Consider the following 230,686-nt stretch of genomic DNA (forward strand, 5'->3'; position numbering starts at 1 on the left):
GCGCCTGTTTTATTGATCTCTTCTTGCGGGGTGATAATGTTGCCAAGTGACTTACTCATTTTGCGACCGTTTTCATCGACCACAAAACCATGGGTCAATACTTGCTTAAACGGTGGACGCTCATACATCGCTTCTGACGTTAGCAGTGACGTCTGGAACCAACCGCGATGCTGGTCAGAGCCTTCTAGATACATATCAGCTGGATTGGTCAATTCATCACGCTGATCCAGTACCGCAAAATGCGTGGTGCCTGAGTCAAACCAAACGTCCAATGTGTCAGTTGCTTTGTCATAGTCAGCGGCTTCACTACCTAAGAAATCTTCACAGCTAGCATCAAACCACGCTTCTACGCCGCCTTCATTGATTTTTTGTGCCGCAGTTTCCATCAGCTCCAGCGTGTTTGGATGCAGCTCGCCTGTTTCTTTATGCGTAAAGAAAGTAATCGGTACGCCCCATGTACGCTGACGTGAGATACACCAATCAGGACGACCCGTCATCATTGATTCGATACGGTTTTGTCCCCACGCTGGCGTCCAACTTACTGATGGAATGTCAGCAAGCGCGCGAGCACGTAAGCCTTTGGTTTCCATGTTGATAAACCACTGAGGCGTAGCACGGAAAATAATTGGCGACTTATGACGCCAGCAATGCGGATAGCTATGCTCAATTTTGGTATGGCTGATTAAATGGCCATTGTCATGTAGGGCAGCAATGATTTTTGGATTGGCTTTATAGATGTGCTCGCCGGCAAATACAGCAGCGCTGTCTAGATAAACGCCCGTACCGCTCACTGGGTTTTCCACTGGTAAGTTGTATTTTAGACCAACGATATAATCGTCGAGACCATGACCAGGTGCAGTATGTACCAGACCAGTACCACTATCAGTAGTTACATGATCGCCCAAGATGAGCGGCACTTGGCGGTCTTCAATCAATGGATGCTGAGCGCTCAATCCTTCAAGCTCACTGCCTGATACGGTCGCGAGGACGCCTTTATTCTCAAGTTTGAGTTCACTTAGCGCAGTTTCAACAAGATCAGCTGCTAGTAGCAGGTTGCCTTTTTTAGTAGCGACCACGCTATAGTTATGCTCTGGATGTACTGAGATAGCTTGGTTGGCAGGTAGTGTCCATGGCGTGGTGGTCCAAATAACAGCAGCGATGTTATCTGCGATATCTGCCAATGCGGCTACTTTATCCGTACCGAGCACATCAAAGCTGACATAGATCGCGTCAGAGACTTTGTCTTGATATTCTACTTCAGCTTCTGCTAGGGCAGAGCTACAGTCCAAGCACCAGTTGACCGGCTTCATACCGCGAGTCACATGACCATTGTCATAGATTTTGGCAAGCGCACGTACGATGTTGGCTTCTTGATGAAAGTTCATGGTTAGATAAGGATTGTCCCAATCACCAAACACACCTAGACGCTTGAAGTCTGCTTTTTGCAGTTCAATCTGAGTGCTCGCATATTTGCGGCACAGACCACGGAATTCAGTAGCAGAAACCTTTTGACCAACTTTACCGACCTTGGCTTCGACTTTTTGTTCGATTGGCAGACCATGACAATCCCAACCAGGGACATAGGGCGCATCAAATCCTGATAAGGTTTTCGATTTTACTATAATGTCTTTTAGTACCTTATTGACTGCGTGACCCAAGTGAATCTGACCGTTGGCGTATGGAGGGCCATCGTGCAAAATATATTTGGTTGCACCAGCACGCGCCTGACGAATTTTACCGTACACGTCATCCGCTTCCCAAGCAGCTAACCAATCTGGCTCGCGCTTGGCAAGGTTTGCGCGCATCGCAAATGGCGTATCCGCAAGGTTCAGCGTGTCTTTGTAATCTTGGCTTGGTGTGTCAGTGCTTTTATCAGTCATAGAAGGTATCTTTTTAAAAGGTAGGTTTGTGTGTCGGTTCAAAACCGGATACAAGGCTCGATGTTCAATGTAGTGCTGAGGTTAATGCTGTGTCGATATTATTCAATTACTAATAGTAGGTATATTGCTCATCATAGTCGGTTTATCAACCATCATGTCAATAAATACCCATTGTCGCTCATCAGTCGGTAAATAGTTACGTCAATAATAAATGGTAACGAGACGATTGCAACATAAAATATGCTAGTAAAAATAATTCAAAAAAATATTTAGATCGGCAGCTATTATATGACAAAAAGGGTAGGGTAAAAAGAGCTGTGCGAGGTCGACCCAATTTTGTCCAATATCAATCGTTTATCTGTGTCATATATCATTGGTGAAGACGTAGCTATAAGCTCCTTGAATGCTTATTCATTGAAACATAAAGTACGACTCAAGTGCTAAAAAACAGATGCTAACCATAAGCGCAGTTTCAATGACCATAATGGTTGAATACCTGTTAGCCCTTGTGTCATCTCACCATTCTCTAATATCACATAGGACGGTGTGACTTGTCCTTGCCAATCCGCAAAGATATCGCCTTGTTGATCATTTATGGTAGTGAAGTCAAACTGATGTTGATCGAGATAGCTGCGTAACTCTTGGTTTGAGCCTGACTGTACGGCAACAGTGACCACGGGATAATTATCTGCTGCTAACTTATTGATGGTGGGTGAGGTAAAGCTACAGACTGAACACCACGTACCCCAAAAGTATACCAGTGTCGGCCGCTCGTGACTCATCGCTGCTAGATCGATACTTTGTCCTTGGTAATCGGTCAGTTGCAATTGAGGATTGGCAGGCATGACAGGCTGTCGCCACCAATTGATCACGCTATAGATCACGACAAACATGAGACCGTATAACATTATCGTTTTAAGTATCGAAACTATCTTTCGCTTCGGCTGCTTCTTTGGCTTTACTTCTTTTTGCTCAATATCAGTCGTCATGACATCCGCTTTTTGGTTTGCATATTGTTCTCAGTTATTTTCAAATAATGGCTTATCGTCACTGCTTATCTTATCGTGATTGCCTATATGGTCATTGCACAAAGAGTAGACATTAGATAAAAATAAACGGCTGAAAATCAGCCGTATTATTTATAAAGTCTACTATAAGTGTGCTACGTCAACCTATTATGGCTTTTGTGCTCGGTTTTGTAATGGATCACCAATAAGCACGCTGCCTGAATTTTCAAGGCGCTGCTCATCACTCAATTTGCTCGCTGGCACTTTGGCCTTGCGCTTCCATTTTAAACTGAACAAATCATCACGGCGGTCGATTAAGTTATGTACTGAGCCTTCATGACGAACGTGAGTAAGCTTGTCTAAGTTTACATCAGAGAAGAATACCATCTCCGTGTTGGCAGTGGTCTCTGCCATAATCGCATCATGTGGGAACGCAAAGTCTGAAGGTGAAAAAATCGATGACTGAGCATACTGAATATCCAAGCTCTCAACTTGCGGCAAGTTGCCCACTGACCCGCAAATCATCACATAGCATTCGTTTTCGATAGCGCGGGCTTGCGCGCAGTGGCGAACACGTAGATAGCCGTTCTTGGTATCAGTCCAGAAGGGCACAAACAAGATATCCATGTCATCAAGTGCCATCAAACGTGCAAGCTCAGGGAACTCAACATCGTAGCAGACCAAGATACCGATACGGCCTGCATCCGTGTCGAATACTTTGACTTCATCGCCACCTTCGATTACCCAAGCGCTGCGCTCATGCGGAGTAATATGAATTTTGCGTTGCTCTTCAACCGTACCATCACGGCGGCACAGATAGCTGACGTTGTATAAGGTATCGTCTTCGTCCAGTAAAGGCATCGAACCGGTAATGACGTTAACGTTATAACTGACGGCTAAATGCGAGATTTCATTTTTGAACCACTCGGTATAGCCCGCCAAAAATCGAATGGCAATATTTTGATCGGTTTCTTCGCATAGACCCATCAATGGCGCGTTGAAAAATTCAGGTAAGCAGGCAAAGTCTGAGTTGTAGTCAGCCATGATATCGACAAAGAACTCAACCTGTTGCAATAGCTCCTCAGGTGATTCGACTTCACGCATTTGCCACTGAATACCACCAATACGCACCTCAGACTTGCGAGTATTAGGCTTATAGTCTTTAGGCTCATAGTAAATATTTGCCCACTCAAGCAAGGTAGCAAAGCCCTTTGATTGTTTATCATCTGGCAGATAAGCAGTCAAAATACGTTTAACGATAAAGCCATTAGACAGCTGGAATGACAAAGCTGAATCGTGAATTTCACGGCTTTCAACGGCATCAATATATTCGCCTGGAGTCAGATCTTTATGGTTATGATAGTTAGGTATGCGTCCACCGGCTAAGATAGCGCGGAAATTTAACTGTCGGCATAGCTCCTTACGTGCATCATACAGCCGTCGACCGAGGCGGTAGCCACGATAATCAGGGTCGATGAGTGCATCTAAACCATAAATTGCATCACCTTCTGGATTGTCTCTGATGATTTCTTTTTGCCCAATCAAATCGTCATAGGTATGCGGATTTGAAAACTTGGCATAGTCAACGCGCATGGAGAGCACGATACCAATCAGTTGATCATGATCAAACAAGGCAATCTGACCTTCAGGGAAAGCGTCAATCAAAGTATGAATGGTTGTCTTTGACCACGCGCCACCCAAGTTTACATAGACACGATCCATCAATGCCTTTAATTGTGGATAATCTTTTTTCTTAATCTCAGCAATCGTGAGGTGAAAGTCATCTAGTTTTTCCATCTTACTCATAAGTTTCCTGTTTTAAATAGCTATTGAATGTAGTGTTATCAAATAATGGGGTCATAGCAAATTGATGTGCCGATTTTTGTGCAAAAAATTAATAAAAACATTCCAATAGGAAGATATTGTCGTTACAATAATTTATTGCCGTATTTACAATAGGTTATGTTGATATCTTAGACCGTTTTACCCATTATATTTAGTACTGTTTTTGACTAACGTAGAGGGTTAAAGGATAGCGACTGCCGCATTCTATATCGCTTTATATCTATTAGGTTTGTGAGCACCGATAAGCGCCTAACTCTGCATTATCATTGTACCTGCGACTGTCTTGCTATTTATTATCTCAATATAGAATCTAAATAATATTTATCAGCACCTTTTGTTTTGCTTGTTATCATAGCAAGCTGTAACGGTAATAACAGTCTCACGTAGTAAATATTTGCTACGTTTTTGTGAGTCAATTTTTTGGTTCAACTCAGGCATAGTATTGTGTTGCTTGTTTCGTTTAGCCGTATCTCATCGGCTTCTTAGGATTATTTTATTATGCCTTTAAATCATACCAATAGAATCATGAAGTGGGATGACATAGATGACTCCGTTTTGGTTCAGTTGGTTTATGTCAGTACGCTGACTCTTGGCTCGCGTTTGAGCACCTCTATTTTTGATGAAGTAGAAGGCCACGCACGTAACTACAATCAGCAGCATAACATCACAGGCACGCTATGCTACGGCAATGGTCATTTTCTGCAATGTATTGAAGGTAAAAAGTCAGACGTATTTAATCTGCAAGAGCGTATCTTCGTCGATAGTCGTCATAAAAATGTAGAAGTGTTGCTATTACAAGTTATCAATCATCGCAGCTTTGCCGACTGGCGTATGCGCTTGCTGTTTTTGGAGCGTTGGTTATGGTCCCCCGCGACCAAAAAACAGGCCGTACAATTATCCCCATTTTTACCATTTGCGCCGCACGGCTGGTCGTCTGATTGGACCGAACAGTTTTTGCAAATTATCAAAACTTTTAATAGTCCACCCCATATTAAGGCGGCAGGTATTACTTATAATGCATTGGGTAATATGGTGCGTCATATCGCGGCACCGCATCAGGCATTTCTGATTATTCAAGGGTTTTTGAGCATATTACTGGTCGTCGCATTGATACTGTTATATTTATAGATTGTAGTTTTTGCGAATTATAAAGCCATAAAAAAGACGCTAGCCTCTCGGGTTAGCGTCTTTCTATTTAGGTTAAGCGTTTAGCATGCTCATCACATATCAAAAATCTTACCACGGTTCATAATGTTATTTGGATCGAATACTTTTTTGACTTCCTTTAGGTACTCAATCTCAGTTTCACTGCGGCTATAGTGCAGATACGGCTTCTTCGTCATACCAACCCCATGCTCAGCAGACACTGAACCGCCATATTTTTGTACCGTCTCAAACACATATTTATTGACAACCTGACACTCAGCAAAGAAATCATCTTTGCTCATGTTCTCAGGTTTTAAGATATTCAGATGCAAATTACCATCGCCGATATGACCGAACCAACAAACTTCAAAGTCTGGATAGTTACTGCTGACAATGTGATCAATCTCTTCGATAAAGGTCGGTACGTGGCTTATCAGCACCGATACATCGTTTTTATAAGGGGTAAATACTGAGATAGTCTCTGAGATATACTCGCGCAGCTTCCATAGCTCTTCAGCCTGTGTGAGGTTTTGGCTCATAACCCCATCGACGACCCAGCCTTGCTCCATACAGTGCTCAAATATTGCCATGGCTTTGTCCATGATCGGCTCGTATGGCCCTTCAAACTCTAATAGCGTATAGAACTTGGTACGTGATTCAAAGGGTTCTTGTACTTGACCATGTGCCATCAGCTTATCAATCGCTACATCGTCAAAGAACTCAAACGCGGTCAAATCAATTTGTGCCTGAAAGGCAGAGAGTACGTTCATGACGTCATTGAAGCTGTCCATGCCAAGCACCATGACATTTAAGTCTTGTGGTTGACGTTCAAGCTTAATTTGCGCATGAGTGACAAGGCCAAGCGTGCCTTCACTACCGATGAATAATTGGCGCAGGTCATAACCAGTAGCATTCTTTACCATGCCGCGATTGAGGTGCAAGATATCGCCTTTACCTGTGACAACAGTCAGACCCATAATCCATTGACGAGTCATGCCGTAGCGGATGACTTTGATACCGCCAGCATTGGTACCGATGTTGCCGCCTATCTGGCTAGAGCCTGCTGAGGCAAAGTCGACAGGGTAATATAGGTCTTTTGATTCAGCGAATTCTTGCAACTGCTGGGTGACGACACCGGCTTCGACTTCAACTATTCGATCAGCAGGATAGAACTGTCCGATCTGGTTCATTTTATCCATGCTAACGACTATCTCGCCATTAGCAGCGACTGCACCAGCAGACAGACCAGTACGACCGCCACTTGGGGTTAGAACGACGTTGTGCTCATTGGCAAGCAGGACGATAGTCTGTACTTGTTCAGTGGTCTTTGGAAAGACGATGGCAGCAGCAGCAGGGGCAAAGTGCTTGGTCCAGTCTTTGCCCCAGTGCTCTAGACTTTCAGCATCGGTTTTGATTTGGGTCGGGTCGAAACTATGGGTATCAGTGAGCGTGCTCAGGATGGTTTGCACGGCATTGGTTTCGGATGTGTTTTGAGCGGTAGTTGGCGTCATGGTCAAATCTCAATATTGGCGTAAGCACGATGCTGGGACTGCTTATTATATAGCGAAATAACTATAAATTCAGTGGTGAGTCAGCTCGTAGAGGTAATAAGTGGGTGATAATTTTTACCTATAAGAAGAGGTAAGTAATAAATAATTGATTCGATCGGTTTCAAACAGAATAATTCACTATAGCATAAAAATTTTTCAGGCTTGATAACCAATAATTCATCTAATCTGCTAACATCGACCTCAAATTTTGTGTAAGATATCGGAACTGTTTTCGTTTCATCCATCATAGATTATCCAACAGGTAATCTTATAAAACAATTATAGGACAGTTCTCATATGGCGTTATCACTACAAAAAGACAAAATCCGGTTTTTATTGCTTGAAGGTCTACATGACAATGCCCTAAAAGTATTGGAAGGAGCTGGTTACCACAACATCGAGAATATCAGTCACGCCCTAGATCAAGACGAGCTGATCGAAAAGATCAAAGATGCTCATTTTATCGGTATTCGCTCGCGCACTCAGCTGACGCGTGAAGTACTTGAGCACGCACACAAGCTTATCGGCATTGGTTGCTTTTGTATTGGTACCAACCAAGTAGATCTAGACGCCGCTCGTGATCTTGGTATCCCTGTCTTTAACGCGCCATTCTCGAACACCCGTTCGGTAGCTGAGCTAGTATTGGCAGAAGCTATCATGCTGTACCGCGGTATTCCCGAAAAGAATGCAACCGTACATCGCGGCGGCTGGGGTAAGTCTGCGACTAACTCACACGAAGTACGTGGCAAGACTATCGGTATCGTTGGTTATGGCTCTATTGGCTCGCAGCTGTCTGTCTTGGCAGAGAGCTTCGGTATGAAAGTCATCTATCATGATGCTGTGACCAAATTGCCACTAGGCAACGCGGTACAAGTTGGTAGCTTAGAAGAGCTACTATCAACAGCTGACATCGTGACATTGCATGTACCTGATGTACCAAGCACTCGCTATATGATGAAAGCTGAGCAGTTCGCTCAAATGAAAGAAGGCAGCTACTTTATCAATGCGGCTCGCGGTACGTGTGTTGAGATTGATGATCTGGCAGATGCGCTTGAGTCTGGTAAAATTTTGGGCGCGGCTATTGATGTGTTCCCGAAAGAGCCAAAATCAGCTGACGAAGAGTTTGAGTCACCACTACGTAAGTTTGACAATGTGATTTTGACGCCGCATATCGGTGGTTCAACCCAAGAAGCACAGGCCAATATCGGACTGGAAGTAGCAGATAAGTTTGTTAGGTACTCTGACCAAGGTGATACAGCGACTGCGGTGAACTTCCCAGAAGTTTCTATTCCGTTCAAAGAAAACTCGCATCGTCTGCTACATATTCATAAAAACGTGCCAGGCGTACTTTCTCAGATTAACCGCTTATTTGCTGAAGCTGGCATCAACATCCTAGCGCAGAGCCTGATGACAGAAGGTGATGTTGGTTATCTAGTGATGGATGTCGATTACAATGACTCGACCGCTGCACTAGACCAATTAAAAGATGTCGAAGAGACTATCCGCGTACGTATCTTATTTTAATATAGTCAATCCGCTTTCAAATTCGATTAACTATATCAGTGCTATTAGTTTTGATACGCATTGAAGATTTGTCATAAAAAAAGAGAGGCTCTATTGATTAGAGCCTCTCTTTTTTATTTTACTTCTTTTTTATTGTACTAATGCTAAGTTTAATTGGCTTTAGTATTGTTTGCAGCTTCCGCTTGTAGACGAGCTTCCATCTTAGCGGCTTTACGTTTTTCGATTACATCCATCACGTCACTACCAATATGGGCTTCACCACGCTTTTTCGCCAATTGCATCTGATGCTCACGCTCACGGAAACGGGCTTTCTGCTCATCGGTCGCTTTGTCGATACAGTGTGGGCATGACTCACCTTTGATATAGGCAGGGCTTTGCATTTCATCGACAGTGATCGGCATACGGCAAGCAAAACACTGCTCGTAGCTGCCTTTCTCTAAGTTGTGGTTGACCGATACACGGTTATCAAAAACAAAGCAATCGCCTTGCCACATAGAGTCACTAGCAGGGACTTCTTCAAGGTATTTTAGGATACCACCTTCTAAATGATAGACCTCTTCAAACCCTTGCTCGCGCAAATAGGCAGTAGATTTTTCGCAGCGGATACCACCTGTACAGAACATTGCCACTTTTTTGTGCTTGGTTGGATCAAGCTCTTTTGAGACGTATTCTGGAAACTCGCGGAACGTTTCAGTGTTTGGGTTAACCGCATTTTGGAAGGTGCCGATTTGCACTTCATAGTCGTTACGCGTGTCGATCAAGGTAACTTCAGGATCTGAGATCAACGCATTCCACTCGCTTGGCTTTACATAGCGACCAACGGATTCCAATGGATCGATATTCTCGACACCCATGGTAACGATTTCTTTTTTTAGCTTTACCTTAGTGCGATAAAAAGGCTGTGCGTCAGTATAGGATTCTTTAAAAGTAAACGTACCAATCGCCTCAATACTACGCAGGTAGTCAAGTACGGTATCGATACCTTGGCGTGTGCCAGAAATCGTCCCATTAATGCCTTCTGAGGCAATGAGCAGCGTGCCTTTGACGTCATTATCTAGCATAGTGTTTAAGATAGGTTCACGATGTTGCTCAAAATCGGCAAAGCGGGTGAACTTATATAGTGCGGCAACGACGATATTATTAGTTACACTATCGTATACAGGGGCTGAATTGTTGTCAGTTATCGCGGTTTCTTTGATATTACTATCTTGAGAGGTGCTCATGTCTTTCTCCTGCTGGCTAGGTCGCAAACCTAGTGCAATGATAATAAAAAAGTAGATAGGTATATAACATTATCTCAATTGTGGAATTGATTAATGCGCGCGTAGTGTAGCAAATTTTAGATGGGTTTTGAATAGTTTGTATTGCTTGGCTTGATGTTATAGAAAACAGAAAAGCCCAGTAAAATACTGAGCTTTTTTTATATTCAATTCGTAATACGAAAGTTAGAGTTTACTTACTCTGGAACCAAGTATCTGCTTTGCTACGAGCACTGGCGATGTCATCACTTGATAAGTTTAATGCCAACTGACCAATTTTACCGCGTGCTTTGTTACGGACTTTTTCGTCTAACATGCCATCACGGGCAGCCAAGTCATACCATTTATAGGCATCGACCAGATTTTTTTGCTTTTCATCTAATAGCGCAAGCGTGTAACTGGCACGGTTATCGCCACGCATCGCAGCTTTTTCTAACCACAGACGGGCTTGTTGCAAGTTAGGCTGTACACCTTCGCCGCGCAAATACATGATGGCAAGGTTTAACTGAGCAGGGGCAACACCTTGCTGAGCGGCTTTGGTGTACCACTGGATTGCTTGTTGGGTATTTTGCGCAATACCTTCACCTTTTTGCAAACGCTTGGCCAGATAGAACTGAGCGTGATCGTTACCTTGGGCGGCACGACTAGACAACTCGCTCACAGGCATAAGCTCAAAACGTGAGGTATCAAGCGGTACGTTTGATATTAACTCAGCATTGGCTAAACCAGCACAAGAAAATAATGCAGTAAACAACGCAGCTTTTAATAATTTCATAGCAGCTCCAAAATTAGGCAGTTAATAAGCAAAAAAAATTGTACCGCTAAACATTGTCTCGCTAAAGACAGTCAGACGGCGATAACAATTAGGTGGAATCTTGCGATATGAACTTACCTAATCATTAGCAAAAGGGGGTTGTCATCTCTAAATCAGAGATTTCACCCTAACTGATTAGACAAACGGTCGTAATAGTGGGGTGGCTGACAATATTTTGCTAGCTTAACACCCAAACTTACGAAACTCAAATACTAATTACAAGGTCTCATAGACGTTTGTACCTGATTGTCCTTAACAAAATCAGACAGTTACTAAAAAATTATATTAAGTTAACAATCTATTAAGGTTAATACCAGCTCGTAGAGCATTGTTTAGCAGTCTATAAAATACAAAGATAGCTAATGATTTATCGGCTATTTCTTGGTCACTCGGTAGATAGCGACGTCTGCTAATAAGTTAGGCGCTTGCCTAATTAACGCCTTCATCAAAGGTGTATGGCCCTTTTCAGAATCGCTAACCGCAAAACGATTAATAATATGAATATCATGCTGCACACATAACAGTTCAAAATCTTTAAAGGTACATAGATGAATGTTTGGCGTGTTGTACCACTCGTAAGGCAGCGCTTCAGAGACAGGCATCATGCCTTTTAGCCCTAAATGAATGCGGTTTTGCCAATGCGCAAAGTTAGGGAAGGTAATGACTGCTTCACGAGCTACTCTCAGCATATCAAGCAACAACTCATCAGGTGCTTTTACTGCTTGTAGGGCACGTGCCATGACGACCGTGTCAAAGCTGTTATCAGCAAAACGCGCTAGACCATCGTTGAGGTCCTGCTCGACAATTGATAAGCCATTGCCAATCGCCTCATTGATTTTGTCTTCATCAATCTCTAGTCCGTAACCTGTCACGCCTAGTTTTTGCTGTAAGTGGGCAAGCAGCTCGCCATTACCACAACCTAAGTCCAGTACGTGTGCTTGCGGCGCAATCCAGCGCTCTGCCAGTTGGTGATCCATTCTCATGAGCGTTCTCCTGTGGCTGAGCGGCTAGGGGTAATAAATGGCGCAGTCAAAAATCCTTTGACCGCACCCATGTAGCGAGGAATATCAAACAAGAATGAGTCATGTCCGTGCGGCGCGTCAATATTGATATAGCTGACTGGTTTACCAGTGGCCATCAGTGCATCGACAATCTCTTGCGAGCGCTCAGGTGCAAAACGCCAATCAGTGGTAAATGACACGACTAGATACTGGCATTGTGTATGGGCAAAGGCCGCTTTGAGCGCAGAAAGCTCTTGCTGACGATCAGACTCAATATCTTCAATCGTCGTTACCGCATCTTCTAATTCACTCTGTGCATTGGCTTTGCTAGATTCGACTGACGCCGCGATTGAGTCTTCTATTTGCACTGCCGACTCTGGAGAGGCTTTTGCTACGGTTGATGGGTGGTCGCGTATTGGATAGTCGCGCGTCGGATCAAAGTAATCTAAGGCCTTGGTCATAAGCAGATAAGTATTGGCATCGAAGTTTTCACTAAAGCGTTCGCCTTGATAGCGTAGGTAGCTTTCGACCTGAAACTCGACATCGTAACCATACATGAATTTACCTGATTTTAAATCACGGCCAAATTTGGCTTTCATCGCGTCATCAGTTAAATAGGTAATATGCCCAACCATACGCGCCAATATCAGTCCGCGACGAGGATAAGTGCCTTCTTGTATATAGCGCCCGTCTTTAAAGTCAGGATCGGATAATATAGATTGGCGCGCCACTTCGTTAAAGGCGATATTTTGAGCAGATAGCTTTGGCGTACTGGCGATGACCACACAGCGCTTTAACCGCTCTGGATAATCAACAGACCATTGTAGCGCTTGCATACCGCCCATTGAACCACCAACAATCGCATGCCAAACGTCGATGCCTAGACGATCTGAGAGCATTGCTTGGGTTTTTACCCAGTCTTTGATGGTGATCAGCGGAAAATCAGGGCCATACACTTGCGGCTCATCGCTGCTATTTGCATCAAGGCTGTCCGAACTAACACTATCCGAATCAACGCTATCAGGGTTAATAGTGGTAGGCCCTGTTGAACCAAAACAGCTGCCGATATTATTGACACATACTACATAAAACTGATTGGTATCAATTGCTTTATTGGGGCCAATCATATTGTCCCACCAGCCTGCTTTTTTGTCATCAGCACTATGGAAGCCAGCTGCATGATGATTGCCAGATAACGCGTGGCAAATCAGAATCGCATTTGATTTATCGCGATTGAGCGTACCGTAAGTCTCTACCATCAAGTCAAACGAGGGTAGGGTACGGTTGCATTCTAACGTTAAGGGCTCCGCGAAATGAAAATTTTGGGGCGTAACGACACCCACAGACCCTACAGCACTTTCAATATTGGCTGAGCTATTAGGGTGAGGTTGTGAATTAGGATGCTGGTCACTGGTATTATCAGAGCGTGCGTTCAAAGCTACCTCGCAAGACTACAATCATCAATAAAATAAAAGCAAAATGGCACATTACTAACAGGCTATTTTACCTACACGGTTTTTATAAACTGGGCCTGCCTATTGTATGGTGATGCGCGTTGGAGTACAACCGTCGAGCGCGCCTTTCGAGCGCATCGATCGTAGTTTTTATGGAACATACTTTATAAATGAATAACGAGTAAGCCGCCAGCATCAAGTAATCAAGAGTCAATAAATAGCAACTGCGTATCAAATTGTATAGGGGCGCTTTTAGCCCGCGTCATTAATAGATAAAATGCTACACTAATGAGGTGTTCGTTCAACTGTGTCTTAACAGTATCGTCTCTTATTATTTTGACCTAACCCTTAATAACTTACTGCTAATAAAGTGCTGCTATGAAACCTAAATTGCCCCCACGTATTGCCGTTTTGTTAGTGAATCTTGGTACCCCAGATGAGCCAACGGCACCTGCCGTACGTCGCTACCTCAAACAGTTTTTGTCAGACCCACGAGTGATCGAGATTCCCAAATTCCTATGGGCTATTATTCTGAATCTATTTGTCTTACCAAGTCGTCCTAAGCGCGTAGCAAAGGCTTACGCCAGTATCTGGGAAGGTGATTCACCGATTCGTAAAATACTAAAAAGCCAAGTTGAGCTATTAGAGCCACGTTTGGCCGATAGTGTGGCACCGTTTCGTGTCTCTGTGCATCCTGCGATGAGCTATGGTAATCCTGGTTTGCCTGATGTCATGGACGCGCTACGTGGTGAAGGGGTTGATCACTTTGTCATACTGCCGTTGTTTCCACAGTACTCTGCCTCTTCAGGCGGTGCTGTATATGATGCGCTGACGAAGTGGACGCTCAAGCAACGCAACTTGCCAAATTATACGATTGTCAAAGACTACTTTGCCCATCCGCTATATATTCAAGCATTGGCCAACTCTATTCGCCGTTTTCAAGAGAAGCATGGCAAGCCTGAAAAATTGATGTTTAGTTTTCATGGTATTCCGCAGCCTTATGCTGATAAAGGCGATCCTTATCCTAAACGCTGTAAATGTACGGCTGCGCAAGTGGCGCATGAACTTGGCCTGACAGAAGATGAGTGGATTATTAGTTTCCAGTCACGCTTTGGTAAGCAAGAGTGGGTTAAGCCATATACCGATGTGGTGTTGGAAGATTGGGGTAAGTCAGGTGTGCGCTCGGTACAGGTAATCAGTCCGGCGTTTTCAGCAGACTGTCTAGAGACACTAGAAGAGTTAGCCATTGAAAACCGTGACAACTTCCTTAATGCTGGCGGGCAAGAGTATCATTATATTCCTGCACTAAACCTTGATGAAACACATATTGAATTGCTTGAAGCGTTGAGCTTGCCTCTAGTAAAAGGTTGGGCTGGCACATTAGATGGCTGGGTTTAGATAATCGAAAGTCGCTGTTTTAGTAAGTTGAATAGTAGAATAAAAAAAGCACGCTTAATATAGTTAAGCGTGCTTTTTTTGTTTAGAGGGGTAGAACAACAATCGTATTAAGTGCTAAAAATCATCATCGTTGCTACGTTCAGCCGCTTCTCTATCAACAATATCCATCGCATCTGGATAATCACTGTCATCAAGATTATCCTGAACCAAAATCTCATCGACACGTGACTCATCGATATTTTGACGATGCGCAGGTGTTAGTCCTTGGGTCGCATCACTACCGACTTCTGAATTGTTAAATCCTGCACTATTATCAATCACATCATCGTTATCGATGGTATGCAGCATAGGATTGTCCAAATCAACCAATTGATTGTCTTGTTCATCCTGATTGGTGTTATCTAAGTTATCTAAATTATCGACGTTGTCATTATTGTCACGACGATTACTGTCAATATGATCCATCTCTTCTGGTAGCGGGTTTTTTGAGTTTTCCATGAGTAATTCCTTATTGTAGTTATTAGATGTTGCCATCATTAGAAGTAAAAATATCGCGCTGGTTTGTTAAAGCATCGCTCATTGCAATGTAGATAATATGCTTCTCAGTTTGTACGCTTATTCAACTTTTCACTAGTAGTAAGGTGTGACAGGATGTTCAAAAAATGTAAGACGATAACTAGAACGCAAAACGACTACTCAAGATGAATAGCCGTAATTGTTTATAAAATTTGTGCTAAGGCTTTGTACGATAGCAAAGTCGCTACATAAGAAATCAAACTTATAGTTTTAATTATTGGCGTGGTCAAACTTGTAATTTAACTTCTGTACTAGACATGACTGATAGTTAGCCAGTTTAAATCGCCATAAATAGGTCAAGGCAATACCATAAATGGCAGTCTCAGCCAGCTCTTCGACAATTTCACCAAATGTATGCGGGAATATAATAGCGTTCTCGCCCATGTACTGAATGATAGCCAGTACAGTAACGCTAAGATAGAGCGAAACAGGCACGTTTTTTAGCACTGCCCATAGGTAATGCCTCGAGTAGACCAGCAAACCAAGCGCGACGAGATAAATAACGGTAAGGACGCTGTCCTCCCACCAGTCATAAGACTGACCAAGCATCAAAAAATCGCTTGGAACCAGTAAGTCTGGTAGATAGTTCAACTCTCGACGAATGACAGAGACAAATATAAGTACGGCTCCTAGCCAAAAAGCCTTAATTTGTTTGACATGACTTTTCATAAAATACTGTGAACTGCGCAATAGGCATACTATCAAAAGTATAATGCCAGGGACTTCAATGATGCCATCTGAACTCAAAATAACTGGCTCCTGCGTATCAAAAGAATGTGTTAAAAACAAAAAAGTGAGCCCAAAGGCTCACTTTAAAGCAAAAAATATCGAATAGTTAGGGTTTAACAGATGACCTATTATAAACCCCATATTTAGATATTACTGTTATGAAATATAACTAACTGGTCATAAGTGATTGTTAATATAAACAATATATAATTACTTATGGGGCTGTAGTAGATAAGCACTATGCTAGACTACTTTTATGAAGATAACCCGTTGTAAACTAAGTAAAAAAGCACAGCGAAGGCTGTTAGAGTTTTTTACGGCTGAAGTGACTGCTAGAACAGCCGCAGATTTGCTTGATATTCAGCCTAATACTGCTGCACTTTTTTATCATAAAATAAGACTTGTGATAGATTACCATCTCTCATTAGAAGCTGATGAGCTTTTTGATGGTGAGGTCGAATTAGATGAAAGTTACTTTGGCGGTGTACGCAAAGGCAAAAGAGGTCGCGGGGCTGCTGGTAAAACCGCTGTATTTGGTATTCTAAAACGAAACGGTAAGGTTTATACCATTGTCGTAGCAGACACCAAACAGACTACCCTAATGCCTGTTATTAAGCGTAAAATCAAGCCTGACAGCTTTGTTTATACGGATAGCTATCGAAGTTACAATGCATTAGATGTGAGTGAGTTTAAACATTTCAGAGTCAATCACTCTATAGAGTTCATTTGCGGTAAGAACAATCACATCAATGGCATTGAGAACTTCTGGAATCAGTCCAAACGAACACTCAGAAAGTATAATGGGATTAATAAGAAGAACTTCCATTTGTTTTTAAAAGAGTGCGAGTTTAGATTCAACTATGGCTCACCATCTAATCAGCTGAAAACCTTGAGAAAATGGTGTGATATTTAATCCTTATCTACTACAGCCCCTTACTTATTGTAGTGTCAGTTATCAAAAACTCTCATATCTGTAAGGTATATAAATAATCATATCTTACATGTTTGATTAAATGGCAGTTAGTGATTAATGTGCCTCATCCCAGTTTTGACCACTATCGGTCTCGACTAATAAAGGCACTGCAAAGTCGACATTCCAGCCTTTTTCTACTGCTGTAGTCGTCAATACATCTTGCATAGCATCGGTAATTAGCTGGCTAACTTCGTCTACTTTATCGGCATCCACTTCAAACACCAATTCATCGTGAACCTGTAGCAGCATTTTAGCTTGCTCTTTTGGCAGCACTTTATCAACGGCAATCATAGCAAGTTTGATTAGATCAGCAGCAGAGCCTTGTAGTGGGGCGTTAATAGCCGCGCGCTCAGCACCTTGCTTGACTATACGATTGCTGTGATTGATATCAGGCGTATAGAGTTTACGGCCCAATATCGTCTCGACATAACCTTGCTCATAGGCGCTGGCACGGGTATTGATCATATAGTTTTTGACGCCTGGATAGCGCTCAAAGTACATATCGATATAGTCTTGTGCTTCGCCGCGGCTCATCTGTAGCTGCTTGGCAAGTCCAAAGGCACTCATCCCGTATAGCAGACCAAAGTTAATGGCTTTAGCGTTACGGCGCTCGGTTGAAGTGACGTCTGCGACATCCTTGCCAAGTACTTCGGCAGCGGTGGCCGCGTGGATATCTAACCCTTCGTTAAAGGCGTGGGTTAGGTTTTTATCACCTGAGAAGTGCGCCATTAGACGAAGTTCAATTTGTGAATAATCCGCAGCCAAAATAACGCGACCTTCTGGGGCAATAAAAGCTTGACGAATTAAGCGACCAGTTGCCGTACGAATTGGGATATTTTGCAAGTTAGGATCTGTCGATGACAAACGCCCAGTGCTCGTTAATGCCTGATGGTAGCTAGTGTGTACACGATCGGTTTCACTATCTGCGACATTATCCAACGCATCAGTATAAGTGCTTTTAAGCTTAGATAGTCCGCGATACTCTAGCGTAATATCGACCAATGGATGCTCAATTTTTGATAGTACCGCCTCACCAGTCGAGTATTGACCAGACTTGGTTTTTTTACCACCAGCGACGCCTAGCTTTTCAAACAGCATCTCACCAAGTTGCTTAGGAGAGCCTAAGTTAAACTCTTCACCGGCCACTTCATAGGCACGCTTCTCTAGGGCGATAATTTCTTCATCAAAGCGTTTTGATAGCTCGTTTAAAAATGAACGTTTAATTAAGATACCATGCGCTTCCATTTGGCAAAGTATCTCTGCTGTTGGAATCTCTAGCTCGTGTAACAATTTGGCATTATTGGCATCGTTAGCCAGCTCAACGCTGAACACGTCAAATAACTGATAGGTGATATCAGCATCTTCACAAGCATAATCGCTCGCGATATCGATGCTCACTTGATCAAAGGTAACTTGCTTAGCGCCTTTACCTGCCACATCTTCAAAGCTGATGGTTTGCGTTTGCAGATAATGACGTGCCAAATCATCCATACCGTGGCGAGTAGCTGCCGCATTGATGACGTAGCTGGCAAGCATGGTATCCATCGCCCAGTTATTTGGCTGCTCATGTATGGCGCTGACTAGATCGATATCATAGTGAGCGAGGATGTGCGCATCGTACTTTAGATGCTGACCGATTTTACCGATATTTGGGTTCTCTAAGACAGGTTTTAAGCGAGCTAATACTGTATCGCGATCAAGCTGCTTGGCAGTTAGCTCATCACCTTCTAGGCTATGCGTAAGTGGAATGTAATAGGCTTCGTGTGCTTGCAACGCGAAAGATAAACCGACAATTTGTGCGTCACGCCAATGAACGCTCGTAGTTTCGGTATCAATGACAAAGTGCGGAGCAGCTTCTAACAACTCGACCAAGCTATCAAACGCTGGCTCATCGAGTACAGTGTGCCATGCTTTATCATGGTTAGTGCTGTCTTTGATGTTATCGCTCTTGGTTGATTGGAGCGATTTTGCCACCTGTGCCTGTGACTCCGTATCGGCTTGGCTATCAGCAACACTTTTAGAGCCATTGGCAGGATGATTTGGATGATTTGGATGATCGAGCGATGCCAGCTCATTTCTAAACTCAAGCTCATTATATAAGTCGCGCAATTCATCTATGTGTGCACAAGGGTCGGTATTGATTTTTAGATCATTCCAATCTTGACCGATGGCTAAGTTGGTGACTATGGTGGCCAGCTGTCTATTAAAAGGAATATCGTCAGCGTGTTCGATCAGACCCTTCGCCCCGCGACCTTTGATAAAGCCAATATGCTTGAGCATATTTTCGATATCACCGTACTCAACGAGTAGATCTTTAGCGGTCTTTTTGCCGATACCAGGTACGCCTTTGATACCGTCAGATGCATCACCCATTAGCGTTAGGAAATCGATCATTTGGTTTGGGTTAATACCGAACTTATCGATTACCGCTGGTGTATCCGTGACTTTACCTGTGAAGCTGTCTTCTAGTATTACGCAGTCGTTGACCAACTGTATCATGTCTTTATCACCCGTTGAGATGACCACATGATGGCCTTGCTCGACAGCACGATGGGCAAGTGTACCGATGATATCATCCGCTTCTGCACCCTCGATACGCAACAGCGGAATACCTAATGCAGTGACCAAACGATGAATATAAGGAATTTGCTCTACCAGCTCGACATCGATGGGTGGACGAGCGGCCTTGTAATCAGCAGACATATGATGGCGAAAAGTCGGTGATTTGGTATCGAAGCAAACGGCCATATGAGTAGGGTGATAGCGACGCATCAATTTTAGCAATGCGTTGAGTGTACCGCGTATCGCATTGGTGATTAGGCCCTGCGAGTTTTGCATGGTTTTTGGCAAGGCGTGATAAGTGCGGAACAGATAATAGGAGCCATCAACCAAAATAAAAGGCGGCTGGTCTTTGTCTACATGACCGGTATCCATCAGTGCCACGTTAGGCATGGTATCGAAGTTCGGTAATGCTTTGGGGTCAAGCGCTTGGTGAGAGTTGTGATCGTTATCGGTGGTATTGTCAGCTATGTCATCAGTCATAAAAGTCACTTATCAGCTATTAGATAAAAATATATACGCTTATTATAACGATAAAATCAGCGCGTGCCGAACTGCTTAACCGTTACGAGATGTTGTAGCGATAATCTTTTTCACCAAGATTTCAAACAAAAAAAGAACCCAGACTAACTGGGTTCTTTTATAATTAATATATTTTTCATTATTAGTTGATAATGGATCTCATAATACGTTATTTTACTTCTGAAGAGACTTCAACATCGATATTACCACGTGTGGCTTTAGAATATGGGCATACTTGATGCGCTTTTTCAACTAACTGTTGAAACTCATCCGCTGACAAGTCTGTATTTTCACCAATGACATGAATTTTGGCTGCAAGCTTATATTCGTGGCCTTCGCCTTGTAGTAAATCTACTTCTATTGAAGTAGTCGAGTCAAATTTTGCCTTTTCCATCTGTTTGACTGCACCAAGTGCACTATCAAAGCAGGCGCTGTAGCCCATAGCAAAAAGTTGTTCTGGATTACTACCTTCTTTTCCGGAGCCTGGTGGTACCATGTTGATGCTAAGATCGTTATCGTTCAAGCTGACTGAACCTGCTCGGCCGCCCACGACAGTTGCTTTGGTAGAATATAGAGTTTTCATAACACATCCTTTGTTGTAAGTTTTATGTTTATATCTGAATGGTAAATCTCAACGTGAAACCTAGCATAACAAATCGCAGGCGCAGCTCAGTGCATTGGGAGTAAATATATACTACTAGTTTGTAAATGAGATTTCGGGCACAGTTTTATTCGTTTCTAGATTTACAAGCTTATTGTACAGTCGTCAAAGAGGTGCAATAGCGGTAATGAGCCATATATATTATCAGTACAGATAATAGAAATCTGAATCATAAGGACATTGTTTGATGAATAGATGGATTGCGATACCTAGTGTTTGCTTTTTGACGACACTCGCTTTGATAGGATGTGGGGAAGAAGACGGCGCTTATGGGACGGCTAGTAGCGAGATTACATTGACAAGCTTTGCCAATAGTTACGATAGCAAAGCCAATGCTACGGCAATTGCGCGAATTGATGAAACGTATCGTACTGGTGCGCGCGAGATCAAAACAACCAATCTCATCAACAGTTATAGCAACCAAAGCCTGAATGATTTAGACAGAACCGTGCTGGCAGATGATTTCGAGGGTCGACTTGAAAACAAAGACATCGAGGTTAATAATCGGACGGTCAAACGCCCCATCTATGAAAAAAACACCAATAACCAGCTAGACTACCAAACCACTTATAAGACGCTTAATTTATCAGGGCTGCGTGCTAACAGCTATGTTGCTAGTACAAACGTGAACAATAGATACGGTATTATTACCGACTTAAACAACTATTCTGAAATTCCGACCAATGTTGCTTTTCCTGAAGGGTCGGTTTGTTATATCCCTGTGGTAACCAGCGAGCGTTCGTTTTTGGCATTTAATGAGAAAAACAAGACTGGATATGCCTCAATAGAGAGATGGATTGAAGTGGCCAAAACCCGCTTTAGTGCGGATAGAGATCATAGAACTTCTCAGTTCGGAGTGGGCGTAGGCAATCAGCAACAAGCTGCGCAAGTTATGTTTTTTGAGTATGATGACCAGCCTGCTTATGAGTATAGCGGTGTTGAATACGGAAAAGACGTCTATGAGGCAAACTATGTCGCCAAAGGTAGCACTGATCCGAACACAGACAGCCGTTTTGACGTAGTCGATTGTACAATCGTCAATGAAGTGGCTGGCGACTTCTTGGCTGAGGAAATCGAACGATACTATTAAGATGAATTGATGGCTGTTAGTCGTGCTACTCAAGCATGATGATCGCAATTAGAAAGCCCAAAAACACGCTTCGTTGAAATAACGGGGCGTGTTTTTTTATACGCTAATTCTGCACCCTGATGCTAAATCCGCTACAATACGCCCATTATTTTATTTATTTATTTAGAGTCACTTCTAAATCACATAACTGTTGAAGCTGAAAATTATGAGCGTAGATCCAAAGAAATTAAACAAAGAAGTTGCTAAGCGCCGCACCTTTGCCATTATCTCGCATCCCGATGCTGGTAAGACCACCATGACCGAAAAACTCCTATTGTGGGGTCAAGCGATTCAGGTAGTGGGCGAAGTAAAAGGCCGTAAAACAGATCGTCATGCAACCTCAGATTGGATGAGCATGGAACAAGAGCGTGGTATCTCGATCACGACGTCTGTCATGCAGTTTCCGTATAAAGACCATATGGTCAACCTACTGGATACCCCAGGTCACGCCGACTTTAGTGAAGATACCTACCGTACTTTGACTGCAGTGGATAGTGCGTTGATGATGGTAGATGGTGCAAAAGGTGTCGAAGAACGAACCATCAAGCTGATGGAAGTATGTCGTATGCGCGATACACCTATCATCTCATTCGTCAACAAGCTAGATCGTCAGATTCGTGAGCCGCTTGAATTGCTTAGCGAAATCGAAGCCGTTCTAAAAATCAAATGTATCCCAGTGACTTGGCCTATCGGTATGGGTCAAGACTTCATCGGTGTCTATCATTTGACTGAAAATAAAACTTACTTTTATGAAAAAGGTAATGGCGGCAAGATGACGGTCTCTGAGACCCGAGAAGGCTACGATTATCCAGATATTCGTGAACGTCTAGGACAGCTAATGTTTGACGCTTTCGAAGAGTCGCTTGAGCTGGTACAGATGGCGCTAGAAGAGTTCAGTGTTGAAGCATTTTTGGCTGGCGAGATGACGCCAGTATTGTTTGGCACGGCATTGGGTAACTTTGGGGTAAACATGGTACTTGATACCTTGGTCAAATATGCCCCGCCGCCAAAAGCTCATCCAACGACTGAGCGTGAAGTCTCAGCCACCGAGACAGATTTTACAGGTTTCGTCTTTAAGATTCAGGCCAATATGGATCCGCGTCACCGTGACCGCATTGCGTTCTTGCGAGTGTGCTCTGGTAAGTACGAGAAGGGCATGAAAATGAAACATGTGCGTCTGGGTAAAGACGTACGTATTGCCGATGCTCTAACCTTTTTAGCAGGTGACCGCGAGGCGCTAGAAGAAGCCTATCCGGGTGATATCATTGGTTTGCATAACCACGGAACGATCTCTATCGGTGACAGCTTCACTGAAGGCGAAGAGCTAAGCTTTACCGGTATTCCGCATTTTGCTCCTGAATTGTTCCGCCGTGTGGTACTAAAAGATCCGCTTAAATCAAAAGCTCTGCAAAAAGGTCTTCAACAATTAAGTGAAGAGGGCGCAACGCAGGTCTTTATGCCGCAGATTAATAATGATTTGGTTTTGGGTGCGGTCGGTGTCCTACAGTTTGAGGTGGTCGCGCATCGTCTCAAAGAAGAGTACAAGGTTCAATGTACCTTTGAGCCAGTATCGATAGCTACGGTACGCTGGATTCATTGCGATGATGAAGTAGCATTGGCGAAGTTCAAGAAAAAAGCCCATGACCAATTATCATTAGATGGGGGCGGTTATCTAACGTATCTTGCACCGTCACGTGTCAATCTACAGCTAATGCAAGACCGCTATCCAGAAGTGACTTTTAGTAGCACTCGCGAACATTAAATTTATTTATACGCTTATATCGTTTATTGATTAAGACACGCCAGCCGTGTCTTTTTTATTGCCTGTGTTTACGACTCGAATAGTAAGAGTCAGATAACCGCTCGCTTACACCACTTCAAAAACGTGAACAGTCTTCCTACAATACATTGTAATTGTTACGGTAGAATATTGAATGGCATTTTATATTTGTAAAAGAGGACATATGCACACTACGACTCAAACTGATGATAAATCTATATCGGCTGATCTATTTTCGATAAAAGTAAGCCAGAGACGTTCAATTGCTATGTTGACTGGCAGCTTACTGTTAAGTGCCGTTAGCATGTCGGTAAATGCAGGAAGTTTTATTAGCAGCACTGAATATCTACCGTATCAACTACCCAGTAATATACAAGAGACGTGTGACAAGCGTGATAACTGTCCAGAGATTGAAGTTAAATATCTCAAAAGCAGTCAAAACTGGATAGATGAGATTGCCAATGCCCGTATCGATAATATGGTCGTTAATAGTCAGATGACAGAGTCAGCACCTATCAAGGGTAAAAGCAACAAGAAGGAAGTTACGGCTGCTCTTGATAGCTTTGTGAATTCGCAATTTCAAGATATGCCTGATGATGTGTCGTGGGGTTATAATCTGATGGTAGCGCCCAATTATCTAGGTCATGTCGATGACTTTGAACTGTTTGAGATTAGTTCCTATGTCTATACGGGCGGTGCACACGGCATGCCTTATAGCGAGTACCTAGTATTTGACCCAAGTACCAAAAAGCAAGTCACGCTTGACGACATGCTTATCTCAGGTAAAAAACCTCACTTTGAGGCGCTTGCCTATGATGCTTATAAAACGTGGGTTAAAACGGTTGCCGAAGACGTGAGCAGTTATGAGAAAAACTGGCCATTTACGTTGAGCGATAATGTGACCTTGACTGATACAGGCGTTAGCATTCGTTACCAGCATTATTCTATCGGCCCATATGCTTACGGTATGCCTATTCTTAATATACCGTATAGCAAGCTTGATAAAGTTATAAAACCTCACTTTATACCAAAGTAAATACTGTATGGTGTCTGAGGAAAGTACTTAATAAACCGTGCTAGGCAACTATTATTAAAGAAATAGCGACAATACTTATCACAAATTGGCAGTAATATTTTAGAGTTATTATTTTTAGCATCATTGGATATTCAATAGAAAAATAAGGAGTTATAACATGACAAACGAGACAGAAAGTACGAATACGGCAGCAAGTACAACTTGGCAGCTGAATGCATTGACCGAAGCGCTAGGTGACCTAACACTGACGGTTAGTGATAGCTTATCTATAGGTCGTGGTAGTGATAACGACGTAGTCCTAGGTAGCAAGCAGGTTTCTCGCAATCACGCGGTACTCAGTGTGTTAGACGGTCAGCTGTACGTAAAAGACTTAGACTCTTCTAATGGTACGTTTATTAATGAGCAACGTATTGCAGGTAATGAATCTAGTCATCTCAAAGCAAATGATACGCTTGGCTTTGCAAGTTTTAGCTTTCAAGTACAGACATCTGCTGCGCCAGTGACCACAGAGGAGTTAGTAGCAGATGCACATGAAAATGCTGACACAGCTGCCGTGCTGGAAACTACTGCTAGTGAGCCTGTGACTGAAGAGCAGATAATTGAGGAAAGCGTTCTTGAGGAAGAGCCGATCATAGAGCAAACAGTTAATGAGCCAGTGATCAAAGAGACTGGCATCGAAGAAATGTTACCTGCTACAGATGATACTGTACCTGTAGAATCTTTATCTGTAGATGCCGGCTCAGATATGACCGAAGAATCAGTAACCCCTACGCACGCAACCGTTGAACCAGCTGTTGAAGAACCAGCTGTTGAAGAGCTAGCTACTGAAGAAGCCGTTGCTACAGAGCCAGTTGTCAAAAAAACAGGGATTGATGAAGTACTGTCTGACGCGGATGCAGCATCGCCTACGCCAGTAGAAGACACGCCAGTTGCTACAGAAGTAGTAGCTGACGCATCTGTACCAACAGCAACCCAAACAGAGGCTGTGACGACTACAGAGCCACCAAAGACAGCATCTACTGATAGCGCGCCAGTGGTAGAAGAGCAGCCAGCAGTGCATGAAGAGCCAGTAATGCATGAAGAGCCAGCAATCCAAGACGAACACGACAAAACGACAAAAACAGAGTTACAAGAAGAAGCTGACCCTGAAGTTTTAAAAGCCAAACAAGCAGCTAGTGCACAGTTTTCAGGCACGGCTAATTTAGGGCAGCCGCGCGATCTTGGTACCGAAGGCAATAATGCGATGGATCAAGAAATCAGCAACCCTGCCCATGCAGGTCATGTAGAGAAAAAAGCAAGCGGTGGCTGGTTTATATGGGTATTTGTGACCATTCTAATTATCGGTTTGGCCTTATGGTTGTTTAATATGGGCGGTGCATAATTCAACTCTACACTAGGTCTTTGTCGTAATTTTTGATAGAGAGCCTTGTTGTGCTTACCGTTTTTTAAACAAATGACTCATTATAGCGTCGATATTTTAGCGAATATTGGCGCTATATTTTATAGAGCAGCTTATAGTTTTATTATTGCCTATAAGGTGCTAAGAGAGCGCTATTATGATGACTTTTGAAGAATACCAAGCTTTTAGAGATAGAGGCTTTAGTCACGCACCACTAGTAAAAAAACGTCTGATGGATGCGCAGACTCCCGTATCTGTATTCTCCAAAGTACGTGATCTAAACGGCTCTGCCTATCTGTTTGAGTCTGTGGTAGGCGGTGAGCGCTGGGCGCGATACTCCATGATTGGATTGGGTAGCGATCTGATTTTACAGTACGCTGATGGCAATATGACGACCAAACGAAACGATCATATTGATACAGAGTCAGTAGAGAATCCCTTTGATTACCTACGTGAGCTGATGGCGCAATATCATATGCCAACCGCTGAAGATGTGCCGACGATGCCGAGCTTCAGTGGCGGTCTAGTCGGTTACTTTGGCTACGATATGGTACGTGTTATTGAGCCAAGTGTCGGCTTATCTGATGCGGCCAACCCAATGTCGATGCCAGATATGTGGCTGATGCTTTCGATGAGCATTATTGTATTTGATAATTTAGAGAATACGCTGTCAATCATCGTCTATGCTGATTGCCAGTCTGAGGATGGTTACAGTTCAGCTATTCGTGAGCTAGAACAAATCGAGGAAAAGCTAGCAGAACCGTCCAACCTGCGCGCACATGTAATGCCTACGCCTAAATTTATATCGCAAACAGGGTCTGAAAAATACTGTAGCGATGTCGATAAAATAAAGGATTACATTGCCGCAGGTGACGTCATGCAAGTAGTGCCAGCGCAGCGCTTAACAGCGGACTATACAGGCGACTCTCTAGCCGTCTATCGTGCGCTTCGCTACCTTAATCCGTCGCCTTATCTGTTCTTGGTGCATGGCTATACACTCGATGATCACAAACGCTTTGATATTATCGGTGCTTCTCCTGAAATCCTATCCCGTATCGAAAATGGCAAGGTGACGGTAAGGCCGCTAGCAGGGACACGGCAACGTGGCCGAGATAAGGCTGAAGACCTCGCGCTTGAGCAAGAGCTGCTAAATGATGAGAAAGAAACAGCGGAGCATTTGATGCTCATTGATTTGGGTCGCAATGATCTTGGCCGCGTTTGCGAATATGGCAGTGTTAAAGTCACAGAAAAGATGTTTATAGAGCGCTACTCACAAGTGATGCATATCGCATCTAATGTTGAGGGTACGATACGAGCTGATAAGGATGCACTAGATGTGTTTTGTGCCACTTTCCCAGCTGGGACGCTATCGGGCACACCCAAAATCCGCGCTATGCAAATTATCGATGAGATAGAACCAGTACGTCGAACAGTATTTGGTGGTTCAGTTGGTTATCTAGGTTGGAATGGTAATATGGACACGGCCATTGCTATCCGTACTGCGGTGATGCGCCGTGGTGAAATACATATTCAAGCCGGAGCAGGGGTTGTCGCTGATTCTATTCCAGAAAAAGAATGGGATGAAACCAATAAAAAAGCATTGGCATTAATAAAAGCGGTAGAAATGGCCTGTAATGGCTTGCGTATTCGCTAATTAAATAGCCAGTGATATGGCAAAAATAAAGGCTGCAAGTAAAAAGCCAATTTATTGCCATATTTTTATTTATAAAAAAACTAGCTTAATCAGTGACTTAAATATTTATATTAAATTAATTTAAAAAAAGATGAAAAAGTACTTGCGCATCTCAAAAAATTTGATAGAATAGCCACCACTTTAAGAGAACAAGCCGACTTAGCTCAGTTGGTAGAGCAACTGACTTGTAATCAGTAGGTCGCCAGTTCGATCCCGGCAGTCGGCACCATCTCTCTTAAAGTAGCTTTTTATGAATTTGTCTTAAATGTAAGTCATTTTTGTTCAAAGCAACCTAAGGTGGGGTTGGGGAGCGGTCAAACCCAACAGACTGTAAATCTGTCGCGAAAGCTTCGAAGGTTCGAATCCTTCCCCCACCACCATATTTTCTAAAGTTTGTCATAGCGCCAAGCATACTCTCTATATCTCATAACTCTCGATTAGAGTTATCCTGAATAAGAGTAAATGCGGGTGTGGTATAATGGTAACACCTTAGCCTTCCAAGCTAATGACGCGGGTTCGATTCCCGCCACCCGCTCCATATATACACCATCGCAAAGCATAACAATAAATCATCACGAGAGTCAGTAATTATTGCTGCATCGTGATATTTTTTTTAGTGCAACTCAAAGGTTTCAATATACGCTCATATAGCTCAGCGGTAGAGCACTCCCTTGGTAAGGGAGAGGTCTCGAGTTCAATTCTCGATATGAGCTCCATTTATTGTTTATACCTTTTATGCTTGTTTTGCTATTTATATAACTTTGCGTCGATATCGAAATTATAGAATATTGAAATATATAACAGTAGTGCGGTAGACAATGATTCAAAGGTGACACTGAGGTGTTGCCTTTTAGTGCTGTCAGTATATTAATAAATATTGGTTTTGATGGTCTTATATAGAGAAGACTAAAACTAATAGGTCAGTATGCAGACATTAATACATTATTTTTTGCACTTTGGTTTTCCTCTTTTTATCGCGATTGCGTTTTTTAGAAAAGAGTGGAAAAAAGCGTATCTGATTTTGCTTGCGACCATGTTGGTTGATATAGATCATCTGGTAGCAAACCCAATATTTCAGGCAAATAGATGTAGCATTGATTTTCATCCGTTACATACTTATTATGCGATGCTAGTGTATTTTGTTTTACTCTTTCTTCGTAAGCCTTTTAATATCATTGGAACTGGACTGCTGTTCCATATGTTAACGGATTTTACGGATTGTTTGATGATGTCGGTCAGCTAATATCGCGACCTTGCATATCAAGATAATTATACGGTTATAAGAAAGGTTATAATCAATCGAGCTGTATATCTACTGGTTAGAGAGAAGTTGATTTCGATTGAGAGATGTATGACTATTTAAGACAAGTCAGCGTATAATAACGGATACAAGAATTAGTTCGGAGCATTGTTTAAGCAGTGGTTCGTGCGGTTGATAGCTAGGTTTATGATGATTTAATTCTATTATGAGCCATTAAACAGCTTTTTATTGATCATTCACCAAAAAAAGAGGAAATACCCATGGCAAAGGCCAAGTTTGAACGTAACAAGCCACACGTCAACGTCGGTACAATCGGACACGTTGACCATGGTAAAACAACCCTTACCGCTGCAATCGCAACCGTAGCTGCAATCACCTCTGGTGGCGAAGCCAAAGACTATGCGTCTATTGACTCAGCACCAGAAGAAAAAGCACGTGGTATCACAATCAACACCTCACACGTAGAATATGACACAGACAGCCGTCACTATGCTCACGTAGATTGCCCAGGTCACGCCGATTATGTTAAAAACATGATCACTGGTGCGGCCCAGATGGACGGCGCAATCCTAGTCGTATCTGCAACTGACGGCCCAATGCCACAAACACGTGAGCACATCTTGCTTTCACGTCAGGTTGGCGTACCGTACATCATCGTATTCATGAACAAATGTGACATGGTTGATGACGAAGAATTGTTAGAACTAGTAGAAATGGAAGTTCGTGAATTATTGAACGACTATGACTTCCCAGGCGATGACACTCCTATCGTTAAAGGTTCTGCTACTGAAGCCCTAAAAGGCTCACAAGAAAAATACGGCCAACCAGCTGTTGTAGAACTACTAAACGTACTAGACACCTACATCCCAGAGCCAGAGCGTGACATCGACAAAGCATTCCTAATGCCAATCGAAGACGTATTCTCAATCTCAGGTCGTGGTACCGTAGTAACAGGCCGTGTTGAATCTGGTATCGTTAAAGTTGGCGACGAGATCGAAATCGTTGGTATCCGTGACACTCAAAAAACCACCTGTACTGGTGTAGAGATGTTCCGTAAACTGCTTGACGAAGGTCGTGCAGGCGAAAACTGTGGCGTACTACTACGTGGTACTAAGCGTGAAGACGTACAACGTGGCCAAGTACTAGCTAAGCCAGGTTCAATCACTCCTCACACCAAGTTTGACGCTGAAGTATATGTATTGTCAAAAGAAGAGGGTGGTCGTCACACACCATTCCTAAACGGCTATCGTCCACAGTTCTACTTCCGTACTACTGACGTAACTGGCGCAATCCAATTACAAGACGGTACTGAAATGGTAATGCCTGGTGATAACGTTGAGATGGGCGTAGAGCTTATCCACCCAATCGCTATGGACAAAGGTCTTCGCTTCGCAATTCGTGAAGGCGGCCGTACTGTAGGCGCTGGTGTTGTTGCTAACGTATTGAACTAATATAAGTCTCAGCAATGAGCTTATGAATTAGTCACAAAAAAGGTCATCCTATCTAGGGTGGCCTTTTTTTATTAGGAAATGTTGATTGTATAAGTACAGGACTACATAAATAAGCGTGTGGCAAGCTCTACATGTATTATTTAAGCGTAATATAATAATAAAAATAGCCTAACAATAAGCGTAAAAGGAACGTCATGTTTGTGATAGAAGCATTACCAACGAATGCAGTAGAACACGAAAACGTCATTCAAACTGTTGCCGATATAGAAACGATGGTGCAGCCGGATGATGCTTGGAACCAGAAAACATTGGCTGAATTGCTTGAACAAGACAGTATTCGTCTGCTGATTGCTTACGATCAAGCCAAAGAAGATAGTACTTCTTACCGTGAGATAGTTGGCTATTGCTTATATCAAACAACTTTTGAGCAAGCAGAGGTGTTACGTATCGGAACTGATCCAAAGTACCAACGCCAAGGTATCGCTTCGCAGGTATTGAATAAACTGCATGAGCTGTTACAGATTAATCAGGTAGAGAGTCTTTTGTTAGAAGTACGTGCAGACAATACAGCGGCGATAGCGTTATACGAGCAACAAGCATTTAGCATCATTCATAGACGCAAAGGCTATTATAAAGTGCCACATAAACCAGCAGTCGATGCATTAATCATGCAGCATACTTATATTTAATGAAGTGAGTAAAGCTTAGGGCGTGTCCTCAATTCAAACGAGTGTCCTCTAAATGGGCTAAAAACAGCTAAATTTTGCCAAACATCGTCAAATAGTTGGTCAATATCTCGATATTATCTGCACTATTTTCCTCGTTTGACGGCAATTTATCTCATTTTTATCACCATTTTTAAAATGAGGACACGCCCTAATAAAAAATAAACGGCGATGATAAAAGTAGCTATAACAGCTATGATATAAAAGCAGAATTAACTAAGCTTTATTGCAAAGGAATTTTCTTTTTACAGACTTCCACATCAAGCTGATAATCACTATCGGCTTTCATTCGACCTAAAATATCCAAGCGTTCGCTCAGTAACTCCACCATTATGCTGATATTGGCTTGCTGTTTTTTAACCTGTTCTAGTTTTTGCTGTGTTAGTACAAGCTGCGAATCAATATCCAAATGACCATCATAATAATCATTTAGACTGTTTTTGATTTCAGTAAGCGTAAAGCCAATAGCTTGCGCGCTTTTGATCAGCTCTATGCGTTCGATACACTCTGGATGAAATTCGGTATATAGACGGGAGCCTGCCTGACGCTTGCGAGATTTTAGCAGGCCTAATTGCTCGTAATGGCGAACCGTATCTTTGGTCGTATTGGCTTTTGCTGCTAGCTCTCCAATCAATAGAAACGATGTATCAAGTGCCATAATAACCTCTTATTTTTTCGCTATGATAATCATAACTCTAGTTGCCACGGCGATTCGCTATCCAGTAGCGATACCGCTAACGGTTTATGAGAATGCTTTCGCCATGGCACAGACTGGCTGCCTATTAAGTTGTCTAACTGAGTTAAAAAGTCAGCACGCGGTAAAGTAGTCGCACCTAAGCTCATCAAATGATCGTTCGGTAGCTGACAGTCAACGAGTGCGACATCACTTTGCTCACATAAGCGCATCAGACCCCAAAACGCTAGCTTTGACGCATTAGACGCTCGATGAAACATTGATTCACCAAAATAGATACCGTTTATCTTTAACCCGTATAATCCGCCAATCAGTTGACCTGCTTCGTCCCAAACTTCAATGCTATGAGCAAAGCCTTGCGCATGCAGTTTGGTATAGGCTTCGATCATCTCATCATGAATCCAAGTATGCTCGCCTTCGGGATGATTGTCATTAAGGCCATCACTGCGCGGTAAGCTACAGGCATGTATGACATCGTCAAAAGCTTGATTAAGCGTCACTTGCCAACGTTCGCGATTTGCTTGCTTACGTAGAGACTTACTCGGTTGATAGGCAGAGGGGACAATCACACAACGCGGCTCAGGGCACCACCAAGCAATAGGCTCATCTTCGTTAAACCAAGGAAATAGCCCCTGAGCGTAGGCTGATATCAGCGTTTCAGGCGCTAAGTCACCACCCATAGCGACGATGCCAATACCATCAGGATCGATAGAAATGGGATCGGGAAAGTCATAACGCCCAAGACTTTTTAAAGTCTCAGGCGTAATGTGTTTATCGTGCTGTTGAGTAAAGTTGCCCATTTAGGCTTCTTTATCTGCAGTTAGGGTTGAATCGTAAGTGTGATCACGAGCGACCGTTTCGCCCAGTGCATCCAAGTACTTTTCAGCATCCAACGCAGCCATACAGCCAGTGCCAGCAGAAGTGATAGCTTGACGGTAAACATGATCAGCTACGTCACCTGCGGCAAACACACCTTCGATACTGGTCTGAGTAGCATTACCATTCAAGCCACTATTAACGATCAGATAGCCATCTTTCATATCCAACTGACCTTTGAACAAGTCAGTATTTGGCTTATGACCAATAGCGACAAACATACCCATTGTATCTAGTTGTTTGGTACTACCATCAATCATTGATTCGATGACGACGCCATTGACGCCCATGTCATCACCGACCACTTCTTTTACTTGATGGTTCCATTCGATTTTGACATTACCATTCTTGGCTTTTTCAAACAGCTTGTCTTGCAAGATTTTTTCAGAGCGTAGGCTGTCACGGCGATGCACTAAGGTCACTTCAGACGCAATATTAGATAAGTACAAAGCTTCTTCAACCGCTGTATTACCACCACCAATTACCGCAACTTTTTGGTTTTTATAAAAGAAACCATCACAAGTGGCGCAGGCTGATACACCAAGCCCTCTGAACTTAGTCTCTGATTCTAGTCCCAAGTACTGTGCAGAGGCACCAGTTGAGATAATGAGTGCGTCACAAGTATAGCTACCGTTGTTACCTGTCAATTGAAAAGGACGCTCGTTTAGGTTTACTTCATTGATATGATCATAGACCAGTTCAGTACCGAAACGCTCTGCATGCGCTTTCATACGTTCCATCAATGCAGGACCTGTCAAATCATGCGCATCGCCTGGCCAGTTGTCGACTTCGGTAGTGGTGGTTAATTGTCCACCGACTTCCATACCAGTGACCATAACTGGCTTAAGGTTAGCGCGTGCTGCATAGACTGCGGCAGAGTAGCCAGCAGGGCCTGAGCCTAAAATAATGAGCTTTTCGTGACGTGGAGCAGTAGTGTCAGTTGCCATGAGTTGTTCCTTGCTAAATATACGAATTAAAAATGTAAGTTATAAATATAATAAAAGACGAATATCAAAAATGACTACGAATATGCTTCTTCTAATTGCTGTGTGATAATAACATAAGGGCACAGCGCACAAAGTGCAAGTTTGCTAAAACAAACACAGGTATCATTAGAATCAAAGAATAAATAACTTTGGAACATAAGTGCGAAAACAGAGACTATTTTATAGAATTTAGGCAATACAGTTAGCCATATTTTGCCACTCGTGTTTCGCTAACCAGCTGTTTTCTTACGCAAAGTGTCTATTGATTCACTTTCTTACACGCTTTCTTGATAAGACTGTCGCCACTGCACCTATGTATTTGTTATTATAAGAAGTTATGCCAAGTGTAGTAGGAGCCAAGCGATAACGGTTGTTTAAAGGCTCTACAATCGGCACATGCCAAACAAACACTTCGCTCGGTACATTTATGTCAACACTTTATGTCAGCATGATTAGGCTTAGTCATGCATTGGCGACCATTTAGTATTAATAACAAGGCAGATCTTACGTGATATCAGCACCGCTTATTGAGTATTTAAAAAAGGGAATGTTTACCCTCCTTGGGTTAATACTGGCCGTTTATCTGTTTGTCATTTTGATGACTTATACAGGCAACGATCCTAGCTGGTCGCACATCAGTAGTGATATGACCACGATTAATAACATGGGCGGCGAGGCAGGCGCATGGTTGTCCGATTTGCTTTACAGCTTTTTTGGGTTTGGTGCTTGGTGGTTTTTGGCATTCGTGGTTTATGAATCTATCCTAATTTGGTGGGAAAACAAGCCAACGTTTTGGCTCATGCGATTGGTCGCTTATGTGTTTTTACTATTAAGTGCTAGCGCATTATTTGCACAATTGGTCTCTTTAGTCCAACAAGTCACGAACCCTGACGCAATCGGTCTCGAAGGCGTCGCTGGTGGTATCATCGGGCTAGAATTGCAGGCGCGTTTGGCACAGCTACTATCGCAGTGGGGGAGTGTGGTTTTCTTAGCAGTATTCGTTGTGATTACCGCTACGTTTGCCTTTAATATCCATTGGATGACGATATATCAAAAGGTTCGTGCGCTGTCGTGGCTTGGTTCAGGTGTAAAAAGTCAGGATGCTATCGACGCTACTGAACCGAGCATTGCATCACAAGATGATAGCCAAAACTTAGATGAGTCGGTAGATAAAAAAGTAGAGCATGAGCAGCTACCACTTGAGTTACAGTCTGCGGAAAATACTAGCGGTACTCAAGACGTCAGCAGTAGTGGACGTTTCGGTAGTGTCTTGTCAGACTTTTTGGCAACATCAGGATTGGCAGATAGTGTCAAAGCCTCTGTCATCGCAGCAAAAGCAGCGGCAACACCTAGTAATGTCAAATATGAGCAGGCAAATACCGATATAGGCTCGATTAATAACTCTACTGATAATACGTTTAATAGTACAGTCCAGCCATTAGCCTCAAACTTGACTGCACCTGTTACTCGCAAAGTTGAGCCAAGCTTTGCGTGGAATGATGCCAGTACGGTCGATGATTTACTTGCAAGTGAGCAAATGGCTTACAGTGCTAGTGGCATGGACAGCTCGGCTATGCCTGTACCTAACTATTCCCAAATGGGTACTAGTACCACAGCATCGTTAGAGAAAGCAGTACCTGCCACTACAGCAACTACAGTGACGGAAGCGGTTGCTCAACCAGATATACATGATAAAGAATCATTAGCTCAGTCATCAGTTGATGAGTCAGTGAGTAGTAATTTAGCCAGTCAGCCAGTCATTGAACCTGCTGACCCTAAAATCTCTACGACACCTGAGACTGCGGAAGTAGATAAATTAGCAGAAGCATGGTTGGCAGAGCATGCTGACATATCAGAACCTACAGAGTCTGTTGTAGAAACGTCTGAATACTCTAAGCCTGTTCGGGAAACTGTCGTAGCTGAGCCAATCGTACCAGAGAAGACGCCAGAACCTATCGTAGAAGAGCCTATTAGCTTTGCACAGGATTCAGCCAATCAGCCGTTTGATACGCCTGTAGATTTGCCACATACCGAAAAGACAGCAGTAGTCTCTGAGCCTGAAGTTGCTCCGATAACAGTAAAGACTGAGCCTGCATTGTCAGATGTGTCAGACATGACACCAACAAATACGCCTCCTGCCAATCCAAAAGCAGCGCCAACGGTAGAAGTGACCAGCCCAATCTCCAATATACAGCCTGAGCCTAAAACGCCTACCCAGCCATCAGTTAGTTTTGCTGTCCCAGAGGGCGATAGCAGTAACCATATCACTGATATGATGCCAGAGGATGACAGTGATGACGACACCAATGTACCGGTCATGCCACATATTAGTGATGATGCAGCTTTTAGTCAAAAGTCACGCTCGATGCAAACGGCAGCTTATCGCAGCAGTCTAACGCCTATTCCAGAAGTCTCTATATTGGATAAGCCTGATCCCGACCGCAAGCCTAGCTACACTGTGGCTGAGCTTGAAAAGTTATCTGAATTGCTAGAAATTAAGCTACAAGAATTTAATGTAAAAGCCTCTGTGGTTAATGCTATCCCTGGCCCTGTTGTCACTCGTTTTGAAGTGGAGTTGGCTGCTGGTGTGAAGGCTAGTAAAGTCACAGGTATCTCGCGTGATTTAGCGCGTTCACTATCAATGGCTTCTTTGCGTGTGGTAGAAGTGATTCCGGGTAAACCGTATATTGGTATCGAAGTGCCTAACAAGAAACGTGAAATGGTACGCTTGATTGAACTGCTCAATACCGAAACGTTCAAAGATCCTAAAGCGCAGATTAGCATGGCGATGGGTAAAGACATCGGTGGTAACCCAATCATTACCGACCTTGCGCGTGCGCCGCATATGCTAGTCGCTGGTACCACAGGCTCTGGTAAATCAGTATTGGTCAACTCGATGCTACTATCGATGCTACTTAAATATACACCCAATGAGCTACGTCTTATCTTGATTGATCCAAAGCAGCTTGAGCTTGCTAACTATAATGATATTCCGCATTTGCTAACGCCAGTAGTCACCGATATGACGGAAGCGGCTAGTAGCTTGTCATGGTGTGTGGCCGAGATGGAACGTCGCTATCAGCTAATGAGCTTGCTAAAGGTTCGTAAGCTCAATGAGTTTAATAAGAAGGTCATCGCGGCGGAGAAATCAGGCAATCCAATGCTCGATCCTCTATGGCGACCGAATGACAGCGTAAGTATTAGCCAAGCACCCAAGTTAAAAACCTTACCCATGATTGTCATTGTCGCGGATGAGTTCGCCGATATGATTATGCAGGTCGGTAAACAAGCCGAAGAGCTCATCACACGTTTGGCGCAAAAATCGCGTGCTGCAGGTATTCATTTAATGCTAGCAACTCAGCGTCCGTCCGTCGATGTCATTACGGGTCTGATTAAAGCCAACATCCCAGTGCGTGCAGCCCTACGAGTCAACTCAAAAGTCGATTCACGTACGATTCTAGATAGTGGCGGTGCTGAGGATATGCTAGGTAACGGTGATATGTTGTTCTTGGGACCAGGGCAGATTGAGCCGGATCGTGTACATGGTGCTTATGTCAGTGACGAAGAAGTTAACCGTGTCTGTGATGCGTGGCGTGAGCGCGGCGCCCCTGACTATATTGATAATATGGCAGGCAACTTTGAATTATCTAGCCCAGGCGGTGGTAGTACAGCCAATGCCTCTGGTGAAGATGATGATTTATATAATGATGCCGTGGCCTTTATCATGGAAACACGTAAAGTTTCTGCTTCAAGCATTCAGCGTAAATTCAGCATCGGCTACAACCGTGCTGCGCGTATTGTCGACTCTATGGAAGAAGCTGGATTGGTCAGCTCGATGGGCAAAAGTGGTAAGCGTGAACTATTGATGTAGATAAATACTATCCTTAAAAACTGGTTTTAATTAGTTATCTTTAATTGTTCATATTAGAATAAGTATCAAAAGTATTAACTGCACCTGCTGAATATATAGGAAGGTTTTATGAAGAAATTGGTATCCATTATTATCATTATGTCTTTAGGTATCTACGATATAGCGTTTGCTGATACGTTCCAAAAGCATATGTACTGCTCTAAGCCTAGTAAGCCCTACAATTTTACATCCGAAGCCCAGTACAATAGGTTTGTCGATGACGTTAATAAATATCAAATTTGTATTGACGACTTTGTTGAAGAACAAAACCAGGGAATTAAAAATCATCAAAAATCTATAAACAATGCAATTGAAGAGTGGAATAGGTTTGTTCAGTTCGAATTGAAATAAATTTTTGAATAATAGAAAAGTCGAGCAAAGTTGTTTGACTTTTTTTATGTGTAACTATAATTAAGAATGTAAAATTTAATCTTATTAAACACTATCAAACTAGGGAAGGTTAGTTATGTTTAAAGAATATACTCAGTATGATGGTCTCGCCTTAGCAGCATTGGTCAACTCAGGTGAGGTCAGTGCAAAGGAATTGCTAGACGCTGCTGTCCATCAAGCCAATCAAATCAACCCTAAGCTAAATGCTATCGTGCATCGATTTGATGAGCGTGCTTATAATGCTGCGCAGGCGGGTTTACCTTCAGGTATATTTACTGGCGTGCCGTATTTACTAAAAGATTTATCATTTAGTTTTGCCGACGAGCCGATTACGATGGGCAGTCGCAGCGTCAATATTATTTCAGAAAAAGACAGCGAAATCGTCAAACGGATGAAGGCGACAGGTGTTAATACCTTTGGCAAGACTAACACGCCTGAGTTTGGTCTGATTATCACGACTGAGCCAAAAGCGCATGGTGCTACTCATAATCCTTTTAAAAAAGGCTACAGTTCTGGCGGCTCGTCAGGTGGTAGTGCAGCAGCAGTTGCGAGCGGTATTGTCCCGATGGCAGGCGGCGGTGATGGTGGCGGCTCGATACGTTTTCCATCTGCTTGGTGCGGTACATTTGGGTTAAAGCCAAGCCGCGGACGTAATCCAATGGGCCCTAATCTTGGTGAAGGCTGGGAGGGGGCAGTAGCTGACCATGTGATTACGCGTTCAGTGCGCGATAGTGCGGTGATGCTAGATGCCACTAGTGGAGCAGAGATTGGCGCCCCTTATGTTATAGCTCCGCCAGACGGCACTTTTTTGCAAGCGGCAATGCGTGCACCGCGAAAGCTAAAAATTGCTTTGCATCAGCAGCCTTTGATAGCCAATACGACAGTGGACAAAGAGGTGTTGGCGGTACTTGTGCAAACGGCTAAACAATTAGAGTCTATGGGTCATGAAGTAGTACCAGCCGAGCCAAAAATCAATATCGAGCAGTTTTGGCATGACTTTATCGTTGTGGTCTGCGCGCATACTGCTTTTACGATTGATAACATCGAGCGTGAATTTGGGGCTGACCAGATCAAAAACCTAGAGCCACAAACCTATAATATGGCACTGCTTGGGCGTTCGCTATCAGCGGTTGATTTGGCACATGCCAAACATGGCTGGCATCATAGCCAATATCAGACGGGTCTATTACTAGAAGACTACGATATGATTTTGTGTCCGACTGTACCCACGCCTGCGGTAAAGCATGGTGTGCTACCGCCGAGTCGTATGGATGAGATGATGATGCGTAGCGCCGAGGTGCTTAACAAGGGTTTTAATATGGGTAGATATGCCTTTAGCTCAGGCATGATAGAAAAGCTCAGCGCACCTGTATTAGGTAAGATGGGTTTTACGTTATTGGGTAATGTTACAGGGTTACCCGCAATGTCAGTACCCGTTGGTATGAGCAAAAAAGGCCTACCGATTGGCATGCAATTAATCGGGCGCATGAATGATGAAGCGACATTATTCAGCGTGGCGGGCGAGATGGAGCGCGCAGGTTTGTTTACCAAACACGCTTTTGAGAAGTAGGATGAAGCGATATTGATCGCACTCAATCAAAGCGATAGATATCCATACCCAAACTATGATGGGCCATACTTTGATGAACGACAGAGACGCGCTGACCAGTACCTAATGCAAAAAACAGTGGTAGCAAGTGCTCATCACTTGGATGAATGTCCTTGTAGTCTGGGTACTTCTGCCAATCGAGCGCTGTGGGAATATCTATTTTGAGCTGCTGTAACAACCATTGCTTAAACGTTTTGGCTGCTTGATCGATGCTGTCAGCTTCCCAGCGCAATGCTTGCAAATTATGCGTAATGTTACCTGAGCCAATGACGAGAATTTGCTCATCACGTAGATGTGCTAACTGCGCGCCTAACTGATAGCAGGCAACACTGTCGTAATGCTGCGGCAGTGATATCTGTACGATAGGTACATCGGCTTCTGGATACAAATGTCTGAGCGGCGTCCACACACCATGATCACAGGCACGCACTGGATTGACACTACAAGTAATGCCACGTGCAGTCAGCTGCTGAGCAAGTGTCTCAGCCAGTGCAGGCTGACCTATAGCAGGATACTGAATGTCGTAAAGTTCAGGCGAAAATCCTGAGAAATCATGCCACGTCTTTGGCTGTGGATTACTACTAATCTCTAGCTTTGCTGACTGCCAATGCGCTGACATAATAACGATAGCACGTGGCTTAGGTAAGTTTTGACCGATACGTGCCAGTGCACTGGTCGTCGCAGACTGCTCAATTGCAAGCGTAGGCGCGCCATGCGAGATAAAGAGCGCTGGTAGCTTAGATGTATTCGTCGCTATATCAGACGTGTTTTCCCATGCGGCAGCCGCTGTGATAGGCGTCTGCACACTATGATGATCATCACGTTGATGAGAGGGCTTGGAGGCGTTGGGTGTCGCACGTTTTAGATATTTCATGTTGCATTTATTAGGGCGTGCGCCAGTTTTTCAATCTACTTTAGGGTCAATGTTTTAAATCAAAAAAATAGCTTAGTATTTTATTTAATTACCACGGTGATAAGGGTGGTTATTGTTGATACTCATCGCGCGATACAATTGTTCCATGAGTACGACGCGTACTAGCGGATGTGGCAATGTCAGTGCTGACAGTGATAATTTTGCATCGGCCTTCGCCAATACTTCTGGCGAGACGCCGTCTGCACCGCCGATGACCAAGGCAATATCATCGCCTTGCAGCATGCCATCAGCGAGCTTATCAGCCAGTCCTTCTGTCGAAATCATCTTGCCTTTGACATCTAATACCCATAACTGCTCACGGCTTGATGCATTATGAGCGGCTAATATAGCCTGACCTTCTTGCTCACGGTACTGTGCCAAATTAGCATCTGAAGGGTTTTTTGCCCGCTTGGCTGCCGCAATCTCGACAATTTCTGTGCTTAGCATCGGTTGAATACGTTTGTAATATTCGTCAAAACCCGTCTGTACCCAGCTAGGCATTTTATTGCCAACGGTCAAAATCCTTACTTTCATAATGCTTACCATCTCGATAATTGAATTCAAGCTTACTAGGGAGTGTTCTTGATAGTTGTATCGTTCGTTGTTTATTGTCTGCAATTTACATCAGAGGGTTAATCGTCTCTGATACGTTGCTACTTGCGCTTTGATCATCGTCGCTCTTATCACTTTGGGTTGGCTTTGGAATGACAGTCAATTTTGCATCAGACTCAAAAACAATAGCTTCGACATCATCAAAACTATTAATCCCTTCAGAACGCATGGCACATTCGATTTCTTGACGCGTCAAGCGCTCATCACGCATGGCATCTGGCAAAAACTGCCCCTGATAAAAAACGATACGCGGCTCTGATAAAATAAAGTTACTAAATTGCGGTGAAACAGACGCATATTTGGTTACCACAAATTGCAGTAGGTACAGCACTAAAATAGACGATACCCCTTCAACAAAAGGAATGTCTTTGAGCAAAATTGTACTGGCACCCAACGAGCCGATCATGACCGTCACGATCCAATCGAAGTTATTGAGCTGCGACGTTGAGCGTTTGCCAGAGACTTTGGTGACTGTCACGATCAACACGTAAACCATAACAGTCGTCAAAACAATACGACCAAGCTTGTCTATGTTGTCAAAAAAGATCATGTCCATAATGTTCGCTCCTATTATAAAGGTAAAACAAGTCATCGCTAAAATACTACTTACTAGGGCGCGTCTTACTTTGTCTCATTTTTAGTACTATTCTTAAAATAATGACATGCCCTAAACTTAGCCTAACGGATTTTACGCATTAGCAGGGGAAAACTTTGTAGCACCTTGTAGATGATGGTTTGTACTTACGTTGATTTGCGTATAGGGTCTAATAATCGATTGATAGACCATAGACTGATTCGCGCACTGACTAGAGTGAGGACCAGTATTAGCATTAGTGATGAAAGCAGGGGTAGTGGACGCTGCATCGCCATCTCGAACAGTACCTCACGGCTTATCGTATCAAACAGCCAAAACCAGATGGCTGAAAAATAAATAACAGTTAGCATCCAGACAATCACAACCCCACCGAACATCAATTTATTAATCTCATCTCGCGCTAATGCTCGCTTCTGATGTTTGATAAACTTACTGACAGCGATGTAAGCACCTACGATAATAGAAACCACCATGACCAGTTGTGGATTGAGCGCAAGCTTGGTCTGTATCATCATAAATATGGTACTGGCGAGCGTGTATCCAATCGCAAAAAAACCGACATATCGAGCCAGTTTGGGCTGCACTTGTACAAGCGTCTGAGGTTTGTTGAGACTGGTTGTCTGGCGTGACATAAGCTAACCTTTATAAAGGTAAAAAATAGAGTATAGATAATACAACGTCTTAAAGCGTTAAAATCAGCGCTGTGCTGCCCAGTCGAGCATGACATCTAACACAGGTCGCGCTGCATAAGGATTTAATGCTTGCTCAGTATTGATTATGCCGACGACAACATAATCCTGTCCTGACAGTCCTTTAACATAACCTGCCATTGAAGTGACGTTATTTAACGTGCCAGTTTTTATCCATGCGCGGCCAGTGGCTGCAGATTCAGGCAAGCGATTGCTATGAGCGGCAATAGTGCCACTGACCCCAGCGACCCCTAACGAATCGACATAGGCTTCAAAATTTGGTCGACTATAAGCATAAGTCAGTAGCTCACTTAGGTTGGCGGCAGTGATAGTACACTCACGGCAAAGTCCTGAGCCATTGGTCAAATGAGGCGGCGGTGTACTGAGGTTGGTTTGCCACCATTGATTGATGGTTTGTAAGGCTGCAGGATAGTCTGTCGTAGTAGGTTTGCCAAACTGATATAAGCTATTAGCCTTTTTACCACTAGATTTAACAGCCGCTACTTTATTATCCATCTCATTACTAGCTTTGACTTCATGACTGCTTGGACTAGTCGCAGTTGTGCTAGAAGGTATTGGATGAGTCAGCCTTCCTTTATCATAAGCGCCTATAGATAGCGCCACTTGCTCAGCCATGACATTGTTTGAGAAGTGGTTAATGTCATGAATCTGCTCGGTTAAATTCAACGACGGATAGCTGACCATAGGTAGAGGCGACATCGCGATAGCCGTAAGCCCGTGCGCTCGTTTTGTTGTCTTGGTCACATCGTAAGAGGTTTCTTGCGAGATGACCTGCCCACTCAAAGTATTCCCCAACGCTTGCCATTTGGCAGCGATGACGTGTGCCGCAAACTCTTTGGCATTGGGATACGCCACATAAAAGATATGCTCGCCGCAGCTCTCTGGCAGACTGGCATTTAACACAAGCTGCGTGTTTTGCCACTGCGGCGCTAGGCTATAGCTTGCTTGCCCACAACTGGCTGCACGGGTATTGATTGTAGCAGGCAGCTGATAATTGGCTAACCGCGGCTTATAGGTCACGCTTGCCTGGCCATTATCCTGAGGGTAAGTTTTGATACCAATGGTGCTAAAGTTAACCAAAAACCCATCAGGACTAGCGTTATAAGGGCGTAGCGGTGAGTTATCAAAGGCGGCTGGATCTTTACTAACATTATTAAAAACTGCGCTGTCGATGATGATGTCACCATCGATATGATGAATACCTGATGCTTGCACTTTATACAGCAACTGCTTCAGACGTTCGTGGGTCATTTTGGGGTCGCCACTTCCTTGAATAATCAAGTCACCATGTAGACGGTTGCCGATGACAATACCTGTGTGATAAACCCGTGTATGCCACACAAAATCTGCCCCTAAAGTGTCCAAAGCGATAAAGCTAGGCACGAGTTTCATGGTGCTGGCAGGCGTACGAGGGATGTCAGACTGGTGATCCAGCAAAGGCGAAAATGAAATCTTTATAGAGGCTTTATTATTGCTCGCAGTATCTTGTTCTTTGGCGTTCTGATCAAGCGTATGCTGAGGTTCGTCAGGGATCACCGTTGGAATGCTCTCTACGCTCTGATAAGTATAAGGGTCATCGGTATAAGCATGTATTTTTTGCTTGTGTTTCTCAATAGTGCGCTGCTCTATGGTAACTAACGCGCTCTGATGGCTCGGGTCGCTGCTAATTGTATCCGTAGAGGCGTTTGTAACTGGATGCTCAGATACTATAGTAGTTGCAGATTGGCTGTCAGGTTCATCACTATCAATGACTTGAATAGGAGTGGGCAGACGGCTGGCAGTTTTGTCACCCACAGGTGTAATCACGATACTGATATCCGCTTCTGTCAGGTCGGCACGCGCCAAGGCTTTTTGAATGGCTGCTGGCAATGCTGCTTGTGCCTGTATTGGTGCGACTATAACTGCTGCCAATAACGCTAACCTAGATAGACGTTTATTAGGTTGGTTTAGCGGTCGCAAATGACGACAAAGCATGGTGATTTTGGTTGCAGCAGTAGGGTAATGGCGGCGTTTAGAAGGGTATCGCATGAGCATCTTTCATCAGGTGGCAAAAACAGCCTATGGTAACATGAGTTGCTGTTTCCGCACATGATGTCAGCAGTACAATTTTAGGGCGTGACATTAATCTGAACAGTAAACTGTAAATTGCCAAATCTTTGCCAAACTGCGTCAAGTAGCTGGCTAATATTTCGATATCATCTGTACTCCTTTCCTTGTTTGGTTGCTATTTATCTCATTTTTATCACTATTTTCAAAATGAGGGCACGCCTTAGCGCTAACAACGCTCTTATTTAGATAATTAACTCTAACTATAGATTGAACTGAGAGCGTGTTCTACTGTTAGCGCACATGTAGAAAAGCCATCGCCGTCATGACCGCATCGTTATAAGCATCATGCGCGCCCAGTTCAGGTATGTTGTAATGGGCTAGGATACGATTCAGATGTTGAGCTTGGCTAGAGAGGCCTTGGGTGTGACCACTGATACGCCGACTGTAAAGGTGACGCAAATCTATGACTTCGTTTGGTAGCGAGGTTCCCATATAGCGTTTGACCAAAGGATTCAAAAAAGCCATGTCTAGCTGTGTGCAGAATCCAACGATTGGTCGATTACCTATGAATGGTAGTAGTAGGGCCAACATGTCATCGTAACTCATGCCATGTTCAACGTCGGCGGTACGCAGGCCATGAATAACAATGGTGTCGCGGTCTGGCATGACAGGAGGTCTGCAAACCAAATGCATGCCATTACCTGTGTCGATAGTATTACCATTAATATGTATCGCTGCTACAGACAGCAGGTGATGCTTCTTGGGGTTCAGTCCTGTCATCTCGCAGTCAATCGCCACCCATTGCTCAGCCGAAGATGTCGTAAACATTAAGGCAAGCTCTGGACGCTGTAATTGCGTCTTTTGCCAAGCGCAAGATAACTGCTGTAACCAGTTCATATTGGTTGCTCATCCATCTATGTTATTTTTGTATTTATAAAATTTCTCTATTTATGAAGCCTCTGTACTAAGACTGCCACATTTATACGATTTCTAGCTGATAGTGTTGACGCAATTGGTTTTTAAAGCTTTTGACCACGGCTAGACACTCTTTTAGTAGGTCACGTTCAAGTGCGGTCAAAGTCGTTGGATCCACTTGCCGTGCATGCTTATCGTCGGTTGAGAGCGCCACAGATAAGCGTTGAGCCATAAAAAACTCTAAGGCTTCTAGTAGAGTATCAGCGCGTTCTTGAGTCATAGCATCAACCTGCACCAAGCCCTTTAAACGCGCCTTGGTACTAGGCACGTCGAGCACATTGTTTTCTAAAGCTAAGGTACGGATGCCATGCACCAAGGGAAATATACCGGCTTTTTTTAGGTCGATATCAGATGATGCTGATTTACCACCCAATAAAGGGACAAACTTTTGCCACCATTGATTAACATCGCCAAACTGTAGCGCTGCCCGTGCAAACTGCCTGACAAACATAGGATCTGCTTGTTGATGAGCAAGTTCTAAGTGCTGACGTACTTGAGTAAGCAGTGACTCATCGCCGCAGACGTATTCACCATCTAGTATTGCAGACAAGTAAATACCATGCATCGGATCTGAATTTCTAAACCATAGAGCAATTTGCGCAGTAAATTGCTTAAGTGATTGTCGCCACATAGGATTGGTCATCATGATATTACCATCACACAGTGGGTAGCCAAGCGTTGCTAAATGGCTATTAAAAGTATCAGCAAACTGTGCTAGGTCAGGATGCGTATAGCCATCACGAATGATGAGCGCGTTGTCTTGATCGGTACGCATGATTTGCTCACCGCGACCTTCTGAACCCATAACGATAAGGCAGGTATTGGCCATCACTTCATCAGGTACGATTAGCTGCCATAGTTTGGTAAATACCTGCGCATTCAAAGTCTGTACCATACGACTGATATTGCCGATTTTGACACCATTGTGATGCTGTGCACGAATATAGCGACCGATCAGCTCAACAGCGGTATCTAGGCTCGCTAAGTCTTGTGCCTGTTCGATTTGAATACTAATCAGTTGTGAATGATGGCCAATATGAGCGAGCATATCGCTTTGCCCAAGTACTCCGACGACATCGCCACTCTTATCAATGACTGGCAGTCTATGAATACGATAGCGAGTCATGGTCAGTAGCGCATCGCCAATCTCATCACTGGCTTTGATCGTGCGTAGATTAAAATTGGCATAGCGCTGGCAAGGAGTAGTAGCTGGATCTTGTCTGTCACTCACCGCGCGACAAATATCAGTGTCGGTCAAAATCCCTAAGAGTAATCTTGTCTCATGTTGCGCTGTTTGTGAGTCATCTAAATCATCTAGTTGTAAGTCACCTAATTTACGTAGCGGTCTGACCAGTACATGTTTCAATCTAGCTTTGGTCATGATGCGGGCCGCTTCGTGCAAGCTATCATTGGCATCGACGATATGCACTGGTAACAGATGAACATCTATCACTGGCTGCAGCATGATTTGCTGTACTTCTTGTTGGTTGGTATAGCTGGCAGGAACTAGCGTTTTATTATGACGTCGTTGGCGCAATGCTTTTAATCGTTCGGGCAGTTTGTCTGATAGCATTTGCCGTACCAGATGATTTTGTGCACTGATTTTATCGATAGCATCACCAGCGACTTGGAGCAGTAACGTCTCTTCACTGGCTCGGAATTGATAGGGTTGTATGGACGTACTTTCATACTCTGGCTGATTGTCCTTGGGAAGTGATTCAGGCAGGCGGCGACTATCAAACCAATCATTATTGTTCAGACCGTCAGCGTGATTGCTACCTACATAGGACGCGACAAAATCACCATCTAGTGATTGCTCGATTTGCCCTTTGATGACCACATATAGACATTGCAGTTCTTCTACAGGCAAGCTCTCGTTTTTGGCAAGGTAGCGTATCTGGGTGTTTTTTCTAATGCTTTGACGCTCGGCTAAGCTCAATACATCAAAGGGCGGTTGGCTAAAATCAAGATGGGGCATGGCATCATCCTTGATGGCATATTTTCGGTAGAGACTTTACTATAGCATTAATAAAACAAAAAGCCTCCAATAACCACAATATAAATAGGGTTATTGAAGGCTTTTTGCTACTGCGTCATTTATCCCAGCTACATTAGATTTTTCTAATTAGCTCTAAGCGTTTAGTAGGCTGCGGATACGACTGATTGCTTCTCGGCTCTCATCGACACTCGCGACCAGAGCGATACGCACATAACCTTGTCCAGGATTATGACCATCAACTTCACGTGACAAATAGCGTCCTGCCAATGCATGGATATTGGCTTGCTCATACAGCGCTTTGACAAATATTTCATCATTACCATCGAACTGTTCAGGCACTTTGACCCAGAAGTAAAACCCAGCATCAGGCATGCGTAACTCTAGCAACTCCCCAAGCTCGGACATCCATAGGGCAAACTTCTCTTGGTATAGCGAGCGATTATGAGCGACGTGTTTTTCGTCTTGCCATGCAGCGATAGAGGCCAGCTGATGAGGTATCGGCATTGCACAGCCTTGGTAAGTGCGATATTGCAAATAAGCCTGCAAAATTTTGGCATCACCGGCCACAAATCCAGAGCGCAAACCCGGTAAGTTTGAACGTTTGGATAGAGAGTGGAACACGATACAGTTTTTGAAATCGCGGCGACCAAGGGCCGCACAAGCTTGGAGCAGTCCAATCGGTGCTGTATCAAAATACAGCTCGCTATAGCACTCATCACTGGCAATAATAAAACCGTACTGATCTGACAGGCGAATAAGGTATTCCCAGTCATCCATCGTCATGACGGAGCCTGTTGGATTGTTTGGGCTACAGACAAACAATAGCTGCGTACGCATCCAGACGTCTTTTGGCACCGCGCGAAAGTCACCTTTGTATTCGTTATCTGATGTACAAGAGACAAAGTAAGGGGTTGCCTGTGCCAGTATCGCCGCGCCTTCATATATCTGATAAAACGGGTTGGGCATGACAACCGTAGGCGATGTATTGGGTGCTAGAGAATCACTATCTTTGTCAGATACATCATGATCAACGACCGCTTGTACAAAGCTAAAAATCGCTTCACGCGTACCCATCACGGGTAATACTTGAGTATTGACATCGACGTGATTTAGAAAAAACCGCTTCTCTAACCAGTGGGCGATGGTTTGGCGCAGCTCAAACATACCGTTTGTAGTTGGATAACGACTTATTTTGTCCAAGTTTTCGCGTAGGACGTCCAGCACAAATGCAGGTGGCTCATGTTTTGGCTCACCAATACCGAGCTTTATTTCACTGTAACCGTTGGCAGGCGTGCTATCGGCAAGCAGTGTTGCCATCTTTGCGAATGGATAAGGATGGAGATGCTTTAAGTTGTGATTCATAAGTGTGATAACTATAATAGACAATTAATAATAAAGTTATAAAGAAAATTTACATTAGAGCAGTGTAGCACTTCTCTAATTTTTTGTCCTTTTCTTCTTATATCGCGAATAGGCATTTACCAAGCGTAAGTTATTCATCATAGGAATACCAAATAGGTAGTCGCTCAAAAGTCTTTTGAACCTTTCATAACCTATAACAATATAAAAAATGACTACATCACAAACGTGGTAGATCGTTTTAAGGATAGTTTGATATGTCTAGTGTGCTAAATAATGATGATCTCATCGCTAAAGATATCAATAATGAAAAACTTGATAACAATTTGCAGCGCTCGAACCTGTATAAGCTGCTCAAAGAGCGTGAACAGAGCTGGTGGCAAGCGCGCCAACAACTGATTGAGCGTCAAGAAAAGAAAATGTTTTGGTATGGTGAAAACAGCCTCATTATGTGGCTGTTGTGGCAATTGGTCGGCTACGTGGTAGTGGCAATGGCCTTGATGCTGCTCAATAATATATTTGGTATCTCATTACCGCTATGGCAGTACGTTTCTTTGTTTGTAATACAGACCATATTTTTTGTCAGCGCACTTGCTGCTAAAGGCCAATTGGAAAACAAACTCCAGCGCAAAATAGACAACGACGAGCTAATGCGCGAAGAAGCGCTCAATGAGATGATTATTCTGGCAGAGGATAGCCTGTATCCTGATGTACATGCCAAGTCGCCTATCTCTTTGGAAGCGTTAGATGATTATCTAGACGGACAGTTTCACCTAGCAAGCTTGCAATGTCTGCTACAAAAAGAAGTCGATGCTGGACGATTAATCATGGAGCAGCAGCCACCTGAAGTAGGTGTTTTGCCGCCAGATCTTGCTGACGATGAATTGAACGAACATGCTAGCGAGATAACTTATAGAAGTACGTTATAAAACTAGAAGTACGTTATAAAACGTACTTCTATGATGACTATCAGACTACTTTTGCTAGTTAATATTCAAAATAATGGCTAACCAAAACTATCTAGCCGTATCAAAAATATATTACGCTATTATGCTCTTTCTGAACGGTAAGACTGGCTAATAGCGCTTCCTTTAATGCTTCCAGTCTATCAGGTGAGAGTGGCTTATCGTTTTGATCACTGATAGAAAACATATCCTCAGCACGCTCACCTAGAGTAGTAATACGCGCAGCATGTACTTCGATTTGCTCTTGCAAGAAAACTTGCCCAACTCGCGCCAATAGCCCTGGCTGATCAAGCGTTTCTAAGCTCATGATGTGCTGGCCTGATGCTTCATTGAACTCAAAGTTAATCACCGTTTTCACTTCAAAGTGTCTTAATTGACGCGGCATACGCTTGTTCGTCAGTTTAAGTACGGTAGGGTCTTTGAACGAGTCAATTAAGCGTTGTTTTAGCTCTTGTTGGCTCTCCTCATCGACCAGCAATGTGCCACTAGGATCTAGCAATACATAAGAATCCAAAGCAAAGTCACGGGTCGCTGTGATAATGCGTGCATCTAAAACATCAAGATTCATCTGATCAAATACTGCCATAGTAACGGCAAATAGGTTCATTTGATCTTGGGTATAAACAAATACCTGTACCGCATCAAGTGCCAATTCGCGATGTTCACGCAAAACGACCAACGGTGGACTATCAGCATTAGAAGCCAATCCAATCGGTGGGTGATTCAAAATAGCTTCGGTATGCCATAAGATATCTTCTGCAATTTCTCGCAAGAAATACTCATCGCCCAAGTCATCCCACAGACGCAATACTTCATCGCGATTCATATGTTGGTTGTTGACATTATCTAGCATCGTCAAAGCTTGCTTGCGTGTGGCGCTAATCATATCTTGACGATTGGTGGGCGCATCGATATCAGCGCGCAAGATGCGCCGAGTTTGTGAGTATAGCTGTTTCATGAGGGTCGCCCGCCAGCTGTTCCATAGCTGTGGGTTAGTCGCATTCATATCAGCCACCGTCAGTACATACAGGTGGTTTAGATGAGTCACGTTACCGATGAGATCAGAGAAAATAGTCACCACTTCAGGGTCTGAGATATCTTTTTTCTGTGCAGTAATCGACATAAGAAGGTGATAGCGCGTGAGCCAGCCTACTAAGTTCGCATCCGCCAAGCTCATACCATGTGATAAACAAAACTCAATCGATTCTGTTTGACCAAGCTCACTATGGTCGCCGCCACGGCCCTTAGCAATATCATGGAACATTGCTGCTAGTACCAAAATCTCTTTACGTTCGATACGCTGAAAGATAGAGCTGACTAGAGGGAACTCTTCATGGAAGGTTGGATCTGTAAATCGATGCAAGATTCTAATTAAAAATAAAGTATGCGCGTCTACCGTATATCGATGGAACAAGTCATATTGCATAAGGCCAGTAACTTGCGCAAACGCAGGAATATAGTTACCCAATACTCCATAGCGATTCATGGTACGTAGACGATGAAATAAGTAGTTCTGTTCTTTTAGGTTCGATAAAAACAATGCTTTGTGAGTAGGATTGTCTCTATATATCTGATCGATGCCTCGCGCGGCAATTTTGAGTGCGCGCAAAGTATGGGTACGAACTTTATCGATACCATGCTGACCCATCAATAAAAACATCTCTAAGATAGACTCAGGGTGCTGTGCAAAAACTCGATGATGTGCGATAGCAATTTGGTTACCAATACGGTTGAATCGCGCATTTATAGGCTGTTTTTTTGGCCGTTCATCGTCCGGCAGCTGCGGTTCTATGATCGTTTCATAATAATGATTGGTCAGCATCTCAGACAGTGTTGATATCTGCATCGCACAGCGATAGTAGTCGCGCATAAACCGTTCGACCGCAGCGTTAGGCTGGTCGTCAGGCTGGGTCTCGTAGCCCATTAACTGAGCAATCTCGCGCTGATAATCAAATAACAACTTGTTTTCATTACGGCCCGTCAGTACATGTAAGTAATGACGAATTTGCCATAAATACCCTTCGGCAAAGCTCAACTCATCAAATTCTTTTTCGGTCAAAAAGTTCTGTTGCACTAAATCATATAGCTTGCTCACGCGAAAATAACGCTTAGTGACCCAGCCGATGATATGGATATCACGTAGCCCGCCCGGTGCTGTTTTGATATTGGGTTCAAGGTTGTACTCGGTGGCATTATGCTGCAAATAACGCGCTTTGGATTCTTCCATTTTTACATCAAAAAAGGCGCGAGGAGACCACTGTTTATTGACGATTTGAGCGGGCATATCTTGCAATGCTTCATTGCCGATTAGGAGTCGAGCCTCTAGCTGAGCACTGGCTATCGTATGGTCAAGTGCAGCTTCTAACGCATCGTTGACGCTCCGCACAGACAGCGCAGGCTCCAGCCCGATATCCCATAGTAGAGCGACCAGTTTGTCGATCTTACTACTGGCATCAGCACCTATTTCACCAGGAGACAGAAGCAAAATATCAATGTCTGAGTAGAGCGATAGCTCACCGCGCCCGTAGCCACCAGTCGCAAAAAATGCCAAATCAGTCTTATCTAACTCAAACCATTTGAATAATGCAATCAATAGGCTGTCGATAGCGCAAGCGCGTGCTGCAACCAGTTGGCGAATATTGGTGCCGCGTTCTAGTGAGCGGCTGATATCGTCGTTGATCTGGGCCAACCATTCAGGAATGCCAAGTAGGTTCTTGTCTGTCACATTTTTGGCTGACAGTGGGGATGAGTCTGTCGCCACCTCACTTGGTAGTATCGGTAAAGGCGTCAAATCAACAGAGGCGATATCACAATTAAACATGAGTGTTATCCAGTTAAGAGTTTAGAAATAGAACGTTTGAGCTGAGCGCTATTAGGCATCTAATGTTCTGATGGCTAATAAAAGTCACGAATAGCAATTATCAATAAAAGTGCTGATAAATATATCAATAGAAGTTATCAGGTCATCTGAGTATAAAGACAAAGCGCCTATAAGCACAATACTCAATATGGACTAGGGCGTGTTTGATATTCACAAATAGGCACTGCTGATTGCTAAAACTGTTTTAGACAAGGCGTAAAACGACGGTAATGCTTGTGCCTTAACTAGGTTTACAACGCAGTATGGGGCAGTTTTAGCCTCAGCTCCAATATTAGTAGAAGGAGACAGGGCTATTTTTTGCCATTTCATTGTTAAAAATCGACGGTTAGAATGGCTAAACTTACTATTTTTAACGTCGAACTGTCTAAAAAATAGTCTCTGTCAGTGCCATGGTTGAATATCAAACACGCCCTAATTAAAGACCAAAAAAAAGACCGCTTAAGCGATCTTTGATTGTACTACTGCGTCAAAAAACTTAAGTCTTCTTCGGGGCGAGTAGTAAATACCTCACAACCATTATCTGTTACGACCATGGTGTGCTCCCATTGAGCAGACAATTTACGGTCTTTAGTAATCGCTGTCCACTCATCAGGCAAGATCTTAGTTTGCCACGTGCCTTGGTTAATCATAGGCTCGATAGTAAACGTCATACCTGTTTTTAACTCAAAGCCAGTACCTTTTTTGCCATAGTGCATGACTTGTGGCTCGTGATGAAATTCATCACTGATACCATGACCACAGAACTCGCGAACGATACTAAAGCGCTCAGGCTCGACAACGGCTTGAATAGCAGCGCCGATATCACCTAGACGAGCACCGTTCTTGACCACGCTCATACCTGCGTAAAGGGCATCTTGTGCCACTTTGCAAATACGCTGTGCCATGATAGAGCCGTTACCGACGATCCACATCTTTGAGGTATCGCCATAGTAGCCATCTTTGATAACAGTCACGTCGATGTTGATAATATCACCATCTTTCAGCAGCTTGCTTTCGGTTGGGATACCGTGACAGACAACATGGTTGACTGAGGTACAGATAGATTTTGGAAAACCATTATAATTAAGTGGGGCAGGGATAGCCTGCTGCACATTAACAATATAGTCATGGGCAATCTGATTAAGTGCTTCGGTACTGACGCCCACTTTGACATGCTCGTCGAGCATGACAAGGACATCACTAGCGAGTTTACCGGCCACACGCATTTTTTCTATGGCTTCTGGAGACTGGATAAGGGATTTTTTAGTCATCATCGTATATCTTATAATTATGGGTTCATTGTAGATAGATTATACCATAAACGTACTAGTGACACTTTTACGTTAAGTGATAGTGTACCTATCATTATCATTGAAAATAATTGCTTTACAGCTTGGTAAGGGCTTATATGACTCATTAGTCAGACTAATATATTCATATTTTGACAAATTAGTTGAATGTTGCAGGATATATAAGTAATGTAATTTTGCCTGCTAACGGAATTAGCAGCAATTTTTACTGTAGTTGTGCAGTAAAAATAACCAAATCAATGATAACAAGGATGTTGTTATGACGCTTTCTTTGTACATTCGTGCAGCTCTCACACCAAAGACATTGTTACCGATACTGGGTTCAATCAGTGCTGGTGTACTTCTAATGACCATGCAAACCACTTCTGCTCAAGCTGCAGGACAATACTATAATTGTGCCAATGCTAACGGTTGCAAGTTGGTAGACAGTAAATATTTCACTTCTAGTTACACTAAAACTCAATATCCAGTCGTCTTAGCACATGGACTTGGCGGCTTCACGACGTTATTTGGAGTCATTGATTATTTCAACGGGATTCCAGAAGACTTGATGAAAGGTGGCTCAGAGGTATATACCACCAAAACGTCAGCGGTCAATAATAGCGAAGTTCGAGGTGAGCAACTGCTACAACAGGTCAAGACCATTGCTGCCATTTCAGGTGAGTCTAAAGTCAATTTGTTTGGACACAGTCAGGGCGGTATAGATATTCGTTATGTCGCTGGCGTCGCGCCAAAGTACGTGGCCTCAGTAACTGCGGTATCAAGCCCAGAGCAAGGATCAAAAACCGCTGATTTTGTTAAAGATGTCCTTGAGCCAAATAATACTTCTGGACAGCCATCTAATGTCACCACCCAGCTAGTATCAGGCGTGTTTAATCTGATTGGTGGCTTTACAGATATTGGTTCTGGTATCAGTTTCAATCAAATTCAACAACAAGATGGCTGGCAAGCGCTCGTGGCTCTATCGACCGATGGTGCTGCTAAGTTCAATGCCAAATTTCCTGCAGCAATGCCAAAAAACTATTGTGGTCAACCGACTAGTACGGCGGTCAATGGCATCAAGTATTATTCGTTTAGTGGCGTTGGGCAAATAACGAGTGCACTTGACCCTAGCGATTACCTATTGGCCGCAACGGGCGTACCGTTTGCAGGTGAGTCTAACGATGGATTGGTATCTGCTTGCTCAAGTCGTCTTGGCTATGTGATTCGTGATAATTATAGAATGAACCATTTGGATTCCGCTGATCAAGTCTTGGGTCTGACGGCATGGGGAGAGTCTGAGCCAAAATCTATCTATCGTACTCAGGTAAACCGTCTGAAAAACGCCAACCTATAAGCTGAACTACAAAACAAGAATGCTCATTAATTGAGAAATATCGTTTATGTCAAATAACCGCCGTCCAACCTATGCAACAATTGCTATCATCGCCGTGGTTATCATTGCCACAGCGGCGGTTATTTTGTGGTTTAAGCCTAGTAACGATGTAAATTCAGCTTCAATCAAATCCTCCGTCTCTGATAATGAGAGTAGCGAGTCAGTGATAACTGAGTTGGCTGCGGGACAAGTCGTGAAAGCGACAACGCCACCCAGCCAGTCTCAATTTGTCACAGGATTAGAAAATTTACCACGCTCATTAAAGGGCACCCAAGTTGATGGTGAAATCATCATCGATGAAAATAAACAGTTGGTCGTCACTGAAGGTCTGCGGCGTTTGTTTGATTATTTTTTATCAGCCCTAGGTGAGGAGGAAGAAGCGACTATATTGGCCCGTGTGGAGAGTTATATTCGCCATCACACACCAGAGCCTGCCGCTAGCCAAGCGGTCACTATTTTTAATCAATATGTTGCTTACCTTAAAGCACTTCCTGAGATAGAAAAGCGTTATGGTAATCTGCAATTACAGGCGACCAAAAGTGGCGAGCTGGACTTGAACGCAGTTGCCCAGCAAAAACAAGACATTGCTAATCTACGACAGCAGTACTTTGATAAGCCAACTATCACAGCATTTTTTGGCGCAGAGGATGATTACGATAGTTATAGTATAGAGATGGTCAGAATTGACCAAAATAAGCAGATGTCTGACGCACAGAAACAAGCTACCCGTCAGGACTATATCAGTCGATTGCCAGAGAATGCTACTAAAGCCAATATCATGCAACAAGCCAATATTAGCGAGTTGATGACTCGTACTGAACAGATGAAAGCTCGCGGTGCAACGCCCGAGGAGTTATATAATATGCGCCGAGAGCTAGTAGGCGCACCAGCAGCAGAAAGGCTGGCACAAGTAGATCAAGAAGACGCTAATTTTGACCAACGCTTCACCCAGTATGAAACTCAAAAGAATCGCTTATTAAGTCAAGGTGTCTATGCCGCCCAAGCGCAAATTCAAATCAATCAGCTTGAACAGCAATTATTTAATGATACTGAGCGTAAGCGTCTGGATGGCTATGCGGCATTGCAACGACAGCAAGCTGCCAATAATCCATAATTACTGTCACTAGCTACCGTCAATAACCATCGTTGATCTGGATGGATATCGTTAGCAGCTCATTTAGGTGCTGGCAAGGGCAAGTAGCAAGATATTTGCAAAGTAGTACAAAATGCATTCCGAATAACTACCCAGTTTATGATGACACCTCCCTGTGAGTCATGCACAATATTGCCATTGTCTAGAGCATTAAATAAAACAATAAATGAATCATAATAAGTCCGAGCTTTTACTATGTTTATTAGAGCTTATCGTTTGTCTATTAGCGCTGAGGGCTCAAGCAGATAGTGTGTTTAGTAAAAGTATCGGGTGTAATAAAGCGAGGAGTTGAAATGAAGAACATGACTAAAGTAATGATGGCCGCGACATTGGCAGTTGGTACACTTGCTGCGGGTTGCCAGACGACGAGTTTACCTGCGCCAGTTAACCAACCAATCACTGCAGATATCTTGCAAGCGCACAACTGGCAGCTCGTTGATGCCAAACGCAGCAATGGTGATAAAGTAACACAGCTGTTTTTTGACCCAGCCAAGCCGTTAACGTTAAATTTTATGAATGATAACGGTAGAGATTACGTGGCATTTATGAATACCTGTAATAACATGGGCGCTGGATATAGCGTTGCAAATGGTGAAGTCGAGATTAAAAACGGCATCAGTACTATGATGGCATGTCCTGAACCGCAAGCTAGCTTTGATACTGCTGCCTTAGCTACTGTAAAAGGTAAATATAGCCTTAGTAAGAATGCCAACAATGTGCCTATTTTGACCATTAAAAATGATGCTCAAGTCGCTTATTTTAAAGCCGTTGCGAAGTAGCTTAATAATTGAGTAAACAGTTTGACTGGTTCGTAAACTTAAACAATTGTAACTACTTTTCTAGAGTTGCTCGTCTGAAGTTACTTATTTAAAGTTACTTATTTAAAGCTACTCTTCTTGAAACGCAAAATGCCTCGCTATCAAGTGGGGCATTTTTTTATCCAAAGTTTGACTCAGTTTAGGCTACACTAGAGCCATAACCCTATAATACCTTTGATATCGTAAGATATTATCTATGGCGTTGAGTCTGCAACAGTGACGATAGTTTTTTAATTATTCACAATACTTTTATCATTAGGATCTATTGGATACCGCGCTATGTTTGAAACCATAAAAGTCATTACTACGATAGCTATAGTTACCGTCCTCACTGGCTGTCAGACATTACCTAATACTTCAGTAAAAAAGCCAACCAGTACAGTCGAGACCAATCCGCTGACTGCACGTATGCCAGCGATTGATCGCCGAGGATACATTGCCTATGTAGAAGAGCAGGGCGCAGGTACGGCAAAAGTATCGACCCTCTATAGCATTCGTCCTGACGGTAGCGCTCGTCAGCTAATTGATCAGCTTAATGGCTATATCTATGCGCCAGCATGGTCGGCAGACGGACAACTGCTTGCCTATAGCAAACAAGCCTCGCGTGAGCATCCCAAAATTTATATTTATGATCGTAGTAGCAATACGCGCAACCTAGTGGTAAATGCTGAAGGCAGTAATATGTCAGCGTCATTTTCACCCGATGGTCAAGATTTGCTCTATAGCTCTACTGTCGGTGGTAATGCTGATATCTATAAGATGCGTCTGAGTGATGGTAATACCCAGCAGTTAACGACTCTGCCAAGTACAGAGGTGCAGCCAAGTTATGCTGCCGATGGCAAGAGCTTTGTCTATACCAGTGATAAAGTTCGTGCTGGACGACCGCGAATTTATCGTTATGACTTCGCTACGGGCAATGCGACAGCTGTATCAACAAATGGGTATGTGGCTAGTCCTCAGCTTAGCTTAGATGGTCAGCGTATGGCTTATCTAAATGGTCGCAAGGCGGTTGTCATGACCTTGACGACTGGACAGGTGGTCAACTTGGCAGAAACAGGGCTTGATGAGCCCGCACGTCTATCTCCCTCTGGCAATTATGCCGTCTATCCAACTCGCCACTTGAATGTGGGCGGGCAAGCAGCAAGCCAAAATGGTGGTAGTCTAGTTATCCATTCGCTGTCAGGCAATACCAGCTATGCCATTAGTGGTCAAAATGGTGGAGTCGTGCGCTCACCGATATGGGGTCGTTAGAGAAGTATGTCTCATGCCGTGATATGTATATAAACTTATTTGTAAAACAACATAAGTTTATAAATATTAAGTGAAGTGCCTCAGCTTTTGTAGTAGGTTATTACAAATAGAAGATTAGGTTCACAAAGGGAGAACCCGCGTAATGCAAGAGGCTTTTTTCGTGTTTATCACCAAAATAAGTTTATATCCAACGATTGTTTTCACCGGTCTTGTGATGTTCGTTACTCTATACTGGGTGGTATCTTTACTCGGCATGGCAGATATGGACAGCGTGGATGTTGGAGAGTCAGGTAGTGATGCTGCTGTCTCTGATTTATCATCGACCGGTTTTTTTACAGGCCTCATGCTGAAGTTTGGTCTCTACGGTGTGCCTCTAGTCATTATATTAAGCTTAGTGAGTTTAATCGGTTGGTTATTGAGCTATTTGTATACCAGTTTCTTACATCAAAATTTTGACTCAGGCATTCTGTATTACCTGTTCGGTACGGGGGCACTCATTTTTGTCTTGGTTGTGTCCATGTGGTTGACTGGTCTTATCATCTCGCCCATCCGCAAAAATATTGCCAATATCCCCAAGCGCAATTCGTCTAGTAATGTGGGCAAGATCGCTGTGGTACGCACGCTCAGTGTGACCGACAAGCATGGCGAAGCTGCGCTCAATGATGGCGGCGCAGGATTGATACTCAAGATTCGCTCAGATATGAGCGACAATCAGCTAAAACAAGGCGATAAAGTAGTGTTGGTAGAGTATTTAGATGACGCCAACACTTATCGCGTAACGCCTGTTAAAGACAAATAACGCTCATCAATGATATTGGTCAGTGAACGATGGCTCAATAATATAAAAAATAAGTATTTGGTAAATATAGTAAGGGTTTTAAATTCGCTTGGAATGTTTTAATTAAAGGAATGGATATGGATATACTCATTATCGTCGGCGTGGTTGTGGTGCTGGCGTTTGTTTTTATGATGGTTGCGCTTTTGATGCTCAAAGCCTTTTACGTTAAGGTTGAACAGGGCAAAGCACTCATTATCAACGGCGTGAGTAAAATCGCCGTACGCTTTGATGGTGGCTTTGTTTGGCCAGTTATCAATAAAAAAGAGCTGATGAAAATCTCGCTGATCACCCTAGAGGTGGACAGACGCGGCAAAGAAGGTCTGATTTGTGCGGATAATATGCGTGCGGATATCACAGTCGCATTTTATCTACGAGTAAATGAGACTGAAGAAGATGTGCTCAAAGTCGCCAAATCCGTCGGCGTAGAGAGAGCGTCAGATAAAGTCGCGGTCAATGAGCTATTCAATGCTAAGTTTTCAGAAGCGCTAAAGACCGTCGGTAAGCAGATTGACTTTGTCAAACTGTTCGAAAACCGCAGTCAGTTCCGTGACAGTATCGTCCAAGAAATCGGCAACGATCTCAACGGCTATGTCCTAGAGGATGTGGCGATTGACTATCTAGAGCAAACGCCAAAAGTATCGCTGGACTCAAGCAATATCCTAGATGCTGAAGGTATCAAAAAGATCACTCAGCTTACCGCTTTCCAAAACGTCATTACCAATGAGCTTGAGCGTGACGAAGAGCTGGCGGTTAAGAAAAAGAACGTCGAAACCCGAGAGGCAATGCTGGAGCTGGAGCGTCAACAAGCCGATGCCGAAGCCAAGCAAAAGCGTGAAATCTCATCAGTAATCGCTCGTGAAACCGCTGAAACTCGCAAGATTGAAGAAGAAGAACGCAAAAAGTCAGAAACCGCCATCATCATGGTAGAGCAAGACTTGGCGATTCAGCGTGAGAACCAGCAACGTGAAATCGAAGTGGCAGGGCAAAACCGTCTGCGTGCCGTAGTCATCGAAGAAGAAAAAGTCACGCGTGCTCGCGATCTAGAAATCGTCTCGCGTGAGCGTGAAGTTGACTTGCAGCGTATCGAAGCCGAGCGCGCGATTGAGCTTGAGAAAAAAGAAATCGCCAACGTCATTCGTGAGCGTATCGCGGTCGACAAAACCGTGGCGCAAGAAGAAGAGCGTATCAAAGAAGTTCGCGAAGTCAGCGAAGCGGAGCGCTCTAAGCAAACGCGCGTACTGGCTGCCGAAGCGGATGCTGAAGAGCTCAAAGTGCGTCAGGTGAAAAAAGCCGAAGCCGAAGAGCTATCCGCCAAGCATAAAGCTGTCGAGATTACCACGTTGGCTAATGCCAATCTGGAAGCCTCCGCGAAAGATGCAGAAGCAAAAATCAAAATGGCAGAAGGTATCAAAGCAGAAGAGTCAGCGCATGGCTTTGCTGAAGCGGCGATTCAAGAAGCCAAATCAGTATCGCTTGAAAAAGAAGGCATTGCGAGAGCCAATGTGATTAAAGCGACTGGACAGGCTCAGGCTCAGACAGACCGCGAAAAAGGTATGGCTGAAGCCGAGGTTATCGCCGCTCGCGGTGCGTCTAAAGCAAAAGCCGAGCGTGACATCGGTATGGTCGATGCAGAAATTGTTGCGGCTCGCGGTGAATCTAATGCCAAAGCCGAACGTGATGTCGGTATGGCCAATGCTGAAGTTATCGCTGCTCGCGGTGAGTCAAATGCCAAGGCAGAGCGTGTTGTCGGATTGGCAAAAGCCGAAGTCACTCGCGCGCACTTCCAAGCCGAAGCAGATGGTCTGGTCGAGAAGTTCAATGCCATGGGTAGCATGAGCAAAGAAGCACGTGAGCACGAAGAGTTCCGCATGGGACTTGAGACGGCCTTGCAAGAAGCCTTAGCATCTATTGATGCAGGTAAAGAGATTGCCAAAGAAAACGCCGAAGTCTTGGCAGTGGCCTTACAAAAAGCCAAAATCGATATTGTCGGCGGTGAAGCGCACTTCTTTGATAACTTTGCCAAATCATTGTCGATCGGTAAAGCCATTGATGGCCTAGCGGGCAAGTCAGACACGTTAAGCGGTATCATCAATGGGGTCATGGCCAATCAAGCCATGAAAGCGAACCAGTCAAATGATGACAGAACCGCTTAAATGATATTCGACTGGTATAAATATCAGTATTTATAAGCACGCTGCATTTATAAGCAAGCTATCATTTAGGTCGCAGCGTGCTATGACCCATTCGCGCTAAGTGTCTTAAAGCGCGATAGCCAACTCATTATTCATGATGAGTTGGCTAATCTAAAAAATCAGTAGAAGTGATGCGATTTTTTAGATTAGCCAAGCGCTTCTTTATCTTCAATGATTCCTTATTGCCAAAATATAAAAACGGACGAGCAACGATGGCGGACACGCAAAACCCAACCAATTCAGATAGCAAAAGTGATCCTAACGCGAACCAAGCAAACCAAACCGATCAGGCAGTGGCCTCCGGTAATGCGTACGAGCTCATCAAAAAACGCCTGACAGAGCAGGGCAGCCGTCTAGAGCAATTGACCGCCAAACTAAATGCTGCACGCCTGACGGAATTTGGTAGCACCCAGATGCAGGTTATTGCCCGCACGCGTATCCGTACCGAGCATAACTGTGTGGCGCAGGATATGGTACAAGTTGGCGACTATCTGCTGTTTGGCTACAACGTATTTATGGGGCTAAAGCGTGCCAGCAATGTTAAGGATGTACTGTCGCTATATCGCTTGATAGACCCTACTGATAAAGGCGACAGCGATGAGAGTCCGCAGAGTAATGGTGGTGATAGTGCGGAGCAAGAGTATCAGCTTGAAGAGGTCGATTTAAAAGGGACGTTTTTAGATCAAGATGCCTTTGTCCAAGACTTCAATGAGCTCTATCGCTATTACAAGCAAACACGCCTGATTCAACTAACCGTTAAAGACAGCAAGCTGCTATTAGCCTTTCAGATCGGTGAGCGTATCACCGATATTCGAGTGTTTCGTTTTGCGTTAGACTTTAGCCAAGGCACACCAGAAGCTGCTCAAGTAGCCTACGTGGACAATCGCGGCGAGCGCGATATTGAGCTGCCGCCTGCCTATGATTTTGATTGGATCGAGACCACGCGCGATCAGATGGTCAATGGTAAGTATCCGCACATGAATATCTTGGACACGATATTTGTGGAAACCGTCGGCGGCGATTTGACTATTAAGATTGAGGACAATACGCAGTCGGGGCAAGGCATTTATAGCGAGCCTGTCAATGATCGCACTCAATCGCTGACCGATGCCGAGATTGCCTATGCCAAAGTCGGTAGCTTAATCCTCCTCAAAATACTGCCGTACCGTGAGGACAGTTACCGTTATTTTGTTTATAACACTTTGACCGAAGCGGTGCTGCGTTTGGATGCGATTGGCCAGTCCTGTGTACAGTTGCCCGAAGATCACGGCATTATATTTCCGGGTGGTTATTATCTACAGACGGGCGATTATAAGCTGTTCGATGCCAACAGTGTCGGGGCCAAAAACTTAAAGTTTAAGCGCAAGATTATCTCGACCAATGGCGAAGATGTTTTATTCTTATTTTATGACAGAGAGCTGGGCATCACGGGGCTGTTTCCTTATAACCTTATCAAAAAACAACTGGCAAATCCTATCTATTGCAACGGTATGGCCTTGGCTGAGAATGGGCGTTTGGTACTGTTCAGTGACCAAAGTGAGCCATCTCGTATTCACCCGATGCAGATATGGCATACCCCTTATGCCTCACACGAGTATGTGAGTGAGCTGCCAGAAAGCACGAGCTTCTATGGCAAAATTGGCAATAAAGAACTGGTGCGTGGTATCTCAGACCTGTATAGCATTACTCGCCTGATTGACAATCAAAGCGTCTCTCAAAAGCTCTATGAAGAGTTGGCTGACAATACCAGTCGTCTCTTTGACAGCTATTATTGGCTGTCTGAGCCTGAGCTGAGCGAAGTCGCCAGTAGTATTAAGGAAGTGACGGCCACGGCTGAGCTTGTCATCGATGAGTTCGCTAAAGTACAAAGTATCCAAAAGCAAACCCAAACTGCGCTAGCCGATGCTGATACGCAGCAAAGTGAGATTTTGCGGCAGATACGCGTTACTAGCTTTGAGTCTGCCAGTGATTATGTCGATCAGCTGTCAGCATTAAGACGCCAAAAAGGCCGTTTGGTTAACTTGGAGGATTTGCGCTATCTAGATGCTGATAAGTTACAAGCGCTGCAAAAGCAATTAGAAGAGGCAGAAAGCGAGCTGGCTGAAAAAACGGTATTGTTTTTAAGTGGTGAAGAGGCACTATCAAGCTACGAAGGCATATTGGTCGATGTCAGTGAGCGCTTAAACACCGCAGAAACCAATGCTGAGCTAAAACCCGTACTAGAAAAAATTGATGAAACAGCGCAAGGGTTAGATTTATTGACCGAGTTGCTAGGGACGCTAGATGTAGCTGATGCCACAGTGCGTACGCAAATCATCGATGACATATCGACCATTTATGCGAGCCTAAATCAGAGCAAAGCCAAGCTCAACCATAAGCGTAAAAACTTAGGTTCAGCGGAGGCCGTCGCGCAATTTGGCGCGCAGTTTAAGCTGTTTGGTCAGTCCATTGCCAACGCCTTATCCATTGCCAATACCCCTGAGAAATCAGATGAGCAAATGGCAAAACTGCTGGTACAGTTAGAAGAATTGGAAAGTCAGTTCGCTGATCCAGAGACCAATAGTGGCGATCAGTTTTTAGCCGATATCATCAGCAAGCGTGAAGAGATTTACGAAACCTTTGAAAACCATAAGCAGCAATTGCTTGATGCTCGCAACCGTAAAGCACAAAATTTGGGTGATGGCGCGCTGCGGATGCTTGAGAGTATTAAAAAACGCACGCAAAGCACAGGTGTCACAGGCTTTACAGAAGAGGAAGCGCTCAATACTTACTTTGCGGCTGATGGTCTGGTACAAAAAGTGCGCAACATCGCAAAAGAGCTGCAAGCAATGGGCTTTAGCGTCAAAGCCGATGACATCGATGCCCGCCTAAAAGCCATCCAAATCGAGAGCTATAAGAGTTTAAAAGACAAGTCGGACTTGTTTGAAGATGGTGGTCAAATCATCAAACTGGGCAAGCACCGTTTTTCAGTCAATACTCAGCCGCTGGATTTGACCTTATTGAGTCGTCAGCAGTCAGATGGCAAGCGCGTGCTGAACTTGCATCTAACGGGTACAGATTATTATGAAGTGCTTAATAACACTGAGCTAAACGCCTTGCGCCCGTATTGGGACATGAATATCGCCTCCGAGTCTGACAAGGTGTACCGCGCCGAGTACTTGGCGTATAGCATTATTGAAAGTGCTAAAAATAGCCAAGATGGACTAACCGAAGAACGTTTATATCAAGCATATGATGCGACTATCATTACCCTCGATGTTAATGGTGACATTGATAATGACAGTCCATTGTCCAAGTTGGTCAAAGCTTACGCCACCCCTCGCTATCAGCTTGGTTATGACAAAGGCATTCATGACCATGATGCCACGCTATTATTGATGCAAATATTGCCAACGTTGCGTGAGGCAGGGCTACTGATTTATACCCCGCAAGTACGTGCCTTGGCACAGTTGTTTTATTGGCAGCTAAATATTGTACAAGCGCTTGGTTTAGACAGCTTGCGTCAATTTGGTTATGACGCTTGGTTAAATGAATCAGTGCTGACACGCGCAAATAACTGGACGGATAGAGCCGCGACTGCCGAGCAATTGCGCCGTGCACTGGGCAGTGACACTGCTAAATATTTATTAGTCGAGGACATGAGTCAAGTGATGCGTCACTTTGTTATGGCTCATAATGATGACAATATTGGTAGTGATATCGGTGCTAGCATTGATAAAGATGGTAGCGTTGATAACGGTGCTAATATCTTCAAATCAAGCTACGTTCAGCTTGCTTGTGAATATTTGGTGAGCGTCATGGGGCAGTCGGCTGAATCGAATACCGGCGCATATAACACAATAAAATGGCAAACCAGTCAACAAGCGCAGCAGTTGTGTGAGCAGCTAAGCCAAACATTGAATAGTGCCTCAGGCAGCACGCAAAATACCGCCAGTTTTGATCAACTACAGTCTTCTATCAGTAAGCTTGGATTCCAACCCAAATCAGCCTATGAGCTACTAGCCACATGGTTTCATGCACTACTTGATAAAACCTACGGCAGTACTGAGTCGGCTAACGTATTAGCTGATGGCACGGATGAGGCAGGCGAGGGACTCAGTGAAGATCAGCTTGCTGAGATTGAAACACAAAACGCGCTACGCAAACAACAGCTAGAAAGTGGCCGTCATTATGTGCCTGAAGCCATTGCCGTCTTGCTTACCCAATTAAATGATGCCCAGCGTGAAGCTTTGGTGCAACGACTCATTGATTCAGGTGCTACTTTTAATAAAGGGGCTTTTAATAAAGGGCTAAGTGCTAAAAGATTGGGCAATCAAGGTTTAAACAGTACAGGCACAAGTACCACGCCATCGGCCTTGTCATTTTCTTCAATCACCTCGTCGCCAGTTTCATCGACTACATCATTGACCAGTATTAATAATCCGCTTAATCAAGTACAGAGCTTTGAGCGTAGCACGGGTAAGGTATCGCTTGAGATACAAGTCAATAATTTGCTGGGTGAGCATATACGTATTCATCAGCAGACCTTAACCTTTGCCGTCGATGATTTCTTAAATCGTTTACATCATCATGATACCCAAGTTATCCCTGCCTATAGACGTTATCTGGCCATGCGCTCAGAGATATTGCATGACTCAAAAGAGACGTTGCGACTGGACGAATTTATGCCGCGTCCATTGTCTTCATTCGTGCGTAACCGTCTGATTAATGAGAGCTACCTGCCGCTCATCGGTGACAATCTTGCCAAACAGATGGGCACGGTCGGCGAGGATAAGCGTACCGATTTGATGGGTATTCTCATGATGATATCGCCACCAGGGTATGGTAAAACCACCTTGATGGAATACGTGGCAAACCGTCTCGGCCTTATCTTTATGAAGATTAACTGTCCGTCACTTGGTCATGACGTCACCTCATTAGATCCAGAAAAAGCACCAAATGCTACCGCCCGAGAAGAGCTGAATAAAATCAACTTGGCATTTGAGATGGGCAATAACGTCATGCTCTATCTCGATGATATTCAGCATACCCATGCGGAATTTTTGCAAAAGTTTATCTCGTTGGGTGACGGTACACGCCGTATCGATGGTGTCTGGCAAGGCAAAACCAAGACCTATGACATGCGTGGCAAAAAGTTCTGCGTGGTCATGGCAGGTAACCCGTATACCGAAAGCGGCGAGGCTTTCAAAGTGCCGGACATGCTCGCCAACCGTGCCGATATCTATAACTTAGGCGATATCATGAGCGGCATGGAAGAGGTGTTTGCACTCAGTTATATTGAAAACTCGCTGACCTCTAATACCGTCCTCGCACCAATGGCCAACCGTGACTTAAGCGATGTGCATCGTTTGATTAAAATGGCAAAAACGGACAATGCGAATCTTGCTCAAGCACAAAGCAGCGATTTGACGTATCCGTATAGCACTTCAGAAGTTAACGAGATTGTCGCTATTTTGCGCCATATGTTTAGGGTGCAAGAAGTCATTCTGGACGTCAACCAAGCCTATATTGCCTCCGCCTCGCAAGATGATAAGTATCGTGTTGAGCCGATATTTAAGCTGCAAGGCAGTTATCGTAATATGAATAAGATGACCGAAAAGCTATCAGCGGTCATGAATGAAGAAGAGCTGAATCAGCTGATAGACGATCACTATCTGGGCGAGTCGCAGCTATTGACCCAAGGCGCAGAGAGTAACTTGCTCAAGCTTGGTGAGATGCGTGGTGTCTTAACCGAATCAGAAAAAGAGCGTTGGGCGCAAATCAAAGCCGACTTCCTACGTAACAAAGCCATGGGCGGTGAAGATGGCGATACGGGCGCACGTATCGTCGCCCAGTTGGTCGACTTGGCCAGTGGTTTCAATGCCATCAGTAGCCAGTTTGAGACATACTTAACGAAAAATGATCCTGAACAAATCGCTCGCTTACGAGAAGCAGGTCAACAAGCGCAACTCGATGCCCAGCTAAACGCCCAATTAGAAGCACAAAAAATACTTGCCGATAGTGTCATTAACAATGCCAAAGTCGTCAGCGATAGTATCGATAATGGCTTTGAGAAAAGTGTGAGTCAATTGCTACAAATATATAAGCACGATCATAAGTCAGAAGGCGAGTATCTCAAGCAAAACCAATATGCACAAAAACAGCTCATGGTGCAGCTGGTCAACGCTGTTGAACAACTGGCGCAAAAAATGGCGGATAGCTTGGTTAGCAATAATGATAATCAAACAGCCGATAGCGATATCCCTGATATTCATCAGCAAACGGCACTGATGGCAACTGCCCTCAAGCAAGCGTTAGAGCCATTGACGATGCGGATGGATGAGAAGTTGGCGATTGATACCAGCGCCGATCAATCTGGTAAGTTAATCGTTAATAGTCTCAATCGCCTAAATAAAATATTTGACGACTATGATTAGTAGACTATAGTGCCCAGTGCCCAGTGCCCAGTGCCCAGTGCCCAGTGCCCAGTGCCCAGTGCCCAGTGACTAATGTAGTAAACAAACCAATGAGAAAATTATGGCGCACAAAAAGAAGAACGTTCGCAAAAAACTCTGCCCTGTCTGCGAGCGCGAGTTTAGTTGGACTAAGAAGCTTGATAAAAACTGGGAGAGCATGGTCTATTGCTCCGACCAATGCCGACGGGTAAAAAAATATGAAGGGCTGGATCATCAAAAAGAAGACAAGTAGTCGTTAGTAATGAAATAGGGTTATATAGATATAAGGGAGTAGACGATGGCACATAAAAAAGTAAACCTACCGCAAAAAATCTGCCCCGTCTGCCAGCGCCCATTTACATGGCGTAAAAAGTGGGAGAAAGACTGGGAGCAGGTGATTTATTGTTCTGAGAAGTGTCGGCGAGGGAAAGCAAAAGATGAATAGACCAAAATATAAAGCTTCAGCCGATCATAGATTGGCTGAAGCTTTATTAAGTTGATGGCTTATTATTAGTAATGTTCTTTCATAAGTACTTCTTCCATTCGACACCGTCGTCTAATTTACAGAAGATGAGATATAGGTCGTTTACTTATAAATACTTTTGCCTAAAAAGACTAAAGTCATTCTCACTAGAAAATAGAGAATAACTCTAACGTTTTTATTGGCTATCAGTGGCTATTACACTGTTGGATTAGGGTCTTGAGAATTTAAACATCTCTTCATAGTCTATGACATCGTCTTGGTTATCGTCCACTTCAATAGTAAGGGCAGTATTGCCTGTTACTCGAGCGTAACGCGTGCGTGGTTCTGATAATCCAGTCCCCGCATTGCCATCATAAATTATAGTAGTAGTTAATTGACCAGTAACAGCATCAACAGTGTAGTTACCCCATTCCATACCATTTTCGGAATTATCGACTGACCTATCCTCGTCAACTTGCACGTAGATATAAGTACCGTTTTCTAAGAATGCTAAGCCCAGTAGCTCGTTGTCATCAGCATCATCGAAATCCCAAGGTCCTAAAATACTTTCAGACTTAGTTTCTGAGAAACGATAGCTTTCGTTACTATCAATGATGCCATTTCCGTTTTCATCTACTTTCAGGATAAATTTACCGTTAGATACCTGAGCATAACGCATGACAGAATCTGATAATCCAGAGGTACCGTTTTTATCAAAGATAGGCGTAGCGGTTAGTTTGCCTTCTGTACTACTGACGCTATAACTGCCTAATTCCATACCATTTCCAGCTTCACTGGTTGATTGGATACTATCGACTTGGGTCTGTATATAAGTCCCATCATCCATGAATATAATAGTTGATAACTCTCCACTAGCGGTATCGTCGCTACTCCACATGCCGACGATTTCAGTATCAATATTGGGCTGATCAGGTTGTGTAACATCTGGTTGATCAGGTTGCGACGTCGGTGATTCATCAGAATCAGAGTCACTACCACATCCCTGTAAAATCAGTGCTGTTGTCATGGCTAATAATGCTAGTTTAAATGATTTCATTTTTATCTCTCCTTGATTTAAAAATATAAAATCTCACTCAGCTGAAAGTCAGTGCCTTGCATCTCCTTATTATGTTAATTAAAGAATATATAAATCAGTATTTATGAATATAACAAACATTTTTCAGTTAATCCAATCCAAAAAGTATTTTCTAAATGAGTAAAATGGAGAGGTTGGTTATGAAATAAAAAGAGTGTAAAAGCGAGAAGAAGCTGTAAAAAGTAAATTTATTAGCGAAAAGGTCAAAGTATTAAAGGTTCGAAGAGCTTTTTCGAGATACTGTCGCTGGAAGATAGTGAGCAATAAAAGTATTTATTTAAAAAATTGGCAGATATATAATTAAACGCCGTCTCCTTTATTGACTGCATTTCTACTGAATGAAAAAGATAAAGGAGACGGTATATTTAAACGTCATAGCTACATATATTTTTTGAAATCGATTTAAACGTAAGAAAGTTAGTTACTACAAATTGGGTTTCAACCATTTTTTAGCAGTTTTTATATTCTAATTTTCACACTCAGTATAAATTTCTAATTGATCACGACTGAATTTACCGCTGGTTAATTACCATCTCTCTTAGCAAAAATATTCGCAACCAGCGCACCACTAAAGTTATGCCACACACTAAATATAGCACTAGGTAAGGCAGCGACAGGATTAAAATAAGTCGCCGCAAGGGCAGCACCTAGACCAGAGTTTTGCATGCCCACTTCCACCATAATCGCGCGGCGTTGTCTCTCCGTAAAGCCAGACAAGCGAGCGATTACATAGCCCAAGGTATAACCCGTCATATTATGTAAGGCAACCACGATAAATACGATAGCACCGCTATCTAAGATGGTCGCTTTAGACACGGCAACCACTGCCGCTATAATGATGGAAATACCCAATACCGACACCATCGGTAATACCTCGGTGACGAACTCGATCTTTTCACCCAAAAATTTATGAAAGATAACACCTAGTAATATGGGCAAGATGACGATTTTCGTAATGGTTATCATCATACTAGCCAAATCGATATCAATCAGCTGCCCCGCAAAAACACTGAGCAGAATAGGGGTCAGAAAAGGCGCAAGCAGGGTAGAGATAGAGGTGATCGCCACGCTTAAAGCCACATCACCTTTGGCCAAAAACGTAATCACATTACTAGACGTACCGCCAGGGCAGCAACCAACCAAGATAACACCGACAGCTATTAAAGGATCGAGGTTGAAAATGACCGTTAATAGGTAAGCGATAAGAGGCATTAGCGTAAACTGCGCTAATAGGCCTACCAATACAGGTTTGGGGCGTTTGATAATCTCTAGGAAATCTTCTGTTTTGAGCGTCATACCCATCCCAAACATAATGATGCCAAGTATGGGAACGATCAAAAAAGCCAACGAGGTAAAAAATTCAGGAAAAATAAATCCCAAAATAGCACTGACCAATGCCCAGATTGCAAAGGTTTTGCCAATCCAACTAGAAAGTAATGCAATCTGATTCATAGCCTATCTCACAAAGACAATAATAATAGAATAGACAATAATCTAGCATGGTTATTGTTAGCAAATGATGAAAGTATTTTGCTATGAACGTAGCGATAAGTTTGCTGATGGTGGGCAAAATAGACTGCCATAAAAAATGGCTTACCCATATTAAATGAGTAAGCCAAAAAATAACTATCAGATTTCTATCACTTGATTAGCCAATCGACTACAAATTCGGATTTAACCACTTCTCAGCCGTTTTCATATCCCAGCCTTTACGCTCAGCATAACTCTCTAACTGGTCCCGGCTAATCTTACCGACGTTGAAATACTCACTATCAGGATGCGAGTAATAGAATCCGCTGACCGATGACGCAGGCCACATCGCATAGCTTTCAGTCAACGTTGTACCAATTGCATCTACCGTACCGAGCCAGTCAAACAATTTACCTTTTTCGGTATGCTCAGGGCAAGCTGGGTAGCCAGGTGCAGGGCGGATGCCGACGTATTTTTCTTTAATCATCTCATCATTGGTGAGTGACTCGGTCGGCTGATAGCCCCAGTACTCTTTACGGATGAGCTCATGTAAATGCTCGGCGAATGCTTCGGCTAAACGGTCAGACAGCGCCTGTACCATAATGGCATTATAGTCATCGCCTGCTGCTTTGTATTGCTCAGCCAGTGCTTCTGTACCGACGATAGAGACAGTAAAACCGCCCAAGTGATCGGTATGCGTCTCTGATGGTGAGATGAAGTCTGCCAAGCTAAAGTTTGGCTTGCCACTAGCTTTGTCGCTTTGCTGGCGTAAGTGTTCGAACTGGTAGATCGGTTTACCGCCATCGGCAGGCGCATTGTCATAGACTGTGACCGTATCGGCTCCAGTACGGCGCGCGGGCATCAGTTTAAACACCCCTTTCGCTACGATTGATTTTTCATCAATCATCTTTTGCAGTAGCTCTTCTGCATTTTCAAATAGATCGCGAGCCGCTTCACCAACCACATCATCTTGCAATATTTTCGGGTATTTACCGGTCAGACCCCAAGAGATAAAAAACGGTGTCCAGTCAATATAAGGTAGCAGATTCGCGATTGGATAGTCATCCAATATCACTTGTCCTAGTTTATTTGGCACTGGTGGCACATAGGTTTCCCAATCATACTGAAAGCCAATCTTGACTGATTCGGCATAGGTGACTTTGGCAGCTTTTGGTTGACGCTTAGCCAGACGCTCACGCACTTTGACATACTCTTCGCGTGTCTCATCGATGAGCGCTTGACGGTGTTCTTTTGATAGTAATTTGGTCACCACACCGACTGAGCGCGAAGCATCCGATACATAGATGACGCCATCGTTTTGATATTGCGGCTCGACCTTGACGGCAGTATGCGCTTTCGAGGTCGTCGCACCGCCAATCATTAATGGTAGTGTCATGCCGCGCTCTTGCATTTGCTTGGCAACGTAGACCATCTCATCGAGACTTGGGGTAATCAGACCAGACAGACCGATGATATCAACTTTTTCTGCGATGGCAGTATCGAGGATTTTTTCACATGGCACCATGACGCCCAGATCGACGATATCATAGCCGTTACAGCCCAGCACCACGCCGACGATGTTTTTGCCGATATCATGGACGTCGCCTTTGACGGTTGCCATTAGGATTTTACCTTTGACCTCGCCTTCGACTTTTTCCGCTTCGATATACGGGTTTAGCCACGCGACAGATTGCTTCATTACACGGGCAGATTTTACGACTTGCGGTAGGAACATCTTACCTGCACCGAATAGGTCACCGACGATATTCATACCGTCCATCAGTGGCCCTTCGATGACTTCTAGTGGTTTAGGATACTTCTCCCATGCTTCTTTGGTATCCGCTTCGATAAAGGTCGTCACGCCTTTGACCAGTGCGTGGGCGATACGTTCTTCTACCGTGCCTTCGCGCCAGCTCATATCGACAGTACTGTCTTTTTTCTTGCCGCCATCTTGGTAGTTTTCAGCGACGGTCATTAGACGTTCAGTGGCATCTTGACCAGTTTCACCTTGATTGCGGTTGAGCATGACGTCTTCGATAGCGTCACGAGCTTCCTTTGGAATATCATCGTACAGCTCAAGCATGGCTGGGTTGACGATACCCATGGTCAGACCGTTTTTGATCGCGTGGTATAAGAATACAGAGTTGATCGCTTCACGGATTGGGTTACCACGGAAACTAAACGAGACGTTGGATACGCCGCCCGAGACCATGGCATTTGGCAGGTTTTCCGTAATCCAGCGTGTGGCATTGATAAAGTCAGCGCCGTAGTTATTGTGCTCGGTGATACCCGTGGCAACGGCAAAGATGTTTGGGTCAAAGATAATGTCTTCTGACGGGAAGCCCACTTCATTGACCAGTACATCATAGCTGCGCTTAGATATCTCAATCTTGCGCTCATAAGTATCAGCCTGTCCGTCTTCATCGAATGCCATAACGATAATCGCGGCACCATAACGCATACATAATTTGGCACGTTCAACGAACTCAGCGTGACCTTCTTTTAATGAGATAGAGTTGACGACAGATTTGCCCTGCGTACGTTTAAGGCCTTCTTCGATAATGTCCCATTTAGACGAGTCGATCATCAGTGGTACACGGCTGATATCTGGCTCACCTGAGACCAAGTTGACGAAATGAATCATCGCCTGCTTGGAATCGAGCATGCCTTCGTCCATATTGATGTCAACGATTTGCGCGCCGCCTTCGACCTGATCGCGAGCGACATCGAGTGCTTCGGTATAGGCTTCTGTTTTGATCAAACGTAGGAATTTTTTAGAGCCTGTGACGTTGGTACGCTCACCGACATTGACGAACAAGCTATCAGAGTTGATTGTAAATGGCTCTAGACCAGACAAGCGGCAGGCAGGTGCTATCTCAGGGATGACACGCGGCGGATAGTTCGCCACGACTTTAGCAATTTGACGGATATGCTCAGGCGTCGTACCACAGCAGCCACCCACGATATTTAGGATACCTGCTTTGGCAAAACCTTCGAGTAGGGCAGCGGTTTCTTCAGCGGTTTCATCATACTCACCAAACTCATTGGGTAGACCAGCGTTTGGATGCGCAGAGACAAAGGTATCAGCGATGTTTGACAATGTCTGAATATGTGGACGCAGCGCATCAGCACCTAGCGCACAGTTAAAGCCAACAGATAATGGCTTGGCATGGCGGATAGAGTTATAAAACGCTTCAGCCGTTTGACCTGATAGCGTGCGACCTGACGCGTCGGTAATCGTACCTGAAATCATGATTGGCAACTCAAAGCCAATATCATCGAATACACCAGTGATTGCAAATATCGCCGCTTTGGCATTGAGCGTATCAAAGATCGTCTCAATCAAAATAATATCGACACCGCCTTCTATCAGGCACAAGGTCGCTTCACGGTAGTTTAAGACCAATTCATCAAAGGTAATATTGCGAAACGCGGGATCATTGACATCAGGCGATAGCGAGCACGTACGTGACGTCGGACCCACGACACCTGCAACGAAGCGCGGTTTTTCAGGCGTTTTTGCGGTAAATTCATCTGCTGCTTCTCGAGCAATCTTGGCCGCTGTCCTATTTAATTCTGGCACTAGGTACTGCATGTCATAGTCAGCCATCGACAGACGCGTACCGTTAAAGGTATTGGTTTCAATGATATCAGCGCCCGCCAGCAGATGATCGTGATGAATGTCTTTAATCATGTGTGGCTGAGTCAGTACCAGCAAATCATTATTGCCGCGCACATCTTGGTCAATATCAGCAAAACGCTCACCACGATAATCCGCTTCTTCTAGCTTATAGGTCTGAATCTGCGTACCCATCGCACCGTCTAACATCAAAATGCGTGATGCCATCTGCTCAGTGATACGTGCACGTGCGGTTAGCTGCTGCTCTTTAAATGGAAACACAGTAGGCGGCGTCAATATAAAGTCATTAGCGGATGAGGAACTAGAGGCGGTATTGGTATGAGAATCGGTTGGTGAGGTCGTCGTTGAAATCATAGGTGTGCTGCTTATATCGTAATTATTAAAAAAAGAAGGAATAACAAACCAGTAGCGTGCAGAGTCTCACGAAGAGGACCGCAAATTTGCATTATTTTAGCATGAAAAGTTTGCTACATAGGGATACTGCATATTCCTCTTTGGCAATAGATCAATAAGAGGAGAGCTAAGTAACAAAGTAAGATATCAGAGTCTATTTCATAAAGTAGATACGCACAAATGAATATCATTTCGCTAAGGGCTTACATAAAGCTTTTCTTTTGCAAATGAAAGCCAACGGGAATGCTCAGAAGTCAGACAGAATTTACATCCATGCCACAAAAAATTGCGCAAAGGCAGGTTGATAAAGATTGCTTACATGTTAATTTAATTTCAGAAATACAAGGTCTTAGTAAGTCCTACTTATAAATATAGGCTCATTTATTAGCAATAACTTGTATCAAAAGTATCGGTATTAGCAGTGCAGTACAGTGAGCAAATGGCATTAGCAGGCAGGATGATCTGTAAGACAGTAATATCATAGTTGAAACAATACCAACGTCAAAGAAATTCAAATCATTAAGGAAAATGTTATGAAACTTACTAAAATTGCCACCATCGGTACATTGGCTATCTCAATTGCAGGTCTAAGTGCTTGTAATAATATGATGCCAGCAAAGACGGGCGATATGAAAGCACCAATGCACAGTCAGAGTATGGCTAAGATGAATGTTGTACAAATTGCGCAAAGCAATCCTGATTTTTCAGTGTTGGTAGAAGCGGTACAAGCAGCAGGTCTAGTCGATATGTTGTCTGATCCTAATGCTCACTATACGGTATTTGCACCGACCAATGCTGCCTTTATGCAAGCATTGCAAGAAACAGGTATGACCAAAGCACAGTTATTTGCCAATAAACCACTATTGACTAAAGTATTGGGTTATCACGTAGTGGCTGGTGATATGGCTATGTATGCCAAAGATGTGAAGCCTGGTAACGTAATGACCGCTAGCAAAGACACGCTAATGGTGACTAAAGAAGGCAAACTAATGGATGAAAACGGTCGCACAACGAATATTGTGAAGACTGATATCGCTGCCAATAATGGTGTTGTCCATGTAATCGATAGAGTATTGTTGCCTAAATAAGCATTAGCTGAGGTATAACTACTGTATTTATTATAAGACTAAGCAGCCATTGTTTGTGATGATTTCATAATCAGACAATGGCTGTTTTAGACTCTAGAGCTTTATCTATATAAGTTTCTGTTCATATTGAAATTTTAAAACAGACATCTAAAAATAATTAACCAACGGCATTTTGTCTCAAACATCGCAATAATTGATATACAAGCAAACAATGCTATATACGTGATTGATACAGTGTTGCTACCTAAGTAAATATCATTTGAAAATTAAACAGTTAGACTGAGAACTATCAATATAACGGCCTAAATAGTATGACTAAGTAATTGATACATTTATCAATCATTGGTCGCCATTATATTTATCGAAAGTTATTAATTTAAATAAATCCCTTAATCAATTATTTATCCAAAAAGGAATTACCTATGTTAAAGAAGAATTTGTTGTCTATCGCAGTTGTAACCGCAGCAATGTCACTAGCAGCGTGTAACGACACTGAGACTGTTGCAGAGCCAACTGAACCAAAAGCGACGGAAGAAATGGCAGTTGATCCAGTTGCTGAGACAGAAGCTGTTGAAGCAGAGCCAATGGCCGAAATGGACATGGAAGCGACTCAAACTATCGCTGAAATCGCAGCAGAAAACGAAAACCTAACTATTTTAACCGCTGCGCTACAGGCTGCTGGTCTTGATACTATGCTAATGGAAGAAACCAAGCATACTGTATTCGCCCCAACTGATGATGCATTTGCGCCAGTACTAGAAAAATTAGGCGTGACTAAAGAAGAGTTGTTGGCCAATACAGATTTGCTAAAAACTGTCCTTCCTTACCATGTACTAGCAATGGAAGTTAAAGCGGCTGATATCCCATACGGTACTGAGATTGAAACGGCGAACGGTAAAACCATTACTATCAGTGAAGACAACGTAATTACTGATGCTACTGGTAACACAGCAAATATCACTGGTACAGATATCATGGCAACCAATGGTGTGGTCCACACTATCGATGCAGTATTAATGCCTGAATAAGCTATTTATTAGCGCGTAGATTGATAATCTATAAGTTAGTCAAAGAAAGCCTAGCCATCGCGCTAGGCTTTTTTACGTCTATAGATTAAGAACGCGAAAATCAAGAATAGGGAAGTTAAGGCGTAGAAATTGAAGCGATGAGATAAGCTATGGGTTAACTATACGTGTGCGGCTACCTAATTAAAATAAGGTTATAAAATGCTAAAGCGAGCTCTATAAAGAAGACAGGCAAAATACAAAATAACAGTCATATGTTATTTCAAAGACAGCTTAACTTTAGAAGATAAAAGGGCAGGTTGAGGGTATTGAATCAGCTTGTATGAACGTGGATTTTGATATTTTTTTGGTAAGCTATTCTGTAGCAGTGTAGAAAACTATCCAAACAAAAAAGCCCGAGAACATGGTCTCGGGCTTTTTGTTTATTCAATAAGATCAAATAGCAATCTTATTAAATCAACTTACACTTTATCTTTACGTAATGGATCAGCGTTCATGCTTTTTTGCTGCGCTAGATGACGCTCTTCCCAATACGGTGCGTTTTTGATACCGAATTTAGCAGGATCAAAACTATAGCGAGTGACGCCAGCTTTACGCTGAGCTTCATAGTCTTTAAGCATAGTAAGAGTTGGACGAGCCACGATGAAGATGACAAGAATACCAACAATGTTAAGCCAAGCCATAAGACCAACACCGATATCACCGATTGCCCAGATATAACCAGCTGAGTTTAGACCACCATAAGCAACCATCGCCATGATAAGTACTTTCACTAGGAATAGACCAGTTCTGTTCGCACTACGACCGAGGAAACGTGTTAAGTAAGCCACGTTTACTTCAGCGATGTAGTAGTAAGCCAGAATTGTTGTAAAGGCAAAGAAGAATACAGCGATTGCGATAAAGACATTACCAAACGTACCGTATACAGATTCCATTGCCATTTGCGTGAATGCAGGAGCATTGATTTCAGTAGCAGCGGCGACGTTCTGTACGATGAACTGACCATCTGGTAATGTACCTTGAATGTTGTACATACCAGTAGACAAAATCATGAATGCAGTCGCAGAACATACTAGTAATGTATCAACATATACTGAGAATGCCTGAACGAGACCTTGCTGTGATGGATGCTCAACTTCAGCAGCAGCAGCAGCGTGAGGACCTGTACCCTGACCAGCTTCGTTAGAGTAAATACCACGTTTTACACCCCAACCGATAGCAGCACCAAAACCTGCTTGTGCAGTGAATGCATCACCAACAATCATACCAAATACATCTGGAATCAAGCTGAAGTTGCTGAACATGATGATTAGCGCTAGGGCAATATAACCTAATGCCATGAAAGGTACTGCAAACTCAGTAAAGGTTGCAATACGCTTAATACCACCAAAGATGATGATACCTAGCACGACTAAGATGATAGCCAAGCCGACCAAACGCATAGAGCCAACTTCTAGACCTGCAACGTTCATGATCGTACCTTCGCCCATTACCTGTGCAAATGCACTGATAACACCGTTCGCCTGTACACCAGGTAAGAACATACCACATGATAAAATAGAAGCGATTGCGAAGAGGATGCCGTACCACTTTTGACCAAGGGCACGTTCAAAGTAATAAGCTGGGCCACCGCGATACTCGCCAGTTACCACATCTTTTTCTTTGTAAATCTGAGCAAGAGTAGATTCGACATAGGCTGTAGATGCGCCTAGGAAGGCTACGATCCACATCCAGAAAACGGCACCTGGGCCACCGAAGCCGATAGCAGCAGCTACCCCAGCGATGTTACCCATACCCACACGACCGGCGAGTGAGACGGCAAGTGCCTGAAATGATGAGATACCCTGTGCACTAGATTTACCAGTGAATAGGAGTTTGATCATCTCACCGAATAGACGTACTTGTACAAAGCGCGTCATAATGGAATAGAACAGACCGGCACCCAAGCAGAGATAAATCAGCGCTGGGCTCCAAATAATTCCATTTACTAAGTTAACTAAACCTTCCATATTTATGTTCCTAGTACTGTCTCAAGGTGGCACTGTTTGCTAGGAGTAAACTAACTGGTTAACTTACTTATTTAAGTTAAGCAGTTAAAGTCTCTGCATCGACTTATTTGTTGTCTAAGTCTCATGTGCTTGGCCACCAAGAATGGACTGTAGTTGTCTGTATTTACCCGCGTATCTCGTCAGTAATACGGACTATTTGCATAGCGCTTATCACTGACAATATAAATATCAGCTGCGTTTACTATTATTCTACAACCTCAACTACTGCGGTCTTCTATCATCATGTTATACATCAGATGAGTCATAAGTTGACCGGCGGATAAAACAGGCGGTTATATAATTAAATATCCATCACCATGATGGCATTCAACTTACTATGAGCTGTCTTGAATAAATACATGACTGGTATGGCGAATTAACAGTATTAAGCGATAATTTGACAGTTAATTGATGTTTTTATTAAGAAATTAACAACTCGCTAATACTAATCAAACTATAAGTCCACTACCAAATGTATTCAAACCGTACGGCTACGTAACTGCAATTTGCCATATTTTTGTACTAATTACTAGAAATTTCTTTATAGACGGTAGATATATTCGTATTTTATGTCGTAGATACATTAGCAAGATTTGCATAATATATAAATAATTGTTTGTACTTTCATAACATTTAGTCTGATTGCGCCAGACTGTTAGATTTTTGCTTTATATCTATCATGATAAAAACGCGTTATCGTTAACGCTATGCGGTTGTGTTTTGGTAACGGTCAATTGTAAAAAGCCGTATATAACGCCATCATTAGGACAACTTCTTTTGATATCATGCTGATAGAGTGATGCGCAGATATACAATATATAGAGCGCATGACTGCCGTATGAATACTAAGAAACTTAAAAATATTAAAAACGTGGTACTGGATATTTGTTATTTATCATTATTAGGAGAATCAACAATGACGCGTAAATCTATTATGAAGCCGATGTTGCTAGCCGCTTTATTGACAACTTCTACGGTTGGTCTAAGTGGCTGTGGCTATAACAACCTGCAAGCACAAGATGAGCAGGTCACTGCTTCATGGTCAGAAGTGGTTAACCAGTATCAGCGCCGTTCTGATTTGGTGCCAAACTTAGTCAAAGTCGTACAGCAATATGCCGAGCAAGAGCAAGAGGTCTTCACCCAAGTGGCAGAAGCTCGCTCACGTGCGGGCGGTATCACGGTGACGCCAGAAGTGCTTAATGATCCAGAAGCGATGGAGCGTTATGCAGCAGCGCAAGAGCAGATGACAGGTGCGTTATCGCGTTTGATGGCGGTATCTGAGCGTTATCCAGATCTAAAGTCAGATGCACTGTTTCAGGACCTGCAAGCACAGTTAGAAGGCACTGAGAACCGTATTGCTGTGGCTCGTAACCGTTATATCCAAGAAGTGCAGGGTTACAATACAACGGTACGTCAGTTCCCAACCAACATCACTGCAAAAGTATTTGGTATGGATACTAAGCCCAACTTTAGTGTGGCCAATGAAGAGGCGATTTCAACCGCACCAAGTGTTGATTTTGGCGATTCTACAGAAAAGTCAGCTGAATAAAATTTAGAATGAACGTGAAGACAGAGCGGCATAGGCAGCTCTGTTTATTTAGCTAATGGTTTGATAATGATTAGTTAGAGTCTATCAATTGGTAAAGATGTTATCTGAGGTGGTATAGATTAGATGAATAATTCAAAAGCAATCTTATCAGCATTACTGTTTACGTTAGGTGTCGTCAGCGTGCCTGCATTGCACGCTGCACCCAATGAGACAGCGGTGGCGACAGATAGCACCTCGGATCTGCAAAACCGTAGTGTCGAAGAGTTGGTGGCCGTTGCTAAAGCAGGCGAGTCTAACGAAGCAATCAATGATGCTGTATTAAATAACGATGCCATCAATGAAGCGGTGCTTGGCAACGACGCTATCAATCAAAACGCAGATAACCAAAGTACAGCAAATGATACAGCCAAGGCCCAAACAACCGCTCAGCCACCTGTACGCTCCAGTGCCGAGGGCGTTGACGCTGATAAGTTGATACTCAATGAACCAGTCGTTGATCAGGCCAATATTCTAAATCCTCAAGAAAAGCTACGTCTAGAGGCGCAGCTTAGAAGTATTTATCAGCAGGGATTAGCACAAGCAGCAGTGGTTATCGTACCAACTACCAATGGCGTACCAATATTTGATTATGCATTGCAAGTTGCTGAAAAGTGGGAATTGGGTGATGAAGCTATCGATGACGGTCTGCTGATGGTCGTCGCTGTCAATGACCGTGATATGTATATCTTAACTGGTTATGGATTAGAAGGCGTCTTACCCGATGCGGCGGTTAACCGTGTCATTCGCGAAGATATCACACCGTTATTTAAGCAAAATAAGTATGGTGCAGGGATAATCTCTGGCGTTGAAGCGCTCAAAACACGCTTAACTGCTGATCCTGAAGTCTTAGCCCGTGCTGATGCGCAAGCCGCAGAACGTACTGCTCAGCAAAGCTCAGATGAGCTGCCGTCACCTATTTTCTTATTTATCATGGCGATGATTTTTGGTAGCTTTATTACTAATATATTGGGCCGAGTATTTGGTTCTATCATTACCGCTGGCGGGTTTTTTGCAGGTTCAATGGCATTAGGCGGTGGTTTCTTCATGACGCTGATTATGGCAATATTCATCTGGATGTTTTTGATCTCACGCGGCGGTGGCGGTGGAAAAGGCGGCGGCGGTAAAGGTGGGCGCAGAGGCGGCATGATTTTCTTACCCGGTATGGGCGGCGGCAGTGGAGGCGGCTTTGGCGGTGGTGGTTTCGGAGGAGGCGGCTTTGGTGGTGGCGGCGGTGGTTTCGGCGGCGGCGGCGCAGGTGGCTCGTGGTAAGTATTCCACACACGCAAACAAAATAAACTCTACATAACCATCGAAAACGACGTACTTGAGGAAATAATATAATGGTAGAAGACAACGCTTCAAACCCCAGTTTTGCCCGCTGGTGGCGTCAAGTTTTGTTCGTCCCTTTATTACATAGTAAGTGGCTGACAACAGAATCCAAGGCACGCCTAACAGATGCTGTGACACGAGCCGAGCGTGGGCATCGTGGTGAGGTGTTTTTAATCGTAGAAAATCATCTGCCTATCCAAGAAGCCTATCGCATGAACTGCCGTGAGCGTGCGATTGATTTGTTTAGCGAATATCGCGTCTGGGATACCGAAGAAAATACGGGCGTCTTGATCTATGTCAATATATGCGAGCGTAAATTAGAGATTGTCGCAGACCGAGGTATCAGCGCTCACGTTAGTCCAACAGTATGGAATGCAATGTGCGAAAAGGCAGTATCTGGTATTGCTACTCAAAAGACAGAAGAGAGCTTGGCTGAACTGCTAGACGAAGTGGGGCAGGTGTTACGTCAATACTATCATTTAGAGCATGATCCAGAAGGCAATGAGCTGTCTGATACAGTGGTATTTTTAAAGTAGTTTGCGCCTTGTGTTGATTTATTAAGAAGGTTGCTTTTATAAGTAGCTTATCTATACGGTCAAAGGGTTTTGTTTTAGGCGATATGCTTTTAGTGTTAAAATAACTCTTCTGAGACAGATAACACCTCATATATGCATGGTTTGATTATCCTACTGTGCAATATCTACTAGGGCTCGTCTCGATAACACCATTATTGGAATACTATGATTGAATTAATAAAGAAACTACCGAAAGCTGAACTTCATCTACATATCGAAGGTTCGCTAGAGCCTGAGCTGATGTTTAGACTGGCCAAAAAGAACAACGTAGAGATACCTTATAAAGATATCGAAGATGTACGCAGTGCCTATAACTTCACCAATTTACAGACCTTTTTAGATATCTACTATGCGGGTGCCAACGTCCTGCTTACAAAGGATGATTTCTATGATTTGACGTGGGAATATATTCTTAGATGTGTTGAAGACAATGTCATCCACACAGAAATATTCTTTGATCCGCAGACGCATACCGAACGCGGCGTACCTTTTGAAGCGGTCATCACAGGTATCAAAGAAGCACTCGCCGATGCCAAAGCAAAATACGGTATTACATCATGCATCATCATGTGTTTCTTGCGTCATCTATCGCAAGAAGAAGCGTTTGAGACATTAGATCAAGCACTGGATTATAAAGATGACATCATCGGTGTTGGTCTTGATTCATCAGAATTGGGTAACCCACCATCGAAATTCAAAGAAGTCTTCCAAAAAGCCAAAGAAGAAGGCTTTAAGTTGGTCGCTCATGCAGGCGAAGAAGCAGACTTTTCATATATCTACGAAGCATTAGACCTATTGAATATCAATAGAATCGATCATGGTGTGCAGTCTATAAAAAGCCCAGAATTGATGCAAAGACTTAAAGATGAGCAGATGCCACTGACCGTTTGCCCGAACTCGAATATTGAGCTAAAAGTCTTTGAGACTTATAAAGAGCACAATATTAAAGAGCTTTTAGATTACGGTCTAAATATCAGCGTTAACTCAGACGACCCTGCGTATTTCAAAGGGTATGTGAATCAAAACTTTATCAATCTATATGAGAATTTACCGATTACGGAAGACGATGTTGTTACCTTAGTAAAAAACTCGTTTAAATCGGCATTTATCAGTGATGAGTTAAAAGAAGCTTACTTGGCGAGAGTTGATCTTGCATTGAAATAACTTTAACGAGCTTATTTTTAGTAGCGAAGGCTTAACGGTTTATACAAATCGTTAAGCCTTTTTTATTGTCTGTCATGCAGCAATGTTTATAAGTAGTAGCAATTATAAAGCCGTAATCTCTGCTATAAGCAGTGGCAAAACGATTCCAGCCTTTTCTGCTAATGTGATATCGACGATAGTATTTGGCGTTGGGTCAGGGTTTATCTCAATAATTTTCGCGCCATTTTGTTTGGCTAATTGTGCCAATCCAGCAGCAGGATAAACCAAGCTTGAGGTACCGATACTGATAAACACCTCGCAATTAGCTGCAGCTTCTTCGGCAGTCTGCCATGCCTGTACAGGTAGAGCTTCGCCAAACCAAACAATATCTGGTCTGATGTAACCGTCGCAATGCGGACAGCTAAGCAGTGTTTCATCAAAACTCATGGTGCCTTGATTATCGTACGATGCTCTCGATTGATCTTGATAGGGTATCTCACACTGACCACAGCGATTGCGCCACAGATGACCATGCAGGTGAGTCACTGCGCTACCAGCTTGCTCGTGCAAATCATCGACATTTTGGGTGATGAGTGTCACTTGCTGATCGGAGGTTTGCGCATGATACTGCCATTGAGCCAACGCATGATGGGCGGGATTTGGCGCTTTGTCTGCGACCATTTGCCGACGCCATTGATACCATGACCACACCAACTTTGGATCACGAGTGAATGCTTCAGGAGTGGCTAGGTCTTCGACACCGTAGTTCTCCCACAGTCCTGTTTGCTTATCTCGAAACGTTGGGATGCCACTTTCTGCTGAAATGCCAGCCCCAGTCAGAATGCAGATACGCTGTTTGGATGCCAGTAGTTGTGCGGCAAGTTTTACTTCTGCTATTAACGCTGGTGATAATTCTGCTAACATGAGCCAACCCTTGCTAATAATGGATGTTTTTACTTATGATAGACGGTATTTGGTGGCTTGTCATATTGTTCGCTGTCATCGCAGTTTTATGGTTCGTGGCAAAGTCACGAGGTGTAAAAGCAGGCGAAAAGCATAGCGGCGCAAAATCAAAAAATGCAACACCGAATGATGCGCTGCAAAAAACATTAACGATATTAAAACAGTATTTTGCTGATTATCGAGTCACACGTAAGGCAAATCATTTGCTCGTTAGCAAACAAGACAAAAAAATTGCGATGATTACGATTGATAAAAAGATTGCTGAAGGTCAGCGCCGTTTGGGTGATTTGCCCGTGATCAATTATCACCGTATACCTAGCCGTGCTCAATTGACTGCCAATTTACAAGATGCAGAGTAATTTTGCTATATAGTCAATCCTCTATAAATTGGCTACGGTGTCAGTCTCGCTCAGTCTACTACTTGTAGTACTTTCACTCGGCTTCCTTGTATCCAAATTATACTGAATCGACTATAGGTGAGAGCCTCAGAAGTATACAAGCACAGAAAAACCGCAAACATTTTGAAATGTAGGTTTAATAAGTATAGGGAGTTTAAGAGAGTATTAAGGGAAGGGTGAAGCAAGGTTGGAACATAATGATTGGTGCGCTCGGCGGGAATCGAACCCACGACCCTCGGCTTCGGAGGCTAGAACCACCATATTTCATTAAGTTATATTAATGTATAACAACCTACCATACTATACAAATAAAGAGGTGTAAAGGATTTATCGGTGTGACGTTTAGCGTCTTTTAAAGAATTTTATAGCAACATGAATATCAATTTTGGTCACTAGTTAAGTATAGAATTCAATCATTTTTTATGGTTTTAATGTACGTATTTTATACTTAAATTTTTCAGAAATTACTGATTAAGCGAATTATTAACTCATCAAAGTAATATCGGAATAAATTACTGTAGAAATGGGGTGCTATAATTTCGAAAAAATAGTCAGGCATTTCAGCCGTAGTTTAGATCTTAACGATTTTTCGAATGCATTGAAGAAACGGTTCTGGACTACACTTGCAAATACTCCGATATTGAGTTTTTGACAACAACGTTTTGAGTTTATCTTCTTTTGATTTACCTTGTTAAGCCATCAATAATCTTACAGTAACCTCAAAAAAATACTCATCTTTGATAGTGATACCAACCGTACCTTTATGTGCATTAGCGATAGCCTGCACGATAGATAATCCCAACCCTGTACCTGCATACTTATGGCTAGTTTTATCATGACGATAAAATCGCTCGAATAATTTATCGGCTTGACTCTGATCTAACGGTTTGTCTAAACGATTGGTTATCGTTAGTCTCAACCATGGCTGCTTTGAGGGTCGAACCTCGTCTTCTGCTACATTAAGTGAGGTGGTTGAGGTGAAGACGGTAGCGGATATCATGATAGTACTATCACTAGCTGCGTAATAAATGGCATTTGACATCAGGTTGGCAAACAGCCGTTGCAATAAGCCTTCATCACCTAATACTCTTTCGAACTTACCTGATTTCTCAAAAGTTATCCCTCGATCTTCTGCAATCATTTCATAGTAATCAACGAGCTTTGTGATTAAGCTGTCTGTATCCACGTGACTGATTTGCGAGTCACTTAATCCTTTTTGGGTTTTTGCCAGTAGCAGCATATTGTTAATCATGGCGGATAACTGCTCTAACGTATCATGCTGATGATGTAGCTGCTCGATATATTCGTCGCCTTCTCTTGGCTTAGTTAACATGACCTGCGTTTGTGTACTCAGCGTCGCTATTGGCGTACGTAGCTCATGGGCAATATTGTCTGAAAACCGAGACAAAGACTCAAAGTTACTTTCAAGCTTGACCATCATTGAATTGTAAGATTCTGCTAGTGGCCTCAGTTCTAACGGCATATCGTCAACCGCAACTCTTTCGTCTAACCTTTGGAGGTTTATGCCTTTCATTTTTTGTACGATAGTGGACAAAGGCGCAAACCCCCAATACACACTTAATGCCGCTACTGAAACCAACAACAAGGTGATGGCTGTGAGTATCAAGCTCAGCTGGCGATTAAACTGGATAAGATATTGATGATGCACATTGGTAGGTAGGGCGATAAACGCCAAAATCTCTTGATTTGGAATAATAATGGCTCGGTAATGCCTATTGTTTATCTTGATCATAAACTGCTGATCGTGATGTTCCTGCCATAGTGATAACAAGCTAAAATCGGCTGGCAAACTATGAATGAAATTACTGGGGTCACTGGATAATAACTTACCTTTTTTATCTGCTACTAAGGTTTTTAAATCATAATCCAGCCAAGAGGAATGCAAGTGATTGTCATCAATGAGTGATTGGGACTTTGACACTGTGAATGGTTCTATGGGCTCGTTAACACTAACCATGCGTTTACGCAGATTAAAAGCTGCATGGGTGATAATCTCTGAGTCCATTTGCTCAAAGTGTCCACTCACAGAGCGCTGCACCCACGCATAGATGATGACCTGAGAGATAATAACGAAGACTGTCAATAAGGAAATCGTTCGCCATAGCAGTGACCAGCGCCGGTTTCTGAGTGTATGGTTCATGCTATTTAGAATCGTCTCCGTCCGCATCAATTTGGACCTCAGTAGCCAGCGCCTCTAAGCGATAGCCCATTCCACGCACAGTATGAATGAGCTTTGCCTCATGACCATCGTCTATTTTTATACGCAGACGCCTTATCGCCACATCAATCACATTGGTATCGTTATCAAAATTCACATCCCATACTTGGGAGGCGATCACGGTGCGTGGTAGCACTTCACCTCGGCGCTCTAATAAAAACTGTAGTAAGGAAAATTCTTTTGCCGTGAGCTTAATAGGCTTGCCGCCTCTATGTACAGTGCGCTTGGCAATATCCATCTTGAGATCCGCTATTTGCAGAATCGTACTTTGATAATCGGCTTGATTGGCGCGTCGTAATAGACTTTTTATTCTGACTATCAGTTCTGCAAACGCAAAAGGTTTGGTCAAATAATCATCACCCCCAATCTCAATCCCTTTTATTTTATCGCTTAAGTCATCTTTTGCCGTTAGAAAGAGTACAGGCGTTTGCTTACCCGCTGCTCGGTAATTGCGAACCAGCTCAAAGCCGCTAACATCAGGCAGCATCACATCCATTAGGATCACGCTAAACTCTTCTGTCATCAATGCATGATAGCCATCTAGACCGGTTAGGTGATGATCAACAATAAATCCAGCTTCGGTTAAGCCTTTTTTTATATACTCGCCTAGTTTCAACTCATCTTCTACCAGTAGTATTTTCATAGTAACCCCTCAACACGATTATGATTATTTGACATCCTAATCAATATAGATGACAAAAACGTTTTGTAACTGACAAAAATGTCATGTGCTCGTAATCAGATTGTCAGTCTTCTTTTGCTAATCTATATGAATGAAACATAGTTGCTCGTTCCTAATATCTAGCTACTACGAATTATTTTCACAGGTAATCAATTTAAACGCCTAATAACTTACAAAAGAGGTTTTATATGAAAATTCACGGTTCATTCAAAAAAGTAGTATTGCTATCGGTATCTGTACTTATAGGTATTACTACTGCTAATGCGCATACTACTGATCTAAGTACTTCAATCATCAATAACTGCGACGCTGTTACTGACTTTGCAAAAAACTTGGATCATAACGATGCTCAGCTTTCTAGCGCCCAAATGAAAAGCTATATCGATGCTAGAGTGGCTTGTGAGATTGAACACAAAGATCAACATCTACAGTCTGAAAAATACTTTATTAACAAATATGGTAGCGATAAGTAATATCAGCTCTGATGTCATACTAAAGGATTGATGACAATATTAAAAACCATAAATAGCAAGATGACAGAATTGTAATCTTGCTGTCATCTCTCTGTCAGAATCAATAAAGTATGCTTTAAAGTAACTTAATATTTTAAAGTTTTTCGACTTCATACCAAATAAAATAAGGATTTACCATGTCACTATTCAAATCAATACCACTGTCTAAATCAATCGTAGCAACTGCTATAGCCTTAGTTGTTTCAACATCTGCTTTGGCACATGACCCAAAAATGCATGCTGAAAAAGATCAGATGAATTGTGAAAAAATGGAAAAGCACATGCAAATGATGGGCAAAATGGATCATAGTAAAATGGATATGAAGGATCCTGCTATGAAAGCTATGATGACCAACATGGGAAAAATGAAAGCGATGTACCAAAAGCACTGTGTTACTAGTAAAAGTGATTCTTAGACATTGATCGTAGAAATTCAATATTATTGTTAGATGGTTTTGTCGAGCAGTAATTGGGTATTAACAAAAATGGATTTTTAGGACAAACCTATGAAGTTTTTACTAGGAATACTGCTTACTGTTTTTGTCGCTATTGTGGGCATTTTTATTGTGGTGACCAGTGGCGTGATAAATATCGGTGCTGATCAAGCCCATAGTCCGCTGGTTTACAATTTTTTAGAAACGGCACGTACGCGTTCAATAGCAAATGCTAGTAAGGACATTGCGGTTCCAAACCTAGAAAAGACAGAAATGATCAGCTCGGGCGGGGCAGACTATAAAGATATGTGTGCAGGCTGTCACTTATCTCCTGGGGTAGAAAGTACTGATTTTAGTGCAAGTTTATATCCAAAGCCGCCCAATTTTACCAATACTGAATTGGTGGAACGCTATAAAACAGATGCCGGTGCTCAGCAAGCCTTTTGGGCCATTAAACACGGTATTATGGCATCAGGTATGCCCGCATGGGGCGCTTCGCACGATGATGATAGAATGTGGGCAATGGTCGCTTTTATCAGATCGTTACCTGAATTGAATGAAAACCAGTACACCATGCTAACCACTAGGATAGACGATGATATGTTGGGCATGTCATTTGATGGTGAGATGGATATGTCAGGTGATGGATCCGGAATGCAACATTGATTTTTCGTAAAAGATGCAGTGCTTAATAGTGCTGCCTTTTGCGATTTGAGTTTTAAGCTTTACCAGTACTACTTTGGTCAGTGTTACGGCTTTAATTTTTATAAATGTGATCGTCAGATAGACGCTCAGGAGTGGTTTTATGAGACGCTATACCAATAGATTTATTAATGAACATAATCTGATATCTGGCCGTGTGCTCTCAGCGATTGTGGTATTGCCATTATCGTTAACGATAGCCGCTTGTAGTCAACCTAACGCGACTACTGCTGACTCAAAACCAGCGACTGAGCCAACTACCGCTACGCAAAAAACCGCGCTAATAGAGCAACCACAAGCCGAAATAATACCTGTCAGTGCTCATTCAGATACCCAATCAACTATTTTGCGAAATGTGTCAGCCACCGTCTATAAAGATGCCAATTGTGGTTGCTGTAAAGAGTGGGTCGGCCACGCAGAAGACAATGGGTTAAGCGCAGCTACCCATGATGTTGCCGACGTGTCTTTGTTTAAAGATCGTTATGGCGTACCACAGCAAATGCGCTCTTGCCATACTACCGTTACTACCGATGGCTTTGTCTTTGAAGGCCATGTCCCTGCCAAATATATGGCACAGTTTCTAAAGAATCCGCCAAGTGATGCGATTGGCCTTGCCGTACCTGGCATGCCAGTTGGTAGCCCTGGTATGGAATATCAAGATAAATTTATGCCGTATAAAGTGATGCAGCTTAACAAAGACGGCTCAACAGCCATTTATGCAACCATTGACTCACCGCAGCAGCAAATCTAGTTTGATTAAAGCATTACATAGCTCATTCTGTTCTATTAATGAGCCAACAGTTATATGAACTCAACTCCCATTTCACGGATTAAGTTAGGTAAATTATTATGAACAAGAATATGTTCAATCGCAGGCGCTTCTTAACAGGGTCTTCTACTTTGTTAGGGGCATCCATGCTATCTACGCTGCCGTCTATTGCCAATAGTGCGCTAGGAAAAGGTCAACAAAACGTAGCCGTCAACAGTGATAAAGCTGACCATATCGTACCCATTCTAACCGGTACAGAGTTTGACCTGTATGTCAGCAAGAAGCCCGTTACTGTCAATGGCAAGTCGAGTATGGCAACCCTCATCAATGACTCACTGCCAGCGCCAACGCTAAAGATGCAAGAAGGCGATACCGTGACCATCCGTGTCCATAACCAGATGAATGAGTCGACCTCTATTCACTGGCATGGCTTGCTCGTCCCATTTGAAATGGATGGTGTGCCAGGTATCAGCTTTGATGGTATTCCTGCGAAGAGTACCTTTACCTATAAATTCAAACTCATTCAATCAGGTACATATTGGTATCACTCCCATACTGGCTTTCAAGAGCAAACTGGAATGCGCGGGGCTATCGTCATTGAGCCTAAAGGCCGCGAACGCTATCCAGTCGCCGAAGATCACGTGATTTTATTGAGTGATTGGACACACCGCGATCCGCATAACTTGCTAAAGCTATTAAAGCAGCGCGCTGACTTTGATAACTACCATTTGCCAGATTTTAAAAAGCTATTGTCTGATATTGCCGCAACAGATCTAGAAGCCGCTTATGACAAGCGCAAAATGTGGAATAAGATGCGCATGATGCCGACGGATTTCACCGATCTGTCTGGTGAGAAGACATTCACTTACCTTATGAATGGTAAAACTACCGCAGCCAATTGGACACAGCTAGTGAAAGCGGGACAGCCCGTCAAACTACGCTTTATCAATGGCTCAGCACAGACGATATTCGATGTGCGTATACCGGGTCTGGAAATGACCGTCGTCTCAACGGATGGCAATGATGTCGCGCCCGTTGCGATTGATGACTTCCGTATTGGGGTGGCTGAGACTTATGATGTCATCGTCACGCCGACCAAAGATGCACATACCATATTTGCCCAAAACATTGATCGTTCAGGCTATGTCGCGACCACGCTTGCGACCAAAAAAGGCGCTCGTGCTGCAATACCTGCTATGGATAAGATCGAATGGCTGACCATGGCTGATATGATGGGGGCTATGGGTGACAAAGGCTACAAAGCACGGCATGCTAAGACCGAGTACGACTTTAAATCTGATATGCGCGTCGACAGTCCACGTATGAACCTCGATGATCCTGGTATTAACCTGCGTGATATTAATAGAAAGGTTTTGACTTATGATCAATTGCGCTCCGTGGATGAGCAAGTATTGGCAGAGCAGCGCAAGCCTACTAGAGAGATCGAATTACATTTGACTGGCAATATGGAACGCTATATCTGGGCGCTAGATGGTGTCATGTTTAAGGATGCAACGCCTGTTAATATTAAACCTAACGAGCGTGTACGCATTACCTTAGTCAATGACACCATGATGAATCACCCTATGCACTTACATGGTATGTGGAGTGATTTGCGAACCCCATCTGGAGACTTTCAGGTACGTAAACATACGATTGTGGTTCAGCCAGCGCAAAAGATTAGCTTCGACGTGACGGGTGAAGTTGGACGATGGGCGTGGCATTGCCACCTGCTTTATCACATGGAAGCCGGTATGTTCAGAGAAGTTGCCGTCGTTTAACAAACCTTCGAATATGAGGCTTATTATGAAAATATCTAAGAAAAATCTGCCATTCATTGGTTTGTCATCGCTAGTCTTGCTCACCTCATCGTTTGCAACGGCTGCTGATATGTCTGGCATGGACCACAGCGGTATGGATATGTCAGATATGGATCATAGCGGCATGGATATGTCAGATATGGATATGTCTGGTATGGATCACAGCGGCATGGATATGTCGGGCGATATGTCTGATATGGATCACAGCGGTATGGATATGTCAGGCGATATGTCTGATATGGATCACAGCGGCATGGATATGTCGGGCGATATGTCTGATATGGATCACAGCGGTATGGATATGTCAGGCGATATGTCTGATATGGATCACAGCGGCATGGATATGTCGGGCGATATGTCTGGTATGGATCATAGTGGCATGGATATGTCGGGCGATATGTCTGGCATGGATCATAGCGGCATGGATATGTCGGGCGATATGTCTGGTATGGATCACAGTGGCATGGACATGTCAGGTGATATGTCTGGTATGGATCACAGTGGCATGGATATGTCAGGCATGGACCATGGCAGTATGGACATGTCTGGTATGCAAGGTGGGCAGCCACCAGCCGATGCTCGCAGTCCAGACTATTCAAATGGGGTTCCCTACGGACAGTATGGTAAGCCAATGATGATGGGCAGCATGCCATTATGGGGAGTGTCAGTAGACGACTTGGGCTATCAGTTCGATGAAGACCAAATCAACTTCGAGGCGACGGGTTGGTATGGTACTGACAGTAATCGTATAAGACTACGTACCGAGGGTAGTGCTCAGACTAAAGATGATAAAGAAATAGATAGCTTAAGCTCGCTTGCTTATTGGAAACCACTGAGCATTTTCTGGAATGGGGAAGCTGGTGTCGCTTACGATACTGAAAATGATAACGCTGCCCTTATGGCAGGCATTGTCGGTACCGCACCGTATTTCATTGAAACAGATGCGAGAGCCTACTTATATACCGATGGTCAACTTCGCCTTGATTTAGGCGCAGAGTATGAATGGCGTTTAGATCAGCATTGGGTAGTCATACCAGAGGTGGGATTGACTGCCTTTAGTAAAGATGACCATGATAATGGCATTACCAAAGGCTTTAATGAGATGGAAGCTGAGGTTAGGCTGACTTACGAGACGTTCAGTCGCCAACTAGCCCCTTATGTGGGCGTGAGTTATGAGACAGCGCTTGGCAAGGCTCGTGGTCAACGACGTCAAGAAAATGAATCGGTTGATAGCAGTAGTTTGACTGCGGGGGTCAAATTCTGGTTCTAATTTTATTAAAATAATAGGGGATATACTATGAATACTTCAGATCAAAACAACATGGATCATCAACAGGCCATGAACCCTTACGTAAAGTTCACCCTGATGATTGTGACGTCTACGATTGTGATGTACATCATGATGTATTTCAATACTTATGAATGGGATCATATTTATTTTAGTGAAACCCGAGCTTATATGGCGCTCTACATGGGTGCCGGTATGGCAGTGGTCATGTTGGCATTTATGACCAATATGTATAAGAAGACCAAGGTCAATTTGATGATCTATGGCCTGAGTGTATTGATGTTTGCTGTCGGTATCTGGGGCGTCAGATCACAAGCAACGGTCGACCAAGTCGATTGGATGCAAGCGATGATACCGCATCACTCGATTGCCATTCTCACTAGTAGTCGCGCTGATATTGAAGATCCGCGTGTACAAAAGCTTGCTGACGATATTATAAAAGCGCAAAAGCGTGAGATCGCTGAGATGAAGCAATTGATTGATGAGCTTGAATAACGATCTATACTGATAGACCATTATTTTAAACAAATAAAATAATGGTCTATCAAATGATAGACGTAAGCATATAGGTCTTTTTATTCAAAGCTACTTTCACTGCAGAATCAAAACATTGCTCATGAAAAAGCAATAAAAGGCTGAGTATGCATGGTTCACTTTCCCCACTGGCCTTTTGGCTGCTGCAATTGTTGTCTCTTTTAGTGCTTACTCCTATATTAAAATCTCTAACGCTTACCCGTCAGCTGGCGGTGCTGCGACGTACTTGCATCAAGTATATAGAGACTGTTTGACGACCAGTTTTAATGCTCTGCTGATGTAATTTTATATAATTATTGCGCAGAGCTTTCTGGTTCGGATGTTCGGGTCATATACCATACCGTTGTTTGGTGGTGACGAAAGCGGTGTATAGCATCTACCAAGGAGAGTCAAGATGAACGAATTGAATTCAAAAGCGAATACTTTAAGAATTGGTCCTGTGGGCAACAGCGTTTCTCTGTTTCTGCTCATCAGCTATCTCTTGTGCATAGTCTTTGGCCTACTCGCACCTGAGCAGATAAGCATGCATGAGGCTTGGGCACCGCTGCTACCTGGTTTTGAATGGTTGACATGGTCAGGTTTCCTAATTGGATTTGTCGAATCCTATCTTTATGGTTGGTATTTTGCGATTGTGTTTGTACCGCTATATCGCTGGTTTGCTAAAGCAGGATGAGTCTAGCGTAGCCATTGAATCTTCGGCTCAGATAGGTCAACTATGCTGAGAACGACGGACAGTGCGCCAATCTTGGGTGGGATCAAAAGCTGGTGACTTAAACCTAAACTATCATTGCAATCAATAACTGGAACATAGTCATGAAACACGATACGACAAAAAATACTTCGGATAGCGAAGACCATGATTGCTGTGACGGTACAGCTAATACAGGCATAGAATCCAATAAAGATACCACTTACGATAAGGTACCAACTGGTTACAGTGGAACCATTTATACCTGTCCGATGCATCCAGAGGTGAGAGACGTTACAGATAGCGGCTGTCCCATATGCAAAATGTCTCTTAAACCTGACGACACTGTTGCCGAGATGGTAGCAATGAAAGATGACCATGCAAGCTGCCATAGTCCGTCGAATACCGATGCCCATCCTACTAAAGAGAGTAAATACGACAAAGTACCGGAAAATTATAGCGGTACCGTTTATACCTGCCCTATGCATCCCGAAGTGAGAGATGTGGAAAAAAGCGATTGCCCAATATGCGGTATGTTTCTCAAACCTGAGAACGAGGTTACTGATTCAAATGATAATGAAGACAGTCATGCACACCGTCATGGAAAGGATACTGACCGTACTAAGGTAAAATCTGTAAAAGGCGGCAAGTACGATAAGGTGCCAGCTGGCTACAGCGGAACCGTTTATACCTGTCCTATGCATCCCGAAGTCAGAGATATTGAGAATAGTGGTTGTCCCATATGTGGCATGGCACTTGAATCAGAGACTGTTACTATTGGTGACGAGGATACCTCAGAGCTCGATGACATGACTCGGCGTTTTTGGATTTGTACCGTGCTGACCGTTCCTTTATTTTTATACGCAATGAGCGATATGGTAGGTATAAATTTAGACAGCTTCATTCAAGGCGGTCAGGGCGATATCGCTGGGCAGATTGCTCAGTGGATACAGTTGGCGCTTGCGGTACCAGTGGTGCTATGGGGAGCAGCACCTTTCTTCGTGCGAGGTTGGCAATCCATAAAAAGTCGCAACCTAAATATGTTTACCCTAATTGCGATAGGTGTAGGTACAGCATTTGGTTTCAGTCTGATAGCAACCTTTATTCCGGGCATTTTCCCAGACAGTTTTAGGGATGCATCCGGTCGAGTCGGTGTTTATTATGAAGCAGCAGCGGTTATCACGACATTGGTACTACTAGGTCAGGTTCTAGAGCTTAAAGCCCGAAGCCAGACTTCTGGCGCAATTCGTGCTCTTCTTGAGTTGGCACCACCAAATGCAAGGCGGGTAGATGAGCAAGGCGTTGAAACAGAAGTCTCCCTTGACGAAGTTATCAGTGGCGACAAATTACGGGTTAAGCCAGGAGAGAAACTCCCTGTAGATGGTATTGTGCTTGAAGGCAGCAGCAGTATCGATGAGTCGATGGTAACGGGGGAACCTATTCCGGTTTCTAAAGCAAAAGGCGATACGGTTACTGGTGGCACAGTAAACGGCACGGGAACCCTACTGGTTGAAGCGGTTGACGTGGGTGATGACACGGTACTGTCCAAGATCGTCAAAATGGTTGCTGAAGCCCAGCGCAGTCGCGCACCAATACAGAAGCTGGTGGATAAGGTGGCTGGATGGTTTGTGCCAATTGTCCTTATCTGCTCTATCATAACTTTTATCGTCTGGGCTATTTTCGGACCTGCGCCTGCCATGGCCTTTGCACTGGTCAACGCTATTGCAGTGTTAATCATCGCTTGCCCTTGTGCTTTAGGACTCGCCACGCCTATGTCGATTATGGTCGGTACTGGCAAGGGTGCTCAGAATGGCGTGCTTATCAAAAACGCTGAAGCGTTAGAGAGCATGGAAAAAGTCGATACCATCGTTGTCGATAAAACGGGAACATTAACCGCAGGCAAACCAGAGCTCACTGCTATCGAAGCACTTGGTGGATTAGATGAAAATGAACTGCTTATACTTGTCGCTGCGGTAGAGACTGCCAGCGAGCATCCTTTGGCAGAAGCTATCGTTAAAGCTGCGCAGGAAAAATCTCTTGATATTGCTAAAGCCAGTGATTTCAGCTCAACCACTGGCGAAGGCGCGCAGGCACTGGTCAATGGCAAGCAAGTCGCTGTAGGCAACTCAAAATTTATGCAACGTCTTGATAGCTTTGACAGTGCGCTTTCAGAACGTGCTGATAAGCGCAGAAAAGACGGCGAAACGGTAATGTTTGTAGCAGTAAACGGCCAAGCTGCTGGTTTAATATCAGTCGCTGATCCGATCAAGCCGAGTACCAGCGAAGCGATATCTTTACTGCATCAGGCTGGACTAAAAGTGGTCATGCTAACAGGTGACAACGAAATAACCGCTAGGGCCGTTGCCAGTAAGTTAAATATTGATGAGGTACATGCTGACGTCTCTCCAGAAGACAAAAACCGTATTATCAAAGAGCTACAAAATAGCGGCAAGGTCGTGGCTATGGCGGGTGACGGTATTAACGATGCTCCCGCTCTTGCACAGGCTAACGTTGGCATTGCCATGGGCACAGGAACAGATGTGGCTATGGAAAGTGCTGGCATCACGCTAGTGAAGGGTGATCTGATGGGAATTGTCAGAGCCCATAAACTGAGTCATTCTACGATGCGAAATATCAGACAAAACCTGTTTTTTGCGTTTATCTACAATGCGCTTGGTATACCGCTTGCGGCAGGCGTTTTGTATCCATTCTTTGGGCTGTTGCTCAGTCCAATGATAGCGGCCGCTGCGATGAGTCTGTCTTCAGTATCTGTCATTGGCAATGCGCTGAGATTGCGTCGCTTGAAACTGTAATTTTGGTACGGTAGAGCAGTTTCTAAAGCACACATACTGGTCTTATCAAGACTTTAAAATATAAGGATCACGTTATGGGCAGTTTTTCTATTACACATTGGCTGATTTTATTGGTTGTGGTGGTGGTCGTATTTGGCACCGCTAAGCTTAAAAATGCGGGCAAAGATTTAGGCGGTGCAGTAAAAGGTTTTAAAGAAGCAGTCAAAGATGAAGAAACCTCACATGCTCGCAATAATCGTTCACTTGACCATGAAAGTAGTACGCCAGTTTCAAAAAATGGTTCAAATACGCAGGTAGGGGCTCAGGCTGATGATACAGAAATCAGTCCTGTCACCACTGATGATCAGCACAAAGCATGAAGCGCGCCGCTTATAAATAGCAGCACTAAATAGTCTTTTAATATATGTGACTGTTATGTTTGATATCGGGTTTTCCGAGTTACTCTTGTTTGGCATCATTGCTTTAATCGTATTGGGCCCAGAGAAACTGCCGCAGGCTGCGCGTACGGCTGGGCAATGGTATGCCAAACTGCGCCGTACAGTATCCACTCTACAGTCTGAAATAGAAGCTGAGCTAGATCTGGCTGAAACGCGCCAACAAATACAAAGTGAGCTTGTAAAAATCCGTCAGACTGAGTCAGATATGAAGCGTGAACTAGCAGAGATGCGCGGTAGTATGCAAAAGTTTGAAGACTCGCAGAATCAAAGCTTAGATACTTCATATCAGCCAATGTCTTCTCATCAGCAAGATCATCAGCCAAATACTTCCTCTTCTTCATCTATAGAGAAGGTGGATGAATGAGCTTATTTAAACGCCAAAAAAATCGACAAAAAAAGTTAGCGAATACAAATACTAAAGTTCCAGACACTGCCCATAGTGATGAGGCTGATAATGTGCTGAATGCGCTCAGTGATATGCCTATTACTGAACATTTGATTGAACTACGCAAGCATCTCATCAAAATATGCGTAGCCGTTTTGATTGTTTTCTTAGCATTGGTAGGATTTTCACGCGAGCTCTATAATCTTTTATCAGACCCATTGGTAGCGCAGTTGCCAGCTAATTCGACTATGATTGCCACCGACATCACGTCAAACTTTATGGCACCCATTCGCTTAACGATTTTTGTCGCCGCATTTTTAGCGATGCCTTATATTCTGTATCAAATTTGGTCGTTTGTCGCCGCTGGCTTATATAAGAAAGAGAAGAAAATTGCTATTCCTGTGCTGTTATCTTCGATATTTTTATTCTATACGGGTGTTGCTTTTGCCTACTTTGTCGTGCTCAAAGGTGTATTGAAATTTTTTATCCTATTCGCGCCGCAGAACGTTATACCGATGACCGATATTGACAGTTATCTGAGCTTTGCCCTCAAGTTGTTTATGGTGTTTGGACTGACTTTTGAAATTCCAGTGGTTACCTTACTACTGATAATGGTTGGAATCGTTTCTACTAAGAGTTTAGAAGACAAGCGCCGTTATATCATTGTCGGCTGCTTTGCGGTTTCAGCGGTAGTAACACCGCCTGATGGCATATCCATGCTCTTGCTAGCGATTCCTATGTGGCTATTGTTTGAGTTGGGTTTATTCTTAGCAAAAATGTTAATCAAAGAGGAATGAAGCACCGCTTTAGACTCAGGAAGTGAGACATTAAAAAGCAACTAGCATCATCGTAAAAACGCCAAATACCCCTTTTGTTTTTTGCTGTTTACTAGAGTATGTCAGCGTAAGCACTCTACTTAACGACGAGGTTTAAATGGAACACTTAACCAGCAACAACGAAGAAACTAATGACGGTCTTGCAAATCAACTGAATCAAGAGTGCTATTGCATTACCCTCGATCGTAAAGCGCTCAATACAAGCCTTCAAGATCAATTAATGGAAACTAAAAGCAATCCAATAGGAGCGAATGAGCTTAATAAACTTTTTTCAGCAACACCAGTGTTCGTCCCCAAAACAGAGATAGCGACGATGGAGCGGATCGTTGACGCTATCGAGTTGGCTGCCAAGCTGCCATCGTATCAAGCGCAAGCGATGTCGTGGGCACCCAAAATCGCTGCTTTTGACCCAGGTCCAATAGGGGCTCTGATGGGCTATGATTTTCACTTGGGTCGTGATAGCCCTCAGCTCATCGAAGTCAATACCAATGCTGGTGGCGCATTTCTGAATGTGTTGCTCGCTCGCGCACAAAAACGCTGTTGTAATGCCTCACAGCAAAGCGCTGCAACGACTCAAATGCTAGATACATTTGAGGAGTCAGTGTTTACTATGTTCAAACAGGAATGGCAACGACAGTCTGCTGTTGCTATGCCCAACCGAATAGCCATCGTGGATAATGATCCTAAGAGTCAGTTCATGTTTTTGGAGTTCCAGTTAGCACGTCAACTGCTCCAAGCTAGAGGCATTGACACTGTGATACTAGATCCCTCTGAACTCGACTATGTCGATGGCAAGCTGACAGCGCATGGTAAGCCCATTGATATGATCTATAATCGGTTGGTCGACTTCGCATTTGAGGAGCCTGACCATGCACTGCTTAAGCATGCGTATCTAGAAGGTGCTGTGGTAGTAACGCCTAATCCTCATGTCCATGCTATGTTGGCTAATAAGCACAATCTGACCTTGCTATCCGATCCGCAGACATTGCGCGCTTGGGGACTGAATGATGCAGCAGCAGAATGTCTCGAAAAGTCTGTGCCAAGGACTAAGCTCGTATCAAGAGACGAGGCAGCAGCGTTGTGGCGTACTCGGCGACAGCTGTTTTTTAAGCCAGTTGCTGGTCATGGAAGCAAAGGGGTCTATCGCGGTAGCAAGCTAACTCGACGCGTTTTTGAGAACATTCTTGATGAGGATTATATCGCACAGACCTTTGTTCCTGCAGGAGAGCGATCAATAAAAATTGATGACACTGTAACAACGAGAAAGGTGGATATACGTCTTTATACGTATGACGGACAACTGCTACTACCTGCGGCGCGTGTGTATCAAGGTCAGACAACTAATTTCCGTACACCAGGAGGTGGGTTTGCGCCCATCTTTCAGGTGTAATGAGCTAAATAGCACCAACTGCTCTTAATGCTAACCTCTATTAATTGGATATCTGCCAACCTAGGAACATCCACTTGACAGTATAGATTAACAGTATCGGAATGACCACCCACTGAACGAGCGGCAACGCACCTATGCTTAATAACGGAACATCAGGCATCAGCCCACTATAATTCCACCTTTGGCCAGCGCCAGTTGCCCAGTATTCAAAGAGTATTGTCATAGTTAGGCCAACGCCAAGGTATATCGATAAAGTCGACAGACGCCACGGCTTTGCAATCCAGAACCAGTCTTTTACAAACAATGCCGCAAGCACGTAAGCGCCAAAAGCAATATTGGCATCACCGACGGTCGCACGTGTACAAAGCCAGACTACGTCCCAGTGACTCGCTTCGGCCATGCCGGAGAAGAAAGGTACCTGTGCCATCTCCCAAAAAAAATGGAGAAAGAAACTTACGCTCCATACCATCAGGGCAAGCACTGCTGATGTCGCTGCTCGGCGGGATAGGCTTACAAGAGTCATCATTCCTCCAAAAATAGCCATAGCAATAAATACAATTTCATGTTTACTCGATCGTCGTTACCAGACCGAAACGCCGCTTACTGGCGTCTCTTAACGGCAGATTAGTATGTTGCCTGCTGCGCGTGTTTATCAAGGTCAGGTGACTAACTTCCATACGCCAGGTGGTGGATTCGTGCTTGTCTTTCAGGTGTGAAGGTATACCTCAGATCGTGTATGATACTCTTAGGACAATTTTTAAAACACCCTCTTAGTTCGGAAAAAGCGATGAGTCAAACCGTTATCCATTATTTTCTACATTTTGGCATGCCGTTGATTATCGCTTATATGTTTTTTCGTAGTGACTATAAGCGAGTTTATTTGATCCTAATAGCAACCATGCTAGTTGATTTAGATCATCTGCTAGCGACACCTATCTTTTCGCCCAATCGTTGTAGTATTAATTTCCATCCGCTACATACTTATTATGCGATGGCAGTATATGCGGGCATGTTGTTTTTACCAAAGCCCTATAAGATAATTGGTTTAGGGTTATTACTGCATATGTTGACTGATTTAAATGACTGTATAATGACCTATATTAATTGTCCACAGTGTTTGAGTCAGGCTCCTGCCCGTGAGTTGGTAGCGTGGTTAGGCAGAGCTATTAAGTTTTAATACGGTTGTGAATACATCCCTTTGTATCTCTCTCATAAATCATCTCTTTAATGACTCCTAGAAGTAGATATATCGCTATCCAATCCTGAATAAGTCCTCGCATTAGATCGCTTGTGTTCCAATTCGAGGATTAAGGTTGTCTAGCTTGTTACTCTAAGCTTAGTGAGATAGCTCTGTTTCTAATCAGGCATAGCGGAAAGAACTAACCGCTACTTCTTTAGTTTAGTATGACTATTCAATGTGCCACGTGTTGTATCAAGCAGATCGGCGACGTTATTTAATAAAATGTAATCTTTTGGGGTTTTTGATTCCCTATTGAATATTTCACTCCATATCTGACTTTTATACTCTTGCATTATTGTTTTAAGGCTTGGATACATAAGCCCAGGTTTAGCTAACGAGAGTATTGATATTGCTCGGATAAAGTCCATGTATATAAAGTCAATCACATCCTGATCAAATTCTTTCTTAACTTGTTTCTTATGCTCAGGCTTAGAGTCTTTTTTAGAGGTTTTATAACTTAAGAAAATAGTATTGTTGTTATTAATATCTTTGAGGTTAAATACAGGTGAAAAACAACCACCAATGAGTAAATACTCATTCACATCCTTATTTACTAACGATACATTATGAATAGGTAAACTGTTATAACAATCAAACTTAGTCTGCATAGATTTAATATAGGCTTCTTGACCACCACTTAAGTAGGCTTTCACTATTAGCTTAGTTAGTTGGCTAGCCAACGGATGAAGACTAATTTTAGTGCTACTATTAATGCTGATAGACTTTGCTGACAGATTCATGGCTTGTGATCTCCTAAATTAATTCTTTGCCCTATCATAATGAAAGCGTAATGACAGAAAATTTGTAAAGTTCTAACGGTCCATTGCTTGATTGGGAGATTTGATTTCTCTCTATTATTAAGCCTAGTCTGCTCAGTTTGGCTAGATAGTGATAATTCAGCACGGATCTGCTTTTTGTATATCTTGCCGTTTAATTTATCAGCTACATTGCACTTTTTTATTTGAGATGAGGCAAGTAATTTCATCACAGGCTTCCATTGCTCTTTATCATCATCGCTAGCTTGTGCATAATGGTATATTTTTAAATTAATATTTTTTTTAAAGACTAGTTGTCCTAATACTTGTATATAGCTATATAGATCTAATGCTTGATCAAAACTAATATGATTTTTATGGTATTGGGAGTTCATAAGCGTATGCGCTATAAACTGAAGCATAGATTCTCGTCTTTTTTCTATCTTATATAAGTCACGAAATTTATTGGTCATCTGCATGAGTATGTTGTTATCTTCGACATACCTGTCGAATACCGGTAATAAGCTCATATTATCATCAGGCGCGAATAATCTTGAATTACCATGTATGGTTTTAAAAGAAGGGTGATCTTGCAACTGCTGAGCGTTATTAAGCCATATTTCAAAAGTATTTTGATCAAGCTTATAAATATCCATTTTTTCCTTGAAATCTTCTTCCTTATCATGTACCTCAAGAGTCTGACGGACTTCATCGAATGAATATCTTTTTGGCTTTGTAGATGTTTTATCTTCTGTCTTTAGTAGTTCACTATGTTTTGGTTTAGGCAGTGGTTTAAGTTTGAGCTTGTTAAGCAAATAATAATTAATTGCAGTAGGTGTAGCACCTAACAGCTTTTCCCTACGTCTAGGAACGCTTAGTAATTTATAGTGTCTAGCCGTCAACTGGTAATCCATGTGCCAAAGTAGCAATCCAATCTGAATGTCAGTCAAATGCACATAAGAGTCAAAAGTAGTGCTAGGACTGGCATGTCCAGCTACTCCAGCTAAGGCATATATTTTTTTGTATTGTAGGGATGTCTCAATATAAGCCAATATTTTACAAGACTTGTCTTCGTCATAAGGTAATAAGTCTTTTAAAGTTTGAGAGCATTGATGCCCATTAAAAGCATTAGCTTTATCATACAAAAATGACATTAATTGAAAATTAGTTAAGAAGCTATGTCTTAAATGATGGGTCGTGAGATGAGAAAGTCCTGTTGTAGTTTTAATTAACTGAGATATGGTTTTTGACAAATCACTGGCACGATAAGCCATACCAGCTTGATTAGCGATTAAGGTATCCCCTTTACTTTTACCACGCCTAAGCTCGACTCTCTTGAAAAACGACATTTCTGAATTTGTTAAAAGTTGTTCTAACAATGTCCGTCTTAAGGCAGAACCCGTTTTATTATTACCATATTTATTATTACGCACTTCTAGATAAGCTGAAGTTATAGCCACATCTTTTAATCTAATCTTAACTATTTCACCTATCCTGAGTCCACAGCGCTGCCCTAAAATCAAAGCGAGCTTCACCGCTTCTATTTCATCCTTAGTCATTTCAAGATTGTCAGCATTATTAAGAATAGCCTGAAACATGGTTTCTGAAAGATAGCCTGTCCTATGATGCGCTCGCTTGGTAGATGAAAAAGGTGCAATAGGTTCAATGCCATGATGATTAACTAAATATGCATGTATCTCATCAATATTAGTGGCAATAGCATTTTGAGCGTCTTTAGACTTACCAAGTTCGATAAGTTCGCTATAAAGTTGAATATAATCCTCTTCAGTATGATCCTCAAATGCAACACCTTGAGTTAATGATAACCAGCGATTCGTAATACCACCGCTATGAGTCCGCATGCTGCTTACTTTTTTACTAGTCACTGTTTTCGTCAGTAACCAACCTACGATTGCAAGCTCACTCAAAGGAGCGTCGTTCGTTAATAAACGTTCATATAGCTGCTTGAGACCAATTGTGAATCTAGCCATTGAGGTTTTTTCATCTTTAGTCGTTTTCAATAGCTTTGCAATCTCAACGGTAATGGTAGGATTGCCTTTTTTAGGTTCCACTGCGACATCTTTGTGACACTCAATGTTAATAGCTATCTTAGTAGTGGGCTTATGAGATATGCTAAAGATTAAAGACTGCCAGTTAGCTATTGACAGGCCATATGTCGTCTCCAAACCAAGTAGTAGATACCAAGTATGTTCTGGCAGATCTAAAAATAGATAATCTTCTAAAACATAGACCGCACCTATCAAAAACTCTTCTAAAGTCATAGATAGGTGATTTTGGCTAAGAGATTTTGTCATCTTTAACATTTGATAAAGATTTTGAACATCAGTACTAGACTTTAATTTTCTAGTTTCATTCCCTTTGACATAGAGCTTGATCAAATAGCTCGTTAATGGCGATAAAAAGACTTTTACCTCATGCACCGCTTTTGAATTGCTATAAGTATTAGTATGATAGCTATCGTCGTCAATAATGAGAGTTACTACAGGCAGTTCAAATATGCTTTCTATAGTTAATGATTTGTCACTGATGCGAGATATAATCGTTTGCAATACTGGCTTTCTCAATATAGCACTGTGGAAAATCAGTGATAGCATCAAATCTGTGATAGTAATCTCGTAAGCTTTGCTAGCTATACTATCCATCCAATATAAATAAAAATCTAATATTTGCTTTTTTTCAGAAAAGGTCACTTTATTTCTAAAGGACTTTGGACGGTATGAGGTAACGATAAGCTTTGGAAAGCCAATAGCAATGTCCTTATCTTCAATATAGTTTTGACAGCAGTTTACTGCTTCGTTATATCCTTCTACATAACTAAGATAGCCCTGAAAGTGTTTGTTTTCTGATAATCTCTTATCAAGCTGCTCCCACATAGCATTAAATATTGTTTGAGGATCACTTGAGGCAATAATTTGGTCAAAATCTATAGACTCTTTGACCAGTCGTTTGGATAAGTTTTTACGCTTCGAGGTTTCCTTATGTCTATTTTCTGAACGCTGGTCAATAGCTGATTTACGCTGAGCCATTATCTAGTCTCCAAACTTATGACTTTAAAGCCGTTATATTTAATTATTCCATTAAGCTCATCAGAGAATCGGCGCAACTCGCTCCTTCTAAGTCCACTGTGCTTATCGTAGTAGTCAAAACCAAGCTCATCAGCGTGACCCATCCAAGCGCCAATTACATCGTGACCGAAGCTATTAGATAATGATGAGTTAGGCTTAGCAGAAAAGATTCCAACTTCTAGGCTTTTATAAGATCGTATAAAGTGACGATGCCAGTTTGATGGGAGATCTAAAATTTTAGACAGTCTTCCGTGAATAAATGTTTTGGTAAGACTAACTTCAGTAATAGTGTTAGTTTTTTCATCCAGCTTTAGATAAGTAATAAGGCCAATATTACTGTCAAGAATATCTGAGTAAATATCACCTAGACTATTACCCAGACTATTTAAAATAAAGGCATTACTCTTTAAATACTTGATGTACTGCTCAATCTGTTGATTTGCTATATCAGGTAGATAAATATATCTGCCTCGAGTATGTTGACGGTTTTCCTTGTCGCTAATAAAATATTTTTTAGTTCTAACATCTATATCTACAAGCCTACCAAAAGGTTCACGTACGGGACGATAACCGCTTGAGACCGAGAGCAGAACATATAAATAATCAGTAAAAATATTATGTAGGTCAACTATAGATCTAGGATTGAGAGTTTTTTTATCCCAAAGGGCAGAATTGATCTGAGTGATTAAATCGCTAACTATAGATGTTAAGCGGCTTTCTCTTATGGCTAAAACACTACCTATTTGTTTATCCCAATATCCTGTAACTCTTTCGTCAGGTAATTCAAAAAATTGATATTCTTCATTACATTTGGATTCATCGCTGACTGTATTAAATGCTATATCATACAAATGCTCATTAAAATCATATTGGCATAAGAATAAATCTAGCTGGCTAACATTAAAGTAAGGAAGTGCTGAAGAATGGTGTATTGGTTTGCTAATTAGAACATTAACTAAAGCTTGATCTCGACCACTCTGTATGAGGTAGTGTTCTAAATAGTTCTTAACTTTATTAAAAGTTAATCTAGTTTTGCTCTTCTTATTTATAGCCTTTAGAGCCTCACTGGCCTTTTGTTTGACCTCCTCCAAAACCTTTGTGCTTATGTTACGTAAAAGATGAGAATATATATTGCCAACTGCAATAGGGTAGAAAAGATTGAGAGTAGATGTATTATCTGCGCATAGTTTAGAATCCCAGTTTTCTTGAACTTTACTACGAGTAGGTGCAAACTCTAGTGGATACCGATAGCATAAATAACTCTCCCTAAAATCTTCTGAGATAAGTAGTTCAGATCTACCTGTCAATAAAATTATTAGTAGATATAAAGAAGTTTGATGGTCTAGATCATATTCAATGTTTAAAGTACCTTGTTCATCATTGTTGTCAGCATTTATACTTCTGATATCTAAACTCATCAGACTATTGAGTAAATATGTGACTAAAATCTGTACTTCATCAGCATGTGCAACATTTACATCAGTTACCTGACTTAAAGTCCGTTGATGTCTACAGTTAACTTGTTGTTCAGCTCTGATTTTATCTAGATAGTAGTTTGTAGGTTGCTCGAAATTAACCTGCTCAAACGATTGCTCTTCATCGTCTTGGCGTTCTTGGTCTTCAAATCCATTTGCTTCGCTAGCATTTTCTGATATGTAGGTGAGATCGCTAACAGTATTGCCAGTGATATCATCTTTATCCTGTAAGATACTTATAATCTTATGAGTCTCAGTCGTCACGCGAGTAATGCCGGAGTCATTTTTGAAATAGTTTTCGATTGGTAAGATATATTCGTAAAGGTATTTAGCTATACGTTCATTGATTTCAAATTGAGCTTCAACAGATGATAGAGATGTCTCTTTACTTAATAATCTATTCTTGTACTTCTGTATTTCAAAATCAAAAGTTAGGGGCCGCTTATCAAGCCATCTAGTGTAGCTATCGTTTTGTTGAGCATTAATAAGAAACTCCTCAATATCCTTTAGGCTTTTCAATTCTGTTACATCAGGTAAAAACGGAACTAAAAATTCACGAGTTTTGTTCGTTAAAAATCTGCATTCATCGAGCGTAGTTTCAATTCGACTATCATAGTCAGTTAACTCAACCATCCTTAAACATAGAAAAAAGTAGACAGCACGGATAGTATTTATTTTAGACGAGTCTGCTCGATGGATTAAAAAGGTAATTAGATAGAGATCTTTTAAATGCAGATGAGGCTTTCTAATATTTTCTAAAAATACTTTATGAGCAATTCCATTTTCGTATATCTGTAATTCATGCGTCTTCGTCAAATTACTATTCACATCTAATGTTTTTATCCATTCAGACAATGTTCGATACTCATCTTTCAATTCTGATCTAAATTGCTCAGGTAAGGTATCTTTTAAAAATTTTAGCTCGATAAGTAATATTTCAAGATCATTGCCATTAGCGAAATCAAGGAGATTTAGCTTCAACCAATCCTTAATATTTGTAGAGTTACTATCTTTATTAGCCATTATGCTGCTACCGTTACAAGTCATTCAAATAACTGTAGCTTCATTAATGTAAAGCATCCAGCATTAAAATCGAAAAAAGACATCTATTTGGATGTCTTTTTGTTAAACATAGGTATTTTCATGGATTTTGTATTATACCTCGCTCTATCAGTAGCTTATCTAAAGCACTCCCATCCTGACGAGTTAGATTGGGCACATAACGTGAATACACTGTGAATAACATTGTAGTGCTGCTATGACCCATTTGCGCAGCAATCCATTCAGGAGACTCGCCTGCAGCAAGCCAAAGAGTGGCAGCCGTATGTCTACTTTGATAGGGATTACGTATATCAAGCTCCAGATATCGCAATAACGGATACCAAACTCTCTTTGTCACATTGCGATGACTCAAAGGAGTACCTGCTTTTGTACTAAACACAAACTCACTTCGATGTTTAGTGAAGCTCTGCTGCTCAATCAATGCATCGTAAACCAGTTGATTCATGTGGATAATACGATTAGAGCCGGAAGTTTTAGTGTCACCTATAACACCTCCAACAATTGCTTGATCAATAACGATTTGTCTACGTTCAAAGTCAATATTTTTCCACGGTAAACCGTCAATTTCACCTGTACGCATGCCTGTAAAAAACCGTACTGTGAAATATGGCTTATAGTCTACTCTGACGTTGTCAATGATGAGCATGACTTCCTCTAAGGTAAAAGGACTAACATTACTTTTAGGTACACTTAGTGGCTTTATATTCTTCCAAGGGTTCTCAAAATCAAAACGCTCAGATGCTTCGGTAATCACCATACGTAATGGGGTCATAATGTGATTGATTCGAGATGCTGATAAAAGCCGTCCATTATTTCCCTCCTTGACTAGATTACCCCGAAAAGCCATTATTTTAGCTTTGTTGATGGTATTTAGTGGCACATTGCCAAAATGGGGAAGTAGATAAATCTTAAGTATGTTTTCTACATTAGTTATCTGAGAGCACCGCCATTCCGGTTTTTTTTCCTCTAACCAAACTCTGCTAAAGCAATCAAAGTCTGAGCTTGAGTCCTTATGGCTATTCGTTGATCTCATGAGCTCTAAGCTTTGAAACTGCTCAAGCTTTTTACTCTGCGGAAAATAGTTTTCATATCGAAAACTACCTAATTGAATCTCTGCTTGCATTTTACTAACGAAATTTTCTAGACGCTTTCGATTAGACTTAGTGTCTGCTAGCAAGGTTTGCTCTCTACAACGTTGGCCTATGTATCGAAAATCTAAATATAGGTTGCCATTACGGCTATTGATACTTGCCATGATTACGCTCCCGCTGCAAACGGGATGGTATCGTCGTAGCCTGTCAGCATTAACTCTTCGATCTTTTGCCATATGAAAAGGATTTTTCTACCTCCAAATGGTTTGATGTAATGAACGCCCTCAATGAATACCGCATCCTTAAGTTGATTGCGTATGGTCTTGCTGTCATATTTAATACGTTGTGACAGCTCTTCGGTTGTTAAATAGGTATAACTCATAGTAAAATCCTTACTAAAGATTAAAGTGTTATTATCTAATAGCTTTATGACCTGCTATAGAACATAATTTACACTAAAAATCATCTTTTGCAAGACATTTTTATCTACAGTAGGTTATTTTATTATGGAGGAGGTTATGGTGAAATGTAATTTATCTAGAATTATGGGCGAAAAAAGACTTAAGATTGCCGATGTGTCTAGAGATACAGATGTCAACAGAGGCACAATCACACGTATGTATAACGAAGAAGCGACCAGAGTGGATCTAGAGGTAGTAGAAAAGCTATGCTTATATTTGGATATTGAAGTGGGCGACCTTTATGAGCTAGTTAAGGAAGAAGAATAAACTTTCCTCCTTTTAAAATTCAAGATAGTGCTGCGCTTATCAGTTATTACACCAAATAATACGCAGCAATATAGTTTCTCAAATGAGTTAAATGTTCTATTAAGTAATAAAAAGCTCTATAGAAGGTTATTTTGAGTTGCATCAGCTAAAAATGTATGTATAATTCAATCTGTAGGAAGTCATTACGACTAACAGAAAGAAATATTAATCTACAGGAGGTTATACATGAACACATTTATTAAATCGCCGCATGCTTCAATCTGGTTAAGTGCCGAAGCGATATCGCTATCTACCAAGCTTATGGTAAACCTGCAAATACAACAGGGCTCGCAGTTAGCAAGAATGCTAGGCGTTAACCCCCTTTTCTACAATGATGAAGCGGTTAGGATATGGGTTCAACGTGAGCTCAATGAGGGGTTAGCGCTAAATCATTATGCATTAACGAATCTTGAAACCAAATTTTTGGACATTATGAATCACTACGATATTCCTTATTCGTTGTGATCAACGTTAACTATTTGGTTTGGAGATAACCATGAGCTTAAAACTTATTTTTAGCGCCAATGCAGATCAGTCCGACATACAACTATGTGAAGACTATTGGGCATACGGGCATAATGGACGGTATGTAGAGCATATAGAAACGCTCTGTAGACAGTATAGTGTTGATTATCATATTTTGTTTGGTGTATTAGCGGAGTGCCAAGCTTACTTAGATGATGTGCACTGTGAGTACTGTGGACGGCCTTATCAACTTGATGTACCAGCGGATATACCTTATATCAGAAAACAATCATCTTGGTTCTGCGAATCATGTATTAGTTTTTCTGGCGGGCAGCTTACAGTTGGTAGGTAACAATTTGAAATGTACTTGATAACCAGATTGCTAATGCTCTCTGGTTTTTTTGCAAATGTGATTTATTTATAGATGTATCGAAACGAGGGGGAAAAGTTGAGGCTTGCTCTGATTAATGATTAAGCTTTACTAGATGTTTTAGATTCATTTCTAACTGTTCATGAACTAAGGCAACAGGTATGTGCCACAATTCAGATAACTGCTTAGTAGCAATATCACTATCCCATGGCATTAGAGACTTTCTATTGAACTTTGCAAACGGGCCATCCGTTTCAGTAAGAATCCGATCTTTTGGCATCATTGATACCAAAGCTTGCCCTTTTTTAGTATTAAGCATTGCAGGACCAACGGTGAACCAACAACCCATATTAATCGCTCTTTTAAGCTGTCCCTGAGTACCTGTAAACCAGTGAAGTAAAGGAATACCATCAATGCTTTCTAACTCATCTAGAACCTCAGAAGCACTCTTTATACTATGAATACTCATAATCCGACCACCAGAATTGTGCGAAGTCTTTAGGATATGGCGAAAAACTTTCAACTGTATGTCCCAATGATTTTTGAAGTTAGTTCCTCCATCAAGACCAATTTCACCGATATACTTCGCTTCAGGTAGTAGAGCATCGAACAGCTCAAGCTCGTGTGCTCGATGATGAGCAAGCTGGGGATGTAGCCCCAAGGCTGTTCTAATACGAGAACTGCCGTGTGCTAATAATTTGGTTCCTTCCCATGCTTTGGGAGTCGTAGTTACTGATAATAAATATATGCCTCTATCGTCACATTTTTTAGCTACTTCAAATGGGTTTTGATATAGATCCAAATGACAATGCATATCTATTTTCATAACACACCTTTTGATTCGAAATATAGCTTAACTTCATCAAGACCTTGAGTAAACACAGTCTTATAATCTGCTAGCTCGTTTTCAGGTAAAGGCCCACTATTTAGAACCCAAGTGCTAATATTCTTATGCTCTTTTTGTGCTATAGCAATTAGCATCGCCATAACATCATCCCGATGGTCAGGATCAGATAATACATCAGTAAGTGTTTTAAAATAAGTTATATTTTCTTGAATACCTCCTGTGTGCAGAGATGCTTTACGAATAATACAAGGTACACAAGTTCCACACTGTTGATTCTTACGTTTCCAATGGCTACAAGAGACTGTTTTATTTACTAAGTTTGCAAGTAGCGTTCTATCTTGACATTCCAAAACCATTTGACCCTTAGTTTTGAACTGATAGGGATTAATGATAGTACATTCAATACCAACTTGATCAAAAATACTCTGAATACTTTTAATAAAGTGAGGATGAGTTGTTCTTGTACTTAACGTACCAATACGTCTAGGTGTAAGAGGCGCATTTAGGGAAATAAATCCATTTTCAGGTACGTATAAATCGACATTCTGTAAACTGTTACTTTGCTGTATAGCGCTTGCCCCTACAACTGCAAAAGCTAGAAAATTGATACTGCGAGTACGCATCGTGATATCGGTGATACCCATTGCCTTATGAGGATCTGCGTTTACTTCGAAACGAGAATATTCACCTGATAAAACTTGATCGATTTCTTTTTGAAAAGCACTATCACCCTTGTATGCATGACTAATCAATAGAGGTTTATACCCATTATCTAATAAATCTATGGCACCTATTGTTGAGTCTAGTCCTCCTGAAAACAGGCTCACACAATTAAGATTATCAAGTTGGGTGAGTTTAAATCTTTTATCTTGGGGGATAAGGGGAGGCGCAAAACCTCCTTCTGTGAATTCTAAATTCCACATGTCGCCGCTTAAAAAGTGTAAAGCTTTCTCTAGTTGTGATTGCAAAGCAATCCAACAATCTGGTTCACACAATGGGATTTTTAGTGAAAGCTGTCGTGTCCAGCCATCTGGGCTTTCTGAACGCAATACAAAAGTATCAGCTGCCGTAACCGCTAAAGCGATAGATAAGAAATCGATTGCTTTAGAATTGACTTCAACGCCTAAACGCTGAATTTTCTCTGTTATTGGATTACCTATAACACTTATATCACCCCGAGACTTTCCATCTATGCCATATAATTGAACAGGAATTAAGGACTCATTTGCTTGGGGGAGTTGTTGACAATCATGATGAAATACCAATTCAGTCATGCGTAATTCTCCCATTCTATCCATACATCAATAATTGTTTGTCTTTGAATTTCTTTAACTTGAACTTGTGTTAATGTACTAATATTATTAGAAAGCCTTTCTGCCATGTGCTCATTTACTATTACATCAATTAATGAATATAAAGAGTTTTCTATGTGAATTGCTTGTTTAGGCGTTTCAGCTTTGTCAAATGCACCCCCAGAATCCATCATTAATTGTACAAAAATAACTCTACATAGGTAATTTATCATTGTATTGGTAATAATCTCAGCTGTGACGTTTTGAGAATCGAATATTTCTATGCCTTCTAACGCTTCGGCTAAGGATAGATTCATAGCAGCTCTTATTTTTTCTGAATCACCATCTTCAGTTGCAAGAGACTGCGTTATCCTAGATATTGCAATGTCAACAGGTAGACCGTTCAGACTATCTAAATTGATAGCTGAAGTACCGGTACCACTACCACTAGTTAGCAAACCAAATAGTTGTGAACCTACACTGGTCGCACTACCCATGCGTCTTACTGCTGCTGCACTTCCTCCACTGGAAATTTTTGCATAATGCCCAACAGCTTTTCTTAAATCGGAACTACTACCGTTTGATACTGCTCTACCTAAAGACTCTCTGAAAGAAGCATAGCGACGATTTCCTGAATTTGGTAAAGCTTGCTCAGGTGTGTCATCAGCCCAAGGTGGTATTAAAGGAGACTTTCCTCCTGGTCCTGGGCTAGATTGCGAAGTTCCCATTACTGCTCCTTAGACCACGATGATTGATTTAAAACGCGCTTCAACCATACAGGCTGTTCATTGAGGCTACCTAAGTACCTGACTAATATATTTGCTGAAGCTTCAGAGTGTTCTGCAAGAATATAAGCACCAGCAAAACCTATTGGCTTATTTGCCCAATCTGATACTGTCCTAAGATGACTAATGAGACCTTCCATAATAGGGACTTCTTCTTCTAGCACTATTGTTTGCATAAGTCTTTTTGCTGTCTGTGATGCCTCATTTTGCGTAACTATAAGCGCATCTAAAATATCTCTACCTGCTGGAGATATACCTGTGATGTATGTACCTATAGGTATAGTTTCTCTAGATAAATATATTGCAGGTCTTAAATCAGTGTTAGATAGTTTAGGTTCAAGCTGTGCCCAGTCTTTTATAAAAGCTGTTGTTGTTGGATTATCAGTCCATGATTTAGGGAGATCAGCATCTTTACCGGACTCCAAACTTGAAATGAAACTAGGTTTTCCCCGTTCTTTATCAATACAGTTATAAAAGTCTTTTGTAGCTTGTGCTCCAGCGCATCGCTCAAATACTACTAGTTTAGTTATAAGTGCTTCATCTATTGGCATATTGCGACGCGCAGCGGTCTTAGAACGCATTTTTATTACGTTTAAAAGTCTTTTCACGGTTCTAGGGTTTCCATGAATAATTGGTGAATTAGCTAATATTGGAGCGATACGGTCTGCTCGTTCAAATGATTTTGCTAATTCGTTATCCTCAGTAAATCCGAGCAGAGCTAACGCATCATTTCTAGTGATAGGGTCATCTTTCCAAGACTGTTGTAGAGCAGCTTCTAATCCCTGTCTAAGGTTATTTAGTTTAGTAGAGTCAATTCCAGCTTCAATTGCATATAGCATAAATAAGTAGGAACGAATTTCTCTCACACCAGCTTTGGGTACGCGGATAGGCACTTGAATGAGTTTGTCGATGTAATCAAGCTGGTGTCTATCTGTGCTACCTTTAAAATGCTCAGCAACTGAAGATTTAATCATTTCTTCATCAGCAGCAATTATAAAAGCTGTGTTTTTAAGAAATAAAAATAATCGAATCGCTTCAAGTGTATGAATAGCATTAACAGGTAGACAGCGATCTAAATTATCAATAATAATTACGACTGGCTTATCTAGCTCTTCTAGTATTTCTTCATACTCTGTTCTAAAAGCGTGAATTTGCTCAGGAGGGGTTTCGGACTCTTTGGGTTTTATCGTTTTATCAAACTCATTCTTCACATCTCCTACTAAAGCACGACCTGCTACATACTCACTTTCACTTTGAACCCCGTTAGTTGCTTCACCAATAGTACTAACACTTCGGGCAATAAGTCCTCCAGTTGGAACACCGAAAGCTAGTGCGGCTCCTTCAGCAAGCAAACCCAAAGTTCGGAAACCATTAACTCTGTTCAATAACCCTTTACTTTTTTTAAATAAAGTTTCATCTTCTTTAGATGCTTTCAATAGTTCAGTTGCTATCACTTCTAAAAGAGAGGCTCTTGCATCATCAAAACCTTGATAAAGCCATGCATCAAAATTTATTACGATATAGTCCTGCTCGTCGTCTTCTAGTTTAGTTTCAATAAGCTTGAGAAGCGAAGACTTGCCTGCTCCCCAGTTACCAAAAATTCCAATTGAAATAGGTAGCATATTTTTAGCAGATAAAATATCGACCGCAAGATCCGATACTTCACCAAAATTAAGATAATCTTCACTTGATTCAACGTCAGACCACATAATTTCATCTCATTTATATAATTTCATAAACAATAATTATAAACTATTGTGCATATATAAACTTGAATGGATATGGTAGTTTTTGAGTATTGTTAGATGTTTTTTAGTTTTGATTTAGCTAGATGCGACAGTACTTGATGTATGAGATTGCTTGTACCTATCAATTTTTGTGGAGTGTTGGTATATTTGAATTCAAATAGTAATTTGCAAGTCATGAAATATTTCCTAGCTTTTTTCAACTATCATATTGGACGAATCATTTTCTATGAATCAGAATGTAACATCCATTAATTTTTCAAGAGCTGGTGATATTTTTCACTATCGCTGGGCTGTCAAAAGATGCTTAAAGTTATTAGATTTCGATACTGATTTAACTCATATTACGATAGAAGGCTCTGACGATTATAATCAAGGTGGTGAAAATGTTGTTGATTTAGCCGAGTATAGGGAGTCAGCTAATGGTGAAAAGTCGGTAGAATACTTTCAGCTAAAACATTCTACGGTTAGAGCCGATGAAGACTTTAAGATATCTGACCTCAAAGACACTATCATTGGATTTTCTCAAAGGTTTATAGATGCTAAAAAGAATAAAAATTATTCAGACTTTGAGTTTACTGTAATAACCAATAGAAAAATATGTCCTAAATTTAAAAAAACTGTCGACAACCTTGCTAGAGGTCTTCCTGCAGATATTCGTTCTCTCAATACATTAAAAAGTTATACCAAGCTTAGTGACACAGAATTAAAAGAATTCTGTTTACATCTTAATTTGTATGATACTGAAGGCGATTTTAATGTACAAAAGCAAAATATACATAAAGAATTATCTCGAGTTTGGGTATCAAAAAATATAACCGATATGGAAAGTATATTGGTAGAAACAGTTAGAGAGCGTATAGAACCTCATAAGTCCAATGTTATTAAAAAAGAAGATATTCTTGAAGCTTTTAATATAACTGATATTAATGACTTCTTTCCTGCACCGCCAAAGTTTGAAGCGCTACCTTCTAACTATATTCCTCGCCAACAGCAAGACATTATAATCAATAGTATTCAATCCGCTAATACTCATACTATCATTACGGCGTCAGGGGGTATAGGCAAGTCAATTCTAAGCAGTAATTTAGTTAATATTTTAACTATACCTAATATAGTGATTGCTTATGACTGCTTTGGTAACGGAGGCTATCGTAAGACAAGCGAAAAACGACATACTGTTAAAAGTGCAATGACTCAGGTTATTAATGAATTAGCCAAAGATGGGTATTGTCTACAAATTATCCCTACTAGAAATGAGCCTGATGAACATTGGATTCGCCAGTTTCTAGACAGGATATATGAAGTTTGTAGTAACTTATCAGCCGATCACCCTCAAGCATTACTGGTCATCGTATTTGATGCTGTGGATAACGCTATGATGGCGGCAGATGAGTTCAATGAAAGTTGCTTTGCTAATCAGATCTTAAAGGAAAGTGTGCCAGATAACTGTCGATTGGTGTTTACCTGTAGGCCTGAAAGGTTGGAGCTCCTTGATCCACCAAGCTCTATCGTACCACTAGAGCTATCACCTTTTACCATTAAAGAAACGCTAAAAAATTTGCATCAATATTATGCTGATGTAAATATAGGGCAAGCAGAAGAGTTTAATAGTTTGACAGGCGGTAACCCTCGAGTGCAAGCCAATGCATTAGCTTTGAACTATGAGTCCTTACATGAGTTGCTATTGTCGTTTGACTCAACAATCATAACTGTTGAGGATTTAATAGAAAGACAGTTAGCAAAAGCTGTTAATGAATTAAAAGATAACTTCCCATTAGTTTATAGACAGGACATCGATAGCATTTGTATAGGATTGGCAACCTTACCACCCTTTATTCCTTTATCCGTATTGGCCACTATTGCAAATGTTCCAGTAGATTCGGTAAAAAGCTTTGTAGCAGATTTAGGACGTCCATTATGGCTAACAGACCACGCTGTTCAGTTTCGGGACGAACCTACTGAAAAATGGTTTCAAGACAACTTTAGTGCAACCAAAGATCAAATATCAAACTATATTAATGCTATCAAACGCCTTGATATCGTTAGCCCATATATTGCTGAAGCTCTACCCATATTACTTCATAAGTCTGAAAAGTATGATGAGTTAGTGGCACTGGCACTGTCTGATGAATACCTACCTGAAGGCAGTCCATACGATAAGAGCCTAATTAAAATCACACGTTTACAATATGCTTTTAAAGCTTCGTTAAAAGTTAATCGTATTCATAACGCTACTAAACTTGCATTACTAGCGGGTGAAGAAATTGCTACTAATGAACGGCAAAATGAAGTATTCAAAAATAATATTGATTTAGTCACTCAAAATCTATCAGAAGGCAGAATAACGGAGCTAGCCCACAAAAAGGTCATAAGAGGAAAATGGCAAGGTTCTGAGTTAGTGTATTCGGCGTCATTACTCGCAAGCTTACCCGATTCAAAAGGACAGGCTACAGTTTATCTGCGTTCTGCTGAACACTTTATGCATCGCTATTTTGAAAAAAGAGATAGCAATAACAAAGAGCACGAGGATTTCTTTGATGAAGAGCTTGAAGATATTGATATTGTAGAGCTTGCTTCAGCACATTTTAATATTTTTGGAAGCAAGGATAGTGTGGATTTTATTGTGGGGTGGAAACCACCAGAGACGATTTATCGTATAGGTTTACAGTTTCTTAAAAGGTTAATTGATAGAGGTAATATTGCTACTGTAGCTCAAATGGTAGTTTATGGAAAAGATAACCCTAGTTTTGTGCTTGCAGCGACTGAAGTACTTATGCAAGTAGGTATAACACCACCACGAGAATGCCTGACACGGTGTCTTAGTATCGTTATTAATCCTAAAACACGACTTGAAGTATCTAGCGAATATAGCTATCACAGAGCTTCTTATTCTAATCGTACCTTCTTATCATTCTTTGAAGCTTGCCTTATTCAGAAGCTATCTGTAAAAAATATTCGAAGAGGACTAAATTACTATTATAAACTACCATATTCATATGCTCTTTCAGAAATAAGAGCTTATGGGGACGAAGTAGAGAATTTCTTACGTTTTTTATCCTTACAAGCAAGTTTTCAAAATAGCTTTAAGATAGATCATGAAGTCTTTATCAAAAAATGCTTTCAAAGGGATGATAAAAAAGGCTACGAGTCAGAAAAGGAATTTAAAGATAGTTGTGCTCTAATCAATGAGTTTTTACCACTGTATACTTTAAGGGTAAAAACACTTGTTGGAGTAGATGTTACTAGTGTAGGCGTTATAGGACAAACCATAGATATTTTTATTAAGCAATATTCTGATCGCTATCAAGATTATGATCCTAAAGCTTATTTAGCGACCAAGGTCAAATTCGATATCCTATTATTTAATAAAGAACAATCCATAGTAGATATATTCATTAAACAAGTGGAAATTGATTCAATTAAATATAGTTTTAAAGATAATTTTTATTTTGTCAGAGCTAGTTGCCATCATTCTAAGCTTAGTGAGTTGGTTGATATATTTGAAAATAAATTAGAGCAGATATTGCACAAATTTGATCACGAAGAGTCGCCAGAATCTCATTCTGATAACTATCTAAATTTCTCTAGATCTATTTTAGCTATTGATCTAGAAAATGCTGCCGTCTATTTTGATACAGGATTAAAAAAAGCCACAAATTTTGGTAATGAAGTGGTCGACCGATGGGAAGCAATATCTGCTATAGCTCAACGTAGTGTTGAAGATAAGCAATATAGTTCAGAGCTTGCACATCGTTATATGCGAGCAGCGGAGTTGGTTGGCGATTCAAGTACAGGACAGAATTATTGGAATGAACAACAAATCATATCTACTTGCCTAAAGCTGTCACCTATATCTACATTTGCAATAGCAAACAGATGGAAAGAAAGAGATGTGGGATTGCATGGGCGTTCAGTAGCAATAATTGCCAAAAGTACACTAGATTTAGGGATCATTAACCCAATCATTTTATGGTCATTAACAGCATTTTCTTTTAGCGGCAGTGTAGTCGATTTTCTAGATGTAATTATTACTACAGTGCCTCACAAGCAAAGTCAGCAAAAAATGTTTGATCAGATCGTTAGTGAGTTAAGAACTAAAAGTTATACGGGCGAGCAATGGAAAACTATCGAAGCACTAGCAAACGATTATGGACTACATAATGATGAGCTTGTTTACATAAATGAGCTTAGCAAATCCTACGAAATAAAGGGTACAAAATCAGCCTATATAGATGAAAAACCAGAGAAAGTCGATAGAAGTAGGCAGTGGTTTGATAGATATAGTCATTTGGATATCTTAACTTCAACAGGTTTTAGAGAGGCTTTTAGCATTTATGAAATTAAAAGGAAAGCTAGGCAGTATGATAATTATTTCTGGCAGGGTTGTTTTTTAAAAGTCACCTCTAGAAAAGCAGTGAAATTTTTGAATATTGTCATCAATTCAAATGAGTTAGATTTCTATGACATTAAAAACGCTTTTGAAGCTATTCCAGACGAATGGAAAGCCAAGCCTGCAGTAATGCAGCATTGGCCATCATTCGTAACCAACCTTGCCTCAAGGTTTCCGAGTAATTTTACTTTGAATAATAGGTATGACAAAAATCACTTAGACTGCTTTATCTTAAATGAAGATTCTCGAGAAGCTGTTCGTTTAGGGGCAACTAAAGGATTATCGGAAACAGGACTGATTGAGGATGCAGGTTCACTGTTTCAGTTTGCCCGTTATTATGCATCGCAACTAACTGTTGCAGAAGCTAAAGACTTGGTAGACTTCGGTCTCTCCCGTTTTGAAAAGTACATCGATTCAGAATATGCAGACGGCGTATGGAAGGATGAGTTTTTATTACCGACTAGCATAGAGCATGCAGTAGTTAATTATATATATGCAAACCTAGGGTCTCCTTTTGTAGAGGAGCGCTGGCGAGCTGTACATGCAGTAATACGATTATATCAATTGGAATGTTATGAGGAAATAGACTTACTGATGGACTGTCTATCTAACGGTGTGTTAGATATTTTCATTCCACCAGCCTATGACTTTTATGCATTACATGCAAAATTATATTTATTAGTTGCTCTAACTCGCTGTGTTCATATTAGTGTAACTCCTTTACTAAAACACAAAGAAGAATTTGTCGCCATAGCCCTTGATGATAGCCAAGGCATTCTACTTCAGTATTATGCCAAACAAATATGCTTGCAAATTTATGGAAGTATCCCCAATAGTTTTGATGAGTCCACTTTTGATCATATTAAGCAAATAGCTGTTTCTCAAATCTCCGCTATTACTGGTGAAGAATATAGCTATTCTACCGATTCACCTTGGCATCAAAACCAAAATTTTAATGACTTACCTGAATTCTATTTTGGATATGATTTTGATAAGTCGTGGCTTCCACCGCTCGGTAGAGTATTTGGAATTTCATTAAAACAAATAAAAGACATAGCAAAGGATATTTTATTTAATGAATGGAAGATGGTACTTGATGGCAAGTGGATAAACGATAGCAGGAAAAATCTGTGGAAAAAGCTAAACAGCAATTCACGTCAGTATGATATGCATGGTAGAGATGGTAGTTATCCCGATATTGATAGTTATAGTTTTTATATCTCTTATCATTTGATGTTTGCGGTAGCTTCAAAATTGATTAAAGCTATGCCAGTTGTTCAGGTCAGCTATCACGAAAAATCATCTTGGTTAGAGTGGTTAGATAGGCATTTATTACTAGATGATAATCTAAAATTGTTATCAGAAAGCAGAGATTACATACCTATCGAGAGAAGAGACTGGGTGCTTGAAAATGCTAATAAAGAATGGCAATGGCAAATAAAAGAGAATGATTTTATTGATTTGCTGGTTAGCACTCAAGGTAATAGCACTTGGTTGAATGTAGAAGGTGAATGGGAAGAGGTTGAAAATAGTAGAATCGAACGGGTCTCATTCAAAAGTATATTAGTACCCAATCGTTTCAGTCAGTCCTTATTAAACACGACTATCAATCACGAGAACTATATCCACGAATGCTTCCTCTATGACTTTTGCTCGATTGATAATGAACATGACGACAAAGTGTTTACAGTAGTAAAACTACTTGAGTTAGATGAGGAAAGGTACGGTGTTGGCTCTATGGATCCGTTTCTTGGTGGTGTCAGAAGGATACAGCCATTTAAACTACACTCTGCTATTACAGAAGTAATTAATTGTACTTATAGCAATGATATGAAAAACTGGCAACTTGATGATAAGGTGTGTTTACAAAGCAAATATTGGAGCGAAGACAAACCAAGTCATAATGACGATTATATGAGGAATGGTAATCAGGCATTAGCGTCTCTAGATTTATTAACTCTCATATGTAAGCAAATGAATGTAGAAATTGCTATTCAATTGAATATCAAAAGAACATATAAAGACTCATATAATAGTTGGAGCAAGGACGATGACATTGGATATATCCCACCCTATAGCAAAACCTTCCTCTTATCTGCAGATGGAAAGCTTAGAGACGCAACAAAGGGTTATCAACTTAGGTAAGCATTTAATTGATAATTTTAAAAACGATGAAGTTGACGAAATAACAGCATGGATGTGTAACTATATCGCTGAAAAAATATTATTAGTTGAACAAACTAATAATGAGGATACTAAGCAAGAGTGCTTTGACACTATACTTAAGCTTTGGGAAAGACATTCTTCATTTCCTGATGGCAAACGTCCATTTGAAAATCTTGAGCCCGTTTTAGAAACATTAAATTCGCTAAACCCTGGCAATCAAAATAATAGATACTTACCTAATCCATTTGCCCAATTCTCTTCAGATAAAGATGACACTGATTTGAATAGTTGGCTTAAGATGACGAAGGTTTTAGATAAGAATGCACGTATTCTTATCTATTTTTGTATTAATCAAGCTATCAAAGAAACTATAGATGAAGATACCAAGAATTGGCTCACTGAAATAAGCCAGCTTTTAGAAGACCCTGTTATCAAATTTAAGTTTCTTTATCCAGATGAAGATGAGTCGATAACAAACCAAGATAAAATAGAGTCTTTGAGAGGTAAGCTTGCAACTATGGAAGAGTTCAAATCATTAAGTGAAAGTATTATGGGGGCTATTGAGGATGAAATATCTGACTTGGAAAAGAACCAATCAGTCACGAACCTTTGAAATTGTAGGCCATACCATTTTGTATTCAAACTAAAAAAATGATTACGGATGAACTGATAGGACGTTTTTATTTTTTATCTCGAACTGAGTTTGATTCTTAAATTTTAAGCTACTGAACTTGTCAATAAGCATAAATTATAGGGCTCCGTTACCACAACCAACTTTCAACAATCTTGGTCACAAAATGGTCACCGTTTGGTCACCGAGCACTTGGTCACCGATTTTTAAAAGGTAGAGTACATGCATGCAAACTTATCGTGATTATATTATTAGAGAGTGGACAGCCTCTTAAGAGTTGATGAATATATAACCACTAACCCTTATAAATAAATACTTCAAAGAAATTTTCAGACATAAAAAAGCCTCAAACAATATAATGCTTGAGGTAACATTTGAACAAAACTTAAGCTATAAATAGTGGTGCGCTCGGCGGGAATCGAACCCACGACCCTCGGCTTCGGAGACCGATACTCTATCCAACTGAGCTACGAGCGCATATGATAACGATATGTCTGACTGTCACGCTTAGATGCGTATGATAATTAGCATAAGGTGTCTAGAAATAAAGACCGCTTAGTCTAACAAATAAAAAGCATAAAGCCAATAAATGACAGTCGCGATTGAGGTTTTTTAAGAAAAAACAGCCAAGTCATTAAACAAGCATGGCAATTTACCTGCCTTTTCCCTTATAATGTTGGGGAGAATTCATATTTATAATCACCGATTGCAAGTGCGCTGGCACGCGGGATGGCTGTCTGCTATTGAAGACTTAGAGGTCGTCAAAGAAGGACAGACAGAATGTCCGAGCCGTGCTAGTCCTTGTATACGTAATAAGAGAACGTGACGAATGAGAAAAGTAGTTATGTTATCGGCAGCTGCCATTCTAGGAATCGCTAGTATCGCGGTGAGCCAAGCTGAAGATGTTGTAGACACTCCTGTAACTGCATCAGACGTAGCAGAAGGCCAAGAGGTCGTAGAAGCTGCTCCTGAAACGCTAGGTGACGATACCCAAGCTGCTGCAGATACGACAAATGGTGCTGCACCCACTGACGAAGCCGCTCCAGCAGAAGGCGAAGAAACTGCCGCTGCAGCGCCTGCCGCTGATGAAGAGCCAATTCCACAAGATACGCCGCAAGTACAGAAGCTAATTGCTTTGTACCCTAATCTGATTGCGCGTATCCAGCCTGTTGCCAATATCTGTTTTGAAGATGGTGAAGCTTGTGATGTAACGGCACGCTCATCTGGCCCAGCTGCTGGCGACGGTCCTCGTGACGGTAAAGCGGTATATAACGCCGTATGTCATACTTGTCATACAGCAGGCTTGCTAGGCTCTCCTATCTTTGGTGATGCTGGCGCTTGGGGCCCACGTATCGCAAAAGGTAAAGATACGCTATATACCCATGCTATCAATGGTTTCAATGCGATGCCTGCCAAAGGTGGCGCGGATATTCCTGATGAAGAAGTTCAAAATGCCGTAGATTATATGGTCGCAGAAGCAAGCTAATCTTTGTTGATTACCTTCCAAGCTTTTACGATAGTTATCTATAAAGCGCCTATTTCAGTGATGAGATAGGCGCTTTTTCATGATGAGTATTATTAATACGGTACTTCGAATATAAGGCAGTTGAAATTCGCCATGAGTAGCCTCATTTTATGAGATTAGTTCGTTTATTACCGTACATTGTCACCTTTAGATAGTAGAGTGTGTTGAACATTCTTATACGGCTTTTGCCTATATGATAATGATAGTCGAATGTTCAACACGGCCTATTATTCTAAAATCGCATTTTATATAAATTGATAACAAATAAAGAGGTCTTCATGTCTGATGCACCAGCACTCTCCATAAAAAACCTATCCAAGACCTACGATAATGGGTTTTCGGCATTAAAAGGGGTTGATTTAACGGTACCACAAGGTGGATTCTTTGCGTTACTCGGGCCAAACGGCGCAGGTAAATCTACTATGATTGGTATTATCAGCTCATTGTTTAAGCCAACCACCGGTAGCGTCCATATTTTTGGTACAGATCTATTAGAGAACCCTTCGATTGCCAAGCAATACCTTGGCGTTGTACCGCAAGAATTTAACTTTAATATGTTCGAAAAAGTCGAAGATATCCTAATTACACAAGCGGGTTATTTTGGTATTCCGGCAAAAGAAGCCAAACCAAGGGCAAAAAGGTTACTTACAGCATTGGGACTGTGGGATAAGCGTGATAGCAAATCACGCGAATTATCTGGCGGTATGAAACGTCGTCTGATGATTGCGCGAGCATTGATTCATAAGCCAAAATTATTGATTCTTGATGAGCCAACAGCGGGTGTCGATATCGAGCTACGCCGCTCGATGTGGGAATTCATGCAGCAGATTAATATCGAAGAAAACACCACTATTATTCTGACGACTCATTATCTCGAAGAAGCTGAGCAATTGTGTAAACGCATTGCGATCTTGGATCATGGTGAGATTCGTATTAATACAGAAATGAAAGAGCTACTGGCGCAGCTGTCGGTAGAGACATTTGTATTTGATTTAGATACGCCGCTCACTGAGCAGTTGGCTCTGACAGGAGTGACAGGGGTCTCGCAACCAGATGAGCAAACGTTAGAAGTTACCTTGACAGAAGGTGAGTCACTAAACGGTGTCTTTGATCAGTTGTCTGAGAAAGGTATCAGTGTGGCGAGCATGCGCAATAAAGCCAACCGACTAGAAGAGTTATTTATGCGCTTGGTAGACAAAAACATTCAAAGTGCAGATAGCATGAAGGAGGCGGGGTTATGAGTCAGGAACTAATCGATCATAATAAAACAATGTCATTGAGTAAAAAGTGGATTGCGTTTCGTACTATTTGGTTCAAAGAAGTACGCCGTATTTTACGTATCTGGCCGCAGACGTTACTACCGCCAGTTATCACGATGAGTTTGTATTTTGTCATCTTCGGTAAGATGATTGGCTCGCGTGTGGGTGAGATGGGCGGCGTGCCATACATGCAGTTTATCGTGCCTGGCTTGATTATGATGTCGATCATCACTAACAGTTACTCTAACGTCGTCTCAAGCTTCTTTAGTGCTAAGTTCACGTCTAGTATCGAAGAGCTTTTGGTCTCGCCTGTATCTAAGCATGCTATTTTGATGGGTTATATCAGTGGTGGTATCTTCCGTGGACTGGCTATCGGTTTGATTGTCTCGATAGTGGCGCTGTTCTTTACCGATCTTGGTATCGAGCATTTATTTGTGACTATATTTACGGTACTTGGCACGTCTATCTTGTTTTCGTTAGGTGGTTTTATCAATGCGGTATTTGCACGCTCGTTTGATGATATCTCTATTATTCCGAGTTTTGTATTGACGCCATTGACCTATCTTGGCGGTGTGTTTTATTCGATGGAGAATTTATCGCCATTTTGGCAAAATATCTCGCTATTGAATCCTATCGTCTATATGGTCAACTCATTCCGTTACGGTATTCTTGGCTACTCTGATGTCAATGTTTGGTATTCGATGGCGGCTATTTTTGTGTTCTGTGCGATATTTTATACCATTGCTTATCGCTTGCTAAGTAACGGCTCGCGCGTACGTTTGTAGTGTGTATTATTCGCTAAGCATATTATGTAGAGCAAATTTTAAACGTTTAATATTAGGAAGACAGATGAGTATTCACGGTATCTTGGGTGAGCAAACTACAGACTATCCAACTGAGTATAGCCCAGAGACGCTATATCCGATTGCGCGTAGCATGGGACGTGATGCGATTGGTTGGCAAGACGACAAGCTAACCGTTGGTGTCGATTGGTGGCATGCTTTTGAGATATCTTGGTTAAATCCGCAAGGTATCTCGCAAGTAGCGATTGCACGCTTTAGTATCCCTGCTAGCTCACCGTTTATCGTAGAATCAAAATCGCTCAAGCTATATTTGAATAGTATTAACTTTACCGAGTTCGCCAGTTGGAACGACGTACAAGCGTTGATTGCGAAAGACCTATCAGCTTGTTTACAAGCAGACGTACAGGTAGCATTATTTGGCTTGAATGATGATTTAAATGGTAACGAAACAGCGTTATTAATTGCTCAGCCTGAGGGTGTTTGTATTGATGAAGCATTGGCAGGCAACACGGATAAAGTTGCGTTAACGGAACATCCTGATGCGTCACTGCTGAGTACTAACGAAGTAGAGACGCGCGACGAAAGCGTGGCAAGTGATGGTACGCAGCCGTATACTTTTTATTCCAATCTACTGCGTAGTAATTGTCCAGTGACCAATCAACCAGATTGGGGCACGTTGGCCGTTTCGATAACGACTGATAAGCCTTTTAATAATGCAAATATGCTGCGTTATATACTGAGCTTCCGTCAGCACAATGGTTTTCATGAGCAGTGTGTCGAGCAGATATTTGCTGATTTAAGCCAATACTATCAGCCAAGCGAGCTAATGGTACGGGCGTGGTATACGCGCCGCGGCGGTATCGATATCAATCCTTGCCGTGTTAGTGATATCAGTCTATTGCCTAAGCCAAGCCGTTTAATCCGCCAGTAAGTTCTCGCTAAAAATACAATGTGAATAAAAATACAATGTTAAATAGTTTTTAAGCCCATAAAAAAGCGCCTATCTCACATGATGAAATAGGCACTTTTTGTTATATAGTCTTTAATTATAAGACTATTTACCGCTTACTTTTGCCATGACTTCTTCACGGCTCAGCATTTGTTTTTCAGCTTCACGGCGATTGACGTACTCATACTTGTCTTCCGCCAAGTTACGATCAGAAACGACAATACGATGCGGAATACCAATCAACTCAAGATCAGCAAACTTAACGCCTGGGCGCTCATTACGATCGTCCAGTAGTACGTTGATGCCTTGAGCTTTTAACTCTTCATACAGGGCGGTTGCCGTCTGCATGACCGTCTCTTCTTTAGACTTCATCGGGATGATGGCGACTTCAAAAGGAGCGATCGAATCATCAACCGTTGGTGTTTTTGGCCACATGATACCGTTTTCATCATTGTTTTGCTCAATAGCAGCGGCAATGATACGGCTAACGCCAATACCATAACAGCCCATCATCAAGGTAACAGGTTTGCCATCTTCACCAGAAACCGTACAGTTCATCGCTTGTGAGTATTTATCACCCAACTGGAAGATATGACCGACTTCGATACCGCGTTTGATTTTTAGGCTGCCTTTACCATCAGGAGAAGGGTCGCCTTCTTGTACATTGCGTACATCAACGATGCGAGTAATGCGAGTATCACGTGCCCAGTTCATACCGATAGTATGTTTGTTCACTTCATTGGCACCGCAAACAAAATCTGATAACGCAGCTGCCGAACGATCAACGAATACAGGCATATCTAAATTAACACCGATATAGCCTTTGTGCAGGCCTGCCGCTTTTAGCTCTTCGTCAGATGCTAACGTCAATGGTACGTTGGCTTCTTCGATTTTCTCAGCTTTGATAGTATTGAGCTGATGATCGCCGCGCAATACGATAGCAATCAATTGTGGCTCATCATTCTCAGTATGACCATGAACTATTAAAGTTTTCACCGTCGTTTCTAACGGGATGTCCAAGTGTTCAGCAACCATTTTACAGCTGGTCATGCCTTCGGTCAGAACGTCTTCACGCTCCATTTTCGGCGGTTGACGCTCAGCGGTGCTGACAGATTCTGCTAGCTCTACGTTGGCTGCATAGTCAGATGAGTCCGAAAACGCAATATCGTCTTCGCCGCTATCTGCCAATACATGGAACTCATGTGAAGCAAAGCCACCGATAGAGCCTGTATCTGCTTGTACCGCACGGAAATCTAAGCCCAAGCGGGTAAAGATGCGTGTATAAGCGTCATACATATCATGGTAAGTTTTGGCCAATGAGGCTTGATCCACATGGAAAGAGTAAGCATCTTTCATGGTGAATTCACGTGCGCGCATCACACCGAAGCGTGGACGAATCTCGTCACGGAATTTACCTTGAATTTGAAAGAAGGTAATCGGTAGTTGTTTATAACTACGTAGCTCACTTTGTGCTAGATTGGTGATGACTTCTTCGTGCGTTGGACCAAGTACAAAGTCGCGATCATGACGGTCTTTGAAGCGCAATAGCTCAGGACCATAATCATCAAAACGTCCGGTCGTCTGCCAAAGTTCAGCAGGCTGAGTCATCGGCATTAGCACTTCTTGTGCACCGACGTTTTGCATCTCTTCACGAACAATGCGTTCGACCTTTTGCAAGACGCGCAGACCCATAGGCAACCAAATATACAATCCAGAAGCAATCTTGCGGATAAGACCAGCACGCACCATCAATTGGCTTGAGGCGATGTCGGCGTCACTTGGGGTTTCTTTTAGTGTGGCAAATAAAAATTGACTGGCTTTCATAAATAAAGCGTAACCTTATCAACGATAAAAAAATAAGAAATAGTAGGATGTTGAGCGTATGGCTAATCGTTTCATTGCCGCCGCAAGCTTACCTTTATCACTTAGCAATAATCTAGGGTATTTCCTAGTTACCAACCTGCTTATATACAAAGCACATCAGTAAAAACCACTCTCATAAAAGAGAGGCAAATTTGACTTGATGTATCAATATGCCAAAAATGCAATATATTCAGGTCAAAACCCTGATAAATGCTTTGAGACTGACATTTTATTCATACAATCTGACTATGTTAGGTAAAGTTCGCCTAAGACGCAATGACTTTTTGTCTTTTCAGACCGAACGTGATGCAAAGGATTCAATAAGGGATAAATAATTGAGCTATTCGTATGATTTTATAGCAAAAGCACTGATGACTTAAGAGACAGTTTATTAAGATGATTGCGTAGAGGTTTATAGATAAAGTTATGTAGAGGAATGGTAGCCATTACTTGAAGTTACTGCACAATAGTCGCATCTATAGACTAAGCATCTGTTCTATTTTTACAACGCTCTTAGCCTTACCAAACGATGCAACATTATAAAGGTAGCTTCTATGGATAATCCTGATATGAATAACGCTAATGCCACTCAAAAGCCTGCGAAACGACCTATTGCGACAATGTCATGGGTGATATTACTTATCGGTCTAGCAGCGATTGCCTTTGCTATTTATAGCGCGCAAAACAAACTAGAAGAAGCGCCGATAGAAACTATTACTCGCGAAGGGGTGGTTACGCAAATTCAGCAGTTAAATCGCTTACATACCGTCGCATTCAGCGTTGATACAGTGATTACGAGCGAGCGACCTGGGAGCTGGATGAAGCTATGGCAGGATGAGCAAAAGGCATTGTTTGTCGCTCATGGTCGCGTAGAGGCAGGCGTTGATCTGAGTGCACTGACACCTGAGATGGTACAAGTGGTGCAACCTGCTCAAGCTAATGCAGACGAAGAGCAAGTAGCTGATGCCAATTCATCAGTTGCCACTAGGCCGCAAATCAATATTACTTTGCCGCCTACAGAGATATTTTCAGTATATCTGGATGATATCGAGATTTATGACTGGCAGACAGGGGCTTTTGGCATGATGCAAGTCGATCCTAAGATATTGGCACAAGCACAGACCATGGCAAAAAAAGAAGTGCTTGAGCGTGCCTGCCGAGGTGATGTCATGAATATGGCATTGCAAAATGCGCAAACACAATTGCAGCAGCTATTTGCACTCACGGGAGCGGTAGTGACGGTTACCACTCAGGGTGCAGGCGCGTGCCAGTTGCCAGTCACTACCAATAGCTAGTCTGCTGGTTGTTTTCTAAAATTAAGCCTATTTTTTAAATTCGGCGATAGCTAGCTTGCGTACTGATTTATGCTCGACCATTGGCGCAGGATAGTCGACCTCGGCAAACTTACCACCTTTTGCCAATTCCTTACGCATCTTGTCTTCGTTGTGCAAGATACTGTTAGGAATATCTTTTAACTCCGGTAGCCAAGTTTTAATAAACAGAGCTTTAGGATCATGCGTATTGGCTTGGCTAAAGGGGTTCATAATACGGAAGTAGGGCGCTGAGTCCGTACCTGTCGACGCGCTCCATTGCCAACCGCCGTTATTGGACGCAAAATCGCCATCTATCAGCTGCTGCATAAAGTAACGCTCACCCAAGCGCCAATCAATCAATAAATCCTTCGTCAAAAACATCGCGGTGACCATTCGCAGGCGATTATGCATAAAACCTGTCGCATTCAGGCAACGCATTGCTGCATCTACGAGCGGTACGCCTGTCTTACCAGTGCACCATGTCTCAAAATCATCATTGTCATATGACCAATTAACCTTATTGTCGGTATCTTCTTTATAAGCTTTATGACGAATCAGATTTGGTTTTTCGACCAGTACATGGCGATAAAAGTCTCGCCACGCAAGCTCACTTATCCAGCGATTGATGTCTTCATTATCACCGTCATTACCGTGTAGATTTTCTTGTGCTTTGCTCGCCTGTAGATAGCATAATCTAGGACTGATAGAGCCTATGGTGAGGTAAGCCGATAGCTGACTGGTTGCATGCAGATGGGGGACATCACGGCTCACATCATAATTATTGATATCATCATCGACGAATGCCTCTAGACGCTGGCAAGCGGCAGATTCACCTGCAGGATAGGCGTCTCTTGCGCGGTCAAGCTGAGCTATCATATCGATATGCTGCAATGACTCGTTCTTTTCTAATGTCTGCTGGTAGTCACTGAGCATCTTCTCACTTAGTGATTTGATCTTGTCGATTGTATTGGCAAACGTTTGCGATGATGGTAGTTTGATTTTATAATCGCTATCCACTGCGGGTGCTTCATGCATTTGAATGGTGCTGACGTCCAATGTATGTCGCCATTTTTTATAAAACGGCGTAAAAACCTTATACATACTATCGCCATCATTGGTCGTGATAGTTTTTGGTGGCAAAATGCATTGGTCATGCCAGCGGACGAACTCGATATCGCCTTTTGCAAGTTGTTTGCTTAATTGTTCATCACGATCAATCTCATTGCCTTCATACTCGTGATTGGCCATGACGCAGCTGATTTCATTGTCATTGCAAAAAGTCGTGAGCGCCTCTATACAGTCAGTAAAGCTTGGGCAGAGCTGTACTGTTAAAGTGATGTTCAGTTGCGATTGCAAGTCCTTTGCTAGAATAGGTAGCGTGCGAGCAATATGATCAACTTGTACAAGAGACGTATCGTGCGCTTGCCACTGCTCAGACGTCAAAAAGAATACGGCAGACACTGAGGCGTTGTCTTCCTTTGCACGTTCACAAAGCGCTGCTAAAGCAGTATTGTCATGGATACGTAGGTCACGACGAAACCACATCAAGTAATGTGCTGGATTTTTGCTAGTAGCATTGTCGCCAGTATCAGTATCAGTATCAGTAGCGGCTGTCTGTGCAGTCTTAGACATCAAAGTATCCCTATATTAATCAATCGCAATCATAAACAAAACTAAGGATAAAAGTATGCTAGGATAAGTTTTTGGATGCAATGGCTTTGCCGTTTGGTTAACAAAACCTCATCACATCTAACGATTTATCTTTGGCTTGAACCTATCTGATGCCGCTATAATCGGTGTCATATTCAGTACCATGAAACGCAAGGTCACAAAATGCACGTTAAGTTTTGCGGGTTTACTCAGCTTGGTGATATACAGACTGCGGCACAGCTAGGTGCAGATGCAGTGGGTTTGGTGTTTTATCCACCAAGTCCACGTGCGGTCACAATAGCGCAGGCGCAAACCCTGAGCGCTGCCGTACCTGCTTTTGTCAGCGTAGTGGCACTGGTAGTCAATATGCCTAAAGATGAGCTGCTCAAATTAGCAAATAACGTCTCTTTTGATGTTATCCAGTTCCATGGTGATGAAACGCATGAGCAATGCCAACAGTTGGCAGGTATGGTCAATAAACGCTGGATCAAAGCATTGCGTATCAATACAGAGCAAGACAGTCTCGATAGCGTTCGCGCCCAAATTAACCAATTTGCGACCGCAGGTGCTAGTAGTATTTTATTGGATGCTTATCATCAAGATGTATATGGTGGTACAGGGCAGCGTTTTGACTGGAGTCTCATTCCACATGACAGCGCACTACCAATCGTTTTGGCCGGTGGACTCGATGCTGACAATGTTGCCGCGACATTAGATTTGCCTATTTATGGCGTCGATGTGAGCGGTGGTATTGAGGTTGATAAAGGTAAAAAAGACGCTGCCAAAATGCGTGCCTTTATGAAAGCGGTCAAACGCGATCGATGGCAAAATGCTACGGTCACTGGCGCCATCTAAGTGGGTTTGTATCAGGCTATTTGTCATACATAATCTGCTTAGTTGATCGTTATTCCGATTTTTCTGCTTAAATCTTATTAGATTATTATCCCTTTTATTATTTTCTCTCTATTTATCTAAAGTTATCTAAAGTTATCTAAAAAATACCACTTATTACAGTAGGAATTATCATGAGTCATGTCGAGAACAAAGATTTATCTGCTACCGCACAGTCTGTAAACACTTTTACCAATCCTGAAAATGTACAGGACTTCAACCAGTATCCTGATGCGCGCGGTCATTTTGGTGTACATGGGGGGCGTTTTGTCTCTGAGACGCTAATGGCTGCTCTAGAAGAGCTAGAAACACTTTATACCAAAGTCAAAGCAGACCCAGCGTTCTGGGAAGAGTATCACAATGATTTGGTCAATTATGTCGGTCGTCCAACGCCGCTGTATCATGCTAAGCGTTTGAGCGATGAGATTGGCGGTGCGCAAATTTACTTTAAGCGTGAAGACCTAAACCATACAGGCGCACATAAAGTAAATAACACCATTGGTCAGGCATTGCTTGCCAAAATGTGTGGCAAAAAACGTATCATCGCTGAGACTGGTGCAGGACAGCATGGCGTAGCGACGGCAACGATTGCTGCACGCTTAGGGCTAGAATGTATCGTCTATATGGGTGCTGACGATGTTGAGCGTCAAAAGATGAACGTCTATCGTATGCGCTTGCTTGGCGCGACAGTTGTGCCCGTCACTTCTGGTTCACGTACTCTCAAAGACGCGATGAACGAAGCCATGCGTGACTGGGTGACCAATGTCGATAGCACCTATTACATTATCGGTACTGTGGCAGGCCCGCACCCTTATCCGCTATTGGTTCGTGATTTTCAAGCGATTATCGGTAAAGAAGCACGCATTCAGCATCTAGAAAAAACAGGAAAAATGCCTGATGCATTGGTTGCTTGTGTTGGTGGTGGTTCTAATGCGATTGGTTTGTTCTTTGACTTCCTAAACGATACTGAAGTAAAAATGTATGGCGTCGAGGCAACAGGCGATGGTATCGAGTCAGGTCGTCATTCAGCACCATTGGCTGCTGGCCGTATCGGCGTATTACATGGCAACCGTACTTACCTCATGGCAGATGATGATGGCCAAATTCAAGAGACGCATTCTATCTCAGCGGGTCTTGATTATCCTGGTGTCGGTCCGGAGCATAGCTTTCTAAAAGACATGAAGCGTGTTGAGTATGTCGGTTGTACTGACAAAGAAGCGCTAGAAGGCTTCCATGAGGCCACGCGCAAAGAAGGTATCATTCCTGCGCTTGAAACTGCTCATGCTGTCGCTTATGCATTGAAACTGGCTAAAACCATGACCCCTGATCAGACGATTATCGTTAATATGTCAGGTCGCGGTGACAAGGATCTGCATTCAGTGATGAAGGCGGAAGGAATTGAGTTGTAGTAACGAGCATTTGCAATAAGTGATTATTTTCCATAATTGATGGCTAGGCCTTCTACTAAAGAAGTAGAAGGCTAAATAATATAGTTAATGAAATCTTATAGTTTTCAGTTATTAAGCTGTCTATCTTATTTTTTACCTATAAGAGGTATAGGTTGATGGCAAAAGTCACACCTTCTATGGCTAAAAACCAGATTAAACGTAGTTTGCTTCAAATTATAGATTCACATCCGAATAAAACGCAAAAACAGAAAATATGGTGTTATTTTAGTAATTGTTGTGCGTATTGTGACGTAGTTATTGACCCTAACAGTCGTCAAGGACATCTTGATCATCTATTAGCGGTTCAAGATGGCGGTAGCAATGATATCTATAATTTTGTGCTGGCATGTCATATTTGTAATGGCGACGAAAAAAGAGAAATGCCATGGCGTGAGTTTCTGAGCAATAAGTGTAAGAACTTATCTAATAGTATCTATCTGGAACGAGTAGCAAAGATAGAAATATGGCAAGAACAGTCGATTATGAGCCAAGTAGATGCGGAATTATTGGCTCGAATGGAAACTATTATAGATGAAGCTAAATCTAACTTTGATCAGTCAGTAGAAAAAATGCGTATATTGCGTGACTCTATAACTACGAATTAATTTCATAACAATTAAGAGACCACTATGACCAGAATTGAAAGTACCTTTGAAACCTTAAAATCACAAAATAAAAAAGCCTTGATTCCTTATGTAATGGCAGGCGATCCTAATCCGACCACTACGGTAGGTCTGTTGCACGACTTAGTGAAACACGGCGCCGATATGATCGAAGTCGGTTTACCATTCTCTGACCCAATGGCCGATGGCCCAACCGTTGCCTTAGCTGGCGAGCGTGCATTAGCAGCAGGTACGAGTACTCGTGATGCACTAAAAATGGTTGCAGAGTTTCGTCAAACAGATACGCAGACGCCAATTATCCTAATGGGCTATCTTAATCCTGTTGAAATCATTGGCTATGACAACTTTGTGGCACTATGCGAGCAGTCAGGCGTTGACGGTTTGTTGATGGTAGATTTGCCGCCAGCAGAGGCGGGTAGCTTTACGCAGCATTTGACCGATCATTCGATGAATGAGATTTTCTTGCTATCGCCAACGACGTTGCCTGAGCGCCGTGAGCAAGTATTGACTCATTGTGGCGGCTATATTTATTATGTATCACTAAAAGGCGTGACTGGTTCAGCCACGCTAGATACAGACGACGTTGCGACCCAAGTTCAAGCAATTAAAGCAGAAACAGACTTGCCAGTATGCGTCGGCTTCGGTATCCGTGATGGTGCTTCTGCAAAAGCGATTGGTACCCATGCGGATGGCGTTATCGTCGGTAGTGCCTTGGTACAGAATTTTGCCGATATTGATGCTAACGATACCGCTGCGGTTGCAAATGCACAGCAAAACATCATGGCAAAAATGGATGAGCTACGTGCAGCATTAGACAGCTTAAGCGCTTAATAGCTATTGCTTTCATATTGTTGTTACTTGAAGAGATAGTTATTTGAAGAAATAGTTATTTGAAACGGCAAAGTCAAATCGCAGTATTGTTTACCTAAAGACTTTACTTAAAAGCTTTACGTGAAGACAATACTAAATGACTTTGCTAAAATTAGTTTACGAGTGTAAACTAACATCACTATTATATGGTGTCTGATAGCAGTAATTTATTCGTCACTTTGATTGGCAAATACATTATCTATCAACAAGCGCATAATCAAATGACCGACATACGAGATTTATTTATCAGTATGTCGCATGACTGCTCATGTTATGACTGTATTAGACGTTTTGTTTAGACAACCATTAAACTCTCAATGACAAGCGAATGAGCAAACTTGTCAATAAGCCTTTTATGATGGCAAATAATATGACTGATACAATAACAAAACCCGATAACAATACTGCTAAAGCCGCGCCAAACAGCAATACGGATAGGCAATCATGGTTTAACCGTCCTATCCCAGGCATCAAGCAGCATTTGACTGCGCCACTGTCTGCGGTAGAGACTGAACCGTCAACTAAGTGTAGCAATTGTCATTCGATGATTACCAACACAGCGCTGATTTTTAACTGTTATGTGTGCCCGCATTGTGATCATCATTTACCGATGAGTGCTCGTGAGCGCCTGAACTGGTTGCTTGATCAAGTAGACGGCGAGACAGGACAAGAATTTACGGCAAAAGATCCATTGAGCTTTGTGGATAGTAAGCCATATCCTGCGCGTATGAGTGAAGCACAAGAAAAAACAGGTGAGACTGAGGCGTTGGTTGCGATGTATGGCAAACTGCGTAACCTTGATATCGTTGCCTGTGCTTTTGACTTCCGTTTTATGGGCGGGTCAATGGGCTCGGTCGTTGGCGATCGTTTTGTCCAAGCCGCTGAAAAAGCCCTAGAGCAAAAAGTACCTTTGGTTTGCTTTGCTGCTTCTGGCGGTGCACGTATGCAAGAAGGCCTGCTATCGTTGATGCAAATGGCACGCACGGCAGCAGCGATTGAGCGTCTAAGAATCGCTGGTATTCCTTATATTGTGGTGTTGACCAATCCGGTGTACGGCGGCGTAACTGCATCACTGGCGATGCTAGGTGATATCCATCTAGCAGAACCAAAAGCGATGATCGGTTTCGCTGGTAAGCGCGTGATCGAGCAGACTGTGCGCGAGACGTTAGAAGAGCCGTTCCAACGCGCTGAGTTCTTATTAGAGCATGGTGTGGTGGATGAAGTGGTACATCGTCATCAGCTAATCGATACAATCTATCGTCTGCTTGCAAAACTATGCCGCGTACCAAATGTAGATGCTCAGTAAAATGAGATGCTCGATAAGGTGAATGACTCAGTATAATGAGTTATTTATTGAGTGCATAATGACTTAGCTGCGTGCTAACATCTACTGCATATGCAAGACCCCTAATAGCATTTATCGTCATTGCACGGTAAGTGCTATTTTTGGTTTTAGCTAGCACATATATTTTTATCTCTTATTAAATTTTATATAGGTTTTATCCATGTCTGACCTTCGCAGCCCCAACGCCCATAGTCCTAATGAAAGTGCTAGCCTAACTGAATGGCTCGATTATATGCAGCAGATTCATGTATCTGCAATCGATATGGGATTGTCACGTGTATTGCCTGTTGCAGAAGCGTTAGGTGTGGTGCAGTCAGCTAAAGATGACGCTTATGTATTTACTGTGGCAGGTACCAATGGCAAAGGCTCTACAACTGCTGTCATCGCCGAAATGTGTAAAGCCACAGGTTATAAGACGGCACTATATCAGTCGCCACATCTGAGCGTTTTCAACGAGCGTGTGCGTATTAATGGCGAGATGGTCAGCGATCAGACCCTGATTGAAGCTTTTAGCAAAGTAGAGGCAGCGCGTTTACAGTGTGATTTGACATTGTCGTTTTTTGAGATGACAACACTAGCAGCGCTATTGATATTCGCTGAGGCAGACTGTGACGTGTGGGTATTAGAAGTAGGATTGGGTGGACGCCTAGATGTGGTCAATATCATTGATCCTGACATGGCAGTTATTACCAATATTGGTATCGATCACGTTGACTGGTTGGGTGACAATGTCGAGGATATTGGCCGCGAAAAAGCAGGTATCTTGCGCAAAGGCATTCCTCTGATTTATGGTGCTACTGAGATGCCAGCTAGCGTGCAATACGCTATCGATACCCAGCAGGCAACTTGTTATCAGATTGGACAAGATTTTAGCTATCGCGATATTGATGCAACGACTTGGCAATACAGTAATGCAGCGGTTACCTTGCAGTTGCCACGTCCTGCGTTATCGTTAACTAACACGACCAATGCATTATCAGCAGTATTAGCAAGTCCATTAGATGTGGGTATCAATGCGATTGAGCAAGCACTACAAACTGTCAAACTGGCAGGTCGCTTCGATTATCGTAAGAACCATAGCCGCCATTGGTTATTTGATGTGGCGCATAATGAGCAAGGCGTTGAGTTCTTATTAGCCCAGCTATCACCGTTTTGGCAGCAGCATGTAGCCAAGCAAAGTAATCAAGATAGCTCAGCGGATATCCCTACACCAAAGATAAAAATGCTATTTTCTATGTTAGGTGATAAAGATATTGATAAGGTTGTGCAGCGCTTAACCCAAGCAGGCTTACCGATTAGTGACTGGTTTATCGCTGAGATTGATTACCCTCGTGCCGCGACTACTGAACAGCTGCAAGATGTCTTGGCCAAATATGTTGATAGCACCAATATATATGCGTTTGATGGTCTGCATACAGCGACCCATGCAGTGATAGAGGCGAGCCAGCCGCAAGACCTTATCGTCGTATGTGGCTCGTTTCATACGATTGGGGAAGCGTTAAGTGCCCTTAGCGTATGATAATTTAAGTTAAAGTAGTGCCGGTTTAATGTTAATCTTAGTCGTAGCCTGATAGCAGACAGCATGAAAAATATGCTTTATAATCAAAATGATTTGCCAGACCCGTAGAAGATGGTTGGCACAAATTTTGAACTCTGATGGCATTAACTGACAATAACTGGCGGTAAGAGATCATGATTGAAGCGATTTGATATACTGCTTTGAAATAGTCGCTGCGCCGCTCAATCAACCTTATTACCAACTAAGAGACGTAAACGGATGAACTTTTCGAGACAAGCCTTATTGGGCATTGGGATGATTATCGGCGGTAGCGTGATGCTATACGCCATGGTGCAACAGATTGGCGATAGCGATCAACCGGAGCCGATGTCAGCGATGGTCGACAAACTAAGCTCGGAGCAAGAATCTCCGCAGCCGCTCACAACTGATATCGAAACAGAAAAACGTATCCTTGCGCAAAAGCAAAAAGAACGTGCAGCCCGCGTTGCAGAGCAAGAAAAACGTGCAAAAGAGTTTCTGACAGAGCAGGAAGTTGCTGAAGCAGAAGCGTTGGCAAAGGCACGTGCTGAGAGCCAGCAATATGTTGATAATAGTGCGCCAGCTATTGATGACACCAGCAGTACAGAGTCTACAAAAGATGTTACTACAGATCTGACCGTTCAGCCTCGTACTGAGAGTCAGTCTGCTACTGATACTACAAAGTCTAGCGAAGCCGAGAAGCAAAAAGCGGTTCAAGAGCAACAAGAAGCCCAAAGGCAAGCTGCTATAAAAGAGCAAGCAGCCGCCAAAAAACTTGCCGAGAGCAAAAAACAAGCGGAGGCAGAGAAACTAGCCGAAGCAAAAAAGCAGGGGGAAGCCCAAGCAGCGGCTGAGAGAAAAAGAGAAGCAGCTGAAGCGGCAAAAAACGAGCCACCAAAATCGCCTTCTGAATATCAGATTAAGAAAGGTGACGGACTCATTAAACTGGCAAGACAATACAATATGCCTGTAGAAGTATTGGCTCAAGCCAACAACCTATCACCATCAGCAGCGCTACAAATGGGTCAGAGCATCACCATCCCATCGAGCAAACAGGTACAACGTCTAGAACGTGAAGCGGCTGCCGCTGAACAAGCGCGTGAGAAGAAGCGCCAACAAGAAGAAGCGCTGGCGAAGAAATCTGCCGATGCAAAACGTGAAGCGCAGCAAAAACTGAGTGAAGCGCGTAAAGAAGTCAAAGAAACAGACGCTAAAGGTAGCTTTGGGGTACAAGTGGCTCTAGCAAATGACCAAGCCAAAGCCGATGAGTTAGCGAAAAAGTTCCGAGCAGCAGGTTATCAAGTCAAGACCAGTGCGACCAGTCGCGGTGTCCGTGTTGTGGTTGGGCCTGAACGTGGTAAAGTCGCAGCATTGGCACTAAAAGATAAAATCAATAGTGACCCTAAAGTAAATACGACCAGCGCTTGGGTGCTTTACTGGCGTTAAGCTAGAGCATTTCTAACGGTCTGGATTCGGCTTTTATCTACTTTATATGAAAACACGACAAATACTGTCGTGTTTTTTGTTTTATAGATTGCTGATTGGCGCCGCCTTAGTTAAGATGAGCGCCATTTTTATAATCCGTTGTTGTATAACCTGTCAGCCTATATAGGTTGCCTTGTCGTGGTCGGTGCATTATTAATTGCTATTACTAATGACAATTAGCCCACCACTCTCATATTGTATAAGGTAGAACCATGTCGTTTGGTGTTATATTTTTAGTATTGGCCGTTGGGTTTTTAGGGCTGATTACGTTACCGAAGCTGCTACCAACACTACTGACGAAGCGCCCTGTCGTTGAGCCTGATCCAAAACCTGTGCGCGGTGATGAGTTGGCTATTTGGCCATTTGCGCCGATGCCGATTATGACTGATACGGAAGTGATATTTTTTAATAAGTTAAAAAATGCGCTGCCGGAGTATCATATATTTGTCCAAGTACAGCTGTCACGGATCATTGAGGCTAATAGTAGTGAGACATCAGAGCGTAGCTTTTGGTTCAATCGTATCTGCCGCCAGAGCGTTGACTATGTGATTGTGGATGTCGATGCTCAGACTACCTTGGTGGCTATCGAGCTTGATGACTGGACGCATAGTAGCAAAGCCCGCCAAAAAGCGGATGATAAAAAAGATAAGGCGCTTGCCAGTGCAGGTATTGCGATGGTGCGCTTCCATGCTGAGCGTATGCCGAGTGCCGATATGCTTAGATATGAGTTGATGCAAGTGATTGAGAGTTATTAAGCATTCTGTGAAAGCTGTCCGATTGTTAAGGCCAGAATATTATCTAAGCAGCATCATTTTAAAACTTTAGGTTAGCTAAATTTATTCATCGAGCTGGTCTGATTGGCTTGGGTAAATAACGATTGGTCGATTGCCTTCAAAATATAAACCTGTTTTAGGTAGCTCGCTATCTGACCAAACTATCGGCTGCTGGCGACTATCATAAGCATTTCGCTCATCATAAAAGTCGCGCTTGGTGAACCACTCAATATAATGCGCGGCTCGCAAAGCTGTAGTGTCAATCGTTGCAAGACTTGCCATGTCTCTTTTATCGCACCATTCATGTATCGGGAAATTCGGCGTTAGCCAATATGGCCAATCATAATCACCGCAATCAGTTGTATTAATCGGTAAAAAGAATCGCCCTTTGATCACGCCATAACGCTTATCGATTTTTACCTGTCCGTGGTTTTCTGTATCTACCCACACCGCTCGAAACTGCTTGGTTTGCATGTGCGTCATTTTGCGCTGTAGGTTATCATTGGAGTTAATGCCAACCCAGTTCACAGGTTCAAAAGGTGCTGACCCCATAAAAAACTTAATCGCTAGCTCCCAATGTTCAACCAGCTGTTCTGCATGGTTATACAAAATCAAATCAAGCTCACCAGTCGTCTGCTTGCCATTATAGAGCTGCACGTTGCTAGCCAGTGTCTCATACGGATGCAGCTTGCGCGCAAATCCATCCTCTAACCAAAATGACAGTAAGCCTTCAAAATGAAAACCCAGACGATTGGGGCTAGGGCGTTTGAGTAAATAGCGAGTCAGATCTTGATAGGCGGCAGTGGTGTCTAGCTCTGTTAATCGTTGCTCATACGCCTCAAATTGCGTCTGCCAAAATTGCGCGCTATGCACAGCAACGGTATGTGTATTTTGATGCGGTGCAAAGTCTAGCCACTGGGTCAAAACATTGGGGCACGCCAGCACATAAGCCAAATCGCGCACGTAAGGTCGGCGGTAGCGCTCCCAAGGGGCGTTATCTATGAGGCGGGTAGATGTGGGCTGATTGACAGGCTTGGACATAAGATAAACCAGTGTAAAGGTGTAGCATTTACCCTAACGGCTCGCCCTATAAAAGTCTATAGATGACAGGTATCCGCTAGGATGGTGCTCAGTTTGTTGGCGCTAAAACATGATGTTGATGTGGTGGACATGAATGTTGATAACAGGCGGTGATAGTAAATAAGGTAATAGAATGCTGAATACTGCTTTGAGTGTAAGTAAAAGCCACTTTTGAGGTTTGTTAGATTTGGTTTTAGGCGGTTCCTGTGAGTTCTGTTTTGGGTGGTTCATTATCTAGCTCCATAATTTACCGTAACTGGATTGCTACGGCTTATGGTTGCTAGTTTATAAAGTAAGGTCATTCGATAGTTCTATATAGAAAATGGCAGAGTTCTATAGAACTTCATGGGAGTTTCCTAAAAACTGTGTAACTGCTTATAATCCATTAACAGGAGAATAAGCAATGACTACTCAATCTGACATTAAAAAACTAGCCGAGCAAATGGCTGGTAGCATGAAAAGCTTTGATGACATCAAAGACTTCCAAAAGCAGCTCATGCAATCCTTTATTGATACTGCCTTAGAGGCCGAGATGGAAGAGCATCTCGGCTATCCCAAGCATGAAAAGGCGGATAAACCTAATAAGCGCAACGGCCACACTAAAAAGACCGTCCGCAGTGACACAGGCGATCTTGAGATCTCCACCCCAAGAGACCGTCATGGTGACTTTGAACCTACACTCGTGCGCAAGCATCAAACCCGTATCTCAGGTCTCGATGATAAAATCATATCGTCACTACAGGCATAGCCTTCCGTCTTGCGCTTCGGGCAAGTGTGCCCCACACACTTGCTTATCCTCGCTCATACGCCAAGGGTCAAACCACCACCGAGATTGTAGAGAGCATTAAAGAGCTCTACGATGTCGACATTTCAAGCTCTCTTGTCTCAAGAGTCACCGATAACATATTAGAGGACATCACTGCTTGGCAGAACCGGCCGCTGAGCAGTGTTTATCCTATCGTCTATTTGGACTGCATCGTCGTGAAGATACGTCAAGACAAGCAGATCATCAACAAAGCCATTTACCTAGCCCTAGACATCAATCTTAGCGGTAAGAAAGAGCTGCTTGGTATGTGGCTCTCAGAGAATGAAGGCGCTAAGTTCTGGCTAGGTGTTCTTACCGAGCTTCAAAACCGTGGCGTACAAGACATCTTAATCGCTTGTGTTGACGGTCTAAAGGGCTTCCCTGATGCCATTAACACCGTTTATCCCAACGCTCAGGTCCAGCTGTGTATCGTACATATGGTGCGCTATTCAATGAAGTTTGTGCCGTGGACGGATAAAAAGGCCGTAGCGGCTGATTTAAAGGCCATCTACGGCGCTGATACGCTTGAGATAGCTGAGGCTAATCTTGAGCACTTTGATGAGGTGTGGGGTGATAAGTATCCGCATGTGGTTAAGTCTTGGCGCAATAACTGGGAGGGCCTAACAGTGTTCTTTGAGTACCCTAAAGACATCAGAAAAGTCATATACACTACCAATGCTATTGAGTCACTGAACAGTGTGATTCGGACAGCGGTGAATAAGCGTAAGGTGTTCCCATCTGATCACGCAGCTTTCAAGGTAGTCTATCTAGCAACCCAGCAGGCATCCAAAAAGTGGTCGATGCCAATCCGTAACTGGACGTCTGCTCTTAATCGCTTTATGATTATGTTTGATGATCGCATCAGCAGGCATTTAATCTAAATGGCAGTTACACAGAATCTGGGATGGTCTCAAATCTTCAGGGTAGGGTGAGTATAGTTTGTTTCTCCATGTTGAGCCATAACCATCAAAATAAACTATAGGCTGTAGCTCCTTTTTTACTACAAGATCAAATAAGTTACCCTTATTAAAAAAAGGTACTTTCGTTACCTCTTTGATAAATTTAACAGTGTCTTCAATATTTAAATAATTACTAAGACTTTTCATAATTTACATCTCTACACGCTATTAAATCAAAGTAGATATAAGACAAGCTAGCCTAAAGGTGTATGAACGGCTGGCTTTTGATTACTTGTCATGCCTTACAATATTTTTATTATTGTTTGCTCTATCAACTATCATACAATCCCTAGCCAAATTTAGCACAAAAAAAAGCCAACCATTGAAAACAATGATTGGCTTTTCTCTTTACTACTATGTTTGGTCGGAACGGCAGGATTTGAACCTGCGACCACTACACCCCCAGTGTAGTGCGCTACCAGACTGCGCTACGCCCCGAATGACTGACTATTTTACGCAAAATTATGTATATTGCAAGGATTAATTATTGTACAAATAACCCATTAACCTATATTGTCAAAAAACCACTTGCCTTCTTTTGTACGTCTAAAAAACATGCCCCAAGCTGCATTAACAATGCTTGAAACATACTCTAGATTAACTTCATCGTCTTGCAAATTAATTTCGACTTCATATATGTACGGCTGATACTTTTCAATCGTATTTTGCTGATTTTCGTGTGCCTCTAAATCCATCTCTACTATTTGAGACATAACTTCTCTAGCACGCTGTAATAAATCAAAGGTATGTTCGCCCTCATTTAAAGTCAAACGCACATCAAATTCATTTGCAATAATAATATTTAATTCTGCCGTACCTTTATCAAACAAAGCAGAATTAAAATATCGAATGATCATATTTTCTTGCAAATTCAAGGAATCTAAACACTGTATAGACGTGACATTCTTGCTCAGGCTATACTTATTGATCATTTAAAATTTTCCTAAAGCTATGTATAAAGTGGAAATATTTGAAAAGCTTATGAAGTATCTAGAATGTATAAATCAAAATGCTAATATAAATTCATCGCAAGCATAGTAAGAGAGTTCCTCTTATGAGTTACTTGTACTTTTATTAATGAATAGTAACTTTTCATATAAAAGTACAAGCAACGGGCTCTTATTACAAAATTAACCCAATAGCTCTTTTAGGATTTGGTTTACTTGCTGCGGGTTGGCACTACCGCGACTGGCTTTCATGACTTGACCGACTAAACCATTAAAGGCTTTTTCTTTACCGCCGCGATATTCTTCTACCATCGCTTCATTTTTTGCGATGACGTCTTCTACCATGGCTTTGATAGCCCCAGTGTCAGTTTCTTGCTTGAGGCCTTTGTCTTTGATGATCTTATCTGCTGCGTCATCGTCATTGCCACCTTCGCGCTCATATAGGGCACTAAAGACTTTTTTGGCCAATTTGCCAGATAGCGTGTCATCTTTGATACGCTTTAGCATGCCAGCCAACTGTTTGGCGCTGATAGGGGAGTCGACGATGTCTTTGTCGTCTTTGTTCAGTGCGCCAAGCAAATCGCCCATGACCCAGTTACCAGCCATTTTGGCATCTGACTGACCAATTTCAGCCACCACATCTTCGAAGTAATCGGCAAGTTGACGACTACCCGTCAGGATACGTGCATCATATTCTGATAGACCAAGCGCTTTTTCAAAGCGTGCACGGCGAGCGACAGGTAGCTCTGGCATCGCTGCTTTGATGGCATCAACCGTGTGCTGCTCGATACGGACAGGTAGCAGGTCAGGATCAGGGAAGTAGCGATAGTCGTTGGCGTCTTCTTTGGTACGCATGGTACGCGTTTCGTCTCGCTCTGGATCATATAGCATCGTCGCTTGAACGACTTTACCACCATCTTCAATGATATCGATTTGACGCTCAATCTCACGGTTGATAGCACGCTCGATAAAGCGGAATGAGTTTAGGTTCTTCAGCTCAGTACGTGTACCGAGATCAGCGCCTGGTTTGCGCACAGAGACGTTACAGTCACAGCGGAATGAGCCTTCAGCCATTACAGCGTCTGAGATACCAAGCCACGTGACTAGCTGATGGATGGCTTTGATGTAGGCCAATGCTTCGTGAGCTGAGCGCATGTCTGGCTCAGATACGATTTCGATCAGTGGTGTACCAGCGCGGTTAAGATCGACACCGGTCATACCGTCGACTGCGTCATGCACTGATTTACCTGCGTCTTCTTCTAAATGTGCGCGAGTGATACCCATACGTTTTGGATATTCGTTCTTATCCCCTTCGTTGACCACGACATCGATATAGCCTTCACCCACGATAGGATTGGCCATTTGGGTAATTTGATAGCCCTTAGGCAGGTCAGGATAAAAGTAGTTTTTACGGTCAAACGTATTAAACAGACCCAGCTCAGCGTTGACGCCGATACCGAATTTTAAGGCACGATCGACCACACCAGCATTTAGCACTGGTAATACGCCAGGCAAACCTAGATCGACGATACTTGCTTGGCTGTTTGGCTCATGACCAAAGTCAGTCGGCGCACTTGAGAAAATCTTACTTTCCGTATTTAGCTGGCAGTGAATCTCGATACCGATGACCACTTCATAGCCATCGACAAATAGCTCTTTACGCACGGCGTGTTCACGGACGGCATTGTTATCAGTAGTAGCTGTACTCATTATACCGTCTCCTTTGCGATGGTAGAGTGTTGTAGGTGATGATCAGTATGCTGCTGGAACAGATGCGCAGTCGTGAGCAATTGACTCTCTTGCCAGTGCTTACCAATTAATTGCAAGCCAATAGGTAGGCCTTCTGTCGTCAAACCAACTGGCTGACTGAGGGCAGGCAGACCCGCTAGGTTGACCGCGATGGTATAAACGTCGCCTAAGTACATCGTTGCAGGATCTAGGTCTTCACTAAGCTTATAAGCAGCTGTCGGTGCAGTCGGACTAGCAATCACATCACAGCTCGCAAATGCTTCATCGAAGTCTTTAACGATTAAGCGGCGAATCTTCTGTGCTTTGGTATAGTAAGCATCGAAATAACCAGCCGATAGCGCATACGTCCCTGTCAAGATACGGCGCTGTACTTCAGGGCCAAAGCCTTCAGAGCGTGAGCGTGTGTATAGATCGATCAGATCCGTTGGGTTTTCACAGCGATAACCAAAACGTACGCCATCGAAGCGTGATAGGTTCGATGATGCTTCGGCAGGCGCTAGCATGTAGTAAGTGGCAAGCGTGATTTCAGGATCAGTGATGTTCACTTCTACAATCGTTGCGCCCAGCTCTTCGTACTTCTTCAGCGCAGCACGAGATGCTTGTTCAACTTCGCTGTCAAGCCCTGCACCGAAGTATTCTTTGGCCACACCGATACGCAAGCCAGCAAATGGTTTGTCACCAGCAGCAGCTTGGGCATCGTTGATGTCTTGTACATAGTCAGGCATGTCATATTTGATAGAAGTCGCATCGCGTGGATCGTGACCAATCATTGGCTGGAGTAGGTAGGCGCAATCTTTAGCGCTGCGTCCCATGCTACCCGCTTGATCCAGACTTGAGGCGTAGGCAATCATACCAAAGCGTGACACACGGCCATAAGTAGGTTTGATACCTGTTAGGCCACAAAATGAAGCAGGCTGACGAATAGAGCCACCCGTATCACTACCGGTAGCAACAGGGACAAAACCAGCGGCAACGGCGGCAGCACTACCACCTGACGAGCCACCAGGGACGCGCTCTAGGTTCCAAGGGTTCTGTACGGTGCCGTAGTAAGAGCTACTGTTGTCTGAGCCCATCGCAAACTCGTCCATATTGAGCTTACCTAAGCTGATCATGCCAGCTTTATCGATGTTAGAAACGATAGTCGCGTCATATGGTGAGACAAAGTTATGTAGCATCTTTGAGCCACAAGTGGTCAGTACGCCTTGGGTACAAAAGATATCTTTGTGCGCCATTGGTACACCAAGTAGCGGACGCTGATCGCCCTGAGCACGCATCTCGTCTGCTGCTTTTGCTTGTGCGCGTGCTGTCTCAGAAGTATGAGTGATAAAGCTGTTAATCTTGCTATCTAGCGCATCGATACGCTTGATGTAGTGTTCGGTTAATTCTGCGCTGCTAAATTGTTTGTTTTGCAAGCCAGTAATGAGCTGCTCGGTACTTAATAAATGAAGTTCAGACATAAGGTGTCGTCCGTCAAAATGTTAATAGCATAAAATAAAATAGGATAATGGCAAATGCGTGATTGTATTACTCAGCCACTGTTATTCAATCACCTGAGGCACTAGATATAAGCCTTCTTCTACGGCAGGCGCGACTGACTGATTACGCTCACGATTGATATCGTGTTTTGCTACATCAGCACGCAACTCTTGGCAAGCTTCATGGATATTGGCTAATGGCTTGATGTCTGTCGTATCAACGTTAGATAGCGTATTCATCAGTTTTAATACTTTACTGATATCATCAGCATAGCTATCGGCTGTACTTTCATCGACACCTAGGCGGGCAAGGTTGGCAACTTCTAGGATTTCTTCACGGCTGACGTTGCTGTCAGACGTTGCTGGTTGCTGAGACATAGTTTCTCCAGTTAAGGACAGTTTTTGTTAGAGTAGTTGATTACGAAAAGGAAAATACGTAAGCGTTAAAATAGAAACAATTAAAATATAAACAAATAGTAAGTGGGCTTATTATAAAGCATCTGACTCAAGTTTACAGAGCATGACGCTTGATTGATGCACAATCTCAACCAACAGGCTGAATTGATAAAGACGTAATATTAAATAAGATATGGTGTCAGACAAGCCATAATGCCAATTAAGAAACAATGATTTACAGAGAATTGCAAAACTGACCCCCTAATTCATCATTGTTCCTCAATTGCTCTCCAATTAGCTTCTAAAATACGTTACAGTATGCATCTGCTATTAAGCAAAACATTCATCTGCCTGTAGAGCCTTGTTAGTTATCAGATTAAATGATGTTTCATTGAGTTGAATGATATTCACTACTATTTCAAACTTTGTAACAACTTTTGGCGTCTAAGACAAAAATCCTTACTTACTGATGCAAATATCTATGTTTTTTTTGAGCTAAATCGGTATAATTTAGCTCAGTTTTTTCATTTCATCATTATTGTTTGGATTTTGACTTGTTGGGATGATTAACTGTTGCCACAAGTAATGTTTAACGACGACCTGCTCAACACTGACGAGTAACACCTCAGTCAATCTCATTCGCCTCATTCGTAAGACGCTGGATATATTAGTCATGAACCTGTTTGGATTTTTATCAAATAATATCGCTATCGACCTCGGTACTGCGAACACCCTAATTTTTATTCCTAATAAAGGCGTCGTGCTTGACGAGCCTACGGTGGTCGCGTTACGAAGCAATCGTACTCAGAACCCGACCGTCGCCGCTGTTGGTATCGATGCCAAGCAGATGCTAGGTCGTACGCCTGCGAACATCACAGCGATTCGCCCGTTGAAAGACGGTGTGATTGCTGATTTTGAAGTGACGCAAAAAATGCTTAAGCACTTTATCGCTAAAGTAAAAGCCAAGCGTTTTATGGCACAGCCTAACGTCGTGGTTTGTGTACCATGTAAGTCTACTCTAGTTGAGCGCAAGGCAATTCGTGAGGCAGTATCATCAGCAGGTGCGAGCAAAGTACTATTGCTAGAAGAGCCTATGGCTGCGGCTATCGGTGCTGGTATGCCAGTTCATGAAGCCAGTGGTTCTATGGTGGTGGACATCGGTGGTGGTACAACTGAGATTGCTGTTATCGCACTGTCTGGTTGCGTATATGCTGAGTCAATTCGTATCGGTGGCGATATGTTTGATGAAGCGATCATCACTCATGTACGCCGTACGCATGGTTGTGTCATCGGTGAGACCACTGCTGAGCGCATCAAAAAAGAAGTCGGTTCTGCATTGAATGAAGACAGCCAACTAGAAGTAGAAGTTCGTGGTCGTAGCATGGCAGAAGGTGTGCCAAAGACCTTTACTGTCAATTCAGGAGAAGTGCAAAAAGCGTTGACTGATCCATTGAGCGGTATTGTTAGCGCTGTAAAAGTAGCGCTTGAGCAGACTCCGCCAGAGTTGTCATCAGACATCGCTGAGCGTGGCATCGTATTGACAGGCGGCGGCGCGCTATTACGTGACTTAGACAAACTTATCTCACAAGAGACCGGTTTGCCAGTGACGGTAGCAGAAGACCCATTAACCTGCGTTAGTCGTGGTGGTGGTATCGCGCTTGATTTCATCAATAACAAAAGCTTAAACATGATTTTTGTTTAATTCATATTTATCCTTAATTGCCATATAGTATTGGCAATATATGATAATTTATGTGAATGATGAAACTATAAATATAGTCGGTTCAATATAATTTGGATACAAGAAAGCCGAGCGAAAGTAGTACAAATAGTAGGCTGAGCGAGACTGACACCGTACCCAATTTATAGAAAATTGACTATATATAAAATTAAAGGTAGCCGATTGTGCTACCTTTAATTGCATTCATTTGTGCTAGAACCCAATATCCTCGATAAACACTCATGCTGTAAATAAGTGCTATTGTTCATTTTAGAATCCTTAAATCAGACGACTTATGACTCCAAGTATTTTTGCGCGCCAGCCGTTATCACTTCGTAAGACTGTTATTGTATTGATAGCAGCCTTAATTTTGATGTGGTTTGATAGCAAAAACTCTGATTGGTTTAAGCCTGTACGTAGCACCAGTCATGCTGCCATGCAGCCAATCTATGAGCTGTCTCTACTGCCAAGCTATGCCAAGCATTGGGCTGGTGGTAGTCTGCAATCAAAAGAAGCACTGCGTCGCGAAAACATGCAGCTAAAGTCGCAATTGATACACGCGCATGCCAAGCTACAACAGCAAGATTATATTTTGGCGCAGAACGCACGCCTGCAAGGTATCTTATCTACCACCAAGCCCGAGCAATTCGATCTTAATTTGGCGCAAGTCATCGGTACAGATACCAATTTGCTCAGACAGATTGTGGTGCTTAACAAAGGTGAGCAAGATGGCGTACAAGTTGGGCAAACGGTCATCGATGAAGACGGCGTATTAGGACAGATTATCAATGTCTATCCGAATACTAGCCGTCTGTTGTTGATTACAGATGAGCAGCAGTCAGTTGCGGTTACTGTCAAGCGTACTGGTCAGCGTGCTATCGTCACAGGTCAAGGTATCCCATCTTCATTAAGTCTCAACTACGTCTTCAAAACATCGGATGTGCGAGTAGGTGATGAGCTAGTGTCGTCAGGATTGGGCGGTCGTATTCCGGCAGGCTATCGAGTAGGGCGTATCGCGCATGTCAAAGACGAGCAAACTGATAACTTTAGAACGATCGAAGTTACTCCAGCCGCCAACTTTATCGATAATGCCTATGTTTTAATACTTCAAGACAAGCTGTTAAATGAGAACAATGCTGCTGCTATTGCTCCATAGATAACAACGTAAGCCACGGTATTGACGGCTAACTAGCTGGCTTATTAATGTTTTAAAGCTTTCCATTTATGGTATTCACCTTGCCAATATCCAATCAACAATATCACAGCAACCATCAAACACTCGCTAAGGTAAGTACCCATGTCGTATCCTGATTCTGAGAATGCCACGGTACTATTGATAGTTGTGATTGTTCTAAGTTTCATCGCTGCATCATCACTCAATGTCTATCCATTAAGTCCAAGCATGGCCACATTGCGTCCCATGGTCATGATCATGGTGCTGATCTATTGGCTGCTGTTTCAGCCGCGCTATGTCGGCATTTTTACCGCATTTACGGTTGGGCTGATTGCTGATTTGTTGATGGATACCCATTTAGGGCAGCAAGCTTTTGCCGCTGTTGTTGTTGCATTGATTATCAAAATTACCAGCATCTATGTTAGACAGTTGAATACTGTTAGCGCTTGGTTAATTGCTAGTCTAGGGCTGATTGTCTTTCAGTTAAATCTATGGATACTACAGATGTTTATTCAAAACGTCTTTGTCGCTCAGTCTGCTTTGTCACTGTTTATGAGTATCATCAGCTGGCCACTCGTACTGTTTGCTTTACGCAAGTTTTCGCGTTAATGAATCGCTAGTTATAGCTGTTACTCTGATTAATAGCTTAGCTTGCTCGGCCCACAATGCTGTATGACTACATACATCATAAATTTATAAATGAAGAGAATATCGATGGATATCGTTTTGGCATCTGGCTCTCCGCGTCGTCGTGAGCTACTAGAAAGAGCGCAATTAGATTTTACTATCTTAAGTATAGATATCGACGAGACGCCGTTAGATAATGAGTCGCCAACAGACTATATCGAACGCATGGTCGCAACCAAAGCTGATGCCGCGATACAACAATTAAGCAATACCTTTCAAGTGGATCACAATAATCTCACCTCACCGTTTATTATTTTGACTTCTGATACCATTGGCGTGCTGTCAGATGGCAAGACAGTATTGGTCAAGCCTGTCGATCGTGAGCACGCATATAGTATGTGGCAGTGTATGTCTGATAACGTTCACGAAGTATGGACTGCTGTTCAAGCGACTCAAGTACAGCTATTGCCTAAAGCAAAACCAAGCCCATCAGAACCTACACAGTGCTTGCAAGTTATTAATCAGCAGCGAATCACTGAGCGTACGGAAGTGACCTTTATACCACTGACGACACAGATGATGAGTGACTATTGGGATAGTGGCGAACCCGCTGATAAAGCAGGTGGATACGGCATTCAAGGACTGGGTGCTGCTTGGGTCAGTCGTATTAATGGCAGCTATACCAATGTTGTTGGTCTGCCACTGGCACAAACACTGGCACTAATCAAAGAAATGACAGAAGGCAGTATGGACATAGTCAACCCGTTATAATGAGATATGCACATAATGACACGGTAGGGTAATGGGCAAGAGCAAGTCGCATTTGTTACACTGTCAATCTAATAGGCGATGACCGTCTAATAAGAAAGCTGAGAGATAAGAGAAAAAACTATGTCCGAAGAGCTGCTGATTAATATTAGTCCAATGGAATCCCGTGTTGCGGTTTTAGACAATGGTATTTTGGGCGAGATTTATATTGAACGACATCACAAACTGGGGTTGGTCGGCAATATCTATCTGGGGACGGTCGTACGCGTCCTTCCTGGTATGCAGGCAGCCTTCGTAGATATTGGTCAATCACGGACCGCATTTCTACATGTCAACGATATGCAGCGTGAACCACGCCCCGTTGCAGAAAAAAACAAAGCGGCTAAGGCCACTAAGCACGAGATAAATGAGGACGATGCAACTACCAACGCTGCTGCTGATAGCTTGGCTGTGACACCGCCTATTGTCAGTGCGCAAAGTACAGAGATCGTACCAGCGTCTAAAACACTGATTCAGCATCGTCTGCATGAAAGTCAGCGTATTTTGGTACAGGTGACCAAAGACCAGTTAGGGAGCAAAGGTGCACGTCTAACCACCAACATCTCACTGCCATCACGCTATCTAGTATATTTGCCATCGAGTGATCATATTGGCATATCGCAGCGTATCGATGGTGAAGAAGAGCGTAGCCGATTAAAGACCGAACTTAGCAGCCTGATGCAGACGGTCAATCTAAAAGGTGGACTGATTGCTCGTACCGCTGCTGAGCGTGTGCCCGTCGATAAGCTAGAAGAGGACATCTATTATCTATTGCAGCTGTGGCGTACTATCTGTGCTCGTCGCCAAGAGATTAATCATCATCAGAGCTCGGAGCTGATCTATCAGGAACTGTCACTACCATTACGTTCTATCCGTGACTTGGTTCACGCTGATACCGAAAAAGTCATTATTGATAATACGCAAATCTATGAGCAAGTCAGATACTTTGCCAAGGAGTTTGTTCCATTCGTCTATGATCGTATCGTGCACTACACAGCTGAGCAGTCATTGTTTGATGTACACCGTGTCGAAGACGACTTACGTGATGCACTAAAGCGCCGTGTTGATCTCAAGTCTGGCGGCTATCTGATTATCGATCAGACCGAAGCCATGACGACGATTGATGTTAATACAGGTTCTTTTGTGGGTGGTCGCTCATTAGAGGATACGGTTTATAAAACCAATCTAGAAGCCACACATGCTATCGCTCGTCAGCTACGACTACGTAATCTAGGCGGTATTATTATTCTAGATTTTATCGATATGCTTGAGCAACAGCATAAAGATGATGTGCTTGAGAGCTTACAGGCACAGCTTACTCAAGATTATGCAAAAACTAAGATTACGCAGGTTAGCGAGCTTGGCTTAGTAGAGATGACACGCAAACGCACGCGTGAATCATTGGGTCAGCAGCTTTGTGAGCCGTGTTCGACTTGCCAAGGTCGCGGGTTTGTCAAAACCGCAGAAACCGTTTGCTTTGAGATTTTCCGCGAAATTATGCGTTGCGCCCGTACTTATAACTCTCCCAAAAAGTTCACAGTGGTGGCTCATGCGGCAGTCATTGATTTACTACTCACAACAGAGTCAGACACAGTAGCCGATTTAGAGTATCTACTAGGTAGGGTCATTACTTTTGATGTAGAGAATCTATATACCCAAGAGCAGTATGATATTGTTTTAGATTAATATTATTCAAATCATCTAATAGTTCTAGATGAAAATATTTATTTAACTAAAGGCTAGTCTAAGAAAGAGCATCTCTAATCATACTAGAGATTGCTCTTGCAATACCTAAAATACTATGTATAATATACACCACTGAATTATATATGCGCAGCTGAATAAAAAAAGCTGGCGCTATGACAGCTAGAGCATCGTTTCTAGCACTATTTCATTATGCCTTTGCTACTTTCCATTTAATAGGAGAGTTGGCGGGGCTTTAAACTATTTTGCTTTTGGCACGCTATAAGTTCGGATAAAGAACTCATTCTGGTTAAGAACAGAAGGCCGCTTTAAGTGAATATTTAACCAAACTGCTTTTGATCATGGTCTTGCGACGCAAGAATGACAAAGGCACATATTAGGAGCTTGCTGGCATGGCTAACCAGAGAATCCGTATCCGTCTTAAGTCTTTTGATCATCGTCTGATTGATCAATCTGCACAAGAGATTGTTGATACTGCAAAGCGCACCGGTGCGCAAGTTTGTGGTCCTGTACCGTTGCCGACTCGCATTGAGCGCTTCAACGTTCTAACCTCACCACACGTTAACAAAGACGCTCGTGACCAGTACGAAATCCGTACTCATAAGCGTATGGTTGATATCGTTCAGCCAACTGACAAAACTGTGGATGCGCTAATGAAATTAGATTTAGCGGCGGGTGTTGACGTTCAAATTGCTTTGGGTTAATGCACATTAAACACCCAACCCATTAATATAAGATATAAAGAGGTCTAAAATGGCGATCGGTTTAGTCGGTAAAAAGTGCGGCATGACCCGTGTCTTCACTGAAACAGGCGCATCTATCCCTGTAACAGTTGTTGAGGTCGATGCAAACCGCATTACTCAAGTAAAAAATACTGATGTAGATGGTTATCAAGCCATCCAAATTACCACAGGTACTCGTCGTGACAGCCGCGTAACAGCTGCACAAAAGGGTCACTTCGCTAAAGCTGGTGTTAAAGCTGGCCGTGGTGTTTGGGAATTCCGTGCCAACGAAAGCGATCTTGAAGGTCGTGAGATTGGTGGCGAGATTCTAGCTGACTTGTTCGAACAAGGTCAGATGGTTGATGTGACAGGACAGAGCAAAGGTAAAGGTTTCCAAGGCCCTGTTAAGCGTCACAACTTTAGTATGCAAGATGCTACTCATGGTAACTCAGTGTCTCATCGTGCGCATGGTTCAACTGGTCAAAACCAGTCACCAGGTAAAGTATTCAAAGGCAAGAAGATGGCGGGTCAGATGGGTAACAAACGTGTTACCGTTCAGGGCCTAGAAGTGATTTCGGTTGATGCCGAAAAAGGGTTACTTGTCATCAAGGGTGCTATCCCAGGTGCCACCGGTGGCGATGTTATCGTACGTCCGTCAGTCAAAGCCTAAGCAAGGGGATTAACGTGGATTTAAAAACAGTTACAGGTGCGGCGGTTGAGCTTTCTGATACGGCATTTGGTCGTGAATTCAACGAAGCACTAGTGCATCAAGTCGTCACCGCTTATTTAGCTGGTGCTCGCCAAGGTACACGCGCACAAAAAACACGTGCCGAAGTTTCTGGCGGTGGTATTAAGCCATGGCGCCAAAAAGGTACTGGTCGCGCTCGTGCGGGTTCTATTCGTAGCCCAATCTGGCGTTCAGGTGGTCGTGCATTCGCTGCAAAACCACAAGATTGGTCACAGAAAGTAAACCGTAAAATGTATCGCGGTGCGATGCAGTGCATCCTAGCAGAATTGATTCGTCAAGAGCGTCTGATTTTGGTAGAAGAGTTGAGCGTTTCTGGGCCGAAAACCAAAGAACTGATTGCTAAGTTAAACGATTTGAATGCACCTCGTGCACTAATCGTTACTAAAGAAGTTGATGAAAACTTATACTTAGCTGCTCGCAACATTCCACACGTCAATGTACTTGGTACAAATGAAGTGGACCCAGTGAGCTTGATCGCATTTGATAAAGTGATCATGTCAGTTGAAGCTGCGAAACAATTTGAGGAAGCACTAGCATGAATAACGCAAGACTTTATCAGGTCTTAAGAGGGCCTGTATTCTCAGAAAAATCTCAAATGCTTGGCGACTCACTTGGTGTGCAGGTATTTAAAATTGATTCTAATGCTACTAAGCTTGAAGTCAAGAAAGCAGTTGAGTTGATGTTTGAAGGTGTTGAAGTCACTAAAGTAAACACTTTGAATGTTAAAGGTAAGACAAAGCGTTTTGGTAAAAGCATTGGCCGTCGTAACGACTACAAAAAAGCCTATGTTACCTTAAAAGCTGGTCAAGATGTACAAATGGCTGATGCTGGTGAAGAAGTAGCGAATACTACTGATTCTACTAGTGAAACAGCGAATAACGAATAAGGATTACACTCATGCCTATCGTAAGAGCAAAGCCAACATCACCAGGCCGTCGTTTTGTTGAAAAAGTAGTGCATCCACACCTGTACAAAGGTCGTCCGTTTGCAGCACTTCTAGAATCAAAAAGCAAGTCAGGTGGTCGTAACAATAATGGCCGCATTACTACTCGTCACATTGGCGGTGGTCATAAGCAACATTATCGCATTATCGATTTCAAACGTACTAAAGACAATATCCCAGCAACGGTAGAGCGTATCGAATACGATCCTAACCGTACTGCTCATATTGCTTTACTTAAGTATGCTGATGGCGAACGTCGTTACATTATCGCTGCTAAGAAACAAGTAGTTGGTGATACAGTAATGTCAGGCGAGACTTCTCCAATTCGTCCAGGTAACTGCTTACCGCTAAAAAATATCCCATTGGGTACTGTGATTCACAATATCGAGCTTAAAATCGGTAAAGGTGCACAGATGGCTCGCTCTGCGGGTGCTAGCGTTCAGTTACTAGGTCGTGACGGTGTTTATGCTATTCTACGTATGCGTTCTGGCGAAACTCGCCGTGTACACGTAAATTGCCGCGCTGTTATTGGTGAAGTTTCTAACACTGAAAACAACTTGAAATCACTTGGTAAAGCCGGTGCTTCACGTTGGCGTGGTGTTCGTCCTTCTGTTCGTGGTGTCGCTATGAACCCGGTTGATCACCCACACGGTGGTGGTGAAGGTCGTAACAAAGGTCGCCATCCAACCAGCCCTTGGGGTCAGAAGTCTAAAGGACTTAAAACGCGTCACAATAAGCGTACTGACAACATGATCATCCGCCGTCGCGCCAAGAAGAAATAAAGGAAGAATTTCATGCCTCGTTCATTGAAAAAAGGTCCATTCATAGACGCGCACTTGTTTGCTAAAGTTGAGAATGCATTAGACACCAACTCACGCAAGCCAATTAAGACTTGGTCGCGCCGCTCGATGATTCTGCCACAAATGGTTGGCCTAACTTTATCTGTTCACAACGGCCGTACTCATGTACCGGTTATCGTGAGCGAGCAGATGGTTGGTCATAAACTAGGTGAATTTGCCCCGACTCGTACGTATCGTGGTCACGGCATTGACAAAAAAGCTAAGAGATAAGGTGCTTACCATGGAAGTAACTGCAAAATTACGCGGTGCCGCCATATCGGCACAAAAAGTTAGACTCGTTGCTGATGAAGTTCGTGGCAAATCTATTGAGCGTGCTTTGGATATCCTAACGTATAGCAATAAAAAAGGCGCTGTGTTTGTTAAGAAATGCCTTAACTCAGCCATCGCCAATGCCGAACATAATCACGGCTTAGATATTGACGACCTAAAAGTCGCTACTATCTATGTTGATGAAGGCATTACGCTAAAACGTATCCTACCACGTGCCAAAGGCCGTGCTGATCGTATCAGCAAGCGTACTTGTCACATCACTATAAAGGTAGGAGAATAAGTTATGGGTCAAAAAGTACATCCAATCGGAATTCGTCTTGGTGTTGTAAAAAAGCATAACGCAAACTGGTATGCTAACCCTAAACAATACTCAGAATACCTAATCAACGACATTCAAGTTCGTGAATATCTACGCAAAAAGCTAGATAACGCTATGATCAGCAACATCATGATCGAGCGTCCTACTGGCGCTGCTAAGATTACCATCGCCACTGCGCGTCCTGGTATTGTTATCGGTAAGAAAGGCGAAGATATCGAAAGACTTCAAAAAGAATTGACCAAAATTATGGGCGTACCTGCTCAGGTCAACATTGAAGAAATCACGTCACCTGACCTTGATGCACGTTTGGTAGCAGACGGCATCGGTAGCCAGCTTGAGCGTCGTGTTATGTTCCGTCGTGCGATGAAACGCGCGGTACAGAACAGCATGCGTTCTGGTGCTAAAGGTATCAAGGTTGAGCTGTCTGGCCGTCTAGGCGGTGCTGAGATTGCTCGTAGTGAATGGTACCGTGAAGGTCGTGTGCCATTGCATACACTCCGTGCTGATATTGACTATTCGTCAATTCGTGCAGAGACAACTTACGGCACCATCGGTGTTAAAGTTTGGATTTTCCGTGGCGAAATCCTTGACGGTATGAACAGTGTATATAATCCCGTCAAAGAAGAGCAGACTCGTGCGCCAAAACGCCGTGGTCGTGGAAACCGTCGAAACTCAGACAGAGGTTAAACTATGTTACAGCCAAAACGTACCAAGTTTCGTAAAATGCACAAAGGTCGTAACACTGGGCTAGCTCATCGTGGAAGCACCGTTGCATTCGGACAAATTGGTCTAAAATCATTGACGCGTGGTCGTATGACAGCTCGTCAAATCGAAGCAGCACGTCGTACCATCACTCGTAAAATTAAGCGTGGCGGTAAGATTTGGATTCGTGTATTCCCTGACAAACCAATTACCAACAAACCATTAGAAGTACGTATGGGTAAAGGTAAAGGTCCAGTAGAATATTGGGTATGCGAAATCAAACCTGGTAAAGTGCTATATGAAATTGAAGGGGTATCTGAAGAGCTTGCTCGTGATGCATTAACGCTCGCTGCAGCAAAATTGCCCTTTAAAACTACCATTGTTAAGCGGACGATAATGTAATGAAGATCAGTGAATTACGTGATAAATCATTAGAAGAACTGACCCAGTTACTTGATGAAAAGCAACTTGATGCTTTCCGTATTCGTATGGCTAAAGCAACTGGTCAGTTGGGTAATACCCATGAAGTTAGAGCCAATCGTCGCACGATTGCTCAGCTTCAGACTTTGATTAACGAGAAACAACGAGGCGACTCATGAGCGATAACAATCAAACAGCTACCAATGCTAGCGTATTGACAGGACGAGTTGTCAGCGACAAGATGGACAAGTCCATCACAGTTTTGATTGAGCGTCTGGTTCGTCATCCTTTGTATGGCAAGCAGCTTCGTCGTTCTACAAAAATCAAAGCACATGATGAGAATAACGTTTGCCAACAAGGCGACCTTGTCCGCATCAAAGAAACGCGTCCAATCTCAAAAACTAAGTCTTGGACTTTGGTTGATGTGGTTGAAAAAGTAGAAAAAATCTAAGTAAATTGCATTAAAAGCCAGAAGCTGTTAAAATAGCCGCCTTTTTAAGGATGCTGATTGCGCCGAGCGTATATCACTCACATTAAGAGTAAGTCGCGGTTATTTATATTAAAATGCCGTCCTACTCATTCTGTGCTAGCGGCAGCAACTGGTTTTTATTGCTCATACGTGTGGAGTAACGCTATGATTCAGGTTGAGTCAATGCTGGAAGTTGCAGACAATAGCGGTGCAAGGCGAGTTCAGTGCATTAAAGTACTGGGTGGTTCTCATCGTCGTTATGCATCAGTTGGCGACATTATTAAAGTAACGGTTAAAGAAGCCATTCCTCGTGGTCGTGTTAAAAAAGGCGACGTGATGAATGCAGTAGTTGTACGTACCAAAAAAGGCGTTCGTCGTCCAGATGGTTCTGTGTTACGTTTTGACGACAATGCTGCGGTATTGTTGAACCAAAACAAAGCGCCGATTGCAACTCGTATTTTTGGACCGGTAACTCGTGAACTACGTGGTGATCAGTTTATGAAAATTGTATCACTAGCACCAGAAGTATTGTGAGGTAATCCATGTCAAAATTACGTAAAGGCGATACAGTTATCGTGATTGCTGGGAAAGACAAAGGCAAGCAAGGTACTGTACAAGCTGTAAAAAACGATCGTATTAAAGTTGAAGGCATTAATATTGTTACTAAACATCAGAAGCCAAATCAGGCAACTGGCGTTGAAGGTGGCATTCTTAAGCAAGAAGCTTTTTTGCATATCTCAAATGTCGCAATCTTAAATGCGCAAACCCAAAAAGCAGACCGTATTACTTATCAGTTTGGCGAAGACGGCAAGAAACAACGCGTCTATCGTTCAAGCGGTGAAGTAGTGGCGACTGCGTAAGACACTAAGGGTGTAATGGTAATGGCAAGATTAAAATCTTTATATAACGATGAACTAAAGCAGCAAATCAAAGAAGAGCTTGGTTTGGCAAATGTGATGCAAGTGCCTAAAATCACTAAAATCACACTTAACATGGGTGTAGGCGGCGCGTCTCAAGACAAGAAATTGTTGGAAGGTGCTGTAGCTGATATGACCGCGATTGCTGGTCAAAAACCTGTTGTCACCAAAGCGCGTAAATCAGTTGCTGGCTTTAAGATTCGTGAAGAATGGCCAATTGGCTGTAAAGTAACGCTACGCGGTGAGCAAATGTACGAATTTTTAGATCGTCTCGTTGCCATTGCAATTCCTCGTATTCGTGATTTCCGCGGTTTTTCACCTAAAGCCTTTGACGGACGTGGTAACTACTCATTGGGTATCAAAGAACAAATCGTATTCCCAGAAGTAGACTTTGACAAGATTGATCGTATCCGTGGTATGGATGTGACAATCACCACGTCAGCTCAATCTGATGAAGAAGGTCGTGCGTTGCTTAAAGCATTCGGCTTCCCATTTAAATAAGGTAAAGACGTTATGGCAAAGAAGAGCATGATTAACCGCGAATTAAAGCGCGAAAAAATGGTTGCTAAATATGCTGAAAAGCGTATCAAGCTAAAAGAAACTATCAGTGATATGACTGCAAGTGACGAAACTCGTATGGAAGCGATGTTAGAGCTACAAGCTCTTCCACGTAACTCATCACCAGTACGTCTGCGTAATCGTTGTGCTATCACCGGTCGTCCTCACGGTTACTTCCGCAAGTTTGGCTTGTCACGCAATATGCTGCGTGAGCGTGTCATGCAAGGCGATGTGCCTGGTGTTCGTAAAGCAAGCTGGTAAGGAGTAACTATATGAGTATGCAAGATACCGTTGGGGATATGCTAACCCGTATCCGTAACGCACAAATGGCTAACAAAGTATCGGTAGCAATGCCGAGCTCTAAATTACGTAAATCAATTGCTGATTTACTAGTTAGCGAAGGTTATGTGGCTAGCGCTGTTGTTGCCGAAGAAGAAAACAACAAAGCAACCCTTACTATTGAATTGAAATATTTCGAAGGCCGTGCTGTCATCGAAACTATCCAACGTTATAGCCGTCCTGGTTTACGCCAGTTCCGCGGTAAAGACGCTATCCCTACTGTTAAGCAAGGTATGGGTGTTGCTATCGTATCTACTAGCCAAGGTATCATGAGCGATCGTGCTGCACGCGCTGCTGGTATCGGTGGTGAAATCGTCGCATTTGTAGCGTAAGCTATACGACGATGAAGTCTATTTGATGGTTGTTAGGCTTCTATTGATTGAGTAATATTAAATTATTTCGAATTGATAGATGTCTAACACAGTCAACTATGCTAAACTAACACGCTTTTTAGCCTGTTAGTTTTTTCGCTAATATAAAGAAGTTAAATTTTTTAAGGAATATTCCTATGTCTCGTGTGGCTAAAGCCCCAGTGACGCTGCCAAACGGCGTAAGCGTTACTTTGAACGATCGGCAGGTCGAAGTTAAAGGCAAGAACGGTTCTATGTCTTTACGCCTGCATGAATTGGTCGAGCTGAAACAGGAAGATGATGCTATCATTTTCTCACCTACAGTCGATTCAAAAGAAGCTATGATGCACACTGGCACCATGCGCGCTCTTGTTAACAACTATGTTACTGGCGTGAACGAAGGCTTTGAAAGACGTCTTCAGTTAATTGGTGTTGGTTATCGCGCGCAAGTTACTGGTAACAAGGTAACCTTGAACGTTGGTTATTCTCATCCAGTAGAGTATACGTTACCTGAAGGTGTATCAGCTGAAACGCCAACGCAAACTGAAATTGTTTTGAAATCAAACAATAAACAGCAGCTTGGTCAAGCAGCCGCCAACATCCGTGGTTTCCGCCCACCTGAGCCTTACAAAGGTAAAGGTATTCGTTATAGTGACGAGCATGTGATTCGCAAAGAAGCTAAGAAAAAATAAGGTGAGTTGAAATGTTTGATAAAAAAGCAGCTCGTCTGCGTCGAGCTAAGAAAACACGCGCACATATCCGTTTCTTAGGCGTTCATCGCTTAACGGTTAACCGCACGTCAAAACATATTTATGCCCAGATTATCTCTCCAAATGGTGGTGAAGTGATTGCTCAGGCATCTACCTTAGACAGCAGCTTGCGTTCAGGCGCGACTGGTAATGCTGATTCAGCAACGTCTGTAGGCCAAATGATCGCAGAACGCGCAAAAGCAGCTGGCATTACTAAAGTTGCCTTTGACCGTAGTGGTTTCAAATATCATGGTCGAGTTAAAGCTTTAGCAGAAGCTGCTCGCGAAAACGGATTGGAGTTTTAATCATGGCTAGAAATGATAAAAATGATAAAAATGAACAGACTGACGGTCTAGTAGAACGCTTAGTTACCGTTGATCGCGTAGCGAAAGTTGTTAAAGGTGGTCGTATTTTCTCTTTCACTGCATTGACTGTAGTGGGCGATGGCAATGGTCGTGTAGGTTTTGGTCGCGGTAAAGCACGTGAAGTGCCAGCTGCTATCCAAAAAGCACTAGAAGCTGCCAAACGCAATATGATTACTGTTGAGCTAAATGATGCAACTTTGCATCATCCAATCAAAGCACGTCATGGTGCTAGTAAAGTCTATATGCAACCTGCATCTGAAGGTACTGGCGTAATCGCTGGTGGAGCAATGCGTGCTGTATTAGAAGTTGCTGGTGTCAAAGATGTTTTGACTAAATGTTATGGTTCTACCAATACTGCTAACGTTGTTCGCGCAACGTTTAACGGTTTACGTGATATGTCAACTCCAGAGAAGATGGCAGCTAAACGTGGTAAATCTGTAGACGAAATCTTGGGTTAACTTAGACTAGGTGAGTTACGATGAAAAAAATGAAAGTCACTCAATTTAAATCGGGTGCCCATCGCCTAAAGAGCCACAAAGCGAGCTTGAAAGGATTGGGTTTACGCCGTATTAATCATACTGTAGTAGTAGAAGATACTCCTTCGACTCGTGGTATGGTCAATCGCGTTAACTACATGGTAAAAGTGGAGGAAGCGTAATGGGTCTTAGATTAAATGAATTATCACCAGGTGTTGGCGCAAAGAAAACTGCCCAACGTCGTGGTCGTGGTATCGGTTCAGGTCTTGGTAAGACTGGTGGTCGTGGTGTAAAAGGTCAGAAATCTCGTTCAGGTTCTAGCATTCGCTCAGGATTTGAAGGTGGTCAGATGCCTCTATATCGCCGTCTACCAAAATTTGGTTTTACCAGTAAACTGGCTATGAAGACTGCTGAAGTACGTCTTTCTGAACTGAATAAAATTGAAGGCGATGTAGTTAGCCTTGAAACACTTAAAGCTGCTAACCTTATCCGTCACGATATGAAACGTGCTCGTGTAATGCTATCAGGCGAAGTCACTAAAGCTTATACTTTCAAAGGTATTAAAGTGACTAAAGGTGCTAAGCAAGCTATCGAAGCTGCTGGTGGTAGCATCGAGGAGTAGTAACGTGTCAAAACAATCAATGTCATCGGCTGGTATACCGCTTAATCCATTCGCATTTATACGTAAGTATGATGAGCTATGGACGCGTTTATTATTTTTAATCGGCGCATTGATTGTTTATCGTTTAGGGTCACATATTCCAGTTCCGGGTATCAACCCAGTTAACTTGGCTGATCTGTTTTCGCGCAACGAAAACACCATTCTGAGCATGTTTAACATGTTCTCAGGTGGTGCGCTAGAGCGTATGTCTATCATGGCACTTGGCATTATGCCATATATCTCAGCATCGATTATCGTACAGATGATGTCTGCAGTATTGCCATCGCTTGAAGCTCTCAAAAAGGAAGGTGAAGCGGGACGACGCAAGTTAAACAAGTATACCCGTCAGGGAACACTTGCTTTAGCACTAGTACAGTCATTAGGAATGTGTGCCGGCTTAATCAGCCAAAACCTTACTTTATCTACTGGTCTTACCTTCTATATTCCAGCTGTTACTTCTTTAGTAGCAGGCGCAATGTTCTTAATGTGGCTTGGTGAGCAGATTACAGAACGTGGCGTAGGTAATGGTATTTCAATGCTCATTTTCGCGAGTATTGTGGCTGGTACGCCAGGTATGATTTCGCAGTCTATTGAACAGGTCAATCAAGGTCAGATGAACTTGATTGTGCTATTTATTTTTGTACTGCTAGGTATCGCGGTTACTGCGGGTATCGTTTATATTGAACGTGCTCAACGCCGTGTTCCTGTGAACTATGCACAAAAACAGCAACAAGGCCGCAAAATTTACGCTCAGCAGCAATCACATTTGCCGTTGAAGCTAAATATGGCAGGGGTTATCCCAGCTATTTTTGCAAGTTCTTTGTTATTGTTTCCTGCAAGTTTAGGGCAGTGGGTTGGTCAATCGACTGATCCTACCTTTGTACAGAAAATACTTCAAAATATGGCATTGGTGTTGTCTCCAGGGCAGCCGCTATATTTAGTACTGTTTGGCGCAATGATTATCTTTTTCTGTTATTTTTATACGGCGCTGGTATTTAGTCCGCGTGAAGTAGCAGAGAACCTTAAACGTAGTGGTGCGTATATCCCAGGTATTCGCCCAGGACAACAAACTCAGCGTTACCTCGATCATGTATTAAACCGACTGACCTTTATTGGCGCGATGTATATGACGGTTATTTGTTTAATGCCAATGGTCGTCCAGTCATCGTTTGGTGTGCCGTTTCAACTCGGTGGTACGTCTTTACTGATTATGGTGGTTGTGGTAATGGACTTCATCTCGCAGATTCAAGCGCATTTGATGACCCATCAATATCATGATCAGACGTTAATTCAATCGCCCACTCAACCTTAAATGAGCGGTACGATATTTCAAGGAGCATGCTATGAAAGTTCAAGCATCAGTTAAAAAGATTTGTGGTAGCTGTAAAGTTGTGCGCCGTAAAGGCCGTGTACATATTATTTGTACAGCAGAACCTCGCCACAAGCAACGTCAAGGTTAATCTTTAGTATTAGAAAACGTTTAGTTTTCACTGCTAATTAAATTAATACTTGAAAAATAACGGCGGATGCGATATCATCCGCCACTTGCCGTGTTTATACAAAATCTTTTATAATAGAATCGATGAGTAGACTTATAGTCAAAACATCGATAATGACTATAGAAGCTCTAGTATTAACAGCAACAAATCTGAAGAGTAAAGCCTTATCGCTAGATAACGCTTATTTTTCTTTAATGGAGAGAAATCAATGGCTCGTATTGCCGGCGTAAACATTCCGGATAATAAGCATGCTGTTATTTCACTAACTTACATCTTTGGTGTAGGTCGTACCACTGCTCAGAAAATCTTAGAAGCAGTTGGCATCGCCCCTACTACTAAAGTCAGTCAGTTAGATGATACACAGTTAGATGCTATCCGTGCACAAGTTGCAAACTACATGACTGAAGGTGACCTTCGTCGTGAAGTTTCAATGAATATTAAGCGTTTAGTTGATCTTGGTTGTTACCGTGGCATCCGCCATCGTCGTAACCTACCAGTTAGAGGTCAGAACACCAAGAACAACGCTCGTACTCGCAAGGGTCCGACACGTCCTCTCAAAAGATAATTAACTTAGGAAGCTAAAAGATGGCAAAAGACACTCGTAGTCGCAAAAAGGTGACTCGTCGTTCAGTATCGGAGGGCATCGCCCATATCCATGCGTCTTTTAATAACACCATTGTTACGATTACCGATCGTCAAGGTAATGCATTGGCTTGGGCCACTTCAGGTGGACAAGGCTTCCGTGGTTCACGTAAATCTACACCATTTGCAGCTCAGGTTGCAGCTGAAGTCGCTGGTAAAGCGGCTCAAGAATATGGTGTTAAGAATATCGACGTTTTGGTCAAAGGACCAGGACCGGGTCGTGAGTCTGCGGTAAGAGCACTAGGTGCATTGGGTTATAAAGTTAACAGCATCTCTGATGTAACCCCAATCCCACACAATGGTTGCCGTGCGCCGAAAAAGCGCCGCGTCTAATATTAAAGACGAAGCTTTTTATCCCAAAAGCTTATAGGAGACATAACAATGGCCCGTTATATTGGACCAAAACTTAAATTATCACGTCGTGAAGGCACTGACTTAGGTCTTAAGTCTGGCGTTAAACCGTATGACGTAAAAACGAAGAAAGCTGGTCGTCCACCAGGTCAACACGGTGTAAGCCGTAACAAGACCTCAGAATATGCTCTACAGTTGCGTGAAAAGCAAAAAGTTAAGCGTATCTACGGTGTATTAGAGCGTCAGTTTGCTAATTACTATAAAGAAGCTGCTCGTAAGCGCGGTGCTACTGGTGAAAACTTGTTAGCTATGCTTGAGAGTCGTCTAGATAACGTTGTATATCGCATGGGCTTTGGCTCAACTCGCGCAGAAGCACGTCAGCTAGTCAGTCATCGTACTGTTATGGTAAAAAAAGCTGGCCGTGATGAGTTTGTTCGTGTGAATATTCCTTCAATTCAGCTTCAAGATGGTGATGTCATCGCTATCCAAGAGAAATCTCGCGAACAACTACGTATTAAAAACGCTATCGAATTAGCGACACAACGTGGTATTCCAGAATGGCTTGATGTTGACCACAGCAAACTACAAGGCACATTTAAACATGCGCCTGATCGTATTGATCTACCTGCTGAAATCAACGAAAGCTTGATCGTTGAGCTATACTCTAAGTAATGACGTAATGCTCAATGTTATGAAAATGGCATTGAGCAATTAACGTTAATTAAACCAGTTTAATAAATCGAGGTGACATCATGATGCTAAATGCAACTGAGTTTCTAACGCCGAATGCCATTAATGTGGATACGGTTAACGAAACGATTGCGAAAGTCACGCTCGAACCGTTAGAACGCGGCTTTGGGCATACCCTAGGTAATGCTCTGCGTCGCATCTTGTTATCTTCATTACCTGGTGCTGCAGTCATTGAAGCTGAGATTGATGGTGTTGACCATGAATACTCAACGCTTGAAGGCCTGCAAGAAGACGTACTTGATTTGCTTTTGAACCTAAAAGGCTTAGCAATTACGCTTCATGACCAAAATGAAGTATTTTTGACCTTGGATAAACAAGGTCCAGGCACTATTACTGCTGCAGACATCGCGTTGCCGCACAATGTTGACATCATCAATCCAGAATTGGTCTTGGGTACATTGAGCGATCGTGGTCATCTTAAGATGCGTTTGCGTGTAGTGATGGGTCGTGGATATGAGCCAGCAAACCAGCGCCGTGAAGATGGTGATACTAAAGCAATTGGACGCTTAAAGCTTGATGCAAGTTTTAGTCCTGTGCTTCGTGTTGCTTATCAGGTTGAGAACGCTCGTGTAGAGCAGCGTACTGATCTTGATCGTCTTATCATTGAGCTTGAAACTAATGGCACTATAGATCCAGAAGAAGCAATTCGTAAAGCAGCCACTATTTTACAACAACAGATTTCTATCTTTGTTGACCTAGAAGCTGAAGAAGCGCCTGAGCCTGTGAAAGAGAAAGAAGAGGTTGATCCGGTGCTATTACGCCCTGTGGACGATCTTGAACTAACGGTTCGCTCAGCCAACTGCTTGAAAGCTGAAAACATTTACTATATCGGTGATTTGGTACAGCGTTCAGAGACTGAACTTCTAAAAACCCCAAATCTTGGTAAGAAATCATTGACAGAAATCAAGGACGTATTAGCGTCTAAAGATTTAGAGCTCGGTATGCGCCTAGATAACTGGCCACCAGCTGATTTACGTGTTGATGATCGCTTTTCTTATCGTAGCCGTTAAACTTTAAGGATTTTTGACTATGCGCCATCGTAAGAGTGGAGTCAAGCTGGGTCGTACCGGCAGTCATCGTAAGGCAATGTTTCAGAACATGACTAACTCATTATTTGAGCATGAACTGATCAAAACAACTTTACCAAAAGCTAAAGAACTACGTCGCGTTGCCGAGCCATTGATCACTATGGCTAAAGAAGACAGCGTTGCTAACCGTCGTTTAGCATTCAGCCGTATGCGTAGCAAAGCTATGGTAGGCAAATTATTTGGCACGTTAGGTCCTCGTTACCAGACGCGTCCAGGTGGTTATTTGCGTATCGTAAAATGCGGTTACCGTGATGGTGACAATGCGCCAATGGCTTATGTAGAATTGGTTGATCGTGACTAGTTTTACACCTAAGACATATTTCATAAAAAAGCTCCAATGCAATTGGAGCTTTTTTTTGTCTTAAATTTGACTAAATATACTAGTAGCTGTTTAAAGCAATAATTAGCTGCTTAGAGTAATAACGAATCGACATTGGCCGCACCTTGTCTGATAACTTCAGGAACGCTGCTAGTCATATCCACGATAGTAGTAAGCTTAGTTGTCTTTATACCTGCATTGATGAGACCGTCGATTTGATTGCCTAGCAAATCTTCAATCTCAAATGGGTCATCCAAAATATCTTCTCGATTAGGCAAAATCAGTGAGCTGGTTAAGATAGGTTCATCCATCGCTTCTAACAATGCTTGAGCAATAGGGTTACTAGGTACACGGATACCAATGGTTTTTTTCTTTGCATGCGCCAGTTTTTTCGGTACGTCTTTGGTGGCAGTAAGAATAAAAGTAATTGGGGCAGGGGTGTGGGCTTTCAGCTGTTTAAATTGTACATTATCAACTGTTGCATAATTGGCAATTTCGCTTAGGTCGCGGCACAGTAGTGTAAATTGATGCTTATCATCGAGTTCACGGATTTGCTTAAGCTTAGCTAGGGCATCCTTTGCTCCCAAACGGCAACCAAAAGCGTAACTGGTATCCGTTGGGTAAATGATTAATTGATCTCTGCGCAATAGGTCAGCGGCTTGCTCAATGAGACGTGGCTGCGGATTATCGGGATGAATATAGAAGACTTCCATAATGGTTCCTTATTTTATAATTATTGGTTTTTAATTGAGACAAATTTTTCATTAATTAGATGTGGTTCAATCACTGGATATATTAGAAAAATTATTCTAGAACTAAAGCAGATCGATATCTTCAAAATACTACTTCAGTTATCAGTATAGCTCAAAGTAGATATAAGTTTAGTGGCAAGGCGTTACCAACCGTAGAAAATCGTTAATAAGTAGGAACGCTTAGTAATTTAAACTAAGCGCTGATCTAAGATGAAGAAGTGCAAGCGCTAAGTAACGCAGTTAGTAAAGTCTTAGCGTCACGCGGCAGAGTATGAGGTTTGGCTATATAGCTTTGGACTTGCTGATAGACATCAATAGCAAAGGTGCTACTACTAGTGTCGAAGTCGGCAAACAAGTTATCTTGTGAGACTTGGAAATTTCGTCCACACGCCAAGGTGAATAGACACTCTAATGCTTGAGGTTTGATTTCTACACGCTCAAATGCTTGCTGCTGCGCCGCTGATCGTCCATCTGGAGCATACCAGTAACCAAAGTCAGATAGTTGTCTACGAGCGTCACTAGCTACGCACCAATGACTGATTTCATGTAAAGCACTGGCAAAAAAGCCATGAGCGAATTCAATTCTGGCAGGCTTATCATTTTGAGCTGGAAAATACTCGGGTTCATCATTGCTACGAGCCAATATAACTTGCTGATTAGCGAACAAAGTATTAAATAGCTGTATGAGCCAATCGGTAGCTACTCGTTCGCCATCAACTATCAATTTTGCTGTGTGAGTATTGTCAAATCGAGTAATAGACAACTCTTGCCACTGACTCCTTAATTCGTTTAAATACTCACCTTTATCAAGATGCAGTTTGTTGTTGGCTGAATTTTCAGTATGACTCCCTAACTGAATAAGATGTTGTAGTAACGAACTTGCTTCAGTAGGAGAAAGTAAATCAGAAAAATTAATTTTATTATCGGATAGATTCATAGAGAAGACATTGACTTAATAAATACTAAAGACAAAAAACTTTAGGTAAAAGATAAGTAGTAAAAGAGCTTAAACAAATTTACTATCAAAAAATCTTAACATACTAGCGCTAGCAGAATATGGCACTTTCCGTTAGTATGGCAGGCAATATTATACACCGTTTTTATGAATGAGGCCGCGCATGTCAAGCACTCCAGAAACTAAACCGTCAGCACCTCACGCTGACAATAAAAAAGCGCCTGTATCTACTGGCATGCCTGAGCACATCTCTTTAGATAAGTGGGCAGACACTGGTTATGAATGGTCAGGAGAGGTCAAACCAAGCTCGTTTGATCGTCTGGCTACTACTCTGAGCACTGAACATGAGCAGTCAGATATACAGCTCAACGCTAACTTGTATCGTCGCAACAACGTCTTGCATTTAGCATTTACTTTGACAGGTGATGTTTGGTTAACTTGTCAGCGCTGTTTACAACCAATCGCTATAGACTTGTCTGATGATTATGACATCGCGCTACTCGAAAACGATAGTCAGGTTCGCCTAGTTAAAGATGAACAAGATTATTTATTACTGGATGAAATCGTCACTGAGCAATCTCCAGAGCGTCTGTTACCATTTAAAAAGTTGGTAGAAGACGAGATCTTGCTCAAAACGCCTATGGCACCAAAGCATGACGATTGTGAGATGTCTGTTGAGCAGTTTGGCGAGATACCAGAAGAAGAGGAAGGTGAAAATCCTTTTGCTGCTTTAGCCTCGCTAAAGGGCAAGCTATAAGCACCAAAATTATCTACTCAATGCATTTTAAAAGCCTTTTATCAGCTTTGTACAGAAGAGTGCGAGGCAGGGCTTTATTAATTTAATAAACATGCGTATAATGTCCGGTTTATTGCATTCGAGCAACCTGTTGCTTGCTGATAGAAACTGACTGGGTAAATTTTTTATAAAATTCAGCCTTGGTCAGTGCTTTATGTGAGTGGCAATCTATTTAACTAATGATGCTTAAGACTTAGGTTGTTGTGATTATATAGCCTCTGTCAGTATCGACTTAAGCTGAATTTCAAGCTTATCCCTTTTAAGTATAGGAGCTATATCATGGCTGTTCAAAAAAGTCGTAAAAGCCGTTCTCGTCGTGACATGCGCCGTTCACATCACCGTATGGAAATTGCTGAACTAAGCGTAGATGCTACTACTGGTGAAAAACATCGTCGTCATCACATGACTAAAGATGGTTTCTACCGTGGTCGTCAACTGTTCAAAGTCAGCCAAGACGCCTAAGACATTGGCTCTATGATAGCTTAGGCGAAGATGATAATAGTACTGGTGACTATTATTGTTTTTGCCTAGCTATTATTAGTCAATAAGCTTTGAGCTAAAAAAAGCCAAGTTATTTCGCTATCATATATTATGTGGCTGGATAACTTGGCTTTTTGTTATTTATAACTAGACTTATTGCTTAATTCGCTTGTTATTTTTGGTAGATTCAAAAATGTACTGATATAATCTGCTCCTTTAATTTGAGCAGCGTTACTCTTGCTGTTTGGTTTGCATCCGCTATGATAATAGTGTCTGTCAGTGTATAGTTTACTGACAATCCGTTTTCTTGCATAAATACTTGAAGTAGCGGCTTTGTATAACATCTAATAATATAATACACCCCATTGTTTTTAGGGATATTTCTAATCAGATAAGGAATATTGGTTATGGCTTCTGTACCCGATATGGTAAAAAAGCAACCCGCTCGTATCGCGGTCATTTTTCCTGGACAAGGATCTCAAGCAGTCGCAATGACGAGCGAGCTTGCTGAAATCTATCCAGAGATACGTGATACATTTACCGAAGCGAGTGATGCGCTTGGTGAGGATTTGTGGGCAATCTGTCAGGACGAAGAAAAACTCAATCAAACCCAATATACTCAGCCTGCGCTTTTGACAGCTAGTATTGCTATTTGGCGTGTTCTACAACAAAAAATAGAAGAGACGCCTTGTTATTTAGCTGGTCACTCTTTGGGCGAGTACAGTGCCCTGTGTGCTGCCAATGTGATATCGCTGGGTGATGCAGTCACTTTAGTACATAAGCGCGGTCAGTTGATGCAAGAGGCCGTTGTAGGTGTTGATACTGCTATGGCTGCAGTATTAGGACTAGAAGATAACCGAGTCGAAAACTTGTGTGAGCAAGCAACCGAACATGTCGAAGATGCAGTAGTCGGTGCAGCCAACTTTAATAGTCCAGGACAAGTGGTTATCTCGGGTAACGCTGCTGGTGTCAATGCTGTTATTGATAAAGTCAAAAATACTGGCAAAAAATCTGTTCCTCTAAAAGTGAGTGTGCCGTCTCATTGCGCACTTATGGAACCTGCCAGCAATGCATTGGCTGAAATACTAGCGGGTATCAAGTTTGATCAGGCAACCATTCCTGTTATACAAAATCGTTATGCACGCGTTGAAACCAGTGCGGTCGGTATCAAGCAAGCATTGACCGAACAGCTGAGCGAGCCAGTACTGTGGTCAAAAACCATGCAAGAGTTAGCTGACAAGCAAATCAATATCTTAATCGAATGTGGCAGTGGTAATGTACTGAGCAATTTGGCGAAGCGTCAGGCGCAGCCAATCGCAAGCTATCCTACTGACAAGCCTGCCCGTCTAGAAAAATTATTAGAGGTGTTATCATGAGCCGTACGATTACATTAGTGACTGGCGCTAGCCGAGGTATTGGCAAAGCAGTGGCCAAACGTTTTGCCAAAGAAGGACATTTTGTTATTGGAACTGCGACCACTGAAAAGGGCGCTGAGCTTATCGATGACTACCTTCATGATACTGGTGGTATTGGTCGTGTTTTAGACGTACGTGATACTGCTCAAATTGACAAACTGTTTGAAGAGATTGAAAGCGTCTATGGTGCGGTACAAGTATTGGTTAACAATGCAGGTATCACTCAAGATGGCCTACTGATGCGCATGAAAGATGAAGATTGGGAAAATGTCATCGATACCAATCTGACATCGGTATATCGCATGAGCAAACGTGCTGTACGCGGTATGATGAAAGCACGCCGTGGCCGTATTATCAACATTACCTCTGTCGTCGCTCAAATGGGCAATGCGGGCCAATCTAACTATGCGGCGACCAAAGCTGGCGTAGAAGGGTTTAGCCGTACGCTTGCACGTGAGATTGGTTCACGCCAAGTGACCATCAACTGCGTGGCACCAGGCTTGATCGAAACGGATATGACAGATGAGCTTGATGAGCGCCTATTGAACTCTATGTTAGATGCTGTACCTATTAGCCGTCTTGGTCAGCCAGAAGATATCGCTGCAGCGGTACACTTCTTGGCTAGCGATGAGGCCAGCTATATCACAGGTGCTGTCATTCCTGTCAATGGTGGCATGTATATGTAGTCAATATACGAGCGTTACATAGTTATAATAAAAAACTGTGTGAACGAGTGTAAACTATAATAAAGGGTGCTATAATGACGGATACTTTTGAGTCAAAGCCCTGTATGATAACAGGGCTTTATTAGACATCAGACAAACTGTATAACATGTCATAGAGTACTCAGACAGCATTGCTGGTCTGGCAAACGCATTTTATATACCATGCTATAGCGTTAAATAAGGCGATATAGCAGTTTATTAAAAATAATAGATGATAACGGAGTGATCTACATGAGTAATGATATCGAGCTAAGAGTAAAAGCAGCAGTGGCTGAGCAACTAGGTATGAACGTTGAAGACATCAACAACGATGCTTCATTCATGGAAGACCTAGGTGCAGATTCTTTAGACCTAGTTGAATTGGTTATGTCATTTGAAAGTGATTTTGGTATCACTATTCCTGATGAAGATTCTGCAGAACTGACTACTGTTCAAAAAGCAATCGATTACGTACAAGCCCAACTATAATTTGCTACTTATTTAGCAGATTTATAATGCCGCTTATCTGATTAGATAGGCGGTTTTTTTATGGGCGCGTGATTGTTATTTTTAAATGTAGTAATCGAATTTAACATTGACTACGTCAATTCAACATTATTCAACATACTATTACTATCTACATCGACTCACTTTATCTATACTCGTAATGGTAAGTCGTAGAAAAAGATGCCAGTTAGACATTCAAAATATTGTTTGATTGCGCATTTCATTAAAAGAATGACAAATAATAATATTTCAAGGAGTAGATATATGGGTATGTTTAGCTTTGCAAAAGATATCGGTGATAAGATTTTTAATCGTGATGACGAAAAGCATGATGCTAAGACAGAAACGAAAGCAGATGCTAATACACCAGTACAAAGCAGTGAGCCTAGTGCACAATCAGTTGCTAACATTCTGTTGCGTCGTATTCAGCAACAGAACCTAAATATCAGTAATTTAAAAATCAAGTATAACGGTTCTACAGATACGGCAGAAATTAGCGGTAATGCTAAGACTCAAGCCGATCGTGAAAAAGCGATTATTGCTATTGGTAACGTACAAAATGTTGCTAAGGTCATTGATAATATCGATATCGAAGAAGATGCACCTGAATCTACAATGTATACGGTAAAATCTGGTGACAGTTTATCTAAAATCGCTAAAGAAGTTTATGGTTCATCTGGCGATTATATGAAGATATTCGAAGCAAACAAACCAATGTTATCTGATCCAGATAAAATCTATCCAGGTCAAGTACTACGCATTCCTAAGCCATAATTCTAGAAGAAGCGTATAGAAAAATAATATTTTAAATATGACATTCTAATCAAAAAAGCCTCTTATTATTAAGAGGCTTTTTTATACTGCAAACTTCAAATAACCACTTAGTCTCAGTGATATTCGTTTGATAGTCATAAATTAATTAGCTAATTGGTTGAGTCTAGCTTATTGTGCTGCTCAATTAGGGCCCATTCAATATGCTCATCTAGCATGTCATTATGTAAGGTCAATTTAGATTTTAACTGTTCGACTACTTCTAAGCTGGCATTAGCATTGCCAAGGCCGATAGCGATATTACGTAAAAAATTCACATAGCCGGTGCGTCTTAGCGGACTACCTTGAGTGTTCTTCATGAAGTCGGCTTCTTGCCACTGCCATAGTTCAAGCAAGCTACTATTATCCAATCCATGCCTTGGTGCGAAGTCATCAACGGTAGTCAGACTGGCATAACGATTCCATGGACAGATTAACTGGCAATCATCACAGCCAAAGACCCGATTGCCAATCGCGCGTCGATATTTGGTGTCGATGACACCATCGTGCTCGATAGTTAAATAAGAGATACAAGCAGAGGCGTTGAGCTCGTGGGGCGCTACAATTGCTTGAGTAGGGCATATGTCAATACAAGCACTACAACTACCGCAATGCTCCTTGACTGGTTTGTCATCGGGTAGCTCAAGGCTCAAAAATAGCTCACCGAGCACAAAAAATGAGCCAGCTTGCTTATTTATAAGTAATGTATGTTTACCTGTCCAACCGAGACCTGCTGCATCTGCAATCGGCCGCTCAAAGATAGGTGCCGAATCGCTAAAAGGTCTAAACACAAACTCTTTCTCTGAACCGATATCCAAATGTTGCCATTCAGGAAGCATTGTTTCGATCTTCAAAGCCAATTGCTTTAAACGACTACGCATCGTTTTATGGTAGTCACGCCCTCTTGCATAACGCGCGATGATGCCTTTATTGGGATGATAATTATCAGTGACAGCACGCGGCGTCGGTGATTGAGTTAGATAATCCATACGTACGCTGATGATGGTCTTTGCGCCTTCGACTAGCTGATCAGGATGAGCGCGCAGATCATGGTTGTTATGCATAAACTGCAGTTGACCTTCATAACCTTTATCTAGCCACTTTTTTAGCTGTTCAATCTGCTTAGTAAACAAAGGATGATGCACAGATAGGAAACCACAATCAGCAAATCCTAGTGCCTGTGCTTGTGCTGTAATCCACTGCTTAACATCAGCTGTGGTTGTAAATACAGTTGGATTGGTAATGGTGATTTTGTTTTTATCAGTAGGCATAGATAGTAGGTGCTTATTAGATGGTTTTCTCGTTTGTTTTAATCAGATTATTCATATCTGACAATCAGAGATAATGTAAATACGGCTATGATAAGCCAGTGAGCAATGAGTGCAAGTATAAAAGAAAATAAACTCATATTCATATTGATACATAAGCCGCCGTAAGCTTTTGCTAAGCTGATATGAGAAATGAGCAACCAAATTTAGATAAAATAAAAAATGAGTAGAAACACCAAGGATAAGTTATGAGAAATAATACCAATTTATCACCTATAAAAAATACAAAACCTATTGCGCTATATAATAGTGAGCAGGTTTATGCGATGGAGCAGGCTTGGTTTGCAGAGGGATACGATAGTTTTGGTTTGATGAAACAAGCCGCTTGGCAAATGACACAGCAAATAGAACAGGTTTATGAGCGAAAAAACGTCAGTGCCAGCCATTCTACCAACACTAACATTTATCACTGTAGTGCTCATCCACGTCGAGCAAGTATCTGGGTAGGGAAAGGTAACAATGGTGGTGATGGCTGGCTCATTGCTCATTATTTACAGCAAGCTGGCTGGCAAGTAGAAGTAATAACGGTTGGTTTTAGTAAAGATGATTTGATTATCGATGATCAATCAGTCACTTCTAAAAATCCTAACAATGAAGACAGTGACAGTGGGAATATAGCGGACGCGACAAAGGCATTACGAATAGCCCTAGCTAGCAGTTGTCACTATCAACGGTTTGAAGATATTGTTAATCATGATGATGCGGATAAAATAAACTTGCTAGCTGATGTTTATATCGATGCATTATTTGGTATTGGCTTAGATCGTGCACCAGAGGGAGCCTACAAAGCAGCTATTAAAGCTTTTAACAACGTTACTCAACAAAATCACGCACTGGCAATAGCAGTTGATATTCCGAGTGGGTTAGTGGCCTCTACTGGTGAAGTGTTCGAGCGCATAGCAATACAAGCTGACGTGACTCTATGTTTTATTGCGCGTAAGTTTGGTCTGCATACTAAAGATGGTACAGACTATAGCGGAGACATAGTCGATATACCGTTGATACCTTATAAAAAGGCGTGTCAGAAAACAGCTAGCCATCACACGATAGCTGAGAAAAATGCCATTCAAGCATTTACGCCAGTTGCTACGCTGCTGACGGCTGCACATAGTATGAAGTCACGTCGCCAAAACAGCTACAAAGGCAGCTATGGTCATGTGCTAGTCATTGGTGGAAATCGTGTTGATGGCTCACAAGGTATGGGCGGTGCTGCCATACTGTCTGCGGCCAGTACGATGGCGACAGGTGCCGGTAAAATAACGGTTGCCTGCCATGAGGCATTTCATGGGTCGTTACTGACCTCATTGCCAGATGCGATGACTATTAATCTATATGACGCAAGTGGCGTAAAAGATTTAATAAAGCAGGCTAGTGTTGTTGCTATTGGGATGGGGTTGGGCCGTGACGATAAAGCTAAAGCATTATTTATTGATTATGTACAGGCTGCTATAGAGAATGAAAAATCAATCGTGATCGATGCTGATGGTCTTTATCACTTGGCATCACTGCACGTGGGTAATCATGAGCTAATAACAGAGCTACGAGAATACAGTACGAATCATCGGGTTTGCTTGACGCCGCATAGGGGGGAAGCAGCTAGATTACTTGATAAAAAGATAAGTGAGATTGAGTCCAATAGACTGCAAGCTATAAAACAGTGCACTGCAACATATGGTGGTGACTGGGTGTTAAAAGGGGCAGGATCTTTAGTACTAGAAAAAGAAATGGGAAAAGAAAAAGTATATGTCTGTAATGTGGGTAATGCTGGTATGGCAACCGCTGGCATGGGAGATGTGCTATCTGGGGTGACCGCGGGACTATTGGCACAGCAAGACTTATCAGCAGAGGCACGTAGCTTACATCAAGCAGTTCTTATACATGGGTTTGCAGGAGATGTATTAGTAAATCAAAGGAATAGCGATTATAGTGACAATAATACATTACTAGTGGGACAACGAGGGCTACAAGCTCAAGATATGCCAGCAGCCATTCGTCACGTCATGCAGCTTATGATAGTTTGAGATTTGCTTTCAAGAGGTCTGGTTAGGTAGAAGGGTTGGAGCAATACTGAGTAATCGCTTGCTGTACGCGCTCGCGCTTAAGCTCAATCTCACGACCATCTAAATATTGACGTTTACCGTTGGCATCCATCTCATAGATACGGCCGCCTACATTCAGGTTGGTCAAGTTATTACGCAATGATTGGCAGCGCTGAGCATTAGCCTGAGCTTCTTGTTCTTTAATACGTGCTTCAAGTGCTGCTACTCGCTGTTCTTCTGCAGTTTGAGCATTGCTGCTCTGGTTGGGATCTGTTTTTCCTGCCATTTGTCCTGCGTTGTTCTGTCTACCGTCACTACGAAACTCAATCAGTTCGATATTTTTACCGACTTGCGGCGCATGTTGGCTATATTTTACTTCACCGTGTGCCCCAATGGATTTATAAACTTGAATAGCCTGACTGGCATTCATGGACAGCATTAGCATACACGCAGTACTCATCAACAGTTTGGCAGCGGTATTTATCTTAAACGCATATGCCATAGTAGCAATCCTCTTATTTAATAAAAATCAAATGTATATGGGTATAAATATAACACTTGAACATTTTATTGGTAGTAATAATGTATCGACTATCGATTCTAGCAAATAATACTTATCAATGTATATTATTTAATAACTAATAGTTTGGGATAGGCTTTAGAAGTTTTTCTTGACAATAACTCGTAAACCATCGAATATAATAGCAGTTGATTGGTCAGTGAGCGGCTTTTACGATGTTGCCGTGGCACTTGAGAAAGAAAACGACGAGTTACTTATCGGTAGCTTATGCAGTTTTATTTCCTTTGTGATAATGATATAGCAAGCGTAGTGGCAAAACGACCACTATTGATAGCGATACATTGTCTCCGGACTTATCTGTCTACAATGACTAAGATAAACTTATTATTTGAAATGTGCTAAATGTGTTTTTAGCAGTTGTATCAAAAGCGATATAGTACGCCGTTGAGAGATTTCCCCAAAGCCTATTGTAAGTTCTAAAGATCTTATAATTTAGCATTGGTTATGAAGTTTTTTTGCTTGTGTATATCGATGCATCTGTACAAATAAAGTCACACGAATAAAGTCACAATAGGTACTTGTTAGTATCGAATCTCAATAATAAGCGCCTTCTTTTATAGATGCACTCGCATCTTGTCACTGTATATCGATAAACATCCATCACAAAGCTGACCTAAAATACACTGCTATGTTTGATTAGTATTGTCCTATGAGACAGTGTTAATTAAACTTATTAGGCAGATATTCTTGATATGGACAAGAATTAGCGATCATTCAGTAAGTAAAAATAACGACGGTAAGTAATTATTTTTGCTCATAGAATCCCGCAAATTCTCGCCGCAAAAAAAGGTGATGACAGTGACGCAAACCACGCAAAGTCCGAACATGACGGGACATACCCAAACGGGTAATGCCGCCAAAAATTTTGAACAAAAGCAACAACGTCTTGCAGAAGGTAGTGCACAGCCTGTGATGCTATCGGGCGCTGAAATGCTGGTGCAAGCACTGACTGACGAAGGTGTCGAATACATCTTTGGCTATCCAGGTGGCGCGGTCTTACACATTTATGATGCGCTGTTTCAGCAAGAAAATATTGAGCACATCTTAGTACGTCACGAGCAAGCAGCGGGCCACATGGCCGATGCTTATTCGCGAGTCACTGGCAACACGGGTGTTGTATTAGCAACATCAGGCCCTGGTGCGACCAATACCGTGACAGCTATTGCTACTGCCTTTATGGATTCTGTACCAATGGTTGTAATCGCAGGTCAGGTGCCAAGCAGCCTAATCGGTGAAGATGCTTTCCAAGAAACAGATATGGTAGGTGTATCACGTCCTATCGTTAAGCATAGCTTCCAAGTACGTCATGCTAGCGAAATTCCAATGATTGTGAAAAAGGCATTTTATATTGCCCAGACTGGTCGCCCAGGCCCTGTCGTCATTGATGTGCCAAAAGACATGACTGCGCCTAGCGAAAAATTCGCTTATGAATATCCAGAAGAAGTATTTATACGCTCGTATCAGCCGTCACTCAAAGGTCATAGTGGTCAAATCAAAAAAGCCATTGAAACGCTATTAGCAGCGCAGCGTCCAGTTGTATATGCAGGCGGCGGTGTGATTTGGAGCAATGCGCACGAAGAGTTAACAGATCTTGCACATCGTCTGAATTTACCAGTGACCAACACCTTGATGGGTCTTGGTACGTTCCCTGGCTCTGATCGTCAGTTCTTAGGTATGCTTGGCATGCACGGTACTTACGAAGCCAATATGAGTATGCACCATGCTGATGTGATTTTGGCCGTCGGCGCGCGTTTCGATGATCGTGTGACCAACAACGTTAAAAAATTCTGCCCTAACGCAACCATCATTCATATCGATATCGATCCTGCTTCGATCTCAAAAACGATTCTTGCGCACATTCCTATCGTAGGCGATGTGAAGTCAGTCTTAACGGACATGCTAGAGATTGTTGGTCAAGACAAGCAGTTAGAGCAGCACGCATTGCTCGATTGGTGGTCACAAATCAATGAGTGGCGTAAGCGTCATGGCTTACGTTATGACACCAGCACAGATAATGGCATTAAGCCACAAAGTGTCGTACAAGCTCTAGATAAAGTGACTAACAGTAACGCTATTATCACAAGTGACGTCGGTCAGCATCAGATGTTTGCGGCACTTTACTATACTTACAATGAGCCACGTCAATGGCTGAATTCAGGTGGTCTTGGTACCATGGGTGTTGGTCTGCCGTATGCAATGGCTGCCAAACTTGCCAATCCTGAGCGTGATGTGGTTTGTATTACTGGTGAAGGCTCTATTCAGATGAATATCCAAGAGCTATCAACCTGCTTGCAATATAACTTACCAGTTAAAATTCTGAACATTAACAATGCGCAGCTTGGTATGGTGAAGCAGTGGCAAGATATGCTTTATGAAGGTCGTCATGCCCAGTCTTATATGAACTCCTTACCAGATTTTGCCAAATTGGCTGAAAGTTATGGTCATGTCGGTATCAAAATTACTGACCCTGCGACTATGGAAGCACAATTGGCTGAAGCAATGGCGATGAAAGACAAACTGGTATTTATCGATGTTTACGTCGATCGTAATGAGCATGTATATCCAATGCAAATCGCTGGACAGGCCATGCGTGATATGTGGTTAACAAAAGGGGAGCGTACCTAATGCAACAACAACATCTGATTTCGGTATTGATGGAAAACGAAGCGGGTTCGTTGTCGCGGTTAGTCGGCTTGTTCTCGCAACGTGGCTACAATATCGAAACTTTGAACGTCGCGCCTACTGATGATCCAAGTATTTCACGTCTAACAGTTACGACCATTACGTCACCTGAAAGAATTGAGCAGATCACCAAACAATTGCATAAATTGATTGAAGTGGTTAAAGTGCTTAATCTGACAGAGAACGTACACGTTGAGCGTGAATTGATGCTCATTAAAGTCCGTGCAACGGGCGGTGTTCGTGAAGAGATCAAACGTAGCGCAGACATTTTCCGCGCACAAATCGTCGATGTAAATTCGAATTTATATACGATTCAAATCGTGGGTGACAAAGCCAAACTTGATGGTTTTATCGATGTGATTGGCCGTGAGCGCATTATGGAAGTGGTTCGCTCAGGTGTGATTGGTATTGCCCGCGGTGAAAAAACCCTAAGCATTTAATTGTTTATCAAAACCAGTTTAAACCAATATTTATTTATCTAATCAACAAAGCGCTTATCTTAGTTATTATATTGACTACAGCATAAGCGCTTACTATCCATGGCAAGCCATGATTGAGAACAAGGACTCTATTTATGAACGTTTATTATGACAAAGATTGTGACCTATCTATTATCCAAGGTAAAAAAGTTGCCATTATCGGTTACGGTTCACAAGGCCATGCACACGCGCTCAACCTACAAGATTCAGACGTCGATGTAACTGTTGGTCTACGTGCAAACTCAAGCTCATGGAAAAAAGCTGAAAATGCTGGCCTAAAAGTTGCTGAAGTAGAAGAAGCGGTAAAAGCTGCTGACGTTATCATGATTTTGACGCCTGATGAGTTCCAAAAAGAGCTTTATAATGATGTAATCGAGCCAAACATCAAAGAAGGCGCTACACTAGCTTTTGCTCACGGTTTTGCAATCCATTACAACCAAGTTGTCCCACGTGGCGATCTTGATGTCATCATGGTTGCACCAAAAGCACCAGGTCATACTGTACGTTCAGAGTTCGCTAAAGGCGGCGGTATCCCTGATCTTATCGCTATCTATCAAGACGCTTCTGGTCAAGCCAAACAGTTAGCATTATCGTATGCTGCAGGCGTTGGTGGTGGTCGTTCAGGCATCATCGAAACAACGTTCAAAGATGAGACTGAAACGGATCTATTCGGTGAGCAAGCGGTTCTTTGTGGTGGCGCAGTAGAGCTAGTTAAAATGGGCTTTGAGACACTAACAGAAGCGGGCTATGCACCAGAAATGGCTTATTTCGAATGTCTACATGAGCTAAAGCTTATCGTTGACTTGATGTATGAAGGCGGCATCGCTGACATGAACTACTCAATCAGTAACAACGCTGAATACGGCGAATATGTTACTGGCCCTGAAGTTATCAATGAGCAGTCACGTGAAGCTATGCGTAATGCACTAAAACGCATCCAGTCTGGTGAATACGCGAAGATGTTCATCTCTGAAGGCGCAACCAACTATCCATCAATGACTGCGCGTCGTCGTAACAACGCTGATCATCAAATCGAAATCACTGGTGCTAAGCTACGTGGCATGATGCCGTGGATTGGTGGTAACAAAATCATCGATAAAGACAAAAACTAAGTTTTATACAAATGAAAATCTTATTCAGATAAAAATCTGATTTAGATGAAGTAGCCCGTGTTATCACTTGATAGCATGGGTTTTTTTATGCAAAGTATTTGATAGATACTTTTCGCTTTGATTTGAATCTGGGTTATCAGTTGAAAACCAGTAATTGCTGCCCAATATAAGCAGGCACCTTAACATTGGCCAAAGCGCCTTTGCGATTAACATCCGTCATTGTTCTTACCCGTTTCTAAGTATTCGAAGCGGGCGGATGCTTCATTCTCACTTTCTATAGATAATAGGTTGTATGCTGTGCAAATATCTTATGCAGACTGGCTAACGCCGCAATTCGTATATATTACTCTTAGCGCTGTGGTAGCAGTTTTAATTTGGATAGAAGGGGAAATGCTCAAACAGACCGATGGTAAACTGCCTCAATCTAAATTCTTCAAAGTCAGTTCATTGTTAGATACTCTATGGTTCTTCATATCAGTGGTGATTTTATACGTTATTGATTTGACCCCATTAGCTATCGCAGTGCCTGCTGCATATGGCATATACACGACCTTTGGCTGGATATATGGTACCAAGCTACTGAAGCGTAAAGGTATCCCTGACTCTCCTAAAGACTTGGTCATTCCAGCCAAGTATATTGCCTATAGTCAGTCATTTTCATTGGTGTTTTTTGCGTTATGTTTGCTTGTATTGAGTTCAGCATGGCTACCAACATCACCATTGCAGTGATTGATATTCCAACCTACTATCATCTATGTCGACTTATTTAATTAGTGGTTTACTAATGAAGTTGTAGTACATCTATAAATAAAAACTATTTTATATCAATAAGATATAGAACTGATTACTATCGATGTTAGCTTGCAACAATGGTTAGTATTTATTTACAAAAATCAGCAATTTAGACTGTTCCTACCATAGAAAACTGTTATAATCAGACTGTACTCAAAATATTTGAGGCAAAAAATTCAAATTTTCTTTAAGAACATTTAGCATTTTTGGCCGCCGCATTTAGCAAAAAATATTAGGGTATATATCAATTAATCGGTGATGACACAAGTCTCGCCAACAGTTAAAGAGTCAGGAAAATTTATGTCAGATAAAGTTGAAGGCACTGTAAAGTGGTTTAATGAAGCTAAAGGTTTTGGTTTTATCGCTCAAGACAACGGCGGACAAGACGTATTCGCTCACTACAGCGCTATCCAAGGTAACGGTTTCAAAACTCTAGCCGAAGGCCAAAAAGTGTCTTTCATCTTAGGTGATGGCAAAAAAGGCCCACAAGCTGAGCAAATCGAAGCTATCTAATCTCATTTATTATTAGGTTAACTGCTTGTCAGTAAACTTAATGACAATAAGATTATCAATATGCATTGATTACTTTGTTTGTTAAAACAATAAAAATACTGTATCGACTTTAAAAAGAAGCAACCTCTTATCAGGTTGCTTTTTTTATGGGACTTTTTTGATATGACAAAGTGTTCTTTAGATAAATTGCTATTGATTTTGACAGTTAACATCATCAGGTAATAACGAACAATAATTTAATAAAGATGTAATAGATAAGGTTGTATTATGAAGTGGGAAAACTGGCTTTCAATTGACTGGCAACAAGTACTCGGGATTTCTTTATCTGCTATAGGCTTTTACGTAGGATTGATGCTGTTTACTCGATTGATGGGTTTACGCAGTTTTTCCAAGTTATCAAGCCATGATTTTGCCATGACCGTTGGTATTGGTAGTATATTAGCGTCGACAGTGTTGTCAGATAAGCCTTCTCTACTTCAAGGATTGTTTGCTGTTGCGGTGCTATTCTTGATACAGGGTGTTATTTCAATTATCAGACGCAAAATAAAACCGCTAAAAGCTTTGATAGACAATCAAGCTATTATCCTAATGGCTCATGGTGAATATTTAGAAGACAACTTAAAAGAAGCCAATCTTAGTACCAGCGATGTGCAGGAAGTGCTACGTAAAAATGGTATCAAAGCGAAAACAGAAGTGTTTGCGGTGATTATGGAGACGACAGGTGATATGAGTGTCATCAAAAGTAACGATGTTGAACCTGACTGGTCTTTATTTGACGATATACGAGATAGCGAATTATTGCTTGGCGCTAGTAAGAATAGTAAGTCGCAGGTCTAGCTTGCCTAACTATTCTCATCCGTTAACTTCAAAGAGATAAATAATAACAAAATATTAAGTAAACCTAAGGTTTAGAATGCTATAAAGGGTATGAGCATTTTGAGCTGTTGAACCATAAAAATCTTGAAACGATGCGCTTATAGAGTATTTATTATAGAGTGTTGACAAATTTATGACGCATTATTCACGGCGTTGTCTTGACCTTATCTGCCTGCTGACGCAAGATACATAGGTCTGATAATAACGGTCGGCTTAGCTTTAGCAGATTTCATTAGTAAGAGATACAATGCTAATATGCTCTTAGGTATTGGCTCATCTTTCTTAGTTAACTATATTCTGTTGATGTAGTAATAACCTTGAGCAGTATTTTGAACGACAATTTGAACCACAACGAACCTTTGGTTCTTAACTGACAATTTTTAACTCATAACATTAATAAACGAGGAACGTATGAAAGCATTAGTAGCGGTCAAGCGTGTCATTGATTATAACGTAAAAGTTCGTGTAAAAGCCGACAACTCTGGCGTTGACTTATCAAACACTAAAATGTCAATTAACCCTTTTGATGAAATCGCAGTAGAAGAAGCGGTTCGTCTAAAAGAAGCTGGCATCATTGATGAGATCATTGTTGCTTCAATCGGTCCAAAAGAGTCACAAGAGCAGATTCGTGCAGCCCTAGCGCTAGGTGCTGACCGTGGTGTATTAGTTGTAAGTGACGAAAAACCATATCCTTTACAAGTTGCTAAGATTCTAAAAAGTATCGCCGAAGCTGAAAGCACTGATATTATCTTATTAGGTAAGCAAGCGATTGATGATGACAACAACCAAACTGGTCAGATGCTAGCGGCATTGATGGGTATCGGTCAGGGTACGTTTGCATCAGAAGTAAAAGTTGAAGGCGACAAAGTAAACGTAACGCGTGAAATCGATGGCGGCCTACAAACTGTTGCTCTTGATTTGCCAGCGGTTATCACGACTGATCTACGTTTGAATGAGCCACGTTACGCTAAATTGCCTAACATCATGAAAGCGAAGAAAAAGCCACTTGATGAGAAAACGCCAGCAGATTTCGGTGTTGATATGACATCTAAGCAAGAAATTATTAAAGTCGTGCCACCTGCTGACCGTAAAGCTGGTATTACAGTAGGGTCAGTTGATGAGTTGGTCGATAAGCTAAGAAACGAAGCAAAAGTCATTTAATTTTTTAATGATTGGATACTTCGCTACGGCATATCCTGTACAAGGCTAAGAATTTGACTGCTTTATTTCATACTAAATGATAGTTGCTCAAATAGCTTTGTACACAAACAACCGCATGAATAGATAATACGAATATATAAAGGACTAAAACCATGGCAATTTTGGTATATGCAGAACATGACAATGCCAGTCTAAAAAAGGCAACTTTAAACACGATCGCTGCTGCTAAACAAATGGGTGATGATATCCATGTATTGGTTGCAGGTAGTGGTAGCCAAGCTGTTGCTGATGAAGCGGCAAAAGCAGAAGGCGTGACTAAAGTACTATTGGCTGACAATGCTGCTTATGAGCATCAATTGGCAGGCAACGTGGCGCTATTGGTTGCTGATATCGCTGGTGATTACAGCCATATCCTAGCGGCTGCGACCACGACTGGCAAAAACTTTATGCCACGCGTTGCTGCGTTACTTGACGTAAGCATGTTGTCTGAAATCTCAGGTGTGGTAGATGCTCAAACGTTTGAGCGTCCTATCTATGCAGGTAATGCGACAGCGACAGTAAAAACAACAGAAGACAAAGTGGTACTAACAGTACGTACCACTGCGTTTGACCCAGTGGCAAGCGAAGGCGGTTCAGCTACTGTTGAAACTATCGACAACGTACAAGAAACTGGTAAAGCTAGCTTCGTTAACGAAGAAATGGCTAAGTCTGATCGTCCAGAATTGACATCAGCTGGTATTGTTGTTTCTGGTGGTCGTGCATTGGCAAACGGTGAAAACTTCACCAAATACATTGAGCCATTGGCTGACAAGCTAGGCGCCGCTGTTGGTGCATCACGTGCTGCTGTTGACGCAGGATATGTACCAAACGATATGCAGGTCGGTCAAACGGGTAAAATCGTTGCACCGCAGCTATATATCGCAGCTGGTATCTCAGGCGCGATTCAGCATTTGGCTGGTATGAAAGATTCTAAAGTCATCGTTGCTATTAACAATGACCCAGAAGCACCTATCGCTAGCGTTGCTGACTACTTCTTAGAAGCTGATTTGTTCGAAGCATTGCCTGAGCTTACTAGTAAGGTTTAATGTAGTCACAGAACTACTAAATGGCTACGGCGTTACCCTCCTTAGATGTACTACTTGTACAATCTGCAGTTGGCTGCCTTGTATTCGTTTTAGAATTCTCTGACTATATCAGTAGTAGACAGATAATAAAAAACCCACTATCAATTGGTAGTGGGTTTTTTTATGCTTGATAGGTAGGGTTTTAATAGCAGGTATAAATGGACGCTAAGAGTATTGTCTTTGACGTAAGGTTTCATACAGACATAAAGAGCCTGCAATCGCTACATTTAAGCTCTCTTGACCATTTGGCTGCGGTAAGGCTATCGGCGTGGCACATTGCATTAGCTCATCGCTAACGCCTTGACCTTCATGCCCCATAACCCAAGCCACAGGCGCAGATAAGTCGTGCTCGTAGATGATAGTGTCTGTATGTGAGCTAGTCGCCAAAAGCGGCACTTGTACGTGATCCAAAATATCTTGCGTACTCAAGCCTTCATAAATAGTCAGTGCAAACTGTGCACCCATACCTGCTCGTAGCGTCTTAGGAGACCACGCTTGAGCGGTCGCACTGGTACATAGAATATTGCGGATACCGACGGCTGCTGCTGTACGTAGCAGCGTACCAACATTTCCGCTATCCTGCACGTCGTTCAAGATTAAGCAGTCCTCATCGATCATCGATAGGCTAGGCGTTGGCACTTTGATCACTGCCATGATATCGATGCCAGTACCTAAGCTACGAATACTCTCATAAAGTGCGTCTGACAAAGTAAGAATAGGCGTATAAGTGGGCAGGCGAGTCAATACCTGCCGAACTTCAGGGTGACTACGCGCTGACTCAGACAGTAGTATTTGGGCGAAAGGATAATCACTACGCAGCGCAGCATCTATCAAATGGACGCCTTCTATGACTGTCTGACCGTTCTTTTTACGCTGGCGTGCTTGGGACAACAGTGCTTTTACAAGCTTCACTGTTGTGTTCTTATCTGAGGTAATCAGCTCGGTGGGATTTAATACCATAGTGGATCGCTTAGAGAAGAGTAAAGGAGTCGTTTAGATAACCAGTAAAATGTCTATTATTGATTTAGCATTCTGCTGGCTGTTCTTAACAGGCGTGCAAATCAATTATTTTTCAGAATAATTGACGTGTAAATCTTTCACGTAATTGACTTCGTTTTTGCTACCGAGCACCACAGGAACACGCTGATGGATATCAGTCGGTTCGATATCTAAGATACGATTGACAGCATCTGTCGCACCGCCACCCGCGCGCTCAATCAATAAGCTCATTGGGTTGGCTTCATACATCAAGCGTAATTTACCCGCTTTATGAGCATATTTGGTATCAAACGGATAAGTGAACAGACCACCGCGGCATAAGATGCGATGGACGTCACCAACCATGGCGGCTACCCAGCGTGTATTAAAATCACGTCCACGTACCCCAGTCTCGCCAGCGATTAACTCATCAATGTACTGTTGCATCGGTGCACGCCAGTAACGATAATTTGAGCTATTGATAGCATATTCGCTCGTATCGGCATCGATTTGAACATTGTCTTCTATCAGTACATAGTCAGATGTCTCTGGGTCTAGGCTAAACATCACAACTTTATCAGCGATGGTTAGCGCTAGGACAGTAGAGGTACCATATAGTAGATAACCGGCTGCTAGCTGTTTGTTACCTGCCTGTAGATAGTCGCTGTTTTCACTGGTTTGACCTTGACGCTCGTACGGCAGAACAGAAAAAATCGTACCTACTGCCATATTGATATCAATATTTGATGAGCCATCTAGTGGGTCAAACAAAACCAATAGACTGCCATCGTTATTGGCAGGATTAGCGTCATCAAGCTCTTCTGATGCAACGCCGGCACAATGGGTATTCTTTGCCAATGCATCTAGCAGTAAGTCATTGGCCAGTACGTCTAGTTTTTTCTGATCTTCGCCTTGGACGTTTTGATTGCCAGCCTCGCCTAAAATATCTGCCAGAGCACCTTTTCTAAGTAGTTGTGAGATGGTTTTACCAACATTAGTGACCGTGGTAATTACGTCGTTGAGTGCAGGACTAGAGGCATGTTGGTTTAGATAATCTGCTAAGGTCGTCATAAAGCTTCCTAATAGAGGGTATGGAAAGTAAAAAATGGATGGTCTTAGAGTCAGGCCATAGGCGGCATTTGGCACACCTTAAATGGGTGGATTTTTAAATAGCTTATACGGTATCTTTGTCCTGACTACAAAATCGGCTACACTATATCTATTGTTATTCATTTATAGATTTGTCAGAATTATTCTCTATGAGAATATAGCATGTCTATTTACGCTTTCTGATTGTCTGCTGAGGCGGTTTTGGTCGAATTTGATTACGGTAAATTGTAGCAAATAAGCGTCAAAATGTCCTCGTCTCTGTGCCTATCGGTGCTAAATGATTGAACAAAGATGAATAAGCGATTACGACAGACTCATATAAACCCACAATAAAGACTCGTCATTATGTCAAATTCTCTCGATAGTAGCGCTACCCAACCAGTCTCACCGACTGATTATGCAAAATTTGATCCCAATACAATTCATCAAAGACTCAATACCTCACTGAGTCGTCCGCAGCTCAACACCGATGGCAGTATCAGGCATTTCTTGGGTGTTGAAGGTCTTAATAAAGCACAGCTCAAAGCTATTATCGCAAAAGCAGAGACTTTCTTTGATGAAAACGGGCAGCTCATCAATCGTCCTGAGTTAGATGGCTATACGGTCATGAATTTGTTCTTTGAACCATCGACTCGTACCCGGACGACTTTTGAAGTAGCAGAAAAACGCTTGGGTGCTAATGTACTCAATATCGATATCGAACGCTCTAGTACCAAAAAAGGCGAGAGTCTACGCGATACCTTGTGGAATCTACAGGCGATGACCGCAGATATTTTTGTAGTTCGACATTCAGCATCAGGCGCTGCGCATTTTATGGCGACAGAGGTCACTCCTGATATTGCCATTATCAATGGCGGGGATGGCTGGCATGCACACCCCACGCAAGGGATGCTCGACATGTTGACCATTCACCGTGAGGCACCGCGTCCATTTGAAGAGCTGTCTATCGCAATCGTTGGTGATATTAAGCACTCACGCGTCGCCCGTTCTGATATTAGCGCCTTGCAAACCCTAGGTGTGACAGATATCCGTGTGTGTGCGCCGCGTACTTTATTGCCGAAAGGTATTGAGCGTTTTGGCGTAAAAGTATATGAAAATATGGATGAGTGTGTCACTGATTGTGATGTGATTATGGGATTAAGAATACAAAATGAGCGTATCGGTTCGCCGCTATTGGCATCGTCAAGTGAATACTATAAGCATTATGGGATCACGCCAGAGCGAGTCGCTCTTGCCAAACCTGATGCATTAGTCATGCATCCAGGTCCAATGAATCGCGGTGTTGAGATTGCCTCTAGTGTGGCTGATGGCGCACAATCTGTCATCTTAAAGCAGGTAAATAATGGTATTGCCATACGTATGGCAGTCTTATCGCTTGCGATGGAAGGCCAGCGCGCTCACCAAGCGGCTGGTAAGTAACAGCCGGCCGCGCGACTTATTCTCATTTATTTCATTTTATTGATACGGTAATAACGTTATGTCTACCATGCTTAATACGGATGCACCCATTCTTGACCATTTACCAAAAGCATTTAAAGATGCATTGCCGCAAACTGCAACAGAAAAACTATCTACACTCGATTCTGACCGTGAGATGTGGTTATTACCACCACTAGTAGATCTATGCGCGCGTTTACGCGAGCCAGGCCAGCAGCAACATGGTACGCTAAAATCAGAAGGCAGCGCTGCTCGTGGTAATGGCTTTTTGCATGTAGTGACGCCGCCTGATACCAATCCTATTTTAGAAAATGGTTCACTTTTGAAAGGTTTACGTGAGCGCGCCTTGAGTGATGGCGGAATTTACTTGCATATTTTGGGTGCATTGACCACAGGATTAGAGGGCGAACGACCGTCTAATATTGCAGGGCTTAAAAAGGGCGGCTGTATCGCAGTATCCAATGCGCGTAGACCTTTTCGCAATGACTTAGTATTGCTGCGTACACTAGAATACGCGGCGACTTTTGGCATGAAAGTATTCTTTTATCCTGATGAGCCAAGTCTGTCTGGAGACGGCGTAGCACATGAGGGCTATATTGCTTCTTATCATGGTCTGCAAGGGATTCCTTGGATTGCGGAAACTGTTGCGTTGTCTACGCAGCTACTGATGGTTGAAGAGACTGGAATCGCTGCTCATTTTAGCCAGTTATCATGTAAGTCTTCGATTGAGCTTATGCGCTGGGCAAAAGACAAAGGTCTGCCAGTGACTTGTGACGTTGCGATGCATCAGCTTTACTTAACCGATGATAACTTGGAAGGCTTCAATGCTCAGGCATATGTGTTGCCACCGCTACGTAGTAATACTGACCAGCAGGCAATCCGCCGTGGATTAAAAGATGGCACTATCGATGCCATCTGTAGTCATCACGAGCCACTGAATAGTACCGCCAAAAAAGCACCGTTTGCTGAGAGTACGCCAGGTATCTCAAACTTCGATACGTTTATGGCGCTGGCTTGTCAGCTGGTCAATGATGAGGTATTAACACTCTCGCAACTGGTAGATAAAATCTGCCTGAATCCTGCAAAAATCGCAGGTATTAGCGAGCAGTATGAAGCGATCGGCGGTGCAGTATTAGTCGATCCTAACCTTGAATGGCAAGTGACCGCGCAATCTATGCTATCGAGTGGTAAGAACACGCCATTTTTCAATCAGCAGTTGCAAGGACGTGTTGTGGAGACATTCTTTGGCTAATTTGCCCCAACAGGATGACCGTCTGCCGCCATCCTCGAAGGATAAAGGGGGTACCATGAATGGTCAGCAAGAAAAATCGCGCAGTACGGCGAGTGAGTCTATCAAAGCAGTGGCCATTTATGAGGTAGTAAAAGGTATTGGTGCGTTACTAGGAGCAGGGGCATTATGGTGGTGGCATACCAATCTTGAGCATTGGCTAACGACCGCAACGGTTACTTGGCAGCGCAGCTTCGGTCATCTGCTTGCCCCGCAAATCGATAGTGCCGTACGTATTGCTCAGCAAGCAAGTAAAAACTGGCCGATGTTTTTATTATTGATATTTGCTTACGCCAGTTTGCGCTTCCTCGAAGCCTATGGCTTATGGCATGACAAAACATGGGCGTATTGGTTTGGGGTATTAGGCTACGGGGTATTTATTCCTATAGAAATCTACTATCTGATCGTTAGCCCATTTGACTGGTTTAAGCTTGGGATACTGGTTTCTAATCTGCTCATTATTATTGTGGTTTATCGCAATATGAAACGAAAGGGCTTGATATAACGTTTAAATTTAAGTCAAAAAATCCAGCATAAGACAAGTATCTGATGCTGGATTTTTTGTGCCTGCTATATTTTTAGTCTATACGTCTACTGTGTTTTCATCCGTACGAATGCTTTTAGCGACTTTACCGACGCTTAGACCTTGTACCAAGATAGAAAAGATCACGACCGCATAAGTGAGTGCCAATAAAATCTCTCGCTCAGCCCCAATTGGTAGCTGCAATACTAGCGCGACTGAGATACCACCGCGTAAGCCGCCCCACGTCAGAACTTTCCACGCGCCCGTAGGCAAATCAAGCTGACGATGAAAGGTTTTTGTCGTCATACCTACCACGATAAATCGAGCAATCAGCGCAATCAAAATCGTCAAACCGCTCGCGATAAATAAATTGCCTGAATAAGCAATCATCACCACTTCTAGACCGATGAGTACAAACAAAATGGCGTTTAAAATCTCATCAATCAATTCCCAGAACAAATCAATATAGTGCCGTGTCTTATCACTCATGGCTAGCTCGCGACCACGATTACCGACCATCAGACCCATCATCACCATGGCGAGTGGCCCTGATAAATGCCAATGACTGGCCAGCGCATAGCCACCGATGACGCCTGCTAATGTTAATAGCACTTCTTCTTGATAGCTATCAATGCTTTTGAGTAAGTAATACAAAATCGCACCAAGTACCAGTCCGAATACAACGCCGCCACCAGCTTCAACCGCCAATGTATGAGCGACGTAGTTGGCAGTAGGGATATCACCGCTAGATAAAATCCCTAGCAGTAAGACAAAAATAACCACGCCGATACCATCATTGAACAATGACTCGCCAGCGATGACAGTCTCGATGCTCTTTGGAGCACCTGCTGACGACAGGATACCCATGACAGCAATAGGATCGGTAGGGGAAATAAGCGCCCCAAATAACAGACACCAGAGAAACGGCAAGCCGAAACCGAAGAGCGGCAACATAAAATAAATCGCAGTCGCAATGAGCATCGCCGATATGATCGTACCAAGTCCAGCAAGGATGCCGATAGGTAGCTTGTAGCGTCTTAAATCACCAATATTGACGTGTAATGCGCCTGCGAATAGCAACATTGATAGCATACCGTCTAAGAGCACTTCGGTAAAATCAAGTTGCTCCAATAAACTGACTTCGTAATCAATCAGCTGATCAAACCCTAAGAAGCCCAAAAATATCGCACCGATTGACAGTAAGATAGAGATGACCATGACACCGATAGTGGTCGGCAAACCAATAAAACGGTGATTAATATAAGTTAACGAAGCAGTAATCGACAAAAATATGGCGCTGATTTCTAGGATGGTAAGACTGGTTGCAGATGCCATAAAAAGTAGGTCTCATATGAATATAAAAAGTATCTAAAGCGCAGGGCTTATAGGGATGTTATAAGTGTTGTTAGCTCTAGGGGTTGTGATTATAAGTAATGTGTTTATAAAGGCTGATATTGCCATCTATTTAAACAGTTAATTGGTCATATCATTAACTAGACTGTGTCTGTAACGCTTGACGAATATCCGCTTCAAAATCACTCACGTAATTAAAATGCTTGTGTTGCGCATCGTTATCAAGGATAAATTGCTTGGCTTGTTCGCACATAGCGACCAAGTCATCGACCAATTCTTGATAATTTAAATTCTCTTCACCAGCGCGCTGAATCAGATGCAATTCATGTAATAGCGTTTGCTGCTGTGCGCTGTTTACCCGTGCATAGTTCAGATTGACCATTGCCTGACATAATGCTTTTAAGACCATTAGGTCAGCAGCTGCATAACGACGTATCTCACCGAGTGATACATTGATAAAGTCGGAAATTTTGGGGGTATGAGTGACTAGTGCCAATATGGCAAGTCGCTTCTGTTTGATAGTAGTTTCAGAGCTATTGTCAGTATCTGACTGCGGTATGTGAAAATGATAAGGGCTCGGTGGCTGACGACGCATCATGATACTCAGGCAGCTGGTTAGAGACTGAACGCAATTGACCGCAGTCTTTGGATCATTGATACCAGGGGATAAGGCGCGTACAGCAATCTCCGTCATCTGACCTAAGCTATAGGCAATGTCGTTGGAGTGCGCTAATCGTTGCTCAAGTCGTAGGCAACCTGCCAGACGTTGCCAAAACAGCCCATCAGGCGCTCGCGGTATTACTGCCAAATGCGGGGTTGCTGTTTTCTGCTGGTTATTTGGATGAGATGCAGGCCGCTGATAAAAGTACCCAATGACGTTTTTATCAGTGACGTAATTACCGAGGTTGACATGCATTTGTACCACGCCACCATAATCCTGTGACAGCGCAATCAATGACTCAAGATAAATCTGCTGTAGATAACCTGAGTTTGGTGAATAAATAGGCATAGCAGGCCAGTTTTGGAACTGCTCGATATCATGGTGCTCAGCATCGCGTTGATGTTGAATATCACATCGATCATTATACCAGTAGTAAATGTTTGCGATTGCATCGTTGCTAGCATTTTGAATGACGTGTGACGCTTGAATAGCATGTACCATATGCTGCACGAAATAAACTAAAAGCAGCGCACAGATAATCGCCATGATAATAGCAAAGGTCACTGCCAATTGCGGCACACCAAAAGCTACGTCAGACTTATGGATAGACTTTAGTACCAGTAAGCTATAGCTAAATGTACCGATAAAAGCGCCAAGGACAAACTGATTTGGAGTGTCGGTCAAAAAGTTACGTAGTAGTCTTGGACCAAATTGTGAAGAGGCCATCGACAGGACGGCGATTGTAATCGAAAACGTCGTACCGGCTACGCCCAATACCGCACCAGCGATGGCGGTCATAATCGCGCGCGCCGCCTCGTCATCACCAGTAAAAGCAAAGGAGATCTCTTTTACGGTTTCACGATCAAAGTTTTGGTCAATCGCGACTAGTAAAGGAGCAAGCAAAATACCGACGATGACACAAGCGGTTGGAATAAACCAATAAGAGCCAATCAGCCATTGCCACAAGTTATTTAAGCGATCAGGCAAGTCGGTCAGCGTTTGTATTGACCACAACTTAGTGAACTGCTTAAGCCTGTTTTGACCTGCATTGATCGTACGTGTCCAGATGCTGTCTCCATCATTTTTATTCACTGTGATGAGCCTTAGGGTTATCTGCTTCTGTAATAATAGCGTTTTTATGCGTACGTCTGGTCATATTCGTCTCAGCATGACTCTCACTAGTCCCTAGAGGTATGATGGCTTCATTGTCGTGATCGTCATACTCAATATCACTGTCTTTATCATAAGCCATAGGCTCTAGATGCGGTGAGGCTTCGAGATTTGAATTATTACCGTTGTAAGCACTCTCACCATGTCTATCTAGATTATCATGTCGTTGTACGTTTTCAGTGGCGGCAGAGGTTTTTCTAAATAGTTTACGGTTATCGCTATGCTTGCTAGTAGACTGTTTACGCGGTTCGCTATTGGCAAAGATAGCATTTAGCGGCAGATGCAGTTGCTGTTTGGCGTACGCTTCAGTATTCTCAAAGCGTTTTACCAATAAACTCAGCCAAGGCTTTTGACCTTCCAATTTCATCTCATCCAACTCGTCCTTGATAGGAAGTGGGTAGGGCAAGGTACGATAAAAGTCCCATAACGTCATCCTACTCAAGTCTCTTTTGAGCACGTAGTCATCATCATCTGTCATGGTAATCAGATTGCTGTCTTGTAGGTAGTTGATATAGGTATACCATTTTGGCAGCTCTTTGCGACCTAAGACATTACGCAGTGCTTGTTCGCTAACGGCTTCACCTTTTAAGTGGTGGGTATAGACCAAATTCAACATGTCTAACAAGCTGAGTAACGGGTGACGAGGGTAGACTTCTTCTGTCTCAAAAATCGTCAAGGTATAACTGATCTCAACGCCTAATAAAATCAAATTCCACGACAGATAAATCCATAATAGAAAGATAGGTAGTGCGGCAAAAGCGCCGTAAATTGCTTCATAGCTGGTAAAGTTAGCCATTACTGTACCAAACAGATGCTTCATTAATTCAAAGACAATAGCCACAAACACGCCAGCGATGGCTGCATTTTTTGCTGGTACGCGCGCCTTTGGAATAAACCAGTACATACCGATAAAGCCCGCCATCGTAATACCAATCGATGCCATTTGCACCCAAAAGCTCCAGTCGATACCGTAGCCAGCAATTTGACGATTAAGAAAACTCAGACTCTGTACGGTACTTGAAGCGATAAAAGCGGTGCCCAATACCAATGGTCCCAAAGTAACGATAGTCCAATAACGCAGCATGCTTTTGATGCCACCAGAGCGATCTTCTACTCGCCAGATTTGATTAAAGGCACGCTCAATGGTGGTCAAGGTCATGATGGTGGTAAAAAATAGCACCATGGCGCCGATGATGGTTAGATTGGAGGATTTTTCGGCGAAGTCATTGATATACTCACTGACTTGCATGCTCGATTGCGGCAATAAGTTGCTATAAATGACCTCGTATATCTGCGCTCTGACGGATGCCAGTGCCGGTACAGAGGACAATATCATGAGCAAAACGGTTAATACAGGCACGATCGACAGCATAGTCGTGTAGGTTAGCGATGCTGCTTTTTGCTGACAGTTGTCTTCAAAAAAATGTCGAACCAAAAATCGCAAGAATTGAAACCAGCGTTGTTGTAGAAATGGCAGTTTTTGTGAGAATTTTTCCATGTCGACCAGTTAGCAAAAGTAAGAGTGACAATAGTGTAACAAAGATGAACGGTTATCATCTGCGGTTTAATTGTGTCAAAATGCACCGCGTAGCGCATCAGATACAATATAAGTCAGGTTATCAATCATGGTTATTTGCATGACAGTGAATGACTCGGGCATAATGTGCACATATTCTACAATGCCAGTTAGTCGTATATTTCGCCGCATTTTTGGTGGCTAGTATGCCTAACGATTTTATAAGGAAGCTTTGCTAATGAGTCAGACCGACCCTTATGTTTTGGTGCTTTATTATTCTAATTACGGTACGACTAAGACATTAGCATATGCTATCGCTCAAGGTATTGAAGATGCTGGCATGACCGCGCGTATCCGTACGGTACCGACAGTGGCACCTGAAACCACCTCGAGTAAGCCTGCGATACCTGATGAGGGTGACTTGTACTGTACGATGGATGATCTCAAGGACTGTAGCGGTCTAGCGCTTGGTAGCCCAACGCACTTTGGTAATATGGCCGCACCTATGAAGTATTTTTGGGATAATACCGTGACCTTATGGCTGGCAGGGAACCTACAAAACAAACCAGCCTCAGTATTTACGGCGACAGGTTCCATGCATGGTGGCCAAGAAACGACACTGTTGACGATGATGTTGCCGCTGATGCATCACGGTATGGTCATCGTAGGTGTGCCCTATGCAGAGCCAGCGTTGAACCGTACTCATCGCGGCGGTACGCCTTATGGTGCCAGCCATGTCAGCGGTGCATCGCATGATCAGCCAATATCTGCTGACGAGCGAGATTTGGGTATTGCGCAGGGTCGCCGTTTAGCGATTACTGCGGCTGCATTAGCACAGGCTAATTGGAACCGATAAGCAACTTTTATAAACCTGCTGTCTAGAATCGTCTAAGTCTCAAAATCTATGATTGAATGTCTATAATCACTTGATTACAAGCAAGTGGTTATAATCAAGCTCTACTTATTCACATTCAGCAGTATATTATTCATTTAGGAAATCAAAATATCTAATGGCCACAACCCGCTCTAATACAAAGCCTCTTAAAACGGTTAAGCCTATCGCACCTATTGCACAGCGCTTGAAGGTTACGTGGTTAATTTGGCTCGTTTATAGACTGCTCGGATTGCCTATCTTTATTAGTATCTTTAATCCTAGTAGCCCTGATATCGTTGGCGGTATTGCTTGGCAGGCATTATGGCTAGTGCCCGCGTTGATTCTGACGCCATGGATATTGCGCGGTCGTTCACCTTATGCGTTGTTGATAAGCAGTATGTTTACCCTAGTATATTTGGGCGCGAGTGGCGTGGTGCTGTTTACTCGTATATATGGCAGTAGTTGGGCAGAAATCGCCGTATACTTAACGGACTTCTTACTATTGCTTGCTATCAATGTTTGGCTATTTATTCTGCTTAAACGCCTGCCTTCGATGAACAACGTTGTGAAGAAACCTCGTCAATAATTGAACTTACCTGAAGCCTAATAAGTTATGTCTATCAATCTAAAACCATAAAAAAGCGGCGCCCCATCTAGAGCGCCGCTTTTTTGTTTATAACTTTAAAAATAAGTAGATTAGTTAATCTTAGTCAATTCTAAATCCATTTTCTTACCATCGTTAATTTGGCTAACTTTAACTGGCATATAGTCCAAGCTTGGGGCTAACCAAAAGCTGGTAGAACGGCTATCGTCATCGTGGACACGGTCAACACGTACCGTATCAAAGGTACCTGCTGGTACGGTAATTTTAGTGCTGCCTGATTTTTTAAATGGCGTCTTCTCGATTTTGTCTTTTTTTGCCATGTAGTAATTACCAGAGAATTTACCGTTCAATAAATCTTGACGAATCTGTACCTCAAGGCTCAAATCATCAAAGGCTTGTTGCGACATATTCATAGTCGTCGACTTGCCTTTATAGTTACTCGTGACTTTTTTGCTGCTTGGGTTAAAGTCTAGTTTATGCGTGCGACCCATGCCAAGTAGTTTGTACGTAGTGCTTGCCTGCGTGGGACTGACATTGTTGCCATTAATCGTAAAAGTACTGTTTTGCGAAGCACTCGCCACACCAGCGACGCGAGCCTTAACGTTATATTTCCACGTATTACCAGATTTGCTTAGCGTACGAGTTGCTGTGCCTTTGTATTTGTCCTCAACAGTAAAACTATAATCGGCAGTTGATGGTTGGACGGTTTTTGCGCTGGCAAGGGTAGGTGCGGTCATACTCAAAGCTCCAACGGTAGAGATACTGATGCCTGTTACCAAGGCAGATAAAAATTTAGATGGACTGCGTTTTGCGTTATTAGCATTATCAACATTGTCGCTTGATGACTTTTTGTGCATTGATGAAAAACTCATAGATACCCCTTCAGTAATTTATTGCCGATATAGCAATTATTTTTCGTTCGTTCTTATTATGTTTACCAGACCTATAATGGTCATACGCTGTTACATTTTCAAGCGTGGTGTCATACCGCTTCGTGTAGAGCTTGTAGCAAATGTTTCTATAGTTCATTTGGCATTGGTCAAAATATAAATTCAGCTCGCTAATATTTCTAAATATTCCTACTTCTTGTTCCTTATTTGAATAGCATATCGGCTTTACTAAACCTCATTCATTTATATGAAACGTTGATTGATAAGTTTTTGCAAAATAATCTTGTAAATTTTTGGGCTTTACACTTGAACCGAACTCACCTTGCCCCCACTTTTTGTTACAAGCTCAAGGCTTATCTATAAAGCATTGTTTTTGGCAGTGTTCCCTATAGATACTGGTATTGAGACCATTAATTCAAATAAACCCTTAATTTTATTAACCAACTTTTGGAGTCATATCGATGAACATTCGTCCTTTACATGACCGTATTGTCGTCCGCCGTATAGAAGAAGAAACAAAGACTGCTGGTGGTATCTTGCTTCCTGGTTCAGCACAAGAGAAACCTTCACAAGGTGAAGTGCTTGCAGTTGGTAATGGTCAAGTTCGTGATAACGGTGAAACTCGTGCGTTAGATGTAAAAGCTGGCGACAAAGTTTTGTTCGGTCAATATGCCGGTCAAACCGTAAAGGTTGACGGTGAAGAACTATTGATTATGAAAGAGTCTGATGTATTGGGTGTGCTAGAAGGCTAGTCCTTTTGAGTATTATTTTATACTCAGCACATTTTGATAGCAGTTTCTGATAATCGCTTTTGATAAGCAACTATCAAATCAATCAATTGTATTCTCATACTTATAATAGTGGAGTAATTTAACATGGCAAAAGACGTAAAATTCGGCATTGATGCCCGTAAACAAATGATGGACGGCGTAAACGTTTTAGCAAACGCAGTACGTGTAACACTAGGCCCTAAAGGTCGCAACGTTGTTATCGACAAATCATTTGGCGCACCTACCATCACTAAAGATGGTGTATCGGTTGCCAAAGAAATCGAGCTAGAAAACAAATTTGAAAACATGGGTGCACAGCTGGTACGTGAAGTGGCTAGTCGCACTAACGATGTCGCTGGTGATGGTACAACCACTGCGACTGTATTGGCTCAGTCAATCCTACAAGAAGGCATGAAGTCAGTTGCTGCTGGCATGAACCCAATGGATCTTAAGCGCGGTATCGACAAAGCGGTACGTGAAGCAGTTAAAGAAATCCATAAACTATCAACGCCAGCTGACGATCACAAAGCAATCGCTCAAGTTGGTTCTATCTCTGCAAACTCAGATACCAAAATCGGTGAGCTGATCTCGCAAGCGATGGAAAAAGTTGGTAAGCAAGGCGTTATTACGGTTGAAGAAGGTTCAAGCTTCGAAGATACCCTAGAAGTTGTAGAAGGTATGCAGTTTGACCGTGGTTATATCAGCCCATACTTTGCCAATAAGCAAGACAGCTTAACCGCTGAGTTTGAAAACCCATATATCCTATTGGTTGACAAAAAAATCAGCAACATTCGTGAAATTGTGCCACTACTTGAGCAAGTGATGCAGCAGAGCAAACCATTGCTAATCATCGCTGAAGACGTAGAGAACGAAGCATTAGCTACGCTAGTTGTCAACAACATGCGTGGCGGCCTAAAAACTTGTGCGGTTAAAGCACCAGGTTTCGGCGATCGTCGTAAAGCAATGTTAGAAGACATCGCAACGCTAACTGGCGGTACTGTAATCTCTGAAGAGATTGGCCTAAGCCTAGAGACTGCTACTCTAGAGCAACTTGGTACTGCTAAGAAAGTGACTGTCGGTAAAGAAAACACCGTTATCGTTGATGGCGCTGGCAACAAAGCTGACATCGAAGCGCGCGTTGAGTCTATCAACCGTCAAATCGAAGAGTCTACTTCTGACTATGACAAAGAAAAGCTACAAGAGCGTGTTGCTAAACTAGCAGGCGGCGTAGCAGTGATCAAAGTCGGCGCAGCAACTGAAACTGAAATGAAAGAGAAGAAAGACCGTGTTGACGATGCGCTACATGCAACTCGTGCAGCGGTTGAAGAAGGCGTTGTACCTGGCGGCGGTGTTGCCTTGGTTCGTGCGATGAATGCATTGTCTGAACTACGCGGTGATAATGACGACCAGAACGCTGGTATGAACATCCTACGTCGTGCGATGGAAGCACCACTACGTCAAATCGTAACCAACGCTGGCGAAGAAGCTTCAGTTGTGGTTAACGAAGTGAAGAGTGGTAGTGGTAACTACGGTTACAACGCAGCGACTGGCGAATATGGTGATATGCTAGAGATGGGTATCCTTGATCCAGCTAAAGTTGCTCGTTCAGCATTAGAAAACGCTGCATCTGTTGCAGGCTTAATGCTAACGACTGAAGTTATGATCACTGACTTACCGCAAGGTGATGACGGTATGGCTGCTATGGGCGGCGGTGCTGGAATGGGCGGTATGGGTGGAATGGGCGGCATGATGTAATTTTACTTCTGCTGCAAAGCGATTTATCTTTGTCAGATATGCTCAATGTACAACAAGTACTATTTTCGCTTATCTTCCTCGGTAAATCGTTTTTCGCTAAAAGTATGATTTTGTCATAAAGTCTATTTGACTATTAAAAGCTCTGTTATCGAAAGATAGCAGGGCTTTTTTGTGTTTGTTTTAAAGTAGTAATTGGCCTTATGTATAAAAGCCAAAATAAGAATAACTAACTAAAATTATCCAATACTTAATAATATTAGTATTACTAATATTAATTTAAATTTTCAATTAATAATTTATTAGGATATAGTTGATATAGCGAATATATTCGCTAATAGTATTTTAACTTAGAAGGAATAAATTAACTCAAAAGGAATTCAAAATGAAGATTTTATCGATTGCAATGGTAGCATCAGCCCTAGTGCTAGCTTCTGCTAGTAGTTCAGCTGATCCTAGTTTAGATAGGTTTAAAATGCAAAAGCCGATGGAGATGTCTAGCGTTGCTCATTCTAAAGTTATGCAGTTATCATTTAACAATAAAGAGCGCTACACAAGCGAAAAAGAAATTTATGAAAAAGTGATGAGAGGTGCCAAAGCAAACGGCTTTGAGCTTAAAGAAGTAGAAGCAATGAAAATAGCACATATCGTTGACGGCGCTTTGGACAATGAGCCACCAGAAGCAGCTTCTATTAATATAAAAGTCACTATCCATTTAAAACGACCAATCAAAATAGAGGTTGAGATTTCCCTATAATACGGTGAATACAAATCTATTGTTAATAAGCTACTTACTATGAATGACTTACTTATCCCTCTAAAATAAAGCCCTAGTAATATCTCCTATATTAGGGCGTTATAGTTAAAGCTCATCAAATACTCTATTAATCCGCTGTATCTCGTCTAAACGTCCACGTCGTACTATCAAGACTTTTTATCATAGCAATATTCTGTCAAATCCAAATGAACTTATTATGGGTCTTGCTACTCACGAGTGATCGAGCGAGATATTGTGCTCCTAGTCAGTATGAAAGAATCTCACACAAAAATAGGTAAAGTCGTCTTATTGATGACCTTTCTTACCGATAAATGAGTGTGTATGTCTTTTACGCTAGCAAGCTTGTGTAGCTTACGTGTGAAGCGCTCATAACCATCGAGATTGGGGCTTACCACTTCTAATAAATAATCATAAGAACCTGACACCACATGTCCATTGATGACCTCGTTCATATTGGATAGGGCATTCTCAAAGGTTGCAATAGATTCTTCTTGGTGGCTGTTGAGACTCACCTCCACAAAAAAACTCATCGCAATACCTGCTTTGGCTTTGTTTACGTTCGCTTGATAGTTCTCTATATAACCTTCGTCCTCTAGACGTTTTAGGCGCCGCGCACAAGGAGACGGCGATAGGCCTATGCGTTCGGCCAGTTCAGCCGTAGATAAGCGCGCTTCTTTTTGGAGCACTTCCAAGATATGGCGATCGATTTTGTCCATAATTTACCTTTTGGCTTTTTAAGCCAATAATTTTTATTTAATTAGTATTATCCACCAAATATTTGCAAAATTGCAATGAATAAATAGAGATAAAAGCGCGTATTTTAATCGATAATTGGTCTTTGTATAGCAGCATAAGACACGACTATGAATACGATATTCCATCCCTCATCGCGCAAAAATCCTTTGTTTATAATGTCGCCACTAACCAAAGGCTATGTGGCGATGAGCGTCGTATTGTTGATTTGGTCAGGATTTGCGTTGACTGTGCGAGCGGTTAGTGCCTCGTCGCTAAGTATTGCGGATGTTATGCTTATTCGCTTTAGTGTACCGCTGGTCTTGTTGACTCCTTGGGTACTCTCTAGTTGGCATGAAGTCAAAAACATAAGACTGCCAGATATCATGTTTATTTTATGTGGTGGCGTGCCTTTTCTTTTATTAGCTGCTTTTGGTGCAAGTACGGTACCAGCAGCTTACGTTGGTACTATTTTGACAGGTACGCCAGTTTTCTTTGCCGCAATATTGTCTTTTATTTTTTATCGCCAACGAATATCATTAAGAAAATTTGCCGCATTGATCCTTATTCTCTTTGGTATCGCGACTATGATTGGCGGGCGTGCACAGTCAATACCTAATAGTCTTCTGTATGGCGTGGGGTTACTGTTGATGGCAAGCCTGATTTGGGCGGGTTATACCTTAGGGTTAAAAAGCACCAAGTTAAGTCCAATAGCTATCGCTATCGTGCTCTCTTATACCTCGTTTTTTCTGACATTGATGATGGTTCTGTCTGGTATTGTGGAAACGAATATAGGTTCTGTGTCTTTTGATGAAGCGCTTCCGTTTATCCTAGTACAAGGACTTGGTGTAGGGGTGGTATCAACCATTGCGTTTTCTTATGCAGTCAAAAAGCTGGGCTCCATTCGTACCTTATTACTTGGCTCTTTGTCCCCAGGATTAACCGCTATACTGGCTACGCTGATACTTAATGAGTCTCTATCAGTCATTATGATATGCGGCATCGTACTCAGTACCATTGGCGTCATCTTGTCCAATCGAGCGCAATAAATTAATTAAGGAAATATCATGATGTTAGATAATATGCCTGTTATCAACGGTGATCCATTGTGGGCATTGTTAGGTAGGTTTCGTACTGACCAGCGCAAACATAAAATAGATCTATTGGTTGGTGTCTATCGGGATGAGTATGGCAATACGCCTGTGATGAAAACCGTGCAAGACGCAGAGATACATCTTGCTCATGAAGCTCATTCAAAAGCTTATGGCATGCTATCGGGTAACGCTAATTTTAACCAGCAAATGGCAAAATTTGTACTGGGTGACAGTCCAAGTCTAAAAGACCAGTGCACGATTCAGACGGTTGGGGCATCAGGTGCATTACGACTCATTGCTGATTTGATCGCCACGCTCTCTCCAGATTCAACCGTTTGGATCAGCGACCCTGGCTATATCAATCATCGTCCGCTGATGGAAGGTGCTGGGTTAACGGTTAATACATATCCATGGCAAAATAAAAATGGACAGTTAGATATTGATGCGTGTTTTGCTGCGTTAGAAAAAGCAAAAGAAGGAGACGTGCTGTTATTACATGCGTGCTGCCACAATCCTACCGGTATAGATCCTTCTTTAGAGCAGTGGCAAATTTTTTCTGATAAATGTAAACAGAAAAATATTGTCCCGTTTATTGATATGGCGTATCAAGGTTTTGGAGATGATCCTGATGCCGATGCTGCAGGACTTCGTTTAATGATTGAAGACGCTGACTTTGCATTTATCGCCGCCAGCTGTTCAAAGAACATGGGGCTATACAATGAGCGTACTGGTATTGCCACGGTGATGACGACGAACCATGAGCGTCACGCAGATATACAGACACTCTTAGAAACCATCACACGTGCCAACTACTCCATGCCGCCCAATCACGGTGCCGCAGTGGCTTCTTATTTGCTAGACAGCCCAGACGCTTGGTTAGTCGAGCTGGCAAGCTACCGTGATAGGGTAGATACTATTCGCCAAGCATTAGGCGCAGCATTAAAAGATAGGGGTGTACCTGTAGAGTTTTTGGACATTTCGCACCAAAAAGGCATGTTTTCTCTATTACCGCTAACCAAAAATCAAATGCTGATATTGCAAGATGAGTTCGCTATCTACGGCATGCCAAATGGTAGAATTAATATTGCCGGTTTGAAGATGACGGAAATCCCTCAACTGGCTGACGCTATCATATCGATTGTTTCACGTTAGAGAATAATTCTTATCGCTCAGTGCAATGGTTTTATCCATTAATCGCCACAGCAAGAAGGACACGACTATTTATACTTTATATTGGGATAAGGGTGGTGCCAATATGGCCACCCATGCTGTCTTTGAGGAGCTAGGCGCGCCTTATGAAATGATAGAAATAGACCTGTCTAAGAACATGCAAAAATCAGCTGAATATCTTGCCATCAATCCAAATGGCAAGGTACCTACGTTGGTGCATCAGGGGCAGGTCATTTATGAGTCTGCTGCAATTTTAATGTATGTGTTAGATCAGCACCCAGATTCTGGGCTAGCACCTGACACAGGATGTCCTAGGCGCGGTGTCTATTACCAGTATTTATTTTGGATGTCTTCTACACTGCAAGAAGCTGCTAATCGCTGGGCACATCCCGAGCAGTACATCAATGGCGAGCACAATTTGCAACAAATGAAAGATAAAGCGAATGATGTACTAACCCACTGCTGGGATATTATTGAAAAGGGATTGGCGAGTAATGGTCCATGGTTGTTGGGCGATAAATTAAGTGGGGCTGATTTTCATTTATTTATGATTGCTCATTGGAGTCAGCGATATGCGAGTCGAGCACAGGATTGGACACATTTAAACACACATTATCAAGCTATGCTAAACCGTGCCTCGGTACAAGAAATGATGGCACAAGAAGGGTTGTTATAATTCGTTCAATCAAAAGATATTTGATGACTGGACTAGAAGCACTGAATGCAATGCTTCTAGCGATTGTAGTAAATATAGTTTTTATATCAAGCTACTGATCCGCCGCATCTCGTCTAAACGTCCATGTCTTATTATCGGACGCCTCGATGCAGTAATAATATCCTGCCAAATCAAACTGCTTTAGCTGTTCAGCCTTTCACTTTATAGTGACCATTTTCTCACCTTTCTCGATGAATCGCGTTTCGCTAAAAGCATGATTTTGTCATAAAGTCTATTTGGCTATTAAAAGCTCTGTTATCGAAAGATAGCGGGGCTTTTTTGTGTTTAATTTTAACGCTGCACTTTGTTTAACGTTTGTTAATATATATGCTATTATATGAATATATAATAGAATGACACTTTACTTAAAAGGAGTTTGGACACGTGTTGCGGGTCAGAATGCGCAAATTATCGTGTGCCATCTAATGTGATCACGATGAAAAAAATTAGGCTTGGAATATTTGTAGAAGATGAAACATTAGCATAGCACAAATTTATGCCATTAAAGTCTCTAGTAGATGAAGGTATAGTTGAGGTTTGTATTGCCATCCAACGAAGTGCAGACCACCAGTCTAACCCCTCTCATATATCCAAGATTATACCGTCTATCAATCAAAAGTTATTTTCTATTCTTTCTCACGCTAAAAAGACTACCAAGCGTTATTCTATTCATGATTTAGTTCCCAATGGCAAAATGCCTGTCGTTACATTAATACCAAGACAGGATAAATCCAATGATGAAATTGAAGACTCAGTGATTAAGAGACTGCAGGCAACAGATTTAGATTACCTACTGAGTATGGATTTTCAAACCTTAGTAGGGAAAGCGCTAGGCGTTACGAAGCATGGCACTCTCTTACTTCATTATGGTGATGAAAGAATACAGCGAGGTGGGCCTGCGTTGTATTGGCAGTTTGCTGAGCAATGGGAAAATAGTGTCGTGACGCTGCAATTATTGAGTAAGGACCATGATGTACACAAAGTGGTAGGTAGAGGTTATGGCAGTTTGTTTTACTGGGACTATAATTTGACTGAGGATAAGTTAAAAGGAGTTGCAGCATCAATACTGTATTGGTACTTCCGTAAAAATAAAATTGGCGTCGAGAGTGGAGATTCTATTAATTTAATTAACGATCGCACACTTTATAAAACGCCTCCACAGTTAACGGCCATACGACATTTACAGAATTTTCTCAAAAACTATATGATAAAAAGATTTTATAAAAGACTTTATCTAAACAACTGGAGTATTTTTATTGGTTCTATTGATCAGCCGATACAAACATACACGGAGATACTACCTGAAAAGGGATGTTTTTGGGCCGATCCTTTTTATATTGAACACGACTCAAGACATTACATATTTTTTGAAAGCTTGAATTACAAAGAGAATATTGGTCGAATAGAGTGGATAGAGCTGAATGAAAGCCATCAAGTGACTAGTTCAGGACAAGCTGATTTGGGTATTAGCACGCATTTAAGCTTTCCCAATGTATTCAAGTATGAAGATGCTGTCTATATGATTCCAGAGGCTGCAAAAACCAATTGTATTAGCTTATTAAAAGCGACAGATTTTCCATGTAAGTGGGAAAAAGTTCATTAGTTAGTTTCAGACGTTCAGGCCGTGGATAGCGCCGTGATTGAGCATAATGGATTATGGTATCTTTTCACAACCCACGGTTCAATTTCAGCATTTACTATGGATTTAGAGTTGTATATTTATACGTCTGACAAGCTGCAAGCAGATAATTGGACCATTCATCCTTCGGCGCCTCTAAAGATTGATGTGCGTGGCTCACGACTAGCAGGTGCATTATTCCGAAAAAACGGTCAGCTCTTTCGTACTGCTCAGGATGGCACTCTTAGATACGGGCGTAGGGTGGCTTTATACCTAGTAGAAGAGTTGACACCGACGTCTTATAAGGAAACCTTTGTACGTTATATCGAACCGAATTGGGAGACTGACATTGATCGTCTCCATACCTATAATGTTTACAATGAAACAGTGGTACTGGATGTTTCAAGGGATAAGTTGCGCTTTAGAGTATAGGACCTAAAAAATTTAGTGGTTGGAGAATAAAAAACCCATCATAAGTTTCGGCTTATGATGGGTTTTTTATAATTTTGACTCGTATTATATCAAGCTACTGATCCGCTGCATCTCTTCTAAACGTCCACGTCTTATCATCAGACGCCTCGATGCAGTAATAATATCCTGCTAAGTCAAACTGCTTTAGCTGTTCAGCATTGGTCAGCTTATTATCAGCAGCATATTTGACCATCAGTCCACGTGCTTTTTTGGCATAAAAGCTAATCACTTTGTATTGACCATTTTTCTCGTCTTCAAATCGTGGCGTGACGATATTTGCCTTCAATGCTTTCTTTTTTACCGCCTTAAAGTATTCATTAGAAGCCAAATTCACTAATACCTTGTCATCGCTGTCAGCCATACGCGCATTGATAACATTAGTGACTTCCTCGCCCCAAAACTCATAGAGATTGTCACCGCGCTCATTTTTCAGCTTGGTGCCCATCTCTAAGCGATATGGCTGGATAAGATCGAGTGGCTTGAGTACTCCATACAGCCCAGACAAAATACCTAAGTGCTCATTGACGTAAGTGGCGGTATCTTTGTCCATATGATACATATCAAGTCCAGTATAGACATCACCATCGAATAAATAGCCTGCAGGCTTAGCGGCATTGTCAGAGGCGCCGTTAGTAAATGGTTGCTCTTCGCTCCAATGCCATTGTTGATTGCGCGTGGCATTAAGCTGAGCCAAATCGTCAGATATGCTCATCAATTCTTGTAGGTCAACGGGCTCTTTTGACTTCAGTACTTTCATCAATTCTTGTGAATGCTCGATTAGCTCGGGCTGACTATAATAGTTGCCTAAATTTAGTGGTATAGCGTCTGTTTCGTTCAGGGATTTGGCAGGGGAGAGCAAAAAATACATGGTTATTCCTTATTATAATGTATCGATGACGGGTTTTTTCGAGTGTCAAGTATTCTTATTATACGGTATGCATGGGTGGAACTTGACTTAACCTTGCTTATTTTATGTTTATTGACGTTATTTGTTTAATAAAAGAACGGATTTAACATTAGGAGATAAATGGAGGTAGCCCTTTGCTTATAAGGGTTAAGCGTTTTTTGGAAAAATAAAAGGCTTTAATATACCAACAAAAAGTATGCCAATGGTGTAAATACCTAAATTTTTATTTTACTTGTGGGTCATCATTAGACAATGAAACTTGACGAACGATATCTCTATAATAAAAAGGCATGATGGTAAAGTAGCTATCATTTATTAAATTGATAACCTTTGATCGCTGTAATGGATTAATCATGATCAGAGGGTTTTGTCCCCTGTGCTTTTAGATGTGCGTTGAGGGTATTAAAGGTAGTCGTGAGACGTAAATATAGTCATTGGACGTAAGTAAGGAGACGGTATGAAAATCGGTGTAATCAGTGCAGATATCACGAGCGAGAGCCGTGTAGCCATAACCCCAGACGCAGTCAAAAAATTGCGTAAACTTGGGTTTGAAGTCGTCGTTCAGTCAGGTGCAGGCCAAGCAGCATATTATGCTGATGAGTTGTATCAGGCTGCGGGTGCCGACATTGCCAGTAGTCGTACCGAGGTGATTACCCAGTCTAAGATTATTACCACCGTCAATGACCTACCAGCGGAAGCCACTGAAAGCTTATCGTCTGGTCAGATCGTCATTGGCATGCTCGACCCGTATCGCAACACTCAGCTTGACACTTATGCAGCCAAAGGCGCGACAGTATTTGCGATGGAGTTACTGCCTCGTACACTGTCACGCGCACAGAATATGGACGTATTGTCGTCACAAGCCAACCTTGCTGGTTATAAAGCAGTATTGCTCGCAGCCAATGAGTATTCGCGTCCTTTCCCGATGTTTATGACGTCAGCAGGTACCGTTAAGCCAGCCAAAGTCGTTATCCTAGGTGTTGGTGTTGCAGGTCTACAAGCGATTGCGACAGCAAAGCGTCTGGGTGCAGTAGTAGAAGCCAGTGACTTACGTCCGACTGCTCGCGAGCAAGTGGAGTCACTCGGTGGTAAATGGCTTGATGTACCGATGAGCGCAGAGGAGGCTGAAACAGCTAAGTCTACCGGTGGTTATGCATGGACGCCATCAGAGCAATATGTCAAAGATCAAGCAGCTGTCGTGGACAAAGCATTGAGCAACGCTGACATCGTTATTACCACGGCGCAGATTCCTGGTCGTAACGCACCGCGTTTGGTACATGGCGCAACGCTTGCCAAAATGAAAGCAGGTTCCGTACTGATCGATATGGCGGCCGGTACTGGTGGTAACGTCGAAGGCAGCGTGCCTAACGAAACCATTACCACAGACAACGGCGTACGTATCGTTGGTGCCGCCAATATCCCTTCACAGCTCGCCGCACAGTCGTCAGATTTGTATGCCAATAACCTTGTTAACTTTATTACGACATTGATTGCACCTACTGGCGATGATGCAGCAGCCAGCTTGGCACTTAACTTAGACATGGAAGACGAGATTCAGGGCGCACTGGCAGTGACACATGACAGTCAGGTACGACTGGCCAAACGCTAGTTTGAACAGTCTATTACCACATATTTTGTCACTACACATTTGCCAGTAATGAATAAATTTTTAGGAGGATTAGATGATTGCCACTATTTTAGCTGCAGCGCCAGCCGGTGCGGCCATGAGTAGCACACCATTTGTAGCGATTTTCACTGTATTTGTGCTCGCTATTTTTGTCGGATACTACGTGGTTTGGGGCGTTACGCCTGCATTACATACGCCATTGATGGCGGTAACCAATGCCTTATCAAGTATCGTCATCGTGGGTGCGATGCTACAGACCGTCACGATTGATGGTTCAATGTTTACACCGACCAGTTTGCTTGGTGCCTTTGCGGTATTTTTAGCCAGTATCAATATCTTTGGTGGCTTTGCGGTGACTGAGCGTATGCTTGCGATGTTTAAACCGAAAGTAAAAAAAGCACCAGTAGCAACCACTGATGCCGGAGGTGACGCATGAACGATTTCTCAACAATGATTGCGGCAAATGCAGATTGGTTCTATCTAGTCGGCGCTATCCTCTTTGTTTTAACGTTACGTGGTTTGTCTAGCCCAAAAACCGCGATTCGCGGTAACCGTTTTGGTATGGCAGCGATGGCAATTGCTGTCGTCACTACGTTCTTCTTAGCAGAAGGCCCTGTGCTTTGGTTGATCATCGGTGCGATGGTGTTGGGTGCCCTCGTTGGTATGTGGAAGGCAAAAACGGTCGCGATGACGCAAATGCCAGAAACAGTCGCTTTAATGCATTCATTCGTCGGTTTGGCAGCGGTTGCGATTGCACTTGCGACGGTATTACACACTGAACAGCAGCATGGCGCCGTTGCTCGCATCGAGCTATTTATCGGTTGCTTCATCGGTGCAATTACGTTCTCAGCTTCAGTTTTTGCCTTTGGTAAATTGGCAGCGAAAAGCTGGGCGAAAACATTGGTTGGTGGCTGGGTAAAACCGGTTCAAGCGCTACTATTTATTGCGATGATTGGGTTCGGTGGGGTGTATTTCGTCACTGACTCACTACCAGCATTCTATGCGATGGCAGTGATTGCCGTTATCTTTGGTTGGATGTGGATTGCCCCAATTGGCGGCGGTGATATGCCAGTAGTTGTATCGCTATTGAACTCATTCTCAGGTTGGGCAGCAGCAGGCATTGGTTTCACCCTTGGCAACTCGATGCTGATTATCGCAGGTTCTCTGGTCGGTTCATCAGGTGCGATCTTGTCTTACATCATGTGTAAAGCCATGAACCGCTCACTACTTAATGTCTTGTTTGGTGGCATGGGCACATCAGCTGTTGCCGCAGGCGGCGATGATGGGGCACCGAAGAACTACAAAGCAGGCTCAGCAGAAGACGCAGGGTTCCTCATGTCTAATGCTAGCAGCGTGGTCATCGTGCCAGGTTATGGTATGGCACAAGGCCGTGCACAGAATGCAGTAAAAGAGCTATATGAGCTATTAAAAGAAGAAGGTGTTAACGTTCGCTTTGCTATCCATCCAGTTGCGGGTCGTATGCCAGGTCATATGAACGTCCTATTGGCTGAAGCTGATGTACCTTATGATGATATTTTAGAAATGGACGAGATTAACTCAGATTTCGCAAGTACAGATGTGGTCTTGGTTATCGGTGCAAACGACGTTGTGAACCCATCTGCGAAAGATGATCCTACCTCGCCAATCTTTGGCATGCCGATTCTAGAAGTCAGTAAAGCCCAGACGGTCATGGTCATCAAGCGTTCAATGAGTACTGGTTATGCAGGTCTGGATAACAGCTTGTTCTACATGGACAAAACGATGATGATCTTTGGCGATGCCAAGAAAATGGTAGAAGAGATGGTACGTACTATCAATGGCGGCGGTCATTAATCTCTAAGCTATGTTTTTAACCATCATCATGCACAGATAAGTTTTAGATAAAGAAAGTCACTGAGGTGGCTTTTTTTGCGTTAAAGTGGGCAGCATTTATAAGCCGACTATAGACTGAGGTCGTTTACAATTATGGTCAGTTTCTAATGATCACAAAATTAACTGTGCTTTGTGTACTCACTATACGATTTGCGCTTGATTAACCTTTCAGCCCATCTGAATTGCTTTAACGATAGACAATCACCAATTATAAATACGATGAAATAAGAGAAAGATTTATGAACATGTTACTGCGCTTTTTTATTATGGTTAGCTTACTTAAACAACAGCTCAAGCATCAATCGACGAGCGAAATTATCAGTCTAGAGACATTGACTGCACCGACCGTCCGTCATTATCGAATTTTGCCCCACGATATGGGATTTCGCGATCATTTACCCAATTATCGTTATTTATCATTTATCGAGCTAAACGTCACACGCTGGGTAAAGGCGTGCTGTCACCAAAAAGGCATTAAACCGTTGAATTGGGTGATTGCCATGCAAGAGATGATTTATCTGAAGCAAATTAAATTTTTGGATAAAATGACGCTTAGCAGTGCAGTCGCAGGATGGGATCATAAATATGTGTATTTTGAGCATCGGTTCTTTGTTAAAAATCAGCTGATGGGCGTTGGTATGACTAAGTTTGTTTTTACAGACAGTAAAGGTATGCGCACACCAGAAGTATTAGATATGATGGGCGAGCAATTGACAGATACCATTAACACATGGAATGAGCACCAAGTCGCGGTAAAATCGACTAAATCAGCCTAAGCCACATCGCAAAACAGTATTGAAACCCAGTATTGAAAAACAGCATCGTAAAATAACTTGGCTATAATCATTTGCTGAATTTTGGTAGGATAGAGCCCATCAAGTCGTCAATGTTAGGACGATAGCATCGTTTTTAAAATGATGATTCTCAAAACGACTAAAAATAAGGTACCGTTATGACCCCACAAAAATTAAAATGGACAGACAGCTTAGATATCGCGATTGAGCTTTACGAGAAGTTTCCAGAAACAGACCCACAGTACATTCGCTTTACTGATTTGCATCGCTGGGTAACTGAGCTTGAAGGCTTTGATGATGATCCACAAAAATCAAATGAAGGCATCTTAGAAGCCATTCAAATGAATTGGATTGATGAAGCCGATTAATCGATTCGTTCTACCAGCATTGCTACAAACAGAAAACTAAATAAACAGATAGAAAAGGCCGCATCATGACCTCACAAATTAAAGAGCTACCAGAAGCGATAGCTTGTAGCGGTATCAGCGTTCGTACCACCAATAACGCTGAGATAAGCCATGACACTGCCAAGCTTGGCAGATTATGGCAGAAGTTTTATCAAAATCACGCGGGTGAACTCCCTGAAGGTGAAGACATTTATGGTGTTTATCACAACTATGAAAGCGATGATCTGGCAGGAGCGTTTGACGTTGTGGCCAGTTGGAAAGTAGCCAGCGAGCAAGATGCTCAGTCAGAAAGCGACAATGTGGCCAATGCTAGTAATGTAGTGACGGTTGATATTCCTGCAGGAAAGTACTTGGTATTTTCTGAAGAAGGTTATATGCCTAACACTGTGATGAATGCATGGGAAAGTGCTTGGGAATATTTCAATGCGGCAGACTGTGAGCATACCCGTACTTTTAACGTAGACTTTGAGCATTATATCGGTGGTAACTTAGAATACGGTCAAGTTGATGTCTATATTGGTATCGAGTAAAGCTAGTAGTTGGCTTAAATAATTTAAGCTGCTCGATCCATGATCGACAAAAACAATGACAAAAAAAGCGCTAACCTAAATCAGGTAGCGCTTTTTCTTTGGATAGATGTCATCAATTAGACAGGCGCAATTAACCTGATAATCAGTCCAATAATAAATTTTCCAAAATACCTTCGTAAACCTGTGCTAGTTTGCCCAAGTCATCGACTTCTACTTTTTCATCCACTTGGTGAATCGTTGCATTACGAACACCCAGTTCGACCACTTGGGCACCAGTTGGTGCGATGAAGCGTCCATCGGAAGTACCGCCAGAAGTAGATAATGTCGTATCAACATCGGTTACTTTTTTGATCGCATTTTGGCAGGCTGAAACCAGTTTTCCTTCTGGGGTCAAAAACGGCTGACCAGATAATTTCCAATGAATATCGTAGCTCGCTTTGTTATTGACAAAGTGCTTATCAAAGATAGCGTGCGTTTTTGCCTTTAGTTCATCTTCAGTCGTTTCAGTTGAAAAACGGAAGTTAAAGACCACATTTAGCGTTTCAGGAATGACATTGGTTGCGCCAGTGCCTCCATTGATGTTTGATATTTGCAATGACGTGGCTGGAAAGTAGTCATTGCCGTTGTCCCATGCGGTAGACGTCAGTTCAGCAAGGGCGGACATCGCTGCATGAATCGGATTAGATGCTAGATGTGGATAGGCGACATGGCCTTGTTTACCTGTAACGGTAAGCTCTGCGCCTAGCGAGCCACGACGACCATTTTTGATGATATCGCCTAACGTATCGGTACTTGATGGCTCACCAACGAGACAATAAGTGATTTTTTCTTGACGTGCCTCTAAAGTCTCGATCACTTTGACCGTACCATTAATTGACGGGCCTTCTTCATCTGAAGTAATTAAAAAAGCAATCGAGCCATTGTGTTCAGGATGATTGGCAACGAAACGTTCGGCTGCAACAGTAAAAGCTGCAATACCCGTTTTCATATCGGCGGCACCGCGTGCCCATAGATACCCATCAGCGATAGTTGGAGTAAACGGAGGATAGGTCCAGTTTTTTTCGTCACCCGTTGGCACTACGTCGGTATGACCAGCAAAACAAATCACTGGATCGGTAGTACCGCGGCGTGCCCACAAGTTTTTGACTTCGGCATGTTCACCGTTTTGTTTTCTATCACCAAAATACATAAACTCGCAATCAAAGCCTGCTTGTTCTAACCGTGCTGACAACATATCTTGGCAACCATCGTCATCGGGTGTTACTGAAGGGCGCTCTAACAGTGCAATACTTAAATCTAAGGTTTCTTGCTGATGAGTTGTGTGTTGAGATGCGCTTGATTGGTTATGAGAGTCAGACATGGATAAGCCTTTTGTATAATAAATTAAAATGGTAAATATAAATAAAGAGTAGAGGATAAATGCTAAATGGCTACTTCGACAAAGGGTACAAGACCGTCACGGCGCATCCAAGTAGCGATAGAGTAGCGTTGGCGATGCGCAGTTTGTACTTGATGACGTAAATCGCTATCAAAAATGATTAGTCTATTGGCAACTGGCATCACTTCATGGTGCGTGCCATGCTTATCAACGACCTCTAGTGCACCGCCGTCAGTTGTTTCCCAATCATCATTGAGATAAAACACTGCTGAGATAACCCGTTCATCACGTCCAGCAGGGTTGTCACTGTGCCATTGATAGCCAAAGCCAGTCGGATAACACGCATAATGCGCTTCACTATGGCGAATACCAGCAAACAAACTACGATTGAATAGCAAGGCCAAAGCATTGATGCTTTGTAGATAGTAATAACCTGCAAAAAAGTCTTCGGTAATCCAGCGTATTCTATCACCGCGAATATCACTGATGCGAACACCAGCGGTCAGCTCTGCATCACGATAGTCAATAAAACCGCTTTCTGCTTGTAGTGCTAATAAAGCAGTACTATTGAATACATCATCAATGATGAGCCAGCCGTCAGTGACAAAGGTATCAAGCTGTTTATCCGTCAGCTTATATTCCCAGTCCACCGCAAAGTCAGACATTTGCAATACGTGCTGAGTAGGAATTTCTTGGCTATCACTATGAGTATCTGGCAGCAGTAATGGTGGATTATCCTGACCTATCGGACGATCAACGACCAACGCTGTCTTGTTAAGGTTGCTAATAATCTGCGTCATTTCATCTCATTATTATCAATCAGCTGTCAATATACCGTCATTCAATGCGTTTTTATTGAAAGCACTTACTAAAACCACATTATCTTTTACTCTGCCTATGCTACCATAGATGCAATTTTTCTTATTTAAACTTTTGAGATTATGAACTATAAACACGCCTACCACGCTGGTAACTTTGCTGATGTGGTTAAACACATTTTATTGGTACAACTGCTTAATCAACTGGGGCAGAAAAACAAACCGTTTTATGTGCTTGACGCTTATGGCGGTCGTGGACTGTATTCACTAAGCAGTGAAGAAGCGCGCAAAACAGGTGAGGCCAAAGGCGGTATTCAAGCTTTTCTAAAAGCAGATACCGAAAAGGCCCCAGCTGCTGTCAAAGATTATATGGAAGGCATCAAGCAAGCCAAATTCACTTATGACAATAAAGTCTATCCTGGTTCGCCATGGTGGGTGGCCCATCACGTCGAAAAAACCGCCGCTAAAAAGCCTGATGCTGGCGTGCGTGCTGAGGCTTTTGAAGCCAAAGCGACTGAATACGATGCGTTAAACTATCAGCTACATAAGTTGCCAATTGGTATCCAGCATCGTGATGCTTTTGAAGGTATCACCGCTGTTATTCCACCAAAAGAAAAGCGCGGTTTGATTTTCCTTGATCCCCCTTATGAGCAAGAGCATAAAGACTTTACGCGCCTGATCGATTTATTAGTCGCAGCTTATAACAAATGGCCACAAGGAACTTATGCGCTTTGGTTCCCAATCAAAAACATCGAAGCCGTAGAGCTATTCTACAAAAAGCTCAAACGTACTGAAATGAGACGTCAGTTGGTTTGTGAGCTAAACATTTATCCTAATGATGTTGCGGTTGGTCTAAACGGTACCGGTCTACTGGTTATCAATCCGCCATGGCAGTTTGATAACCATGCACGTGAGATATTACGTTTCTTACAGCCAGTACTAAAAGTAGAAGACGCGCCAAACTTGACGCCTGATAGTGCGACCAATGTGCGCTGGCTCGTCGGCGAATAGCAATAACGGCCAATAAGGATATTAAGATGACGACTCAGCCACCTATCGGCCAGCCGAATAATGCACCTGTGAACAATTCGTCCTTAAATGACGGCTCGTTGCAAGATAATGCAGCGACTCAGCCACCGTTTATTGATGAGCACGAATTTAATATTCGCCTAGCGGATAACGACAGCTATGATGGTTTGACATTTGAGGTGATTGAAGCTGAAGTCGCCGAAGGTAAGCGCGTGGTTAGTCGCGGTGTTTATTTAGCACCCAATCTGATCACTACCTTATCGCTACTGTCAGGCTTCTACTCGATTTTGGCGAGTACGCAAGGCGAGTTCTATAAGGCAGCTTTGGCTATCTTTTTATCCGCTATTCTTGATGGCGCAGATGGTCGTGTCGCACGTATGCTCAATGCGCAAAGTCCATTTGGTGAGCAATATGACTCTTTAGCAGATATGCTAGCGTTTGGTGTTGCCCCTGCTATTTTGATTTATAGTTTCGCTTTAGAGCCGTTAGGTCGTATCGGTATTGGCTGTGCATTTGTCTTTACCGCTTGTGCTGCTTTTCGCCTTGCACGCTTTAACGTTCAGGTCGGTATCGTCGATAAAAAATACTTTGTTGGTTTGGCAAGTCCACTGGCTGCTATATTGGTGACTTCCGCTGTAATGGTTGCAGTCGATCATAACGAGTGGATTGGTCAATACGATACAGCCGTCATGCTATTGTTTGCAGCTTGGGTCGTCACTTGTGGTCTACTGATGGTCAGCAATGTCAAATACTATAGCTTTAAAGAGTTCGATAAAAAGAAAGTACCTTTTGTAGTGCTTATTATTGGAGTGCTAGTCATGAGCATCGTGCTCTATGATATCCCTGTTGGTATCTTAGCGATCGGTATTATCTATGCGTTATCAGGTATTGTGACTACGATTAAAACGAAAGTGAAAAGCTAAACGCTGTATTTAGACTTTATATAAAGGAACTTACCGTCAGGTAAGTTCCTTTTTTAATGCGCTCTATATACTGCTGAAATACGTTAACCACTATAAAAAAGCTAAATCTGTAGATATAAAAGACAGTATTTAAAGTTTGATAGCGATAACAATAGGTTAGGTTGATATGATATTAGTGATATAAAATAACCGAGATTATTTCTAGAGTTTCCTTGTTTTCTATCTAAAACTCCGTATAATGCCACCCAGTCGAAAGGGAAGTGGATTACAGATTTGAGCAATGTAGATTGTTTGAATTAAATAGAAAATACTTCTTGACTAAATAAATATAGCGTCTATAATACGCACGTCATCAAGACGAGCTGGAGGTAGATAGTGTGTAGATTACACATTAATAACCCAGTTAACTTGTTGAAACAAATTAAAAAAAGAAGTTGACAGACTATTAAAACATGATATGATGGTCAGCTCGCTAAATAGGATAAGCCACATTGGCTGACTTACTTAGTTTGAAATACTAGCACTGGACGACAGTGTCAGACATTATTTAAAAGCATAACTAAAGAACAACTTGTGTGGATTTTTGCTGATTCAGAATGCTAAAAAATAAAGTTGACTATCTTTTCTTTTCGGGAAGATTATTAACTATAAAAATTATCATTTAAGACAGCAGAAAAACTCAAAGTTAATTCATTACGAACATAATTTTTAGCGATTTTGCCAGATTAAATGAGCCAAGTTTAGAAGCTTCTTTAAAGAGCTTCATAGCAAGATTAAACTGAAGAGTTTGATCATGGCTCAGATTGAACGCTGGCGGCAGGCTTAACACATGCAAGTCGAGCGGAAACGATGGTAGCTTGCTACCAGGCGTCGAGCGGCGGACGGGTGAGTAACACTTAGGAATCTACCTAGTAGTGGGGGATAGCACGGGGAAACTCGTATTAATACCGCATACGACCTACGGGAGAAAGGGGGCAGTTTACTGCTCTCGCTATTAGATGAGCCTAAGTCGGATTAGCTAGATGGTGGGGTAAAGGCCTACCATGGCGACGATCTGTAGCTGGTCTGAGAGGATGATCAGCCACACCGGGACTGAGACACGGCCCGGACTCCTACGGGAGGCAGCAGTGGGGAATATTGGACAATGGGGGAAACCCTGATCCAGCCATGCCGCGTGTGTGAAGAAGGCCTTTTGGTTGTAAAGCACTTTAAGCAGTGAAGAAGACTCCGTGATTAATACCCACGGACGATGACATTAGCTGCAGAATAAGCACCGGCTAACTCTGTGCCAGCAGCCGCGGTAATACAGAGGGTGCAAGCGTTAATCGGAATTACTGGGCGTAAAGCGAGCGTAGGTGGCTTGATAAGTCAGATGTGAAATCCCCGGGCTTAACCTGGGAACTGCATCTGAAACTGTTAGGCTAGAGTAGGTGAGAGGGAAGTAGAATTTCAGGTGTAGCGGTGAAATGCGTAGAGATCTGAAGGAATACCGATGGCGAAGGCAGCTTCCTGGCATCATACTGACACTGAGGCTCGAAAGCGTGGGTAGCAAACAGGATTAGATACCCTGGTAGTCCACGCCGTAAACGATGTCTACTAGTCGTTGGGTCCCTTGAGGACTTAGTGACGCAGCTAACGCAATAAGTAGACCGCCTGGGGAGTACGGCCGCAAGGTTAAAACTCAAATGAATTGACGGGGGCCCGCACAAGCGGTGGAGCATGTGGTTTAATTCGATGCAACGCGAAGAACCTTACCTGGTCTTGACATATCTAGAATCCTGCAGAGATGCGGGAGTGCCTTCGGGAATTAGAATACAGGTGCTGCATGGCTGTCGTCAGCTCGTGTCGTGAGATGTTGGGTTAAGTCCCGCAACGAGCGCAACCCTTGTCCTTAGTTACCAGCGGGTTAAGCCGGGAACTCTAAGGATACTGCCAGTGACAAACTGGAGGAAGGCGGGGACGACGTCAAGTCATCATGGCCCTTACGACCAGGGCTACACACGTGCTACAATGGTAGGTACAGAGGGCAGCTACACAGCGATGTGATGCGAATCTCAAAAAGCCTATCGTAGTCCAGATTGGAGTCTGCAACTCGACTCCATGAAGTAGGAATCGCTAGTAATCGCGGATCAGAATGCCGCGGTGAATACGTTCCCGGGCCTTGTACACACCGCCCGTCACACCATGGGAGTTGATTGCACCAGAAGTGGATAGCTTAACCTTCGGGGAGGCGTTCACCACGGTGTGGTTGATGACTGGGGTGAAGTCGTAACAAGGTAGCCGTAGGGGAACCTGCGGCTGGATCACCTCCTTATAGACGCATTCGGTCAGCAAGAATTCACAACAAGTTGTTCTTTAGTTTAAGCTTACGTTTTTAACAAACGTATTAGGGTCTGTAGCTCAGCTGGTTAGAGCACCGTGTTGATAACGCGGGGGTCGGTGGTTCAAGTCCACCTAGACCCACCATTTTACAATGGGGCCATAGCTCAGTTGGTAGAGCGCCTGCCTTGCACGCAGGAGGTCAACGGTTCGACTCCGTTTGGCTCCACCACTACTAAGACGGTTAAGTAAGCTTTAGATGCTAATAAATAAAATAGGTATCAAATAGAAACAAGTGATTGTGATTGATTACTTCTTTCTGTTTTATACAGAATCTGTGACTCGACGAGAGCATAGAGACTATTTAAAAACATAGATATGAGTCTGGGTTAAGAAGAGCGTGTTCACGCGCACTTCTTAACCTTAGTAATTAACCTCTTAACGACATCAGTTGTTATCCCAGGGGTTGATTACTAAAAAAAGTAAAGAGAACTGAATCAAGCGTATAAACATAGGTGATATCGTTATCATAATTAGATTGTATGACACTTAGAAGTCGAAAGACTACTTGGGGTTGTATGGTCAAGTAATGAAGCGCACATGGTGGATGCCTTGGCAGTCAGAGGCGATGAAAGACGTGACAGCCTGCGATAAGCTTCGGGGAGGCGGCAATATCCTGTGATCCGGAGATTTCTGAATGGGGAAACCCACTTACCATAAGGTAGGTATCCTAATTTATTAGGAAGCGAACGAGGGGAAGTGAAACATCTCAGTACCCTTAGGAATAGACATCAATTGAGATTCCCCTAGTAGCGGCGAGCGAACGGGGAGAAGCCGATTAATGCTAATGTAGAAGAACAGCGTGGGAAAGCTGACCGTAGTAGGTGATAGTCCTGTATTCGAAACATTAGCGTTAACATATTAAGTAGAGCGGGGCACGAGAAATCCTGTTTGAAGATGGGGGGACCATCCTCCAAGGCTAAATACTCCTGACTGACCGATAGTGAACCAGTACCGTGAGGGAAAGGCGAAAAGAACCCCTGTGAGGGGAGTGAAATAGAACCTGAAACCGTGTGCGTACAAGCAGTGGGAGCCCACTTGTTGGGTGACCGCGTACCTTTTGTATAATGGGTCAGCGACTTATATTCTGTAGCAAGGTTAACCGTTTAGGGGAGCCGTAGGGAAACCGAGTCTTAATAGGGCGTTTAGTTGCAGGGTATAGACCCGAAACCGAGTGATCTATCCATGAGCAGGTTGAAAGTGCCGTAACAGGCACCGGAGGACCGAACCCACTGTCGTTGAAAAGCCAGGGGATGACTTGTGGATAGGGGTGAAAGGCTAATCAAACTCGGTGATAGCTGGTTCTCCCCGAAAGCTATTTAGGTAGCGCCTCGGACGAACACCATTGGGGGTAGAGCACTGTTTCGGCTAGGGGGTCATACCGACTTACCAAACCGATGCAAACTCCGAATACCGATGAGTGATATCCGGGAGACACACGGTGGGTGCTAACGTCCATCGTGGAGAGGGAAACAACCCAGACCGCCAGCTAAGGCCCCAAATTCCTAGTTAAGTGGGAAACGAGGTGGGAAGGCATAGACAGCTAGGAGGTTGGCTTAGAAGCAGCCATCCTTTAAAGAAAGCGTAATAGCTCACTAGTCGAGTCGGCCCGCGCGGAAGATGTAACGGGGCTCAAACTAGGAGCCGAAGCTGCGGATTTGAATTTGTTTTCAAGTGGTAGGGGAGCGTTGTGTAAGCCTGTGAAGGTGTGTTGTAAAGCATGCTGGAGGTATCACAAGAGCGAATGCTGACGTGAGTAACGATAATGCGAGTGAAAAGCTCGCACGCCGGAAGATCAAGGGTTCCAGTCCAACGTTAATCGGGGCTGGGTGAGTCGACCCCTAAGGCGAGGCCGAAAGGCGTAGTCGATGGGAAATCGGTTAATATTCCGATACTTGTTTATAATGCGATGGAGGGACGGAGAAGGTTATGTCAGCCTGGCGTTGGTTGTCCAGGTGAAAGGATGTAGGTTTATAGCTTAGGTAAATCCGGGCTATTCTATACCGAGATCTGATAGCAAGCTGTACTTGTACAGCGAAGTGGCAAATACCATGCTTCCAGGAAAAGCTTCTAAGCAATAGTTATAAACGAATCGTACCCTAAACCGACACAGGTGATCAGGTAGAGAATACCAAGGCGCTTGAGAGAACTCTGCTGAAGGAACTAGGCAAAATGGTACCGTAACTTCGGGAGAAGGTACGCTGTTGATGGTGATAGGACTTGCTCCTTGAGCTGTTGGCAGTCGCAGATACCAGGCTGCTGCAACTGTTTATTAAAAACACAGCACTCTGCAAACACGAAAGTGGACGTATAGGGTGTGATGTCTGCCCGGTGCTGGAAGGTTAATTGATGGGGTTAGCGTAAGCGAAGCTCTTGATCGAAGCCCCAGTAAACGGCGGCCGTAACTATAACGGTCCTAAGGTAGCGAAATTCCTTGTCGGGTAAGTTCCGACCTGCACGAATGACATAATGATGGCAGCGCTGTCTCCAGCAGAGACTCAGTGAAATCGAAATCGCAGTGAAGATGCTGTGTACCCGCGGCTAGACGGAAAGACCCCGTGAACCTTTACTACAGCTTTACATTGAACTTTGACCTGACTTGTGCAGGATAGGTGGGAGGCTTTGAAGCCGAGACGCTAGTCTTGGTGGAGCCAATCTTGAAATACCACCCTGGTCATGTTGGGGTTCTAACTCAGGTATAACAATACCGAGGACAATGTATGGTGGGTAGTTTGACTGGGGCGGTCTCCTCCTAAAGAGTAACGGAGGAGTACGAAGGTGCGCTCAGACCGGTCGGAAATCGGTCGAAGAGTATAAAGGCAAAAGCGCGCTTAACTGCGAGACCCACAAGTCGAGCAGGTACGAAAGTAGGTCTTAGTGATCCGGTGGTTCTGTATGGAAGGGCCATCGCTCAACGGATAAAAGGTACTCTGGGGATAACAGGCTGATACCGCCCAAGAGTTCATATCGACGGCGGTGTTTGGCACCTCGATGTCGGCTCATCTCATCCTAGGGCTGAAGCAGGTCCTAAGGGTATGGCTGTTCGCCATTTAAAGAGGTACGCGAGCTGGGTTTAGAACGTCGTGAGACAGTTCGGTCCCTATCTACCGTGGGCGTTGGAAATTTGAGAGGATCTGCTCCTAGTACGAGAGGACCAGAGTGGACGAACCTCTGGTGTTCGGGTTGTCACGCCAGTGGCATTGCCCGGTAGCTACGTTCGGATGGGATAACCGCTGAAAGCATCTAAGCGGGAAGCCCACCTCAAGATTAGATTTCCCTAAAGAGCCGTTCAAGACTAGGACGTTGATAGGCAGGGTGTGGAAGCGCAGCGATGCGTGTAGCTAACCTGTACTAATTGCTCGTTTGGCTTGACCATACAACACCCAAGTGGTTTGTATACAAGTCTAATTAATCTATCTTGTATAAGCTGTAGTGGCTTATAGAATAAAGAAAGAATATTTCGATATCACCTTTAACCTTGATTCAGTTAGGTTACAAGTTGATCGACAACAAGCTCAAACTTGATGTCAACAATAACAACAACAGACTCATATCTAACCCCCTTTGCTGACGACAATAGCGCGATGGCCCCACCTGATCCCTTCCCGAACTCAGAAGTGAAACATCGTAGCGCCAATGGTAGTGTGGTTCGCCCATGTGAGAGTAGGTCATCGTCAGCTCTCTATTCTAGATAAATCCCCCGACATTAGCTTGTCGGGGGATTTTCTTTGTGTCTATCTTTTATTCCTAATGATCTACGCAGAAAATCCTATTTAAAGGTGAGCAAGGAGTAACGACTGTCTGGGAGACAGTCGTCCGTAGCGCAAGACGGAAGGCTATGCCGGTAGATAGCTCTTGCGTTGCCTTAATGGCGCTTTTCTCGTTCGTCAGCTCTCTATTCTATATAAAGCCCCCAATGCTCACGCGATGAGGGCTTTTCTTCGTCTGTAGATTGGTGCTGAAAAGCTACTAGTAATTGAGTTCATGAACTTTCCCTATGATAGTCAAATAAGACTCTTATACGAAAAATTTGTCTAGAAAATATATAAAACAACAGATCACGATACATGTTTCTTGTCGAATATAAATACGTTGTGATGAATTGCTTCATTAGTCTTTTGAATATTAAATGTTTTCTTATCTTCAGGTAATCGTAGTACTTTCGGTAGTCGTGCTATTGCCATTTTTTCATTAGCAATGGCATAGTGACGATAGTATTCATTTAAGATTTCATTGCAGTCAAATTCTACGTAAACAATATTATCATTATGTTTTTTAGCTAAATTTATTATGGACAGAAAAAACTCATTTTTCGCTTCATTTTTTGAATGTTCCACATCTTCTAAAGTATAATTTGGTGGGAAACCGACCTTTATTTTTTGCCAAATACTACCATTTTCCTTAGTTTCAAGATAAAATTTTAATTTTTCTTCTAATTGATTCAACTTTATCAGGTTCTGTTCAGTACTATCGAAAGCTTCCTTAACAATTGCAATTATTTCTTTAGAAGCATTAGTGAAATTTTTAATCTCAAATTTTTTATCCTCTAATGAATCATAAATCGTATCTAGAAAATATTTGAAGCTAATTAGCCTGGCAATCATAATTTCTACATTAGAAGAATATGTAGCGATAGGTCGTAATTGAAAGTTTTGGAGATTATCTATAAGTTTATTAAAAATTTTAGTCAAATAATAAAATAAATAGTATCGATCATCACTATCAGTGACTGCATTATTAATTATATTAGGTAATTTATTCAAAATCGAAATTATGATTTGGTGCTCATAGTCATTCATACGCTTACTGATATGATATTCTGTCTCTTCGCCGTCTTTTTTCAATTCTTTTTTGAGTAGAGGTATAATTTGTGTCTTACAGAGATGTTGTGCTTCTGCTATAAATTTGATGATTGTGTCTGATACACCAGCATCCAAAGTATATATTCGACTTGTACAGTATTTAACGTGTCGTATATAACGTTCTTCATCTATAAGCTCTTTTCTAATGACAACGTGTGTCAGATATACAAATAAATCATTACTACCGCCATCTTCATACAAAAAACGTTTAATAGAATAAGGATTTTGTCTTGATTTGTCGGCAATACCTATTAAAAACCAGTAACGCTCACTTTCAATGACAAAGAACTTTTTACGCTTTGCCTCTCTTTTTATAATATCGGGTAATTTGTCTTGTTCCTGAAAGTCTATATCAGTAGAATCCCATGCGCGAAAGTCTCGCCCCTGAATCTTTTGCTTAATAAATACTTCTTTAAAGTATGTTTTTACGATATCAGTATTTAAGTGCCTTATACCAGGTTGTACTATAAGATTTACATTATCGATCCAAAATGCTAAATCGTACAAAAATGCTTTTTTTATACTTTCACGACTTTTTTGGTCTAAAATATGATCACCTATATCAATACGGTTAAGATAATCGATCATCGCCTCTACTTTATCAGCAAGTTCAATAGCATCATATGAATCCGGCTTGGACTCAATAAATTTCAACATCTGTATAGCAATTGCTTTTAGCTCTCGATGACGAATTGCTGTTTTAGATAACAAACTTCTCAAATCATCTGGAATAATATAAGTAAAATTTGGGCTAATATTCCTTTTTGATAATATTTTTTCGTACACACTTTTACGACTGGGTATATCGAGCTGCGGCAAAATACTGATAAGAATGGTTTTCCAGTTACCACCTAATGCTGGGTCTATCGATTTTAATTGATAAACTTGGTATTCTGAGAGCTCATACACATACATATTACAATTTCCTTTACAGAACTAATGTTTGCACAAATGCTCGCTATCTTAGCATCTATCAAATAACTATCACAGCATCTTTATTGCTCAGGCAGCTAGTTTAATAAACTAAGGCAAAATTATGACCACCTCAAAAGTAACCTATCAAGGCAATTTACGCACCCAAGCCATTCACTTACAGTCGAATAATCAAATCATCACTGATGCGCCGACAGACAATCATGGTAAGGGCGAAGCGTTTTCTCCTACTGATTTGCTAGCGACCAGTTTGGGCAGTTGCATCTTAACGATTATTGGTATCAAAGCCGAAGCGATGGATATTGATATCTCAGGTACGACCGCAGAGGTTACCAAAGTCATGGCGGCGAAACCAAGACGTGTGAGTGAAATACACGTTGTAGTCAATTTCGCTAAGGCATTGGACGAGAGTACCTTAAAGCGATTTTATAAAACCGCGTTGACCTGCCCAGTAGGCAATAGCTTGGATCCTGCTATCACACAAAACTTAGTGTTTAACAATGGCACAGAAGCCTAATATGTCTACTAAGACTTTACTCATCGTCGCTCATGCGCCATCGCCTAATACTCAGAAATTGGCGAAGGCAGCTTATGACGGTGCGAATCATCCTGATATAGATATCACTGTCATTTTGAAATCACCGCAGGATACGCAGCCTGAGGATGTATTGGCTGCTGATGCGTTGCTGTTAGGTACGACCGAAAATCTAGCGTATATGGCAGGGCTGACCAAGGACTTTTTTGATCGTTGCTACTATCCTGTATTAGAAGAGAAGCAAGGCATGCCGTTTGCGGTATATATACGCGCTGGGCATGATGGTACAGGTACCAAGCTTGCGCTCAAAACCATTACAACGGGGCTACGTTGGTCATGGATTCAAGAGGCGCTGATACTACAAGGTGATTGGCAAGATAGCTTTGCTGAGCAACTAGAAGAGCTTGCTATGACGCTTGCTGCTGGAGTAGAGGCGGGTATTTATTAGTTGTGAGTTGTTTGGTGACCACTAAGGTAGTATTAGACAGTGCTTGTTAATCTACTGCTATCAATACTGAGAGCACAATAGACGGTTTGGGAGGATGGTGATGCATGACGATAATCTGGATAGCGATAATCCAAATAGTAAAGTAGATATTTCTGCATTGCCGTTTTCTCAAGCGTGTGAGAATAATAAACAGCTTATTTTAGAGTTACTTCAAACAGAGCTACAAGGCTTTAGTCATGTGCTAGAAGTTGGCTCTGGGACGGGTCAGCATAGTGTTTATTTTACGCCTAACCTGCCTAAGATACAATGGCAAACTAGCGATGTGACTGGTAATCATCGCCATATAATCGCTTGGCACAATGCGTATCCTGCACCCAATCTATATTCGCCATTAGCGTTTGATTTAGCGCATGACTCAGTACCTGTTAGTAGTCATTTAGATAGTGGTCATTTAAATAGCAGTCATGTAGACAAACCTTACGATGTGATATTTACGGCCAATACCTTGCATATTATTAGCTGGGCTTTGGTAGAGCGGTTGTTTACATTGGCTGGTGATGCGTTACCTGTGGACGGTAAGCTGATTATCTATGGCCCATTTAACGAAGATGGTAAATATACCAGTGAGGGCAATCAGCGATTTGATGCGATGTTGAGAGCAGGTAATCCTGATAGTGGCATTCGTCATAAAGAAGAGGTTGTCAGTTTAGCCAGTGAACATCATTTGCAACTTGTCACTACTTATGCGATGCCTGCTAATAATCAGCTATTGGTATTTCAGAAGCGCTAATTTTTTAAAGCGTCAGCAAAAACTAAATAAAAAGACACCTTAATGGATCGTTATCAGATCTTGTTGAGGTGTCTTTTTGTTTGGGTTTGCTTATATTATTACTTATGCAACTTGTGCTGCTGGATTATTTATATTCTTCTGCTAAAAAGTATAAGTAGCGTTTCCAAGAGCGCTCATCGGCGCGGGCGTCATATCTATCGCTGCCAAATACGCTAAAGGCATGTGGCGCACCGCTGTAGGTAACCATCTCATGAGGTACTTTGGCTGCTTCTAAGGTCTTGCCCAAAGTCGCAAAGCTCTCTAGCGAGACAGATTGGTCAGCAGAACCGTGAAATACTAGGATTTCTCCCGTAGTTTTGTCATAGCTTTGACCGGTTGGAATATCAAA

Annotated in this window: 199 protein-coding genes, 8 tRNA genes, 3 rRNA genes and 3 pseudogenes (2 of these 213 running past the window's edge); 144 read left to right on the forward strand and 69 right to left on the reverse strand. The window is 42.6% G+C overall.

Translation table 11 applies throughout. From position 1 onward, the window contains the following. From ileS to ACS8FA_RS17425, 3 genes are all read right to left on the reverse strand, one after another. Nucleotides 1-1,880, reverse strand: partial view of an isoleucine--tRNA ligase gene (ileS, locus tag ACS8FA_RS17415; RefSeq protein WP_439266122.1) — the 5' portion only. The gene continues 982 nt to the left of window position 1, outside the view; 1,880 of the gene's 2,862 nt are visible here — the first part of the coding sequence; it begins with the start codon at nucleotides 1,878-1,880; the stop codon falls past the left edge of the window. Nucleotides 1,881-2,320: 440 nt separating this feature from the next. Then, the gene (locus ACS8FA_RS17420) at nucleotides 2,321-2,869 is read right to left on the reverse strand and encodes a protein disulfide oxidoreductase (protein WP_134292633.1); all 549 of its coding nucleotides are present in this window, start codon (nucleotides 2,867-2,869) and stop codon (nucleotides 2,321-2,323) included. Between the two features lie 186 nt (nucleotides 2,870-3,055). Beyond that, nucleotides 3,056-4,693, reverse strand: a complete 1,638-nt coding sequence (locus tag ACS8FA_RS17425; RefSeq protein ID WP_134292634.1) for a carbon-nitrogen hydrolase family protein — start codon at nucleotides 4,691-4,693, stop codon at nucleotides 3,056-3,058. 537 nt (nucleotides 4,694-5,230) lie between these two features. Between ACS8FA_RS17425 and ACS8FA_RS17430 the strand changes: the two genes are divergently transcribed. Continuing rightward, on the forward strand, nucleotides 5,231-5,860 hold the full coding sequence (locus ACS8FA_RS17430) for a BLUF domain-containing protein (protein ID WP_439266119.1): 630 nt from the start codon (nucleotides 5,231-5,233) through the stop codon (nucleotides 5,858-5,860). A 92-nt stretch (nucleotides 5,861-5,952) separates the two neighbouring features. Here the strand turns inward: ACS8FA_RS17430 and ACS8FA_RS17435 are convergent, their stop codons facing one another. Beyond that, on the reverse strand, nucleotides 5,953-7,389 hold the full coding sequence (locus ACS8FA_RS17435; protein WP_439266117.1) for a D-2-hydroxyglutarate dehydrogenase: 1,437 nt from the start codon (nucleotides 7,387-7,389) through the stop codon (nucleotides 5,953-5,955). Between the two features lie 336 nt (nucleotides 7,390-7,725). On the opposite strand from ACS8FA_RS17435, the gene serA reads away from it, so the two are divergent. Continuing rightward, nucleotides 7,726-8,952 (forward strand): phosphoglycerate dehydrogenase, encoded by a 1,227-nt coding sequence (serA, locus tag ACS8FA_RS17440; RefSeq protein WP_057758460.1) that lies wholly within the window; start codon nucleotides 7,726-7,728, stop codon nucleotides 8,950-8,952. A 149-nt stretch (nucleotides 8,953-9,101) separates the two neighbouring features. On the opposite strand, the gene trhO is transcribed toward serA, so the two are convergent. The 4 genes from trhO to metX form a co-directional block, all read right to left on the reverse strand. Next, nucleotides 9,102-10,175: an oxygen-dependent tRNA uridine(34) hydroxylase TrhO gene (trhO, locus tag ACS8FA_RS17445; RefSeq protein ID WP_439266114.1), complete on the reverse strand. Its 1,074-nt coding sequence runs from the start codon at nucleotides 10,173-10,175 to the stop codon at nucleotides 9,102-9,104. Between the two features lie 229 nt (nucleotides 10,176-10,404). Continuing rightward, nucleotides 10,405-10,986 (reverse strand): tetratricopeptide repeat protein, encoded by a 582-nt coding sequence (locus ACS8FA_RS17450; RefSeq protein WP_057758462.1) that lies wholly within the window; start codon nucleotides 10,984-10,986, stop codon nucleotides 10,405-10,407. A 413-nt stretch (nucleotides 10,987-11,399) separates the two neighbouring features. Continuing rightward, the gene (gene metW / locus ACS8FA_RS17455; protein WP_439266112.1) at nucleotides 11,400-12,008 is read right to left on the reverse strand and encodes a methionine biosynthesis protein MetW; all 609 of its coding nucleotides are present in this window, start codon (nucleotides 12,006-12,008) and stop codon (nucleotides 11,400-11,402) included. Continuing rightward, on the reverse strand, nucleotides 12,005-13,390 hold the full coding sequence (gene metX / locus ACS8FA_RS17460; RefSeq protein WP_439266179.1) for a homoserine O-acetyltransferase MetX: 1,386 nt from the start codon (nucleotides 13,388-13,390) through the stop codon (nucleotides 12,005-12,007). The genes metW and metX overlap by 4 nt, the downstream gene beginning before the upstream one ends. A gap of 468 nt (nucleotides 13,391-13,858) precedes the next feature. Between metX and hemH the strand changes: the two genes are divergently transcribed. Then, nucleotides 13,859-14,878 carry a ferrochelatase gene (hemH, locus tag ACS8FA_RS17465; protein WP_102090514.1) on the forward strand — a complete coding sequence of 340 codons (1,020 nt, stop codon included), beginning with the start codon at nucleotides 13,859-13,861 and terminating at the stop codon, nucleotides 14,876-14,878. A gap of 114 nt (nucleotides 14,879-14,992) precedes the next feature. Here the strand turns inward: hemH and ACS8FA_RS17470 are convergent, their stop codons facing one another. After that, entirely contained in the window at nucleotides 14,993-15,376 is a 384-nt protein-coding gene (locus ACS8FA_RS17470) for a hypothetical protein (RefSeq protein ID WP_439266110.1), read from the reverse strand. A 288-nt stretch (nucleotides 15,377-15,664) separates the two neighbouring features. Next, complete coding sequence (locus ACS8FA_RS17475; RefSeq protein ID WP_439266109.1) at nucleotides 15,665-16,123, reverse strand: hypothetical protein; 459 nt, start codon at nucleotides 16,121-16,123, stop codon at nucleotides 15,665-15,667. A gap of 316 nt (nucleotides 16,124-16,439) precedes the next feature. On the opposite strand from ACS8FA_RS17475, the gene ACS8FA_RS17480 reads away from it, so the two are divergent. Then, nucleotides 16,440-17,096, forward strand: coding sequence for an IS1595 family transposase (locus ACS8FA_RS17480; protein WP_045455674.1), 657 nt, complete (start codon nucleotides 16,440-16,442; stop codon nucleotides 17,094-17,096). Nucleotides 17,097-17,210: 114 nt separating this feature from the next. Here ACS8FA_RS17480 and polA read toward each other — a convergent pair whose 3' ends face one another. Both polA and ACS8FA_RS17490 read right to left on the reverse strand, forming a co-directional pair. Next, entirely contained in the window at nucleotides 17,211-20,198 is a 2,988-nt protein-coding gene (gene polA / locus ACS8FA_RS17485) for a DNA polymerase I (protein ID WP_439267384.1), read from the reverse strand. A gap of 208 nt (nucleotides 20,199-20,406) precedes the next feature. After that, complete coding sequence (locus ACS8FA_RS17490) at nucleotides 20,407-20,820, reverse strand: organic hydroperoxide resistance protein (protein WP_439267383.1); 414 nt, start codon at nucleotides 20,818-20,820, stop codon at nucleotides 20,407-20,409. 265 nt (nucleotides 20,821-21,085) lie between these two features. Here ACS8FA_RS17490 and ACS8FA_RS17495 point away from each other — a divergent pair, with 265 nt between their 5' ends. From ACS8FA_RS17495 to rimI, 12 genes are all read left to right on the forward strand, one after another. Then, the gene (locus tag ACS8FA_RS17495; RefSeq protein ID WP_439267381.1) at nucleotides 21,086-21,988 is read left to right on the forward strand and encodes a hypothetical protein; all 903 of its coding nucleotides are present in this window, start codon (nucleotides 21,086-21,088) and stop codon (nucleotides 21,986-21,988) included. Nucleotides 21,989-22,193: 205 nt separating this feature from the next. Further along, the gene (locus ACS8FA_RS17500; protein WP_057758477.1) at nucleotides 22,194-23,789 is read left to right on the forward strand and encodes a peptide chain release factor 3; all 1,596 of its coding nucleotides are present in this window, start codon (nucleotides 22,194-22,196) and stop codon (nucleotides 23,787-23,789) included. Between the two features lie 202 nt (nucleotides 23,790-23,991). Then, nucleotides 23,992-24,843, forward strand: a complete 852-nt coding sequence (locus tag ACS8FA_RS17505) for an RsiV family protein (RefSeq protein ID WP_439267379.1) — start codon at nucleotides 23,992-23,994, stop codon at nucleotides 24,841-24,843. Between the two features lie 157 nt (nucleotides 24,844-25,000). Continuing rightward, nucleotides 25,001-26,224, forward strand: a complete 1,224-nt coding sequence (locus ACS8FA_RS17510; RefSeq protein WP_439267377.1) for an FHA domain-containing protein — start codon at nucleotides 25,001-25,003, stop codon at nucleotides 26,222-26,224. Nucleotides 26,225-26,399: 175 nt separating this feature from the next. Then, on the forward strand, nucleotides 26,400-27,896 hold the full coding sequence (trpE, locus tag ACS8FA_RS17515) for an anthranilate synthase component I (RefSeq protein ID WP_439267375.1): 1,497 nt from the start codon (nucleotides 26,400-26,402) through the stop codon (nucleotides 27,894-27,896). Nucleotides 27,897-28,088: 192 nt separating this feature from the next. Continuing rightward, a tRNA-Thr gene (locus tag ACS8FA_RS17520) sits at nucleotides 28,089-28,164 on the forward strand. 67 nt (nucleotides 28,165-28,231) lie between these two features. After that, nucleotides 28,232-28,315 (forward strand) — tRNA-Tyr (locus ACS8FA_RS17525). A gap of 84 nt (nucleotides 28,316-28,399) precedes the next feature. Continuing rightward, a tRNA-Gly gene (locus tag ACS8FA_RS17530) sits at nucleotides 28,400-28,473 on the forward strand. 103 nt (nucleotides 28,474-28,576) lie between these two features. After that, nucleotides 28,577-28,651, forward strand: a tRNA-Thr gene (locus ACS8FA_RS17535). 209 nt (nucleotides 28,652-28,860) lie between these two features. Beyond that, complete coding sequence (locus ACS8FA_RS17540) at nucleotides 28,861-29,178, forward strand: DUF6122 family protein (protein WP_439267374.1); 318 nt, start codon at nucleotides 28,861-28,863, stop codon at nucleotides 29,176-29,178. 278 nt (nucleotides 29,179-29,456) lie between these two features. Then, nucleotides 29,457-30,647, forward strand: coding sequence for an elongation factor Tu (gene tuf, locus ACS8FA_RS17545; protein ID WP_114701991.1), 1,191 nt, complete (start codon nucleotides 29,457-29,459; stop codon nucleotides 30,645-30,647). 194 nt (nucleotides 30,648-30,841) lie between these two features. Further along, nucleotides 30,842-31,336, forward strand: coding sequence for a ribosomal protein S18-alanine N-acetyltransferase (rimI, locus tag ACS8FA_RS17550; RefSeq protein WP_420230139.1), 495 nt, complete (start codon nucleotides 30,842-30,844; stop codon nucleotides 31,334-31,336). Nucleotides 31,337-31,595: 259 nt separating this feature from the next. On the opposite strand, the gene ACS8FA_RS17555 is transcribed toward rimI, so the two are convergent. From ACS8FA_RS17555 to trxB, 3 genes are read right to left on the reverse strand one after another with little or no spacing between them, the layout of a single operon-like run. Continuing rightward, nucleotides 31,596-32,030, reverse strand: a complete 435-nt coding sequence (locus ACS8FA_RS17555) for a MerR family transcriptional regulator (RefSeq protein ID WP_101204974.1) — start codon at nucleotides 32,028-32,030, stop codon at nucleotides 31,596-31,598. 29 nt (nucleotides 32,031-32,059) lie between these two features. Then, a complete protein-coding gene (gene aat, locus ACS8FA_RS17560; RefSeq protein ID WP_439266665.1) occupies nucleotides 32,060-32,866 on the reverse strand; it encodes a leucyl/phenylalanyl-tRNA--protein transferase in 807 nt (268 codons plus the stop codon). After that, nucleotides 32,867-33,889, reverse strand: coding sequence for a thioredoxin-disulfide reductase (trxB, locus tag ACS8FA_RS17565; protein WP_057758497.1), 1,023 nt, complete (start codon nucleotides 33,887-33,889; stop codon nucleotides 32,867-32,869). Nucleotides 33,890-34,436: 547 nt separating this feature from the next. Between trxB and ACS8FA_RS17570 the strand changes: the two genes are divergently transcribed. From ACS8FA_RS17570 to ACS8FA_RS17580, 3 genes are all read left to right on the forward strand, one after another. Further along, nucleotides 34,437-37,799: a DNA translocase FtsK 4TM domain-containing protein gene (locus tag ACS8FA_RS17570; RefSeq protein ID WP_439266667.1), complete on the forward strand. Its 3,363-nt coding sequence runs from the start codon at nucleotides 34,437-34,439 to the stop codon at nucleotides 37,797-37,799. Between the two features lie 108 nt (nucleotides 37,800-37,907). Then, the gene (locus tag ACS8FA_RS17575) at nucleotides 37,908-38,189 is read left to right on the forward strand and encodes a hypothetical protein (RefSeq protein WP_439266669.1); all 282 of its coding nucleotides are present in this window, start codon (nucleotides 37,908-37,910) and stop codon (nucleotides 38,187-38,189) included. A gap of 115 nt (nucleotides 38,190-38,304) precedes the next feature. After that, on the forward strand, nucleotides 38,305-39,798 hold the full coding sequence (locus ACS8FA_RS17580; protein WP_439266672.1) for an amidase: 1,494 nt from the start codon (nucleotides 38,305-38,307) through the stop codon (nucleotides 39,796-39,798). A 22-nt stretch (nucleotides 39,799-39,820) separates the two neighbouring features. On the opposite strand, the gene ACS8FA_RS17585 is transcribed toward ACS8FA_RS17580, so the two are convergent. The 8 genes from ACS8FA_RS17585 to dapC form a co-directional block, all read right to left on the reverse strand. Next, on the reverse strand, nucleotides 39,821-40,711 hold the full coding sequence (locus ACS8FA_RS17585) for a DODA-type extradiol aromatic ring-opening family dioxygenase (RefSeq protein WP_439266674.1): 891 nt from the start codon (nucleotides 40,709-40,711) through the stop codon (nucleotides 39,821-39,823). Between the two features lie 84 nt (nucleotides 40,712-40,795). After that, nucleotides 40,796-41,284, reverse strand: a complete 489-nt coding sequence (gene rlmH, locus ACS8FA_RS17590) for a 23S rRNA (pseudouridine(1915)-N(3))-methyltransferase RlmH (RefSeq protein ID WP_057758501.1) — start codon at nucleotides 41,282-41,284, stop codon at nucleotides 40,796-40,798. An 85-nt stretch (nucleotides 41,285-41,369) separates the two neighbouring features. Continuing rightward, entirely contained in the window at nucleotides 41,370-41,918 is a 549-nt protein-coding gene (locus ACS8FA_RS17595; protein ID WP_439266677.1) for a DUF421 domain-containing protein, read from the reverse strand. Nucleotides 41,919-42,103: 185 nt separating this feature from the next. After that, a complete protein-coding gene (locus ACS8FA_RS17600; protein ID WP_439266679.1) occupies nucleotides 42,104-42,589 on the reverse strand; it encodes an ABZJ_00895 family protein in 486 nt (161 codons plus the stop codon). Nucleotides 42,590-42,652: 63 nt separating this feature from the next. After that, nucleotides 42,653-44,695: a D-alanyl-D-alanine carboxypeptidase/D-alanyl-D-alanine-endopeptidase gene (locus ACS8FA_RS17605; protein ID WP_439266681.1), complete on the reverse strand. Its 2,043-nt coding sequence runs from the start codon at nucleotides 44,693-44,695 to the stop codon at nucleotides 42,653-42,655. A gap of 312 nt (nucleotides 44,696-45,007) precedes the next feature. Then, complete coding sequence (locus tag ACS8FA_RS17610; protein WP_439266683.1) at nucleotides 45,008-45,613, reverse strand: 3'-5' exonuclease; 606 nt, start codon at nucleotides 45,611-45,613, stop codon at nucleotides 45,008-45,010. An 82-nt stretch (nucleotides 45,614-45,695) separates the two neighbouring features. Continuing rightward, nucleotides 45,696-47,669, reverse strand: a complete 1,974-nt coding sequence (locus ACS8FA_RS17615) for a DUF294 nucleotidyltransferase-like domain-containing protein (RefSeq protein ID WP_439266685.1) — start codon at nucleotides 47,667-47,669, stop codon at nucleotides 45,696-45,698. 153 nt (nucleotides 47,670-47,822) lie between these two features. After that, complete coding sequence (gene dapC / locus ACS8FA_RS17620; RefSeq protein WP_439266687.1) at nucleotides 47,823-49,052, reverse strand: succinyldiaminopimelate transaminase; 1,230 nt, start codon at nucleotides 49,050-49,052, stop codon at nucleotides 47,823-47,825. A gap of 254 nt (nucleotides 49,053-49,306) precedes the next feature. Here dapC and ACS8FA_RS17625 point away from each other — a divergent pair, with 254 nt between their 5' ends. Next, nucleotides 49,307-49,978, forward strand: a complete 672-nt coding sequence (locus tag ACS8FA_RS17625; RefSeq protein ID WP_439266689.1) for a hypothetical protein — start codon at nucleotides 49,307-49,309, stop codon at nucleotides 49,976-49,978. 100 nt (nucleotides 49,979-50,078) lie between these two features. Here ACS8FA_RS17625 and glnD read toward each other — a convergent pair whose 3' ends face one another. Next, nucleotides 50,079-52,835 (reverse strand): [protein-PII] uridylyltransferase, encoded by a 2,757-nt coding sequence (gene glnD / locus ACS8FA_RS17630; protein WP_439266691.1) that lies wholly within the window; start codon nucleotides 52,833-52,835, stop codon nucleotides 50,079-50,081. A gap of 518 nt (nucleotides 52,836-53,353) precedes the next feature. Continuing rightward, entirely contained in the window at nucleotides 53,354-54,145 is a 792-nt protein-coding gene (gene map / locus ACS8FA_RS17635; RefSeq protein WP_439266726.1) for a type I methionyl aminopeptidase, read from the reverse strand. Between the two features lie 298 nt (nucleotides 54,146-54,443). Between map and ACS8FA_RS17640 the strand changes: the two genes are divergently transcribed. From ACS8FA_RS17640 to ACS8FA_RS17680, 9 genes are all read left to right on the forward strand, one after another. Beyond that, complete coding sequence (locus tag ACS8FA_RS17640) at nucleotides 54,444-55,520, forward strand: esterase/lipase family protein (RefSeq protein WP_057758519.1); 1,077 nt, start codon at nucleotides 54,444-54,446, stop codon at nucleotides 55,518-55,520. A gap of 46 nt (nucleotides 55,521-55,566) precedes the next feature. Then, nucleotides 55,567-56,673, forward strand: a complete 1,107-nt coding sequence (locus tag ACS8FA_RS17645) for a lipase secretion chaperone (RefSeq protein ID WP_439266693.1) — start codon at nucleotides 55,567-55,569, stop codon at nucleotides 56,671-56,673. Between the two features lie 332 nt (nucleotides 56,674-57,005). Then, a complete protein-coding gene (locus ACS8FA_RS17650; RefSeq protein ID WP_439266695.1) occupies nucleotides 57,006-57,491 on the forward strand; it encodes an META domain-containing protein in 486 nt (161 codons plus the stop codon). A 318-nt stretch (nucleotides 57,492-57,809) separates the two neighbouring features. Then, nucleotides 57,810-58,781: a beta-propeller domain-containing protein gene (locus ACS8FA_RS17655; RefSeq protein ID WP_439266697.1), complete on the forward strand. Its 972-nt coding sequence runs from the start codon at nucleotides 57,810-57,812 to the stop codon at nucleotides 58,779-58,781. A 142-nt stretch (nucleotides 58,782-58,923) separates the two neighbouring features. After that, on the forward strand, nucleotides 58,924-59,580 hold the full coding sequence (locus ACS8FA_RS17660) for a hypothetical protein (RefSeq protein ID WP_424510963.1): 657 nt from the start codon (nucleotides 58,924-58,926) through the stop codon (nucleotides 59,578-59,580). 116 nt (nucleotides 59,581-59,696) lie between these two features. Continuing rightward, nucleotides 59,697-61,772: a flotillin family protein gene (locus ACS8FA_RS17665; protein ID WP_439266700.1), complete on the forward strand. Its 2,076-nt coding sequence runs from the start codon at nucleotides 59,697-59,699 to the stop codon at nucleotides 61,770-61,772. A gap of 170 nt (nucleotides 61,773-61,942) precedes the next feature. Then, a complete protein-coding gene (locus tag ACS8FA_RS17670) occupies nucleotides 61,943-68,227 on the forward strand; it encodes a DNA repair ATPase (RefSeq protein ID WP_439266703.1) in 6,285 nt (2,094 codons plus the stop codon). Between the two features lie 100 nt (nucleotides 68,228-68,327). Beyond that, nucleotides 68,328-68,498 (forward strand): DUF2256 domain-containing protein, encoded by a 171-nt coding sequence (locus tag ACS8FA_RS17675; protein ID WP_010196547.1) that lies wholly within the window; start codon nucleotides 68,328-68,330, stop codon nucleotides 68,496-68,498. Between the two features lie 45 nt (nucleotides 68,499-68,543). Then, nucleotides 68,544-68,690: a DUF2256 domain-containing protein gene (locus ACS8FA_RS17680; RefSeq protein ID WP_134292748.1), complete on the forward strand. Its 147-nt coding sequence runs from the start codon at nucleotides 68,544-68,546 to the stop codon at nucleotides 68,688-68,690. Nucleotides 68,691-68,937: 247 nt separating this feature from the next. On the opposite strand, the gene ACS8FA_RS17685 is transcribed toward ACS8FA_RS17680, so the two are convergent. The 3 genes from ACS8FA_RS17685 to metH all read right to left on the reverse strand — a co-directional run bounded on the left by ACS8FA_RS17685 (nucleotide 68,938) and on the right by metH (nucleotide 75,268). After that, complete coding sequence (locus ACS8FA_RS17685) at nucleotides 68,938-69,765, reverse strand: LptM family lipoprotein (protein WP_134292749.1); 828 nt, start codon at nucleotides 69,763-69,765, stop codon at nucleotides 68,938-68,940. Nucleotides 69,766-70,326: 561 nt separating this feature from the next. Continuing rightward, nucleotides 70,327-71,256, reverse strand: coding sequence for a bile acid:sodium symporter family protein (locus ACS8FA_RS17690; RefSeq protein WP_134292750.1), 930 nt, complete (start codon nucleotides 71,254-71,256; stop codon nucleotides 70,327-70,329). A gap of 208 nt (nucleotides 71,257-71,464) precedes the next feature. Further along, complete coding sequence (gene metH, locus ACS8FA_RS17695) at nucleotides 71,465-75,268, reverse strand: methionine synthase (RefSeq protein ID WP_439266707.1); 3,804 nt, start codon at nucleotides 75,266-75,268, stop codon at nucleotides 71,465-71,467. Between the two features lie 572 nt (nucleotides 75,269-75,840). On the opposite strand from metH, the gene ACS8FA_RS17700 reads away from it, so the two are divergent. Continuing rightward, entirely contained in the window at nucleotides 75,841-76,395 is a 555-nt protein-coding gene (locus ACS8FA_RS17700; protein ID WP_057758533.1) for a fasciclin domain-containing protein, read from the forward strand. A 422-nt stretch (nucleotides 76,396-76,817) separates the two neighbouring features. Continuing rightward, entirely contained in the window at nucleotides 76,818-77,423 is a 606-nt protein-coding gene (locus tag ACS8FA_RS17705) for a fasciclin domain-containing protein (protein WP_439266709.1), read from the forward strand. Between the two features lie 458 nt (nucleotides 77,424-77,881). Here the strand turns inward: ACS8FA_RS17705 and ACS8FA_RS17710 are convergent, their stop codons facing one another. Beyond that, nucleotides 77,882-79,429, reverse strand: a complete 1,548-nt coding sequence (locus tag ACS8FA_RS17710) for an alanine/glycine:cation symporter family protein (protein ID WP_101204950.1) — start codon at nucleotides 79,427-79,429, stop codon at nucleotides 77,882-77,884. Nucleotides 79,430-80,384: 955 nt separating this feature from the next. Here ACS8FA_RS17710 and ACS8FA_RS17715 point away from each other — a divergent pair. From ACS8FA_RS17715 to ACS8FA_RS17730, 4 genes are all read left to right on the forward strand, one after another. Further along, complete coding sequence (locus tag ACS8FA_RS17715) at nucleotides 80,385-81,017, forward strand: LemA family protein (protein ID WP_057758539.1); 633 nt, start codon at nucleotides 80,385-80,387, stop codon at nucleotides 81,015-81,017. Nucleotides 81,018-81,140: 123 nt separating this feature from the next. After that, complete coding sequence (locus ACS8FA_RS17720; protein WP_439266712.1) at nucleotides 81,141-82,325, forward strand: TPM domain-containing protein; 1,185 nt, start codon at nucleotides 81,141-81,143, stop codon at nucleotides 82,323-82,325. A 71-nt stretch (nucleotides 82,326-82,396) separates the two neighbouring features. Beyond that, nucleotides 82,397-82,921, forward strand: coding sequence for a TPM domain-containing protein (locus tag ACS8FA_RS17725; protein WP_102078696.1), 525 nt, complete (start codon nucleotides 82,397-82,399; stop codon nucleotides 82,919-82,921). Nucleotides 82,922-83,125: 204 nt separating this feature from the next. Further along, nucleotides 83,126-84,124: an adenosine deaminase gene (locus ACS8FA_RS17730; protein WP_439266714.1), complete on the forward strand. Its 999-nt coding sequence runs from the start codon at nucleotides 83,126-83,128 to the stop codon at nucleotides 84,122-84,124. 102 nt (nucleotides 84,125-84,226) lie between these two features. Here ACS8FA_RS17730 and ACS8FA_RS17735 read toward each other — a convergent pair whose 3' ends face one another. Further along, nucleotides 84,227-85,027: an SIR2 family NAD-dependent protein deacylase gene (locus ACS8FA_RS17735; RefSeq protein ID WP_439266716.1), complete on the reverse strand. Its 801-nt coding sequence runs from the start codon at nucleotides 85,025-85,027 to the stop codon at nucleotides 84,227-84,229. A gap of 35 nt (nucleotides 85,028-85,062) precedes the next feature. On the opposite strand from ACS8FA_RS17735, the gene ACS8FA_RS17740 reads away from it, so the two are divergent. Next, the gene (locus ACS8FA_RS17740) at nucleotides 85,063-85,425 is read left to right on the forward strand and encodes a hypothetical protein (RefSeq protein WP_439266718.1); all 363 of its coding nucleotides are present in this window, start codon (nucleotides 85,063-85,065) and stop codon (nucleotides 85,423-85,425) included. Nucleotides 85,426-86,155: 730 nt separating this feature from the next. On the opposite strand, the gene ACS8FA_RS17745 is transcribed toward ACS8FA_RS17740, so the two are convergent. Together ACS8FA_RS17745 and ACS8FA_RS17750 are read right to left on the reverse strand one after the other, a co-directional pair. After that, entirely contained in the window at nucleotides 86,156-87,652 is a 1,497-nt protein-coding gene (locus tag ACS8FA_RS17745; RefSeq protein ID WP_522901986.1) for an ATP-binding protein, read from the reverse strand. After that, nucleotides 87,627-88,346: a heavy metal response regulator transcription factor gene (locus ACS8FA_RS17750; RefSeq protein ID WP_439266722.1), complete on the reverse strand. Its 720-nt coding sequence runs from the start codon at nucleotides 88,344-88,346 to the stop codon at nucleotides 87,627-87,629. The genes ACS8FA_RS17745 and ACS8FA_RS17750 overlap by 26 nt, the downstream gene beginning before the upstream one ends. A gap of 227 nt (nucleotides 88,347-88,573) precedes the next feature. Between ACS8FA_RS17750 and ACS8FA_RS17755 the strand changes: the two genes are divergently transcribed. The 13 genes from ACS8FA_RS17755 (at nucleotide 88,574) to ACS8FA_RS17815 (ending at nucleotide 100,993) form a co-directional block, all read left to right on the forward strand. Beyond that, nucleotides 88,574-88,858 (forward strand): hypothetical protein, encoded by a 285-nt coding sequence (locus ACS8FA_RS17755; RefSeq protein WP_102093213.1) that lies wholly within the window; start codon nucleotides 88,574-88,576, stop codon nucleotides 88,856-88,858. Between the two features lie 176 nt (nucleotides 88,859-89,034). Then, on the forward strand, nucleotides 89,035-89,313 hold the full coding sequence (locus ACS8FA_RS17760) for a hypothetical protein (RefSeq protein WP_197102714.1): 279 nt from the start codon (nucleotides 89,035-89,037) through the stop codon (nucleotides 89,311-89,313). Nucleotides 89,314-89,403: 90 nt separating this feature from the next. Further along, on the forward strand, nucleotides 89,404-89,997 hold the full coding sequence (locus tag ACS8FA_RS17765; protein ID WP_197102716.1) for a c-type cytochrome: 594 nt from the start codon (nucleotides 89,404-89,406) through the stop codon (nucleotides 89,995-89,997). Nucleotides 89,998-90,136: 139 nt separating this feature from the next. Then, a complete protein-coding gene (locus ACS8FA_RS17770; RefSeq protein WP_420230156.1) occupies nucleotides 90,137-90,784 on the forward strand; it encodes a DUF411 domain-containing protein in 648 nt (215 codons plus the stop codon). Nucleotides 90,785-90,882: 98 nt separating this feature from the next. Continuing rightward, nucleotides 90,883-92,583: a copper resistance system multicopper oxidase gene (locus tag ACS8FA_RS17775; RefSeq protein ID WP_420230157.1), complete on the forward strand. Its 1,701-nt coding sequence runs from the start codon at nucleotides 90,883-90,885 to the stop codon at nucleotides 92,581-92,583. 25 nt (nucleotides 92,584-92,608) lie between these two features. Next, entirely contained in the window at nucleotides 92,609-93,892 is a 1,284-nt protein-coding gene (locus ACS8FA_RS17780; protein ID WP_440465374.1) for a copper resistance protein B, read from the forward strand. A gap of 27 nt (nucleotides 93,893-93,919) precedes the next feature. Further along, nucleotides 93,920-94,405 carry a DUF305 domain-containing protein gene (locus ACS8FA_RS17785; protein ID WP_420230159.1) on the forward strand — a complete coding sequence of 162 codons (486 nt, stop codon included), beginning with the start codon at nucleotides 93,920-93,922 and terminating at the stop codon, nucleotides 94,403-94,405. 433 nt (nucleotides 94,406-94,838) lie between these two features. Next, nucleotides 94,839-95,117 carry a DUF5676 family membrane protein gene (locus ACS8FA_RS17790; RefSeq protein WP_201589850.1) on the forward strand — a complete coding sequence of 93 codons (279 nt, stop codon included), beginning with the start codon at nucleotides 94,839-94,841 and terminating at the stop codon, nucleotides 95,115-95,117. A 140-nt stretch (nucleotides 95,118-95,257) separates the two neighbouring features. Beyond that, nucleotides 95,258-97,945: a copper-transporting P-type ATPase gene (locus ACS8FA_RS17795; RefSeq protein WP_420230160.1), complete on the forward strand. Its 2,688-nt coding sequence runs from the start codon at nucleotides 95,258-95,260 to the stop codon at nucleotides 97,943-97,945. 74 nt (nucleotides 97,946-98,019) lie between these two features. Continuing rightward, nucleotides 98,020-98,304, forward strand: coding sequence for a Sec-independent protein translocase subunit TatA (gene tatA, locus ACS8FA_RS17800; protein WP_420230161.1), 285 nt, complete (start codon nucleotides 98,020-98,022; stop codon nucleotides 98,302-98,304). Nucleotides 98,305-98,359: 55 nt separating this feature from the next. Then, nucleotides 98,360-98,746, forward strand: coding sequence for a Sec-independent protein translocase protein TatB (gene tatB, locus ACS8FA_RS17805; RefSeq protein WP_201569659.1), 387 nt, complete (start codon nucleotides 98,360-98,362; stop codon nucleotides 98,744-98,746). After that, nucleotides 98,743-99,564 (forward strand): twin-arginine translocase subunit TatC, encoded by an 822-nt coding sequence (tatC, locus tag ACS8FA_RS17810; RefSeq protein ID WP_439267060.1) that lies wholly within the window; start codon nucleotides 98,743-98,745, stop codon nucleotides 99,562-99,564. Before tatB ends, tatC begins: the two co-directional genes overlap by 4 nt. Nucleotides 99,565-99,700: 136 nt before the next feature. Further along, the gene (locus ACS8FA_RS17815; RefSeq protein WP_439267061.1) at nucleotides 99,701-100,993 is read left to right on the forward strand and encodes an ATP-grasp domain-containing protein; all 1,293 of its coding nucleotides are present in this window, start codon (nucleotides 99,701-99,703) and stop codon (nucleotides 100,991-100,993) included. Between the two features lie 40 nt (nucleotides 100,994-101,033). Here ACS8FA_RS17815 and ACS8FA_RS17820 read toward each other — a convergent pair whose 3' ends face one another. Then, on the reverse strand, nucleotides 101,034-101,516 hold the full coding sequence (locus ACS8FA_RS17820) for a hypothetical protein (RefSeq protein ID WP_439267062.1): 483 nt from the start codon (nucleotides 101,514-101,516) through the stop codon (nucleotides 101,034-101,036). Between the two features lie 264 nt (nucleotides 101,517-101,780). Here ACS8FA_RS17820 and ACS8FA_RS17825 point away from each other — a divergent pair, with 264 nt between their 5' ends. Beyond that, nucleotides 101,781-102,170, forward strand: coding sequence for a DUF6122 family protein (locus ACS8FA_RS17825; RefSeq protein ID WP_025652669.1), 390 nt, complete (start codon nucleotides 101,781-101,783; stop codon nucleotides 102,168-102,170). A gap of 209 nt (nucleotides 102,171-102,379) precedes the next feature. Here the strand turns inward: ACS8FA_RS17825 and ACS8FA_RS17830 are convergent, their stop codons facing one another. The 5 genes from ACS8FA_RS17830 to ACS8FA_RS17850 all read right to left on the reverse strand — a co-directional run bounded on the left by ACS8FA_RS17830 (nucleotide 102,380) and on the right by ACS8FA_RS17850 (nucleotide 110,084). Next, nucleotides 102,380-102,973 (reverse strand): hypothetical protein, encoded by a 594-nt coding sequence (locus ACS8FA_RS17830; protein ID WP_057758583.1) that lies wholly within the window; start codon nucleotides 102,971-102,973, stop codon nucleotides 102,380-102,382. Continuing rightward, on the reverse strand, nucleotides 102,970-106,035 hold the full coding sequence (locus tag ACS8FA_RS17835; RefSeq protein ID WP_439267064.1) for a tyrosine-type recombinase/integrase: 3,066 nt from the start codon (nucleotides 106,033-106,035) through the stop codon (nucleotides 102,970-102,972). Before ACS8FA_RS17835 ends, ACS8FA_RS17830 begins: the two co-directional genes overlap by 4 nt. After that, nucleotides 106,035-108,572 carry a hypothetical protein gene (locus ACS8FA_RS17840; protein ID WP_420230169.1) on the reverse strand — a complete coding sequence of 846 codons (2,538 nt, stop codon included), beginning with the start codon at nucleotides 108,570-108,572 and terminating at the stop codon, nucleotides 106,035-106,037. The genes ACS8FA_RS17835 and ACS8FA_RS17840 overlap by 1 nt, the downstream gene beginning before the upstream one ends. A gap of 118 nt (nucleotides 108,573-108,690) precedes the next feature. Next, the gene (locus ACS8FA_RS17845) at nucleotides 108,691-109,866 is read right to left on the reverse strand and encodes an Arm DNA-binding domain-containing protein (protein ID WP_439267065.1); all 1,176 of its coding nucleotides are present in this window, start codon (nucleotides 109,864-109,866) and stop codon (nucleotides 108,691-108,693) included. Between the two features lie 2 nt (nucleotides 109,867-109,868). Then, nucleotides 109,869-110,084 carry a hypothetical protein gene (locus ACS8FA_RS17850; protein WP_020442991.1) on the reverse strand — a complete coding sequence of 72 codons (216 nt, stop codon included), beginning with the start codon at nucleotides 110,082-110,084 and terminating at the stop codon, nucleotides 109,869-109,871. 136 nt (nucleotides 110,085-110,220) lie between these two features. Between ACS8FA_RS17850 and ACS8FA_RS17855 the strand changes: the two genes are divergently transcribed. Next, nucleotides 110,221-110,430, forward strand: coding sequence for a helix-turn-helix domain-containing protein (locus tag ACS8FA_RS17855; RefSeq protein WP_057762347.1), 210 nt, complete (start codon nucleotides 110,221-110,223; stop codon nucleotides 110,428-110,430). 225 nt (nucleotides 110,431-110,655) lie between these two features. Then, nucleotides 110,656-110,934 (forward strand): hypothetical protein, encoded by a 279-nt coding sequence (locus ACS8FA_RS17860; RefSeq protein ID WP_057758591.1) that lies wholly within the window; start codon nucleotides 110,656-110,658, stop codon nucleotides 110,932-110,934. Nucleotides 110,935-111,398: 464 nt separating this feature from the next. Here the strand turns inward: ACS8FA_RS17860 and qatD are convergent, their stop codons facing one another. The 4 genes from qatD to ACS8FA_RS17880 are packed head-to-tail and all read right to left on the reverse strand — an operon-like array spanning nucleotide 111,399 to nucleotide 115,937. Then, complete coding sequence (gene qatD / locus ACS8FA_RS17865; protein WP_439267068.1) at nucleotides 111,399-112,130, reverse strand: Qat anti-phage system TatD family nuclease QatD; 732 nt, start codon at nucleotides 112,128-112,130, stop codon at nucleotides 111,399-111,401. Further along, nucleotides 112,127-113,425 carry a Qat anti-phage system QueC-like protein QatC gene (gene qatC / locus ACS8FA_RS17870; RefSeq protein ID WP_439267070.1) on the reverse strand — a complete coding sequence of 433 codons (1,299 nt, stop codon included), beginning with the start codon at nucleotides 113,423-113,425 and terminating at the stop codon, nucleotides 112,127-112,129. The genes qatD and qatC overlap by 4 nt, the downstream gene beginning before the upstream one ends. Further along, entirely contained in the window at nucleotides 113,422-114,171 is a 750-nt protein-coding gene (locus ACS8FA_RS17875) for a Qat anti-phage system associated protein QatB (RefSeq protein WP_439267072.1), read from the reverse strand. Before ACS8FA_RS17875 ends, qatC begins: the two co-directional genes overlap by 4 nt. After that, the gene (locus ACS8FA_RS17880) at nucleotides 114,171-115,937 is read right to left on the reverse strand and encodes a KAP family P-loop NTPase fold protein (protein ID WP_439267074.1); all 1,767 of its coding nucleotides are present in this window, start codon (nucleotides 115,935-115,937) and stop codon (nucleotides 114,171-114,173) included. The genes ACS8FA_RS17875 and ACS8FA_RS17880 overlap by 1 nt, the downstream gene beginning before the upstream one ends. Before the next feature lie 265 nt (nucleotides 115,938-116,202). Between ACS8FA_RS17880 and ACS8FA_RS17885 the strand changes: the two genes are divergently transcribed. Then, nucleotides 116,203-122,511, forward strand: a complete 6,309-nt coding sequence (locus ACS8FA_RS17885) for a P-loop domain-containing protein (RefSeq protein ID WP_439267075.1) — start codon at nucleotides 116,203-116,205, stop codon at nucleotides 122,509-122,511. Beyond that, on the forward strand, nucleotides 122,417-123,145 hold the full coding sequence (locus ACS8FA_RS17890) for a hypothetical protein (protein ID WP_439267077.1): 729 nt from the start codon (nucleotides 122,417-122,419) through the stop codon (nucleotides 123,143-123,145). Before ACS8FA_RS17885 ends, ACS8FA_RS17890 begins: the two co-directional genes overlap by 95 nt. Before the next feature lie 418 nt (nucleotides 123,146-123,563). On the opposite strand, the gene ACS8FA_RS17895 is transcribed toward ACS8FA_RS17890, so the two are convergent. Then, nucleotides 123,564-123,640, reverse strand: a tRNA-Arg gene (locus ACS8FA_RS17895). 352 nt (nucleotides 123,641-123,992) lie between these two features. On the opposite strand from ACS8FA_RS17895, the gene ACS8FA_RS17900 reads away from it, so the two are divergent. The 4 genes from ACS8FA_RS17900 to queF all read left to right on the forward strand — a co-directional run bounded on the left by ACS8FA_RS17900 (nucleotide 123,993) and on the right by queF (nucleotide 127,681). Further along, a complete protein-coding gene (locus ACS8FA_RS17900) occupies nucleotides 123,993-124,649 on the forward strand; it encodes a c-type cytochrome (RefSeq protein WP_439267079.1) in 657 nt (218 codons plus the stop codon). A 317-nt stretch (nucleotides 124,650-124,966) separates the two neighbouring features. Beyond that, nucleotides 124,967-125,929: an ABC transporter ATP-binding protein gene (locus ACS8FA_RS17905; RefSeq protein WP_057758608.1), complete on the forward strand. Its 963-nt coding sequence runs from the start codon at nucleotides 124,967-124,969 to the stop codon at nucleotides 125,927-125,929. A 29-nt stretch (nucleotides 125,930-125,958) separates the two neighbouring features. Then, complete coding sequence (locus ACS8FA_RS17910; RefSeq protein WP_439267095.1) at nucleotides 125,959-126,732, forward strand: ABC transporter permease; 774 nt, start codon at nucleotides 125,959-125,961, stop codon at nucleotides 126,730-126,732. Between the two features lie 64 nt (nucleotides 126,733-126,796). Next, complete coding sequence (gene queF / locus ACS8FA_RS17915; RefSeq protein WP_439267081.1) at nucleotides 126,797-127,681, forward strand: NADPH-dependent 7-cyano-7-deazaguanine reductase QueF; 885 nt, start codon at nucleotides 126,797-126,799, stop codon at nucleotides 127,679-127,681. 123 nt (nucleotides 127,682-127,804) lie between these two features. Here the strand turns inward: queF and ACS8FA_RS17920 are convergent, their stop codons facing one another. Beyond that, the gene (locus ACS8FA_RS17920; protein WP_439267083.1) at nucleotides 127,805-129,523 is read right to left on the reverse strand and encodes a proline--tRNA ligase; all 1,719 of its coding nucleotides are present in this window, start codon (nucleotides 129,521-129,523) and stop codon (nucleotides 127,805-127,807) included. 593 nt (nucleotides 129,524-130,116) lie between these two features. Here ACS8FA_RS17920 and ACS8FA_RS17925 point away from each other — a divergent pair. Continuing rightward, nucleotides 130,117-130,857: a DUF4230 domain-containing protein gene (locus ACS8FA_RS17925; RefSeq protein ID WP_439267085.1), complete on the forward strand. Its 741-nt coding sequence runs from the start codon at nucleotides 130,117-130,119 to the stop codon at nucleotides 130,855-130,857. 27 nt (nucleotides 130,858-130,884) lie between these two features. On the opposite strand, the gene ACS8FA_RS17930 is transcribed toward ACS8FA_RS17925, so the two are convergent. Continuing rightward, a complete protein-coding gene (locus ACS8FA_RS17930) occupies nucleotides 130,885-132,507 on the reverse strand; it encodes a cryptochrome/photolyase family protein (RefSeq protein WP_439267087.1) in 1,623 nt (540 codons plus the stop codon). Between the two features lie 171 nt (nucleotides 132,508-132,678). On the opposite strand from ACS8FA_RS17930, the gene ACS8FA_RS17935 reads away from it, so the two are divergent. The 8 genes from ACS8FA_RS17935 (at nucleotide 132,679) to ACS8FA_RS17970 (ending at nucleotide 141,479) form a co-directional block, all read left to right on the forward strand. Beyond that, nucleotides 132,679-133,380: a phosphoribosylanthranilate isomerase gene (locus ACS8FA_RS17935; RefSeq protein WP_439267097.1), complete on the forward strand. Its 702-nt coding sequence runs from the start codon at nucleotides 132,679-132,681 to the stop codon at nucleotides 133,378-133,380. A gap of 170 nt (nucleotides 133,381-133,550) precedes the next feature. Continuing rightward, nucleotides 133,551-134,825, forward strand: a complete 1,275-nt coding sequence (gene trpB, locus ACS8FA_RS17940; RefSeq protein WP_057758619.1) for a tryptophan synthase subunit beta — start codon at nucleotides 133,551-133,553, stop codon at nucleotides 134,823-134,825. A 155-nt stretch (nucleotides 134,826-134,980) separates the two neighbouring features. Next, entirely contained in the window at nucleotides 134,981-135,469 is a 489-nt protein-coding gene (locus ACS8FA_RS17945) for an HNH endonuclease (protein ID WP_439267089.1), read from the forward strand. A gap of 24 nt (nucleotides 135,470-135,493) precedes the next feature. Beyond that, nucleotides 135,494-136,318, forward strand: coding sequence for a tryptophan synthase subunit alpha (trpA, locus tag ACS8FA_RS17950; protein ID WP_238052030.1), 825 nt, complete (start codon nucleotides 135,494-135,496; stop codon nucleotides 136,316-136,318). Nucleotides 136,319-136,715: 397 nt separating this feature from the next. Next, nucleotides 136,716-137,663, forward strand: coding sequence for an acetyl-CoA carboxylase, carboxyltransferase subunit beta (gene accD / locus ACS8FA_RS17955; RefSeq protein WP_201556172.1), 948 nt, complete (start codon nucleotides 136,716-136,718; stop codon nucleotides 137,661-137,663). A gap of 199 nt (nucleotides 137,664-137,862) precedes the next feature. After that, nucleotides 137,863-139,221 carry a bifunctional tetrahydrofolate synthase/dihydrofolate synthase gene (gene folC, locus ACS8FA_RS17960; RefSeq protein ID WP_439267091.1) on the forward strand — a complete coding sequence of 453 codons (1,359 nt, stop codon included), beginning with the start codon at nucleotides 137,863-137,865 and terminating at the stop codon, nucleotides 139,219-139,221. Between the two features lie 258 nt (nucleotides 139,222-139,479). Continuing rightward, complete coding sequence (locus ACS8FA_RS17965; RefSeq protein WP_134292772.1) at nucleotides 139,480-140,685, forward strand: SPOR and LysM peptidoglycan-binding domain-containing protein; 1,206 nt, start codon at nucleotides 139,480-139,482, stop codon at nucleotides 140,683-140,685. A 251-nt stretch (nucleotides 140,686-140,936) separates the two neighbouring features. Further along, nucleotides 140,937-141,479 carry a DUF2726 domain-containing protein gene (locus ACS8FA_RS17970; RefSeq protein ID WP_134292773.1) on the forward strand — a complete coding sequence of 181 codons (543 nt, stop codon included), beginning with the start codon at nucleotides 140,937-140,939 and terminating at the stop codon, nucleotides 141,477-141,479. A gap of 81 nt (nucleotides 141,480-141,560) precedes the next feature. Here the strand turns inward: ACS8FA_RS17970 and ACS8FA_RS17975 are convergent, their stop codons facing one another. Beyond that, complete coding sequence (locus ACS8FA_RS17975) at nucleotides 141,561-142,538, reverse strand: DUF1853 family protein (protein WP_439267093.1); 978 nt, start codon at nucleotides 142,536-142,538, stop codon at nucleotides 141,561-141,563. Nucleotides 142,539-142,980: 442 nt separating this feature from the next. On the opposite strand from ACS8FA_RS17975, the pseudogene ACS8FA_RS17980 reads away from it, so the two are divergent. Further along, nucleotides 142,981-144,263 (forward strand): annotated as a pseudogene (locus tag ACS8FA_RS17980) (IS256 family transposase). Nucleotides 144,264-144,702: 439 nt separating this feature from the next. Here the strand turns inward: ACS8FA_RS17980 and ACS8FA_RS17985 are convergent. From ACS8FA_RS17985 to ACS8FA_RS18010, 6 genes are all read right to left on the reverse strand, one after another. After that, a tRNA-Pro gene (locus tag ACS8FA_RS17985) sits at nucleotides 144,703-144,779 on the reverse strand. 65 nt (nucleotides 144,780-144,844) lie between these two features. Further along, nucleotides 144,845-145,273, reverse strand: a complete 429-nt coding sequence (locus tag ACS8FA_RS17990; protein ID WP_439266372.1) for a hypothetical protein — start codon at nucleotides 145,271-145,273, stop codon at nucleotides 144,845-144,847. A 198-nt stretch (nucleotides 145,274-145,471) separates the two neighbouring features. Further along, nucleotides 145,472-146,998: an Asp-tRNA(Asn)/Glu-tRNA(Gln) amidotransferase subunit GatB gene (gatB, locus tag ACS8FA_RS17995; RefSeq protein WP_439266374.1), complete on the reverse strand. Its 1,527-nt coding sequence runs from the start codon at nucleotides 146,996-146,998 to the stop codon at nucleotides 145,472-145,474. Next, entirely contained in the window at nucleotides 146,998-148,494 is a 1,497-nt protein-coding gene (gene gatA / locus ACS8FA_RS18000; RefSeq protein ID WP_439266375.1) for an Asp-tRNA(Asn)/Glu-tRNA(Gln) amidotransferase subunit GatA, read from the reverse strand. Before gatA ends, gatB begins: the two co-directional genes overlap by 1 nt. Nucleotides 148,495-148,575: 81 nt before the next feature. Next, nucleotides 148,576-148,890, reverse strand: a complete 315-nt coding sequence (gatC, locus tag ACS8FA_RS18005; protein ID WP_057758683.1) for an Asp-tRNA(Asn)/Glu-tRNA(Gln) amidotransferase subunit GatC — start codon at nucleotides 148,888-148,890, stop codon at nucleotides 148,576-148,578. A 528-nt stretch (nucleotides 148,891-149,418) separates the two neighbouring features. Next, nucleotides 149,419-149,547 carry a hypothetical protein gene (locus tag ACS8FA_RS18010; RefSeq protein WP_259358613.1) on the reverse strand — a complete coding sequence of 43 codons (129 nt, stop codon included), beginning with the start codon at nucleotides 149,545-149,547 and terminating at the stop codon, nucleotides 149,419-149,421. Between the two features lie 25 nt (nucleotides 149,548-149,572). Here ACS8FA_RS18010 and ACS8FA_RS18015 point away from each other — a divergent pair, with 25 nt between their 5' ends. The 33 genes from ACS8FA_RS18015 to rplQ all read left to right on the forward strand — a co-directional run bounded on the left by ACS8FA_RS18015 (nucleotide 149,573) and on the right by rplQ (nucleotide 169,439). Further along, nucleotides 149,573-150,610: a rod shape-determining protein gene (locus tag ACS8FA_RS18015; RefSeq protein WP_439266438.1), complete on the forward strand. Its 1,038-nt coding sequence runs from the start codon at nucleotides 149,573-149,575 to the stop codon at nucleotides 150,608-150,610. 313 nt (nucleotides 150,611-150,923) lie between these two features. Then, nucleotides 150,924-151,784, forward strand: coding sequence for a rod shape-determining protein MreC (mreC, locus tag ACS8FA_RS18020; protein ID WP_102077941.1), 861 nt, complete (start codon nucleotides 150,924-150,926; stop codon nucleotides 151,782-151,784). A 141-nt stretch (nucleotides 151,785-151,925) separates the two neighbouring features. After that, the gene (mreD, locus tag ACS8FA_RS18025; protein ID WP_439266378.1) at nucleotides 151,926-152,411 is read left to right on the forward strand and encodes a rod shape-determining protein MreD; all 486 of its coding nucleotides are present in this window, start codon (nucleotides 151,926-151,928) and stop codon (nucleotides 152,409-152,411) included. 105 nt (nucleotides 152,412-152,516) lie between these two features. After that, a complete protein-coding gene (locus tag ACS8FA_RS18030) occupies nucleotides 152,517-153,200 on the forward strand; it encodes a Maf family protein (protein WP_439266380.1) in 684 nt (227 codons plus the stop codon). Nucleotides 153,201-153,320: 120 nt separating this feature from the next. Beyond that, on the forward strand, nucleotides 153,321-154,922 hold the full coding sequence (locus ACS8FA_RS18035; protein ID WP_201572278.1) for an Rne/Rng family ribonuclease: 1,602 nt from the start codon (nucleotides 153,321-153,323) through the stop codon (nucleotides 154,920-154,922). A gap of 410 nt (nucleotides 154,923-155,332) precedes the next feature. After that, nucleotides 155,333-155,644 (forward strand): 30S ribosomal protein S10, encoded by a 312-nt coding sequence (gene rpsJ / locus ACS8FA_RS18040; RefSeq protein WP_010196670.1) that lies wholly within the window; start codon nucleotides 155,333-155,335, stop codon nucleotides 155,642-155,644. A gap of 49 nt (nucleotides 155,645-155,693) precedes the next feature. After that, entirely contained in the window at nucleotides 155,694-156,332 is a 639-nt protein-coding gene (gene rplC / locus ACS8FA_RS18045; protein WP_057758696.1) for a 50S ribosomal protein L3, read from the forward strand. Between the two features lie 14 nt (nucleotides 156,333-156,346). After that, the gene (rplD, locus tag ACS8FA_RS18050; RefSeq protein WP_057758698.1) at nucleotides 156,347-156,949 is read left to right on the forward strand and encodes a 50S ribosomal protein L4; all 603 of its coding nucleotides are present in this window, start codon (nucleotides 156,347-156,349) and stop codon (nucleotides 156,947-156,949) included. After that, the gene (gene rplW / locus ACS8FA_RS18055; protein ID WP_057758700.1) at nucleotides 156,946-157,296 is read left to right on the forward strand and encodes a 50S ribosomal protein L23; all 351 of its coding nucleotides are present in this window, start codon (nucleotides 156,946-156,948) and stop codon (nucleotides 157,294-157,296) included. The genes rplD and rplW overlap by 4 nt, the downstream gene beginning before the upstream one ends. Nucleotides 157,297-157,307: 11 nt before the next feature. Then, a complete protein-coding gene (gene rplB / locus ACS8FA_RS18060; protein ID WP_057758702.1) occupies nucleotides 157,308-158,135 on the forward strand; it encodes a 50S ribosomal protein L2 in 828 nt (275 codons plus the stop codon). Between the two features lie 12 nt (nucleotides 158,136-158,147). Continuing rightward, nucleotides 158,148-158,423, forward strand: coding sequence for a 30S ribosomal protein S19 (gene rpsS, locus ACS8FA_RS18065; protein WP_010196682.1), 276 nt, complete (start codon nucleotides 158,148-158,150; stop codon nucleotides 158,421-158,423). A 10-nt stretch (nucleotides 158,424-158,433) separates the two neighbouring features. Beyond that, nucleotides 158,434-158,763 carry a 50S ribosomal protein L22 gene (rplV, locus tag ACS8FA_RS18070; protein WP_021813373.1) on the forward strand — a complete coding sequence of 110 codons (330 nt, stop codon included), beginning with the start codon at nucleotides 158,434-158,436 and terminating at the stop codon, nucleotides 158,761-158,763. 3 nt (nucleotides 158,764-158,766) lie between these two features. Continuing rightward, nucleotides 158,767-159,489: a 30S ribosomal protein S3 gene (rpsC, locus tag ACS8FA_RS18075; protein ID WP_057758704.1), complete on the forward strand. Its 723-nt coding sequence runs from the start codon at nucleotides 158,767-158,769 to the stop codon at nucleotides 159,487-159,489. 3 nt (nucleotides 159,490-159,492) lie between these two features. Further along, on the forward strand, nucleotides 159,493-159,906 hold the full coding sequence (rplP, locus tag ACS8FA_RS18080) for a 50S ribosomal protein L16 (RefSeq protein ID WP_025644399.1): 414 nt from the start codon (nucleotides 159,493-159,495) through the stop codon (nucleotides 159,904-159,906). Continuing rightward, nucleotides 159,906-160,103: a 50S ribosomal protein L29 gene (gene rpmC, locus ACS8FA_RS18085; RefSeq protein WP_025644397.1), complete on the forward strand. Its 198-nt coding sequence runs from the start codon at nucleotides 159,906-159,908 to the stop codon at nucleotides 160,101-160,103. Before rplP ends, rpmC begins: the two co-directional genes overlap by 1 nt. Then, nucleotides 160,100-160,375, forward strand: coding sequence for a 30S ribosomal protein S17 (gene rpsQ, locus ACS8FA_RS18090; RefSeq protein WP_021813375.1), 276 nt, complete (start codon nucleotides 160,100-160,102; stop codon nucleotides 160,373-160,375). The genes rpmC and rpsQ overlap by 4 nt, the downstream gene beginning before the upstream one ends. Before the next feature lie 183 nt (nucleotides 160,376-160,558). After that, complete coding sequence (rplN, locus tag ACS8FA_RS18095) at nucleotides 160,559-160,927, forward strand: 50S ribosomal protein L14 (protein ID WP_010196702.1); 369 nt, start codon at nucleotides 160,559-160,561, stop codon at nucleotides 160,925-160,927. Between the two features lie 8 nt (nucleotides 160,928-160,935). Next, nucleotides 160,936-161,253: a 50S ribosomal protein L24 gene (gene rplX, locus ACS8FA_RS18100; protein WP_101204866.1), complete on the forward strand. Its 318-nt coding sequence runs from the start codon at nucleotides 160,936-160,938 to the stop codon at nucleotides 161,251-161,253. Nucleotides 161,254-161,274: 21 nt separating this feature from the next. After that, nucleotides 161,275-161,811 (forward strand): 50S ribosomal protein L5, encoded by a 537-nt coding sequence (rplE, locus tag ACS8FA_RS18105; protein ID WP_101204865.1) that lies wholly within the window; start codon nucleotides 161,275-161,277, stop codon nucleotides 161,809-161,811. Between the two features lie 12 nt (nucleotides 161,812-161,823). Beyond that, nucleotides 161,824-162,129 carry a 30S ribosomal protein S14 gene (rpsN, locus tag ACS8FA_RS18110; protein WP_010196705.1) on the forward strand — a complete coding sequence of 102 codons (306 nt, stop codon included), beginning with the start codon at nucleotides 161,824-161,826 and terminating at the stop codon, nucleotides 162,127-162,129. Between the two features lie 11 nt (nucleotides 162,130-162,140). Further along, on the forward strand, nucleotides 162,141-162,539 hold the full coding sequence (gene rpsH, locus ACS8FA_RS18115) for a 30S ribosomal protein S8 (protein ID WP_101204864.1): 399 nt from the start codon (nucleotides 162,141-162,143) through the stop codon (nucleotides 162,537-162,539). A 176-nt stretch (nucleotides 162,540-162,715) separates the two neighbouring features. Then, nucleotides 162,716-163,249: a 50S ribosomal protein L6 gene (gene rplF, locus ACS8FA_RS18120; RefSeq protein WP_057758710.1), complete on the forward strand. Its 534-nt coding sequence runs from the start codon at nucleotides 162,716-162,718 to the stop codon at nucleotides 163,247-163,249. A gap of 11 nt (nucleotides 163,250-163,260) precedes the next feature. Then, complete coding sequence (gene rplR, locus ACS8FA_RS18125) at nucleotides 163,261-163,611, forward strand: 50S ribosomal protein L18 (protein WP_057758713.1); 351 nt, start codon at nucleotides 163,261-163,263, stop codon at nucleotides 163,609-163,611. A 2-nt stretch (nucleotides 163,612-163,613) separates the two neighbouring features. Then, nucleotides 163,614-164,129, forward strand: coding sequence for a 30S ribosomal protein S5 (gene rpsE / locus ACS8FA_RS18130; protein ID WP_057758716.1), 516 nt, complete (start codon nucleotides 163,614-163,616; stop codon nucleotides 164,127-164,129). A gap of 20 nt (nucleotides 164,130-164,149) precedes the next feature. Beyond that, nucleotides 164,150-164,329, forward strand: a complete 180-nt coding sequence (gene rpmD, locus ACS8FA_RS18135) for a 50S ribosomal protein L30 (protein ID WP_057758718.1) — start codon at nucleotides 164,150-164,152, stop codon at nucleotides 164,327-164,329. Next, nucleotides 164,329-164,769 carry a 50S ribosomal protein L15 gene (gene rplO / locus ACS8FA_RS18140; RefSeq protein WP_057758719.1) on the forward strand — a complete coding sequence of 147 codons (441 nt, stop codon included), beginning with the start codon at nucleotides 164,329-164,331 and terminating at the stop codon, nucleotides 164,767-164,769. Before rpmD ends, rplO begins: the two co-directional genes overlap by 1 nt. Before the next feature lie 19 nt (nucleotides 164,770-164,788). Further along, on the forward strand, nucleotides 164,789-166,120 hold the full coding sequence (gene secY / locus ACS8FA_RS18145) for a preprotein translocase subunit SecY (protein ID WP_166739245.1): 1,332 nt from the start codon (nucleotides 164,789-164,791) through the stop codon (nucleotides 166,118-166,120). 31 nt (nucleotides 166,121-166,151) lie between these two features. Continuing rightward, nucleotides 166,152-166,268: a 50S ribosomal protein L36 gene (gene rpmJ, locus ACS8FA_RS18150; protein ID WP_010196721.1), complete on the forward strand. Its 117-nt coding sequence runs from the start codon at nucleotides 166,152-166,154 to the stop codon at nucleotides 166,266-166,268. A 247-nt stretch (nucleotides 166,269-166,515) separates the two neighbouring features. Further along, a complete protein-coding gene (rpsM, locus tag ACS8FA_RS18155; RefSeq protein WP_021813384.1) occupies nucleotides 166,516-166,872 on the forward strand; it encodes a 30S ribosomal protein S13 in 357 nt (118 codons plus the stop codon). A gap of 20 nt (nucleotides 166,873-166,892) precedes the next feature. Continuing rightward, on the forward strand, nucleotides 166,893-167,282 hold the full coding sequence (gene rpsK, locus ACS8FA_RS18160; RefSeq protein ID WP_045454458.1) for a 30S ribosomal protein S11: 390 nt from the start codon (nucleotides 166,893-166,895) through the stop codon (nucleotides 167,280-167,282). A gap of 48 nt (nucleotides 167,283-167,330) precedes the next feature. Beyond that, the gene (rpsD, locus tag ACS8FA_RS18165) at nucleotides 167,331-167,972 is read left to right on the forward strand and encodes a 30S ribosomal protein S4 (protein WP_057758723.1); all 642 of its coding nucleotides are present in this window, start codon (nucleotides 167,331-167,333) and stop codon (nucleotides 167,970-167,972) included. Between the two features lie 80 nt (nucleotides 167,973-168,052). Then, nucleotides 168,053-169,060, forward strand: coding sequence for a DNA-directed RNA polymerase subunit alpha (locus ACS8FA_RS18170; RefSeq protein WP_021813386.1), 1,008 nt, complete (start codon nucleotides 168,053-168,055; stop codon nucleotides 169,058-169,060). 19 nt (nucleotides 169,061-169,079) lie between these two features. Next, nucleotides 169,080-169,439, forward strand: coding sequence for a 50S ribosomal protein L17 (rplQ, locus tag ACS8FA_RS18175; RefSeq protein ID WP_021813387.1), 360 nt, complete (start codon nucleotides 169,080-169,082; stop codon nucleotides 169,437-169,439). A gap of 110 nt (nucleotides 169,440-169,549) precedes the next feature. Here the strand turns inward: rplQ and ACS8FA_RS18180 are convergent, their stop codons facing one another. Beyond that, nucleotides 169,550-170,170, reverse strand: a complete 621-nt coding sequence (locus ACS8FA_RS18180) for an L-threonylcarbamoyladenylate synthase (protein WP_439266387.1) — start codon at nucleotides 170,168-170,170, stop codon at nucleotides 169,550-169,552. Between the two features lie 244 nt (nucleotides 170,171-170,414). Then, nucleotides 170,415-171,146 (reverse strand): elongation factor P hydroxylase, encoded by a 732-nt coding sequence (locus ACS8FA_RS18185; protein WP_439266389.1) that lies wholly within the window; start codon nucleotides 171,144-171,146, stop codon nucleotides 170,415-170,417. Nucleotides 171,147-171,327: 181 nt separating this feature from the next. Here ACS8FA_RS18185 and ACS8FA_RS18190 point away from each other — a divergent pair, with 181 nt between their 5' ends. The 6 genes from ACS8FA_RS18190 to lysM all read left to right on the forward strand — a co-directional run bounded on the left by ACS8FA_RS18190 (nucleotide 171,328) and on the right by lysM (nucleotide 175,840). After that, nucleotides 171,328-171,921 carry a YceD family protein gene (locus ACS8FA_RS18190; protein ID WP_102077932.1) on the forward strand — a complete coding sequence of 198 codons (594 nt, stop codon included), beginning with the start codon at nucleotides 171,328-171,330 and terminating at the stop codon, nucleotides 171,919-171,921. 318 nt (nucleotides 171,922-172,239) lie between these two features. After that, nucleotides 172,240-172,422 carry a 50S ribosomal protein L32 gene (rpmF, locus tag ACS8FA_RS18195; protein WP_057758809.1) on the forward strand — a complete coding sequence of 61 codons (183 nt, stop codon included), beginning with the start codon at nucleotides 172,240-172,242 and terminating at the stop codon, nucleotides 172,420-172,422. A 425-nt stretch (nucleotides 172,423-172,847) separates the two neighbouring features. Then, the gene (gene fabD / locus ACS8FA_RS18200) at nucleotides 172,848-173,816 is read left to right on the forward strand and encodes an ACP S-malonyltransferase (protein ID WP_191114795.1); all 969 of its coding nucleotides are present in this window, start codon (nucleotides 172,848-172,850) and stop codon (nucleotides 173,814-173,816) included. Next, the gene (gene fabG / locus ACS8FA_RS18205; protein WP_057758813.1) at nucleotides 173,813-174,541 is read left to right on the forward strand and encodes a 3-oxoacyl-ACP reductase FabG; all 729 of its coding nucleotides are present in this window, start codon (nucleotides 173,813-173,815) and stop codon (nucleotides 174,539-174,541) included. Before fabD ends, fabG begins: the two co-directional genes overlap by 4 nt. Before the next feature lie 270 nt (nucleotides 174,542-174,811). Further along, complete coding sequence (gene acpP / locus ACS8FA_RS18210; protein WP_057758815.1) at nucleotides 174,812-175,048, forward strand: acyl carrier protein; 237 nt, start codon at nucleotides 174,812-174,814, stop codon at nucleotides 175,046-175,048. Between the two features lie 282 nt (nucleotides 175,049-175,330). After that, the gene (gene lysM / locus ACS8FA_RS18215; RefSeq protein ID WP_057758817.1) at nucleotides 175,331-175,840 is read left to right on the forward strand and encodes a peptidoglycan-binding protein LysM; all 510 of its coding nucleotides are present in this window, start codon (nucleotides 175,331-175,333) and stop codon (nucleotides 175,838-175,840) included. 149 nt (nucleotides 175,841-175,989) lie between these two features. Here the strand turns inward: lysM and queG are convergent, their stop codons facing one another. Then, nucleotides 175,990-177,147, reverse strand: a complete 1,158-nt coding sequence (gene queG / locus ACS8FA_RS18220) for a tRNA epoxyqueuosine(34) reductase QueG (RefSeq protein ID WP_439266393.1) — start codon at nucleotides 177,145-177,147, stop codon at nucleotides 175,990-175,992. 245 nt (nucleotides 177,148-177,392) lie between these two features. Between queG and ACS8FA_RS18225 the strand changes: the two genes are divergently transcribed. Continuing rightward, nucleotides 177,393-179,225: an NAD(P)H-hydrate dehydratase gene (locus tag ACS8FA_RS18225; protein ID WP_439266395.1), complete on the forward strand. Its 1,833-nt coding sequence runs from the start codon at nucleotides 177,393-177,395 to the stop codon at nucleotides 179,223-179,225. 22 nt (nucleotides 179,226-179,247) lie between these two features. On the opposite strand, the gene ACS8FA_RS18230 is transcribed toward ACS8FA_RS18225, so the two are convergent. Next, nucleotides 179,248-179,745, reverse strand: a complete 498-nt coding sequence (locus ACS8FA_RS18230) for a DUF4124 domain-containing protein (protein ID WP_102092528.1) — start codon at nucleotides 179,743-179,745, stop codon at nucleotides 179,248-179,250. 990 nt (nucleotides 179,746-180,735) lie between these two features. Between ACS8FA_RS18230 and ACS8FA_RS18235 the strand changes: the two genes are divergently transcribed. The 8 genes from ACS8FA_RS18235 to ACS8FA_RS18270 all read left to right on the forward strand — a co-directional run bounded on the left by ACS8FA_RS18235 (nucleotide 180,736) and on the right by ACS8FA_RS18270 (nucleotide 188,523). Continuing rightward, nucleotides 180,736-182,448: an acetolactate synthase 3 large subunit gene (locus ACS8FA_RS18235; RefSeq protein WP_439266440.1), complete on the forward strand. Its 1,713-nt coding sequence runs from the start codon at nucleotides 180,736-180,738 to the stop codon at nucleotides 182,446-182,448. Continuing rightward, a complete protein-coding gene (gene ilvN, locus ACS8FA_RS18240) occupies nucleotides 182,448-182,945 on the forward strand; it encodes an acetolactate synthase small subunit (RefSeq protein WP_057758828.1) in 498 nt (165 codons plus the stop codon). The genes ACS8FA_RS18235 and ilvN overlap by 1 nt, the downstream gene beginning before the upstream one ends. Before the next feature lie 134 nt (nucleotides 182,946-183,079). After that, nucleotides 183,080-184,096 carry a ketol-acid reductoisomerase gene (ilvC, locus tag ACS8FA_RS18245; RefSeq protein WP_101204856.1) on the forward strand — a complete coding sequence of 339 codons (1,017 nt, stop codon included), beginning with the start codon at nucleotides 183,080-183,082 and terminating at the stop codon, nucleotides 184,094-184,096. A 297-nt stretch (nucleotides 184,097-184,393) separates the two neighbouring features. Then, the gene (locus ACS8FA_RS18250) at nucleotides 184,394-184,825 is read left to right on the forward strand and encodes a hypothetical protein (protein ID WP_160022586.1); all 432 of its coding nucleotides are present in this window, start codon (nucleotides 184,394-184,396) and stop codon (nucleotides 184,823-184,825) included. A gap of 363 nt (nucleotides 184,826-185,188) precedes the next feature. After that, nucleotides 185,189-185,401: a cold-shock protein gene (locus ACS8FA_RS18255; RefSeq protein WP_057758834.1), complete on the forward strand. Its 213-nt coding sequence runs from the start codon at nucleotides 185,189-185,191 to the stop codon at nucleotides 185,399-185,401. Between the two features lie 267 nt (nucleotides 185,402-185,668). Continuing rightward, the gene (locus tag ACS8FA_RS18260) at nucleotides 185,669-186,238 is read left to right on the forward strand and encodes a DUF421 domain-containing protein (RefSeq protein WP_160022588.1); all 570 of its coding nucleotides are present in this window, start codon (nucleotides 185,669-185,671) and stop codon (nucleotides 186,236-186,238) included. A 450-nt stretch (nucleotides 186,239-186,688) separates the two neighbouring features. After that, nucleotides 186,689-187,438 (forward strand): electron transfer flavoprotein subunit beta/FixA family protein, encoded by a 750-nt coding sequence (locus ACS8FA_RS18265; RefSeq protein ID WP_160022590.1) that lies wholly within the window; start codon nucleotides 186,689-186,691, stop codon nucleotides 187,436-187,438. A gap of 152 nt (nucleotides 187,439-187,590) precedes the next feature. Then, nucleotides 187,591-188,523, forward strand: a complete 933-nt coding sequence (locus ACS8FA_RS18270) for an electron transfer flavoprotein subunit alpha/FixB family protein (RefSeq protein ID WP_057758839.1) — start codon at nucleotides 187,591-187,593, stop codon at nucleotides 188,521-188,523. A 204-nt stretch (nucleotides 188,524-188,727) separates the two neighbouring features. Here ACS8FA_RS18270 and ACS8FA_RS18275 read toward each other — a convergent pair whose 3' ends face one another. After that, nucleotides 188,728-189,522: a TrmH family RNA methyltransferase gene (locus tag ACS8FA_RS18275; RefSeq protein WP_439266400.1), complete on the reverse strand. Its 795-nt coding sequence runs from the start codon at nucleotides 189,520-189,522 to the stop codon at nucleotides 188,728-188,730. 105 nt (nucleotides 189,523-189,627) lie between these two features. Then, a complete protein-coding gene (locus tag ACS8FA_RS18280; protein ID WP_439266402.1) occupies nucleotides 189,628-190,611 on the reverse strand; it encodes a class 1 fructose-bisphosphatase in 984 nt (327 codons plus the stop codon). 384 nt (nucleotides 190,612-190,995) lie between these two features. Between ACS8FA_RS18280 and ACS8FA_RS18285 the strand changes: the two genes are divergently transcribed. The 3 genes from ACS8FA_RS18285 to ACS8FA_RS18295 are packed head-to-tail and all read left to right on the forward strand — an operon-like array spanning nucleotide 190,996 to nucleotide 193,880. After that, a complete protein-coding gene (locus tag ACS8FA_RS18285; RefSeq protein ID WP_071003207.1) occupies nucleotides 190,996-192,069 on the forward strand; it encodes an aspartate carbamoyltransferase catalytic subunit in 1,074 nt (357 codons plus the stop codon). Between the two features lie 58 nt (nucleotides 192,070-192,127). Next, nucleotides 192,128-193,339: a dihydroorotase gene (locus tag ACS8FA_RS18290; RefSeq protein ID WP_179799546.1), complete on the forward strand. Its 1,212-nt coding sequence runs from the start codon at nucleotides 192,128-192,130 to the stop codon at nucleotides 193,337-193,339. Then, nucleotides 193,332-193,880, forward strand: a complete 549-nt coding sequence (locus ACS8FA_RS18295) for a DUF2127 domain-containing protein (protein WP_439266404.1) — start codon at nucleotides 193,332-193,334, stop codon at nucleotides 193,878-193,880. The genes ACS8FA_RS18290 and ACS8FA_RS18295 overlap by 8 nt, the downstream gene beginning before the upstream one ends. Nucleotides 193,881-193,958: 78 nt before the next feature. Here ACS8FA_RS18295 and ACS8FA_RS18300 read toward each other — a convergent pair whose 3' ends face one another. From ACS8FA_RS18300 to ACS8FA_RS18310, 3 genes are all read right to left on the reverse strand, one after another. Then, complete coding sequence (locus ACS8FA_RS18300) at nucleotides 193,959-195,233, reverse strand: cation:proton antiporter (protein WP_238068997.1); 1,275 nt, start codon at nucleotides 195,231-195,233, stop codon at nucleotides 193,959-193,961. Nucleotides 195,234-195,387: 154 nt separating this feature from the next. Continuing rightward, nucleotides 195,388-197,004 carry a DUF2254 domain-containing protein gene (locus tag ACS8FA_RS18305; protein WP_439266407.1) on the reverse strand — a complete coding sequence of 539 codons (1,617 nt, stop codon included), beginning with the start codon at nucleotides 197,002-197,004 and terminating at the stop codon, nucleotides 195,388-195,390. Continuing rightward, on the reverse strand, nucleotides 196,997-198,580 hold the full coding sequence (locus ACS8FA_RS18310) for a YihY/virulence factor BrkB family protein (RefSeq protein WP_439266409.1): 1,584 nt from the start codon (nucleotides 198,578-198,580) through the stop codon (nucleotides 196,997-196,999). Before ACS8FA_RS18310 ends, ACS8FA_RS18305 begins: the two co-directional genes overlap by 8 nt. Nucleotides 198,581-198,836: 256 nt before the next feature. On the opposite strand from ACS8FA_RS18310, the gene wrbA reads away from it, so the two are divergent. Beyond that, nucleotides 198,837-199,454, forward strand: coding sequence for an NAD(P)H:quinone oxidoreductase (gene wrbA / locus ACS8FA_RS18315; RefSeq protein WP_101204845.1), 618 nt, complete (start codon nucleotides 198,837-198,839; stop codon nucleotides 199,452-199,454). A 154-nt stretch (nucleotides 199,455-199,608) separates the two neighbouring features. Next, a complete protein-coding gene (locus ACS8FA_RS18320; protein ID WP_102093271.1) occupies nucleotides 199,609-200,058 on the forward strand; it encodes a hypothetical protein in 450 nt (149 codons plus the stop codon). Between the two features lie 110 nt (nucleotides 200,059-200,168). Here ACS8FA_RS18320 and ACS8FA_RS18325 read toward each other — a convergent pair whose 3' ends face one another. Then, a complete protein-coding gene (locus ACS8FA_RS18325; protein ID WP_439266412.1) occupies nucleotides 200,169-200,948 on the reverse strand; it encodes a DUF3108 domain-containing protein in 780 nt (259 codons plus the stop codon). Between the two features lie 479 nt (nucleotides 200,949-201,427). Here ACS8FA_RS18325 and groES point away from each other — a divergent pair, with 479 nt between their 5' ends. The 3 genes from groES (at nucleotide 201,428) to ACS8FA_RS18340 (ending at nucleotide 204,245) form a co-directional block, all read left to right on the forward strand. After that, on the forward strand, nucleotides 201,428-201,718 hold the full coding sequence (groES, locus tag ACS8FA_RS18330) for a co-chaperone GroES (RefSeq protein ID WP_057758860.1): 291 nt from the start codon (nucleotides 201,428-201,430) through the stop codon (nucleotides 201,716-201,718). Between the two features lie 123 nt (nucleotides 201,719-201,841). After that, nucleotides 201,842-203,491, forward strand: a complete 1,650-nt coding sequence (gene groL, locus ACS8FA_RS18335) for a chaperonin GroEL (RefSeq protein WP_439266414.1) — start codon at nucleotides 201,842-201,844, stop codon at nucleotides 203,489-203,491. A gap of 382 nt (nucleotides 203,492-203,873) precedes the next feature. Next, complete coding sequence (locus ACS8FA_RS18340) at nucleotides 203,874-204,245, forward strand: hypothetical protein (RefSeq protein ID WP_165598235.1); 372 nt, start codon at nucleotides 203,874-203,876, stop codon at nucleotides 204,243-204,245. A 281-nt stretch (nucleotides 204,246-204,526) separates the two neighbouring features. Here the strand turns inward: ACS8FA_RS18340 and ACS8FA_RS18345 are convergent, their stop codons facing one another. Continuing rightward, nucleotides 204,527-204,982 (reverse strand): Lrp/AsnC family transcriptional regulator, encoded by a 456-nt coding sequence (locus ACS8FA_RS18345; protein WP_439266416.1) that lies wholly within the window; start codon nucleotides 204,980-204,982, stop codon nucleotides 204,527-204,529. Between the two features lie 147 nt (nucleotides 204,983-205,129). Between ACS8FA_RS18345 and ACS8FA_RS18350 the strand changes: the two genes are divergently transcribed. From ACS8FA_RS18350 to ACS8FA_RS18360, 3 genes are read left to right on the forward strand one after another with little or no spacing between them, the layout of a single operon-like run. Beyond that, a complete protein-coding gene (locus ACS8FA_RS18350) occupies nucleotides 205,130-206,047 on the forward strand; it encodes a DMT family transporter (protein ID WP_439266418.1) in 918 nt (305 codons plus the stop codon). 18 nt (nucleotides 206,048-206,065) lie between these two features. Then, on the forward strand, nucleotides 206,066-207,244 hold the full coding sequence (locus ACS8FA_RS18355; protein WP_439266420.1) for an amino acid aminotransferase: 1,179 nt from the start codon (nucleotides 206,066-206,068) through the stop codon (nucleotides 207,242-207,244). A gap of 25 nt (nucleotides 207,245-207,269) precedes the next feature. Further along, complete coding sequence (locus tag ACS8FA_RS18360) at nucleotides 207,270-207,938, forward strand: glutathione S-transferase family protein (RefSeq protein WP_439266422.1); 669 nt, start codon at nucleotides 207,270-207,272, stop codon at nucleotides 207,936-207,938. A gap of 91 nt (nucleotides 207,939-208,029) precedes the next feature. Here ACS8FA_RS18360 and ACS8FA_RS18365 read toward each other — a convergent pair. Further along, a pseudogene (locus tag ACS8FA_RS18365) lies at nucleotides 208,030-208,131 on the reverse strand (peroxide stress protein YaaA); the annotation flags it as partial. Between the two features lie 645 nt (nucleotides 208,132-208,776). Between ACS8FA_RS18365 and ACS8FA_RS18370 the strand changes: the two are divergent. After that, nucleotides 208,777-210,027, forward strand: a pseudogene (locus ACS8FA_RS18370) (glucosamine inositolphosphorylceramide transferase family protein). A gap of 94 nt (nucleotides 210,028-210,121) precedes the next feature. On the opposite strand, the gene yaaA reads toward ACS8FA_RS18370, so the two are convergent. Then, the gene (yaaA, locus tag ACS8FA_RS18375) at nucleotides 210,122-210,934 is read right to left on the reverse strand and encodes a peroxide stress protein YaaA (protein WP_439266424.1); all 813 of its coding nucleotides are present in this window, start codon (nucleotides 210,932-210,934) and stop codon (nucleotides 210,122-210,124) included. A 496-nt stretch (nucleotides 210,935-211,430) separates the two neighbouring features. Here yaaA and ACS8FA_RS18380 point away from each other — a divergent pair, with 496 nt between their 5' ends. The 6 genes from ACS8FA_RS18380 to ACS8FA_RS18405 all read left to right on the forward strand — a co-directional run bounded on the left by ACS8FA_RS18380 (nucleotide 211,431) and on the right by ACS8FA_RS18405 (nucleotide 216,203). Next, a complete protein-coding gene (locus ACS8FA_RS18380; protein ID WP_439266426.1) occupies nucleotides 211,431-212,582 on the forward strand; it encodes a Re/Si-specific NAD(P)(+) transhydrogenase subunit alpha in 1,152 nt (383 codons plus the stop codon). A 115-nt stretch (nucleotides 212,583-212,697) separates the two neighbouring features. After that, nucleotides 212,698-213,036, forward strand: a complete 339-nt coding sequence (locus ACS8FA_RS18385; RefSeq protein WP_197707696.1) for a proton-translocating transhydrogenase family protein — start codon at nucleotides 212,698-212,700, stop codon at nucleotides 213,034-213,036. Continuing rightward, entirely contained in the window at nucleotides 213,033-214,433 is a 1,401-nt protein-coding gene (locus ACS8FA_RS18390) for an NAD(P)(+) transhydrogenase (Re/Si-specific) subunit beta (RefSeq protein WP_102092432.1), read from the forward strand. The genes ACS8FA_RS18385 and ACS8FA_RS18390 overlap by 4 nt, the downstream gene beginning before the upstream one ends. A gap of 278 nt (nucleotides 214,434-214,711) precedes the next feature. Next, nucleotides 214,712-215,248: an acyl-CoA thioesterase gene (locus ACS8FA_RS18395; RefSeq protein ID WP_201573054.1), complete on the forward strand. Its 537-nt coding sequence runs from the start codon at nucleotides 214,712-214,714 to the stop codon at nucleotides 215,246-215,248. A gap of 176 nt (nucleotides 215,249-215,424) precedes the next feature. Continuing rightward, a complete protein-coding gene (gene iscX / locus ACS8FA_RS18400) occupies nucleotides 215,425-215,634 on the forward strand; it encodes a Fe-S cluster assembly protein IscX (RefSeq protein ID WP_021812734.1) in 210 nt (69 codons plus the stop codon). Between the two features lie 65 nt (nucleotides 215,635-215,699). Then, nucleotides 215,700-216,203, forward strand: a complete 504-nt coding sequence (locus ACS8FA_RS18405) for a GyrI-like domain-containing protein (protein WP_439266429.1) — start codon at nucleotides 215,700-215,702, stop codon at nucleotides 216,201-216,203. A gap of 142 nt (nucleotides 216,204-216,345) precedes the next feature. Here ACS8FA_RS18405 and dapE read toward each other — a convergent pair whose 3' ends face one another. Both dapE and ACS8FA_RS18415 read right to left on the reverse strand, forming a co-directional pair. After that, complete coding sequence (dapE, locus tag ACS8FA_RS18410) at nucleotides 216,346-217,563, reverse strand: succinyl-diaminopimelate desuccinylase (protein ID WP_439266431.1); 1,218 nt, start codon at nucleotides 217,561-217,563, stop codon at nucleotides 216,346-216,348. Between the two features lie 62 nt (nucleotides 217,564-217,625). Continuing rightward, nucleotides 217,626-218,381 (reverse strand): 2OG-Fe(II) oxygenase, encoded by a 756-nt coding sequence (locus ACS8FA_RS18415; protein ID WP_439266433.1) that lies wholly within the window; start codon nucleotides 218,379-218,381, stop codon nucleotides 217,626-217,628. A 141-nt stretch (nucleotides 218,382-218,522) separates the two neighbouring features. Here ACS8FA_RS18415 and ACS8FA_RS18420 point away from each other — a divergent pair, with 141 nt between their 5' ends. From ACS8FA_RS18420 to rrf, 7 genes are all read left to right on the forward strand, one after another. Then, entirely contained in the window at nucleotides 218,523-219,410 is an 888-nt protein-coding gene (locus ACS8FA_RS18420; protein ID WP_057758888.1) for a 23S rRNA (adenine(2030)-N(6))-methyltransferase RlmJ, read from the forward strand. Between the two features lie 26 nt (nucleotides 219,411-219,436). Then, the gene (pssA, locus tag ACS8FA_RS18425; RefSeq protein WP_439266436.1) at nucleotides 219,437-220,351 is read left to right on the forward strand and encodes a CDP-diacylglycerol--serine O-phosphatidyltransferase; all 915 of its coding nucleotides are present in this window, start codon (nucleotides 219,437-219,439) and stop codon (nucleotides 220,349-220,351) included. Between the two features lie 775 nt (nucleotides 220,352-221,126). Beyond that, nucleotides 221,127-222,665: ribosomal RNA gene (locus ACS8FA_RS18430) — 16S ribosomal RNA — on the forward strand. 75 nt (nucleotides 222,666-222,740) lie between these two features. Continuing rightward, nucleotides 222,741-222,817, forward strand: a tRNA-Ile gene (locus ACS8FA_RS18435). A 9-nt stretch (nucleotides 222,818-222,826) separates the two neighbouring features. After that, a tRNA-Ala gene (locus ACS8FA_RS18440) sits at nucleotides 222,827-222,902 on the forward strand. A 348-nt stretch (nucleotides 222,903-223,250) separates the two neighbouring features. Continuing rightward, nucleotides 223,251-226,106, forward strand: a 23S ribosomal RNA gene (locus tag ACS8FA_RS18445). 190 nt (nucleotides 226,107-226,296) lie between these two features. Then, nucleotides 226,297-226,410 (forward strand): 5S ribosomal RNA (gene rrf / locus ACS8FA_RS18450). The 16S, 23S and 5S rRNA genes sit together here with 2 tRNA genes alongside, the layout of an rRNA operon. 378 nt (nucleotides 226,411-226,788) lie before the next feature. Here the strand turns inward: rrf and ACS8FA_RS18455 are convergent. Then, on the reverse strand, nucleotides 226,789-228,507 hold the full coding sequence (locus ACS8FA_RS18455) for a hypothetical protein (protein ID WP_439267432.1): 1,719 nt from the start codon (nucleotides 228,505-228,507) through the stop codon (nucleotides 226,789-226,791). 121 nt (nucleotides 228,508-228,628) lie between these two features. Here ACS8FA_RS18455 and ACS8FA_RS18460 point away from each other — a divergent pair, with 121 nt between their 5' ends. From ACS8FA_RS18460 to ACS8FA_RS18470, 3 genes are all read left to right on the forward strand, one after another. Then, nucleotides 228,629-229,042 (forward strand): OsmC family protein, encoded by a 414-nt coding sequence (locus ACS8FA_RS18460; RefSeq protein ID WP_439267431.1) that lies wholly within the window; start codon nucleotides 228,629-228,631, stop codon nucleotides 229,040-229,042. 1 nt (nucleotide 229,043) lies between these two features. Beyond that, nucleotides 229,044-229,508, forward strand: a complete 465-nt coding sequence (locus tag ACS8FA_RS18465; protein WP_439267429.1) for a flavodoxin family protein — start codon at nucleotides 229,044-229,046, stop codon at nucleotides 229,506-229,508. A gap of 100 nt (nucleotides 229,509-229,608) precedes the next feature. Next, entirely contained in the window at nucleotides 229,609-230,298 is a 690-nt protein-coding gene (locus ACS8FA_RS18470; protein ID WP_439267427.1) for a DUF938 domain-containing protein, read from the forward strand. 124 nt (nucleotides 230,299-230,422) lie between these two features. Here the strand turns inward: ACS8FA_RS18470 and ACS8FA_RS18475 are convergent, their stop codons facing one another. After that, nucleotides 230,423-230,686: the 3' portion of a dienelactone hydrolase family protein gene (locus tag ACS8FA_RS18475; protein WP_439267425.1), read on the reverse strand. Its footprint extends 528 nt past the window's final position; only the last 264 of its 792 coding nucleotides appear in the window; its start codon lies off the right edge, out of view; the stop codon is at nucleotides 230,423-230,425.

This window comes from Psychrobacter sp. 1Y1 (assembly GCF_051847395.2).
GTDB lineage: Bacteria > Pseudomonadota > Gammaproteobacteria > Pseudomonadales > Moraxellaceae > Psychrobacter.

Excerpts from the sequence above, each read along its gene's own strand:
- ACS8FA_RS17640 (WP_057758519.1), top strand. The coding sequence starts at position 54,444 with ATGACGCTTTCTTTGTACATTCGTGCAGCTCTCACACCAAAGACATTG.
- queF (WP_439267081.1), top strand. The coding sequence starts at position 126,797 with ATGAGTATTCACGGTATCTTGGGTGAGCAAACTACAGACTATCCAACT.
- ACS8FA_RS18460 (WP_439267431.1), top strand. The coding sequence starts at position 228,629 with ATGACCACCTCAAAAGTAACCTATCAAGGCAATTTACGCACCCAAGCC.
- rplW (WP_057758700.1), top strand. The coding sequence starts at position 156,946 with ATGAATAACGCAAGACTTTATCAGGTCTTAAGAGGGCCTGTATTCTCA.
- ACS8FA_RS17965 (WP_134292772.1), top strand. The coding sequence starts at position 139,480 with ATGAACTTTTCGAGACAAGCCTTATTGGGCATTGGGATGATTATCGGC.
- ACS8FA_RS17710 (WP_101204950.1), bottom strand. The coding sequence starts at position 79,429 with ATGGAAGGTTTAGTTAACTTAGTAAATGGAATTATTTGGAGCCCAGCG.
- ACS8FA_RS17830 (WP_057758583.1), bottom strand. The coding sequence starts at position 102,973 with ATGAATCTGTCAGCAAAGTCTATCAGCATTAATAGTAGCACTAAAATT.
- groES (WP_057758860.1), top strand. The coding sequence starts at position 201,428 with ATGAACATTCGTCCTTTACATGACCGTATTGTCGTCCGCCGTATAGAA.
- hemH (WP_102090514.1), top strand. The coding sequence starts at position 13,859 with ATGAAACCTAAATTGCCCCCACGTATTGCCGTTTTGTTAGTGAATCTT.
- ACS8FA_RS17740 (WP_439266718.1), top strand. The coding sequence starts at position 85,063 with ATGATAGACGGTATTTGGTGGCTTGTCATATTGTTCGCTGTCATCGCA.
- ACS8FA_RS17770 (WP_420230156.1), top strand. The coding sequence starts at position 90,137 with ATGAGACGCTATACCAATAGATTTATTAATGAACATAATCTGATATCT.
- ACS8FA_RS17670 (WP_439266703.1), top strand. The coding sequence starts at position 61,943 with ATGCGATTTTTTAGATTAGCCAAGCGCTTCTTTATCTTCAATGATTCC.
- ACS8FA_RS17900 (WP_439267079.1), top strand. The coding sequence starts at position 123,993 with ATGAGAAAAGTAGTTATGTTATCGGCAGCTGCCATTCTAGGAATCGCT.
- ACS8FA_RS18390 (WP_102092432.1), top strand. The coding sequence starts at position 213,033 with ATGAACGATTTCTCAACAATGATTGCGGCAAATGCAGATTGGTTCTAT.
- ACS8FA_RS17700 (WP_057758533.1), top strand. The coding sequence starts at position 75,841 with ATGAAACTTACTAAAATTGCCACCATCGGTACATTGGCTATCTCAATT.
- fabD (WP_191114795.1), top strand. The coding sequence starts at position 172,848 with ATGGCTTCTGTACCCGATATGGTAAAAAAGCAACCCGCTCGTATCGCG.
- ACS8FA_RS17880 (WP_439267074.1), bottom strand. The coding sequence starts at position 115,937 with ATGTGGTCTGACGTTGAATCAAGTGAAGATTATCTTAATTTTGGTGAA.
- wrbA (WP_101204845.1), top strand. The coding sequence starts at position 198,837 with ATGAGTCAGACCGACCCTTATGTTTTGGTGCTTTATTATTCTAATTAC.
- mreD (WP_439266378.1), top strand. The coding sequence starts at position 151,926 with ATGTCGTATCCTGATTCTGAGAATGCCACGGTACTATTGATAGTTGTG.
- rplB (WP_057758702.1), top strand. The coding sequence starts at position 157,308 with ATGCCTATCGTAAGAGCAAAGCCAACATCACCAGGCCGTCGTTTTGTT.
- rplP (WP_025644399.1), top strand. The coding sequence starts at position 159,493 with ATGTTACAGCCAAAACGTACCAAGTTTCGTAAAATGCACAAAGGTCGT.
- ACS8FA_RS17775 (WP_420230157.1), top strand. The coding sequence starts at position 90,883 with ATGAACAAGAATATGTTCAATCGCAGGCGCTTCTTAACAGGGTCTTCT.
- ACS8FA_RS17725 (WP_102078696.1), top strand. The coding sequence starts at position 82,397 with ATGGTAGAAGACAACGCTTCAAACCCCAGTTTTGCCCGCTGGTGGCGT.
- ACS8FA_RS18190 (WP_102077932.1), top strand. The coding sequence starts at position 171,328 with ATGTCAAGCACTCCAGAAACTAAACCGTCAGCACCTCACGCTGACAAT.
- ACS8FA_RS18350 (WP_439266418.1), top strand. The coding sequence starts at position 205,130 with ATGAATACGATATTCCATCCCTCATCGCGCAAAAATCCTTTGTTTATA.
- ACS8FA_RS17475 (WP_439266109.1), bottom strand. The coding sequence starts at position 16,123 with ATGAAAAGTCATGTCAAACAAATTAAGGCTTTTTGGCTAGGAGCCGTA.
- ACS8FA_RS17430 (WP_439266119.1), top strand. The coding sequence starts at position 5,231 with ATGCCTTTAAATCATACCAATAGAATCATGAAGTGGGATGACATAGAT.
- ACS8FA_RS17795 (WP_420230160.1), top strand. The coding sequence starts at position 95,258 with ATGAAACACGATACGACAAAAAATACTTCGGATAGCGAAGACCATGAT.
- rpsH (WP_101204864.1), top strand. The coding sequence starts at position 162,141 with ATGAGTATGCAAGATACCGTTGGGGATATGCTAACCCGTATCCGTAAC.
- ACS8FA_RS18385 (WP_197707696.1), top strand. The coding sequence starts at position 212,698 with ATGAGTAGCACACCATTTGTAGCGATTTTCACTGTATTTGTGCTCGCT.
- ACS8FA_RS18380 (WP_439266426.1), top strand. The coding sequence starts at position 211,431 with ATGAAAATCGGTGTAATCAGTGCAGATATCACGAGCGAGAGCCGTGTA.
- dapE (WP_439266431.1), bottom strand. The coding sequence starts at position 217,563 with ATGTCTGACTCTCATAACCAATCAAGCGCATCTCAACACACAACTCAT.
- tuf (WP_114701991.1), top strand. The coding sequence starts at position 29,457 with ATGGCAAAGGCCAAGTTTGAACGTAACAAGCCACACGTCAACGTCGGT.
- ACS8FA_RS18300 (WP_238068997.1), bottom strand. The coding sequence starts at position 195,233 with ATGGCATCTGCAACCAGTCTTACCATCCTAGAAATCAGCGCCATATTT.
- lysM (WP_057758817.1), top strand. The coding sequence starts at position 175,331 with ATGGGTATGTTTAGCTTTGCAAAAGATATCGGTGATAAGATTTTTAAT.
- trpA (WP_238052030.1), top strand. The coding sequence starts at position 135,494 with ATGACCAGAATTGAAAGTACCTTTGAAACCTTAAAATCACAAAATAAA.
- ACS8FA_RS17720 (WP_439266712.1), top strand. The coding sequence starts at position 81,141 with ATGAATAATTCAAAAGCAATCTTATCAGCATTACTGTTTACGTTAGGT.
- ACS8FA_RS17685 (WP_134292749.1), bottom strand. The coding sequence starts at position 69,765 with ATGAAATCATTTAAACTAGCATTATTAGCCATGACAACAGCACTGATT.
- ACS8FA_RS17945 (WP_439267089.1), top strand. The coding sequence starts at position 134,981 with ATGGCAAAAGTCACACCTTCTATGGCTAAAAACCAGATTAAACGTAGT.
- ACS8FA_RS18270 (WP_057758839.1), top strand. The coding sequence starts at position 187,591 with ATGGCAATTTTGGTATATGCAGAACATGACAATGCCAGTCTAAAAAAG.
- ACS8FA_RS18185 (WP_439266389.1), bottom strand. The coding sequence starts at position 171,146 with ATGAATCTATCCGATAATAAAATTAATTTTTCTGATTTACTTTCTCCT.
- ACS8FA_RS18280 (WP_439266402.1), bottom strand. The coding sequence starts at position 190,611 with ATGACGACCTTAGCAGATTATCTAAACCAACATGCCTCTAGTCCTGCA.
- ACS8FA_RS18360 (WP_439266422.1), top strand. The coding sequence starts at position 207,270 with ATGGTTTTATCCATTAATCGCCACAGCAAGAAGGACACGACTATTTAT.
- ACS8FA_RS17675 (WP_010196547.1), top strand. The coding sequence starts at position 68,328 with ATGGCGCACAAAAAGAAGAACGTTCGCAAAAAACTCTGCCCTGTCTGC.
- tatB (WP_201569659.1), top strand. The coding sequence starts at position 98,360 with ATGTTTGATATCGGGTTTTCCGAGTTACTCTTGTTTGGCATCATTGCT.
- accD (WP_201556172.1), top strand. The coding sequence starts at position 136,716 with ATGGCAAATAATATGACTGATACAATAACAAAACCCGATAACAATACT.
- pssA (WP_439266436.1), top strand. The coding sequence starts at position 219,437 with ATGACGACTCAGCCACCTATCGGCCAGCCGAATAATGCACCTGTGAAC.
- ACS8FA_RS18340 (WP_165598235.1), top strand. The coding sequence starts at position 203,874 with ATGAAGATTTTATCGATTGCAATGGTAGCATCAGCCCTAGTGCTAGCT.
- ACS8FA_RS17495 (WP_439267381.1), top strand. The coding sequence starts at position 21,086 with ATGAATAGATGGATTGCGATACCTAGTGTTTGCTTTTTGACGACACTC.
- qatD (WP_439267068.1), bottom strand. The coding sequence starts at position 112,130 with ATGAAAATAGATATGCATTGTCATTTGGATCTATATCAAAACCCATTT.
- ACS8FA_RS18325 (WP_439266412.1), bottom strand. The coding sequence starts at position 200,948 with ATGAGTTTTTCATCAATGCACAAAAAGTCATCAAGCGACAATGTTGAT.
- tatC (WP_439267060.1), top strand. The coding sequence starts at position 98,743 with ATGAGCTTATTTAAACGCCAAAAAAATCGACAAAAAAAGTTAGCGAAT.
- ACS8FA_RS18170 (WP_021813386.1), top strand. The coding sequence starts at position 168,053 with ATGATGCTAAATGCAACTGAGTTTCTAACGCCGAATGCCATTAATGTG.
- rplC (WP_057758696.1), top strand. The coding sequence starts at position 155,694 with ATGGCGATCGGTTTAGTCGGTAAAAAGTGCGGCATGACCCGTGTCTTC.
- ACS8FA_RS17905 (WP_057758608.1), top strand. The coding sequence starts at position 124,967 with ATGTCTGATGCACCAGCACTCTCCATAAAAAACCTATCCAAGACCTAC.
- ACS8FA_RS18355 (WP_439266420.1), top strand. The coding sequence starts at position 206,066 with ATGATGTTAGATAATATGCCTGTTATCAACGGTGATCCATTGTGGGCA.
- ACS8FA_RS18415 (WP_439266433.1), bottom strand. The coding sequence starts at position 218,381 with ATGACGCAGATTATTAGCAACCTTAACAAGACAGCGTTGGTCGTTGAT.
- ACS8FA_RS17600 (WP_439266679.1), bottom strand. The coding sequence starts at position 42,589 with ATGTCACGCCAGACAACCAGTCTCAACAAACCTCAGACGCTTGTACAA.
- ACS8FA_RS17910 (WP_439267095.1), top strand. The coding sequence starts at position 125,959 with ATGTCATTGAGTAAAAAGTGGATTGCGTTTCGTACTATTTGGTTCAAA.
- ACS8FA_RS17645 (WP_439266693.1), top strand. The coding sequence starts at position 55,567 with ATGTCAAATAACCGCCGTCCAACCTATGCAACAATTGCTATCATCGCC.
- ACS8FA_RS18395 (WP_201573054.1), top strand. The coding sequence starts at position 214,712 with ATGAACATGTTACTGCGCTTTTTTATTATGGTTAGCTTACTTAAACAA.
- ACS8FA_RS17715 (WP_057758539.1), top strand. The coding sequence starts at position 80,385 with ATGACGCGTAAATCTATTATGAAGCCGATGTTGCTAGCCGCTTTATTG.
- ACS8FA_RS17840 (WP_420230169.1), bottom strand. The coding sequence starts at position 108,572 with ATGGCTAATAAAGATAGTAACTCTACAAATATTAAGGATTGGTTGAAG.
- ACS8FA_RS17885 (WP_439267075.1), top strand. The coding sequence starts at position 116,203 with ATGAATCAGAATGTAACATCCATTAATTTTTCAAGAGCTGGTGATATT.
- ACS8FA_RS17435 (WP_439266117.1), bottom strand. The coding sequence starts at position 7,389 with ATGACGCCAACTACCGCTCAAAACACATCCGAAACCAATGCCGTGCAA.
- ACS8FA_RS17850 (WP_020442991.1), bottom strand. The coding sequence starts at position 110,084 with ATGAGTTATACCTATTTAACAACCGAAGAGCTGTCACAACGTATTAAA.
- trpE (WP_439267375.1), top strand. The coding sequence starts at position 26,400 with ATGATGACTTTTGAAGAATACCAAGCTTTTAGAGATAGAGGCTTTAGT.
- ACS8FA_RS17555 (WP_101204974.1), bottom strand. The coding sequence starts at position 32,030 with ATGGCACTTGATACATCGTTTCTATTGATTGGAGAGCTAGCAGCAAAA.
- ACS8FA_RS17450 (WP_057758462.1), bottom strand. The coding sequence starts at position 10,986 with ATGAAATTATTAAAAGCTGCGTTGTTTACTGCATTATTTTCTTGTGCT.
- ACS8FA_RS17665 (WP_439266700.1), top strand. The coding sequence starts at position 59,697 with ATGGATATACTCATTATCGTCGGCGTGGTTGTGGTGCTGGCGTTTGTT.
- ACS8FA_RS17760 (WP_197102714.1), top strand. The coding sequence starts at position 89,035 with ATGTCACTATTCAAATCAATACCACTGTCTAAATCAATCGTAGCAACT.
- metH (WP_439266707.1), bottom strand. The coding sequence starts at position 75,268 with ATGATTTCAACGACGACCTCACCAACCGATTCTCATACCAATACCGCC.
- tatA (WP_420230161.1), top strand. The coding sequence starts at position 98,020 with ATGGGCAGTTTTTCTATTACACATTGGCTGATTTTATTGGTTGTGGTG.
- rpmJ (WP_010196721.1), top strand. The coding sequence starts at position 166,152 with ATGAAAGTTCAAGCATCAGTTAAAAAGATTTGTGGTAGCTGTAAAGTT.
- ACS8FA_RS18420 (WP_057758888.1), top strand. The coding sequence starts at position 218,523 with ATGAACTATAAACACGCCTACCACGCTGGTAACTTTGCTGATGTGGTT.
- ACS8FA_RS17975 (WP_439267093.1), bottom strand. The coding sequence starts at position 142,538 with ATGTCCAAGCCTGTCAATCAGCCCACATCTACCCGCCTCATAGATAAC.
- ACS8FA_RS18180 (WP_439266387.1), bottom strand. The coding sequence starts at position 170,170 with ATGGAAGTCTTCTATATTCATCCCGATAATCCGCAGCCACGTCTCATT.
- ACS8FA_RS17500 (WP_057758477.1), top strand. The coding sequence starts at position 22,194 with ATGAGCGTAGATCCAAAGAAATTAAACAAAGAAGTTGCTAAGCGCCGC.
- ACS8FA_RS18405 (WP_439266429.1), top strand. The coding sequence starts at position 215,700 with ATGACCTCACAAATTAAAGAGCTACCAGAAGCGATAGCTTGTAGCGGT.
- iscX (WP_021812734.1), top strand. The coding sequence starts at position 215,425 with ATGACCCCACAAAAATTAAAATGGACAGACAGCTTAGATATCGCGATT.
- acpP (WP_057758815.1), top strand. The coding sequence starts at position 174,812 with ATGAGTAATGATATCGAGCTAAGAGTAAAAGCAGCAGTGGCTGAGCAA.
- trhO (WP_439266114.1), bottom strand. The coding sequence starts at position 10,175 with ATGAGCACCTCTCAAGATAGTAATATCAAAGAAACCGCGATAACTGAC.
- queG (WP_439266393.1), bottom strand. The coding sequence starts at position 177,147 with ATGCCTACTGATAAAAACAAAATCACCATTACCAATCCAACTGTATTT.
- gatA (WP_439266375.1), bottom strand. The coding sequence starts at position 148,494 with ATGTCTGAACTTCATTTATTAAGTACCGAGCAGCTCATTACTGGCTTG.
- ilvC (WP_101204856.1), top strand. The coding sequence starts at position 183,080 with ATGAACGTTTATTATGACAAAGATTGTGACCTATCTATTATCCAAGGT.
- ACS8FA_RS17835 (WP_439267064.1), bottom strand. The coding sequence starts at position 106,035 with ATGGCTCAGCGTAAATCAGCTATTGACCAGCGTTCAGAAAATAGACAT.
- map (WP_439266726.1), bottom strand. The coding sequence starts at position 54,145 with ATGACTAAAAAATCCCTTATCCAGTCTCCAGAAGCCATAGAAAAAATG.
- rpsC (WP_057758704.1), top strand. The coding sequence starts at position 158,767 with ATGGGTCAAAAAGTACATCCAATCGGAATTCGTCTTGGTGTTGTAAAA.
- ACS8FA_RS18010 (WP_259358613.1), bottom strand. The coding sequence starts at position 149,547 with ATGAGATTGACTGAGGTGTTACTCGTCAGTGTTGAGCAGGTCGTCGTT.
- ACS8FA_RS17490 (WP_439267383.1), bottom strand. The coding sequence starts at position 20,820 with ATGAAAACTCTATATTCTACCAAAGCAACTGTCGTGGGCGGCCGAGCA.
- rplE (WP_101204865.1), top strand. The coding sequence starts at position 161,275 with ATGGCAAGATTAAAATCTTTATATAACGATGAACTAAAGCAGCAAATC.
- ACS8FA_RS17660 (WP_424510963.1), top strand. The coding sequence starts at position 58,924 with ATGCAAGAGGCTTTTTTCGTGTTTATCACCAAAATAAGTTTATATCCA.
- ACS8FA_RS18235 (WP_439266440.1), top strand. The coding sequence starts at position 180,736 with ATGCTATCGGGCGCTGAAATGCTGGTGCAAGCACTGACTGACGAAGGT.
- ACS8FA_RS17925 (WP_439267085.1), top strand. The coding sequence starts at position 130,117 with ATGGATAATCCTGATATGAATAACGCTAATGCCACTCAAAAGCCTGCG.
- yaaA (WP_439266424.1), bottom strand. The coding sequence starts at position 210,934 with ATGTATTTTTTGCTCTCCCCTGCCAAATCCCTGAACGAAACAGACGCT.
- ACS8FA_RS17750 (WP_439266722.1), bottom strand. The coding sequence starts at position 88,346 with ATGAAAATACTACTGGTAGAAGATGAGTTGAAACTAGGCGAGTATATA.
- ACS8FA_RS17480 (WP_045455674.1), top strand. The coding sequence starts at position 16,440 with ATGAAGATAACCCGTTGTAAACTAAGTAAAAAAGCACAGCGAAGGCTG.
- ACS8FA_RS18255 (WP_057758834.1), top strand. The coding sequence starts at position 185,189 with ATGTCAGATAAAGTTGAAGGCACTGTAAAGTGGTTTAATGAAGCTAAA.
- rpsM (WP_021813384.1), top strand. The coding sequence starts at position 166,516 with ATGGCTCGTATTGCCGGCGTAAACATTCCGGATAATAAGCATGCTGTT.
- ACS8FA_RS18290 (WP_179799546.1), top strand. The coding sequence starts at position 192,128 with ATGTCTACCATGCTTAATACGGATGCACCCATTCTTGACCATTTACCA.
- rpsS (WP_010196682.1), top strand. The coding sequence starts at position 158,148 with ATGCCTCGTTCATTGAAAAAAGGTCCATTCATAGACGCGCACTTGTTT.
- ACS8FA_RS18285 (WP_071003207.1), top strand. The coding sequence starts at position 190,996 with ATGTCAAATTCTCTCGATAGTAGCGCTACCCAACCAGTCTCACCGACT.
- rplQ (WP_021813387.1), top strand. The coding sequence starts at position 169,080 with ATGCGCCATCGTAAGAGTGGAGTCAAGCTGGGTCGTACCGGCAGTCAT.
- serA (WP_057758460.1), top strand. The coding sequence starts at position 7,726 with ATGGCGTTATCACTACAAAAAGACAAAATCCGGTTTTTATTGCTTGAA.
- groL (WP_439266414.1), top strand. The coding sequence starts at position 201,842 with ATGGCAAAAGACGTAAAATTCGGCATTGATGCCCGTAAACAAATGATG.
- polA (WP_439267384.1), bottom strand. The coding sequence starts at position 20,198 with ATGACTGATGACATAGCTGACAATACCACCGATAACGATCACAACTCT.
- ACS8FA_RS17815 (WP_439267061.1), top strand. The coding sequence starts at position 99,701 with ATGGAACACTTAACCAGCAACAACGAAGAAACTAATGACGGTCTTGCA.
- ACS8FA_RS17470 (WP_439266110.1), bottom strand. The coding sequence starts at position 15,376 with ATGGAAAACTCAAAAAACCCGCTACCAGAAGAGATGGATCATATTGAC.
- dapC (WP_439266687.1), bottom strand. The coding sequence starts at position 49,052 with ATGAATCACAACTTAAAGCATCTCCATCCTTATCCATTCGCAAAGATG.
- rplV (WP_021813373.1), top strand. The coding sequence starts at position 158,434 with ATGGAAGTAACTGCAAAATTACGCGGTGCCGCCATATCGGCACAAAAA.
- ACS8FA_RS17680 (WP_134292748.1), top strand. The coding sequence starts at position 68,544 with ATGGCACATAAAAAAGTAAACCTACCGCAAAAAATCTGCCCCGTCTGC.
- ACS8FA_RS17575 (WP_439266669.1), top strand. The coding sequence starts at position 37,908 with ATGAAGAAATTGGTATCCATTATTATCATTATGTCTTTAGGTATCTAC.
- ACS8FA_RS17580 (WP_439266672.1), top strand. The coding sequence starts at position 38,305 with ATGTTTAAAGAATATACTCAGTATGATGGTCTCGCCTTAGCAGCATTG.
- rpsQ (WP_021813375.1), top strand. The coding sequence starts at position 160,100 with ATGAGCGATAACAATCAAACAGCTACCAATGCTAGCGTATTGACAGGA.
- ACS8FA_RS17755 (WP_102093213.1), top strand. The coding sequence starts at position 88,574 with ATGAAAATTCACGGTTCATTCAAAAAAGTAGTATTGCTATCGGTATCT.
- ACS8FA_RS17420 (WP_134292633.1), bottom strand. The coding sequence starts at position 2,869 with ATGACGACTGATATTGAGCAAAAAGAAGTAAAGCCAAAGAAGCAGCCG.
- ACS8FA_RS18310 (WP_439266409.1), bottom strand. The coding sequence starts at position 198,580 with ATGGAAAAATTCTCACAAAAACTGCCATTTCTACAACAACGCTGGTTT.
- rpsD (WP_057758723.1), top strand. The coding sequence starts at position 167,331 with ATGGCCCGTTATATTGGACCAAAACTTAAATTATCACGTCGTGAAGGC.
- ACS8FA_RS17930 (WP_439267087.1), bottom strand. The coding sequence starts at position 132,507 with ATGTCTAAGACTGCACAGACAGCCGCTACTGATACTGATACTGATACT.
- ACS8FA_RS17505 (WP_439267379.1), top strand. The coding sequence starts at position 23,992 with ATGCACACTACGACTCAAACTGATGATAAATCTATATCGGCTGATCTA.
- glnD (WP_439266691.1), bottom strand. The coding sequence starts at position 52,835 with ATGTTTAATTGTGATATCGCCTCTGTTGATTTGACGCCTTTACCGATA.
- rpmD (WP_057758718.1), top strand. The coding sequence starts at position 164,150 with ATGAAAAAAATGAAAGTCACTCAATTTAAATCGGGTGCCCATCGCCTA.
- ACS8FA_RS17595 (WP_439266677.1), bottom strand. The coding sequence starts at position 41,918 with ATGGACATGATCTTTTTTGACAACATAGACAAGCTTGGTCGTATTGTT.
- rplO (WP_057758719.1), top strand. The coding sequence starts at position 164,329 with ATGGGTCTTAGATTAAATGAATTATCACCAGGTGTTGGCGCAAAGAAA.
- fabG (WP_057758813.1), top strand. The coding sequence starts at position 173,813 with ATGAGCCGTACGATTACATTAGTGACTGGCGCTAGCCGAGGTATTGGC.
- ACS8FA_RS18465 (WP_439267429.1), top strand. The coding sequence starts at position 229,044 with ATGTCTACTAAGACTTTACTCATCGTCGCTCATGCGCCATCGCCTAAT.
- secY (WP_166739245.1), top strand. The coding sequence starts at position 164,789 with ATGTCATCGGCTGGTATACCGCTTAATCCATTCGCATTTATACGTAAG.
- ACS8FA_RS17610 (WP_439266683.1), bottom strand. The coding sequence starts at position 45,613 with ATGAACTGGTTACAGCAGTTATCTTGCGCTTGGCAAAAGACGCAATTA.
- ACS8FA_RS17745 (WP_522901986.1), bottom strand. The coding sequence starts at position 87,652 with ATGCGGACGGAGACGATTCTAAATAGCATGAACCATACACTCAGAAAC.
- ACS8FA_RS17650 (WP_439266695.1), top strand. The coding sequence starts at position 57,006 with ATGAAGAACATGACTAAAGTAATGATGGCCGCGACATTGGCAGTTGGT.
- ACS8FA_RS17540 (WP_439267374.1), top strand. The coding sequence starts at position 28,861 with ATGCAGACATTAATACATTATTTTTTGCACTTTGGTTTTCCTCTTTTT.
- ACS8FA_RS17625 (WP_439266689.1), top strand. The coding sequence starts at position 49,307 with ATGTCTAGTGTGCTAAATAATGATGATCTCATCGCTAAAGATATCAAT.
- rpsE (WP_057758716.1), top strand. The coding sequence starts at position 163,614 with ATGGCTAGAAATGATAAAAATGATAAAAATGAACAGACTGACGGTCTA.
- trxB (WP_057758497.1), bottom strand. The coding sequence starts at position 33,889 with ATGGCAACTGACACTACTGCTCCACGTCACGAAAAGCTCATTATTTTA.
- ACS8FA_RS17890 (WP_439267077.1), top strand. The coding sequence starts at position 122,417 with ATGACATTGGATATATCCCACCCTATAGCAAAACCTTCCTCTTATCTG.
- ACS8FA_RS18230 (WP_102092528.1), bottom strand. The coding sequence starts at position 179,745 with ATGGCATATGCGTTTAAGATAAATACCGCTGCCAAACTGTTGATGAGT.
- ACS8FA_RS17990 (WP_439266372.1), bottom strand. The coding sequence starts at position 145,273 with ATGATCAATAAGTATAGCCTGAGCAAGAATGTCACGTCTATACAGTGT.
- ACS8FA_RS17425 (WP_134292634.1), bottom strand. The coding sequence starts at position 4,693 with ATGAGTAAGATGGAAAAACTAGATGACTTTCACCTCACGATTGCTGAG.
- rplX (WP_101204866.1), top strand. The coding sequence starts at position 160,936 with ATGTCAAAATTACGTAAAGGCGATACAGTTATCGTGATTGCTGGGAAA.
- metW (WP_439266112.1), bottom strand. The coding sequence starts at position 12,008 with ATGAGAATGGATCACCAACTGGCAGAGCGCTGGATTGCGCCGCAAGCA.
- ACS8FA_RS18030 (WP_439266380.1), top strand. The coding sequence starts at position 152,517 with ATGGATATCGTTTTGGCATCTGGCTCTCCGCGTCGTCGTGAGCTACTA.
- ACS8FA_RS17690 (WP_134292750.1), bottom strand. The coding sequence starts at position 71,256 with ATGAATCAGATTGCATTACTTTCTAGTTGGATTGGCAAAACCTTTGCA.
- ACS8FA_RS18345 (WP_439266416.1), bottom strand. The coding sequence starts at position 204,982 with ATGGACAAAATCGATCGCCATATCTTGGAAGTGCTCCAAAAAGAAGCG.
- ACS8FA_RS18470 (WP_439267427.1), top strand. The coding sequence starts at position 229,609 with ATGCATGACGATAATCTGGATAGCGATAATCCAAATAGTAAAGTAGAT.
- qatC (WP_439267070.1), bottom strand. The coding sequence starts at position 113,425 with ATGACTGAATTGGTATTTCATCATGATTGTCAACAACTCCCCCAAGCA.
- ACS8FA_RS17920 (WP_439267083.1), bottom strand. The coding sequence starts at position 129,523 with ATGAAAGCCAGTCAATTTTTATTTGCCACACTAAAAGAAACCCCAAGT.
- ACS8FA_RS17605 (WP_439266681.1), bottom strand. The coding sequence starts at position 44,695 with ATGCGATACCCTTCTAAACGCCGCCATTACCCTACTGCTGCAACCAAA.
- ACS8FA_RS17820 (WP_439267062.1), bottom strand. The coding sequence starts at position 101,516 with ATGACTCTTGTAAGCCTATCCCGCCGAGCAGCGACATCAGCAGTGCTT.
- aat (WP_439266665.1), bottom strand. The coding sequence starts at position 32,866 with ATGGGCAACTTTACTCAACAGCACGATAAACACATTACGCCTGAGACT.
- ACS8FA_RS17790 (WP_201589850.1), top strand. The coding sequence starts at position 94,839 with ATGAACGAATTGAATTCAAAAGCGAATACTTTAAGAATTGGTCCTGTG.
- rplR (WP_057758713.1), top strand. The coding sequence starts at position 163,261 with ATGTTTGATAAAAAAGCAGCTCGTCTGCGTCGAGCTAAGAAAACACGC.
- ACS8FA_RS17825 (WP_025652669.1), top strand. The coding sequence starts at position 101,781 with ATGAGTCAAACCGTTATCCATTATTTTCTACATTTTGGCATGCCGTTG.
- ACS8FA_RS17855 (WP_057762347.1), top strand. The coding sequence starts at position 110,221 with ATGGTGAAATGTAATTTATCTAGAATTATGGGCGAAAAAAGACTTAAG.
- ACS8FA_RS17615 (WP_439266685.1), bottom strand. The coding sequence starts at position 47,669 with ATGCCCCATCTTGATTTTAGCCAACCGCCCTTTGATGTATTGAGCTTA.
- rimI (WP_420230139.1), top strand. The coding sequence starts at position 30,842 with ATGTTTGTGATAGAAGCATTACCAACGAATGCAGTAGAACACGAAAAC.
- rlmH (WP_057758501.1), bottom strand. The coding sequence starts at position 41,284 with ATGAAAGTAAGGATTTTGACCGTTGGCAATAAAATGCCTAGCTGGGTA.
- ACS8FA_RS17655 (WP_439266697.1), top strand. The coding sequence starts at position 57,810 with ATGTTTGAAACCATAAAAGTCATTACTACGATAGCTATAGTTACCGTC.
- ACS8FA_RS17765 (WP_197102716.1), top strand. The coding sequence starts at position 89,404 with ATGAAGTTTTTACTAGGAATACTGCTTACTGTTTTTGTCGCTATTGTG.
- ACS8FA_RS18320 (WP_102093271.1), top strand. The coding sequence starts at position 199,609 with ATGGCCACAACCCGCTCTAATACAAAGCCTCTTAAAACGGTTAAGCCT.
- ACS8FA_RS18225 (WP_439266395.1), top strand. The coding sequence starts at position 177,393 with ATGAGAAATAATACCAATTTATCACCTATAAAAAATACAAAACCTATT.
- rplN (WP_010196702.1), top strand. The coding sequence starts at position 160,559 with ATGATTCAGGTTGAGTCAATGCTGGAAGTTGCAGACAATAGCGGTGCA.
- ACS8FA_RS18275 (WP_439266400.1), bottom strand. The coding sequence starts at position 189,522 with ATGGTATTAAATCCCACCGAGCTGATTACCTCAGATAAGAACACAACA.
- trpB (WP_057758619.1), top strand. The coding sequence starts at position 133,551 with ATGAGTCATGTCGAGAACAAAGATTTATCTGCTACCGCACAGTCTGTA.
- ACS8FA_RS18455 (WP_439267432.1), bottom strand. The coding sequence starts at position 228,507 with ATGTATGTGTATGAGCTCTCAGAATACCAAGTTTATCAATTAAAATCG.
- ACS8FA_RS17875 (WP_439267072.1), bottom strand. The coding sequence starts at position 114,171 with ATGGGAACTTCGCAATCTAGCCCAGGACCAGGAGGAAAGTCTCCTTTA.
- rpmF (WP_057758809.1), top strand. The coding sequence starts at position 172,240 with ATGGCTGTTCAAAAAAGTCGTAAAAGCCGTTCTCGTCGTGACATGCGC.
- mreC (WP_102077941.1), top strand. The coding sequence starts at position 150,924 with ATGACTCCAAGTATTTTTGCGCGCCAGCCGTTATCACTTCGTAAGACT.
- ACS8FA_RS17585 (WP_439266674.1), bottom strand. The coding sequence starts at position 40,711 with ATGAAATATCTAAAACGTGCGACACCCAACGCCTCCAAGCCCTCTCAT.
- folC (WP_439267091.1), top strand. The coding sequence starts at position 137,863 with ATGTCTGACCTTCGCAGCCCCAACGCCCATAGTCCTAATGAAAGTGCT.
- rpsK (WP_045454458.1), top strand. The coding sequence starts at position 166,893 with ATGGCAAAAGACACTCGTAGTCGCAAAAAGGTGACTCGTCGTTCAGTA.
- rpsJ (WP_010196670.1), top strand. The coding sequence starts at position 155,333 with ATGGCTAACCAGAGAATCCGTATCCGTCTTAAGTCTTTTGATCATCGT.
- ACS8FA_RS17970 (WP_134292773.1), top strand. The coding sequence starts at position 140,937 with ATGTCGTTTGGTGTTATATTTTTAGTATTGGCCGTTGGGTTTTTAGGG.
- ACS8FA_RS18260 (WP_160022588.1), top strand. The coding sequence starts at position 185,669 with ATGAAGTGGGAAAACTGGCTTTCAATTGACTGGCAACAAGTACTCGGG.
- rpmC (WP_025644397.1), top strand. The coding sequence starts at position 159,906 with ATGAAGATCAGTGAATTACGTGATAAATCATTAGAAGAACTGACCCAG.
- ACS8FA_RS17780 (WP_440465374.1), top strand. The coding sequence starts at position 92,609 with ATGAAAATATCTAAGAAAAATCTGCCATTCATTGGTTTGTCATCGCTA.
- ACS8FA_RS17845 (WP_439267065.1), bottom strand. The coding sequence starts at position 109,866 with ATGGCAAGTATCAATAGCCGTAATGGCAACCTATATTTAGATTTTCGA.
- ACS8FA_RS17735 (WP_439266716.1), bottom strand. The coding sequence starts at position 85,027 with ATGTTAGCAGAATTATCACCAGCGTTAATAGCAGAAGTAAAACTTGCC.
- gatB (WP_439266374.1), bottom strand. The coding sequence starts at position 146,998 with ATGAGTACAGCTACTACTGATAACAATGCCGTCCGTGAACACGCCGTG.
- ACS8FA_RS17785 (WP_420230159.1), top strand. The coding sequence starts at position 93,920 with ATGAATACTTCAGATCAAAACAACATGGATCATCAACAGGCCATGAAC.
- rplF (WP_057758710.1), top strand. The coding sequence starts at position 162,716 with ATGTCTCGTGTGGCTAAAGCCCCAGTGACGCTGCCAAACGGCGTAAGC.
- ACS8FA_RS18265 (WP_160022590.1), top strand. The coding sequence starts at position 186,689 with ATGAAAGCATTAGTAGCGGTCAAGCGTGTCATTGATTATAACGTAAAA.
- ACS8FA_RS17860 (WP_057758591.1), top strand. The coding sequence starts at position 110,656 with ATGAACACATTTATTAAATCGCCGCATGCTTCAATCTGGTTAAGTGCC.
- ACS8FA_RS17510 (WP_439267377.1), top strand. The coding sequence starts at position 25,001 with ATGACAAACGAGACAGAAAGTACGAATACGGCAGCAAGTACAACTTGG.
- ACS8FA_RS17705 (WP_439266709.1), top strand. The coding sequence starts at position 76,818 with ATGTTAAAGAAGAATTTGTTGTCTATCGCAGTTGTAACCGCAGCAATG.
- rpsN (WP_010196705.1), top strand. The coding sequence starts at position 161,824 with ATGGCAAAGAAGAGCATGATTAACCGCGAATTAAAGCGCGAAAAAATG.
- ACS8FA_RS17730 (WP_439266714.1), top strand. The coding sequence starts at position 83,126 with ATGATTGAATTAATAAAGAAACTACCGAAAGCTGAACTTCATCTACAT.
- ilvN (WP_057758828.1), top strand. The coding sequence starts at position 182,448 with ATGCAACAACAACATCTGATTTCGGTATTGATGGAAAACGAAGCGGGT.
- gatC (WP_057758683.1), bottom strand. The coding sequence starts at position 148,890 with ATGTCTCAGCAACCAGCAACGTCTGACAGCAACGTCAGCCGTGAAGAA.
- ACS8FA_RS18035 (WP_201572278.1), top strand. The coding sequence starts at position 153,321 with ATGTCCGAAGAGCTGCTGATTAATATTAGTCCAATGGAATCCCGTGTT.